The organism is Branchiibius sp. NY16-3462-2 (assembly GCF_001594145.1).
Classification (GTDB): Bacteria; Actinomycetota; Actinomycetes; order Actinomycetales; family Dermatophilaceae; genus Branchiibius.
The window spans coordinates 115,344-346,029 of sequence record NZ_LVCF01000001.1 but is presented as its reverse complement, the minus strand read 5'-3'; the positions used below and the strand labels follow the sequence as shown (position 1 = coordinate 346,029).

Below are 230,686 nucleotides of genomic sequence, written 5' to 3'. Positions count from 1 at the left end.
ACGTGGCGCGCAGGATCGCGAAGAGGCTGGCCGGCGATGCCAGCACAACCTTCTGCCCGATCCCGCGATCGAAGAGGCCGGGGTCAGCGCGCAGCGCGGCGGCCAGCAGCGCTTCGCTGGGCACGAAACAGATGACCAGTTCCGGGGTGTTGTCGAACGCGGTCCAATACGCCTTCTTGCTCAGCGAATCGACGTACCCGCGCAAGGCAGCCGCGTGCTCGGCCAACAACTGACCGCGTTCGCGCTCCGTCAGGCCGTCAGCGCTCGCGGCTAGGAACTTGCCCGTCGGAGCCTTGGCGTCCACGACGATCAGCTTGTCCCCGGGCAGTTTCACGACGGCATCCGGACGGACCCCGGTGCCTTCACGGTTCGTCCCCGACGACTGCTCCTCGAAGTCCACCCGTGGCAGCATCCCGGAGGCTTCAAGGATTCGGCGGAGCTCGGCCTCGCCCCATTGGCCGGCGTGCGTAGAAGTCTTCAAAGCCCCTGTGAGCGTGGCGGTTTCGGAGCGCAGCTGGTCGGTCACTCGGCGTACGTCGATCAATCCCTCGCCCAGCGCGCCGAACTGGTGCTCGCGGGAGCGCTCCAACTCGCCCACCTGCTCGTACACGTGCTGCAGCGTCGCGCGCAGCGGCGCCAACTCGCCCGCGATCTGGCGGTCCTGGTCGGAGGCAGTCGCCAGCGTCTGCACCTGAGTGCGCAGCCCGTCACGCTCGGTGACGGCGGTGGCCAGGCGCGCGGCGTACCTGCTCTGGACCACTAGCCAGGTGAGCACAGCACCCAGAGCGAGCCCGGCGAGAGCGGCGAGGAAAACGTTCATGGGAACAGCGTGTCAGGGGGGTCTGACAACCTGGGGTCATGACTTCGAAACAGACGAGCGCGACGCTGTTGTGGGTGGACCTGGAGATGACCGGGCTGGATCCGGAGCAGGACCGGATCCTGGAGGTTGCCGCGATCACCACCGACTGGGACTTCGCGGAGTTGGGGACGTTCGAGGCGGTGCAGCACGTCGACCCGGAGCGGATCAAGCAGCGGATGGTGGGGGAGTTCTGGGAGAAGTTCGCGCATGTGCGCGAGGCGCTGGTGGCCCAGAACGAAGAGGGGACACCGGCCGAGGAGGTCGAGGAGCGGTTGTTGGCGTTCGTCGACGAACACTTTCCGAGCAATACGCCGGTCGTCCTGGCCGGCAACTCGATCCACCAGGACCGCAAGTTCATCGACCGCGAGTGGCCGCGGCTGGCGAAGCGCCTGCACTACCGGATGCTGGATGTGTCCAGTTGGAAGCTGGTGATGCAGGGCAAGTACGGCGTGACGCACGCCAAGGGGGAGGCGCACCGGGCGCTGGACGACATCCGTGAATCCATTGCCGAGCTGGCCGACTACACGTCGTACGTCGACGTGCCGCCCGCCCTCTAGCGCTCCGGTAAGGCGTGTGGCACACGTTTGTTATCTCGGCGAGCGGTTGGCACGCGTTTGAGCGGATCTGGTCGTCAGGCCAGCAATATTGCGACAACCGCGCGCGCTCGCAGCAATCGTGTGCCAGCGGCGATGGCCAGGAGCGGCGCGGGGACTTATCAGCTGGCGACTACACGTCGTACGTCGTCGTCCCGCGGACGCCGTAGAATCTTGAACCCGTGGCCCTCACCATCGGAATCGTCGGACTGCCCAACGTCGGCAAGTCCACCATGTTCAACGCCCTGACCCGCAACAACGTGCTCGCCGCGAACTACCCGTTCGCCACCATCGAGCCGAACGTCGGCGTGGTCCCGTTGCCCGACCCGCGACTGAAGGTGCTCGCGGAGATCTTCGGCAGCGAGAAGATCCTGCCCGCGACGGTGTCCTTCGTCGACATCGCCGGCATCGTGCGCGGCGCCTCCGAGGGCGAAGGCCTGGGCAACAAGTTCCTGGCCAACATCCGTGAGGCGGATGCGATCTGCCAGGTGATTCGCGCGTTCGACGACCCCGATGTCGTGCACGTGGACGGCAAGGTGTCGCCCTCCTCGGACATCGAGACGATCAACACCGAGCTGATCCTGGCCGACCTGCAGACGCTGGAGAAGGCCGTGCCGCGGCTGGAGAAAGAGGTCAAGGGCAAGAAGGTCGACAAGTCCGTGCTGGACGCCGCGCTCGAGGCCCAGAAGGTGCTGGAGGAGGGTACGACGCTGTTCGCCGCGGGGGTCGACGTCGAACCGATCCGCGAGCTGGGTCTGATGACGGCCAAGCCGTTCCTTTACGTCTTCAACCTCGACGAGGACCAGTTGGGTGACAAGGAGTTGCAGGCCCAGCTGGCCGACCTGGTCGGCGGCGCCGACGCGATCTTCCTGAACGCGAAGCTCGAGATGGACCTGACCGAGTTGGATGAAGACGAGGCTGCTGAACTCCTTGAGTCGTACGGCGTTGAGGAGTCTGGTCTGAATCAACTGGCGCGTAAGGGTTTTCACGCTCTCGGGCTACAGACCTACCTGACGGCCGGGCCCAAGGAGTCACGGGCGTGGACGATCCACAAGGGCTGGACCGCCCCGCAGGCTGCTGGTGTTATTCACACCGACTTCCAGAAGGGTTTTATCAAGGCCGAGGTGATCTCGTTCGATGACCTGGTGGCCACTGGCTCCGTTGCCGAGGCCCGCGCCGCGGGCAAGGCCCGCATGGAGGGCAAGGACTACGTCATGGCGGATGGTGACGTCGTGGAGTTCCGATTTAACGTCTAGCGTTTCGTGTGGACCGGAGGGGGCGCTCACGATGTCGAACTCGTCGACTACGAGGTCGCAGACGCGATCATCGCGCGTATAGGCATGACGCGACAAGGCTGTTGATACTTCTCCGTGCGAGGTGATATCGCGATATCATGGCGGCGGAGGTGGTCATCATGACGAACGTGCTGATCCGTGGACTGAGCCAGGCGGCCATCGAGCGAATCGACGCGGAGGCAGCGGCGCTCGGTCTTTCGCGCAACGAGTTCCTTCGCCGTCGGCTCGAACAGGAGACTTCAACGCCTGTTTCGATCACGGTCACCGCGGATGACTGGGGCCGTTCGTTGGCCGCATTCGGCGACCTGGCCGACCCCGACCTGATGGACGATGCATGGCGGTGACCAGCTGGCTCGTTGACAAGTCGGCGTATGTGCGGATGCAGGCGGGTCAGGCGCAGAACATGGCTGAGTGGAATGCACGCATCGAGCGAGGGTTGCTACACCTTTCGGCGGTAACCCGACTCGAACTGGGTTTCTCGGCCCGCTCGGGCGCGGTTGGTCGCGAGGCGTTCGATCTGCCACCGCTGGCACTGATGCCGATCGCTCACCTCACACCCGCGATGGAGGATCGCGCCTTCGAGGTGCAGATGCTCCTCGCAGACCGTGGCCAGCATCGTGCTCCCTCCATCCCGGATCTGCTCATTGCGGCGACCGCGGAGAAGGCCGGACTAACGGTCCTTGCCATGGATAAGGACTTCGATCTCATCGCCGAGATCACAGGCCAGTCTGTGGAAACGCTTGCGCTTGGCTGACCTGTGGCGTTGTCCACAGGCCGCCAGTCATGGCGCTGCCCGCGTGCGCGGTTAACGGCACTATCGGCGGCATGGGAATCAGGTACTCCGCCGTCGCGTTCGACGCGCATCTGTCAGACATCGCACGCGAATCGCCCTACCGCGTCTATCGGCGAGACCCGTTCGACCGCTTGAAAGGGATTGGCTGTCTGCCTACCTGCGATCACAGCTCGCGAGACTGGCATGAGCCGTGCCGCGGTTGCCTTCTCCTGGACAAGGCGTGGCGCGACCTGCAGATGCTGACTGAGCCCGAGTGGCCCGAAGCTGCTCGCCCGGCGTACCGGATGTTCGAGGGCGATGTCACCTACGGCACGGACTGGTCGGAGGAGTTTCCGTGGGTTGCCGCCATCCAGCCGGAGGATGTCCCTGCGATCCGCGACGACCTGTTGACTCTGGGTGTCGACGACTTCGCGCCCGCAGTCCAGCGTCGACGCCGAAACTCCGATCCGGTCACGGATTGCTTCGACTACGAGGTGATGTTCCTGGAGCACGCGAAGAAGTTCATGACGTGGCTGGCCGAGGACGGTCGCGGCATGGTCTACCTCATCGGATGATCGCTAGCATCACAGGTAGCACCATATGATGCTCCTGGAGGTGCCTATGCGAACCACGGTGACCCTGGACGACGACCTGATCGAGAAGGCTGCAGCGCTCACCGGAGTGCACGAAAGGACGGTCCTGATCCGGGAGGGGCTGCAGGCCCTGATCAGGCTTGAAAGCGCGCGCCGACTCGCTGCGTTGGGCGGCAGCGACCCGGACGCGACTGCGGCCGATCGTCGTCGGCGGACCGCTGGATGATCCTGGTCGACACCTCCGTATGGATCGATCATCTGCACCGCGCAGACGCGGAACTCATCGCGCTGCTGGCTGATGATCAGATCGGCTGCCATCCGTTGGTGATCGAGGAGCTTGCGCTGGGCTCGATCGCTGGCCGGGGCGCCGTCATCGAGTTGCTTGCCAACCTCACGCAGTTCCCCAGCCTGCAGCACGATGAGATTCTTCACCTCGTCGACTCGCACCAGTTGTGGGGCCGTGGCCTCAGCGCCGTCGACGTCGCTCTCCTGGGCTCCGCCCTCATCGCCGCCGGGGCAAAGCTATGGACCCGCGATAAGCGATTGGCGGCGGTCTGGGCAGAAATCGGCGACCCCACGCACTAAGCGAGACCGCTTCAGGCGCGGTCGGGAAAGATACGTACATGCACTTCATCGGGATCGATCTCGCGTGGGGCGAGCGCAACCCCTCCGGGGTGGCCGTGCTCGACGACTCGGGCACCTTGGTGCACCTCAGCGCCGAGCGCACCGATGACGACATCGTCGCGGTGGTGCAGCCCTATCTGCGTGATGGAGCGATCGTCGGCATCGACGCTCCGCTGGTGGTGCGCAACGCCACCGGGAACCGCGCGGCCGAGCAGGCACTCAACAAGGACTTCGCCCGGTTCGACGCCGGTGCTCACCCGGTCAACACCGGCATCACCGCCTTCGCCGATGGCACCCGCGGTGCCCGGATCAGCGCCCGCCTCGGGCTGGATCTCAACCCCGACTCGACCCGCGACCGGCGAGGGGTCGAGGTGTACCCGCACCCGGCCACGGTGGCCCTCTTCAACCTCGGCCGGACCCTGAAGTACAAGAACAAACAAGGGCGCACGGTCAGCGAGTTGCGCGAGGCCATGCGCACGCTCCTCGGTCTCCTGGAGTCGCTGGCCACCGCGACGCCCGCGTTGCGACTGGTCGGCAGCGACCAGTGGCGTGCGCAGGTTGCCGCCGTCGAGTCAGCCACCACCAAGGCCCAGTTGCGGGTCGTCGAGGATCAGGTCGACGCCGTGATCTGTGCCTACGTCGCGCTCTACCGACAGCGCCGCCCGACTGACACCACGACGTACGGCGAGTACCCCGACGGCTACATCGTCACCCCCACGCTGCCGACCGGTTTGAGTCCTTCGCCGCGGCCACCGCGCATCGCGAGCCAGGTGCAGCAGGTACGCCGAGCGGTTGCCGCCTATGCGGCGGACTTCCCGTCCGTCCGCGCCGCCGCAGACGAGGCGGTCGAGGTGGTGACCGGGATCCTGGACGATGCGGGCTTGAACTACCTCAGCGTGACCGGGCGAGCGAAGTCGGTGACGTCGTTCGCCGAGAAGGCGGCCCGCACCGCGGACGGCGTTGCCCTGTACGACGATCCGCTGCACCAGATCCACGACACCATCGGACTGCGGGTCATCACCTATGTGCCCTCCGACGTCGCGGCGGTCGCCGAGTTGCTGGCGGACGACGCGGTGATCCTGGATGACCGGGACATGGGTCGCGAAACAGCCAGCGAGGGTCGATTCGGTTATGCGAGTAGGCATTTGAGCATCCAGCTGACGCCCGAGGACCAGCGCGAGCACCCAGCCATCGGGCAGCGCGCCATTCAGGTGCAGATCCGCACGGTGCTGCAGCACGCGTGGGCAGAGTTCGAGCACGACATCCGCTACAAGGGCACGGTGCCGGAGGAGTTCCGCGCCGACTTCGACCGGCGGTTCACCCTCGCCGCCGGCCTGATCGAGTTGGCCGACCAGGAGTTCGCGACGATCCGTGAGCGACTTCAGCAACAGGTGCACGTGGCGGAGGTAGACGAGCGCCCGAACGAGACGAGCATCGCGCCGCGGGAACTGGCCGCGTTCCTCGCGGGCGAGTTCCGCGGCGCGGCGTGGTCCCGCCCGGAGCACTACGCCTGGATCGCCGGCCTCGTCGAAGCGTTGGGCATCACCAACCTGGCCGACCTTGCCACCGCGATCCGGGCCGTGGATGCCGACGCGATCGCCCGGCAGATGGACTACCGCCGCCCGTCGGGAGCAGTGCGGCGTCTCGACGACATCCTGCTCGCCAGCTACGGCGAGCGCTACGTGACGCTGCCCGGCAACGCACACCGGCACGACCGGTTGCGGGCCCGGCTGAGCAAACTGTCCGAGCGCTAGCGACAAACCGCGTAATCCGTGTCGGTCGGAACGTCGCACAGAAGGGCTACATTCAGCTGTCATGAAGTCCGTCTCCAAGCGCGAACTCAACGAGAACACGGCCGCCGTGCTCGAGCAGGTCGTCGGTTCGCGGGTGGTCGTCGTAACCGATCCGGGTAAGCCGCAATGGCAGATCCGCGCATTTCGTGACGGGGACGCCCGTCTCAGTGGGCTGGAGCGAGAAGGTCGGTACACCCCTGCTGCCTCAGACCCGGCACCCTGGTCAACCGATCCAGACCCCGTGTACACGAGCGACCAACTTGACGAACTGCTCAGCCAGATGCGCGGGGACCACTGAGCAGGGAGCATCAGGTCGGAGTGACGGTTCGTTGGTCCGCGAATTGCGTGCGGTACAACTCGGCGTACCGGCCACCCGCCGCCAACAACGACTCGTGCGTGCCTCGCTCCACGATCCGACCCGCCTCCACGACCAGGATCTGGTCCGCCGCGCGGATGGTGGACAGGCGGTGGGCGATCACGATCGACGTACGCCGAGCAAGGGCTTCCGCGAGCGCCTCTTGGACCGCTGCCTCGCTGGTGGCGTCCAGCGACGCGGTCGCCTCGTCGAGGATCACCACTCGCGGTCCGGCCAGCAGGAGCCGGGCGATGGCCAACCGCTGGCGCTCACCACCGGACAGGCGGTAACCGCGCTCGCCGATCACGGTGTCCAAGCCGTCCGGCATCGAAGCGACCACCTCTGCGAGACGGGCTCGCTCGATGACCCGGGCGAGTTCGGCCTCGGTCGCGTCCGGCCGGGCGTAGAGCAGGTTTGCCCGGATCGAGTCGTGGAACAGGTGCCCGTCCTGGGTGACGGTGCCGGTCGCGGCGCGGATCGACGCGGCAGACAGCGAGCGCACGTCGACCCCGCCGATCTCCACCGAACCCGAGTCCACGTCGTACAGCCGGGGGATGAGCGCGGCGATGGTGGATTTGCCAGCACCTGAACTGCCCACCAGCGCCAGCATCTGACCGGGCGCCGCCTCGAACGAGATGTCGTGCAGTACGGTTTCGCCGCCCCGCGCATCGAGGGTGAGTACGTCCTCCAAGGAGGCCAGCGAGACCTTGTCCGGCGCCGGATAGGCGAAGGACACGTGCTCGAACCGCACCGGCAGCGGTCCCTCGGGCAACGGTGTGGGGGAGTCCGGGTCGGTGATGAGCGGCACCAGGTCAAGAATTTCGAAGACCCGCTCGAAACTGACCAGCGCGCTCATCACGTCGACCCGCGCACTGGCCAGGCCGGTCAGCGGGGCGTAGAGCCGGGTCAGCAACAGAGCCAGGGACACCACGGCGCCAGCCTGCAGACTGCCGCGCAGCGCGAGGACGCCACCCAACCCGTAGACGATCGCGAGGGCGAGCGCCGAGATGAAGGTGAGCGAGGTGACGAAAGTCTGCTGGATCATCGCCGACCGGACGCCGATGTCGCGCACGCGACCGGCCCGCCGCCCGAACTCGCGCGACTCCTCCTCCGGCCGCCCGAAGAGCTTGACCAGCGTGGCCCCGGGAGCTGAAAAGCGTTCTGTCATCTGGGTGCTCATGGCCGCGTTGTGTTCCGCTGCTTCCCGGGACGCTGCCGCCAGACGTGAGCCCATCAACCGCGCCGGCAACCAGAACAACGGCACGAGGATCAGCGCGACCAGCGTCACCAGCCACGAGATGCTGATCATCACGATGAGGGTCAGGACGAGCGTGACCAGGTTGCCCACCAACCCCGACAGCGTCGTACTGAATGCCCGCTGCGCCCCGATCACGTCGTTGTTCAACCGGCTGACCAGGGCACCGGTCCGGGTGCGGGTGAAGAACGCGACCGGCATGCGCTGCACGTGATCGTGGACGGCGGTCCGCAGGTCGAGGATCAGACCTTCACCGATCCGGGCCGACAGCCAGCGCTGCAGCATCCCGAACGCGGCCTCGCCGAGGGCGATCAACGCGATCAGGACAGCCAGTAGCACGACCCGCGAGGCTGGGTCGCCGGCCGTGATGGCGTCGACGACCTGACCGGCCACCAGCGGGCTCGCGACGGCCAGCACAGCGGTGACGATGCTGATGACGAAGAAGAGGGCGAGTTCGCGACGGTGCGGCCGGGCGAATCCCCAGATGCGGCGGAGCAACTCGCGGGAGATGGGCCGCGTGTCCTGCCGGGACTGCATGGAGCGGTACACCGCGCTACGTGCCGCGGAATGAACGTCCATGCGTCGAAGGTACGCCCGGGCGGCGACCACCTGCCCGTTGGTAGGTTGGCAGGACCGACCGCCGAAGGAGTACGCCGTGAAGATCAGCGCTCGCAACATCCTGCAGGGAACCGTCGTCGAGATCGTCAAGGGAGCCACCACCTCCCATGTCCGCCTCGACGTGAACGGCTCGACCGTCACTGCCGCGATCACCAACGAGGCTGTCGACGACCTGGGCCTGACCGTGGGTCAGCAGGCCTACGCCGTGGTGAAGGCGTCCGACGTCATGGTCGCGATTGACGACTGACGACCAGCGAGGTGAGGACGCTGTCCTCGCCCGCCTCCTCGACAACGACGAACCGCCGGGTCGGCTCTCGTCGTACGGTCCGGATCCCGATCAGGTCTGGGAGGAGTACGGCGATCCGCACCATCCGCTGATCGTGCTGGTCCACGGCGGGTACTTCCGGCCCTCCGTGGATCGGACCCATCTGCGCCCCATGGCCGCGGCGCTCGCAGGCGACGGGTTGCGGGTAGCCCTGGCTGAGTACCGCCGCATCCCGGGGGATCCGTGGGCCAGCGTCCAGGACCTGCTCGATCTTGACGACGTGCTGGGGGACGGCACATGGGTCGGTCACTCCGCGGGCGGGGCGCTCGTTATGCGCCACGGCGCTGAGCGAGATCGGGCGACGGTTGCTCTCGCGCCGGTCGGTGGCTTCCTGAAGTCCTACGCCGGGGGCCACGGCAATCATGCTGTGCGCGACTGGATCGGCGGCTCACCCAACGAACGCCCAGCCGACTGGAAAGCATTGGACCCCAGCGGTCTACGACCCGCGACGCGAACGTTGGTCGTGCTGCACGGCGACCTCGACCAAGCCGTCCCGCCGGACGTGAACGCCGACCTTCCGGTGCGCTGGATCAACGGCGCGCACCATTTCGACCTGGTCGATCCGCAATCACCGTTCTGGCCGCAGGTCAGTGCGGCGATCGCAGCAGCGATTCAAGACTGAGGAGGCCCTTTGCCAACTCGGTGTAGCTGGTCGACAGCGGCGCTGCACCGATCCGGATCCCGTCCGGCTCGCGGAAGTCCGGGATCACATCGCGCTCCCACAACGCCGCTACCAGCGATCGAGCGTCCGGGTGAGTGAGCGTCACGTGCCCACCCCGCTCGGTGGGGTTACGCGGGGAAGCCACCTGCACGCCGTACTGCGAAAGGTTTGACTCAACGTAGGCGATTACGAATTCGCCCAACCCCGTGGACTTTTCGCGGACTGCCTCGATACCGATCGACTCGATGAGCGCGACAGTGTCCTGGATCCCGGTCATCGCCAGCACTGGTGGCGTGCCGGAGATGAACCGGCGCATGCCGGTCGCCGGGGCGTACGTCGGACCCATCGCGAAGACGTCGCTGTTGCCCATCCAGCCCTGGATCGGTTGGGAGAGAACCGATTGCAGCCGTGAGGCGACGTAGCAGAACGCGGGCGCGCCGGGTCCGCCGTTGAGGTATTTGTAGCTGCACCCGACGGCCAGGTCGACGTCGGCCGCGTCGAGCCCGATCGGCACCGATCCGGCCGAATGGCACAGATCCCACAACACCAGGGCTCCCGCGTCGTGCGCGATGCGGGTGATGGCCGGTAGGTCGGCGAGGTAGCCCGACTTGTAGGCGACCTGGGACAGGAGCACTACGCCGGTCCGCGGGCCGACGACCGACGCCACCTCGTCAGCAGTGACACCGCGGGAGGGGTCCGGGTGCAGCCACACCAACTCACATCCAGTCTCGGCCGCGATGCCTTCTGCGACATAGCGATCCGTGGGGAAGTTCTCCGAGTCCAGCACGATCTCAGGACGATCGGGTCCCGAGTGGGCAACCGCCGCCCGCAGCAGTTTGTAGAGCAGGACGGTGGTCGAATCACCGATCGCGGTCTGACCCGGCGCGGCGCCGAGGCAGGCGGTACCGAGTGCGTCGCCCACCGCGAACGGCAACTCCATCCATTGCTCATCCCACGACCGGATCAGCCGAGTGCCCCACGCGCCGTCCACCAGATCGGTCAGCCGTTCGTGGGTCGCCTTCAGCGGCCGACCCAGGGAGTTGCCGTCCAGGTAGGCGACCAGCGGTGCCGAACTCGGGACGAACAGGTCCCGGGTGTAGGCGAGCGGGTCCGTGCGGTCACGGTCGGCGGCGTCGGCGAGCAGATCCACTGGTTCATCATGCCCCCTCGTGGCAGGCTGCCGTCGTGGCTGAAACCGATGGGTCTGAGACAGATGACTGGATCGCGGCGTGCCTCGACACGGCCGACCGCTGTTGGTTGGCGATGACTGCGATCGTCGGCGAGCTCGGTGACTCCGCGGTCAACCAGCGCCCGCCGCTGGAAGGCGCCAACTCGGCGTACGCGATCGTCCACCACTGCGTCGAGCTGAGCCGTTGGTGGCTGGGCACGTTCGGCTGCGGACTGGGTCTGCCGCGCGATCGCCCGGGTGAGTTCCGCGCGACCGGGACCACTGACGAGTTGCTGGAGCGGGTCGGGCAGGTCCGGGCGGACACGGTGGTGTGGACCCGTCGGATGATCGCGGACGGCATCGCGGACCGCGACGCGCGGAGCACGACGGCCAGCGCGGATCTGGCGACCGTGACACCGCACTGGGTGGTGCTGCACGTCATCCATGAGTTAGCGCAACATCTCGGGCAGCTCGAACTGACCGTCGATGTGCTGGGATGGGCCCATGAGTGAGGTACGACGAGTGTCCGCCAGCCGTGTGATCGACGCCCCCGCGGCGACGATCTTCGAGCTCATCGCCGACCCGGCCAACCAGCCGGAATGGGACGGCAATGACAATCTCGGTCACGCTGATGCCGGACAACGAGTGCACGCAGTCGGCGACGTCTTCATCATGCACAACAGCAACGGCAACGTGCGGGAGAATCACGTCGTCGACTTCGAGGAGGGCCGGGTGATCGCGTGGCGGCCCTCGGAGGTCGGTGCACCGACCCCGGGTCACGAATGGCGTTGGGAGATAAGGCCGTTGGAGTCAGGTGGTGCGGAGGTCACTCACACGTATGACTGGACCGACCTGACTGACGAAGTGCGACTGGAGAGGGCGCGCGCGACCGGACCGGATCAGTTGCGAGCCTCGCTGGACCGGCTTGCCGCGGCCGCCGAGCAGTGACGATCAGAGCAGTTGGCGAGCGGCGGCCAGATACCGGTCGGTGATCCGCCGCTGAACCAGCGACGTGACCGGGGACCCCAGGCGGGCCCACCAGGTGGCGGGCCGCGACCTGGCGGAGATGGTGAAGACGATTGTGTCGTGGTCGGTCTGGGTGAGGGTGAAGCTCTCCTCTCCTTCTTCGGGATGTCCCGGCAGGGCACGATAGGTGAACCCGTTCTCCGTGACCGCGATGATTTCGACGGGAGCGGTGACCCAGCGCCAACCCAGCTGTGCATGATCGCCAAGGGTGATCGGTGAGCGGGCGTCGACCTGCAGGCCCGCGCCCCGATGAACCCGCCAGTCGAACAACGCGGTGCGGGCCGCGGCGAAATCGCGCGACTCCAGCACGACGGAGCGTTCGAACTCGTGCCAGACCATCACAACCGCCGTACGTCGATCGCGTCCTCCCGCGCCCCGTCACCTGACCGGGTGACGAAGTAGGCGCCACCAGAGGGGTTTTCGGCCACAGCCTCGGCAAACGCGGTACCGCGGTACACGATTCCCACGCCGTCGTCCGTGCAGTAGCTGTCCGGGAGGGTGCCGTCGGCCACCAGGGACTGCAGCAGCGGACGCCGTCGCTCCTCGGTGTCGTAGTGCACGCCGTTGCCGAAGGGCAACAACGCCAGCCCGTCGGTCACCGGCGCCAGATGCGGTCCGAACGAGTCGGTCGTCCCTCCGACGTGCCAGCAGATCGATCCGGCGGACACTCCGGTAAGGACTACCCCGGCCTCCCAGGCGGCGCGTAGGGCACGATCCACGCCGTGCACCCGCCAGACCGCAAGCAGATTCGCGACGGACCCACCCATCACCCAGATCACGTCCTGCGCCAGCAGGTGTTCCTCGATCGAGGGCACGTTCGGCATCCCGAACAGTTGCAGGTGTGACACCTCGAAGCCGGCGAGGCGACCCGCCTCGGACAGGTTGTGCATCACCATCGGGTTGTCGCCGACAGCGGTCGAGATGAAGCAGACCCGCGGCGCCCGTCCGGTCACACCGGCCAGGTCCACCGCGTAGGTCGTGAGCGGCGCGAACTCCCAGTAGGTCCGCTCACCGGAGCGCAAGCCGCCGGAAGTGGCCAGGATGGTGGGCTCAGCCGCAGTCATACCCCGAGCCTAGAGTGGGCGCATGAGCATCCTCGACGAACCCATTGCCCGTCTCGACGGCACGCCGGGCACGCTTCGTGACCTGACCGGCGGCCAGCCCGCGCTCCTGGTCAACGTCGCGTCCAAATGCGGGCTGACCCCGCAGTACGCAAAGCTGGAGCAACTCGAAAAGGACTATGCCGACAACGGATTCACGGTGGTCGGCTTCCCGTGCAACCAGTTCATGGGGCAGGAGCCGGGCAGCGCTGACGAGATCGCGGAGTTCTGCAGCGCCACCTATGGCGTGACCTTCCCGCTCAGCGAGAAGGTCGAGGTCAACGGCGCCGGCCGTCATCCGATCTACCAGGGTCTGGTCGGTGATGGTGAGGACATCGAGTGGAACTTCGGCAAGTTCCTGATCGACGCTGACGGAAATGTCGTCGCCCGGTTCGGTCCGCGCACGGAACCCGATGCCCCCGAGGTCGTAAGCGCGATCCAACAGGTGATCGCCTAGACCGAGAGGCCGCGGCCCAGCGCAGCAGCGGTGTCCACCGTCGGCCCCAGATCGACCAGGTCGGAGTCCACAGGTGCATCCGGCTCGCCGCGCTTGAGCAGCCGGTTGGCGATCGGATAGAGCGCCACCCCCAGCACCAGGATGATGATGCCGATCCAGAACGCGGCCGGTTCGTCGGTGAAGGTGCTCCAGCCCAGCCAGATCGTGAAGATCAGCGGGAAGACCACCAGGGACAGCGCACCGGCCATGCCACCGGGCACCTTGTAGGGCCGCACCATGCCCGGAAGTTTGCGGCGCAGCGCGATGAAGGCAGCGAACTCCAGCAGGATCGCGGCCATGTTGGTCAGCACGTCCGCGTCGACCAGCGCCGAGAAGTCCATCGTGCAGAAGATCGCGAAGATGACGACGGACAGCACGATGGCTGCGACCGGGGTCTTGTACTTCGGGTGATCCTTGGCGACCCAGCGCGGCAGATAGCCGTCTGCTGCCAGCACCCGGGGCACCCGCGATCCGCTCATCAGCAGCGACGAGAAGAGACCGATCTGCGCTATACCGACGCCGAAGGCGATCAGTAACCCGAGCCAGTGACCGGCGAGCAGCGTTCCCACAGAGGCGAAGTCGCCATCAGACCAATCACCGAGATCTTCGTGCAAACCCGAGCCGAGGGCGGCCATCATCGGCAGCACATAGCTGATGGTGATCAATGGGATCGCGATCATGAGCGCCCGCCGGAACGTGCGAGCCGGTTTGTCGACTTCGGCCAGCAAGGTGGACGGGTTCTCCCAGCCGATGTAGTTCCAGATGACGATGCCCAGGCACGCCCCGAACGCGCTGAACGACGTCTGGTCCGGCAGCGTGAACGGCGAGACGACCTTGTCCCAACTGTCGTGCTGGAAGTTGTGCACGATGCCGTAGACCGACAGGATCGCGAACGGCACCATCACGACCGCGAACAGCAACAGGGAACTGTCGCCGACCACCCGTGAGCCACGGATGTTCAGTCCGGCCAGGATGACCATGAAGACCACCGCGACCATCCAGTGCGTATCGACGCTGAACTGGCCTTCGAAGAACGAGAACAGGACGCCCCGACCGCGTTCGGCAGGAGCCCAGTAGGTCGCGAGGTAATCGGCGAAGACGATCGGGTAGAGCGCGGTGTCCAGGAAGCTGTTCATCCACTGCCAGGCGCCCTCGGTGAATCCGGCGAACTTGCCGAGCCCGATCTTCACCCAGTAGTAATAGCCACCCTCGACCGGTAGCGCCGAGCCCAATTCGGCCGCCATCAGTGACACCGGGATGCCGAAGACGACAGGGATCAACAGCAGCATCAGCATCGTCATACCGGCGCCGCCGCTGCTGATCGACTCCTCCAGGCCGAACGGCCCACCGGAGACGCTGAAGAAGATGATTCCGACCAGCGGCAGGGTCTTCAGCTGCCGCGACAGGACGTGAACTGTCCGCAGGTCACCATCCGCGCTCACGAGTCGAACCCCAGGCCGAAACGGTCCAGCGTGCGCAGCCACAGGTTGCGATGACCCTCATGTTCGTCAGCGCGAGCCAGCGAAGCCCGGGTGAGCTGAATACCCGTGTAGGCCAGAGGTTCCGGCGGGAACGGCAGAGGTTTGCTCGTCACGAGCGGCGATCGGGTGATGTCGGTGTCCTTACCGTCGAGCAGATCGAGCATCGCCTGGGCGCCGAAACGCGTTGCGCCCACGCCCAATCCGGTGTATCCCATCGCGTAGGCAACGCGTCCGTCCATGGCGGTGTCCACGAACGCGAAGAACCGCGTGCAGGTGTCGATCGCGCCGCCCCACCGGTGACTGAAGCGCAACCCCTCCAACTGCGGGAACGTCTCCACGAAGTGCGCGGCCAGGGTCTCGAACGTTGCCGGCCGATCGTCGTACTCCGGCTTGATCTTGCGTCCGAAGTGATAGATGGCGTCGTAGCCGCCCCACAGGATCCGGTTATCGGCGCTGAGCCGGTAGTAGTGGAACTGGTTGCCGGCGTCGCCGAAGCCCTGTCGGTTGCGCCAGCCGATGGCGTCCAGTTGTGCGTCGCTGAGCGGTTCGGTCATCAGCACGTAGTCATAGACCGGGACCGTGTAGAGCCGCAGTCGCCGGAGCAGCGGCTGGAACACGTTGGTGCCCAGGGCAATACGATCAGCGCGGACGAACCCGTGGTCAGTGCGCAGCCCCTCGCGAGTGAGCTCCCGCACGGGCGTGTTCTCCACAATGCGTACGCCGAGTGCCTCCGCTGCGTCGGCCAGGCCCCAGGCGAGTTTGGCCGGGTTGAGCATCGCCACCCCGGTTTTGTCCCACACGCCGCCCAGGAAGGTGGGGGAGTCCAGTTCGGCCCGCACCTGCGCCGCGGACATGATCTCCTCGGGCGCGCCCAACTCCGCCAGATGGTGCGGCGCCGTGGCGACATCGACCTCACCGGTGCGCTCGAACTCGCAATCGATCCCGAGCCGCTGCACGGTGGCCTCGATCGCATCCAGGTTGGCCAGGCCGAGGGCCTGGATCCCCGGCATCGCCGCGTCGCCGAACCGGGACGCCCCGTTGTCGTAACCGTGCGTCAGATCCGCCGCGCAGAACCCGCCGTTGCGCCCACTGGCCGCCCACGCCAGCCGATCGGCCTCCAGCAGCACCACGTCGCGGGACGGGTCGGCTTCCTTGGCCAGCAGTGCGGTCCACAAACCGCTGAACCCGCCGCCGACGACGGCCAGGTCGCAGTTGGTATCGCCGGTCAGGGCCGGGCGGGGCGCCGGCCGATCGGGGGTGTCGAGCCAGAACGGAATCCGTCGTGCATCGCGATAGAGATGCTCATAAGCCACAGTGATTTCGCTCCGGAACTTCGGTTTCGTTCGTGGACGTGATCGATTTACTCACAATCCGTGGTCGGAGGCAAGGGTCCGGGGATGGTTCGATGCAGAAATGCATTGGCCCACCGCCCTCGTGGTTGCGGCGCTTTTCGCGTTCGCCTGGGCCGCGGTTGCGCTCCACCGCCGGCAGAGCGCAACCGGTTTCGTCTCCGATGTCGACCGCGCGACCTATCGCACGTTACGCACCGCTGCCGACGCCGCGGGTGACCTGGGCGAGGGCCTCACCGCTGACGGGGCCGCCCGGGCCGCACGTCCGCTGCAGGCGATCCTGGGCACGCCCGCTGTTGCCCTGGGTGACCTGAGCGGTGTCCTCGCCTGGGAGGGTGCCGGGGAAGCCCACCATCGACGTACGGCGCCCGCGCACCTCCGGCGCGCGATCGAGACGGGCCGCACGGTCCTGATCGGCGCCGACGATCTGGTGTGCGCTGATCCGGACTGTCCGATCCGAAGCGGTCTGGTGACCCCGCTGGTCGTCGACGAGCGAGTCGTCGGCACGCTCGCGGCGTACGGGCCACAGACCAGCCCCGGTCTGGTGCGGGCCACTGAACAGGTCGCCGGCTACGTCTCCTCCCAACTCGAGGTTGCCGAGGTCGGGCGTGAACGCACCCGGGCGATGGCCGCGGAGTTGCGGGCGCTGCGGGCGCAGATCAGTCCGCACTTCATCTACAACAGCCTGACGGCGATCGCCTCCTTCGTGCGCACGGATCCCGACCGGGCCCGGGACCTGTTGCTGGAGTTCGCCGACTTCACCCGCTATTCGTTGCGCGGTGGCGAATTCACCACTCTCGCGGACGAATTGCGCAACGTGCAGCGGTACTTGGAGTTGGAGCAGGCGCGCTTCGGGGACCGGTTGCAGGTCGAGTTATTGATCGCGCCGGAGGTGTTGCCGGTCGCGTTGCCGTATCTGGCGGTGCAGCCGCTCGTGGAGAACGCGGTCCGGCACGGCCTGGCCGCCAAGGAAGGGCTCGGCGTCCTGAGCATCACCGCGCGGGACGCTGGTTCGGTCGCCGAGATCGTGGTCGAGGACGACGGTGTCGGAGCGGACCCGCAGGTGATCCAGCGGGCGCTGGACGGTCAGGGCGCCGACTCGATCGGCCTGGGCAACGTGGATGCGCGGATGCGGGAGGTCTACGGCGACGCCTACGGACTGGTCGTCGAGACGGCGCCGGGTGAGGGCAGCAAGGTGATCCTGCACGTGCCGAAGTTCGCGGAGCACGTGCGCGCGTGAAATAGGTTGGACCCGTGAGTCACGTGTCGCCCGTCACATCCCCCGAGCTCCTGCGGGTGCTCGTGGTGGACGACGAGGCGCCGGCCCGGGACGAGCTGGTGCACCTGTTGCAGGCCGACGACCGGGTCGGCCGCGTCCACGCGGCGGCCAGCGGGTCCGAGGCGTTGCGGCTCCTGGACACGCAGGAGATCGACGTCGTGTTCAGCGATGTGAGCATGCCGGGCCTGGACGGGATGGATCTGACCCGGGTCATCGCCCGATTCGCACAGCGACCGCAGGTCGTGCTCGTGACCGCTCACCAGCAGTACGCGGTGGATGCCTTCGCGTTGCAGGTCGCCGACTATCTGATGAAACCCGTGCGGGCCGAGCGGCTGGCCGAGGCGGTGCGGCGGGTCAGTGGTACGCGGGCGCTGCCGGAGTCCGAGGGTCCGGTAGCGGATGAGGAGACCATTGCGGTCGAACGCGGTGGGGTCACCCGGTTCGTCCGCCGCGACGAGATCCGGTACGTGCAGGCGCAGGGTGACTACGCCCGATTACACACCGACACCGACAGCCATCTCGTGCGCATTCCGTTGGCGACCCTCGAGCAGCGTTGGGAGGCAGCCGGATTCATCCGTATCCACCGCAGCATCCTGGTGGCGACCAAGTATGTCGGTCAGGTGAGGATGCGTGACGGACACTGCACGGTCGTCGTCGATGGCGAAGAACTGAGTGTCAGCCGCCGGCACACCCGCGCGCTGCGGGACCGTCTGCTACGGCAGCCGGACTGAGATGCCCGAGTCCCGCCGGGTGCGGATCACCAGTTCCGCGACAGCCGCCCGGACCCCCCGGGGCCGCCCCCGCGCCGTGGAACTGCACGAGCAGAGCGACGTCGGTGAGGTCTACCTCGCGGGCCTGATGCGGGCGCAACTGCGGCTGAGCCTGACCGTCCTGGCCGTCGGTGCCGTTGTCCTCGGCGGACTGCCGTTGGTCTTCTCCCTAGTGCCGGCGATCAGCACCACCCGCATCGCCGGGATCGGGCTGCCCTGGTGGCTGCTCGGCGTACTGGTCTATCCCGCCGCCTATCTGGCGGCGCGCTTCTACGTGCGAGCGAGCAGCCGGATCGAGCAGCAGTTCGCCGACGCCGTCGCGGAGGACAGTGCGTGACGCAGTGGCTCTCACTCGGTGCCGTGTTGGTGGTCTGTGCGCTGACCCTGGCGGTGGGTTCGTGGGGTCTGCGGTGGTCGCGGCCCACCAGCGACTTCTACGTGGCGGGCCGCACCGTGCGACCGTGGCGCAACGCCAGCGCCATCTGCGGTGAATACCTCTCTGCCGCATCGTTTCTCGGCGTCGCGGCCCTGGTCTACCAACGGGGGGTCGACCTGCTGTGGCTGCCGGTCGGATACACCGTCGGGTACGTCGTGCTCCTCGTCCTCGTCGCGGCTCCACTTCGCCGGTCGGGCGCCTACACCCTGGCCGACTTCGCCCAGATGCGCCTGGACTCGGTATTCGTGCGCCGCCTGGCCGCAGTGCTGGTCATCGCGATCGGCTGGCTGTATCTGCTGCCGCAGTTCCAGGGCGCCGGGCTGGCCCTGACCCACCTCACCGGCTGGCCGACCTGGGTCGGGGGACTGGTCGTGGCCATCGTCGTGCTGGCCAACGTCGCCTCCGGCGGCATGCGATCCATCACCGCTGTCCAGGCCATGCAGTACTGGCTGAAACTGACCGCGATCAGTGTCCCGGTGTGCATCCTGCTGGCGTACTGGTGGTTGCAGGGCCGGCCGGGGATGACGCCACCGGACCCGGGCTGGGCGGGACCGTTGTGGGGGCTGGGCGAACACGGCCACCCGGTCTACGCCACCTGGAGCACCCTGGTCGCGCTCGCGCTGGGCGCCATGGGTCTGCCGCACATCCTGGTGCGGTTCTACACCAACCCCGATGGCACCGACGCCCGGCGCACGACCGTTGCCGTGATCGCCCTGCTCGGGGTGTTCTATCTGTTCCCGCCGCTGTGGGCCGTGCTGGCCCGGGTGTATCTCGACCCTGTCCCGAGCGGTGACACCGATGCCGTGGTGCTCGGCCTGCCGGGCGCGGCCTTCTCCGGAGCGCCGGCCCACCTGCTGACTGCGGTCGTGGCCGGGGGAGCGTTCGCGGCGTTCTTGTCCACCGCTTCCGGGTTGGCGATGTCCGTGACCGGGGCGCTGCACCACGATCTGTGGGTCGCCCGCGGGTCGGGAGGATCCCAACCCTTGCGAGGGTTCCGGGTGGCGGCCCTCGCGGCTCTTGGCGCGCCGTACGTTGCCTCGATCCTCCTGCCGTCGGTCGGTCTGGCGACCACGGTCACCCTGGCGTTCGCCGTCGCCGCTGCCACGTTCGCGCCGCTGCTCGTCCTCGGGATCTGGTGGCGGGGGCTGAGCCGGACGGGTGCGATCGCCGGCCTGCTCACCGGCGGCCTCACGGCCACGGCCGCAGTGGTGATCACGATGGTGCACCGCGACCTCAGCGGCTGGCCCGGTGCGTTGCTGAGCCAACCGGCCGCCTGGTGCACGCCGCTGACCTTCGCGGTGATGGTGATCGTCTCCCTGGCGACACCGGGCAGCGTCCCGGCGCGCACCGTCGGGGTGCTGATGCGCCTGCACACCCCTGAGCAGGTCGGGGTCACCGCGCGCTGACCGTTCGTCGCGCCGCACCTACCGCTGGTCGCACCGCCCATCGCCGTACGCCGACCCGGACCGCGCGTCTGGCGCACCACGCGCCGGGGATGACTCGCCGACCATGTGACCTGAGTCACTGTAGGGCGCATCGATCCGCCGGTGGTCGACCGAACAGCAAGGAGGTGGCGCCCGTGGCCAACGACGTCCAAGAAGAACCAACGCTCGCCGAGGAGGTGCAGCGCAGCGACGAATTCGTCGAGATGCGAAGGAAATTCCGCGGCTTCGTCTTCCCGATGACGATCGCCGGGCTGACGTGGTACTTCCTCTACGTGCTGTGCGCTGTCTTCGCGCACGACTTCATGTCGAAGAAGGTGATCGGCAACATCAACATCGGCCTGATCTTCGGCCTGCTGCAGTTTGTGTCGACGTTCGCCATCACGATGCTCTACGTCCGCTGGGCCGACAAGGAGTTCGACCCGCGCGCCGAGGCGATCGCCACCAAGATGAAGGCGCGGATGGCGGAGGGCGAGAAATGAACGCGTTCACCGTCCAGACCGCGGCGACCGTCGGGAGCCCGGCGCTGAACATCGGGATCTTCCTGTTGTTCGTGGCGTTCACCCTCTACATCGTGCTGCGGGTCTCGCGCACCAACCGCTCGGCGACCGACTTCTACGCCGGCGGCCGGGCCTTCTCCGGGCGGCAGAACGGCATTGCCATCGCCGGTGACTACCTGTCGGCCGCGTCCTTCCTGGGTATCGCGGGCGCGATCGCCCTGACCGGCTACGACGGCTTCCTCTACTCCATCGGCTTCCTGGTCGCCTGGTTGATCGCCTTGCTGCTGGTTGCCGAACTGCTGCGCAACGTCGGTAAATACACGATGGCCGATGTGCTGTCCTTCCGGCTCAAGCAGCGCCCGGTCCGGATGGCCGCGGCGATCTCCACCCTGGCGGTGTCGTTCTTCTACCTGCTGGCCCAGATGGCCGGCGCCGGTGGTCTGGTCGCGTTGCTGCTGGGTATCGACGGCGCCGTCGGGCAGCGGATCGTGGTTATCGCGGTCGGCATCCTGATGATCGTCTACGTACTGGTCGGCGGGATGAAGGGCACCACCTGGGTGCAGATGATCAAGGCGACGTTGCTGATCATCGGTGTCTTCGTGATGAGCGTGTGGACCCTCGGCAAGTTCGGGATGAACCTGTCCAGCCTGCTGGGTGGTGCGGCCGACGCCGGCGGCGAGAAGCTGCTCAACCCGGGTGCGAAGTACGGCAAGGACACCACCACCAAGATCGACTTCATCTCGTTGTCGTTGGCGCTGGTGCTCGGTACAGCGGGTCTGCCGCACGTGCTGATGCGCTTCTACACGGTGCCGTCGGCCAAGGAGGCCCGGCGTTCGGGTGTGTGGGCGATCTGGCTGATCGGCATCTTCTACCTGCTCACCCTGGTGATCGGATACGGCGCCGCCGCCCTGGTCGGCTCGGAGAAAATCAATGCCGCTCCCGGCAAAGCGAATTCGGCGGCGCCGCTACTGGCCTTCGAACTGGGTGGCACGGTGTTGCTGGGCATCATCGCCGGTATCGCGTTCGCGACGATCCTCGCGGTGGTCGCGGGTCTGACCATCACGGCCAGTGCCTCCCTGTCGCACGACGTCTACAACTCGGTAATCAAGAAGGGCACGGCTACTCCCGAGGAGGAGGTCAAGGTCGCCCGGCTGTCCGCGCTGGCGCTGGGTGCGGTTGCGATCATCGGTGGCATCTTCGCCATCGGGCAGAACGTCGCCTTCCTGGTCGCCCTGGCCTTCGCGGTTGCGGCGAGTGCGAACCTGCCGACGATCCTCTACTCGTTGTTCTGGAAGCGGTTCAACACCCGCGGCGCGGTGTGGAGCATCTACGGCGGGTTGATCTCGGCGGTGACGCTGATCATCTTCTCGCCGGTGGTGTCCGGTAAGCCGGTCCTGCCGGCGACCGGCAAGAGCGAGTCGATGCTGCAGGGCGTGGACTTCCACTGGTTCCCGCTGGACAACCCCGGCATCATCTCCATCCCGATCGGTTTCTTCCTCGGTTGGTTGGGAACGGTCACCAGTAAGGAGCACAACGAGGCGAAATGGGCTGAGCTGGAGGTGCGTTCGCTCACCGGTGTCGGCGCCGAAGGAGCCGTCGACCACTAGCGGATCTGCACACCCTCATCCCGCAAAACCGTGGTGAGGTCACGTCGCGCCACCGGCTGATCAGAGCCGGTGGCGCGACGCACTCGGTCCGTCCGAAAGGCGCGGAAACCCTCGCGGGTGCGGCACCAAGCGATGAGGTACCAGTGATCCTGCCCGCGCAGCATCCCGACCGGCTCGACCGTCCGCGAGGTGGCCGTCCCGTCACGAGCGACGTATTCGATGGTCAGCGCGGTCGAGGTCGTCACTGCCGTCTCGATGGCGCGGAGGATTCCTGGTGCGACCGTCTCCTTGACCACCACGGCGATCTGCGAATCCCATTGACCAACATGCGCTTTGGCTCGCGATCCCAGACCGGCCCGCACCTTGCGCAACGCCGACTCACCAGCGGAGCCATAGGGCATCCGTCCGGTCTCCGACAGCGCCAGCAGCACGGCGACGGCTTCGGCCTCGGTGAGGTTCAAGGGTGGCAGGCTGTGCTCCTTGTCGATCGTCCAACCGCCACCCCGGCCCTCCTCGAAACGGACCGGCACGCCGCTGGCCATGAGCGTCTGTAGATCCCGTTGGATCGTCCGCTCACTCACCTGGTGTTCGGCGGCCAGCGCGGCGACGGTGACCAGCCGTGGAGTCGCGGCCCGCAACCGCTCGGTGAGCGCGAAGAGCCGATCGAGGCGTGTCATGCGGACAGTCTGCTGGGTCGATCAGTTCGGTGCGTCGATCTGCTCGGTGAGCCAGTCACGATAGAGGGCCTCCGTTTCATATCGGACGGGCAGATCGGCCAGGGTGTAGGCGTGCCCGGCACCTGCGACAACCTCCAGGCGGGTCGGAGCCACCTGGCGCCACCGTGCCGCCATCCACAGGGTGTCGTCGAGCAGCGTGTCCCTGGTACCGACGGTGAACAGGGCCGGCGGCATCCCGGTCAGATCGCCGTAGAGCGGTGAGTACTCCGGGTCGCGCCACTGATCCCGAGGGACCCCGGCCAGCAGCATGCGCACGGGGGTGTCCAAGCGGGAGCCCGCACTCGGCGTACCGGCAAGGTCGTAGACGCCGAAGGTGAGCAGGGCACCCAGCCAGGATCCCGGGCGTCGTTGCAGCACAAGGGCCGCCAGGTGCGCACCCGCCGAGTCGCCGCCGATCAGGCGCTGTCCGTCAAGACGGTCCGCGACCGTCAGGCAGTCCTCGAGGCACGCCGGGAACGGGTGCTCAGGTGGCTGCCGGTAGCCCACCGAAATAGCCCGCAGGCCCGTGTGCTCGGCGATCGCGCGCAGGCGACCATCCGTCGTGCGGTGCGAACCCAGGCACCACCCACCGCCGTGCAGGTAGAGGTAGGTGCCGCGCGTGGGGCGGCTGAGCGGCTCAATGATCCGGACGGGTACGCCGCCGATCACCTCATCGCGGCCGTCCGGGTCGAGGGTTGGTTCGCCGATCGAACTGCTGGCCCGGTACTGCGGCCAGGTCAGCCCTTCGGGCAGTTCGTACAGGTTGCCGGTAGCCGAGGCCCATTGGGCGGCATGCTCGGCGCTCAGTGCAGCGCTGTCGTGACCGAAGGTGGCCAGTTCGGATTCAGCAGGCGTCAGGGTGCTGGTTGTGGTGTCCATGCAGACACTGTCGGATGTATCTGCGACACCGTACTGTCACCGTTTCCGGATGGTTCTCAGATCGCCAGTCCGATGGCGTGGCCGATGCCGTAGGTGATGGCCATGGCGATCGCACCGCCGGTGACATTGCGCAGGACGGCGCGACCCACAGGCGCGTCGCCCAGGCGCGCTGACACCGATCCGGTGATGACCAGAGCAATGAGGACGGCGATGAAGGTGATCGGGACCCGCCACGTCGGGCCGGGCAGCAGGATCGCCAAGAGCGGCAGGGCCGCACCGACCGTGAAGGCCAGGAACGAGGCGAACGCGGCCTCCCACGGATTGGTCAGGTCGTCCGGGTCGATGTTCAACTCAGCGTCGGCGTGTGCGGCCAACGGATCGTGCTCGGTGAGTTGGTGGGCGACCTGCTCGGCCAGATTCCGGTCCAGACCCTTGCCCTGGTAGATCTGGGTCAGCTCCTCGAGTTCCTCCTCCGGCATATCCCGAAGTTCGGCCGTCTCCTTGGCGATGAGCGCCTTCTCGGTGTCCCGCTGCGTGCTCACGGACACGTACTCGCCGGCGGCCATGCTCAGGGCGCCGGCCACGAGGCCCGCGACACCCGCCACGGCGATGTCGGAGCGCTCGGACGTGGCACCCGCGACGCCGACGACGATGCCAGCGACGCTGACGATGCCGTCGTTGGCGCCGAGAACACCGGCCCGCAGCCAGTTCAGTTTCGAGGCGACACCTTCGTGATGGGCTTCGCCCTCGTGGGGCGTCACGGTCTGCTCAGTCACAGCCACCAGTGTGCTCGCCCTTGCCGCGTGGGGGCCAGGAAGGTGAGGCTCTACAACTCCGAGATGGAGCCGTGCTGGAACAGGTCGCCTTCGTCGGGCGTGCTGGCGGCCGCGGGATCCACAGCGACCGCGTCGACCTCGTGCTGCTTCAGGCTGCCGTCGAAGATGCTCTCGGCGAAATGGCACGCGACCCGGTGGGTTTCGGGGACACCGTCGATCGAGACCGACCGCAGCTGCGGCCGCTCGGTGTCGCAGCGGGTCTCCTGCTTCCACGGGCACCGGGTGTGGAACCGGCAGCCGCTGGGCGGGTTGGCCGGGCTGGGCAGGTCACCGGTCAGCAACAACCGCTCACGGGTGTCCTCGGCGCTCGGGTCGGGGACGGGTACGGCGGACATGAGCGCCCGCGTGTAGGGGTGCAGCGGCGCGGCGTAGAGGTCGTCCGCGTGTGCCTCTTCGACCAGCGCGCCCAGGTACATGACACCGACCCGGTCACTGATGTGCCGAACCACCGCCAGGTCGTGGGAGATGACCAGGTAGGTCAGGCCGAACTGCTCCTGGAGGTCCTCCAGCAGGTTGATGACCTGCGCCTGAACGGAAACGTCCAGGGCGCTGACCGGTTCGTCGGCGACGATCAGTTTGGGATCGACCGACAGGGCCCGGGCGATCCCGACGCGCTGGCGCTGGCCGCCGGAGAACTCGTGCGGATACTTCGACAGTGCCTGGGGTGGCAGACCGACCGCCGCCAGGAGCTCGCGCAGCCGGGTGTTCGCGGCCTTCTTGTCCTTGGCCAGCCCGTGCGCTGCCATTCCTTCCAGCAGCAGTGATTCGACGGTCTGGCGCGGGTCGAGGCTGGACAGCGGGTCCTGGAAGACCATCTGCATGTCCTTGCGCTTGCGGCGCAGCGCCTCCTTCGACAGCGACGCCAGATCGTCCCCGTCGATCGTGACACTGCCGCCGGTCGGCTCGTCCAGCCACAGCAGCGCGCGGCCGAATGTCGATTTACCGCAGCCGGATTCACCGACCAGACCGTAGGTCTCGCCCTCGTCGATCTGCAGGTCCATACCATCGACGGCATAGACATAACCCACCGTCTTGTCGAAGATCACGCCGCCCTTGATCGGGAAGTGCACCGCGACGTCCTTGGCATCCACGAGCCTCACGCTGAAACCTCCTGCTTGGCCGGGACCGGATTGTGGCACCGCAGCAACCGGCCGCCGTCCTCCGCCAGCTGCGGCATCTCCTGCACGCACGTCTCGATCGGCTGCGAGCAACGGGGTGCGAAGGCACACGCGTGCGTCCAGGGCAGGTTGTCGGCCACTGAGCCGGGCACCGGGGTCAGCCGCTCACCGCGCGGTGCATCCAACCGGGGGATCGAGGCCAGCAGACCATTCGTATACGGATGCCGCGGACTCTCGAACAGCTCATGGCGAGAAGCCCGCTCAACGATCTTCCCGCCGTACAACACGTTGACCTCATCGCACAGGCCGGCCACCACACCCAGGTCGTGGGTGATCATCACCAACGCGGTGTCGGAGTCGGTCACCAGTTCTTTGAGCAGCGCCAGGATCTGCGCCTGGATCGTCACGTCCAACGCGGTCGTGGGCTCATCGGCGATCAACAGCCGAGGCTCGCAGGCCAGGGCCATGGCGATCAGCGCCCGCTGGCGCATGCCACCGGACAGTTGGTGCGGGTACTCCTTGAGCCGGCGGTCCGGATCCGGAATCCCCACTCGCTCAAGCAGATCCCGCGCCAGGGGAGTGGCTTCCTTCTTGGACAGTCCGCGGTGCCGGGTCATCACCTCGGTGACCTGGGTGCCGATCGGGACCACCGGGTTCAGCGAGGACAACGGGTCCTGGAAGATCATCGCCACATCGCGGCCCCGTCGATCGCGCATCGCCCGCGGTGACAACGACAACAGGTCGGTGCCATCGAAGGTTGCGGTGCCGGTGACCGTGTTGCCGCGTTGGGGCAGCAGGCCCATGATCGCCAGGGACGTCACGGACTTGCCGCAACCGGATTCGCCCACCAGACCGACCGTCTGGCCAGCGCGGACATCGAAGTCCACGCCGTCGACCGCGCGGAAGGCACTGTCCCCACGACCGAACGTCACCGTCAGGTCGCGCACACTGAGCAGCGGGCCGCTCATCGTCGGCTCGGCGTTCATCGACGGCTCTTCGGATCCAGGGCCTCGCGCAGTGACTCACCGACCAGGGTGAAGCCGAGCGCGACGACGATGATGCAGATGGCCGGGTAGAAGGCCATGTGCGGGTAGGTGTCGATGAATTGCTCTGAGTTGCCGAGCATCTGGCCCCATTCGGGTGAGGAGTCGTCCGGGTTGCCCAGACCCAGGAAGGACAGCGCGGCCGCGTCGATGATCGAGGTCGCGACCACCATCGTGGCCTGGACCAGGACCGGTCCGAGGGAGTTGGGCAGCATGTGCCGGAAGACGATCGATCGTTCCGGTACGCCGAGTGCCCGGGCTGCGAGGACGTGGTCACTGCCGCGTTGGGCGAGCATCGATCCTCGTAGTAACCGGGCGAAGATGGGCACCTGCGCGATACCGATCGCCAGGATGACGGTCCATTGCGATGCTTGACCGAACAGCACCGCGACCGAGACCGCCAGCAGCAATGAGGGCACCGACAGCATCACGTCCACGATGCGCATCACCACGGAGTCGACCCAGCCGCCGAGCGCACCGGCCAGGGTGCCCAGGATCAATCCGCCGGCCAGACCGGCGATCGTGGCACCGACACCGACCAGCAGCGTCTGCCGGGATCCCCAGATCAACCGGGACAGCAGGTCCCGGCCCTGGTCGTCACCACCGAGCGGGAATCCCGGTTGAGCCGGCGGGATCGGGGTGTTCGGGGTGACCTCGCTGATCAGGTACTGCGTAACCGGATTGTGCCGGGCCAGCAGGGGAGCGAAGAGCGCGACGAACAGGAAGATCGCCACGATGGCCAGGCCGAACAAGAACATCGGGTTTCGCCGCAGCCGCCGCCAGGCGGAGGCGAACAGGCTGACGCCCTCGCTGTCCTTGATGGCGCCGGCTTCATCGGTGCGCTCCAGCACTGCCGTCGAACCCGAGCGGGCGAGTTCGTCGATGCGCTCCTTCTTGCGATCGAAGACCCCCATCAGCGCGTCCTCACCCTCGGGTCCAGATAGGCGTACGCGATATCGACCAGGAGGTTCACCACGACGTACGTCACCGCCGCCATCAGGATCAGGATCTGCAACACCGGGTAGTCCTTCTGGGAGAACCCGACGTTCATCGCGTCACCCAGCCCGGCGATCGAGAAGACGGTCTCGGTCAGCACGGCGCCGGTGAGCAAACCGCCCACCTGCAGACCGATGGTCGTGACGACCGGGAGCATCGCGTTGCGCATGATGTGCCGGCTGCGGATGGTCCGGTTGGTCAGGCCTTTGGCCTCGGCGGTGCGCACGTAGTCCTCGTCCATCACTTCCAGGACGGAGGCCCGGGTGATCCGCAGGACCACGGCGAACGGGATCGACGCCAACGCCAGCGCCGGCAGGATCAGATGTTTGAACGCATCCCAGGCGGCGTCGTACTCGCGGGTGATGATGCCGTCGAGGATGTAGAACCCGGTCACGCGGGTGGCATCCAGGTTGGGGTCCTGGCGGCCGTTCAGCGGCAGCCAGTGCAGCTCGACCGCGAAGAGGTACTTCAGCACGAAGGCCAGGAAGAAGACGGGGACGGCGACACCGATCAGCGAGATGATCACCGATCCGCCATCGAGGAAGGTACCGCGGTGCCGAGCAGCCAAGTAGCCCAACGGGATTCCCGCAGCGAGCGCGAAGATCAGCGCCAGGACCGACAGTTCGATCGTCGCGGGTAGCCGGTTCATGAAGACCTGCATGGCATCGGCACCGGGCTGCACGGCGATCGAGGTGCCGAACTGGCCGTGCAGCGCGTTGTTCAGGAAGCGCAGGTACTGCATGGGTAGCGGCTGGTCCAGGCCCAGGGCCTTCTCCATTGCCGCGCGGGTCTGCGGCGTGGCGCGCTCACCGAGCAGCGCCGAGACCGGCCCGCCAGGTAGCGCACGTAACCAGAAGAAGACCAACAACGACAGCACGAGCAGCACGCCGAGCATCTGCAAGAGACGCCGGACGATGAAGCGCAGCAAGCGAATTCCCCTATCACGGAAAGCACGCCGACCGCTGACGCGGCCGGCGTGCTCCGGGTGGTTACTTCTTGACGGCGGTCGCGAAGTCCTCGGCGGTCAACGGGCTGGCAACCACGCCCGTGACGTTCTTGCCGAAGACAATCGCCGGCGGCGAGCTGGAGATCGGCAGACCGGGCAGGTACTCGGTCATGATCTGCTCGTTGATCTTCTCGTACGCCGCGTTGCGGGCGTTCTCGTCGACCGTGCCGTCTGCGGTCTTCAGGTCGTTGACCAGGGTCTGGCCCCAGGGGTAGGCGCCGACGTCCATCTGCCCGGTGGCCGGGAAGAAGCTGCCCAGGAAGTTGTCGGTGTTGTTGAAATCACCGGTCCAACCCATCAGGTAGGCAGGCGCCTTGCCGGCCTGGGTCTGGTCGATGTAGCCACCGGCCCAGGGCTTGGTGATCGTGTTGACCTTGACGCCGACAGCTTCCCAGTCCGCCTTGATCGCGTTGAAGATCTTGATCGGGCTGGGCATGTACGGCCGCGAGACCTCCGAGGGGTACCACAGGTCGATGCTCAGGTTGCTCTTACCAGCTTCGGCCAGCAGCGACTTGGCCTTGGCCGGGTCGTAACCGTTGGGCTGCAGCGACTTGTTGTAACCGTCGACGGTGTTGGGCATGAACTGCGTGGCAACCGTTGCGCCAGAAGGCAACTGGGACTTCACCAGCTGGTCGCGGTTGATCGCGTAGTAGAGGGCCTGGCGGACCTTGAGGTCCTTCAGGTCCGGGTCAGCCTTGGCGTTGAGGCCCAGGTAGAGGATGTTGAACGCGGGGCGCACCTCGAGGTTCATCCCGGCGGACTTCAGCGAGTCCCAGTCGGTCGGGTTGGGCAGGTCGTAACCGTCGATCTGACCGGCGAGCAGCGACTGCTTGCGCTGCGACTCGTCGGGGATGATCGAGAAGACCAACTTGGCGACCTTGGCCTTCTCGCCCCAGTAGTCGTCGTTGCGGACCAGGGTGATCGTCTTGTTGGTGACGTCGTAGCTGCTGAACTTGAACGGGCCCGTGCCGGTCGGGAACTTCTGCGCGTACTCCGACTGCACGAAGCCGTCACCCTGGGCCTGGATGTTGTTGGCCTTGTACTTTTCCATCGCCGTCGGGCTCTGCATCGACAGCGAGGTGAGGGACAGGCCGTTCGGAATCTTGGAGGAGGCCCGGGCGAACTTCAGGACGACCTTGTCGGTGCCTTCCGTGGTGCAGCCCTGGTAGAGGTCGTCGGCCGACTTATTGTAGCCGCCCATGACGGTGGTCCAGTACTCCGAGGCGCTCTGACCCGCCTGGTTCTGGGAGTCCATCCGCTCGAAGTTCTTACAGACCGCTTCGGCGTTCAAGGCCGTACCGTCGCTGAACTTCACACCCTGGCGGAGGTTGAAGGTCCATTCCTTGCCGTCGGAGGAGCCGGTCCAACTGGTTGCCAGGCCCGGCTCGGGGTCGGCGGTGCCCGGCTTGATCGCGACCAGCGTGTCGAAGATCTGGCGGCTGACTCGGAAGGTTTCGCCGTCGGAGCCGTAGAACGGGTCGAACGTCGAGGGCGCACCCGCCGCACCGAAGGTGAGGGTGGCATTCGATGCGCCAGCGGTGCCGCTGCCGGTGGTGCCACCGGAGTCACGGTCGGACTTGGCGCAGCCGGAAAGCGCCAGGGCCGCGACGCTGGCGATGGCCAGTGGCGCGGTCAGCCGGGAAAACTTCATCTGATTGAACTCCTGCTCGGGCAGATTCCTTGCGACCGTCGCCGGGTTGGCCACGGTTTCCGGGAACGGTATAGCAAGGGGGTGCCCCGGGTGTGGGTTCCGCTGCCGATGTTGCGGTGTTGAGACCTTTGACTCATCAGCTTCGATCCGGGTCTTCGCGCAACAATCGGGGCAGGAGGCGCGCTCCCGGCCCCTGGGCGGCTAGTTCGTCGCCCAGGTTCATCACCGTGCAGCGCTTCAGGGACAGACAACCGCAACCGATGCAGCCGTCCAGGCCGTCACGTAACCGTTCCAGCGCCGCGATGCGCTCATCGAGGTGGTGCCGCCAGTGGCGCGACAGCCGGGTCCAGTCCGCTTTCGTAGGGGTGCGCCCGCCGGGCAGGGTGTCCAGTTCCTCGCGAATCTGCTGCAGGGACAAGCCGATCGTGGAGGCGGCCCGGATGAAAGCCAACCGGCGCAGTACGGCGCGTGGATAGATCCGGTGCCCGCCGGGTGTCCGTTCGCTGCTGATCAGTCCTTCGGCCTCGTAGAACCGCAGTGTCGGAGCACTAAATCCACTGCGCTGCACGATGTCTCCGATGGGCAGGAGTTGCTGCATGTAGATCCTCCGGACGTCCATCAATCTCAAGTCGACTTGAGATTAGACCCTACGTGGTCACGTCCGGAATCCGCCGTCAGTCGCCGGGGGTGGTGAGGTAGGTGTGGCCGGTGGGGCTGGTCCAGGTGCAGACCCCGGTGGGGGACATGACCACTTTCCAGCCGCCTTCGTGTTTGGCGCGGTGGTGGTGGCGGCACAGGCATTGCAGGTTGCTGGCGGTGGTGTCTCCGTCGGGGTAGCGGATGACGTGGTCGATATCGGACAGTTTCGCGGGCCTGGTGCAGCCGGGGAAGCGGCAGTGTTGGTCGCGGGCTTGGACGAACCGGGCCAAGCGGGCACCGGGCCGGTAGAACCGGTCACCGGTTTCGATGACGGTGCCTGTTGCCGGGTCGGTGAGGGCTCGGGAGAGTTTCACGCCGAGCAGGTGGGTCATTTCGGTGATGGTCCGTGCGGGTATCACCCCCACCTTTGGTAGCAGCAGGTCACCGATCATCCCGGCACCGGTGGCTTTGGTTGGTGGGCGGTGTTGGTGGGTGAGGTTGTCCGGTTCGGGCGCGTGCCCACACCCCGGTGGACCGGTTCGTTGTTGAAGTTCGGTGGAGGTGCTGGCGATGGCGTTGAGTTCGGCGAGTTCTGCATCGAACAGCGCCCGCAGTTCCTCGTCCATCAAGTCGCGGCCGTTGAACGGGACTATTCCTTCGGCGGCCCAGTCGATCCCGGACTCATCAGCCCACGGCAGATCATCGAAATCCAGGCCATCGAACGGGTCGTCGCCGGGGTCACCGGCGAACGGGTCATCCCCGCCGGTTCCGGTCTGATCGTGGGATGCGGCCGCAGCTGGCGGGTCAGCGTCGGCTGGGGCAGTGGTGTTGATCGGGATCAGGAACGTCAGGTGCGTGTCGACACCGACCCCGGCCAGGGTCAGATCCGTGAGGGCGTCGACCCGGCATTCCGCCAGGGTCTTGTCCGTCGTCGTGACTGAGTGCAGGTCCCGGGCTAATTGGTCGATCGCGGCCATCAGCTTCGCCGCATCCAACGTGGGGAGCACCGCGGTCAGTTCCGACAGTCCTGGTTCGTGATGCTCCCGCACGAACACCCCCACCGCCGAACGACGCCGAGCTTGGGCTGCGGCATCTGCCCCGATCGGGTCCAGGCGCACCCTCAGCCGGCGGGCCTTCGCCCGCAGTTTTGCTGCGGTCGTGGTTTCGGGGTCACCCGCCAGAACCCGATCCTCCACCGCGGCGGTGACGTGCTCGGGGGCACCGGTAGTGACGTCGGCGACGACGGCGGCTTTGAACGGGTCCAACCCACCGGCACCAACCCGGTCCAACAACCGAGGACAGCGATCGAGGGTGTCGATGGCGGCGCTGATCCGGTTGCCGGCTTGCCGGTCCGACCAGCCCAGGCGGGTCGCGACTTCGAGGGGGAACCATTCATCGACGAAGCTGCCCGGCTCATGCCGCACTTCACGGGAGATCAGTCGGGGCAGAGCGTCTTCGACCGGGTTGGGGTCCTCGCGGTGCTCGATCGCCGCGGCCTGCGCGATCCGATGGGTCTGTACCGCCCAGGCACTGTTCTGCACCCGTTGGGCGAGCTGGATGTCGGCCAGCAACGCATCCTCAGACAGGTCCGAAAGGTCTTTATCGACGCGGTGATACGCGACCCGCAACAACTGCTCCGCAGCCGCCAACAACTGCGACATAGAGGCGTCCAGAAGCGCTGATTCACGGAGCATTGATGAGCTCTCAGCGGGGGTCGCGGACATACCCCCAGTGTACTGGTGTTCGACTCTTTATCCAGGTTATGCACAGCTAAAATTCAGAAATTTCGGCCGGGCTAGATCGGCATCGACCGCTACACAAACGCGCGTCTTATCGACAGACGCGCGGTTTACAACCCGCGTGGCTGTCGATTACCCGCGCTGATGATCCGCCACGGCCAAGTTCAGTTCGTCAACGTAAGCGCGTTTGGTGTGGTCGTCGGCGTAGGAGGCCATGATTGCGTTTCGCAAAAGCCCGGGAATGTTGTCGCTGCCGAGGAGACCGCTAGCGATCATCAACTCGTTGGTGAGTGTGGTTCCAAACATGGGCGGGTCGTCGGAGTTGATTGACACGTTGAGCCCTGCGGCAACCATCTCCGGCAAAGGATGGTCCTCGACCGAGTTCACGACCCGGGTTCGCACGTTCGAAGTGGGGCAGACCTCCAGATGGACCGCCTCATCTCGCAAGCGTGCGACAAGCTCCGGATCCTCCATCGCCCGGACACCGTGACCGATGCGGTCAGCATGCAAATCGTCGAGTGCGCTACGCACGCTCTCGGGACCGCGGGACTCACCGGCGTGAACGACGGCTCCCAAGCCTCTGGCGCGAGCGATCTCGAAATATTCGGTGTAGTCAACGGGTTCGAACGCCTCGCCTGCGAGCCCCAGGGCGACCAGGCCCTCTGGTGCGTCATCTCCGCACATGCTCAACGCCAGGTCGGCTGACTCGCCCGGTTTGCCGGGGATGTCAATGATCCAGTTGACGGTCAAGCCGGCTTTGCCAGCGTTATACCGGGCGGCATCGAGTGCTTCTGTGAACCCTTGCCGCGGAACGCCGTTGCGTAGCGGCCAGTTGACCGTCACGGTTACTTCTGCATACCGGACTTTCTGATCGGCTAGATCTTGCAGATTCCCACTCGTGAGCTCGTACACGTCCTGGGGCGTGCGAAGCAGCTTCGAGACCCGTTTGTAGACGCTGAGGAAATGTCCGAAGTCGGTGAACTCGTAGAACCTGGCGAGTTCGTCGAGATCGGTCGGCACGCCTGCATCTGGGTACTTCGCAGCAAGCTCGCACACGGTGCGCGGCGCAGTCGCTCCCACGTGATGCAGATGCAGTTCGACTTTCGGAAGATTGTGCACCCACCTCTTCGTTGCATCGGGCAGTGTCGAGGTCTCAGTGGCCACGTGAGCCGTCACGAATCTCGCGGTGGTCGCGGACATGTCCATATTGTCCTGGTGTACGACACCTGGAAACCGTTATGCGCAGCCCAATTTTGCGCATTACCCGCGCGGATACGAGTGCCAGTCAGTTGGCGCATGTCCACCCTCCGGACGGCGGTTGATCTCAAGTGAACTTGAGGTTTGAAGATACTCGGGTGACAACGTGTGAGGCATCCGAAGCTGCCCCAATCAGCCTGTGGAGCAACGGAAACGCGACGGTGGCGCTGGGCGGGACTGCTCTGGTCACGCTGGGTGCGTACGCCGACCGGGCGACGAACACCGTCCTACCGAGGGTCGCGAGCGATCTGCACGGACTGGCCTGGTTCGGCGCCGCTGCGGCCGCCCCGATGATCACGTACGTCGCGGCCACGGCCTGGGCGGGTATCCGCGTCGACCGCCGTGGTCCGGCCAGTGGGATCGTGCTCGGAGCGATCGTCTTCGTCCTCGCACAGCTGGTCAGCGCCATCTCGCCGGATATGGCGCTCTTCACCGGCACGCGCCTGCTGTCGGGAGCCAGTGAAGCCATTCTCGACATCTCCGTCACGGTGCTGGTAGCCCAACTGCTCCCTGAGGAACTGCGGGCCAAGGTCTTTGCTGCCTTCGCCGTCGCCTGGGTCGCACCGTCGGTCGTCGGTCCCGTCGTCGCCGGTAGCCTCGCCGACGGGGTCGGCTGGCGATGGTCCTTCGTGCTCACGGGGCTACTGATGCTGCCGGCCTTCGCGATCGTCGCCCCCGCGCTACGCCGTTCGATCACGGGATCCTCAGAGCGCCGCGCGGATCCGACGGCGCGGCGGCGGGTGCTGGCCGCCGTACTGGCCAGCCTGGTCCTGGGCCTGTTGGCCTGGGTCGGCAGCACCGGTCAGTTGTGGCTCCTCATCCCCGCCCTGGCGATGCTGGCCGTCACCCTGCTGCGCACCCTGCCCGCGGGCACGTTGCGCGCCCAACAAGGGCCGCCCGCGATCATCGCCGTCCGCGCCATGGTCGCCGGCAGTTTCGCCGTCGGCTCACTCTTCCTACCGTTGCTGTTGGTCACGCTGCGCGGCTACAGCCTCAGCCACGCCGGCGTCGTCATGACGCTGACCGCCGCACTCTGGGCGCTGGGTTCGTGGCTGAACGCACGCGACCGGATCCAGGCGTTCTCCGCGGCCACCCGGCTGCGCGTGGCCCTGATCCTGATGGCGCTGGGAGTAGCCGGAACCGCGACCTTCACCCTCGCAGCGGCGCCGGGCGTCATCGGCATGGTGAGCTGGTCGATCGCCTCCCTGGGCATCGGACTGGCCACACCAACCCTGTCGGTCGCGATGCTTGCTGCCGCGCCCGTGCAGGAGCAGGGGCACTACCAATCCGGCATCTACATCGCCCAGGCCACCGCCAGCAGCGTCGTCGGTGCGCTCGGCGGTGCGCTCATCGCGACCGGTCACGACACAGCCGCCGGATTCGGGGTGATGTTGCTGGCCGGCGCGGTCGTCGCCCTCCTCGGCGCAGCCCTCGCCGGGCGCGTGTCCAAACCACTACAAAATCCCTGAGACACTGGTAACCATGGCCCAGAAGACCCGCAGCGACATCCGTAACGTCGCCATCGTCGCCCACGTCGACCACGGCAAGACCACCCTCGTAGACAAAATGCTCTGGCAGGCCGGTGCTTTTGGTGAGCACCAGCACGTCGATGAGCGGGCGATGGACTCCGGAGACCTGGAGCGCGAAAAGGGCATCACGATCCTCGCGAAGAACACCGCGATCCACTACTCCGGGCCCGCCGCCAAGGAGGCCGGTCTCGACGACGGCCTGACCATCAACATCATCGACACCCCCGGCCACGCCGACTTCGGTGGCGAGGTCGAGCGCGGCCTGTCGATGGTCGACGGGGTCGTGCTGCTGGTCGACGCCTCCGAGGGTCCGCTGCCGCAGACCCGCTTCGTGCTGCGCAAGGCGCTCGCGGCCAAGATGCCGGTCATCCTGTGCATCAACAAGGTCGACCGGCCCGACTCCCGGATCGCCGAGGTCGTCGACGAGGCCTACGAACTCTTCATGGACCTGGACGCCACCGAGGAGCAGATCGACTTCCCGATCGTCTACGCCTCCGCCAAGGCCGGCCGCGCCTCACTGGAGCGTCCGGGTGACGGCGAACTGCCCGACGGCGAAGACCTCACTGCCCTCTTCAAGACCATCCTGGAGACCATCCCGGCTCCGACGTACGACGATGAGGCGCCCCTGCAGGCGCACGTCACCAACCTGGACTCCTCCAACTTCCTGGGTCGCCTGGCCCTGCTGCGGGTCTTCAACGGCGAGATCGTCAAGGGCCAGACCGTCACCTGGTGCCGCCACGACGGCACCCAGCAGAAGGTGAAGATCACCGAGCTGCTGATGACCGAGGCCCTGGAGCGCAAGCCCGCCGAGAAGGCCGGCCCGGGCGATATCATCGCCGTCGCCGGCATTCCCGACATCACCATCGGAGAGACCCTCGCGGATGCGGACAACCCGATCCCGCTGCCCCTGATCACCGTCGACGAGCCGGCCATCTCCATGGTCATCGGCACCAACACCAGCCCGATGGTCGGCCGGGTCCGCGGTTCCAAGGTGACCGCCCGCCTGGTCAAGGACCGTCTGGACCGCGAGCTCATCGGCAACGTGTCCCTGCGCATCGTCAACACCGAACGCCCCGACGCCTGGGAGGTGCAGGGTCGTGGCGAGTTGGCTCTGGCCATCCTGGTCGAGCAGATGCGCCGCGAGGGCTACGAACTCACCATCGGCAAGCCCCAGGTGGTCACCAAGGAAATCGACGGCAAGCTGCACGAGCCGATCGAGCGCCTCACCATCGACACCCCCGAGGAGTTCCTCGGCGCGATCACCCAGATCCTGGCCGCACGCAAGGGCCGCATGGAGCAGATGACCAACCACGGCACCGGCTGGATCCGCATGGAGTTCGTGGTCCCGTCCCGTGGTCTGATCGGATTCCGCACCGAATTCCTCACCGAGACAAGGGGAGCGGGCATCGCCCACCACGTCTTCGACGGCTACGAACCGTGGTTCGGACCGATCTCCACCCGCACCAGCGGCTCCCTGGTGTCTGACCGCTCGGGTGCGGTCACGGCGTACGCCATGGTCAACCTGCAGGAGCGCGGCACCCTCTTCGTCGAGCCGACCACCGAGGTCTACGAGGGCATGATCGTCGGCGAGAACTCCCGCGCCGACGACATGGACGTCAACATCACCAAGGAGAAGAAGCTCACCAACGTGCGCGCCTCCTCCGCGGACAACTTCGAGAAGGTCGTCCCGCCGCGCAAGCTGAGCCTCGAGCAGTCGCTGGAGTTCTGCCGCGAGGACGAGTGCGTCGAGGTCACCCCCGAAGCCGTCCGCATCCGCAAGGTGCACCTGTCGGCGACCGAGCGAGCCCGAGCGGCGGCCCGCGCCAAGCGCTGATGACCCGGCTGCTCTTCGTCCACGCGCACCCCGACGACGAAACGTTGTGGAACGGCGTCACCATCGCCCACCACGCGCTCGCCGGGGACGACGTGCACGTCGCGACGTGCACGCTGGGTGAGGAGGGCGAGGTCATCCCACCGGAGCTGGAGCACCTGGAGGGCAGCGAGGACCTGGCCGACGTACGCCGGGCCGAACTCTCCGGGGCACTGCAGGTTCTCGGGGCCACCGGTCATCTGCTGGGCTTCCGCGATTCGGGCATGGTCGGCAGTCCCGCCGCCGCCGACCCGCGGGCGCTGGTCAACAACCTGGCCGCGGCCACCGCTGCGCTGCGTGAGTTGATCGACGAGTTGCAGCCGGACGTCCTGGTGACCTATGAGCAGTACGGCGGCTACGGGCATCCGGACCACATCGCTACCCATCGGGCCACTGTGGCGGCCGCGGGGCAGCTGCCGGTCTGGCAGACGGTGGTTCCCAAGTCGTGGGCCCAACAGGACCGTGAGTGGGTGGCAAACCACCCGCTGGAGCCCGGACTTTCTCCGGTTCCGGTCGACGCCCCGTGGGACCCGTCGGTCGTCCCCGACGACACGGTCACCCACCGGGTCGTCGATGAGGCAGCGGGCGGCGTACGCGCCAAGGCATTGACCCACCACCGCACCCAGGTGGTGGTCCACGACGGGTACTTCGCGCTGTCCAACAACGTTGCGAAGCGGTTGGGAGACCGGGAAGCCTTCGTGTCGTGACCAGGGTGGATCCGGACTTCTACCGGCGGGTGATGGGCCGGTTCGCGACCGGGGTGACGATCCTGACCACCCGGACCACCGATATCGAGCACGCCATGACGGCCAACGGGGTCATGTCGCTGTCCCTCGAACCGGTGTTGCTCGGGGCGAGTATCGAGGTGGACGCGCGCTTCCACGACGCCGTCCTGGAGGCCGGGGTCTGGGGGGTCAGCATCCTGCCGTCGTCGGCGACGGGCACGGCCCAGTGGCTGGCCACCCGGGGTCGGCCACTGCACAACCAACTGGACCGGATCCCGCATGTCAGGGGAATCACAGGTGTCGCGCTGCTGAGTGGCGCGCTGGCACATATTGAATGTGAGACCACCGACACGCTGCGCACGGGCGACCACACATTGCTGGTCGGGCACGTAGTCTCTGTGGCTACCGGCGACGACCAGAGCGCTGCGCTGGTGTATTACCGGGGACAGTTTGGAGCGTTGCAGTGAAGACGGCAGGCAAGGTCGTCGCGGGCACGACGGCCGCTGCCGTCGTGCTAGTCGGCGGGTACGGCGGGTTGGCTGCGCTGCGGGCCGACACGATCCAGGGGGGCACGACCGTTGACGGCGCGCACGTCGGTGGACTGTCCCTCGCCGAAGCGAACAAGAAGGTCGAAGCCGCCTCGAAGGTGATGCTGGCCAAGCCGATCACCATCACCACGGACCAGGGCAGTCTGCAGATCGTTCCCGCCGACTCGGGGATCTCACTGGATACCAGCGACGCCCTGGCGGATCTGACCGGCTTCACCCTTGACCCCACCCAGGTTTTCCAGCGCTACACCGGCGGCGGCCCGCACCGCACGACCCGCACCGTCGTCGACATGGCGGCCTTGCAGCAGGCCATCGCGACGGCCGGCGAGAAGCTCAAGGGTGCTCCGGTGAACCCCACCGTCAAGTTCATCCAGGGCGCTGTGCAGGTCACCGACGGCAAACCCGGCAGCGGTGTCGATGCCGCCGCAGTGGCTCGTCAGATCGCGGACGGATGGCCGGATACGTCGACGTTCAGCACCACGCTGAAGGAAACCGAACCCGAGATCAGTCAGCAGGATGTCCAGACCTACCTGGACACCTTCGCCAACAAGGCGATGTCCGATCCGGTCACCGTGCAGGTGCATTCGCAAAAGGTGAGCCTGTCCACGACGGTGATCTCCGACGTCCTGTCGACAACGATCAAGGACGGCCGGTTGGCTCCCGTTGTCGATGAAACGGCCCTCGACAAGGTTCTGGCCGACACCGCTGGTGCCTTGGTGAAGGCTCCCCAGGCACCCAAGATCATCCAGGCCGCGGACGGCAAGCGCACGATGGTCCCCGGCAGCGACGGATACTCGGTCGTCACCAAGGGCGCCGGCGGAAAGTTGTTGGCGGCTATCACCGCACCCGACCGGACGATGACGCTCGACACGACGGTGCAGAAGGCGTCCGCGGACAATGTGAACGTCAACTCCGTTGGTACTCAGATGATGTCGGAGTTCGTGTCCAGATTCCCGACCGGCTCCTCGAACGCGGCGCGCACCCACAACATCCAGACGGCGCTGGCGAAGATGAACGGTGTCGTCGTGCAGCCGGGCGAACAGTTCAGCCTGCTGAAGACTCTGATGCCGATCGATGCGGCCGCCGGTTACGTCAAGGCGCCGGTCCTGTCCGGCGGTGTCGACGTGCTCGGGATGGGTGGTGGCATCAGCCAGACCTCAACCACGCTATACAACGCGGTCTTCTTTGCGGGAATGCAGCTGGACGAGCACAAGGCGCACTCGTTCTGGATCTCCCGCTACCCGATGGGCCGGGAGGCCACGCTGTCGATCCCGAGCATCGACAACAAGTGGACCAACGACTCCGGCCACCCGGTTCTCATCCAGGCCGGGATCGAGGGTCACTCCGCGGTGATCCGGCTGTACGGCACCAAGGCATTCACCGTGACGTCCACCACGAGTGCACCGTTCAACATCGTCGCGCCCAAGGTGCAGTACATCGCCACCCCTGGTTGCATCAACCAGCCGGCCGTCAACGGATTCGACGTCACCGTCACCCGGATAGTGAAGAATCTCGCTGGCCAGGTCGTGAAGAACGAGAAGCTCACCACCCACTACCAGCCCGCCGACCAGGTCATCTGCACCGGCCAGACCGCCGACACCTCCAAGGTGCCCACCAACGGCTCCGGCGGCAACGACTAACCTTCTCTGCGTGAGTCTTTCCGGTGGTGTACTCGCCGCGTTGCAGCGAGCGGGGGTTCGCGATGTGCGGGCCGACACCACCACGCGGGCGGTCTATTCCACGGACGCTTCGCTCTACCGGGTGGTGCCGCAGGTCGTTGTCTTCCCCCACGATGCCGACGAGGTCGCTGCGACGCTGGCCGCGTGCCGCAGCGAGGGTGTCCCGCTGACCGCTCGTGGAGCGGGCACCTCGGTGGCCGGGAACGCGATCGGTCCGGGCGTCGTACTCGACTTCAGCCGCTACATGAACCAAGTCCTGTCGGTGTCCGCGGATGCGGTGGCCGGCGGTGCCGGCAGCGCGGTCGTCCAGCCGGGAGTCGTGCATGCCGCGCTACAGAAGCAGGTCACCGCTCTGGGCCTGCGTTTCGGACCGGACCCGTCCTCACACACCCGGTGCACGATCGGCGGGATGATCGGCAACAACGCGTGTGGCAACCGCGCCCTTGCCTACGGCAAGACGTCCGACAACGTGCTGGCGATGACCTCCCTGCTGGCGGACGGCTCGTTCCTACGTACGGCGAGTGGCTCGGCTCCGCCGTCGCTTCCCCTTCTCGACTCGTTGCGGTCGGTCGTCGGCGACAACCTGGCCACCATCCGCACGGAGTTCGGCCGGTTCGGCCGGCAGGTGTCGGGTTATGCGGCCCAGGATCTGTTGCCGGAGAACGGGTTTGACGTCACCCGCTTCCTGGTGGGCAGTGAGGCGACGTTGGCCGTCTGTACTGAGGCGACGGTGCGGTTGGTGAAGGATCCGGCCTACCGGGTGCTGGTCGCGCTGGGCTATCCCGACATTGCCTCAGCCGGGGATGCCGCGCCCTCGGTGTTGCAGTTCACCCCCACCGCGATCGAGGGCATCGACCAGCGCGTGGTGCAGACCCTCATCGAGCGACGCGGCCCGGGCGCGGTGCCACCGTTGCCGGCCGGTGCGGCGTGGCTGTTCGTGGAGATCAGCGGCGACGACCTGACTGAGGTGCTCGACCGCGCGGGGGCCGCGGCGATCGGGTGTGGCGCGATCGACGGCCTCGTGGTTTCCGATCCGGCCACCGCAGCCGCGCTCTGGCGGGTACGCGAGGACGGTGCGGGTCTGGCCGGTCGCAGTCCGCGGGGTCGCCCGGCGCACGCCGGTTGGGAGGACGCCGCGGTGCCGCCGGCCCGCCTCGGCGACTACTTGCGCGACTTCGACGCGCTGCTGCTGGAGCACGATCTGACCGGACTGCCGTACGGCCACTTCGGCGACGGCTGCCTACACATCCGGATCGACTTCCCGCTCGACCACCCCGGCGGCACAGACGGTTTCGGCTCGTTCCTGTCCGACTCTGCCGCGTTGGTCGCGTCGTACGGCGGCTCGCTGTCCGGTGAGCATGGTGACGGCCGGGCGCGTAGTGGTCTGTTGCCGGCGATGTACTCCCCGTCTGCGATTGCGCTCTTTGACTCGATCAAGAAGGTCTGGGATCCAGCCGGTGTGCTCAACCCCGGCGTCCTCGTCGATCCTGACGCGCCGACCGATCAGCTGCGCATCCCGGCGGCCCGGAAACCTTTGGAGCTATTGGCTCTTCGGTATCCGCACGATGACGGCGACTTCTCCCAGGCGGTGCACCGGTGCACCGGAGTCGGCAAATGCCGCGCCGACAATGCCGGTGGCGTGATGTGCCCGTCCTACCTGGCCACCAAGGAGGAGAAGGATTCCACCCGCGGCCGCGCACGCGCACTGCAGGAGATGCTGAACGGCACGCTGGTCACCGGCGGCTGGCGCGCACCAGAAGTCCACGAGGCGCTCGATCTGTGCTTGTCCTGCAAGGGGTGTCTGTCGGACTGCCCGACGGGGATCGACATGGCCTCCTACAAGTCCGAAGTGCTGCACCAGTCGTACGCCGGTCGGCGGCGACCGATGTCCCACTACGTGCTCGGGCAATTGCCCAGGTGGCTGCGGATGGGCGCCAAGATGCCCAAGGTCGTGAACGCGCTGCTCACCGCGGGCGACAAGGCGTCGTTCACCAAGAAACTGGTCGGCGTCGACCCGCGTCGCTCGCTGCCCTCGGTGGCACCGCAGACGTTCCGGCAGTGGGCTGCCTCCGCCGGTATCGGGACGTTGGGCGAGTCTGACGCGTCGAACCAGGTTGTGCTCTTTGTGGATTCATTCACCGACCACTTCGCACCACAGGTCGGCCAGGCGGCGGTCCGGGTGCTGCGGGCAGCTGGTTACGAGCCGGTGTTGACCAAACGCAACGGCTGTTGCGGGTTGACCTGGATCTCGACCGGTCAGCTCGATGCCGCGAAGAAGATACTGGGCTCCCTGATCGAGGACTTCGAACCCGCTGTCGCACAGGGGATTCCGATCGTCGGGCTCGAACCCTCGTGCACGGGAGTGGTCCGGTCGGATGCCGCCGAGTTGCTCGGCACCTCGTCGGCTGCGGCCGTCGCGGAGTCCACGCGGACGTTGGCGGAGCTGTTGACTTCGACGCCCGGCTGGGAGCCGCCGTCGCTGCAGGGCACCACTGTCGTCGCGCAGCCACACTGTCACCACCACGCGGTGATGGGTTGGTCGCCGGATGCCTCGGTGCTGGCCGCCGCCGGCGCGTCGGTGACCCGGTTGTCCGGCTGCTGCGGGCTGGCCGGCAACTTCGGGGTGGAGAAGGGGCACTACGAGGTCTCGGTGGCCGTGGCCGAGCAGCAGTTGTTGCCCGCGCTGCGCTCGCAGGAAGACGCCGTGTTGCTGGCCGATGGGTTCTCCTGCCGCACCCAGGCCGACGATCTGCTGGACCGCCAGGGCGTCCACCTGGCCGAACTCCTCGATCCCGGGACCCCCTGAACCCCCTCGATCGCCCTTCTGGACCGCTGCGGATGTGATCCGAGGCGATGTGGGTCGATGATGGGGGACATGGACGAGACCTCGAAGGAAGTTCACGAGCACATCGACGAGTTGGTGGCCCGCGAGCACGCGTTGCGCGATGCCCAGGTCGGAAAGGGCTTGGATCCGCAGGAGCAGCGCGAGCTGAAGAGCATCGAGGGCCAGCTGGACCAGGCGTGGGATCTGTTGCGCCAGCGCAACGCGCTCGCCGAGCAGCACGAGGACCCTTCTGCCGCGAGCGAGCGACCCGTGGGTGAGGTCGAGGGCTACCTCAACTGACCGGCCGCGAGTAGTAGTACTCGTGGTGCACGGCGTACCCGAGTGACTCGTAGAGCCGCACGGCCGCGGTGTTGTTGGCACTGACCTGCAGGTAGCTCAGCGAGATCCCGCGGTCCGCTGCCTCGGCGAACGCGGCCTGCATCAAGGATCGCCCGATACCGCCGCGTCGCTGCTCTGCGGGCACGTGCACCGAGAAGACCCCCATCCAGCCGTGGGCGAACGCCAATCGCGCCACTCCAGCGGGGCGGTCGCCGTCCAACGCCAGCGGAAACGCCGATGCAGGCACGAGGTCGTTGATCCGCGACGCGACCCGGCGGTGCTCGCGCTCCCGGGGTGACGAGACCGCCCACCATCGGTCGTCAGGCGCATCCAGCACCGCGACCGACGACGGCCGTTGCGACAGCGGGATCGGCGCGGTCATCACCAGCGTCCGTTGGAAGACCCGCCAGCCACGGCCCACGAGCTCTGCCCCCAACGAATCGTCGGTAGCGGGATCGAAACCCGAGGGTCCGAACAGCTGCACCAACGGCGCAAGGCCGCGATCGGCGTACCACGAGGAGACGGACGCGAGAGGGTCGGCCAGTTCTGAGGAGCCAAGCGGCAGAACGGAATTGGCGCGCCCGGTGTAGCCCGCGGACGCTCGCAGCAACCAGCGCCCCTGCCATCGCGCCTCCAGTGCCGGCATCCCGGCAACCATGAGTTCCTGCAGTACGCCGGCCGAGACGGCGAGGTGCGCAGCGCCGCGACGGTGCGGAGCGGGCGGGATGGGTTTGGCCGCGGCGATCCGGGACGTCTCGATGTCCACCCGCCCCCGGCGGGTCAGCACACTCACCGATGCCTCGGACAGCGCCACGACCGTCCCCACGGAGTCGGTGAGCATCGGTTCGCCGACCTCCAGGCGCCAGCGCACGACCGCGCGTTCACCGACGCGCAGACGCCCGAGGAGGCGGGTCAGGTCAGGCTCACTAGGGGGAGAGGTCATCGCTTCGGCATACTAGGCGGGTCAGTCACCCAGCCCGGAAGGACCTCCACCGACATGACCTATGTCATCGCGCAGCCCTGCGTCGACGTCAAGGACAAGGCGTGCATCGAAGAGTGTCCGGTCGACTGCATCTACGAAGGCGAACGATCGCTCTACATCCACCCGGACGAATGTGTCGACTGCGGTGCCTGTGAGCCGGTCTGCCCGGTCGAGGCGATCTACTACGAGGACGACGTGCCGGAGGAGTGGGCCGACTATTACAAGGCCAACGTCGAGTTCTTCGACGACCTGGGCAGCCCCGGTGGCGCCGCGAAGATGGGCGTCATCGCCAAGGACCACCCGATCATCTCCGCCCTGCCGCCCCAGGGTGAATGAAACTCCCTGACTTCCCGTGGGATTCGCTCGCGGAAGCCAAGGCGACCGCTGCCGCCCACCCCGGTGGCATCGTCGACCTGTCGGTCGGCACTCCGGTTGACCCGACCCCGGAGCTGATCCAGCGCGCGCTCCAGGGCGCATCCGACGCGCACGGTTACCCGCAGGTGTGGGGGACCCCGGACCTGCGGGAGGCTATCGCCGCGTGGTTCGCGCGGCGGCGGGGCGCGACGTACGTCGATCCGGACGGAGTCCTGCCCACCATCGGCAGCAAGGAACTGGTCGCCTGGTTGCCCACCCTGCTCGGACTCGGCCCCGGCGATGAGGTGGGATTCCCCGCCGTGGCCTACCCGACGTACGACGTGGGTGCGCGTCTCGCAGGCGCCACACCCAGGCCGGCCCAGGGGTTGCTCGAATACGGGCCGAAAGCGCCAAAACTGTTGTGGCTCAACACGCCCAGCAACCCGACCGGAGCCGTCCTCGGTCTGGAGCACCTCAAGAAGGTCGTGGCCTGGGCCCGTCAGCACGGCGTGATCGTCGCCAGCGACGAGTGCTACGCCGAGTTGTCCTGGACCTCTGATGAGCCGACGCCCAGCCTGCTGGACGACCGGGTGACCGGGGGAGACCCGACCGGACTGCTCGCGGTCTACTCGATGTCCAAGCAGAGCAACCTGGCCGGCTACCGCGCGGCGTTCGTGGCGGGCGACCCTGCCCTGGTGAAGCAGCTGGTCGAGATCCGCAAGCACGCCGGGATGATGGTGCCGTGGCCGGTCCAACGGGCGTTGCTGGCCGCCGTGGGCGACGACGAGCACGTGGCCGTTCAGAAGTCGCGGTATGCCGATCGCCGGACCACGCTGCGCACCGCCCTGGAGGCGGCGGGCTGGCGCATCGAGCATTCCGACGCCGGCCTCTACCTATGGACCACGCGTGAGGAACCGTGCCGGGACAGCGTCGCCGCGCTCGCGCAGCAGGGCATCCTGGTCGCGCCCGGGGACTTCTACGGCGCCGCGGGTCAGCGACACGTGCGGATCGCGCTCACCGCGAGCGACGAGCGGATCGCGGCGGCCGCTGAGCGGCTACGCGCCTGAATTAACTGGATGTGACGCGGATCACGCCTGGTGTGACAAACAGGGGTGTTTGCTTTCACTGATAGTCAAACCAGGGCATTCCTTGACGCCGGACCCGTGATGGAGTGCCCGGAACTGTGGAGTAACGTCGAATCAAGAAACATCCGGCTACGACTTAGGCTCAGGGCGCCATCACGCGCTGAGCCTCTTCAGGTCCAAGGAAGGACTGTGTATCCATGACCGATCAGGCCACCTTCGAAGCCGGGGGTAAGACCCTCGAGTTCGCCCTCAACGAAGCCACCGAAGGCAACGGGGGATACGACATCTCCGCGCTGCTGAAGGAGACCGGCAACGCGACGCTGGACATCGGCTTCGTCAACACGGCCTCCTGCAAGTCGGCGATCACCTACATCGACGGTGACGCGGGCATCCTGCGCTACCGCGGGTACCCGATCGACCAGCTGGCCGAGAGCTCCACCTTCCTGGAGACCTCCTACCTGCTGATCTACGGCGAGCTGCCGAGCGCCGATGAGCTGGCCGCCTTCACCGAGAAGGTGCAGCGGCACACGCTGCTCAAGGAGGACCTGAAGGACCTGCTGGCCGCCTTCCCGCGCGACGCCCACCCGATGTCGGTGCTGTCAGCCGCTGTTTCCGCGCTGGGCACGTTCTACCAGGACAGCCTCTCGATCACCGACCAGGAGCAGATCGAGCTGTCCACCATCCGCCTGCTGGCCAAGCTGCCCACGATCGCGGCGTACGCACAGAAGAAGCAGCAGGGTCAGCCGACGCTCTACCCGGACAACTCGCTGAGCTACACCGACAACTTCCTGCGGATGACCTTCGGGTTCCCGACCGAGGACTACGAGGTCGACCCCGCGGTGTCGCGCGCGCTGGACCGGCTGTTCATCCTGCACGCCGACCACGAGCAGAACTGTTCGACCTCGACCGTGCGTCTGGTCGGCTCCGGCCACGCCAACCTGTTCGCCTCGATCTCGGCCGGGATCCACGCGCTGTCCGGTCCGCTGCACGGTGGCGCGAACGCGGCGGTGCTGGAGATGCTCGAGACCATCGAGAAGGACTACGACGGCGACGTCGACAAGTTCGTCGAGAAGGTCAAGAACAAGGAAGACGGCGTCAAGCTGATGGGCTTCGGCCACCGGGTCTACAAGAACTACGACCCGCGCGCTGCCATCGTCAAGAAGTCTGCCGACGAGGTCCTGGAGAAGCTGGGTGTCGATGACCCCAAGCTGCACATGGCGATGCGCCTGGAAGAGATCGCGCTCAAGGACGACTACTTCGTCTCCCGCAAGCTCTACCCGAACGTCGACTTCTACACCGGCATCATCTACAAGGCGATGGGCTTCCCCACGGAGATGTTCACCGTGCTGTTCGCCATCGGCCGGCTGCCCGGCTGGATCGCCCAGTGGCGCGAGATGATGGCCGACCCGGCGACCAAGATCGGCCGCCCGCGTCAGGTCTACACCGGCGAGACCGAGCGCAAGTACGTCGAGGTCACCGAGCGCTGAACCGCACCTGAACGAGCCAGCGGCCCCGAGACTTCGGTCCCGGGGCCGCTTCGTTCGCCCTCAGAAGTCGATCCGCACCACGGTGTCGCCAGAGGTCGCGCGGTCTGCGTCATGCCACACCAGACCGTCCTCGCCGCGCAACCGCTGCCACTGCCGGCTACCGACCGTGACCGCGGTGACCTTGTCCGAATCAGCATGTGTCACAGCCCAGTTCGCGACGGCGCGGGCTACTTGCGGCGACTTCGCCGACACCGTCAGGGATGACCCGGACACCGTTCCCCGCACGCCGCTCTGCGCCGTCAGCTTCGCCGCCGTCGCCGCTGGATCCGCGCTTCCGGTGACCGCGTCCAACCGGCAGCCGACCCCCTCGTTGACCTGACCCGACAGCACCGTCGCCAACGTCCGGCCCTGGTCGACGTGCTCGTCGTACGCGTCGGGGAACCCGCTCTTCTGCACCGCCTGCGCCACGGCTCCGACCGAATCAGTCTGCCAATCAGGCACTTTCAACATTGCGGTGTAGAACGCGTTGGTCGAGTAGACCGGATCGAGGATCTGGGCCGAGGTGCCCCAACCCATCGAAGGACGTTGCTGGAAGAGCCCCAGGGAGTCCCGGTCGCCGTACGTCAGATTGCGCAGTTTGGACTCCTGGATCGCCGTCGTGAGGGCGATCGTCGCGGCGTGGTCGGGCAGGGCGCGTTTGAGGGTGCCGACCACGGTGATGGTCGAGGCGTTGGCCGCCTGCTCGGGCGTCCACTCGTAGACGAACTTGTCCGCCCGCACCTGACAGGTCGGGCTGCCCCAGTTGTCCCGGGTGTGCTCGTAGAACCGCCACCCGCCGTACCCCGCGCCGGCGATCAGCGCCAACGGCAGCAGGCAGCCGAGCGCGCGCCGCAGCGGGTGGCGGCGGTGCTCTTCGTCGTAGAAGTCGTGGTCGTCGAACGCCTCGACGCCACGCGGGTCCTCAGTTGGCGTGGAGGGCATCGTTGAGCGTGATCCCCGTGCCTGTGCGGGACTTGGCCAGCACCACACCAGTCGTGGAGTCGCGGATGAACAGCAGGCCGGGTTGCCCGGACAGTTCGCGGGCCTTCACGACCTGCCCGTCCGGCAGCGTGACCTTGGTGCCTGCGGTCACGTAGAGCCCCGCCTCCACCACGCTGTCGTCGCCCAGGCTGATGCCCACGCCGGCCTCCGCGCCGATCAGGCAGCGCTGCCCGATCACGACGCGTTCGGTGCCACCGCCGGACAGCGTGCCCATGATCGAGGCGCCACCACCCAGGTCGGAGCCGTCCCCGACCACGACGCCCTGGGAGATGCGGCCCTCCACCATCGAGGTGCCCAGCGTGCCGGCGTTGAAGTTGCAGAACCCCTCGTGCATGACCGTCGTGCCGGGCGCCAGGTGCGCACCCAGGCGCACCCGGTCGGCGTCGGCGATGCGGACACCGGAGGGCACCACGTAGTCGGTCATCCGCGGGAACTTGTCCACGCCGAACACCGCGACCGGACCGTCGAGCAGCATCCGCAGCCGGGTCGTCTCGAAGTCCTCCACCGCGCACGGACCGCGATTGGTCCACACCACGTTGACCAGCACCCCGAACAACCCGTCCAGGTTGATCGAGTTGGGCAGCACCAACCGGTGGGAGAGCAGGTGCAACCGCAGGTACGCGTCCGGGACGTCCGCAGGCGCGGCGTCCAGGTCGATGCTCACCTGCCGGACCACTCGGCGTACGCCGCGTGCGGGGTCCTCGTCGGCCAGCGCCGCCAGGTCCGCCGGGGCCGCATACGGATCATCCGCCGGCGCCTGTTCCAGGACGGGGGTCGGGAACCAGGCGTCCAGCGCCTGCCCGCCCTCGGTCAAGGTGATCAGGCCGTATCCCCACGCCGGTCGCTGCGTCATGGCCCCAGGGTAGGTGACCACCATCGCGGGGGCCGCAGCGTCCCACGGCAAGATGGGGGTATGTCCCACCTCGATCTGCAGCAGGACGTTGTCGCGCTCGCCGCCGCACTCTGCGACGTGCCCTCCGTCAGCAAGGACGAGCGCGAACTCGCCGATGCCATCAAAGCGGCGCTGGCGCCGCTCACCCATCTGCAGGTGGTGCGCGACGGCAACGCGATCGTGGCCCGCACCGACCTGGGCCGCGACGAGCGCGTGATCCTGGCCGGGCACATCGACACCGTCCCGATCACCGATCCGCCCAACGTCCCCAGCCAGCGGATCGGCGGCCGGTTGCTCGGCCGGGGCAGCACCGACATGAAGGGTGGGGTCGCGGTGCAGTTGGCGCTCGCGGCGACGCTGCCTGAGCCCAGCCGCGACATCACCTACGTCTTCTACGACTGCGAGGAGATCGAGGACCAGTTCAACGGCCTCGGGCGACTGGCCAGGACCCAGCCCGGCCTGCTGACCGCGGACTTCGCGGTGCTGCTGGAGCCCACCGACGGAGGGATCGAAGGTGGCTGCAAGGGCACGCTGCGCGTGGACGTGACTGCCAAGGGCATCTCGGCGCACTCGGCGCGACCGTGGAACGGGCACAACGCGATCCACGAGGCGGGCGCGATCCTGGGCCGACTGTCGGCCTACGAACCGGCGACGGTCAACGTGGACGGGTTGGACTACCACGAGGCGCTGAACGCGGTCGGCATTGCGGGCGGTATCGCCGGCAACGTGATCCCGGACAAGTGCGTGGTCACCGTCAACTACCGGTTCGCCCCCAACAAGAGCGCCGCCGAAGCGTTCGAGCACGTGCAGCAGGTCTTCAGCGGTTACCTGGTCGAGCTCACCGACGCCGCGGACGGTGCCCGCCCGGGTCTGGACAAGCCGGCAGCCCGGGCCTTCGTCGATGCTCTCGGGCTGCCCGTGGTCGCCAAGGAGGGCTGGACTGACGTGGCGCGCCTCTCGGCCCTCGGGGTGCCGGCGGTCAACTTCGGCCCCGGGGACCCCAACCTGGCGCACACCGAGGACGAATGGTGCGACGAGGCCCAGATCACGCAGGCGCTGCAGGCTCTGACGCGATGGTTACGCTAGCGAGGTGTTTGCGTTCCTGATCGTTCTGCTGGTGCTCGTGGTCGGCCTGGTGGTCGCGGGCGTCATCGGGCTGTACGGCGGCCACCTGGATCCGCCGGTACGTACCAGCCCGTTCGAGCAGCTCCCGCCGACCGTGACCCCGGACGATGTGGACAGCCTGCGGTTCGACCAGACGTTGCGCGGGTACCGGATGGGCCAGGTCGATGACACCCTGGACCGGCTGCGCGATGCGTTGGCGGAAAAGGACCGGGAACTGGCCGAGAGGGACGCGCGGATCGCCGAGCTGGCCGGTCAGCGCTTCGACACCCTCACCGACGGACCCGGCCCGGCGTGACGTCGGTGACGGTCCGGGCGCACAGCACCGCGGACCCCGGGCGGCTGTGGCGGGCCGCCAGCGAATTCGCCCGCCACTCGGCGTACTTCCCCTTTACGAAGGTCACGGTCACCAGCGGGGCGGGCGACCAGGTGGGCGACACCATCGTGGGCACGACCCGTATCGGACCGGTCACCCTGGCCGACCCGATGACCATCACGACGTACGACGCGCCGCAGGCCTACGCCGTACGCAAGACCGGATCGGTGCTCACCGGTGAGGTGCACGTGCAGGTGCATCCGCACGGGGACGGCAGCCAGGTCGTCTGGACCGCGGACGTGGTCCCGGCCTGGCGCTGGGCGCGGATCGCCGGTCCCGTGAACACGTTGATCTCCCGGGCCGTCTACCAGCACGCCGTGAGCGCGATGGCACGGACCGCGGAGTCCCTGGATGGGTAACGCAGTGCGCGGCGAGGACGGCAGGCAGCGCTGCCCCTGGGGCGCCGGGCCCGAGTACCTCGCCTACCACGACCAGGAGTGGGGCCGGCCAGTGCGGCAGGAGGCCGCGCTGCTGGAACGCATCACCCTGGAGGCGTTCCAGTCGGGTCTGTCCTGGTTGACGATCCTGCGCAAGCGTCCCGCGTTCAGGGCGGCGTTCGCCGACTTCGACCCGGACGCGGTCGCGGCGTTCACCGATGAGGACCGCGATCGACTGATGGCGGACGCCGGGATCGTGCGCAACCGGCGCAAGGTCGACGCGGCGATCGCGAACGCCCGCGCCACCGTGGCACTGCGCGAGGACGGGGGACTGGTCGAACTCTTCTGGTCCTTCCAGCCGGCGCAGCTGCGCAGGCCCCGCTCGATCGCCGAGGTACCGGCTTCCACCCCGGAGTCGGTCGCCCTGGCAAAGGCGTTGCGCAAGAACGGTTTCGAGCACATCGGACCCACCACGATGTACGCCGCGATGCAAGCCTGTGGTGTCGTCACCGACCATCTGGTCGACTGTGACTTCGGCGGCGCGGCATGACGTCGGTGGCGACGAGCCCCGCCGCGGTGCGCGAGACCTGGTGGCAGCGACTGGCCGCCCAGCGCCTCGTGTGGGCGGTGCTGGGGGTCTATCTGCTGGCCCGGGCGTTCAGCGCGGTGCTGTTGATGTGGATCGCCAGTCAGCAGGATCTGAGCACCATGCCCGGCGCCCACGGAGCAACCGGGCGGGCGTCGTACTGGGACGTCACCCACATGTGGGACGGCGACTGGTACCGCACTATCGCCGAGAACGGCTATCCCAAGCAGTTACCCCGCGACGAGTCCGGCACGGTGCAGCAGAACCCGTGGGCGTTCTTCCCTGCGTTCCCGCTCCTGGTGCGCGGCATCATGACCGTCACCGGCGGTAGTTTCACGGTCGTTGCGCCGACGCTGGCGCTGCTGCTGGGGGTGGCCGCCGCGCTGCTGATGATCCCGCTGCTACGGCCGCTGATCGGCAGCACCGCGACCTTGTGCACGATCGCGGTCTACGCCACGTTGCCGATGTCACCCGTGCTGCAACTGGCCTACACCGAGTCATTGGCCATGCTCCTGCTGGTGGGCTTCCTCCTGGCGGTCAGCCGCGGGGAGTGGGCGATCGCCGGACTGGTCGCGCTGGCGTTCGGTTTCGCGCGCCCGATCGCACCGCCGCTGGGGCTGGTCGCACTCGTCGCGGTGATCTGGCGCTGGCGCGCACGTCGCGAGCGGCCGATTCCGCGGGCCGAGTGGGCCGGGATGGCCTTCCTACTCATCAGTTGTGCCGTGTCCGCTGTGCTGTGGCCTGCGATCGCGGCCCTAGTCACGGGCGAATCGGATGCGTATGCGTTGACCCAGTCCTCGTGGCGGGCCGGCGGTTCGGTGAACTTCTTCACCCCGTGGTTCCGCAACCTACGGTTCTTCTTCGGAGCCTGGACCCCGCTATGGGTGCTGTCCATGATCGCTGTTGTGGTGATCTCGATCGTCGGCCCGTGGGCCGCGGCGCTGGGACCGGTGCTGCGGGCCTGGATAGCGGCCTACGCCTTCTACCTGCTCGCGGTCGTGGACGCATGGACCAGCACCTACCGGTACGCGATCTTCCTCTTCCCGATCATTGCGGTGTGGATCGGCGCCGGCTGGAAGGACCGCGACGCCCGCGTGCTGATGCGCACGCGGACGGTCGCGTTGGTGTGCCTTGGCCTGGGCTGGCAGGTCTGGTGGTGCTGGAGTTTCATGCACGTCCCGTCCCTGCCGTGGAACCCGATCTGACCCTCAGGCCTGCCCGGGCTCTTCCTGCACCGACGGCTGCTGCGGCAACTCATACTGCTGCGGGTCGGGCGCACCGAGCTGTGCGGGAGTGCCGGGCGCCGGCGCGTCGGGAGCGGAGGTGGACGGCACGGGAGTGGTGGTGGGCGCGGAGTCCACGGTCGACGTACTCGGCCGCGGCGGTTCGGGGTCGATCGAGGTACGGGCGACGGCCTCCGCGTCGGCAACGGCCTTGGCCACCGCCGGGTCCCGCTGGGTCTTGAACCAGTCGGCGACATCGTCCTCGGGCGCCGGCGGCGGGTTGTCCGTGGACTCGTAACGGAACGCGCCGTCCGGGCCCTGGGTGCCGAAGGACTTGGCGAAGCTCTGCAGCGCCGAACCGAAGTCCGCCGGCAGCACCCACACCTTGTTGGCGGTGCCCTCAGCCATCTTGGGCAGCGTGTTGAGGTACTGGTAGGCCAGCAACTCCGGCGTCGGCTTGCTGGCCCGGATCGCCTGGAAGGTCTTCTCGATGGACTTGGCCTCACCTTGTGCTCGCAGGTAGGCGGCGGCCCGGTCACCCTCGGCGCGCAGGATCGCGGACTGCCGCTCGCCCTCCGCGCCCAGGATCGCGGCCTGCTTGGCACCTTCCGCGGCCAGGATCCGGCTCTGCTTGTCACCCTCGGCCGACTTGATGGCCGACTCCCGATGTCCTTCTGCCGCAAGGATGGTCGCCCGCTTCTCACGGTCGGCCTTCATCTGCTTCTCCATCGACTCCTGGATGGAGGGCGGCGGGAAGATCGACTTCAGCTCGACCCGCGCGACGCGCAGGCCCCAGCGTCCGGTGGCTTCGTCGAGCACACCGCGCAACTGGCTGTTGATGCGCTCGCGGGAGGTCAGGGTCTCCTCCAGGGTCATGCCGCCGACCACGTTGCGCAGGGTGGTGGTGGTCAACTGCTCGACACCGACGATGTAGTCGTTGATCTCGTAGACCGCGGCCCGCGGGTCGGTGACCTGGAAGTAGACGACGGTGTCGATCTGGACGGTCAGGTTGTCCTCGGTGATCACCGGCTGCGGCGGGAAGGACACGACCCGTTCACGCAGGTCCACCTTCGCCCGGATCCGGTCGATGAAGGGGATCAGGAAGGTCAACTGTCCCGACACGGTCTTGGTGTAGCGCCCCAGGCGTTCGATGACCGCGGCTTCGGCCTGCGGTACCAATGCCACGGACTTCGCGACGACGATGATCGCGAACAGCACGATCACGATCGCGACGATCAGTGCAGCCATCTCAATCCACTCCCACTTCATTCCCCGATGTACCGGCCGCCAATTGCGGTCGGCTGACGATGGCGGTGGCTCCGTCGATGCGTTCGACGATCACCTGCTCACCTCTGTTGAACGAGTCGTCCGGATCGGCCGGTTCCGCCGACCACACGTCCCCGTCGATGCGGATCTGGCCGCCGGTGTTGCCGAACGCGCCCAGCGTCGTGGCCGTGCGGCCGATCAACGCATCGATTCCAGTGGGCACGATCGGGCCGTCCGTCATCTTGCGTTTGAGCACCGGGCGCACACCCACGACCAGCAGCACGCTGATCAACGCGAAGACGAGAGCGGCGAGCCAGACGGGCGCACCGAATACCGCTGCAACAGCTGCCGCCAGCGCGCCGCCGCCGAGCATGAGGAGGAACAGATCGCCGCTCAGCGTCTCGCCCGCAATGAGCAGCAGACCCACCATGAGCCAGATCACTGCCGCCATACCGTGAGTCTTTCACGATCGACTGCCGGTGCTGAGCATGCGGGTGGCCGCCACGAAGCGAGCGCCAGGAGCGTGACGGCGACGACGATGAGGTCCGAGTCACCGATGGGTCCCAGGGCGGTAGCGCACAGGAGGGCGACCCGTAGCCATCGACGCCACCCGAGCGCCCAGACGCCCGGCAGCAGAAGAGCCACGACCACCCAGAAGCGGTGGTGGGTCCAGGACACCGGGCAGGCCAGGATGGTCGCGCACCCCACGATCGCCCAATCCCGCACCTCGAGTGCCTGATGACGCCGTCGCGCCGTCCACCGCAGCGCACCGGTCATCACCAGCGCGGCAAGCAGTAGCCACCAGTGGCCGGCAACACCGCCTCGGGCGAGCGCTGCTCTGATCGACTGGTTGCCGGTGCTGCTCCAGTTGGTGACGACCGAGACGGCGCTGACACCGGTTCGCAGATACGCGTCGGTGGCGCCGGGTGCGATGAGTGCTCCGACAGCGGTCGTCACTCCACCCGCGACGAGGCAACGGCGCAGGTCAGCCCACTCGCGCCGTACGGCGAACATGAGGACGAACGGCAGCGGGGTCAGCTTGATCGCCGCCGCTACGCCGGTCAGGACCCCCCGCCTGAGCATCCGGGGAGGTGCACACGCATCGACGAGGGTGAGGGCGAAGACGAAGACGGAGACCTGGCCGAAGCCGAGGTTGCTGCGGCCAGGGGCGGCGAACAGCAGGAAGGCGAACGCTACTGCGGACGGTACGGAACCGGCGCGGCCGAGCCGGACCGCGCACCATGCGCAGGCCGCGGCGGTCGAGACAACCCAGCCGGCCGCCAGCACCGGGATGGGAAGCAGTGCCGTGGCCAGCAGTACCAGCCCGGCCGCGGGTGGATACGTGAACCCGTCGCCGTTCGCCCGATGGAACGCATAGAGATCGCCGCCGCCCAGCCAGGTCGTGGTCGCACCCCGGTAGACGGCGAGATCGTCGGGCAGCTGGCCCGAGCGAGCAGCCAGGACCGCGAGCACGGCCGCACCGAGGGCGCAGACCAGCCACAAGAGGGAGTTCACTGAATACCGGGTATACATAGGTTAAGCTGGGACAATACCGGGTATTCACGACGGGGGACTGACCGTGTCGATCAAGTTGAGCATCCTGGCCCTGCTGGGTACCGAGCCGATGTACGGCGCCCAGCTGCGCCAGGAGTTCGAGGCCCGCACCGGCGGGACATGGCCGCTGAACGTAGGTCAGGTCTACACAACGCTCGGCCGCCTGGAGCGGGACGGTTTGGTGGAGGGGGACGGGGACGCAGATAGCGAGGGCCGGATCGCCTACCGGCTGACGCCCCAGGGCCGCGCAGCGGTGGCCCGATGGTGGACCGAGCCGGTGCCTCACGACCAGACGCCGCGCAACGAGTTGGCGATCAAGTTGGCGATCGCGGTCACCGTGCCCGGGGTGGACGTGTCGCACATCGTCCAGGCCCAGCGACTGGCGACGATGACCCACCTACGGGATCTCACCCTTCTCAAACGTCAGCAGAACGGTGATGACCTGGCCTGGGAACTGGTGCTGGAGTCATTGGTGTTCGCCGACGAGGCGGAACTGCGGTGGCTGGACCACGTGGAGGCGAGGCTGGCCCAGGTGGACCCTTCGATCGCGAAAGCTTCGCCGACGGCGCCCGCCGCCTCGGCGAAGACCGGTGGATCGCGTGAGCAGGTGACCTCGTGACCGGGCCGATGCTGATGCTGCAGGAGGTGACCCGGACGTTCGGCAGCGGTGATGCTGCCGTGCATGCGCTGCGTGGGGTGAGCCTTCAGGTGCTACCCGGTGAACTGGTTGCGGTGATGGGTCCGAGCGGTTCCGGAAAGTCCACGTTGCTGAATGTGGCTGGCGGCCTGGACTACGTGGACACCGGCGTGGTCGAAGTCGATGGTCGCGACCTGGGCCGGCTGAGCCCGGCAGCGCTGCAGCAGATCCGCCGCCGCACGATGGGTTTCGTCTTCCAGGATCTGAACCTCATCCCGTCGCTGACCCTGCTTGAAAACGTCAGCCTGCCACTGGAACTTGATGGTGCCCGCCTCTCGGTCGCCCGCTGCGCGGCCCGGGACTCGTTGGCCGGCGTCGGCATCGACCACCTGGCGGATCGGTTCCCGGACGAGGTGTCCGGCGGCCAGCGACAACGGGCCGCCATTGCGCGCTCGCTGGTCGGCGACCGATCTCTGGTCCTGGCCGACGAGCCCACGGGGGCGCTGGATTCGACGTCGGGCGAGGCAGTCCTGCGGGTGCTGCGGGCACGGTGCGATGCGGGAGCGGCCGCGTTGTTGGTGACCCACGAGTCCCGGCACGCGGCCTGGGCCGATCGGGTGGTCTTCTTACGGGACGGGCTGGTGATTGACTCGACCGGGCGACCGATGGATGCCGAATCGCTTCTGCCCCAGGCGAACTGAGATGAGTCTGATTCAGGAGCGCGCCGAGGGGCGCTCCGCGCCGGACTTCTGCGTCGGTCGGCCGGACGCACCGGCGGCGCGATGGCTCGGGTCGTGGCGCTTGTGCCTGCGGCTCGCCGTGCGAGACCTGCGCCGGGCTCGATGGCGTACCGCGCTGGGGATCGCCACGATCGTCCTGCCGCTGATGGTCATTGCTGCCGTGGGCGTCTTCTTCACGTCGCAGCAACCGGCACCGGCGGCCATGGTGTCGGCGGACATGGGATCAGGACAAGCACTGTTGGCCAAGGGGTCAACGGACGGGATGACCTTCCCCTCGGTGTGGTACGCGCAGGACGGAGTCTTCGCGGCCCGTTCGGGACAGTTTGACCGGACGGGCCTCGAGCAGGTGGTCCATGGTCGGTTGCTTCCGACGGGCAGTGCCCAGGTCACGGTGCGCTCGGGCGGCGTCCTGGCCAATGGAACCTCCGTGCGAATCGGAACCGATCCCGGGTACGACGGGATGGCCACCCTGACCAGCGGCCGGTGGCCGACGAGTTCAGATGAGGTCCTGCTCGGTGGGCTCGGTCTGGCCAGCGGCCTGCCGACGCATGGGACGGTCGACATCGTCGACACAACCGATTCCGTCAGCGTCGTCCGCAGCCTTCAGGTCGTCGGCACAGTGCGCACTACCGCGCCCGTGCTCCTGGTCGAACTCCCCGACGCGAGAACGGCGACAAGCTGGATTTTGTTGTGGAACAAGCCAGTTGACGAGCAGGAGGCGGTCGGCCTGACTCGGTGCGGCGTGTCCGTGGCCAGCCGGGATCTGGTCGCGAACTCCAGGACCACGGCCAGCGGCGACCAAGGTGTCGTGACCCTGATCGTGTCGATGCTGACGGTGGGCATCGTCGTGGTGATCGCCGCGATGGTGGCGCCGGTCTTCGCGGTCGGCGCCGCCCGCAGTCGTCGAGCGGTGGCGTTGCTGGCCGGCAACGGTGCGACCACGGCCCAGCGGCGGCGGTACGTGCTGAGCCAGGCGTTACTGGTGGGCGTCGCGGCAGCGGTCCTTGCTCCCGTCGCGGGCGCATTGCTCGGAGCAGTTGCTCTGCTGATCTATCGGCAGCACCATCCGGGTGCTTGGGCCGGGCCGGTTGTCGTGCCCTGGCCGTGGGGTCTGCTCATGGCGGGCGTTGCGATCGCCGCTGCATTGATCGCTGCCCTTCTTCCCGCCATCGCCGCGAGTCGTCGCCCCGTCGTGTCATCGCTGGCGGTCAACCCGACGCCATCGGCGCGTGGAGGCATAGCGGTTGCCGGCCTTCTCATCGGTGCCTTGAGTTCGGTGCTGGTGTGGCGCGGCGTGCAGGATGCCCTCCGTGGACCGATGAACAGTCCGGCCGGCGCCGCCGTACCGCTCACCGGCGGAGGCATCGCCCTGTTCGGCGGAGCACTGATGCTCGTTCCGTGGCTCATGGGTCGCCTGGGTGCCTTGGCCAGTCAGCTGCCTGTGGCGCCGCGACTCGCGCTGCGCGATCTGGCCCGGCAGCGGACGCGCGCGACGGCGGTCGTGGGGTCGGTGCTGGCCACGGTCGGGGTCATGATCGCTGTGCTGATTCCGTTGACGAGCCAGCGTGCATCGCAGATCTATACCTACCAACCAGCCATCCCACCTGGTGACGTGCGCGTTGTCGCCCCGTCAGACGCCGACGAAGCGGTGATCCGGCGGGTTGTGGCAACGGTTGTGCCTGGCGCTGAGGTGATCCCGATGATCACGGCGCCCCCGGAAACCGTCGGCATCGAGGGTCTCTCGCAGGACACCGTGGTCGGCTCGCCGGACCAACTCGCGCAGGTGTACCGACTCACTGCGCAGCAGCACGCGATGCTGCGGCAGGGAGGTCTGGTGCTATCACCGGACGGAGCCCGGCCAGCGGGTCTGAGAACCGAAACCGGCACGGTCACCGTCCGAGGGGCGCTGCAGTTGCCGTACGTCTTTGCCGGTGACCGGTTGTCGCTGGTCCCGATCAATCCCCACGCGGTCGAGATCCACCGGCTGCCGGACACCGGCGTGCTGATGCCCCTTGCAGTGGCGCAGCGGCTCGGGGTCGACGTGGGGACCGGCACGTATCTGATCCACGGCGGTGACCTGGATGACGGTGCCGCGGATCGCCTGCAGTCCGGTCTGGGAACGTACGGCGTCACCGTCGATCATCCGGACACCCCGATCCACACCCCGGATCTGCGGTTGCCGGTCCTCGGTGTGGGCGCCGTACTGCTTCTTCTGGCGATCGCATCGGGCACCTTCCTGGCCCAGAGCGACCGACGCGGCGAGGACACCATCGTCCAGCGTCTGGGTGCAGGGCGCGGTCTGCGACGGCGGGTCAACGCATGGTGGGCGGCCGCGGCAACTTTCGTCGGCGTGGGGGTCGGTCTGGTGGCTGGTTGGCTTCCTGGCACGGCGATGGCTGTGGAAGCGCGCAGTCGTGCCGAGATGTACGCGGCACCGTGGGGCATCGTGTTCGTCCTGCTGTTTGGTGCGCCCCTTCTCGCGGCGGCGCTCGCGGCAGCCTTCACTCGTCGCACACCAGCAGAGGCAGGATTTCGCCGGAGGCGTCACAGGCTGCGATAATGGCAGGCAGTCCCGCGACACGGAAGGAAAACATCCATGGCGGCCATGAAGCCCCGCACCGGTGACGGACCCCTCGAGGTGACCAAGGAGGGTCGGAGCATCCTGCTGCGCATGCCGTTGGAAGGCGGTGGCCGGTTGGTCGTGGAGATGAACGCCGAGGAAGCCCAGGCGCTCGGCGACGCGATCAAGGGATGCCTCGGCTGAGGTCCCTCACTCTGAACCTCGAAACGCCCCGGTCCGCTGCGGACCGGGGCGTTCGACGTACGTGCTCAGCGGGCGCTCAGGGGCGCTTGACGCAGACCAACAGACCATCACCCACGGGCAGCAGCGCGGTGACCAGGTCCTCGCGCTCGCGCAACTGCTTGCTGAGGTCGCGCAGCAGCACCGTCGTTTCGTCGCGTGCGGCCGGGTCGGCGACCTTGTCGTGCCACAGCATGTTGTCGATGGCCACGACCCCACCGGGGCGCACGATCCGAAGGGCATGTTCGACGTACGCCGGGTACTGGCTTTTCGCGCCGTCCACCAGCACCAGGTCGTAGGCTCCGTCCGCCAGCCGGGGCAGGACCTCCAACGCGTTGCCGGTGATGGTGCGGGTGCGCGCCGGCGCGATCCCGGCGGCGGTGTAGGCGTGTTTGGCGGCTCGCTGGTGCTCCGCCTTGATGTCGATGGTGGTCAGAATGCCGTCCGCCGGCATACCGGCCAGCAACCAGAGCCCGGACACCCCAGCGCCCGTCCCGATCTCGACCACGGTGCGGGCCGCGTTGGCCGCGGCGAGAACCTGCAGGGTGGCCCCGGTCCCGGCGCCCACGGGGGTAGCGCCGAGTTGCTCCCCGCGCTCGCGTGCTGCCGCGACCACCTCAGGTTCGGGGACGAAGTCTTCGGCGTAGCTCTGGCTGGCCGGCCTCAAGGTGTTCATCGCCCCATCCTCACACCCAGGGCCGGCATCGCAAGAAAATAGGCGGAACAAAGGCCTGCGGTCTACCGTTGACGTTGTTATGACGGAAGTCTCGCAAAGCGCCACCGCCAACCCGCAAGGGTACTCAGCAGGCGGCGAACCGTGGACCCCGCCGACGTGGGAGGAAATCGTCCGCGAGCACTCCGCTCGTGTCTACCGGTTGTCCTACCGACTGACCGGCAACGTCCACGATGCCGAGGACCTCACCCATGACGTCTTCGTCCGCGTCTTTCGTTCCCTGCACTCCTACCAGCCCGGGACCTTCGAGGGTTGGCTGCACCGCATCACCACGAACGTCTTCCTGGACAAGATGCGGCGTAAGCAGCGCATCCGCTTCGATGCCCTGTCCGATGAGGCGGCCGCGCGGCTTCCTGCCCGCTCGGCCGACCCCCAGCAGGTCCTGACCGATGCCGCGTTCGATGACGACATCCAACGCGCACTGGACGCCCTGCCGCCGGACTTCCGTGCTGCGGTGGTCCTGTGTGACATCGAGGGACTGTCCTACGAGGAGATCGCGGCGACGCTGGATGTGAAGCTCGGCACCGTCCGTTCGCGGATCCACCGTGGCCGGGCCCAACTGCGCGAGGCTCTGGCCCACCGCGCCCCGGCGCCGCGGCCAGTGGTGGAGGCGCCCGCACGCACCCGCGCGGGCATCGGTGGTGTGCTTCCCGGGACCCGCTGATGGCGCGGCACCCACTGGATCTGGCGGACTACGTTGACGGCTTGTTGCGCCCGGAGCAGGAGTTGCAGATCGAGCAGCACCTCGTAGCGTGCGACGGTTGCCGTGCCCAGGTCGACGCGGAGCGAGCCCTCATCGAGCGACTGCGCTCCGTGCGTCTGGATGCCGCCCACCACCAGCAGCTGATGAGTAACCTGCTCAGCCTGGCCGATCCGGCGGCGCCGATGACGACCTCGCGTGGTTCGTCCGGTGTCAGCGTGCTGCCCGCATCCGCTCCTCCCCAGTACGCCTCCGCCCGGCGCTCCGTCGGACTGGCCATGGTGGCGGTTGCCGGCTGCGTCGGCGCCAGCCTCGTGGCGTTGCACGGTCCGTCGTCGGTGCAACCCGGTGGCGCATCGGTCCGCCTGGAGACTCCCTCAGTCCTCGTGCGGCAGGTCACGAACCTGCCCGGCACCGACGATGAGGCTGCCCGGACGATGACCCCGGCGCCGATGAAAGCACCCGCCGTGCTGAACGTCGATTACCCCCGCTGAGCCGGTTAGCACCCCGGACGCCGACCGTGCGCGGCTGACCCGTGAGGTAATCTCAGACCGCCGTACGCCGCTGACCGGGAAGGGGGACAACCAGTGAATTTCTTCGGAATCAGTTCGTGGGAGTTCCTCCTGCTGATTGTGCTCGCGGCGGTGTTGATCGGCCCGGAACGTCTGCCCGAGTACCTCACGAAGTTCCGCCAGTTCGTCCGATCGGCCCGGGAGATGGCCGAGGGGGCCAAGACCCAGCTCAAAGAGCAGATGGGCCCGGAGTTCCAGGATGTCGACTGGCGTCAGTACGACCCGCGCCAGTACGACCCGCGTCGGATCGTGCGCGACGCGCTGGGCGAAGACGTCGCCGACACCCTGGGCGTGCCCCAGACACAGCAGGCGGTCGACCCCGCTGCGCAGGCTGCCGGTGTGATCGCCCCGGTGGCCGTGCAGACCCTGCGGTACGATCCCGACCGCGCGACGCCGTTCGACTTCGACGCGACCTGAGCCTGCCGCCCGACCTGCCGATCGACGTACGTCGTCAGCGCCCCGCCGGGGTCAGCCCGAGTGACCGGCCGGCCAGGCCACGCGCCTTCTGGCCCAGTTGTTTGGCGACCCCACGCAACACGACGGCGGCCGGGCTGTCCGGCTCGGCGAGAACGACCGGCGTGCCCGCGTCGCCGCCTTCGCGCAACCGGGTGTCCAGCGGGATCTGACCCAGCAGCGGCACAGTGGCCCCGATGCTGCGGGTCAACGACTCGGCGACGGCCCGGCCACCCCCGGAACCGAAGATCTCCTGGCGACTGCCGTCGGGCAACTCCAGCCAGGACATGTTCTCGATGACGCCGGCGATCCGCTGTTTGGTCTGCAGCGCAATGGATCCGGCCCGCTCGGCCACCTCGGCGGCCGCCTGTTGCGGAGTGGTGACCACCAGGATCTCGGCGGTCGGGATCAGCTGCGACACGGAGATCGCGATGTCACCGGTGCCCGGCGGCAGGTCCAGCAGCAGCACGTCCAGGTCACCCCAGAACACGTCGCCGAGGAACTGCTGCAATGCGCGGTGCAGCATCGGACCGCGCCAGACGACCGGTTGGTTGCCGGGCACGAACATCCCGATGGAGATGACCTTCACGTCATGGGCGACCGGCGGCAGGATCATGTCATCCAGCTGCGTCGGCTTGTGCTCGACGCCCAGCATGCGCGGGACGGAGAAGCCGTAGACGTCGGCGTCGACGACGCCGACGCGCAGCCCCTGCTCGGCGAACGCCGCAGCCAGGTTGACCGTCACCGAGGACTTGCCGACGCCGCCCTTGCCGGAGGCCACGGCGTAGACGCGGGTCAGGGAGTTGGGCTTGGCGAACGGGATCTCCTTCTGCGCAGCGCCCCCACGCAGGCTGTCGCGCAGCGCACCCCGCTGCTCGTCGGTCATGACACCGAGGGTGACCGTGACGTCGGTCACTCCTTCGAGTTGCGCGACGGCCGCGGTGGTGTCGCGGGTCAGGGTCTCCTTGAGCGGACAGCCGGCGACGGTCAGCAGGATCGTCACCGCTACGACGCCGTCGTCCCCGATCGCGACGTCCTGCACCATGCCCAGATCGGTGATCGGGCGTTTGATCTCGGGGTCGTTGACAGTCGCGAGGGCCGCGTGCACCTGGTCAGGAGTGGGGATCGGCATACCCACCAGTTTAGGTGCCGGCAGCCAGACCCCTGACCACGGTCAGGTGGTCCGATCCTCCTCGGGCGAGAGCATGCCGCGCTCCTCGAGTTCCTCAAGCAGGGTGCGTAGTTCGGAGCGGACGAAGTCACGGGTCGCCGTCTCCCGCACCGCCAGCCGCAGTGCGGCGACCTCGCGGGTCAGGAACTCGGTGTCAGCGAGGTTGCGCTCGTCGCGTTGCCGGTCCTGGGTGATGGCGACGCGATCCCGGTCGTCCTGCCGGTTCTGGGCCAGCAGGATCAGCGGCGCCGCGTAGGAGGCCTGGGTGGAGAAGAACAGGTTGAGCAGGATGAACGGATAGGGGTCCCATTTCAGACCGAACAGGCCGATCAGGTTCATCAGGATCCAGACGATGACGAAAGCCGTCATCCACACCAGGAACTGCGCGGTGCCCATGTAGCGGGCGAACTTCTCGGCGAACCGGCCGAACGCGTCGCTGTCCAGCGGTGACTGGGGCAGCAGGCGCGCCGATTGTTCGCGGGGTTGATCCAGCGCGTCGCGACGACGCTTGGCGCGCTCAGCCATGGCTGGTGCTCCTGGACGGGTGGTCCTCGCTGCGGCCGGTGGTCATCGTCGGGTGCAGATCGTGGCGTTCCTCGCGCCAGTCCTCGGGCAGGATGTGGTCCAGCACGTCGTCGACCGTGATGACCCCGATCAGCCGGCCGGAATCATCGACGACCGGCAGGCTGACCAGGTTGTAGGTCGCCAGGGTGCGGGTGACGTGGCCGAGCGGGGCCGTCGCCAACAGCGGTTCGATGGTCTTGTCCACGATGCTGCCGACGGGGCTGGAGGGAGTCTCGCGCAGCAGGGCCTGGGTGTGCACCATGCCGAGGAACCGCCCGGTCGGAGTCTCGAGCGGGGGACGGCACACGTAGACCGCGGACGCCAGTGCGGGAGCGATCTGCTCGCGGCGCACCAGGGCCAACCCTTCGGCGACACTCGCCTCGGGACCCAGGACGATGGCCTCGGTGGTCATCAGACCGCCGGCGGTGTTCTCGTCGTACGACATCAACCGGCGCACAGGGGCGGCCTCGTCCGGCTCCATCCTGGCCAGCAACTGTTCGGCCTGGTCGGGCGGTAGGTCGGCCAGGAGGTCCGCGGCGTCGTCGGGTTCCATCGCTTCCAGGACGTCGGCGGCGCGCCCGATCTCCAGACCAGCGAGGATCTCCACCTGGTCGTCCTCGGGCAGTTCTTCCAGGATGTCGGCCAGTTTGCTGTCGTCGAGCGCAGCAGCGACCTCGGCCCGCCGCTTGGGGTTCAGGTCGTGGATGACCTCGGCGAGGTCGGCGACCCGGAGGTCCTCGTAGCTGGCCAGCAGGCTCTCCGCGCTTTGTGCCGGGGCTTGTTGATGCAGGCCCTGGATCCGGTCGATGTCGACCAGGAACGTGGTGCCGGTCCGTCGGCGGGTGAGGCGGGACATGGCTTTGGACGCACCGGAGACATCGTCGATGCGTCGCACGAATGCCTTGGTGACGATCCAGTCCCGCCGGGCGTTCTGTTCGATACCCAGGTCCTCGACCACACCACTGAACAGCTGGCCGTCCTCGCGCACCTGCACGCTGCGGTCGAGCAGTTCAGCCATCGCCAGGTACTCGCCGGTCCGCTGCTCGAAACGGCGCATGTTGACCAGGCCGGTGGTGAACACCGCGCCGGGATCGATGCCGGTCACTCGCGTCATCGGCACGAAAACCCGCCGGCGACCGGGGACCTCGATGACCAGGCCGATAGCCCGGGCCTGACCGTTGGTCGCGAAGGTGATGATGACGTCCCTGACCCGGCCCACCTGGTCACCGAGCGGGTCGAGGACCACCAGACCTGCGATCCTCGCGACGAAAACCCGGGTCTGGCTGCTCACCGGCCAAGGTTATCCCGCCGCTGGCGCCAGGTTTCGAGCACGGGGAGTGACCGCCCAGATCTTCGCCTCAGCGCGCCATCGCCGCAGCAGGTCACCTCTGGGCACGCCCTGCCTCGCACCGGCCAGGTCCGCGGCGCAGCTGTCCCACCGGGGGTCGTGGGTACCGATGAGTTCGACGTCGGCGATGAGTGGGCCGGTCGGGGTGCGATTGTCCCGTTGCCGCAGGATCACTTCGCACGGGTCGGGCAGGACGGGCAGGTGCTGTTCCCCGGCTCCGCTGATCAGTACGGCGGTGGCTTCCTGATGGGAGGCGCGGGCGAACCAGGCGAGCTGATGCGGACCGCCGGGGGCGCCGATCCACAGCACCGCGGAGCGGGTGATCGCCGTCCTGATCCTGGTTTCGTCGTCCTCGACCATGCAGGTCAGTGTATGTGACCCCGACCACAGATGTTCCAAATTGAACTTTTCGATTTCGAAGTATATACTAGATGAGTCAGACCGGAGACCACGCCGGTCTTCGTGAACGAAGTCTTGAAGGAGGCGACCATGTTCCAGCAAGTGCCCATGACCAAGGCCACCGCGGTCGTCGTCAACGCTGCTCAGTCCGCCCGCGTCGAGCGGGCCCTGCGCCGTCCGTCGAACCGCCGCCGCTGACCCACGGCCCCGAGCCCCGGTCCGCGATCCACAGCGACGCTGCGTATGCAGCGTCGCTGACTTATGCTTGGGGCCCGAACGGCGTGCGAATCGTTCTCGATGTCCGGTTCTGTGCCCGTGGTGCTCCTCACTTGGTGACCAGCATCACCCATCACGATGCGCCCAGCCGCAGACCCGCTCCGGCTGACGGACCAAAGGAGTCGACACCCATGACCACCAGGATCTCCACACCCCCAGGATCCTCAGCCCCCACCGGCACCCCCACCCGTCGTACCGCGCTCCTTGGCGCTGCCGGAGTCGGCGCTATCGGTACCGGACTGCTGCTGGCTCCGTCGGCGCAGGCGCAGGGCGCCCCCCAGGCCGCTCCCGCCCTGGTGCGGGCAGCCACGACCGCCCGCACCTTGCGCAGGGGAATGTCCGGTGCCGACGTCAAGGCGATGCAGGGCAAACTCTGGGGTCTGCACTACTGGATGCCCGGCGTGGACGGTGTGTTCGGTTACGGCACGTTGCAGGCCGTGTGGGCCTTCCAGAAGGCCCAGGGCCTGGCCCGTACCGGCACGTGGGGTCCGGCCGAAGTGGCGGCCGTGGCCAGGGCCAAGACGCCGACCATGCGCTACAAGAACAGCTACCGCATCGAGGTGAACAAGGCCCGCCAGCTGCTGCTGGTCGGCTGGGGCGGTAGCACTGCCCGCTGGGTGTTCAACACCAGTACCGGTGCCAACAAGCGCTTCTTCGCCTGGGGCCGCTGGTACAGCGGGTCGACCCCGACCGGTACCTGGAAGATCTACCGCCGCAACACCTCGGGTTGGGTGACCGGAGCGCTCGGCTCGATGTACAAGCCGTACTACGTGGTCGGTGGGATAGCGATCCACGGTTCGGGAGACATCCCGGCCTACAACGCATCGCACGGTTGCTGCCGCCTGCTGCCGTCCGCGCAGGACTTCCTGATCCGCTCCAGCTTCCTCTACCCGAACCGGGTCGTGTCGATCTACTGAGCATCACGCACACAGAAAGGGGGCGCTGCCGGTACGGCAGCGCCCCTTTCTGTGTGCGGCGTTCAGTCCAGCACGCCCCAGCGGCCGGCGATCCACGCCTCGACGGCATCCGGTTCGCGGGGGATGGCCGAGGACAACACCTCGCAGCCGTCGTCGGTGACCACGACGTCGTCCTCGATGCGTACCCCGATGCCGCGCAGTTCCTCCGGCACCAACTGGTCGTCCTTCTTGAAATAGAGGCCCGGCTCCACGGTCAGCACCATTCCCGGCTCCAACTGCGCCTCCATGTATTCCGAACGCAACGCCAGCGCGCAGTCGTGCACGTCCATCCCGAGGTGGTGGCTGGTGCCGTGCACCATCCAGCGCCGGTGGTACTGACCCTCATCGCTGAGAGTGGTCTCCAGGTCCACACCGTCGGGTAGCAGGCCCCACTCCAACAGCGTCTCGGCGATGACCTTGATGGCGGCCGCGTGCACGTCGGAGAACTTGGCGCCGGGCCGGACCGCCTCGATACCGGCCTGCTGCGCCTTGAGCACGGCTTCGTACACCCTGCGCTGCGCATCGGTGTACTTACCGTTGACCGGCATCGTGCGGGTGATATCTGCCGTGAAGAGCGAGTCGAGTTCGACGCCGGCGTCCACCAGGACCAGGTCGCCGTCCTCCACTTCGCCGGTGTTCTTGATCCAGTGCAGCGTGTTGGCATGATCCCCACTGGCGCAGATCGATTCGTAGCCGACGCCGTTGCCCTGATGGCGGGCGTGCAGCGCGAAAACTCCCTCGATCCAGCGCTCGCCGCGACCCCGGCGGACGGCCTCGGGCAGTTCCTCGATGATGGCGTCGAAGCCGTCGGCGGTCGCCGCGACCGCCTGGCGCATCTGCTCGATCTCCCACTCGTCCTTGATGAGGCGCAGCACGGACAGGAACTTCGCCAGTGCCTCGTCGCCCTCCTGCTCGGTGGCGGCCTGCCCCTCCTGCTCGGTCGACTCCTGGCTGCTGTCGCGGACCTTGTCCACGGCGGCCGTCGTGATGGGGTCGGCGTCGCGTACGACCCGCAGCGTCACGACTCCGGCGTCTTTGGCCAGCGCGTCGGGCAACTCATCGATGTGCCGGGCGCGGATTCCCAACTCGGCCTCCACGTCGGCCAGGGTGGGGCGGGCACCCACCCAGAACTCGCCGTACCGTGAATCGCCGAAGAACTCCTCGGTGTCGCGGCCGGCCAACGGCCGGAAGAACAGCACGGCCTCGTGGCCGCCATCGGCCTGTGGCTCGAGCACCAGCACCGCGTCCGGCTCGCGGTCAGCGCCCAGGCCGGTCAGGTGTGCGAACGCGGTATGCGGCCGGAAGATGTAGTCACAATCGTTGCTGCGCACCTTCAGACCGCCGGCCGGGATCACCAGCCGGTCGCCGGGGAAGGCGGCGGAGACGGCATCCCGGCGGACCTGAGCGTACGGCGCGACCTCCAGTCGGGCGGGCGGCGTCTGGTCGCGCGGTGCCCAGCCGGAGGCGACGAACTCCCGGAAGGCTTCGGAGGACGGACGGCTGCGGTGCTCGGCGGTGGGCTGCTCTTCACTACTCACCCAGCCATGGTCGCACGCAGCGGCGACAACGGGTCAGGGTGCCGTCCAGGACCAGGAGCCCAGGATGGCGTCCTGCGTCGCCTTGAGGCTGGGCGCCGAGGCCGGCGAGGAGGTGAAGGTGGTGACGTAGATGGTGCCGCCGTGGATGACGAAGTACTGCGTCTGGGAGAGGGCCTGGGTCCCCGTCGTCCCGGTCTTCGGGGTGCTGCTGGTGACCACATAGCCCTGGGCGGGTTCGCCGCCGATGATCCGGTCGGCCACGTTGGTCACGGTGGCGCCGCGCTGGCGGGCGGTGATGGCACCTTGTGTGGCCAGGTCGTCCAGGGTCGGGACCGGGGTCACCGTGCTGGTGGCCACGGTGAAGGTCGGTATGACACCCGAGACCGGTTGCGGCGCCTTCAGATACGTGGTGACGCCCTTGGTCTGACGGCCGGCGTCGACGACCCACGCAGCCGGCTGCACGAAGGCGTAGGCCCCGTAGACACTTGCGCCCGTGGCGGTGGTCGTTACCGGAGTCGGGACAGCCGTGGTGGACGTCGTGGCGGTGCCACTGGTGCCCGAGGTCGTGGACGTACCGCTGCTGCACCCGGTGAGCACGGCGATGCTGAGGGCGGCGGCCACCGCGGCGCCGCCTGCGCGGCGCATCAAACCCATCAGAGTTTGGACGCCTTGACGGCGCCGTAGTAGTCGGAGGATTCGGGCCGCCACAACAGGTAGGTGGTCGCGAGGGCGATGAGAACCATCACGATGCTGGCGGCGAAGGTGATCGGGCTGAACCCGCCGAGGAGGCTTGCGATCGTCAACAGGACGTTCAGCACGGTCAGGACCGTCGCGACGATGCGGGCCACCCCGTTCCCCTTCTTGTTCGTCTGGGCCAGGATGATCCAGAGGGCGACCGTGATCGCGCCGCTGACCATGCTGACGACCCACGCCTGGCTGATGGCGGCGTCCAGGGCGCTCGTTGACAGCGGTTTGGCCTTGCTGGGGTCCTTGGCGTACTCCGCGGCCTGCTTGGCGTTGGCCTTGACGAAGCTGTCGTGGATGCGGCTCTTGGAGAAGATCGCGAAGAGCAGGTTGAGCGCGGACAGGGCCGCCCCGGCGTACATCAGGGCCACCGCCTGGCGGATGGACTTCGGCGGTGCGCCGACCGCGCCGGGGCTGGTCTCCAGAGTCGGCGCAGTGGGCAGCGGCTCGGGCGTCGGGGTGGTGCCGGGATCTGACATGTCCACACCTTCTCAAACCAGGGCGGTGATGACCCAATCAACGCGCAGTACGCTGCGCCGGTGGCCATCGACCCGCACACCCATTCCCGGCACAGTGACGGCACGATGACGCCGACGCAGATCGTCCGGGCGGCGCAGGCCGCGGGGTTGGACGTGGTCGGCCTGAGCGATCACGACAGTACGGCGGGCTGGGGCGAGGCGGCCCAAGCCGCCGCTGACGTCGGTGTCGGCTTCCTGCCCGGTGTCGAGATCTCGACCTCCTGGCAGGGGATCAGCATCCACTTGCTGGGTTACCTACTGGACCCCGCCGATCCGGGACTGCTGGCCGAATTCGAGCGCACCCGCAGCGACCGGGATACCCGGGCACGACGGATCGTGGAGCGCCTCAACACCGACACCGGTCTGACCTGGGAGGAAGTCGTGGCGCACACCCCGCCCGGTGCCACCATCGGCCGTCCCCACATCGCCGATGCGCTGGTGGCCCGCGGCGTTGTTCCCAACCGGTCGGCGGCCTTCGAGGACCTGTTGCGCACGGGTAGCAAGTACTACGTCTCGCACTACGCACCCGACCCGGTGGACGCCGTGCGCCTGGTGAAAGCCGCTGGGGGAGTAGCGGTCATGGCCCACCCCCTCGCGGCGGCCCGCGGCCGGGTGGTCGACGAGTCGGTGATCGAGGCAATGGCCGGCGCCGGACTGACCGGACTGGAGGTCGACCACCGCGATCATTCGCCACAGCAGCGCGCGCGGGCAGCGGCCATCGCCGACCGCCTCGGACTGGTGCGTACCGGCTCCAGTGACTTCCACGGCACGGGCAAGCCGAACCAGTTGGGCGAGCACACCACCAGTTCCGATGCGCTGGCTGCCCTCGTGGACCAGGCGCGTGACCCGGGTGAGCACTCGGTGGGTCTGGAGCCGTGGATGTGAGCGCGCACCAGCCTGCTCTGCACCAGCAGTTCGACGACCCGATCTACCGCCGGCCCTACCGGGCCAGCCCGACGCGACTGCTGACCTATCTGGACTGCCCGCGGCGCTACCGCTTCGCCTACCTGGACCGCCCGACCCCGGTCAAAGCACCGCCGCGGGCGCACACCGTGGTCGGGGTCGTTGTGCACAACGTGTTGCGCGACTTCTGGGACCTGGCCCCTGGACAGCGCACTCCGGACGCGGTCTCCCGCGCGCTGGCCGCTGCCTGGAGTGAGGTGGGCTTCCGGGACGCGACCCATTCCGCGACCTGGCGCTCGCGGGTGACCCAGGAGGTCGTGGAGTACCTGCGCGGTATCGACCGGGACACCCAACCGCGAGGGGTGGAACGTTCGGTGAGCCTCCCGGTCGGCCGGGCGCTGCTCATGGGGCGCATCGACCGGATCGACGACCGCGACGGCGAACTGGTCATCGTGGACTACAAGACATCCCGCAGACCCCTCGATGACACCGCGGCGCGCGTCTCCCTACCGTTGGCGTTCTACGCGGCCGCGGTCAGTCGGCTCTTCCGGTCTCGCTGCGTGACCGTCGAGCTGCACCACGTCCCCACCGGCGGGGTCATCGCCCACGAGCACACCGACGAGTCACTGGATCGCAAACTGGCAGAGGCGGATTCGATCGTCGCCGAGTTGATCGACGTGGACCAGTCCTACGAGCAGCAGGGCACCGCCTCGACGGCCTTCCCGCCGCACCCGGGTCCGATGTGCCGGTGGTGCGACTTCCGGGAGCACTGCCCCGAGGGCCAGGCGGCCGGCTCCGCAGCACTGCCCTGGGAGGGCCTGGAACCTACTTCTGCGTGACGCCGAGGGTCCAGGCGATCTCCGACCGTTGGGCGATCTGCAGTTTGCGCAGGATCGACCCGACGTGCGTCTTGACCGTCTTCTCCGAGATGTCCAGGTGCTGGGCCAGCTGGGCATTGGTCAACTGGTCCAGTGCGATCAGTTCGGCGATCTCCAACTCCCGGCCGGTCAGACCGGAGCGCAGATCGGGCAACTGCGTCGGAGCATCCGGCGCGACCAGGCGCACAATCTCCTCGCTCATCCGGTCGGTGACACGCTGGGCGTGCGCCAGCGCCTCGACCGCATCCGGGCTGCCCGCCGCGGCTTGCGCCTCCAGCAGGGAGCGTCGGATGAGGGCCAGGCGTTCACCCACGGCAGCGGCCAACTCCTCCGGGTCCGCCGCCGGCCCGGTCATGACCGGTCGGCGGACGGGGTGTTGCCCCCGGCGCTCTTGCGGGTGCGACGACGGCGACGCTGAGACCCGTCACGCTCAGAGCGCTCGGGCCGCTCCGCGCGCTCGCCGCGGTCCGAGCGCTGGCGACCACTCGACGTACGCCGATCCGAACCTGAACGTGCTTCTCGCGCAGGCTTTTCGGTCGTCTTGGGAGCTCCGACCCGACCGGTCACATCGGTGGGGATGTTGAGCTGTTCGTAGAGGTGCTCCGAGGAGGAGTAGGTCTCCTCGGGCTCCGGGACGCCCAGGTCGAGGGCCTTGTTGATCAGACCCCACCGCGGCATGTCATCCCAGTCGATGAAGGTGATGGCGATGCCGGTGTTGCCCGCGCGACCGGTGCGCCCGACTCGGTGCAGGTAGGTCTTCTCGTCCTCGGGGCACTGGTAGTTGATGACGTGCGTGACGTTGTCGACGTCGATGCCGCGGGCGGCGACATCGGTCGCGACGAGGATGTCGACGGTGCCCTTGCGGAAGGCGTTCATCGAGTGCTCGCGCGCACCCTGGCCGAGGTCACCGTGCAACGGGGCGGCGTTGAAGCCGCGCTCGGTCAACTCGTCGACGACCTTCGCGGCGGTGCGCTTGGTGCGGGAGAAGATGATCGTCAGACCGCGGTCGCGGGCCTGCAGGATGCGGGCCAGCATCTCGACCTTGTCCATCGCGTGCGCCCGGTAGAAGAACTGCTCGATCGCCTTGACGGTGTGCTGGTTGTCACCGTCCTCGTGCATCGCGCGGATGTGCGTCGGCTGGGTCATGTAGCGCCGGGCCAGCGTGACGACCGCTCCGGGCATAGTGGCCGAGAAGAGCATCGTCTGGCGGCCGGCGGGGGTCAGGGCCAGCAGGCGCTCGACGTCCGGCAGGAAGCCCAGGTCGAGCATCTCGTCGGCCTCATCGAGCACGACGGTGCGCGCGTAGCCCAGGTTGAGGTGCTTCTGACCCGCGAGGTCCAGCAGGCGGCCGGGCGTGCCGACGACGACCTCGACGCCGGTCTTCAGCGCGTCGATCTGCGGCTCGTAGGCACGGCCGCCGTAGAGGGTGACGACCCGGATACCGCGGCGCTTGGCAGCGGTCTCCACGTCACCGGCGACCTGCACGGCCAACTCGCGGGTGGGGGCCACGATGAGGGCCTGGGGTGCACCGGGAGCCGGCAGATCGGCGTACCCCGGATCACCGGGGGCCACCACGCGGTTGAGCACGGGCACTGCGAAGCCCAGGGTTTTGCCCGTGCCGGTCTTGGCCTGGCCGATGATGTCGTGTCCGGACAAGGCGACCGGCAGGGTCATGGCCTGGATGGGGAAGGGGTGCACGATGCCGGCGTCGGCCAGCGCAGCGACGATGTCCGGGTGGACGTCGAAGTCAGCGAAGGTGACTTCGTCGGCGGCAGAAAGATTTTCAGGTGTGGTGTTCTCGGTCAACAGATCCTCGATCGGTGGGGCCGCGCAGGCGGCCGGGCAGGGAGCCGATCGGAGGTCTTCGGATGGTCAGTGTGCTTCGCGGGAGTAACTCGCGAGACTCTGACCTGCGGTGAAACAGGAATGTCTATCGTCTGGGCCGACCGGGCACCGGTAATGACACAGTCATCCTATCGCGGGTCCTAGACTTCCCCCATGATCGAACACTCCGGTACGGCGACAGCCACTGGGACGACCCCGGCTTCGGAAGCCGGTGTGACCAGTTTGCTTGGGGTCCTGGCGTACGGCGAACTGATGGCTTTCTTCGACGTCGCCCGGGTCGCAGAGATGGCCCCGACCATCCAGACACAGCAGGCGCTAGGGGCGCTCGCGGCCCGCGAGTACGCCGTGTATGAGCAACTGTCGACCCGGTTGCGGCGGATGGGTGTCGAACCCGCTGAGGCGATGGAGCCCTTCCACGAACCCTTCGACAACTGGCACGCCCGGATCACGCCGGCGGACTGGCACGAGGGTCTGATGAAGATCTACGCCGGCGCGGCGATCGCGACCGACTTCTACCGCGAACTGACCGACGTCCTGGATCCGGAGACCGCCTCGTTGATCCGGGAGTCGCTGCCCGATGACGAACAGGCCGCGTTGGCCCGGACCGCCCTCCTGCAGGCCATTGACCATGACGAGCGGCTCGCCGGTCGGTTGGCGTTGCTCGGTCGCCGGATGATGGGTGAGGCGTTGTCCCAGGCGCAACTGGTCGCGCTAGTGAACGATGACCTGCTGGATCTGATCATGGACCGCGGGAGCGGTCACGGCTTCGACCTGGTCGGCTTCCAGCAGCTGCTGGCCCGGCTGGGCGAGAAGCACACGCAACGGATGGCGGCGCTGGGGTTGGACGCCTGACCTCGCAGACGTAGACAGGCCCCGGGCACTGCCCGGGGCCTGTCTACGTCTGCGCAGGTGTCTGTGCAGTTCAGGCTTTGGACTTGCCGCGCATCTGCTCGTAGACCGGGATGAGGATCACGGCGGCGACCAAGGACAGCCCCCATGAGATCCACGGGATCCCGCCGTTGGAGTTTTTGTAGGTAGTCAAGCCCAGGATCAGACCGACGATGAACGCGGAGACGACACCGATCAGGACGGTCTCCACCATGGAGAGGTTGTTTTGTTCGTGTCGGATGAGCCGGGCCAGAATGCCCACCACAGCACCGACAATGAGGGATCCGAGGATCGAGGCGAGCATGGCTGACTCCGTTCGGCCGGGTACGCGCCGTTGCGCACCAAGTAAATCCACTCTGGGCCACCTGGCGCGGCTGGGCAACGAGGCTCGCCCGTAGAGGTGAAGTTCAGCCGGTACCCGCGGTCGTGATGGTCAGCCGTGCTCAGACCTGCTCAGCCGCCGAAGCCGACCCGGCCGCGGGCCTCGGCGCCGATGTCGACGTAACCGATCTTGGCGCCGGGGATCAGCACGGTGTGGCCGTGCTCGTCAGTCAGGCTGAGAGTGCCGGAGTCGGAGATGGCCTCCTCGACCAGTTTCCGGACTTCCACGCCGGTCAGTTCGGACTCGACAACGACTTCGCGGGCGACGTCCTGGACGCCGATACGGATCTCCACGGTAGTGCTCCTTCGACTTGCGGTGGATGCGTTGGGTGCGGCGGGAACCGCACCCCTGGCGACAGCGTGCCACGCACTCAGCCGGTGGTGACCTCCGACCCGACTGTGTCGAGTTCTTCCCCCACCTTGGGGAAGTCGGCCAACCCCCGCCAGCCCAAGGTGGCGACCAGGGAGACGGCTTCGTCGCGCGGAATGCTGCCGCCGCGTTGTACCCAATAACGCGCCACGACCTGGGACATTCCCACCAGCGCCACACCCAGGAGTTGGGACTGTTCGTTGGACAGTCCGGTGTCCTCGGCAATGACTTCGGCGATCGCCGCGGAGCACTCGGTGCTGATCCGTTGCACCTGGTGGGCCACCGCGGGTTCGTTGATCAGGTCTGACTCGAAGACCAGCCGGAAGGCAGCGTCCTGGCGGTCGACGAATTCGAAGAAGGCGGCGACGGCGGCCGCGAACCGCGTGGGGTTGTCGGTGGTCGACGCCAACGCGGCCCGGACCAGGTTGATGACCTCATCGGTGTGCTGGTCGATCAACGCCAGGTAGAGGTCCAGCTTGCCCGGGAAGTGCTGGTAGAGCACCGGTTTGCTGACCTTGGCCCGCTCGGCGATCTCGTCCATCGCCGCGGCGTGATAGCCCGACTCCACGAAGACGGCCTGCGCCGCCTCCAACAACTGCGCCCGGCGGGCCGATCTCGGCAACCGTCCGGAACGGCCCGGCTCCTGCACTCTGACTCCTCGCGAATCGGGTCGGGGCCCCAGTCCGGCGGACCGGGCGACCCTGACGACATCCCTGCGATCCTATGCTGACAGGTGTGATCCACGTCGCGCCGGACCGAGCACGGTACGCCCGCCAGTTGCGCCTGCCGGGCGTTGGAGTGGCCGGACAGGACCGGCTCGCGGCGGCCCGGGTCGCCGTGGTGGGTGCCGGTGGCCTGGGCTCTCCGGTGTTGAGCTACCTCGCCGCGGGCGGCGTGGGCGCCCTCACGGTCATCGATCCCGACGTCGTCGAACTGAGCAACCTGCACCGGCAGTTGGTGCACGACGAGTCGTCGGTGGGGTTGGCCAAGACGGACTCGGCCGCTGCCGCTCTGCTGGCGCTGAACTCCGCGGCCACGGTGCGCACCCACTCGGTTGCGATCAATGCGGACAACGCCGCCGACTTGCTCGCCGGGCACGACGTGGTCGTCGATGCCAGTGACTCCTTCGATGCCCGCTATGCGACCAATGACGCAGCGGTGGCGCTGGGGATCCCGATGATGTGGGCCGCGATCGACCGGTTCGCCGGTCAGGTCGGTGTGTTCTGGGCCGGCCGCGGCCCCTGCTACCGCTGCATCTTTCCCGCTGCTCCCGCGCCGGGAACCGTCGCCACGTGTGCGGAGGCCGGAGTGCTCGGAGCGCTGCCCGGGGTGATCGGATCGGTGCAGGCCCTGGAGACGTTGAAGCTCCTGCTCGGCATCGGGCAGCCGCTGATCGGTCGCATCCAGTGCTACGACGCGCTGGCTGCCGAGTGGTCGGCGCTGCCGGTACGCCGCGACCCGACCTGCCCGGTGTGTTCGGACGTACCGGATACGCCGTGGACGCCCGCTTCGGACGCCGAGGTGCCGCTGGCGTCGCTGACCGACCTGGCGGGTCACGATGGCGTCCTGCTGGATGTGCGGACCGATGCGGAGTACGCCGAGGGGCACCTACCGTCGTCGGTGCATCTGCCGTTGGATGAGTTGCTCGCGGACGGTGTGCCGGCGCGACTGCCCGCGCCGCAGGACGGTCAGTCCTGGATCGTCTACTGCCAGGCGGGCACCCGGTCAGCGATCGGCGTACGTGCGTTGGCGGATATGGGCATCCCTGCCCGCTCGCTCGATGGCGGGTACGCCGCGTGGCAGGCGGCACGTGGCTGACGCCCTTCCGCCGTTGGTGGAGGCGGTTCTGGACGTCGTCGAGGCCATCCCGCCGGGGCGGGTCATGAGCTACGGGCAGATCGGCGAGTTGGTCGGCGTCGGGCCGCGCCGGGTGGGCAACGTGATGTCGACGTACGGCGCGCTGATGCCCTGGTGGCGCGTCGTCCGGGCCGATGGGCGACTGGCTACGGGGCACGAACAACGGGCGCTTCAACACCTCCAGTCGGAGCGAACAGCATTGGTATCCGGTGGTTTTCGGGTGGACATGGCACTCGCGCGCCACATTCCGGCCTAGGTTCGGCGACGGGTGTCGGTGGGGGATGTTGTGATGATCTCGTGAGGACGCAGGAGGGGGCGATGCAGGTGGGGGCGATGCAGATGGGGGCACAGTCGCAGGTGCAGTTGGTGGCGCCGGCGATCTCGGCGTCGATGCAACCGCAGTTGGACTCTGCCCAAGAGGCGGCTGCGCGGTTCGCTGCGTCGCGGGATACTGGCGCCCGCGCCATGCTGCTGCTCGGTGCGCCCGGCACCGGCAAATCGACGGCCGCTGTCGAGGCCGTGGTGCGCGCGGTGCGATCGGGGGTGCCTGCTGATCACTGCGTACTCCTGGCGCCGACCCGCACGATGGCGGCCAGTCTGCGCGACCAGGTGACCACGCGGCTGCACGGCACGAGCACCGAGCCACTGGCCCGCACCATGCAGGCGTTCGCGTGGGGCATCCTGCGGGCCGAGGCAGCGCTGCGCGGTGACCCACCGCCGCGGCTGCTGAGCGGCCCGGAGCAGGACGTGGTGTTGCGCGATCTGCTGGCCGGTCACGCCGCGGGGGACCCGGTCGGACCGGTCTGGCCGGATTCGGTGCGTGAGGCGCTGGGGACCCGTGGTTTCCGTAACGAGTTGCGTGATCTGCTGATGCGTGCAGTCGAATCCTCTTTGACGGCAAGTGATTTGGCACAGCTGGGCCATGATCATGACCGTCCGGAGTGGGTTGCCGCGGCGCAGGTGCTGGACGAGTACGACCAGGTCACCGCGTTGTCCGCGCCGGGCGGGTACGACCCGTCGTGGATCCTGGGGGCCGCGACGGACCTGCTGATCGAGGACGAGGCGGCCCGCAGTCGGTTGCACGACCGGCTCGCGCTGATCGTCATCGACGATGCACAAGAGTTGTCCCCGGCCGGTGCCCGGTTGCTCGCGGCTGCGGCGGGACCTGGTTCGCGGACCGTGCTGTTGGCCGACCCTGATGCGACGGTGCAGGGCTTCCGGGGCGCGGACCCTGCGGTGGTATTCGCTCTCGCTGACCGCTGGGGGGTGGGGGAGGCGGTCACGCTCGGGACGTCGTACCGGCAAGGGCCCGCCCTGCGCGAGGTGAGCGCCCGGGTGAGTTCACGGATCGGGTCAGTGGGCAACGTTCGTCATCGAGACGTCGCGGGTTCGGATGCGGCCGCAACGGGGTCGGCTGCGGTAGAGGTCTACCGATCGGTTGCTGCGGAGTCGGGTGGCATCGCAGCCACGCTGCGGCAGGCTCACCTGCTGTCCGGGCTGCCCTGGGGCGACATGGCCGTCATCGTGCGCGGTCAGGCTCGCGCGACGGCGCTGCGGCGGTCGTTGAGCGTGGCGGGGGTGCCGGTGGCCACGGCCGCGGCCACGCTGCCCTTGCGGGACGAACCCGCCGTCCGGCCGTTCCTGCAGGCACTTGAGCTCCTCACCGGCGATGCTCCGCCGAGCGATGAGTTGCCCGGTCTGGCCGTGGATCTGCTCAGTTCGGCCATCGGCAGTGCCGATGCTCTGGTGTTGCGACGGCTGCGCCGCGCTTTGCGACAGGCGGAGTTGGCCGACGGCGGCGCGCGGACCAGCGACGAGTTGCTGGTGGCGGTGACGCTCTCGCAGCAGGAACTGGCCACCGACCTTCGCACCGTCGGCGCTCCGGTTCGCCGGGTACGGGCGGTGCTGGACGCCGGCCGGGTTGCGCTCGCGGCGCAGGGTGCTTCGGCAGAAGACGTCCTGTGGGCGATGTGGGCGGCCAGTGGGTTGGCGCAGGAGTGGGAGCGTGACGCGTTCACCGGCGGGCCCGCGGGGACTCGTGCGGATCGGGACCTCGACGCGATGGTCGCGCTGTTCTCGGCGGCGGCGCTGTTCCAGGACCGCTTGCCCGCGGCGCCGGCGGGTGCGTTCGCCGAGCACCTACGGGGGCAGGACGTGCCCGGTGACCGGTTGGTGAAGGCCGCTCCGGATAGCGATCAGGTCGCGCTGCTCACTCCGCAGGCCGCGGCGGGGCGCAGTTGGTCGCTGGTCGTCGTGGCCGGGGTGCAGGAGAGTGTGTGGCCCGATCTGCGGCTGCGGGGGTCGTTGCTCGGCTCCTCGGATCTGGTCGACGTGGTGACCGGTCGGGGTCGCTCTGCGCAGGCGGCGGCTGCGGCGGTGCGGTACGACGAGACCCGGCAGTTCCTGGTCGCGGTCAGCCGTGCAGCCCAGCGATTGATCGTGACGGCAGTGGACAACGACGAGGAACAACCGTCCGCCTTCCTGGACCTCATCGATGAGTTCCCGCTGTTGGAGGACCGGCCCTACGCTCCGGTGCCGCGGCCGATGTCCCTCTCGGGGGTGATTTCCGGCCTGCGTCGGAGCGTCGCATCCGGCGACGGGGCCGACGCTGATCCGGCACGCGCACTTGCGTGGCTCGCGCATGTCGGGGTGCGAGGGGCAGATCCGCGTGAGTGGTGGCCGCTACGCGGTCGCTCGGTCGATCTGCCCCGACGACCGCTGCCACTGGCGGTGCGCGTGTCGCCGTCGAGCTTGCAGGGTTTCTCCAACTGCGCGCTGCGATGGTTCCTGGTCAACAGCGGTGGTGAGCACGACTCCGCGACGGCCGCGAGCCTCGGCACCCTCATCCACGACATTGTGGAGACCCGCGGTGACGACGGGCTCAGCGCGATGTTGCGTGCGCTGGACGAACGGTGGTCCAGTCTCGGGTTGCCGCACGGCTGGAACCAACGCGTCCAGCGACAGCTGGCGGAGCTGATGCTGACCCGGGCGGATCAGTACCTCAGGGAGCAAGTCCCTGCGGGCACAACGGTTCTCGGTGCTGAGGTTCCGTTCGAGGTGGCGATCGGGCGCGCGGATCTGCGCGGCCGGGTTGATCGACTCGAGCTCACAGAGAAGGGCGTCCGGGTCATCGACTTCAAGACGGGTGGCACGGCCGTCCCGAAGGCGGAGATGGCCGAGCACCTGCAGCTTGGTGCCTACCAGGCGGCGGTGACCGGGGGCGGATTCGAGGGCGTGTCGGAGCAGTCGTCGGCTGGTGCTGCCCTGGTGCAACTCGGCAAGGGGGCCGGCACCAAACCCGAGGCCAAGGTGCAGGAGCAGCCGCCCCTGGCGGAGCAGGAGGATCCGCAGTGGGCACAGACCCGGATCGTCGAACTGGCCGAACAGATGGCCGACCGTGAGTTCGTCGCGACCGCCAACTCGATGTGCGAGATCTGCGACGTTCAGTCCAGTTGTCCGCTGCGTGACCGAGGACGGATGTTGTGAGTGTGCACGCTGCGGTGGATGCCCCGGTCCGGGCGCGCCGGATCGCCGAGGCACTCGCGTCGCCGCCACCCACCCCGGAGCAGGAACGCATCATCGAGGCGGACCCGCTGGCTCCGCTCGTCGTCGTCGCGGGGGCCGGCTCCGGCAAGACCGAGACGATGGCCATGCGGGTGCTGTGGCTGGTCGCCAACCGGCACGTGACCCCGGATGAAGTGCTCGGGCTGACCTTCACCCGCAAGGCTGCTGCCGAGCTGGGTCACCGTCTGCAGTTGCGCCTGCGGCGACTCGACGTGGCCGGGTTGCTCCCGCGGGCCACGCAGGACGACGTCGCGGCAGCGCTCGCGGCGCCGACCGTCCAGACCTATCACTCGTACGCCGCGCGGCTGGTGGGGGAGCAGGGCCTTCGCCTGGGGATCGAACCCGATACCGAACTGCTGTCTGAGGCAGCCGCCTGGCAACTGGCCAGTCAGGTGGTGCAGTCCTACGACGGCCCGATGGATGCGGTGGAACTCGCCCCGTCGACGGTGACCAAGGCGGTCATCGCGCTGTCCGGGGAGTTGGCGGAGCACCTGTTACCGATCGCGGAGATGGACACCTATCTGGGCGACTTCGAGAGCCACTTGCGCACCTTGGCCAAGAGCGGCCGGATGACCAAGATCCCGGGCGGGTTGGATGGGCACTCGGCCAAGTTGCGGCAGCTGCTGCCGGTGGTGACGGCCTACCAGCGTGCCAAACACGAACGGGTAGCCATGGACTACGGCGACCAGGTGGCGATCGCCGCGCAGGTGGCGATGCGTTTCCCGCAGCTGGGTCGGGCCGAGCGGTCGCGGTATCGCGCCGTTCTGCTCGATGAGTTCCAGGACACCAGCGAGGCCCAGATGCGACTCCTAGAGTCACTGTGGGTCACGGCTGACGAACCGGTCGTCGTCACGGCGGTAGGTGATCCGCACCAGTCCATCTACGGCTGGCGTGGAGCCAGCGCGCGCACGCTGGATGACTTCCCGCGTCGCTTCGCCGGCCCTGGTCCGCAGGCTCCCGTTCCGGCTGATCAGGCGCAGTTGAGCATCAGTTGGCGCAATGATCGCAGCATCCTGGCCGTCGCCAACCGGATTGCCAAACCCCTTGCCGCGCAGGGAGATCTGGACGTTGCCCAGTTGTCCGCCGGCCCTGCCGCCGATGACGGCGAAGTGCTTATCGGCCGCTACTCGACGCTCGATGCGGAGGCCGCGCAGATTGCTGAGTGGTTGAAGCAACGCCGGTTGAACCTGCCGGACCCGTCGACTTTCTCCGCTGCCGTGCTGTGCCGCAAACGGTCCCTCTTCGTGCCGGTCGCGGCCGCTCTTGAGGTGGCCGGCGTGCCCTACGAGCTGGTCGGTGTCGGTGGTCTGCTCACGATGGCCGAAGTGGGCGACGTGGTCAGCCTGTTGTGGACCGTGCACGATCCGTCCCGTGGTGACCGTTTGATGCGGCTGCTGTCCGGCTCCGCGCTTCGTCTGGGCGCCGCCGATCTGGACGCGCTCGGTGTCTGGTCGCGTCACTTGGTTCCCCGCGGATCTGGCAGCGGCGACCTCGCGCCGGACACCGCGGAGCGGGCCAGCATTGTGGAGACCTTGGAACACCTGCCCGCGCCGGACTGGGTGGGTCCTTCGGGGGAGAGCCTCAGCGCCGAGGGCCTGGCCAGACTGGATCGCCTGGCCCACGTCGTGCGGCGGCTGCGCCGACTGAACAACCTGCCACTGGGGGACCTGGCGGTGGAAGCAATCCACAGTCTCGGGCTCGATGTCGAGGTGGCCGCCCGACCCGAATACGACACGGGCAGTGGCGCAGCCGCGCTTGACGCCTTCCTCGACGTGGCCGCGCGGTACGCCGGGTCAGCCGGCCGGGCGACGCTCGGCAGCTTCCTGGAATGGCTGGAGGCGGCTGAGACGGAGGAGGACGGCCTGGACGCTCCCGTGGTGCAGGCGGCCCCGGGGGTCGTGCAGGTGCTCACCATCCACGCAGCCAAGGGTCTGGAGTGGGACGACGTCGCCGTTGCCGGCCTGGGCGAGGGTGTCTTCCCCGCCCACTCCGGATGGGCCACCTGGAACCCGGAGTGGGCCGGCTGGGCGCTGGGCAAGGACGCCGTGCCCCATGACCCAGGCACGTGGGTGACCGCCGATTCCGGGTGGACCAGTGGCGTGCGGATCCCGTTTGATCTGCGCGGGGACGTGACGGGATTGCCCGCGCTGAACTGGGCGCAGGTTGACACTTACAAAGACCTCAAGGAGCAACTGGAGGAGTTCCGGGCGGCGTACGGCGCTCACGAACTGGCCGCCGAGCGGCGCCTGGCGTACGTGGCCGTGACCCGTGCCAAGCACGCCCTCTTCCTCACCAGCTCCGTGTGGGGGACAGCCAAGCGACCCCGTCTGCCGTCCCGGTTCCTGCTGGAGGCCCGCGACCTGATCGAACAGGGCGACGTCCCGGGTGGCCGGATCGTGCACTGGGAGCCGCTCCCGCCGGAGGAGGCGGAGAATCCGTTGTTGGAGCAGCCGCGGCAGGCGAGTTGGCCGCCGCCACAAGTGGATTCGCCGTCCATCGAGTCGTTGCGAGCCGCTGCCGGGCAGGTTGAACAACTGAGAGAGCAGCTCGAGCACGATCAGCTGAGCTGGCGGGCCTGGTCCAGCACCCTCTCGCCCCAGTTACGCGACGACCTGACCGCCCTTCTGGCCGAACGTGACCGCGCGGGGTCGAACGGATCGACCTCCGTCGAGTTGCCCAGCCACCTGTCCGCATCCCAGATCGTCGCGCTGGCTCGCGACCCGCAGGAGTTCGCGCGTGCGCTGCGACGACCGATGCCGGTGCGCCCGCAGCCAGCGGCCCGGCAGGGCACCGCGTTCCACGCGTGGATCGAAAAGCATTACCAGTCGGCGGCTCTCGTCGATGTCGATCAGTTGCCCGGGGTCGATGACGACGACGCTGATCACTTCGCGGACCTTGCGCAGTTGAAGGAGACCTTCCTGGCCTCGGAGTGGGCGGATCGGCAGCCGCTGGAGATCGAGGTGCCGGTGGAGACGTGGATCGGCACGGCCAGCATCCGGGGGCGGATCGACGCGGTGTTTCCTGCTGTGGCTGGCTCTTCGGTGCCCGACGGCGGTCCGACGGGGGTGGTGATCGTGGACTGGAAGACCGGGAGCCAGCCCCACGGACAGGAGGCGGCTACCCGGGCACTCCAGCTCGCGGCGTACCGGCTGGCGTATGCGCGGCTACGCGGCGTGGCTCCCAGCCAGGTGGCGGCAGCGTTCTACTACGCGGCAACGGGGACGACCGTCTATCCGGACCTGCCGCCGGACGACGCGATCGAGCAGCTTCTGGCGGAGGCCGTCAGTTCATGACGAGCTGCGTCCGTCCCGGGGGCCGAAGGTGTCCAGCGCTTCGGCGTCTGAGGCGGGGTGCCGTAGGTTCTCCTCGGCCCACTGTGCGACACCGGGCAGTGACGATCTGGCGGTGACCTCGGCAACGAGTTCGTCGGGATCGATCAGGGTCCGCCGCAGCGTGACGGCCCCGTTGGCGAGCAGCGCCCAGTGTGCACCCGGTCGGCCATAGGGCAGGCCCACGCTGCCGGGGTTCACGACCAGCCGGCCGTGTGCGATCCGCACGAAGGGCATGTGGGTGTGGCCACACACCACGGCGCCGACCTCTTCAGGTACGTCGTGCAGCACCTCGGCCCACCGCTCCAGGCGGCTGTCGACGAGGACAACCTCCTCGTCGTCGCGGGGTGTGGCGTGACAGAACAGGACGGGACCGAAGCCGTCGATGCTGATCGTGACCTGTTCGGGCATTTCGTCCAGCAGTTTCTGATGATGGGGTTCGAGTTGTGTTGCGCCCCAGACGGATAGAGGGTCGTCACCCAGTCCGATGTCGAGGCCGCGAGACATCTGCAGCAGTTCACGATCAGCGTTGCCGCGGACGAGGACCACCCGTTCGCCCAGGTCGACGAGTCGGTCGAGCGTCTCCGCCGGTTGCGGACCCCAGGTGTGGTCGCCGGTAACAACGATCAGGTCTGCGGCGATCACGTCGGGCTCGGCGAGGACACGGTCGAGAGCAGGCAGTACGCCATGGATGTCGGACAGCACAGCAACGGTGGAGGCCATACGTTCACCATTGCGCGGATCGATCGTCGTTGCGGCTATACCGCCGTGAATTTCGCTGTGAGCGCAGCGGATTGGGCGCAATTCGGGCTGTGCATAACGGTTTCGAGGTGTCGAACACCAGTACAATATAGGTATGTCCGCGACCCACTCCGTGATCCGCCAGAAGGCGCTGTCGGACGCCTCGGTGACCGAGTTGTTGGCGGCTGCTGAGCGGTTGCTGCAAGCTGCCTACGACCGGGTCGGCTCGGGTGCTAGTGCTCTGTCGGAAGAGGCGTTGCTGACCGATGTCGCGTTGGCACAGCGGGTGCAGAACTCCGCGTGGGGTGTGCAAAGTCTTCGGATCGCGCAGGCGGCGGCGATCGAACACCGGGAGGATCCCAACCCGGTCGAAGACGCTCTGCCGCGACTGATCTCGCGGGTGGTGCGGCATGAGCCGGGCACCTTCGTCGATGAATGGTTCCCGCTGGAACTATCCACCCGGTTGGGGTGGTCGGACCGGCAAGCCGGTAACCGGATCAGCGACGCCATCGACACCCTGGCGCAGTGTCCGCGGTTGTTGGACCGGGTTGGTGCCGGTGGGTTGGACCCGTTCAAAGCCACCGTCGTCGCCGACGTCACCCACGGAGCCCCCGAACACGTCACCCAGGCTATTCAGGACCGGGTTCTGGCCGGTGACCCCGAAGCCACCACGGCAGCCAAGTTGCGGGCGAAGGCGCGGCGGTTGCGGGTGCGCCTGGACCCGATCGGAGCCGATGCCGCAGCCACGGCCCGGCGTCGTTCGGCGGTGGGGGTGTTCGTGCGGGAGCATCACGAACCGGGCCTGTCGGAACTGACCGCGGTGTTACCGACGTTGGAGGCGGCGAAACTGATGGCCGCGATCGACCAACTGGCCCGGGACCTGCACTCAGTCACCACCACGGACAAGACCCTGGCCGAGTGCCGGGTCGATGCGTTGACCGACCTTGCCCTGGCCGGGGTCGGTGTCGACACGCAGCTGACGTTCCTGATCCCGATCAACACCCCAGAACCAGCGGTTCCGTCTGTCCAGGACTGGGCGGACCCGTTCAGCGACGGTGACCCCGGCGATGACCTGGTCGATGGCGTGGATTTCATCGAGGCATCCCTGTTAGCCCATGAAGCGCTGATCGAGCAGGACCTGCGCGCCGAAGGGCTGGTCCCGATCAACGGCCGCGACCTGATGGATGAGGAACTGCGGGCGCTGTTCGATCAAGAACTCGCCGAACTCAACGCGATCGCCAGCACCTCCCGGGAACGCGAACGACACGACAGTCCACCGGAGTCGCCCGGCGCTAGTCCACCGGGGTGTGAGCACGTGCCCGAGCCGGACAACACCAGCTGCGGTCACCTCACGAGGTACCGCACCACACCCACCGTCACGGAGACGATCAGCGCCGAATCCCGTGCGATCAGTGACCTGCTGCTACCCCGGGTCGGGGTGATCCCCGCCGACAGCATCGTGGAGATGACCCACCTGCTCGGCGTGAAACTGTCCCGCGCCCTCACCGACGCCACCACCGGCACCGTGGTGGAAACCGGTGACCGGTCCTACCGGCCCGGTGCCCGCTTGGCCCGGTTCGTCCAAGCCCGCGACCAGCACTGCCGCTTTCCCGGCTGCACCCGACCCGCGAAACTGTCCGATATCGACCACGTCATCCGCTACCCCGACGGAGAGACCGCAGCACACAACCTGCAATGCCTGTGTCGACACCACCACCGCGCCAAACACGAAGGCGGCTGGAAAGTGGTCATGTCCCCCACCGGCGTGTGCACCTGGACCAGCCCCACCGGCCGCACCTACATCACCACCCCTGGCGACTGAAGTGGACTGGTCGACTGAAGTGGCGACTGAAGTGGACTGACGAGCTGGTTACTCGTTGCTGGCTCGCGGTCGCTGGGGTACTGGCTGGGTATCACCCTCGTCGTACATCGCGTCGTCGTAAGTCGGACGCGGCTCCTGTTCCGACGCGACTGGGGAGGAGGGGGTCTCGGACGAGGGCTGCTCAGCCGGAGGCTCTCCTGACGGATCTGCGGCTGTCGGCCCCGACAGCGGGATCTCTACGGTTTCGTCCTCGGCGGGGTACTCAGCAGACTCCACAACCTCGATCTGAGCGGGATCAACCGGCTGCGCGACGGCGTAGTCATCTCCCACGACGGTCAGTCGCTGTCCGGCCACCTCGGGCGGCAACAGACTCAGGTCGTCCTGGGTGGCCTCGTCGAGTCGGCGCAGCGCGGCAGTGCGCCGATCGATCAGGGTCTGGTCGCCGCCACTGACTGCTTCCATCAGGGCGGTGATCCGCTGCAATTCGCCCACCAACCGGATCCGGCGTTCCAGGTGCGGATCGGCACAGTCGGGTGCGTTCGCGGCGTACGTCTCCAACACGGTGTCGAAGGTGCCGCGATCAGCCAAGGCCCACAACGGTGCGAAATCCACCGCGGGATCGCTGAGGGCAGCTTCCTCCCAACCGGTGATCGCCGCGACGCCGTCCTCGTCGTAGTACACGTGAGCCGCCTCCAACGGGCCGTGGGTGACCCGCGTGGCGAACTTCCACAGACTGACTTCCTCCAGTGCGCGTTCCCAGCGGGCGAGCAACCCGGTGGGCACCAATCCGGTCTCGGCAGCCCGGTCGAGCGCAGCCAGCCGGCGCGCACGGTAGGTGTCCGCGTCGTACGACGGCAGGCCGGCCTCGTCGATCAGTCGCGGATCCAGGGTGTGAATCTGGGCGATCGCGCGCCCCACGGCCCGGGCGTGCTGGGACTCAGGCTCCAGATCACGCCACAGGGCAGGCGCCCCGGGCAGGCGCGGGATCACCGCCACGAAGCAGCCGTCGTCGGTCGTCAGGGACCCCTCGATGTGCGGTACGGCGAACGGCAGTCGGCGGGCCAGCAACCGCAGCAACTGATCGGACAGTTCCATCGCGGCACCGCTGCCGGCCGACAGGGCTACCCGCACCGTCCATTGCTTCTCGTCGCGTCCGGTGATGTGCACCGTCTGGAACGGATCGCCCGGACTCGCGAGCGCGGCTGCGTATCCGATCGGCCGCAATCCGGGGACGGCGGCATCAGCAAGGGCGGCGAGGTGGCTGGCGGGACGAGGCACGCCCACCACGGTAGGCGCAGGCACCTCTATAACCTGGGAACGTGCCCGGGATGCCGCCGAAATTCGATCTGTTGCTCAACCGGCCCGGTGTCGACCGCCGGGCCAACAACCGACGTGAGGCCGGTCTGTTGTCGCGACTCCTGGCCGACCCGGACACCAGAGTGCTCGACTGGTACGCCGGCCGGGCACCGGTGCATCCCGACGGCACCTTGGCCTTCCGCTCACCGCAGAGCGCCGATCAGCAGGCCCTCGTCATCTACCTCGGCGTGATGCACGAAGGCCCTGCGGTGCTCGCGGTTCACGCCGAACGGGCGGGCGACGACGTCCCGGTAGCCGATCTGCGCACGGTCGGCGAGACCCTGGACGACGAGCAGCGCAGCGTCCTCACGACCGCGGCAGGCATCGCCAACTGGCATGCGACACAAGGTTTCTGCCCCCAGGACGGCAGCCCCACCGTTGCCGTTGAAGCCGGTTGGTCCCGGGAATGCACGGCCGAGGGGCACCACCACTACCCACGCACCGACCCGGCCGTGATCATGGCCGTCATCGACCCCGACGACCGTTTGCTCCTGGCCCAGGGCACCCGATTCGGCACCCGGGAGGGTGAGATTCCGAGGATGTCAGTGCTGGCTGGTTTCGTAGAGCCCGGTGAATCCCTTGCCGCCGCCGTGGCGCGTGAGGTCCAGGAGGAGGTCGGCGTCAGCGTGCGCGATGCGCAGTATTTGGGCGATCAGCCCTGGCCGTTCCCGGCGTCGCTGATGATCGGCTACGTCGCCTACACCGACGCGCCCGCGCTGGACACCGACCCGCACGAGATCGTGGCCGCCCGCTGGTTCAGCCGCGACGAACTCACCGATGACCTGCGGGCCGAGCGGATCGGCGTACCTCCCCGGTTGTCCATCGCCCGGCACCTGATCGAGCACTGGTACGGCGGCCCATTGCCCGTGGCGACCCGATGGTGAGCGCCGCGCTGAGCCCCGACGCTCTGCTGGCGGACCTCGACCCCGAACAGCGCGAGGTGGCCAGCCGGCCGCTGGGCGCGATGTGCGTGCTGGCCGGTGCGGGCACCGGCAAGACCCGCGCGATCACCCACCGCCTGGCGTACGGCGTGGCGGCGGGTGAGTTGCGCGCCGACAAGGTGCTGGCGCTGACCTTCACCGCCCGCGCGGCGGGGGAGATGCGCACCCGCTTGCGGGGTCTGGGACTGCCCACCATGCAGGCCCGCACCTTCCACGCCGCGGCCCTGCGGCAACTGCAGTACTTCTGGCCACGGGTCGTCGGCGGCGCACCCCCGCAGGTCCTCTCCCACAAGGCGCCGGTCGTCGCCGAGGCTGCCTCCCGGGTCCGGTTGCAACTGGACCGGGTCGGCCTGCGGGACGCCGCCGCGGAGATCGAGTGGGGCAAGGTCAACATGCTCACCGCCGACGCCTACCCGGCGTCCGCCGCTCGCGCCCACCGCCAGGTCGCGGATCTGGACGCGACCGCGATGGCCCGCCTCTGGCGCACCTACGAGGAGGTCAAGACCGAGCGGGTGGCGATCGATTTCGAGGACGTGCTGCTGTTGATGAACGGCATCCTGGCCGATCGCGAGGACGTCGCCCGCGAGGTGCATGACCAGTACCGGCACTTCGTGGTCGATGAGTACCAGGACGTCAACACCGTCCAGCAGGAGTTGCTGCACCAGTGGCTCGGCGGCCGCGAGGACCTGTGCGTCGTCGGTGATCCCGCCCAGACGATCTATTCCTTCACCGGTGCCAGTCCGCGTCATCTGCTGGAGTTCACCAAGCGCCATCCGGGCGCCGCCGTCGTGCGCTTGCAGCGCAACTACCGCTCGACCCCGCAGATCGTCACCCTGGCCAACCGGGTGATCGGCCGGGGGCAGGAGCACGTCGAGCTACGGGCCCAGTCCGGTGACGGCCCGATGCCGCGGTTGCTCACCTATGCCGACGACCCCGCCGAAGCCGCTGGTGTGGCACAGGAGATCAAAGCCCTTCTGGGGCAGGGAGTTCCGGCCAGCCAGATCTCCGTCCTCTACCGCATCAACGCCCAGAGCGAGCCCATCGAGCAGGCGCTGACCGACGCCGATATCCCGTTCCTGGTCCGCGGCGGCGAGCGCTTCTTCAACCGCGATGAGGTACGCCGCGCGCTGGTTCTCCTGCGCGGCGCCGTCCGCTCGGACAACCCCGAGCGACCTCTGCCGGAGGTGGTGCGCGACGCGCTTGCCGGTGCCGGCCTGACCACCGTGCGACCCACCGGTGGCGCGGCCCTCGAGCGCTGGCAGTCGCTGGATGCCCTGGCGCAGTTGAGTGGTGACTTCGTCGTCGAGCAACCCGAGGCGCGACTTCGGGAGTTCGTCGCCGAACTCGACCGGCGGGCGGGGGAGCAGCACCCGCCGACGGTGCAAGGGGTGACGTTGGCGTCGCTGCACGCCGCCAAGGGTCTGGAGTGGGACGCCGTCATCGTCATCGGCTGCAGTGACGGGATGCTGCCCCTATCCATGGCCGAAGGTCCGGAGGAGATCGCCGAGGAGCGTCGACTGGCCTATGTGGGCGTGACCCGTGCCCGGCGGCACCTGCTGTTGACCTACGCCCTCGCGCGTAACCCCGGTGGCGCACCGTCCCGCTCCCGGTCCCGGTTCCTGTACGGCACGGCGGGTGCTATCGAAGGCGTCGCCGACCAGCCCGCGGCCCCGACCGCCAAGGACCGGCCGCGCAAAGCCGGTGCCCGCGCCGCGACTCGCTGCCGATCCTGCGGCGCACCGCTCACGGTGGCCGCCCAGCGCAAGATCGGCCGCTGCGCCGCGTGCCCACCCACCTACGACGAAGCACTCTTCGAGCGGTTGCGCACCTGGCGCTCGCTGACCGCGGACGGCAAACCGGCGTACATCGTCTTCACCGATGCCACCCTCATCGCCATCGCCCAGGACATGCCGGCCGATCTGGAGTCCCTGGCCCGGATCAGTGGAGTGGGCGAGCGCAAACTGCGGATGTACGGCGACGCGGTGCTGGCCGTCCTCGACGGGGATGACCCTGCCGAGGTGGCCGAAAAGCATTCTGCTGCAACGGAATAGCGGATTCTGGCTGGGCCGGGAAAAATTCTCCGATAAATAAGTTGCCGCCTTCCGGAAGATCGCACTACTCTCGACAAAGTCATCCGCGACGCGCACTAGGCGCGCGACGGGCCGCAACCGAGAGTCGAAGGAGGGTCGAAACATGGAGATCAACAAGCTGATGACGCGCACGCACCGCGCTGCCGCGACGTCCCGCTATGCCCTGTCGACGACCCCGCAAGCCTTCCTCGTCGGCAGCGGTAGCGGTGTCTCCGCGACCGGAGTGGTGCGCGCGCGTGGCGTGGTGTGCGACCGGATCCCCGTCGATATCGCCCCGTTCTTCACCACCCGTGTCATTCGTTCCGCGCCCGTGGAGCCGATCCTGACCTAAGTCCCAGGATCAGCCACCTCCAGGCCGCGGAACCCAGCCAGGGTCCGCGGCCTCTTTGTATGCCGTGACCACCGAACCGAACCAGGAACACCCGATGTTCACGACAGATCGCCGAGTAACCACCGCCGCACCAGGCAGTGGCAGCACTACCGGGGCCCCGACCGGGGCGCCGGCCGCGCAGGAGATGAAGGAGGTGGCCCCGATGATGTTGATCGACCTCATCGACCAGATTGCCCCCGCCGGTGACGACGAGCCCTCGTTGCCGTGTCAGCAGCAGAACCCCGAACTGTGGTTCGCCGAGAGCCCGGCCGATGTCGAGCGCGCCAAGGCCATGTGCCTGCAGTGCCCGCTGCAGCAGGCCTGCCTCGCCGGAGCCATCGAGCGCTCCGAGCCGTGGGGCGTGTGGGGTGGCGAGCTGTTCGTCTCCGGTGCCATCGTCGCGCGCAAGCGGCCCCGGGGTCGTCCGCGCAAGCACCCCGTCGCGGCGTGAACCGCACGTCGACGGAGTCGGGGTGCCGGCGTTGGCAAACGCGACGGACATCTTTGTCGGATACCGGCAATGATGCGTCCGCAAACGCCCCTAGCGTCGGTTATGGCCGATCGAAGGGCGGCCAGAATCCATGATTTTCAAGGAGTTTCAAGATGTTCCAGCACTCGCAAGTCGAGATAGTCCGAGTACGACAATCGCGCAGTGGCCGCGGGGAAGTACCCCGTCGACCACCACGCGTCAGCCGTCGTCGTCGACAAGTCACGCGGCCGTAGATCACACGAGGTGCGAATCCACTATCGGATTCGCACCTCGTGTTCTGTCTGGGCTCAGACCGGCGGCAGATCGGCCCCGGGCAGATAGTCGTTGATGATCTCGCGCACCGGAGCGACCCCGTTGATCTGGCACAGCACGGCGATGCCGCCCAGCCACGCGCGGTGGATCAGTAGGTACGCCGGTGGCAGGTTCAGCTTGATCCCGACCGAGAAGTTGGGGGTGCGAGGGTCGTTGATCCGGTTGAACACCGACCGCAACCAGTCCCGGTTGAACTGGAACGCGTTGTCCTGCAACGGTTCCACGAAGACTGACAGGTAGTCCAGCACCGCCTCGGGAGCAACGTCGATGCTTTCCCGCACGAAGCCCTCCTCACGCAGACCCGTCAGCAGTTCCTCGGCGTCCCCGTTCACCGCAGCCGTCAGTAGCCGGCCCATCGCCGGTGGCATCCCGTCCGGCAACCGGTTGACCGCACCGAAGTCCAGGACCCCGAGCCGGCCGTCCGGCAGCAACCGGAAGTTGCCCGGGTGCGGATCGGCGTGCAGCAGTCCCGCCCGACCTGGCGCGGCGACCAGGAACTCCAGGTAGAGCGACGCAGCCAGATCCCGCTGCTCATCGGTGCCCTCGGCAATGATGCGCGACAGCGGAATGCCCTCGATCCACTCGCCGACGATGACCCCTGGGGTGTCGGCGAGGACTTTGGGGACGGCGTACCACTCGTCATCGGCGTACGCCGCGGCGAACTGCCGCTGCATCGTCGCCTCCAGCGTGTAGTCCAGTTCCTCGCGCATCCGCTCGCGGATCTCCTCCAGCAGCGGTCGCAGCTCCAGACCCGGCACCCACGACGTGGTCAGCCGCATCACCCGCGACAGCTGGGCGATATCGCTGAGCAGGGCCTCACCGGCACCGGGGTACTGGATCTTGACCGCCACCGCCCGGCCGTCCTTCCACACGGCACGGTGCACCTGACCGATGGACGCGGCCGCGACCGGTGTGTCATCGAAGTCCCGCAGATAGCTACGCCAGCGCGGACCCAGTTGCTCCGCCAACTGCTTGTGGACCACCTTCACCGGCATCGCCGGGGCCGCATCCTGCAGTTTGGTCAGCGCCGTGCGGTACGGACCAACGAGTTCTTCCGGCAGCGCGGCCTCGAAAATGGACATCGACTGCCCGACCTTCATCGCGCCGCCCTTGAGGGTGCCGAGAACCTTGAAGATCTGCGCCGCGGTCTGCTCCTGGATCTGTGCGGCCACAGCCTCGGCGGACGCGCCACCCACCCGCTTGCCGAGCCCGATGGTCTGCCGCGCGCCGTACCCGATAGGCAAAGTGGCCAGACGCGCGGTCCGGGCTACCGAGTTACGCGGGACACGAGGCATGCGCCCATTGTCACCCAGCCTCACGCAGTTGCGACGCGGTGGGCCGCACCAGGGGTGGTGCCGTGCAATCGCACGCCGGATGCTGCGGCCAGTGGTGGTAGAGCAGCCACGGCCCGGCACGGGACACCGAAACGCTGAGACCCGCGGGAAGTCCGGTGGCCAGCGCTGCGCGGATGGTCGAGGCCAGGACGCCGCTGCCGATCGCGAGGACTTCTGGGGACAGGACGTCCGGCAGGTTGGCCGGATCGTCCGCACTGGCCGCCGCGATGATCTGCGGCCAGGCCGGGTCCCGGTCGGTGCGTCGTAGGTCGACGCACCGCAAGCACACCTCGCCGGTGCCCGCCAGGGGTCCGATGTGTAGCCGGTGCGGTCCGATGACGACCGGCAGGTGAGGTACGCCGAGGCGCTGCCAGGGCCGGTACCGGTGCGGTGCGATCGCCCGGGATCCGAAGAGAACAACCAGGTCCGGCACAGTGTGTGCGCTGCTGGCCAGGGCCGCGATCTGCCAGGGGTCCTGCAGCGTGGCGACCCGGTCCGGCAACAGCTCACCGACTGCCTCCGGTAGGCGGCCACCACCGTCCAGCGCTACCACCCATTCGTCGGTCGCCTCGTCTGCGGCCACCGTTCTCGTGGCGGCATCGAGTGCGTGCACCACCTGGGGCCACCGCTCGCCGACGGGGCGGCTGGTGTGGGCACGGGCCCACTGCGCCGGGGTGAGCGCACCGAGCCCGGTGACGGCGTGGGCCTCGTCGCGGGTGAGGCCGGTGATGTCGACGACGTGGGCGCCGGAGGCTCCGAAACGCACGCCGTCCTCACTGATCAGGTCGGCTTGCAGCGGGAAGGGCGGGCTGTAGGTCATGGCGGGACCCTGACAGGTGGGCTGGCGGACGTACGTCCACTGTCCACAGGGGTGTTCGACGGGCTAGGGTTGTCCACACCCGGCGACGCGGCTCTGCCGTGGTCAGGTCGCCACCCGTACGGTCAGTCTCATGGCCATGAACCACTCGATCCGCGACGATAGTCCCGTGAGTCCCGCCGCCCCCAAGACGCCCGTGCGCGGCGAGTTGCTGATGGTGTCCGGTCAGGTGGTCGAGGTACGCCGATCGGCTCGTCGGCGTCGCACCATCAGCGGGTACCGGGCGGACGACCGCATCGTCGTCCTCGTGCCGGCCGGGCTCAGCGGCCGGGCCGAGGCCCGCGCCGTAGAGGACATGGTGGTGCGGGTGCAGACACCGCGCGGTGGTCGCCGCCGGGGCCGGCCCGACCACGACCTGATGGAACGGGCCGGGTTGTTGTCCCGGAAGTATCTGGCCGATCAGGCGCATCCGGAGTCGGTGCGCTGGGTTACGAACCAGCGCCGCCGGTGGGGATCGTGTACGCCGTCGGAGGGCACGATCCGCCTGTCGAGCAGCCTGCAGGGGATGCCCGTTTATGTCGTCGACTACGTGTTGCTGCACGAGTTGGCGCATCTGCTGCAGCCCAATCACGGGCGCGACTTCTGGGCGTTGCTGTCCGGGTACCCCGACCTGCTGCGTGCGCAGGCCTACCTGGATGGGGTGGTGTTCGGCAATGCGCTGACGATGGACGAGTCCGACGTGGACTCCGGTGACTCCGGTGACGCCGAGGGACTACCTGCATGAGGATCGTCGCGCAGGCGCCGGGCGACCTCGCGCATCGCCGTCGGTAGCGCCGGGTCGGTCTGCTCGGGGAAGGCGTCCAGCGGCCACCAGGCCACCGCGTCCGATTCCGGCGAGACGACCGGCGCGCAGACCGGTGGGGCGATCGCGGCGTACCGGACGTCCAGGTGTTCGCGGCAGCGACCGAACGCGCCCGCCAATGCGTGCCGGTCCAGATGGGCGATCCCGGGCAGGAGCCCCAGGTCCTCGATCCCGGTCTCCTCGGTCGCTTCGCGCAGCGCCGCGGCCGGCAGGTCGACATCCTCTGGCTCCAGATGGCCACCGGGCTGCAGCCACAGCTTGGCTTTACCGTGCAGCACTAGGAGCACCGACGCCAGATCGGCCGAGTAGACGAACGTACTGGTCGTCAGGTGGGCAGGCGGCCCGGACTTCCACACTGCATCATCGTGCTGGTCCAGATGGGCCAGGAACTGTGCGCGCAGACGCTGTTGCTCGTCGCCGGACGGGTGGTAGCTACTCAACGCGGACGTTGCCGCATCGTGCAGGGTGGTCACGACGACGAATCGGGCGCCTGCGGGTCGTCCCCTTCTGCCTCCCACTCGGCCGTACCTTGCGCCAACAGGGCGTCCAGGGCGTCGTCGACTGCGTCGCGAGTGGGCTCGGTGCCACCGGCGCGCCGCGCGAGATACCTTGCGGGATCGGGCAGTTCAGCTGCCGTCGGCACGAAGTCGGGGTGCTTCCACGTCTCGTCGCGCCCGACAGCTCCCTCGGCATCCTCGACCGCGGCGAACAGGGCAGCGGCCTCCCGCATCAGACGGGGTCGTAGTTGCAGGCCCACCAAGGAGGCGAAGACCCGCTCGGCGGGTCCGCCCGAGGCGCGCCGGCGGCGTACGGCCTCCGACAACGCGGCAAGGTTCGGCAGATGCGGCTGGACAGCCCGCTCACTCACCTCGTCGACCCAGCCCTCGGCCAGGGCCAGTAGGACTTCCAGACGGGCCAACGCAGTCTGCTGGGCCTCACTGGGCTCGGGGGAGAACAACGAGTTCTGCAGGACACCCTGCAACTGGGCAGGATCGGTCGTGTCCGACTCGCGCACCGCGCGTTCGATCGCCTCGGTGTCGATGCTGATGTCCCCGGCGTACTTCTGCACCGCGGCGATCAGCGCCGGACCGACCCAGCCGACTGACTGGAACAGTCGCATCCGCGCGGCCTCGCGCACTGCCAGGTAGAGGTGCACCTCGCCGGCGTCGATGTGCAGGCCCTCCGCGAACGCGGAAACGTTCGCGGGCAGGATCATCACCGTGCCATCGGGCACCAACGGGAGTCCGACCTCGGTGCCGGTCACCAGGTCACCGGCTAGTGCGCCGACCGCCTGACCGACCTGCATCCCGAACATCGCTGCACTCATCCGGCCCACGATGGGCTCCATCTGGCCCATCACCATGCTCGGGTCCATTCCCGGGGGCAGCCCGAGCTCACTGAGGTCCTGGGAGCCGAAGGCCCGGAACTGCTCCTGCATCGCTGACCGGATGGCACCGGAAACCCCCTGGGCCACAGGCTCGACCAGCCCGCGCCACGCCGGCATCGTCGTCTCGACCCACTCCGCGCGGCTCGCCGCGCTCGCCGGACCGGAGACGGGGAAGTCGGTGACCTCATCGAGCCACAGGTTGGCAACCTGGACGACCTGCTCAACGTCCCGCTGTGTGCCGGCCGTGACGGACGCGTCGCCTGTCGACGACACCTGTTTGCGGGCGACGTCGGTGGCCAACTCGACGTTGAAACTGCCATCGTCGGCCGAGCCGGCCATCATCGCCTGGATCTGCGCTCCGACCATCTGCATCATGGCGGGGTCGATGTTCTCCAGACCCATTTGTTTGAGCGCGTCGGCCATCTCGGGATTGGCCCCGATGTCGCCGTTCATCAACGATCGCAGGACCTCAGCAAGGTCCGGCGGCTCCTCCGGGCCGGAGGGTTCGAGCGGGCTGTTGCTCACCGTGGCTCCATCCGTAGTCTTCGCGAGTGCGAGAATCCGCTTCGGGATCAGTCACTATCTCTACTTAGATAACCACGCCGACCCCCTCTCGCGTTCCCCGGTGGGTACGACGGTGTTGCGCTTCGGGCGTAACACGGGTCGGTGCGAGCAGCAGCAGGGCGACCAGCAGCAAGCAGGAGGAGCGCAGGTGGAACCGAGGGTGCGGCTGGCAGCGATCAGCGCCGAGCCGATCGATGTCGGATCGGTCATCGAGGCGGTCGGCGACCCCAACGCCGGCGGCACGGGCGTTTTCGTCGGGCATGTGCGCGCCCAGGACGGCGGGCGCGACGTCTCCGGGCTGGCCTACGAGGCACATCCGAGTGCGGCTGACGTGCTGGCGCAGGTGATCGAGAGTGTGCTGACCGAGCCGGTCATCGCGGCGGCCGCCGTGCACCGCACCGGGCAACTGATCGTGGGCGATGTCGCCGTGGTGGTTGCGGTCAGCAGCGCTCATCGCGCTGATGCTCTGAGTGTCTGCACAGCTTTGATCGACACGATCAAGACGCAGGTGCCGATCTGGAAGCGGCAGGCGTTCGACGATGGCGAGACCGAATGGGTGGGTTTGTGACCAACGATCCCGGGCAGCAGCCCGCCGACCCTGCCCACGACGCCTGGGTCAACCTGCAGACCACGCCGCCTTCCCCTGCGCCCCGGCGCGGCCTGACCAAGCGCAGCTGGGCCCTGCTCATCCTCAGCGCGGTGATCGTCGTGGGGTTGTCTCTGGCCAGCCTGATCAAGGTGCCGGTGGCGATCCTGCGACCGGGTCCCGCGACCAACACGTTGGGCAAGATCGACGGCAAGCCGGTGATCGGGATCGAGGGCGCGACGACCTATCCCACCGACGGTGAACTGCTGTTCACCACGGTGTCGCTGGCGGGCGGCCCGCAATACCCGGTCTCCGCGATCGAATGGGCCTGGACCAAACTGACCGACCGCAACGCGCAGTTCTATCCGGAATCGGCTTTCTTCCAGGAGGGTCAAACCGCTGATGAAGTGCAACAGGAGAGCACGGCGGAGATGACCGGCTCGCAGGAGATCGCCCAAACGGTGGCTCTCCGGGCGGCCGGTTTCACGGTCGGGGAGAAGATCCAGGTTGCGGCCGTGTCGACGGACGCCCCCTCGGGCACGGTGTTCCACGTCGGCGACATCCTGGTCACCGTCAACGGCAAGGCCATGAACCGCATCGAGGACCCGATCGACGCATTGGAGGACGTGACGGCCGGATCCGAGGTGCCGGTCACGGTCGAGCGGGACGGTCGCGAGGTCAGTTTCAACGCCAAGACCGGTGCCCGGCCGGACAACGGCAAGGCCTACCTGGGCATCGTGCCCAACCCGAAGTACACCTTCCCGGTCAAGGTCACTGTCAACGCCGGAGACGTCGGTGGTCCCTCCGCAGGCACGATGTTCTCCCTGGCCATCTACGACAAGCTGACCTCCGGGTCATTGACCGGCGGTAAGAGCATCGCCGGCACCGGGACGATCAGCGAGGATGGCACGGTCGGTCCGATCGGCGGCGTACGGCAGAAGATGATCGGGGCGCAGAACGCGGGCGCGACCTACTTCCTGGCGCCGGAAGCGGACTGCAACGAGGTCGTCGGGCACGTGCCGTCCGGGTTGACGGTGGTCAGGATCGCGACCTTCGACCAGGCCAAGTCCGACGTGCAGAAGATCGCAGCCGGCCAGTCCCAGGGGCTGCCGACCTGTCAGACGTCCTGAAAGCCGCTGAGTCAGTCCAGCGTCGCCCGCAGGGCGGCGACCAGCCCCGGTGCGATGTCCTGACCGATCGCGACCTTGTCGTCGCTGTCGTACTCGCGTTGGCGCAGGAGGCATACCGACTGGCCGGATCGCAGGACGGCAGCAGTCAGGCGCACATCGCGCCGGTCCGGGTGGGCGGCCAACGCGGCCGTGGCTTTGGCCGGGTCCTGCGGTAGCCCCGTTTCCGCCTCGGGCGGCACGACCAAGCGCTCCACCACCAGGGCGACCCCCTCGACCTCATCGGGCCAGGTCATCCGCCGCAGCAACGATTCGATGTTCGCGGTCGGCGCCAGCGTCTCCTGTTCGATGGTGCTGTACGCCGAGGGGTCGGCTCCCGCTAACTGGCTCGCCAGAGCGGGCTCCCGGGCCAGGAGCCCCGCGTTACTGGCGATCGCGAAGAGCCGCGGGGGTTGATCCCAACCGGACCGGGCGACGTACCGTTCGGTGTCCACCGCACACACGGTCAGCGGATCGAGGGCGGCGCGCATGACCTCAGCGGCGTCCTGGGACTCACTCACGATGCACCCTCACGGGCACGATTGTGCCGCAGCGTGCGTTGCGCACTTGCAGGCACCGCCGTGGATTCCATAGCGCGGCAGGTTAGTTTGTAGGCCCTATGCCCTACCGAGCACGGCAGGAGATCTGACCGCGTGAGCGCAGACGACGACTTCGACGAGGCCGACGAACCGACCCGTCGTGCGCCCCGCGTGCGGCGCTCACGCGTGATCTGGGCCTGGATCCTTGCCGCGCTCGTGGTACTGGTCGTCCTGCTCAACGTGTGGTCGAACCTGTGGACCGACAAGTTGTGGTTCGACAGCGTGGGCTACTCCTCGGTCTTCCGGACCGAGCTGACCAGCAAGGTGCTGTTGTTCCTGCTCGGTGGATTGATCACCGGCGGTCTGATCTACGCCAGTCAGGCGCTGGCCTACCGTCGTCGGCCGATCTACGCGCCGAGCACGCCGGAACTGGAAACCATGGACCGGTACCGGGAACTGCTGGAGCCGTTCCGCAAGGTCTCGTTCATCGCCGTGCCCGTCTTCTTCGGTCTGTTCGCCGGATCCATCGCCAGCGCCCAGTGGCAGACCGCGCTGCTCTGGCTGAACCGCACGTCGTTCGGCCAGACCGACCCGCAGTTCCACCGGGACATCGGCTTCTTCGTCTTCACGTTGCCCTGGTTGGAGTTCCTGGTCTCCTTCTTCACCCTGGCGTTGATCCTCTCGCTGATCGCGGCGCTGGTGACGCACTACATCTACGGCGGCATCTCCGTCGGCTCCGGCGGTGTGCACGTGTCGCCGATCGCCCGCGTCCAACTCGGGGTGCTCTTCGCGATCCTGATCCTGGTCCGGGGCATCGCCTACTGGCTGGCCCGTTACTCCCAGACGACCGCTGACACGCGCAAGTTCACGGGTATGGACTACACCGGCGAGCACGCCGTCCTGCCGACCAAGGCGATCCTGGCGTTCGCCTGCCTGCTGTGTGCGGCGCTGTTCATCGCGGCGATCTGGACCCGGACCTGGCGGCTGCCGGCGATCGCGCTGGCGATGCTGGTGATCGTGGCGGTGGGTCTGGGCGGGATCTACCCGGCGCTGATGGACAGCTTCCGGGTCCAGCCGAACGCGCAGACGCTGCAGGCCCGGTTCATCACCCAGAACATGGCTGCGACCCGTGCCGCCTACGGGCTGACCGACGTCGCGACCACGCAGTACAACCCGGTGCAGACCACCAAGGCGGGCCAGCTCAGCTCGGACTCGGCCACGGTGGGCAGCATCCGGTTGATGGACCCCAGCGTGGTGTCGCCGACCTTCCAGCAGTTGCAGGGCAGCCTGAACTACTACCAGTTCCAGGATTCGCTCGACGTTGATCGATACCAGGTGGATGGCCAGAACCAGGACACGGTGGTCGGCGTACGCGAATTGGATCTTTCCAAGGTGCCTCCGGCGCAGCGCAACTGGGTCAACGATCACACCGTCTACACGCACGGCTACGGCGTGGTGGCAGCCAAGGGGAACTCCCAGACCGTCAACGGCGAACCGGTGTTCATCGAGAAGGACATGCCGTCCACGGGCGCGCTCAGTCCGTATGAGGCGCGGGTCTACTTCGGCGAGTCCTCGCCGCAGTACTCGATCGTCAGTTCCACCGGCAACCGCGAACTGGACTACCCGACCGACGGGACGGGCAGCGGGGAGCAGCGCACGTCGTACAAGGGATCGGGCGGCGTCGACATCGGCAACCCGATCAACCGGTTCGCCTACGCGCTGAAGTACCGCGAGATCAACCTCCTGCTCACCGACGCGATCGGCTCGACCTCCAAACTGCTGGACAACCGCAACCCGGTCGACCGGGTCAAGAAGGTGGCGCCGTGGCTGACGGTCGACGGTGACCCGTATCCCGTCGTTGTCGATGGCCATGTGAAGTGGATCGTCGACGGTTACACGACGACCGCGCGCTACCCGAACTCAGAGATGACGTCGCTGGGTGATGCGACCAGCGACTCGGTGACGGCGACTGCGAGCAACGTGCGCAGCATCAACGCCGGGCAGGTCAACTACATCCGCAACTCGGTGAAGGCGACCGTCGATGCGTACGACGGGTCGATCACGCTCTACGCCTGGGACGACTCCGACCCGATCCTGAGGACCTGGAGCAAGGCGTTCGGTGGCACGGTCAAGCCGCTGTCGGCGATCTCCGGTTCGCTGATGGCCCACATGCGCTACCCCGAGGACCTGTTCAAGGTGCAGCGCGAGTTGATGGCGAAGTACCACGTGTCGACGGCTTCGGACTTCTTCTCCGGCGGTGACTTCTGGTCGGTGCCGGACGACCCGACGCAGGGCACTACCAACGCCCAGCAACCGCCGTACTACCTGTCGATGGCCATGCCGGGGGAGTCCTCGCCGACCTTCTCGTTGACGACGAATTTCGTGCCGGTGGGTGACACCAAGAACAACCTGACGGCGTTCATGGCTGTTGATGCGAACGCGGGATCGACTGCGGGACAGAAGAGTTCGACATACGGGCAGTTCAAGGTGCTGAAGATGCCGAGCAACGCGACGGTGACCGGGCCGCAGAACTTCCAGAACGAGTTGCGAAGTTCGTCGGCCTATTCGGCCTCCTACAAGCAGACGTTGTCGCAGTTCATCACGTCCAACACGCAGTCGAGTGCGTCCATCGTGCAGGGCAACCTGCTCACGGTCCCGGTGGGTGGTGGGGTGCTCTACGTCGAGCCGCTCTACGTGAAGTCGACCTCGTCGACGCCGTACCCGCTACTGCGCGCGGTGGTGGTTGGCTTCGGCAAGCAGGTTGCGTGGGGTGCGACGCTGCAGGAGGCGCTGAACACGCTGTTCGGCGGTTCCTCCGGTGCGACCGCCGGTGATGCGGCGATCGCGACGGACTCGACCGGTTCGACGTCGTCGGGCTCGGGGGAGGGTGGCTCTGGGTCCACCACGACGCCGACTCCCACGCCGACGCCCACACCTTCGACGTCCGGGGCGACGCCGCCGGCGTCGGGCAACCGCACGCTGCCCCAGGTGATCAGCGAGATCCAGCAGGCCTACGACCAGTCCGAGGCAGCGTTGAAGGCGGGCGACTGGACGGCGTACGGCGCGGCGGAGGAGAAGCTGAAGACGTTGATTGCCGAGGCGGAGAAGCTGAGCACGTCGTCGGCAACGGCTACGAAATAGCTGGCGCCTGGCTCGGTGCACCCCGTTTGCGGCACAACCTGCAGCAGGTGGGGCAGGTTCCGCAGGTGGCGCCCCGTGTGCGGCACAACCTGCAGCAGTTGGAGGGGTTTGCCGCCGCGACGCCGCGATTTGGTCGGCGCGACGCCTCTGACGTATGGTTACGGAGCCGACGCGGGGTGGAGCAGCTCGGTAGCTCGCCGGGCTCATAACCCGGAGGTCGCAGGTTCAAATCCTGCCCCCGCTACCAAATGAATGGTCCTGACCAGCAGCAATGCTGATCAGGACCATTCTGTTTATGCCTCCTGGCGGGCGCGGACGCCTCGGGGTGTCACGTGGTCGCTCTGGGTGCGGGGCCAGGTCCACGCGTATCGCACGATGAGCGCCAGCAGGATCAGTTCGAGCACGACGCCAAGGCCGTAGAAGTACCGCCACGACTCGCCCGCCACGTTGAATGCCGTCACCGGGATGTAGAGCCCGGCCACGACCAGGTTCGCGATCCGACTCAGATGCGCGGGCAGCGTCGACGACACCACGATCATCAGGATCGGAATGGCTACCAGGGTGAGCGCAATGGTCGAGAACGTCTGCGAAAGCTCGAACGTGAACACCTTGCCGGCCAGGATGTCTTCAACGACGCCCGGCGTGAAGAAGTTCAGGATGTCCACGTAGGCGTACAGGAACATGAAACTGGTCCACGCAGCGGCGAGCTTCGTTCTCACCGGGATCGGTTGGTCGTCGAGTTGATGCGTCTTCATGGGAACTCCGTTGGTGTGATTGCGGATCGGTGGGTCCACGATCGCCCCGCCCATTCGGCGCGCACATCGGCCGCGGGGCCGCAGGTGGACGGCCGGAAGCACGGCTTTTCTCTCGTGCTTTCGGCCGATACGCCGCAGTCGCCCGATCCCTAGGCTGGCCCTGTGCCCACCGCTTTGCGCTCCCTCTGGGACGAGCCGCGCCCCAAAGACGCGCCGCCGGTGGGCCGCGCTGACCTGCTGCTGGTCGGCGGCCTCGAGGTGGCCGCACTGGTCGAAGGCGTCTTCCGGTCGGACGTGACCTGGCGACCCTTCGTCACGGTTATCGCGATGGTGCTGATGCCCGTCCTGCTCTGGCGGCGCAGTCGCCCCCTGACGGCAGTCCTCATCGGCTGGGGCCTCGCCGGCCTGCTCTCGATCCTGGGTCTGGTGGCACACGTCGGCGACCTCGGCCTGACCAGCATGTTGGCCGTGCTGATCCTGGTCTCCTCCGTGGTGCGGTGGGGCTCGGGACGAGAGATCGTCCTCGGCACGGCGTTCGTGGCGGCTGTCACGGCGTTGGGGATGTACGCCGCGTCCGCAGAGTTGAGCGAGGTGTTCGGCGGCGCGGTTCTGCTCCTGCTGATCGGCGCTCTCGCCGCCGTGTTCCGTTACCGCGCACAGCTCTGGCGTCGCCAGCAACACGAGATCAGGAACCAGGAACGGGTCGCGCTGGCCCGGGAACTCCACGACACCGTCGCCCACCACGTGTCGGCCATCGCGGTTCAGGCGCAGGCCGGTGGTGTGCTCGCCGTCGCCCAGCCGGAGAAGGCGGCCGAGGTCCTGGCCGCGATCGAGTCCGAAGCGTCGCTGACGCTGGGGGAGATGAGATCCATGGTGCGGTTGCTGCGCGACGAGGAACCCGTCGATTACGCACCACCGTCGGGCGTGGCGGACCTGCCCGCTCTGGCCCGGGCCGATGCGACGCCCACCGTCGAGGTGAGCGTGGACCCGACCGCGACCGCGATCGCCGGCGCGGTCGACGCCGCCCTCTACCGCCTCGCGCAGGAGTCGCTCACCAACGCCCTGCGGCACGCGCGGGGCGCGACCAGGGTGATGATCGACGTACGCCGAGTGGGCACCAACGTGCGGCTGCGCGTCAGTGACGACGGGCAGACCGAGCCGGGACGGGTCGCACAACCGGGATTCGGGCTACGGGGGATGTCTGAACGCGCCGAGCTGCTCGGTGGCTCACTCGCCGCTGGCCCGCGCCCCGAGGGCGGCTGGCTGGTGGAGGCCGTGCTTCCGACGAAGGCACCGGTGTGAGCATCCGCGTGGTGGTCGCCGACGACCAGGACCTGGTCCGCGCCGGGCTGGTGATGATTCTCGGCGCGCAGCCCGACCTCGAGGTCGTGGGGGAAGCAGCCGACGGCCTCGCCGCGCTCGAACTGGCGTCCCGGCTACGTCCCGATGTTCTCCTCGTCGACATCAGGATGCCGCTGCTCGACGGGGTCGAGGTGACGCGGCGCCTCGCCGGCCCCGACGTGCCGGACCCGATGGCGGTGGTCGTGATCACCACCTTCGACCTCGACGAGTACGTCCTGGGTGCACTGCGTGCCGGAGCCCGCGGCTTCCTGCTCAAAGACGCCGGGCCCGAACTGTTGGTGCAGGCCATTCACGCCGCAGCCAACGGGGATGCACTGATCGCGCCCAACGTCACCCGCCGGCTCCTGACCGCCTTCGCCGACCGGGCGCCGCGGGCAGCGGTGCAACCGATCGAGCCGCTCACCGAGCGCGAGGAGCAGGTGCTCGCCCTGGTGGCGCGCGGGCGGACCAACGCCGAAATCGCCGCCGAACTGTTCATCAGCCTCAGCACGGTCAAGACGCACGTCGCAGCCCTGATGACCAAACTGGGCGCCCGCAACCGCGTCGAGATCGCGATGTGGGCCTACGACACCAAACGCGCCTGAGACCGCGGGGCTTGCACCCCGGGGTCCGGGCACCTAGCGTCGCGAGTGATCTGAATCACGCAGCAGGTAGGAGCGCGGATGTATCCCGGAGCGTATGTCGACACCACTCCCGACAAGCCGGCCATCATCCAGGCCGACACCGGTGAGGTGCGCACCTTTGCCGAACTCGACTCCAACTCACGCAAACTCGCGCGTCACCTCCGCGACGCGGGGATCGGTGTGGGCGACGACATCGCGTTCCTGTCCGACAACCTCCCCGCGGTCTTCGAGGTCTACTGGGCCGGTCTGCGCTCGGGCTACTACGTGACCGGAGTGAACCATCACCTCACGGCCGACGAAGCGGCGTACATCCTCACCGACTGTGACGCCAAGGCGTTGCTGGTCTCCGCCAGCCATTTGGACAAGGCCACGGCGGTGGCCGAGCTGGTGCCCGGGCTCAAGGTCCTGATCGTCCTCGATGCAGAGACAACCGGCGAATTCCGTTCGTACGCCGAGGTGTTGGCTTCCACCTCCGACGAGCCTTTGGAGGATCAGCCGAGGGGAACCGACATGTTGTATTCGTCGGGAACCACCGGTCGACCGAAGGGCATCAAGTCGGCGCTGCCGGACCGGCAGGTGGGCGACCCGGGCGACACCCTCACCGCCTTGTTCAAGCAGCTCTATGGTTTCGACGAGAACACGGTCTACTACTCCGCGGCGCCGACCTACCACGCAGCGCCGCTGCGCTTCGGGGGCGTGGTGAACGCACTCGGCGGAACCATCGTGATGGCAACGAGATTCGATGCCGAGCAGTCGCTGGCCGCGATCGAGAAGTACCAGGTCACCCACAGTCAGTGGGTGCCGACGATGTTCGTGCGGATGCTCAAACTGCCCGAGGAGACCCGGGGCAAGTACGACGTGTCCAGCCAAGAGGTGGCGATCCACGCCGCCGCGCCGTGCCCGGTCGAGGTCAAGGCGCGGATGATCGACTGGTGGGGGCCGATCATCCACGAGTACTACTCCTCGACCGAGGCCAACGGGCTCACCTTCGTCGACTCGCAGACCTGGCTGGACAAACCGGGCACGGTCGGACGCCCCGCCCTTGGCGTGGTGCACGTCTGCGGACCCGACGGGGCCGACGTGCCGGTGGGTGACACCGGCGTCGTGTACTTCGAGCGCGACGAGTTGCCGTTCGAGTATCACAACGACCCCGACAAGACGCGGGCCGCGCAACATCCCCTGCATCCCACCTGGACGACCACCGGCGACATCGGCCACGTCGACACAGACGGTTTCCTCTACCTCACCGACCGGGTGGCGTTCACGATCATCAGCGGTGGGGTGAACATCTATCCGCAGGAGATCGAAAGCGCGCTCGCGCTGCACCCGGCCATTCTGGACGTCGCCGTGATCGGCGTGCCCGACGACGAGCTGGGTGAGGTCGTGAAAGCCGTCGTGCAACCGGCGGCGGGCGTCGCGCCGACCGATGAGTTGGCCGACGCGATCCTGGAGAGCCTGCGCGGCACGGTCGCCGACTACAAGATCCCGCGGTCGCTGGACTTCACCGACGAACTGCCACGGTCAGCAACCGGGAAGCTGGTCAAGGGCCTGCTGGTGGCGCACTACCAGGAGCCTGACGCGGATCTCACCGATGCCCCAGAAGGTGACCCCGTCACCATCGTGGACTTGCTTGGTTCGGCGGAGGGGGCCGACATCGAGTTCGAGCCTGGTCGGCTGGGATTGTCTGCCCGCACCCCCGAACTGTGACGCGCTCGGTGTCGCCTACCTCAACCCGTGGGAAGGCTGAGCGTCGTTGAGCGTCAGTTGGTTTCGCTCTTGACGGCAACCTCGTAGTTCCAGATTTCACTGGCCACGCCGACCGGCTTGGCGCGCTCGGTGGTCTGGCCGTCGTGACCGTGACCGTGCCCCTCACGGAAGGCCGACGACGAGACCCACGCCTGGAACGACTCCTCGTCATCCCAGCGCGTCACTACCAGCCACTGGTCCCGCTCATCGGTCGGCTTGAGCAACTCGAAACCGCCGAAGCCGGGCTGGCCGTCCACAGCGCCGAGCCGTGCGGCGAACCGGTGGGCGAGTTCGTCGCCCGTCTCCTTGGGAACGGTGATGGCGTTGATCTTGATAACAGTCATACCCACAGTGTGCGCGGCACGGCCCCCGCACCGATGATGCGGGGGCCGTGCTGACGAAAAGAGCGGAACCTACTTGCCGCCCTCCTTGAGGGTTACCGTGATCGGCTTGAACGACGTACCCATCACGTCCTGGCCCTCGGACTTCAACTCGGCCAACGCCTTCTCGACGTAGACGTTGCTGTAGGCGTCACTCGGCGGGTCCTTGGTGATGACCGTCTTGCCGGTGTTGTCCTTGGTGTGCAGCGCGATGTCGACGGTCTGGTCCCACGCCGACTTCTGCATCACCCCGATCCCACCGGTCGAGGGCCAGATCAACTTGTTGACCTCGTTGACCATCCACAACTGGTGCCCGGCCGGCAGCGTCGAACCCGCGGCCGCCACGATGTCCGCAGCCTCCTGCGGGTGGTCCCGGGTGTAGATCCAGCCCTCGATCGACGCCTTGATGAACTTCGTCGTCGTGTCCTGGTAGTCCTTGTCGCTGGCCAGCTTGTCCGCGTTGGCCCAGATCGCGTCCTGCAGCATGGCGGTCCCGACGGTGTTCCAGTTGATGACGTTGAGGTCGTCCGGCTGGTAGAGCTTGCCGGTCTTGGGGTTGATCGTCTCCAGCACCTGCGCGTACTCGTTGTACGTCATCGCCTGGGCCGCGTCGATGTCGCCGTTGAGGAACCCATTCATGTCAAACGCCTGCTGCACCAACGAGATCTGGCTGTTGGTGTCGATGCCGGCCTTCTGCATCCCGGCGAACAGCTCCCACTGGTTGCCGTAACCCCACGACCCGACCTTCTTGCCCTTCAGGTCGCCCGGAGTCGTGATTCCCTTGTCCTTGAAGGAGATCTGTGTGGTTCCGCTGCGCTCGAAGATCTGCGCCACGTCGGTCACCTTGGTGCCACCCTCGATCGAGCCCAGCACCTTGGGCACCCACGAGATGGCGTAGTCGGCGTCCCCGCTGGCGAGTACGTCGATCGGCACCGTGTCCGTGCCCGCCGGCTTGATCGTGACGTCCAGACCCTCCTTCGCGTAGTAGCCCTTCTTCGCCGCGACGTAGTACCCGGCGAACTGGCCCTGGGCGACCCACTGCAACTGGAGGGTGACCTTCTTGGTGGCGCCGCCACCCGACGTACCGGTGCCCGAGCCGGTGGCGGCGGGTTGGGTAGCGGTGGGCGACGAACTGGAACTGCTGCTCATACCGCACCCGGCGAGGGTGAGGGCGGTGGCCGCGCCCAGGACGACGATCGTCCTGGTCCGGCGGATACGTGGGGTCACGGGTTCCTCCTGGTGATTCTGAATTGCTTTGAGGGAGAGGGGCGTACGGCGCGCCATCGGGCCGTACCTGGGTCCGGTCAGGTGCGGTGGCGGGTGACCAGCGCTTCCAGTGCATAGGTGACGCAGTAGAAGAGCAGACCGATGATGACGGACCCGAGCACGAAGGCCCAGGCCAGCGAGTAGCGACTCGAGGAGACGGCGGACGTGATCGAGATCCCCAACCCGTCCAACGGGCCGCCGAAGTATTCGGCGATCAGGGCGGAGATGACCGCTACCGACGACGCGATGCGGATGCCGGTGAAGACGAAGGGTACGGCGCCCGGCAGGGTGACCGCGCGCGTCGCCTGCCACCCGGTGGCGGCGTAGGAGCGCATCAGATCACGATGCAACGGAGCGACCGTCCGCAGACCGCGCAGCGAGTTCACGTAGACCGGAACGAATGCGGCGATCGCTGCGACGAGTACCCGGCCGGTCTGGGCGGCAGCACCGAACATCGCGTAGAGCACCGGTGCGAGCGCCACGATCGGGATCACCGACAGCGCAACAACGATCGGTGCGGCCATCTGCTCGATAGGGCGCACGGCGGCGGCGAGCGCCGCCCACACGATCCCGAAGAACGTGCCGATGATCAGGCCGAGCAGAGCATTCTTGGCGGTGGTGATGGCCGCGTCGCGGATGATGCCGAGGTTGTCGCTGAACTGCCCCCAGATGGCGGAGGGGCTGGGCAACACATAGGGTTGGATATCCTTCGCCGTCACCAACCACTGCCACAGCAGGAGGGCGACGACGCCGAAGATCACCGGCGCCAGGACTACGCGCAACCGCGCGCTCATCGGTTCTCGACCCCGCGCACGCCTGTGGGTGCTCCGCCGTGCAACGCTTCGCGCACGGCACTGACCCGATCGAAGAACGAAGCGTCCTCGCGCAGCCCCTCACCACGGTCGACGCCGCGGCCCAGATCCACCGAGACGATCTCCCGGATCCGTCCCGGTCGGGGCGACATCACGACGACACGGTCGGAGAGGAACACTGCTTCGGGGATCGAGTGAGTCACGAAGACGACGGCAGCCCCGGATTCTGATGCGAGCCGGACCAGTTCGCCCTGCATCCGCTCGCGGGTCATCTCGTCGAGCGCACCGAACGGCTCGTCCATCAGCAGCAGTTTGGGCTTCTCGGCGAACGCTCGCGCGATGGCCACTCGTTGCTGCATACCGCCGGACAACTCGTCGGGGTACCGGTCGGCGAAGTCGGCCAGACCGACCATATCGAGCAGTTCGTCGACCCGCTCCTTGCGACCGCTGACCTTGTGCAGTTGCAGCGGCAGGTCGACGTTGCCCCGCACCGTCCGCCACGGCAACAGACCGGCCTGCTGGAAGGCAATGCCGTAGTCCTGGTCCAACCGGGCCTGGTGGGGCGTCTTGCCGAAGACCGTGAGCTCGCCGGTGGTGGGGGAGTCGAGGTCCGCGATCAACCGCAGCAGGGTTGATTTGCCGCAGCCACTGGGACCGATGAGGGACACGAAGTCGCCCGGGCCGACGGTGAGATCGACGTTGTCCAGCGCGACGACCTCATCCGAACCCTTCCCCGGGAAGACCTTCGAAACGCCCTTGACCTCAACACCGCTCACGCCTCTGCCCTCCGGTACCTCTTCAACAGCACGCCGATCAAAGCGACCAGACCTGCTCCGGCCAGGCCCATCAGCACGGCGCCACCGATGGGCGACCACTGTTTGGCCGGGTCGGCGCTGCCTGTCTGGGCGAATTCGATGATCATCCGGCCGATTCCGCCGTCCATCCCGATCGAGACCTCCGCGACGACGGTGCCGATGACGGCAGCAGCGATCGACAATCGCAGTGCCGGGATCAGATAGGGGACCGACGCCGGCAATCGCAACCGGATCAGGCTCTGCCACCAACCGGTCGCGTAGGAGCGCATCAGATCGGTCTGGGCCGCGACGGGCGAGTTGAGGCCGCGGACCATGCCCACGGTGATCGGGAAGAAGGCCAGATAGGCGGCGATCACGGCGACGGACATCCAGTCCTGCCAGGCGAATCCGCCGATGTGGAACGCCGAGCTCCACCGCTTCACCAGCGGCGCCAGCGCGATCAGGGGGACGGTCTGGCTGAGCACGACCCACGGCAGCAGCGCGCTGTTGGCGATCTTGGACCGTTGCATGAGCAGGGCGAGCAGCATCCCCACCACCAGGGCAATGGCCCAGCCGATCAGCGCGACCTTGAAACTCAGCCAGGCTGCAGACAGCACGTAGGACCACAGCGGCACGGCTCCCGGTGCCGACGTGACCGGCTCGCCGGCGCGTTGCGCCATCGTCCACAGGTGCGGCATGGCCAGGTCGTTCGTCCGCGGCAACACGATGGTGTCGCCGATCCGCACGCCGTCCGCCGGACCGAGGGCTTTGTAGGCCTCCCACGCCACGGCCAGCAGCACGATCCCGAGGACGCCCCAGGCCCATGCCCGCCAGCGGTGCACCCTCACAGCTTGGCGCTCACGTCGTCGCGCAGTGCCGGGATGATCGTCTCGCCGTAGGCCTTCAAGGCGTCGTCCTTGGCGTCGTGCTGCAGGTAACCGGCGAACTGGTCGACGCCCAATTCCTTCAGGGCCGTGAGCTTTTCGATGTGATCATCGGCAGTCCCGAGCACGCAGAACCGGTCGACGATGTCGTCCGGCACGAAGTCGGTGTGCGTGTTGGACGAGCGTCCGTGATGGTTGTAGTCGTAGCCTTCACGGCCCTTGATGTAGTCGGTCAGGGCCTTCGGGATGGCCCCGTCCGATCCGTACTTGGCCACGATGTCGGCCACGTGGTTGCCGACCATCCCACCGAACCACCGGCACTGGTCCCGTTGGTGCGCAAGGTCGTCCCCGACGTACATCGGAGCAGCGACGCAGAACTTGATCGCGGCCGGGTCCCGGCCCGCCTCGGCCGCCGCGCGCCGTACGGTGCCGATCATCCACTCGGCGATGTCCAGGTCGGCGAGTTGCAGGATGAACCCGTCACCCACCTCGCCGGTGAGTTTCAGGGCCAATGGCCCGTACGCCGCGACCCAGACTTCCAGCGAACTGCCACTGCTCCAGGGGAACCGTAGGGTCGATCCGTTGTACTCGACCGACCGGCTGTTGCCCAACTCCCGGATGACATGGATGGATTCGCGCAGTTCCTTCAGTGTCGTCGGTTTGCCGTTGGTGACCCGCACCGCCGAGTCACCGCGCCCGATCCCGACGATGGTGCGGTTGCCGAACATGTCGTTGAGCGTTGCGAAGACCGATGCGGTCACGGTCCAGTCGCGGGTCGCGGGGTTGGTGACGAACGGGCCAACGGTGATGCGATGGGTCTGGGCCAGGATCTGGCTGTAGATGACGTAGGGCTCCTGCCACAGCAGGTGCGAGTCGAAGGTCCACACGTGGCTGAAGCCGTAGTTCTCCGCAGCCTTGGCCAGGTCGACGACCCGCCAGGCCGGGGGATTGGTCTGCAGGACGACACCGAAATCCATGGCGGCTCAGATGAGGTACTGCGACAGGCCGCGCTTGAGGTACTTGCCGTGCCCCTTGCTGCCGATGTAGCCGGTCTCGTCCACGATGACGGTCCCGCGGGACATCACGAGGTCGGCGTGCCCGTCGATCTCGTAACCCTCCCAGGCGGAGTAGTCCATGTTCATGTGGTGCGCCTTGCCCAGGCCGATCGAGGTGTGGCCGGCCGGGTCATAGACCACGATGTCGGCGTCTGCTCCTGGAGCGATGACGCCTTTAGTGCCGTAGAGGCCGAACATCCGGGCCGGCGTGGTGGAGGTGATCTCCACCCAGCGCTCAAGACTGATGTGGCCGTTCACGACGCCCTGGTACATCAGGTCCATCCGGTTCTCGACCGACCCGATCCCGTTGGGGATCTTGGAGAAGTCGTCGATGCCCATTTCTTTCTGCTCCTTCATGCAGAAGGGGCAGTGATCGGTGGAGACCATCTGAATGTCGTTGGTGCGCAACGACTGCCACATGTGGTCCTGGTGACCTTCGGCCCGCGCCCGCAGGGGCGTCGAGCAGACCCACTTGGCCCCTTCGAACTCGCCCCACTGCTCGCTGACCGCGCCCAGTTGCTCCTCCAGGGACAGGTAGAGGTACTGCGGGCAGGTCTCACCGAAGACGTTCATGCCCCGGTCGCGCGCCGCCGCGATCTGCTCGACCGCCTGCTTGGCCGAGACGTGCACGACGTACAGGGGCGCACCGGTGAGATCGGCGATCATGATCGCGCGGTGGGTGGCCTCTTCCTCGGCCTGCCAGGGCCGGGTGATGCCGTGGTAGAACGGCGAGGTCTTGCCGGCCGAAACCGACTGCTGCACAAGAACATCGATGATGCTGCCGTTCTCGGCGTGCATCATCATCATGGCGCCGTTGCTGGCGGCCTTCTGGAACGCGCGCAGGATCTGCCCGTCGTCGGACAGGAAGACTCCCTTGTAGGCCATGAACAGCTTGAAGCTGGTCACGCCTTCATCGATCAACTCGTCCATCGCCTTGAGCGAGTCGTCCTGCACATCGGACAGGATCTGGTGGAAGCCGTAGTCGATGGCGCAGTTGCCGCCGGCCTTCTCGTGCCAGGCGTGGTACTGGTCCATGATCCGCTGGTCGGGGTACTGCACGACGAAGTCGATGATCGTCGTGGTGCCACCCCACGCGGCCGCCCGGGTGCCGGTCTCGAACGTGTCGCTGGCGAAGGTGCCACCGAAGGGCATCTCCATGTGGGTGTGCGCGTCGACTCCGCCGGGGATGACGTATTTGCCTGCGGCGTCGATAGTTTCGGCCTGGATGCCGAGGGTCTGCGCGGTGCCAGGAGCCAGCAGTGCGGCGATCTTCTCGCCCTCCACCAGCACATCGGCGGTCGTGCGGCCGGTCGCGCTGACGACGGTGCCTCCGGTGATCAGAGTTGTCATCAGCGTCACGCCTCCGGGATCGCGAGGTAGGAGTCCGGGCGACGGTCCCGGTAGAACTGCCAGTCGTTGCGGACCTGACGGATCAGATCCAGATCCAGGTCGCGTACGACGATCTCCTCGTCGGTCGCTGAGCCGAGGTCACCGACGTAGTTGCCGCGCGGGTCCAGGAACTGGGAGCTGCCGTAGAAGGTCACGGCCAGATCGCCGTACTCGTTGTCCTCGGTCCCGACCCGGTTGGGTGCGGCGACGAAGTAGCCGTTCGCGGCCGCTGCGGCGGCCTGCTCGATCTCCCACAGGCGGTTGGACAGACCCGGCTTGGTGGCGTTGGGGTTGAAGACGATCTCTGCTCCGTTGAGGCCCAGCTCGCGCCAGCCCTCCGGGAAGTGCCGGTCGTAGCAGATGTAGACCCCCACCTGGCCGACCGCAGTGTCGAAGACCGGGTAACCCAGGTTGCCGGGGCGGAAGTAGAACTTCTCCCAGAACTTGTCGAGGTTGGGGATGTGGTGCTTGCGGTACTTGCCCAGGATCGTGCCGTCGGCGTCGACGACCACGGCGGTGTTGTAGTACAGCCCGGGCATTTCCTCCTCGTAGATCGGCAGGATCATCACCATCTCGAGTTCCTTCGCCAGCGCGGCGAAGCGCTGCACGATGGGACCGTCCGCCGGCTCGGCGTAGTCGTAGTACTTCGCGTCCTCGGTGATCCCGAAGTACGGTCCGTAGAACAACTCCTGGAAGCAAATCACCTGGGCCCCTTGGGTTTTCGCTTCTCTGGCGAATCCCTCGTGCTTGTCCAGCATCGAGGCTTTGTCCCCGGTCCAGGTGGTCTGGGTGATGGCGGCTCGTACGACGGTCATCCGGTGGTGTCCCTTCTGAAACATGCGTAAGTAGGCAGTCAACGCCTATCGCGTTTCTACCGCATTACCGCCGGTGACACCCGGGTTACGCCTCCAGCGAATTCACAGACGGTCGATCCAGATCGGATTGGTCAGCGCGGCCATGGGGCCGAACCCAGCGCTCGGCCCCATGGTGGTGCCGCCGGCGCCACCCCCCACCGGATGGCGCACCTCGGCGCGCACGAACGCGGAGGCTTGGGGCGTCGTACGCCAGGTGATCGAGCCCGACCCGTCCGCAGGTAGGACGGTCTGGAACAACTGACCCTGATCGGTCAGCAGACGCACGGTGCCGCCGGGCACCCCGTCCACGGTGAGAGTCACGGTGACCACGTCCTTCGGGCGGGCTCGCAGGCGTTCGCCGATTCCCGCCGTACGGCGCCCGGTAGTTGCGCTGAAGCTGAGACTGACTGCGGAGGACTCCGCGATCCAGCTGCGCCCGGCCTTGATGGCAGCCAACACGGAATCGCGGTCGAGACGGTCGGCGTGAACGACGTTGTGCGGCAGGCCGATCACGTCGCCGGGACTGTGCGCGTCGCTGTTGCCCATGGCTGGCAACCACTCGCTGCCGTGCTCGGCGGATGCTGTCAACCGGTTGGCCCACGTCGAGACAGCGGCCTCGTCGTCCCAGCCCCACGGGCCGGTCCACACTTCGGTGGCATCCAGCCCGTCGAAGCCGAACTTCCATTCACATCCGATCCACGGGCAATAGAGGTGCGCCGATACGGCCAATCCGTGCTGGGCGTGAACAGCACGAATTGCGTCATCGATGCGGCCGTCACGTGATCGGTACCGCCAGTCGATCGTCCGACCGGGGGTCAGCCCGAGCGCCAGCCAGTGACCGTTGCGGGTGGTGACCTCTTCGCCGGTGACGATGAGCAGGTCGTTCCCGGCCAGCGGCCCCCACACGCCATGCGAGGCGCTGGTGTTGTGATCGGTGGACACGATGAAGTCGAGGCCGGCCGCACGCGCACCGGCGGCGACCTCACTGGGCTGCCGTTTGCCGTCGGAGTAGACGGTGTGCAGGTGGCAGTCACCGCGGTACCAGGCGCGACCACCAGCAGCGGAGTTGGCCGGATACTGCGGCCGGTAGGGCGCTTGCTGCGGACCCGGAGTGAGAGTGACCGTGACTTCGTAGTCGAGTCCCTCCGGTGCCACCTGGTAGGGACCGAGCACGATGTGCCAGCGACCACGACCGATTTTGCCGGGCAGATAGGCCGGGGTGGCCGCGGCGGCGCTGATCGAGAACTCTGTGCGGAAGCCGCCGGACCAACCACGGAAACCCCTGAGGTCAGGGGAGATTCCGCGCTCGTCGAAGATTCCGATGTCGCACGAGTTGCCCGGGGTTCCTGCGGGCACCGTGGGCTTGTTGTAGGTGTAGCTGACGTCGATCTGCTGAATACCTGCAGGTACGTCGACCGGCAGGTAGACGAAGTCGGCAGGCCCGGGGTCGATATGCCCTGTGACGGTCGTGGTGGCGGCAGTGTTGTCCGCGGACGCGGGCGCGATGGGGGCTAGGAAGATCGCGGTGCTGGCGCTCGCGGCGGCAAGCACGGCTCGGCGGCTCGGCTGGCTGTTGGTAGTCACCCGGCCATGCAACGCCTCTGCGGGTGGCGAGCCGGTGGCATCGCGACGAACGCTGCGTGAACCCTGACGCGCCGAGGCGGTCAGTCTGGTACGGCGACGACGTCCAGACCCAGGTGCTGGGACAGGTAGATGGCGCTCTTCACTCCGCGCACGCTGTTGCCGGCCGTATCCAGCGGGGCGGAGTACGTCGCGAGGGCACCTTTGCCGGGGGAGACGCTGACGATGCCGCCGCTGATCCCGGACTTGGCCGGGACTCCGACGTCGAGGAACCAGTCGCCGGAGTTCTCGTACATCCCGGCGATCGTCATGATGGCGAGGACCGCGTGCGCCGTGTGGGCAGAGACGACGCGCTCCTTGGTGACCGGGTTGACGCCGCCGGTCGCCAGGGTCGCGCCCATCACCGCCAGGTCGCTGGCGGTGACCTCGAGGCAGCACTGGCGGGTATACAGATCGAGTGCCGCCATAGCGTCGCCGTTGATGGCGCCGTAGGAGCTCAGCAGGTAGGCGATCGACCGGTTGCGCATGTTGGTGGTGCGTGCCGAGTCGTAGGTTGCCTGGTCCATGGTGAGCGGTCGGCCGGCGAAGGCGGACATGGTCCTGGTCAGCAGGATCCAGCGCTCCTCGAAGTCACTTCCGGGCACCAGGCTGCTGGTGGCGATCGCCCCTGCGTTGACCATCGGGTTAGTGCGGCCGTCGTTGAAGCGCTCGATAGCCGCCAACGAGTTGAACGGCAACCCGGTGGGGTTGACCCCGACCACTCGGCGTACGACGTCCAGCCCGACCTGCTCACAGACCAGGGCGAGGACGAACGATTTGGAGACACTCATCAGGACGAACTTCTGGTCCAGGTCGCCGCGGGTGATCGAGGCGCCGTCGACTGTGGTCAGGCACATCGCGAACTTGTCCGGATCTGCCTCTGCGAGAACGGGATAAACCGTGGACACGGTGCCGTCGGCGTCCGTCCGGAACGCGTCGTACGCGCGCCCGATCCAGGCGTCAGCCTCGTCCTGGCCAGGCAGGTCCCCGGAGGATACGTACCGGTGGTCAGCGGTGTCGGTGCTCACGCCCCGATGGTAGGGCGCTCAGCAACCGTCCGGCCCGCAAACCGGCCCAACCTGCTCGGCCACGACCAGTGGGTGCGCGTCGCGCCACGCCTGCTCGAGGGCCTGGGAGAAGACGTCGGACGGTTGGGCGCCCGACACGCCGTACTTCTCATCGAGCACGAAGAACGGCACCCCGCTGATGCCGTAGGCGCGAGCCTGGGCGAAATCCCGCTCGATCTCGGCGGTGAGTTCGGGGTCGGTGAGGGCGGCACGTACGTCGATCGCAGGCAGGCCGTGCTGCTCACCGATGGCGGTGAGCACCTGCTCGTCGCCGATGTCCTGACCCTTCTCGAAGTGCGCGGACAGCAGTGCGTCCTTGACCTGGTCGGCGACACCGTGTCGGGCGGCCAGGTGCAGCAGGTGATGACCAGGCAACGAGTTGGCCACGACCAGGTGGTCGAAGTCGTAGTGCAGACCTTCTTCGGCGGCCTGCTGGCCCACCATGGAGATCATCTGCTCGACGTTCTCCCGGGGCATGCCCTTGCTGGCCACCAGGTAGTCGACTTCGGTGCCGTCGTAGTGGGCTGGCAGCGTAGGATCCAACTGGTAACTGTGCCAATGGATCTCGACATCGTCGCGATGCTCGAACGCGGCCAGAGCCTTCTCGAAACGGCGCTTTCCGATGAAGCACCACGGGCAGGCGATGTCGGACCAGATGTCAATCTTCACGACAGGCGCAACGTCGCGGTCGCCTTCGGCATTCCTGGTATTTACCCGTCCAATGTACCCCCAGGGGGTATTCTGGGCTCATGAACAGGAAGCGCCTCGGTGCCGCGGCTCTGTCCCTTGTCGGCCTGACGGTGGTCGCTGCGTGCGGCAGTTCATCAAGCGGGCACGGCGGTCACGACATGAGCATGATGACGAACGCGTCGTCGGTGCCGGGTTCGACGATGTCAGGCTCGCAGCAGGCGAGTTTCAACGACGCCGACGTCCAGTTCGCGACCCAGATGATCCCGCACCACGAGCAGGCCGTGCAGATGTCGAGGCTGGCAGCCAGCCGGGCTCTGTCGCCGGAGGTCAAGGCGTTGGCGGACCGGATCGAGAAGGCCCAGGCTCCGGAGATCGAGCAGATGAGCACCTGGCTGCGTGCCTGGGGCAAGCCCGTGCCGAGCAGCATGGCCGGTCACGACATGGGTCCGATGACCGGGATGCCCGGGATGATGTCCACGCAGGAGATGTCGGACCTGATGGCAGCCAACGGTGCTGGGTTCGACCGGATGTTCCTGACCATGATGATCGCCCACCACGAGGGGGCGGTGCAGATGGCCAGGACGGAGCTGGCCGAGGGCGCGAACGCGGACGCCAAGAAGCTGGCCCAGCAGATCGTGACCAGTCAGACGGCCGAGATCGCGACGATGAAGAAGATGCTCGGCTGAGTGCCTACGGCGTCGCCGGTTCGCTGGCTCCCTTGCGCCCCCACAGGTTCAGGTCGTTACCCGAACGGTGTCGCCAGACCAGGATGGTGATCGCGCCCGCGAGGAGCGGTCCGAGAATGGTGATCGCGCGCCAGATGGCCAGGGCGGCGATGATCATCGGCTCGTAGTGCAGGCTGGACTCCTCCACGAAGGCTGCAGTCAGGACGGCGTCCAGCACACCGAAACCGAACAACGGCATGGCCGTGAGCGGGTAAGCGCTGAAGAAGGTCCCCATGATCAGCAGGATGGGCAGAGCGCTGGCCGGGACGCCGACGAACCGGAGCGCGAGGAGCAGGATCAGCGAGTCGACGGCCACCATCGCCAGCAGGGATGCCATCGAGATGGTGGAGCGGCGGGTGAAGCCCTCGGACATCTGCTCCCGGAACTTGTTCACGGCAGCGGACCATTTGTCCGGGTCCGCGCTGGCCTTGAAGCGCTGGGCTTGGAGGGCGGCGCCGCGGCCCAACCGGTCGGCCCAGTCCTCGGCCCGCAGCACCATGGCCAGTACCAGCATCAGGCCCACGGCTCCGAGCGCACACAGGATGGCCCATCCCACCCGGTGGAATTCCAGGCCGGCGGCCGCGAAGAGTAACAGCCCGACGACCGGTGCCAACAGGCGCACGGCGTAGAAGTTCAGCATGTTCATCGTCACTCCGGCCATGCCGTCGACCGGGTTGACGTTCCAGGAGTTGAACATCGCGATCCGTACCACCATGTCGCCCGGGGGCGGCGTGACGGTCCCGGCCACGTTGGCCGCGACGTCGTTCTGCAGCGAGTGGTTCAGGCCGAGACCGGGGACGAAGGTGGCCAGCGGGACCGCGTTCAGGGTCTGGCGCACGAGAAGCATGCCGAGCAGGATCAGCACCTGCCACCAGCTCACGTGGCCGAACGCGCGGTAGACCTGGCTCCAGTCGATCTGGCCGACGAACTGGATGATCAGGTAGCCGGCGATGACCGACAGCACGATGATCAGCAGCGACCGGGACAGCCTTCTGCGCTGCGCCTTCTCCGGCTCCGCGTCGGTCACCTCTGTACTCAACTTCTCGGTCGCGCCTCTGGCCTCGGCTCCGGGCCTCGCTTCGCTCGTTTCCTCACCTCGGTCGGCGCTCATATTCGTCACTGTAGATCCAGCTCGGTCACGCCCTGCCATGAACCATGTCAATCAGCCGGCCGAGGATCTGGTCGGGCATCAACCGAAGGCCGTTGTGCAGCACGGTGTTGGTGATGAACGGCCGGATCGCGGGCACCTGCTCGACGGTCTGGAGGGAGTGTTCGCGCAGCACGTACGGGTCGTCGTAGTAGATCGCTGCCGCGGCCGGCACGGCGAGGTCGGCGAGCACAGACCGGTCGTAGAGCTGGGGCCAGTCGCGACGCGCCAACAGATCGGCGGCCTGCTGGAACGGTGCCAGCAACGGATCGGCCGTGACGTGGAACGGGAAGACGTGCTCTCCGGTGAGCAGGGTCGGATCATCGCGGTACACGTCCGGACGGACCCGCGCCGACGACCAGTCCGTGACACCGCCGTCGGCGTAACACGCTTCGTGGACCAGGACGTACAGGGGGCTGTGACCGTTGAACGACAACAGCCCGGCGAGGTCGTAGCCGAAACCGAGACCGTCCGGGTCACGCTCCAGTAGGTAGTGCAGTTGTTCCGAACCGCCGGTCATCCCCAGGGGGGCGCCGATACCCCGCAGGTGATCAGCGCTGACCTGGGTGCCACCGGGCAGCGTCACCTGCCCGGCCGCCGCCCGCTGCGCCAACGCGCGCATCCGGTCCCGGTCGCCGGGGAACGCCCGGTAGTGCCGATCGGTCAGTTCCAGGATCCGGTCGTACGTCGCGGCGTAGATCTCGTCGACCGGCACCCCGATCGGTGGCACACCACCGGTGAACAACGCCTCCTTGACCGAGTCCGGGTGCGTCGACAGATAGCGCAGGGTGCAGAAGCCGCCGAACGACTGCCCGAGCAGGCTCCACCGGTCGATGTGTAACTCCTGGCGCAGCACCTCGCAGTCCTCGACGATGGCGTCGGCGCGGAAGAGGGCCAGATAGTCGGCCTGCTGCTGCGGGCTCTGGTCCGCCAGTGCGGTGATCGGCGTGGAACGACCGGTGCCGCGTTGGTCCAGCAGGAAGACCCGGTAGTCCTGCAAGGCCCGGCCCAGCCACCCTGAGGGCTCGGGAATGCCTGTGGGACGGGGACTTTCACCGCCGGGACCACCCTGCAGGAAGAGCAGCGGATCGCGATCCGGACCGTCTCCGGGTCGGCGGACCTCGCGCGCGAAGACCGTGATGGTCGGCCCGGAAGGGTTCGCGTGATCCAGCGGGACCTCGATCTCGTGATCGATCAGAACCAGGCCGGGAATGGTGGTCGTTGCCATACCGTGAGCTTAGGATCAGACGGCGCGAGCGGAGGGCGCGAGTGCAGGACAATCAGACGCTGCGCACGCCGGGTGACGTCGGCCAGGTCAGCGCGCTGCTCATGACGATGGTCAGCGGGTACATCGATGCCCACCTGTTCCTTCGCTACCAGTCCTTCGCGTTCGCACAGACCGGCAACGTCGTCTTTTTCGCAGTAGCCCTGGTGCAGCACCATCCGTGGACCCGGTACCTCTGGCCGCTGTTGGCCTACGCGACCGGGCTCGCGCTCGCCCAGCTGCTACGCGGCGTACGTCCCGCGTTGCCCCGGCACTTCATGGTGGCGGTGATGGTCGGCCAGGTCGCGATTTTCGCTGTGCTGGCCATGCTGCCCGCGGCGACACCGGCCGCCATCTTCCTGGTCGTGCTCTCGCTCGTCGGAGCGATCCGGCTCGACCTGTTCCGGTCGGCCGGTGGTCTGTCGTTGGTGACCATCGCGACCACCGGCAACCTCATGCGGCTGGCCCAGTCGGTCGCGGCCATGGTGCGCGATCGGCGTGCGGGCCAGGTGCACGCAGCCGTGTTCAGCGTCCTGGTCGTTGCCGCGTTCGCCGTCGGGGCCTTTCTGGGCGCGTTGGCGACGGTGCACGTGTCGTCGGCGGCGCTGTGGGGAGCGGTCGCGATCGAGGCGCTCGCGCTGGTCAGCTATCTAGCCGCATCGCGGCCGTAGTGACAGGGTGACAGCAGGAGGTGGACGTGAGTAGCGCAGGCCGAAGTACCCATGCCCGACTGGTCCGGGTCGTGGTGATCGACGATCACCCGTTCTTCCGCGACGGGCTGGCGCGCGGTCTGCGCAGCAGCGGGTACGTGGAGGTGGTCGGCGAGGCCGATGACGGGCGCGAGGGGTTGGAGGTCATCCGCACCGAGCAGCCCGACGTAGCGGTCGTGGACTACCAGATGCCGGATGTGGACGGTCTGGGCGTCGTCCATGCCGTCACGCGGGAGGGGCTGGCGACGCGAACTCTCCTGCTGTCGGCGCTCACCGACAGTGCGGTGGTCTTCCAGGCACTGGAGGAAGGGGCGAACGGTTACCTGTCCAAAGACGCGCGCCGCGCCGAGATCGTCGATGCGGTGCTGCGTGTGGCCAAGGGCGGCACCGTCGTGCCTCCCGAGTTGACGGCTGGCCTCGCCGAGCAGATCAGGCTGCGCCGGGACCGTGAGGCGCCAGCCCTCAGCGAGCGCGAACAACAGGTACTGGAGGGCTTCGCGCGCGGACTGTCGATCCCGCAGCTGGCCGCCGAGCTCTACCTCGGGGCGAGCACGGTCAAGACCCACACCCAGCGGCTCTACGACAAGCTGGGCGTCTCCGACCGGGCCGCCGCCGTCGCCGAGGGAATGCGCCGCGGGTTACTGGAGTGAGCCTCGGCGCAGACCTGGTGCCGGTGCACGCCGCTCGGGCGGCCCGCATTCGACGACTGTTGCGGCTGTTCCTCGTCGCGACCTACGTCGCGGTGCTGCTGACCGAGCCACCTACGGAGCACCTCGCCGTGTGCTGGGTCATCGTCGCGGCCTACCTGGTGTGGACCCTGGGCATCGGATTCCTCGGGTCCGGAGACCTGCGCACGCAGCGGTATCTCTGGGTGGCCCTCGTCGTCGACGTGGCCGCCCTGACCCTGCTCACCCTGATCAGCGACCTGTCGGCGGATCAGTCCTGGGCGCCGTACCTGCTGATCAACGGCTTCTTCGTGATTCCGATCATCGCGGCCGCCCAGCTGAACCCGTGGATGTGCGCGGCCGTCGTCGGACCCACCATCCTGGTCCAACTGGTCACCAGCATCCTGATCCGCAACGTGGGTGCCGAGCCGTGGTCCTATGTGTTGTTGCGCACCGTGCTGCTGTCGGCAGTGGGGCTCGGTGCGGTGCTCCTGTCGCATCTGCAGCGCTCCCGGGTGCGCACGATCGCCGACCTGTTGGCCGACCGGACCGCGCTGCTGTCGGACCTGGTCACCGTCGAACAGCGTGAGCAGCGTGACCTGGCCGAGTCGCTGCACGACGGGGCTTTGCAGTACGTCCTGGGAGCTCGGCTGGAACTGGACGACGTCGCCACCGGGGACGCTGTCGCCACGGAACGTGCCGACGCGGCGCTGCAGGAGGCGGCCCGGTTGCTGCGCTCGACGACGACCGCGCTGCATCCGGCGGTGCTGGACGCCGCTGGTCTGCCCGCAGCCCTGACTGACCTGGCCGAGACAGTCCGCGCTCGCGGACGGCTGACCGTCACGCTCGAGGTGCAGGGATGGCCGGACGGGTTGCACACGAAGCAGGACGGTCTGCTGCTGTCGACGGCACGCGAGCTGGTGACCAACGTTGTCAAACACGCCGAGGCTCACGAGCTGCGAATATCCCTGCGGCGCAACGATGACGAGGTCGTGATGGTGGTCTCTGATGACGGGCGGGGCATGGGTCAGGTTGATCTCGATGGACGGCTCGCGCAGGGCCATCTCGGCCTGGCGTCGCGCCGCGTGCGCGTCGCCGCGGCCGGCGGGACCCTGGTCGTGGAGCCGGGGTCGCCCACGGGCACCTCGGTTGAGGTGCGGCTTCCTGTTTGACGGGAAATCCGGGTGCGCCCAGCGCGAGGTGCGGCTACGGTTCTGCCCATGTGCTCGACGTACCTGAACAGCAAACCCCGCCCGGAATGGGTGACGGGGTTCGCTGAGGTACGCCTGCGGTCGGAGTAGTTCCGAGCGCACGCACTGTGAGCCCCAGCCATCCGGCTGGGGCTTTTTCGTGTCCGAAACACATTCACACAGAGAGGAATTCGTCATGGACAGAATTTCGGATCGGCTCCTGAACTGGGCGTCGATCCTTGACGAGAAGACGCTGGAGCAGGCGAAGGTCACGGCGACGTTGCCGTTCATATACCCGCACCTGGCGCTGATGCCGGACGCGCACCTGGGCAAGGGCGCGACGGTCGGTTCGGTCATTCCGACGCTGGGCGCGATCATCCCGGCGGCGGTCGGCGTGGACATCGGCTGCGGGATGATGGCGGTCCGGACGCCGTACGCCGTGTCCGACCTGCCGGGGGACAGGGGCAAGCTCCGGATGTCCATCGAGCGGTCCATCCCGCTGTCCGCGGGCGCCTACAACCGGAAGGTGACACGCGAGCACACGCAGGAGCGGATCGACGAGTTGGCCTCTCTGGCAACCGGATCCGGCTTCGACCCGGCGTCGTACGCCAAGAACTGGCCGCTGCAGCTGGGCACGCTCGGCTCCGGTAACCACTTCATCGAGGTGAGCGCCGACGAGCAGGACCGGATCTGGCTGTTCCTGCACTCGGGGTCGCGGGGCGTTGGCAACAAGATCGCCCAGCACCACATCAAGGTCGCCCAGCGGCTGGCCAAGCAGTGGTGGATCTCGTTGCCGGATGGCGATCTTGCCTACCTGGTGGAGGGCACGCCGGAGTTCACGACGTACGTGCGGCAGCTGCGGTGGGCGCAGCGGTTCGCGTTCCTGAACCGGGCCGAGATGATGGACCGGGTGGTGCGGGAGTTCGCCTACTGGGTGAGTGGTGGCGCTGCTGAGACCTTTGAGCGGCAGCAGGAGGTCAACTGCCACCACAACTACACCGAGTCCGAGAAGCACTTCGGCAAGCAGGTGTGGTTGTCCCGGAAGGGTGCGATCGATGCCACCGCGGGCACCTGGGGTCTGATCCCGGGGTCGATGGGGACCGCGTCGTATGTCGTGGTCGGCAAGGGCAACCCGGTGGCGCTGAACTCCAGCCCGCACGGTGCGGGCCGGGTGCACAGCCGGTCCTCGGCGCGGCGGACGTTCACCCAGGACGACCTGCGGGCCGCGATGGGTGACATCGAGTACCGCGACACCGCGGCGTTCGTCGATGAGATCCCCGCGGCGTACAAGGACATCGATCAGGTGATGGCGGATGCCGCTGACCTGGTGGAGATCCGGCACACGCTGCGGCAGTTGGTGAACGTGAAGGGCGACTGAGGTGCTTCCTCGGTCGACTTTGGTCATGGATTGCCTGTCTGATGCGTTCGGATAGGCAATCCATGACCAGACCCGTCATCGCGGGTGGCTGTCGGTGGTCCGTGGCAGGGTGAAGCCATGTTGATGGTTGAGGGGGACGTGCGATGGAGCGCGTCGGATCTGTCGGCGGCGGCGGACTGCGAGTACCAGGTGCTGTGCCGGCTCGATGTCCTGCTGGGTCGTGCGAGCGCTCCGGCCGCGCCCGAGGATCCGTTGCTGGAGCACATCGCCCGGTTGGGGGACCGGCACGAGGACCACGAGCTGGAGCGGTTGCGCGCCGAGCGTGAGGTGCGCTCGATGGCCAGGGTGTCCCCGCCGTACACCGAGGTGTCGTTGTGGGCCGCCGCTGAGCACACCCGCCGGGCGCTGGAGGGGGACGCGGTGCTCTACCAGCCGGCGTTCTACGACGGGGAGTTCTTCGGCTACGCCGACTTTGTCATCCCGGCCGAGGATGGTTGGCAGGTGTGGGACGCCAAGCTGGCCCGGGAAGCCAAGCCACGGGCACTGCTGCAACTGGGCGCGTACGTCGATCAGCTGCTGGGCATGGACGTGCCGGTGGCGCCGCGGGTGGGTCTGTTGCTCGGGGACCGGTCGCGCGAGGAGTTCCCGATTTCCGAGGTGCTCCCGGTGTTCCGGGAACGGCGAAACCGTCTGCGGGAGTTACTGATTGATCACCGTACAGCGAGTGGTCCCGTTCTGTGGGGCCGTCCGGATCTCGTGGCGTGCGGCAAGTGCGCCGACTGCACGGCGGCCATCGAGGCGCACGATGACCTGTGGGCGGTGGCGGGGGTCTACGCGGGACAGCGGACTGCGTTGCGCGCGGCCGGGGTGACGACGATGCCGCAACTGGCTGCCGCGGACGTGGCACCCGAGGGGATCAGCTCGGAGGTCTTCGACCGGTTGCGGGCACAGGCGGATCTGCAAGTGCGGCAACGGGATCTGCCGGATGATGCGCCGATGCTGTCGGAGTTGAAGCCCGGTGCGCAGGCGGCGCTGGCGATGTTGCCGCAGCCGTCGGCGGGGGACTGGTTCTTCGACTTCGAGGGGGATCCGCTCTACGACGAGGGTGATCCGGCCGTTGCGGGCCTGGAGTACCTGTGGGGGATCCTGGACACCGCGGAGCAGTTCGACCCGTGGTGGGCCATGGACCGGAAGCAGGAGCGGGCGGTCTTCATTCGGTTCGTCGAGACGCTCACAGCCCGCCGGGCGCAGTTCCCGGACATGCACGTCTACCACTACGCGCCGTACGAAACCTCGGCTCTCAAACGGCTCGCGATCCGCTACCAGACACACGAGGACGAGCTGGACGATCTGCTGCGGGCGGGGGTCTTCGTCGACCTCTACGCCACGGTGCGTGCCGCGATCCGGATCGGTAAGGGTTCCTACAGCATCAAGAAGCTCGAGCCGCTCTACATGGGCGACCAGTTGCGCGATGCCGATGGCGTGACCGCCGGGGACGCCTCGATCGTGGCGTTCCACGAGTTCCTGCAGCGGACGATGGACGGGGATTCCGTTGGTGCGCAGCGGATCCGGTCCGATCTGTCCGACTACAACGGCTACGACTGTTTGTCGACGCTGCGGTTGCGTGACTGGCTGCTGGCTCGGGCGGCGGCGGCTGGCGTCACCATTGGCGCGGCGGCGTCCGCTGACGCACTGGTGCCGGATGCAGGGCTCAGCGCTGATCAGGAGGCCCGGGCGCAACTGGTCCAGAAGCTGGTCGACGGGTCCGGCCCGCTCGAACCGACCGAGCGGACGCCGACGCAGCAGGCCCGCGCCTTGCTGGCGGCGGCGCTGACCTACTACCGCCGTGAGGAGAAGGTGCACTGGTGGCACCACATCGACCTGCTGGGGCAGCCACGGGAGGAGTTGGAGGGTCAGCGGGACGTCTTCGTCATCGATGAGGTGCAGGTCGAGCAGGAGTGGGCGCCCACCTCGACGCGAGCCAACGCGGCCTCCCGCCGGGTGCTGCGGCTGACCGGACGGTGGGGTCCGGGCAGCGCGCCGAGTCGCGGTGTCTCGATCGCGTACGCCGCACCTGGCCCGCCGAAGGCGCAGTTCCCTTCCAGCTCAGGGACGTTGCTGCGTTCCGGCGAGGCGACGATCGAGTTCACCGATGACCCCGACGTCGTGTTGGTGACCGAGAGCCGCCCGGCGGACCTGCAGTTTGCGCAGTTGCCGGTCGCGCTGTTGCCGGGCTCGCCGCCGCGGTCGAAGGTCATCGCGGATCGGATCGCCCAGGTGGCGCAGGAGTCGCTGAGCGATCCGCTGCCGCAGAACGCGGTCACTGATCTGTTGACCCGACAGCCGTCACGACTGGCGCAGGGCGGGTTGCTGCCGCACTCCGGGGACGACATCACGGACATTGTTGCGGCGCTGACGTCGATGACCGACTCCTACGTTGCCGTGCAGGGACCGCCCGGCACCGGGAAGAGCCATACGGCGTGTGCGGTGATCAAGACCCTTGTCGAGCAACACCATTGGAGGGTCGGGGTCGTCGCGCAGTCGCATGCAGTGGTCGAGCATCTGCTGGACGCGCTGGTGCGGGGTGGTCTGGATCCTGCGGCGATCGGCAAGGCGGAGCCGCGCGATGACAGTGCGCGCTGGACTGATCTGAGCAAACAGAAGGACAAGACGGCGTTCTTGCAGCGGACCGAGGGATTGGTCTACGGCGGGACGACCTGGAAGTTCTGCAGTCAGGACGTGCCGGCCGGTTCGTTGGACCTGCTGGTGATCGAGGAGGCGGGACAGTTCTCGCTGGCCGCCACGATCGGTGCCGGTGTTTCCGCGAAACGCATACTGCTCGTGGGGGATCCGCAGCAGTTGCCCCAGGTCAGCCAGGCCAGTCACCCCGAGGCGGTGGATGAGTCCGCCCTGGCCTGGTTGATGGACGGTGCGGACACGATCGACGCGCAGATGGGGTATTTCCTCGCCGAGTCGTTCCGGATGCATCCGGCGTTGTGCGAGCGGGTATCGCACCTGTCGTACAGCGGTCGGTTGCAGGCGGCCGCAGGCGCAGCGAAGCGCGAATTGGCCGAGGTGCCGCCCGGGCTCGGTGTGGTCACCGTGCCGCACGTCGGCAACAGTGTGCAGAGCCCGCAGGAGGCCGACGAGGTGGTGGCGCAGGTGCGCCGGTTCCTGGGGATCGCGTGGCGGGGCCGACCCGACGTGCCCCCACGACCACTGGAGCAACAAGACATCCTGGTGGTCGCGCCGTACAACGCGCAGGTGGAGTTGATCCGTGCTCACCTGGCCGCGGCGGACCTGGCGGAGGTCAGCGTCGGCACGGTCGACAAGTTCCAGGGTCGGCAGGCGCCGGTGGTGATCATGTCCATGACTGCCTCATCCCGGGGCGACGTACCGCGGGGGATGGGCTTCCTGTTGATGCGCAACCGGATCAACGTCGCGATCTCGCGTGCGATGTGGAGTGCGGTAGTCATCCGGTCGGATGCGTTGACCGCCTACCTGCCGACGACCGTCGAGTCATTCCTGGAACTCGGAGCGTTCCTGTCGCTCTGCGACGGCGCCGCGTGGAACAGACTCATCACCCCGCCGACCACCAGTGTGATGACGACGCCAATGGGCACCAACCATTGAGGCGCGATGCTGGCCGTGGTCGCGACGCCCGCTTTGGTCACGTCGATCGAGATGTTCCGCACGATGTAGGTCATCGCGATCACGGTGGCGATGAAGGCCACCAGGGCATCGCGTTGATCGGCTCGCGGAACGAGTCGGCCAAGAAGGAACGCCCCCAGCATTGCGCCGTAGGTGTAGCCGGCGATGGCGAGGCCGGTCAGGTAGACGTTGCCCGTCGTGCCGGAGAAGTGCATCGCGAACCCGGCCATCAGGATCGCCCACACGATGGTCATCACTCGGCCGACCTTGAGCGCCACGTCGTCGGGTAGTTGCCTGTTGGTGAAAGCGTGCACGATGTCGGCCACCGTGGAGTTGGCCATGGAGTTCAGCGCGGAGGACAGCGAACCCATTGCCGCGCCGAGGATTCCAGCAACCATCAGACCGGAGATGACCACCGGTAGTCCGTGCAGGATGAAGTTGGGATAGATGTCGTCAGGGGTCGCCAGGCCAAGGTCCTTCACGCTGCGTCCGCCGTAGTACGACCAGAGCAGTGCTCCCACGAGGGAGAACGCGGCGAACTGGATGATGATGAAGACCCCCGAGCCGATCATCGCCTTCTGGCTGTCGCGCAGTGTCTTGGTGGACAGGATCCGTTGCACGATCAGTTGGTCTGAGCCGTGTGAGGCCATTGCGAAGATCGCGCCGCCGATGATCGCTGTGGGCAGGGCGAACGGGCTGGTCAGGATGTGGGAGAACGCGAAGTCGGTGTCGAAGACCTTGAACTGCCCGGCGTGGAATGCATCGGTGATGCCGGTCCAGCCGACGTGTGCAGCCAGCACAACGATCGCCAGGATGGCGCCGCCGAGGTAGAGCAGCATCTGGATCGCATCCGTCCAGATGACGGCCTTGATGCCGCCGAGGTAGGTGTAGGCGACGGTGATGATCGTGAGGACGATGATGATCACCCCGTAGTTGACGTTCATCCCGAACTCGTCCAGCAGCAGCTTGATCGGGATGGCCGAGGCGAACAGGCGGACACCTTCGGCCATCAACCGGGTCACCACAAAGGTCACCGATGCCAGGCCCTGACTCCACCGGCCGAACCGTTGCCCGAGGTACTGATACGCGCTGGTGAAGCCCTCCTGCCGATAGAGCGGAATCAGCAAAGTGGCAACGATGACCCGGCCGATCATGTAGCCGAAGGCCAGTTCCACATTGCCGAATCCAGCGCCCGCGTAGGTACCACCCGGCACGCTGATCACCGTGAGGACACTCGTTTCAGTGGCTACTACCGAGAAGCAGACCGTCCACCACGGCATGCTGCGCTCGCCGACGAAGTAGTCCGATCCGGACTTCTGTTTACCGGACAGCCGTAGACCCACTGCCGCGATTGCGATCAGATAGAGCAGGATCACGGCAAGGTTGAGGACGTTGTCCACCGGCGAGGCTCCTTCGATCGGAGATAGTGATTTACGTAACTCTGTCTGACAAGGAAACAATTTTCAAGCACGCAAGGAGGTCGCGATGGGCATCGTCGTCGTGAACCACCTCAGCCTGGACGGGGTGTTGCAGGGTCCCGGTAGGCCCGACGAAGACCGACGCGACGGCTTTGCGCACGGTGGGTGGGCTCAGCCGTCCGACGACCCGCGCGTGACCGAGGCACTCGGAGAAGCAATGGGGTCCGGCTTCTCGTGGCTCTTCGGCCGGTTCAGTTACGAGGACATGCTGGGTTACTGGAACGATGCGGGCGGCCCGTTCAAAGACGGGCTCAACAACGCCACCAAGTACGTCGTTTCTACGGACGGGGGGTATCGGCCACAGTGGCCGAATACCCAGATGGTGATCGGCGACGTACTCGCCCGGATTGCTGACCTACGCGCGACGTCCGAGCACGAGCTAGTCGTGATGGGCAGCGGCCAGTTGGTCCGCTCGTTGTTGTCCGAAGGCCTCATCGATCAGTTCCTGCTGTTCATCCATCCGATCGTCCTGGGGTCTGGTCGACGCTTGTTCGGGCCGGCGGACGTGCCAGTGCCCTTGCAGTTGGTGGAGAGCGCGAGTACGAAGGACGGACTGTTGATCGCCAGCTACCGGGCGGCGCGGTGATGAGCGCCACGATCCCCGACGACGAAGGCGCCCGCGTGCGCGAGCGGTTGGCGAGTGTCGGGTTGGACTCGATGATCGACGTACACACCCATTTCATGCCCGACCGGGTGCTGGCGAAGGTGCGCGCCTACTTCGATGCGGCCGGTCCGTTGCTGGGGCGGTCCTGGCCGATCGTGTATCGCGGCGATGACGAGGACCGGCTAGCGCGGTTGCGGTCCTTCGGCGTCGCGCGGTTCTCGTCGCTGAACTACCCGCACAAGGCCGGGATGGCGGCGTGGCTCAACGAATGGTCGGCGCAGTTCGCGGCCCAGGTGCCCGAGTGCCTGCAGTCGGCGACGTTCTACCCGGAGCCCGAGGTAGCGGCGTACGTCCGGGAGGCGATCGACCGCGGTGCCCGGATCTTCAAGGTGCACGTCCAGGTCGGCAACTTCGACCCGAACGATCCGCTGCTCGACGAGGTGTGGAGTCTGTTGCAGAAGAGGCGAATTCCCGCTGTCATTCACTCCGGCGACGGTCCGGTGCCGGGCGATCACACGGGCGTCGCGGGAGTGCGCCGTCTGCTCGAGCGCTTTCCCCGGTTGGTGCTGATCGTCGCCCATATGGGGATGCCTGAGTACGACGCGTTCCTGGATCTTGCCGATGACTATCCGGACATCTACCTGGACACAACGATGGTGTTCACGCCCTTCACCGAGGATCTGATGCCGTTCCCAGTCGCATCGAGGCGCCGGTTGGTGGAGTTGGGTGATCGCATCCTTTTCGGCAGCGACTTCCCCAACATCCCGCATCCGTTCCTGACCCAGGTCGACGCGGTGCTCGGTCTCGATCTCGGTGCCGCGTGGTCGCGGAATGTGTTGCGGGACAACGCCGCACGGCTCTTCGGCGTGGATTAGGCCTGTTCGGGCGGGAAACCGCCCGTGGCCACCGGACCCCACCGGGTCGGAGTCACCCGGATCAGCGACTTGTTCTGCTTCACCATCGCCGCCCGGTACTCGTCCCAGTCGGAGTGCTCGCCCGCGATGTTGCGGAAGTACTCCACGAACGGCTCGACGTCATCCACCGCATCGATCACCTCGGCGTCACCGTCCACCTGGACCCACGCGTCGTCCCACTCATCCGACAGCACCAGCACGCTGACCTCCGGCCGCTTGCGCGCGTTGCGGGTCTTCGCCCGTTGCGGATAACTGGAGATCACGATGCGTCCGGAGTCGTCCACGCCACCGGTCACCGGGGACACCTGCGGCGAGCCGTCGTGCCGCTGGGTGATCAACACCAGGTGATGCCGTGGCCGCACGAAGGACAGCAGATCTTCGAGCGAGACGTCCGTGTTGGTCGCGATCTTCGGGCTCATACCGAGACGTTATCGTCGGCCAGCCGCACGCCGGATAGGGCCCAGCGCGCGCCCGGCGGGAAGAAGTTGCGGTAGGACGCTCGCGCGTGACCGGGCGGGGTGAAGGCGCAACCACCGCGCAGCACCATCTGCCCGGACATGAACTTCCCGTTGTACTCGCCGATGGCGCCTTCGCTGGCGTGGAACCCGGGATACGGCAGGTACGCCGATCGCGTCCACTCCCAACAGTCACCGAAGAGCTGGCGTAGCTGACCGTCCTGTCGGCCCGCGGCCCGTGGGTGGAAAGCGGACGTGTCACCGAGATTGTCTGCGGCGGAAGGGGTTTCATCCTGAAGACGTGCGGCATGCTCCCACTCCACCTCGGTGGGCAGCCGCTTGCCGGCCCACGCGGCGTACGCGTCGGCCTCGTAGTGGCTGACGTGACAGACCGGCAGCGCCGGATCCACCGGGTAGGTGCCGTGCAGCGTGTGCTCGAACCACACGCCGTCCACCTCGGTCCAGTAGAACGGCGCCTGCCACCCGTCGGACTGGACCTGGCCCCACCCGTCGGACAACCAGAACTCGGCCCGGTGGTAACCGCCGTCGGCCATGAAGTCCAGCCATTCGCCATTGGTGATCAGCCGGTCGGCGAGACGGTACGGCGCGAGGTACTCCTGGTGTTCGGGTAGTTCGTTGTCGAAACAGAACCCGCCGCCGGGGTGGCCGATCTCCACCAACCCGCCGGCGAAGTCGACCCAGCCCAGCGGTCCGGGTGCGGGCGACGCGGAGTGCGGCCGCCCGGCGTACACCGGCTCCAACGGGTTCAGCGACAGCACGTGCTTGATGTCCATCAGGAGTAGTTCCTGGTGCTGCTGCTCGTGATGAAAACCCAGGGTGATGGTCGGCGCCAACTTCTCCAGGGTGCCTTCGTCGGCACCAGCGATCAGGTCACGCATCCGCCCATCCACGTTGGCCCGGTACAGCCCCACGTCGTGCGCACCCGGTCGCGAGATCACGCCGCGCAGCTGGCGGGAGTACCGCGGGCCGACCGCCTCGTAGTAGGAGTTGAACAGGAACCAGTACTTGTCCTGGAACGGGGCGAACCGCTGCTCGTGCTCAGCCAGCAGGAAGGTCTCGAAGAACCAGGTGACGTGCGCCCGGTGCCACTTGGTCGGGGACACATCGGCCATTGACTGGACCGTCTGGTCCTCGGGGGACAACGGCGCAGCCAGCGACTCGGTGTAGGCCCGCAACGCGTCGTACCGGGCAATGAAGTCGGACGAGGTGTTGAGAGCGGGGGAGGCCATGCCCACGACGCTACGCAGCGCTGCCGACAATCGCGCCCCCCGATAGTGGGCGTCCGGTTACAGTTCGCAGATGGCCCGGATGAACAAGAAGCTCTACGAGACGGAGCTGAAGAAGCTGCAGGCCGAACTGGTCACCATGCAGGCCTGGGTCCAGGAGACCGGGGCCCGGATCGTGGTGATCTTCGAGGGCCGTGATGCCGCCGGCAAGGGTTCGACGATCAAACGGGTCACTGAGTACCTGAACCCGCGCATCACCCGCACCGTGGCCCTACCCTCGCCGTCGGACCGCGAGCGCACCGAATGGTATTTCCAGCGCTACATCAATCATCTGCCGGCGGCCGGGGAGATCGTGTTGATGGACCGCTCCTGGTACAACCGGGCCGGGGTCGAGCGCGTCATGGGGTACTGCACCAGCGTGCAGTACCACCGGTTCCTGCGGCAGGTGCCGATCTTCGAGCGGCTGCTGGTGGAGGACGGCATCCTGCTGCTGAAGTACTGGTTCAGCGTGTCCGACGTGGAGCAGGAGAACCGCTTCCGCTCCCGGGCGGAGGACCCGATGCGCCGCTGGAAGCTGAGCCCGAACGATGTGCTGTCCATCACCAAGTGGGAGGACTACTCCCGGGCCAAGGACACGATGTTCGTGCACACCGACATCCCCGAGGCGCCCTGGTGGGAGGTCGACAACGAGGACAAGCGACGGGGTCGGATCAACATGATCGCCCACCTGCTCTCCCAGGTGCCCTACCGCGAGATCGAGCGGACCGAGGTGACGATCCCGCAGCGGCCGCCGTCGGGTGGTTACGAGCGGCCGCCGCGGGAGATGTCCAACCACGTGCCCGACGTCGCCGCGCAGATGGAGGCGCAGGCGGGCACGTAGTCAGTCGACCGCCATCTCGCCCAGTTCGGACCACTCCTCCCCGGGCACCTGGAAGTTCACGATCCGGGGCGTCTCCTCCAGGTGGGGCGGCAGATCGGCCTGCGCCTGCTTGAAGTGATCAGAGGACACGTGTGCCTCGGCGCCGTCGTCCTTGAACGCCTCCAGCAGGACATACTCCTGCGGGTCCTCCGTGCTGCGCGCCCAGTCGAACCAGAGGTTGCCCGGTTCGGCGCGGGTCCCCTCGGTGAACGAGCGGGTGATCTCCGGCCACTGGTCGGCATCCTCCGCTTTCACTCGGAAGCGAGCGGTGATGAAAATCATTGCGACTCCTATGCACTCAGGGAACGAGGATGGCGCGGCCGCGCACCCGACCATTGTCCAGGTCGTCGATCGCGCTCTGGAAGTCGTCGAGCGCGTACTTCTGCGTGTGCAGGGTCACCGCACCACGCCGCGCCAACTCCATCAGATCGCACAGGTCGTTGTAGGACCCGACCAGGTTGCCGATGTAGTTGATCTCGCTCGAGATGATGTCGATCGTCGGCACGTCGATGTTCTCGCCATATCCGACGACGAGATAGTCACCGGCCTGTCGCAGCATGGCCGTGCCTTCGGCCGTCGCGCCGTTCTCACCGACGAAGTCGACGACGACCTCGGCGCCGTTGCCACCGGTCAGCTCCAGCACCTGATCGACCTGCCCACCTTCGGCGACGACACCGTGGTCGGCGCCGATCGACAGGGCCAGCTTCACCGCGTCCGCGTTGCGATCGACGACGATGATCTCGGCCGGGCTGAGCGCCTTGAGGACCTGAATCCCGATGTGCCCCAAGCCTCCTGCCCCGATCACGACCACTTTGTCGCGGGGTGTGAGGCGCCGGGCTGCTTTGGCCGCCGCGTGGTACGCCGTGAGGCCGGCGTCCGCCAGCGCCGCCACGTCCGCGGGCTGCAGCGAGGGGTCGATCTTGACCACGCTGCGCGCCGAGGTCTTGAGGTACTCGGCGTACCCACCGTTGGTGTCGATCCCCGGGAACTGGTTGGCCTCGCAGTGCACGTCGTCGCCGCTACGGCAGGCGCGGCACAGGCCGCAGGTGATCAACGGATGCAGGATGACGGTGTCACCCTCCTGCACATTGGTCACTGCGCTGCCGACCGCCGAGACCCAGCCGGCGTTCTCGTGCCCGATCGTGTAGGGCAGGTGCACCTGGGACTTCTCGGCCCACTGGCCCTCCAGGATGTGCAGGTCGGTGCGGCAGACGCCCGCGCCGCCGATCTTGACGACGACGTCCCACGGGCCGGTGGGTTCGGGCACGGGGACGTGCTCCAGCTGCAGGTTCTCGTGGTAGCCGACCACCTGGACGGCTCGCATGGTGCTCATGACAGTGACTCCCTGAGAGTGGTGAGGGAAAAGAACGCGGTGTCGGCGGGTTCCAGCCCGTCGGTCCGTACGGTTTGGTCCTGCTCGGACCCGGGGTACCGGGTGCGGAGCAGACCACGGCAGAAGTGCGCATTGCCATCGATGGAGATGCGGGTGGAGCGCGCCCGGGCAACGGCAAGGGGTACGTTGCCCGGACGGGCGTTCTCGTGGTCGACCAGCACATAATCGGTTGCGTCCGTGGGCAATCCGATCGCCGTACGCCGACGCACCAGTGCCGCCTGATGCTCACCGGAGGGCAACTCACCCAGGCGCACGTCAGCCAACGACTCGACCGACCGGGACGGGTCGGCCCGCAGCAGATCGGTCAGGCATCGCTCCATCGCCGCGGTGTGCGCCTTTCGGCGGAACGTCGTACGCAACTCATCCAGGCTGTCCAGCGCCTCGTGACCGAAGGTGCCCCGGTAGCCCAGGTCACCCGCCAACCCGGCGTTGATGATCGGGGAGTCGTGGTGGTCGTCCAACTCCACGACCACCGCGTCCGTCCAGTCCAACGCGACGAGCGCGTCCTTGGCGTCGGAGGCCATCAGGTAGGCGAAGTTCGGTGAGCAGAACGACGTCGGCAGCCGCAGGTGCACAATGACTGAGGACCCATCGATCGCGATGCTGCGCACGAAGCCCAGATCGGTGATCGGTTCGTCGAGCTCGGGATCGATGACGACGCCCAGCGCGGCCGTGACCGCGTCCTCCCGGGTCAGCGTCAGGGTCACTTCGCGCCCACCAGGTCCGCTGCCTCCGGCTGCCGCGGACCGGTCGCGGTCTCATCGGCGGTCGGCAACTGCAACTCGGCAGGCACGTCCAGGTCGTAGAGCCGGGCCGCGTTCAGGCCGAGGATCTTCTTCTTCTGCTCGGTGGTGATCGGTGCGTACTCGCTCATGTCTTCGGGAATCTGGAAGTCCACGAACTGCTCGATCAACCAGCGCGGGGTCCAGATGGCGTAGTCGGAGGAGAAGGTGATCCGGTCCTCGCCGATCCAGTAGAGCAACTCACCCAGGATCTGGGCGAAGTAGCGCGGGCGGGTGTGCATGAACGGCATCGCGACGGCCAGGCCGCCCCAGACGTTCGGCTCCTGGGTGGCGATCCAGCAGAAGTCCTCCAGGCGCGGCAGGCCGACGTGCTCGACGATGAAGGTCAGGTCGGTGAAGTCGGTGGCCACGTGATCCACGTCGGAGACGTCGAAGGCGTCCCGGTCCAGCGGTCGGATCGTCGGGCCCTTGTGGACATGGATGTTCTTGATCCCCAGCTCACGACACAACTCGAAGTACCGGTAGGCCCACGGGTCGTCCAGCTTCCAGCCGCGGCTCTCGCCGTGCCACTCCGCCGTGTAGAGCTTGACGCCCTTGAGCTTGAATCGCTCTGCGTCAGCGCGCAATTGGTCCAAACCGGCCTCGCCGTTGCGCGGGTCGAAGTTGTGGTTGTAGGTCAGCTTGTCCGGATTCGCCTGGGCGAGGGCGAAGGCTTCCTCGGTCTGTCCGAAACCGGTCTTGTAGAACTCACCCAGGTAGGCCGGCTGGAAGACGGCGTGGTCGACGTAGCCGTCGGTGAACAGGTCCTTCATCAACCGTTCGCCGCCCTGGTAGAGGTAGTCCTCGTAGGCCCACACCTCCGACTCCGGGGACAGATTGCGGTGGTAGTCGTAGAAGCAGTCGATGAACTGCTTGCCGTGGATGTTGCGCTGGTTGCTCTCGCGCGCGTCCCACAGGGCGATGTGGGCGTCGACGATGAAGTACTTCTCGTCGTCCTTGGTGTACATGCGGGCCTCCTGATCGGTGCTGTGACTGGTGTCACACCGCAGAACGTATGCCGCTCCCGATCCACCCGCCCCACCTGCGCTGTCTCACTTTGAGACGCCGTTCAGGCCGCGGCCCCGGCCGCGGTTTGTAACCTGGATCACACCAGGAGGTCAGGTATGGACGCATTGCCCGAGCGCGCCGCCGACGGACGCCCCGCGTCGGCACGGGTTCTCGCGTCGTGGCAGCGCAGTCAGGAGTACGGCGTGTCCCTGGACCAGGTGCAGCCGGCCTTCACCGGTGCGCTCGACACCGAGTCGCTGTTCTTCCAGTGCGGCGACCAGGTGCTGCGCGATCTGCAGCGGACCCTCGCGGGGGAACCGATCAGTCTGATGCTCACCGACTCCGAGGGCCTGGTACTCAACCGGCACAGTGGTGACGACTCGCTCCTGCGGGCGTTGGACGCGGTGCACCTCGCGCCCGGTTTCGGCTACTCCGAGCGGGAAGCCGGCACCAACGGCCTGGGCCTGGCGCTCGCCGACCGGTCACCGACGGTCGTACGGGCACAGGAGCACTACGCCCAGAGCCTCACCGGCTACACGTGCGCCGCGGCGCCGGTGCTCGACCCGACCTCCGGACGGCTCCAGGGAGCGGTCAACCTCACGACCTGGTCGGACTCCTCGCACGATCTGCTGCTCGCGTTGGCCCAGTCTGCCGCGAGCAACACCGCTGCGCTGATGCTGACCCGGTCCCAGGGCCGCACCCCGCGTCCGGCGCCGCGCGGGGAGGTCTTCCGGGTCGTGGCGCCGCATCTGGAGCCGGGCAGTGGATCGACCTTCGCCCTGTCCACCGGGTGGGCCCAGGCGTTGGACCAGGCGAGTACGGCGCTCGCGGCCGGCCGTGTCGTGGCGGCGGTGGGGGAGGCCGGGGCCGGACGGGTGACGTTGTTGTCCCAGGCGCTGCGGCGGGTGCGACCGCGTAGCCGGATCCTGTCGGCGTCCGCGCCCGCGCCCCAGGACCTCGAGCCGGGGGTGGTGTTGTGGGCCCCGGAGGTCGGCAAACCGGACACGGCGGTGATTGTCGGTGACGTCGACGTGCTGCCGTTGTGGGCTGCGGACCGCCTGGCCCAGTTGCTCGTGGCGGGCGGCGGGGGGGCGGGCGCGTTTACCGCCCGGCGCCTGGGGGGCGTCCCGGCCCGCCGCTGCCGCCGCTCGGGACCGGGGGGCATCTTCCGGCCCCCCCGGAGCGGCCCGAGGACGTCGTGCCGATCGCTCTGCACGTCGCCGCCCGGGCCCGCGGTCGTGACGTGGAGATCACCGCCACCGCCCGCCGGGCGCTGACCGATCACGCCTGGCCGGGAAACGTCACCGAACTGGTGCGGGTGATCCGGCACGCCGCGATGCGGGCCGACGTGATCGACGTACGTCACCTGCCACCCTCGGTGCTGTCCGCGGCCGCCCGGCGGCTGTCCCGGATCGAGCGGTTCGAGCGGGACGAGATCGTCCGTGCCCTGTCCCGCCCCGGGACCACGATGCAACAGGCCGCCGAGCACCTGGGCATGAGCCGGGCCACCCTCTATCGGAAGGTGTCGCAGTACGGCGTGCACGTGCCCCGCGCGTCCGCCCCGTAGGGTCGGTGCGTGCGTATCGTGTCCCTCCTGCCGTCGACCACGGAGATCCTCTTCGCGATCGGCGCGGGCGACGACGTAGTGGGTGTGACTTTCGAATGCGACACGCCACCGGAGGCGTTGGAGCGCACGATCATCTCGAATTCAGCCATGCCGCAGGGACTTTCGCCCCGCGAGATCGACGACTACGTCGCGGCTGCGCTGGCGCGGGGTGAGGATCTCTACCACCTCGACGCCGACGCGCTGCGTTCGTTGGACGCCGATCTGGTCGTGACCCAGGACCTGTGCGCGGTGTGCGCGGTCGATGTCTCCGTCGTGGACGACGCACTGGCGTATCTGGGCTGCACCGCGCAGGTGCTGACGATCGATCCGCACACGATGGAGCAGGTGCTGGACTCGATCCGGACCCTGGGGGCGGCGACCGGCCACGACGACGCAGCCGACGCCCTGGTCACGCGGTTGCGGGCGCGACTGGCCGATGTCGCCCGGGCCGTGGCGGACCGGCCCCGGCCGCGAGTGTTGGTGCTGGAGTGGACCGATCCGCCGTTCGCGCCCGGGCACTGGATCCCCGAGATGGTGACGATGGCCGGTGGCGAGCCGGCCCTGGGTGTCGTTGGTGAGCGCTCCGAGCGCGTGGACTGGGCGGCGGTGTCCGCCTCGGGGCCGGAGGTGGTCGTGGTGGCGCCCTGCGGGTACGGCGTCGACGACTCTGCGCGTCTCGGCCGGGAGATCCTGGACCACCTGCCGGACGTTCCCGTCTGGGCGGTCGACGCGAACGCCTCGTTCGCCCGGCCCGGCCCACGGTTGGTGGACGGGGTGGAGGCGCTCGCCGCGTTGCTGCACGATGTCCCCGTCCCTGACCAGTCGTGGAAACCGTTGCGGCTGCGATGAGTTGGAAGATCCGACCGTTCCGACCCGGTGATGAGGATGCGCTGGCGGACGTGTGCGTCCGAACGGGTGCCACGGGCGGCGATGCAACCGGCCTTTTCGATCCGCCCAGTCTGCTGCCGGACATCTATCTCACCCCGTATCTGGTGCATTGCCCGGACCTCGCCTGGGTGGTGGCCGACGGGAAGAGGCCGCCGGCCGGCTATCTGGTCGCGACCGCGGACACCCTGGAGTTCGACCAGTGGTTCGCAACCCAGTGGTGGCCGAGTGTCGCCCACCGCTACCCGCGCGCCGCGCACCCGACGACGACCCAGGAACTGGTGACAGAGGTGGGATACACCTACGCCTCCACGCGCGATCCGCTGGCCGCCGAGTACCCCGCGCACCTGCACGTTGATCTGCTTCCGGTCCTGCAGGGCAACGGTTTTGGCCGCCGGCTGATCGAGGTGCTGTGCGCCGCCCTGGTGGCACGCGGCGTACCCGGAGTCCATCTGGGCGCCGCCAAGGACAACTCCGGCGCCATCGCGTTCTACCACCGACTCGGGTTCACCCCGCTGCCCTCGCCGGAGGGCACCCAGTGGTTCGGGAAGCGGATCACCTAGTTCTTGCCCGGGTAGAGCGAATACAGCAGAACCTTGGCGTTCGGCGGACCCGGCGACGGCACCCGGCTGGGAGACCTGCTGCAGGACCACCGGCTTACCGCCGGAGGGGGGCAGTCGCAGGACCGCTCCCTTGCGGTGAAGGTGGCCGCAACCGCGAGACATCGTTTCATGTCAACTCCTGTGCATGCGGGAGGGTGGATGGTGACATCCGCTGGGAGTCCACTGGTGGCGCCCACGTACGCACCTGCGTGATCTGTCCGCGACGCACCAGGACACCAGAACCGGGCCCCTCGTCGTACGACGTGGGCAGGCTGACGCCGAGCACGTCACCGTCGCGCGGGCCCGGTTGCAGGATCACACCGGTACCGGCGCGTTTCAGTAGCGGCAGCAGGCCGGTGAACGCGGCCGTGGCCGCGGCCAGTGACGAGCTCACGACCAGCCGGTGGCGGGCGGTGAGATCCACCAGCACGCCCTCGATCGGCGTACCGGCAAGGTGGTCGGCGTCGTCGACGTAGATGGTGCCTCCGGGGTGCTCGTCCGCCCATCGCGTGAGGTCCGGATCCGGTCCGCACAGCCAGAAGGACGGGCCCGGGTCGGCGCTCGCGCTGGCCCGCAGCGCGGTCGTGCGGCCGCTGCCCGGGGCTCCGACGATGAGGACGGTCCGGTCATCGGCCGTCCACCTGACCGGTCCGTCGAGGCCGACGCCGAACGCGCCCGCGGGTAGCGAGTCGATCACTGCCGGAAGGGGATCGAAACGTACGGCGATCGCTGGGTCAGCGGCTGGGCGGCCGGGGAGCGCACACTGGATCTCGGCGTCGTCCGGCAGCAGCAGCCCCCGACCCGGGGCCGCGAGCGAAGGCACCTGCGCGGGACGCACCCCGAGCAGGACCAGATCGTCAGCGCCGCTACTGGTGAGGCAGAGCCGTCGGGCGGCCAGCCCGGACACCCGACCGCTGACGACCCCGCGGCCTCCCGCGACCGCGGTCACGACTCCAGCACGCGGTCCGTCGCGCATGATCGCCAGCAACCGGTCGCTGAGGGTCAGCGACGCCGCGTCGGTCCGCGCCTGCAGGCTGTCCCAGTCGTCGATCAGCAACCGCACCGGGTCCGAGGCGGAGGTCGCGATGCGGTCCTCCAACCAGGTGAGCAACCGGTGGACCCGGGCGTGCTCGTCGAATCCCACGACCGCTCCGAGCTGTGGATTGTGCTCTTGTGTAAAGGTTTTGGCGGTCGCCAGGAGATAGACCGGCTCCCGGCTGCCGACGGCGAGGGTGCGCAGGACGGTGCTGCGACCGCTGGCCGGACCACCGGCGATGAGCAGGTTTCCGTCCTGCACCCGCCAGTCCGCCCACTCCTGTCGTTGCTCGTCGGGCCGATCGATCATGCCCAGCGGGGCCCCACCCGGACCGTGGTCCTCGGCGGTGATCTGCGTTGGCAACGGCGGCAGCCACGGTCGATGCGGCGGCGGCGCGCCGAGACGTTCGTGGGCCCGCCGGATGGCCGCCGCAATGCGGCTGAGATCGTCATCATCTGCGCGCTCGCTGCCGGGCTGCGGCACGCCGGTCAGTGGATCGACGGGCAACACTTGCGGTGCGGCATCGCGACACGGCGTGTAGCCGCTCACCCGCGCAACCTGGACCAGTTGCCGGGTCCCGCCGGACCGAAGGGCGACCGCCCGCCCCGGCAACCCAGGATCCAGACGGGCGGCGTCGTCAGCGTCGATGACATCCCGTGAATCAGTAACGTCATTGAGCCGCAATGCGATTCGCAGATCCAGGTTTGCCCGGATATCGGCCGAGACCACTCCCGCGGGTCGCTGGGTGGCTAACACCAGATGGATCCCCAGCGACCGTCCGACCGCTGCCAGCCGCACCAGCCCGTGGACGAAGTCCGGCAACTCGTCGGAGAGGACGCGGAACTCGTCGATTACCAGGACCAGGCGTGGCAACGATCCTCCGCCCTCCCGGTAGGCGGCGTAATCGGCGGCACGGGCGGCGGCGAGAAGTCGTTCGCGCCGTCGGATCTCCGCCTGGAGGGAGCGCAAGGCCCGGGCCGTGAGGGCCGCGTCGAGATCGGTGACCATGCCCACCGTGTGCGGTAAGCTGGCGCATCCCGAGAACGCAGCACCGCCTTTGTAGTCGATGAGCACGTAGTTCAACTCCTGGGGCGATCGGTGCAGCGCCCACGACACCAGGAACGTCTGCAGCAGACCGGACTTACCGGCACCGGTCGTGCCGGCGATGAGGGCGTGTGGTCCGTCGACCGGCAGACTCACCTCCCATGGCGCCTCGGCCGTGCGTCCGAGCAGCACCCGGTCCGAGGCCCTTGACCACGAGCGGATGACCTCTGCCGGATCCGTGGGATTGATGCCGCGCTCGTCGCGCAGCAGGTCGATCAACGAGATCTCGGTGGGCAGGCCGGTGCGTCCGGTCACTGATCCGCCGGCAGCGGCCAGCGCGCGGACTGCGGCTTCCGCGTGGCCGGGCGCGGGCAGGTCGAGTGTTTGGTGGTCAGCGAGATCGGTGGTCACGATGCGACCCGGCCGCGGTGTGCTGTCGTCGACCAGGGCCAGCACCACGGCGCCTGCCGGAGCAGGTTGGTCGAGGCCGTCGGTGACCATCAGCAGACTCGTGTCAGGGGTGTGGACCGCGCCCTGCGGTCCGATCCGAGGCGTCGCGTCTGGCGCTGGCAGCACGTGGGGCAGGAACCGAAGCCATTGCCACGCAGCGCGATTCGTCTCAGAGCAGCAGATGTGAATCTGCAGATCGTGCGGAGAGAACCAGGTAGCGATCTGGGTGATGAGCGACTGCGCCAGCAGGTGCCGCCTCGGCCCGGCGATCTCGACCCGACCCGCGGCGCGTAGGTCGATCTCGACCGGTGCGTCGGTCAGCTCGACCGGGTCGGCGTCGGCTTCGCCGAACGTGTGACGGTCCGAGCGCCGGCTCACCCCAGACGGGACGACTCCCGTGCCCAGGCGGACCCGCATCTCGGCGGTGGGGTTGCGCGACCATCGGGCAGACGACTGCGACCTGGCCACGCGCAAAGTGGTGCCGAGGGCGGGAGTCCGCACTCGGCGTACGGCGACCTCATGCTCCAGCGCGCGCCGCACCTCACGCTCGGCCCGCTCCAACTCCTCCCGGTACGCAGCCACCGCGCGGCGGTGGGACCGGGAGCCGCCGCGCCGGTCGGTGAGGTACTGGGCCAGCAGCATCACCGGCGACAGCACCGCGAACATCAGGAACATCGGGTTGTGCAGCAGGAGCGCCGCGCCGCCGGCGACCGCGAGAGGCAGCAACGCCATGACCAACGGCCAGGGCCGGCGCTCGGGAGGCGGTGGAGCGGACGGGACGCGGATCTGCACTGCTGGTGGCGCGTCCGGCCACGCCGCGGTAGGCACCGAGTCGCGGCGGACCAGTTCCAGCGCGGTGTCGCCGATGACGATCCGGCTGCCGATGGTCAGTTCTCGGGTGGCGGTGAGTGGCTCACCGTCAATGAGGGTGCCGTTCGTGGCGTCCTGAGCGGCCACGACCACCCGCCCGGAGTCCAATCTGAAGCTGAGGTGATGGCGACTGACGCAGGGGTCCGGTACCTGCAGGACGCAGTCCCGGCCCCGGCCCACCGTGACGCTCTCGGCGCCCAGCGGCACCCACGCGCCAGCGCCCGGTCCTTCGATAACGTGCAGCTCGAGGAGATGGCGTACTGGCACCACGGTTGGTGCGGTGCTGAGCACGGCGGCGTGTGACAACGGGGCGGCACCGACGAGGTCGGTGTCCGCGATCTTCCGGGTACCAGTGAAAAGTGTCTGCGGCACAGCGGGATTCGAGGCCACAACGTCTGCCCACCGCGTGCCCGTGCGGGCTCGCACCACGACGTCCCGGCTCACGGTGCCCTCGTGGATCGTTAACCGCAGCGTCGTCATTGCCGCAGTGTGCGGCCTCGTGGGATCTCATGCAGGACACGCTGGGGATAAGTGCACGCTGGCGTAAAGGTTTCTTAAAGTCGGCTGTGGAAACCCCCACGGGCTACCTCGGATCGGCTTTCATCGTGCTCACCGCTTGGGGAAGCGATGCCATAGAGGGGGACTTCATGAACGGCGTCCAGTTGGTCGAGGGCGAGGTCAGGGAACTGATCCGTCGCCAGCGATTGGACCCGGCGCGCGATCATGACGCGGTGGCCGACCTGGTCCGGGCTGCGGTGCGCGACTATGAAGAGCGCGCGCTGCACGGCGGACTGGATCCGTTGCCGGACAGTGCCTCGGCGCACCGGCAGGTCCTTGATGCGGTTGCGGGTTTCGGTCCGCTGCAGCCCTACCTGGACGACCCCAGCGTCGAGGAGATCTGGGTGAACGAGCCGTCGCGCGTCTTCATCGCCCGGCACGGAAAGACCGAGTTGACCAGCACCATGCTGACCGCCGAGCAGGTGCGCAGTCTGGTCGAGCGGATGCTCAAGCCGAGCGGTCGCCGCATAGATTTGAGCTCTCCTTTCGTTGACGCGACCCTGCCGGACGGCTCGCGTCTGCACGTCACGATCCCGGATGTCTCGCGTACGCACTGGCTGATCAACATCCGCAAGTTCGTCGCCCGCGCCGACCGACTGGAGGATCTGGTCGCGCTGGGCACCATCACTACTCCCGCAGCACGATTCCTGGCCGCTTCCGTCGCATCCGGTCTCAACGTCCTAGTCGCCGGCGGGACCCAGGCGGGCAAGACCACCATGTTGAACTGCCTGGCCTCGGCCATCCCCGCCAACGAGCGCGTCGTGTCCTGCGAGGAGGTCTTCGAACTCAAGCTGGGTCTGCGTGACTGGGCGGCGATGCAGTGCCGCCAACCGAGCCTGGAGGGCACCGGGGAGATTCCGTTGCGACGGCTGGTCAAGGAGGCGCTGCGGATGCGGCCGTCGCGGATCATCGTGGGCGAGGTGCGGCAGGAGGAGAGCCTTGACCTGTTGATTGCCTTGAACAGTGGTTTGCCGGGAATGGCTACGCTGCACGCCAATTCGGCTCGCGAGGCCGTCATGAAGATGTGCACGCTGCCGCTGCTGGCCGGCCCGAACGTCAGCTCGAGCTTCGTGGTCCCCACCGTGGCGAGCGCGATCGACATCGTCGTGCACGTGGCGTTGGAGCGGGACGGGCGGCGCGTCGTACGGGAGATCTGCGCCGTGCCCGGTCGCGCCGAGGGCGACGTGATCGAGTTGGCGCCCTTGTTCGTACGCCGATCGGGCACCTTGGTGCGCGCCGACGGCTTCCCGCCGCACCGTGAGCGTTTCGAGGGCGCAGGATTCGACGTGGCCGCGATCCTGGCGGAAGCCTCATGATCCCGGTGCTGTTGCTCGGGGCAGGGGTCTTCTGCCTCTGGTGGTCCTGGTGGCCGCGCACGGGGGAGTCCACCCGTACCCAGCGCGTCGGCCCGCGGACCCGGTTGCGCGACCTGCTCGGTCAGGCGGGCTACAGCTCGATCAGCCCGGGCCAGTTGGTCGCGATGTGCTTGATCACGGGTGCGGCGGTGTTCGTCCTGATGATGGCCGTGACCTCCGTTGCGCCGGTGAGCACCGCGTTCGCACTGATCGCTGGTTACGCGCCGCTCGCCTTCGTCCGGATGCGGGCACGCCGCCGCCGGACGGTGCTTCGTGAGGTCTGGCCCGACGTCGTCGACAACATCGCGTCCGCAGTTCGCGCAGGGATGGCATTACCGGAGTCGTTGGCGCAGCTGGGAGTTCGCGGCCCGGAGGAGTTGCGTCCGGCCTTTGCTGACTTCGCCCACGACTATCGTGCGACCGGGCAGTTCAACGACGCGTTGGACCGCCTGAAGGACAATCTGGCCGACCCGGTGTCCGACCGACTGGTCGAATCGCTGCGGATCGCCCGGGCTGTCGGGGGCACCGACCTGGGCCGCCTCCTGCGCACCCTCAGTTCGTTCCTGCGCGACGATGCCCGGACCCGGGCCGAGCTCGAAGCGCGCCAGAGCTGGACGGTCAACGCAGCGCGCCTTGCGTTGTGCGCGCCCTGGATCGTATTGGCACTCATGGCAACTCGCGGTGAGTCATTGCAGGCCTACCAGAGTTCTACCGGCGTCATCGTGCTCGCGATCGGGGCCGCGGTTTCGCTGGTCGCCTATCGGGTGATGCGACGCCTGGGTCAACTGCCCGACGAGGAACGGGTCATGCGATGAACCCGCTCTGGAGTGGATTGCTGTGCGGGGCACTGGCCGGGTGCGGGCTGCTGCTGGTCTGGCGCGGCCTGCCGATGCGTCGCCAGGCTACGTTGGCCGACCGCATCGCGCCGTACGTCGTGACCTCGCCCCGACCCTCACACCTGCTCGCCGGGAAGACCGATGAACTGTCGGTCAACGCAGCCCTCGCACCCCTGCTGCGCCGTGCGGGTGCCCTGGTCGACCACTGGCTGGGTGGGACCACCTCGGTCCGCCGCCGGTTGGCCCGGGCCGGCCAACCCGACGACGTCGACGGCTTCCGCGCCCAACAGGCGATGTGGGGTTTGGTCGCCGGGATCGCTGCCGCGCTCTACGCGACGCTGCAACTGATGAACGGCGGAACCTCCCTGACAGACGTCATCCTCATCCCGATCGCCGTGGCGGCCGGGGTGATCCTGCGCGACCAGATGCTGACCCGGGCCGCGGAGTCGCGTGAGCGGGCCATCCTGGGTGAGTTCCCCGCCGTCGCAGAGATGTTGGCGCTGGCGATCACCGCAGGGGAAGGCGCGGCCGCTGCCCTGGAGCGCATCGCGAACCTGTCCAGCGGTCACCTGTCCGCAGAGTTGCAGCGCTGCCTGGTGGATGCGCGCGCCGGTGCCTCGCTTCCGGAGGCGCTGCAGGGGCTGTCGGATCGCACCGGTCTGCCCGGCCTCGCCCGTTTCGTCGACGGGATCGGAGTGGCTCTCGAACGGGGTACGCCTTTGGCAGACGTGATGCGCGCCCAGGCCCAGGACGCCCGCGACGCCAGCAAGCAGCAACTGATCGAATCCGGCGGCCGGCGGGAGATCTACATGATGATCCCGGTGGTCTTCCTGGTCCTACCGGTCACGATCCTTTTCGCCATTTTTCCTGGGCTCTCGATCCTCAACCTGAACATGTGAACCCGTCCACCGCACGACCAACCAACCGGAGGAAGACATGAAAACAGCACGACGACTGAACGAGCGCATCCTGCGCGCCATGATCGCCCGAACCCACCTGCCCGCGCCTGATGAGCGGGAGCGAGGTGACGTCCCGGGCTGGGTGCTGATCACCATCATGACGGCCGGTCTGGTGACGGCCCTGTGGAAGTTCGCCGGCCCGGCGCTGACCAACATGTTCAGCACGGCGATCCACAATGTCTCGGGTGGCTGAGCGCAGACTCAACCGTGAAAGCGGCTCTGCGCCAGCGGAGTTCGTTATGGTCGGCGCCCTGCTCATCCTGGTGTTCATGGCCGCGTTCCAGGTAGGCTTCGTCCTCTTCGTGCGCAACACGTTGATCTCCGACGCGACCGAGGGTGCACGATTCGGTGCTCGCGCCGACGCGACGGCTGAGGCCGGTGCCAGCCGCACCCGGGAGATGATCACCCGTGGGCTCGCGGGGCGCTACGCCCAGGACGTGCGGGCCGAGGTGGTCAACGAAGGTGGCGCACGCGTCGTACGGGTGACGGTCGTCGCCCCGCTGCCCATCGTTGGTCCGTTCGGTCCGGCGCAAACCCTGACCGTCAGTGGGCGCGCGTTCCAGGAGGGGCAGTGAACGCGCTGCGGCGCCGACTGGGCGGTGCGGAGGACGGCTCGGCCGTCATCGAGTTCCTGGTCGTCGGGATTCTCCTGGCCCTACCGGTCTTCTACCTGGTGATCACGCTGGCCCGGCTGCAGGCGGGCACCTACGCGGTGACCGCAGCCGCCAGGGAGAGCGCCCGGACCTTCGTCGCGGCCGATAACGCCGCGATGGCCAACCAGCGCGCGAGCGCAGCGGCACGACTGGCCTTCCAGGACCAGGGCTTCGGCAACCAGGGAAAGCTCACGGCCCGGTGCGGTGGGGCGTGTCTGACCCGCGGCAGCACGGTGACGACGCGGGCCGACCTGGCGGTCGACCTACCCTTGATCCCCGACTTCCTGCGTGGCGTGGTCCCCTCCAGCATCTCGGTCTCGGCGACGCACACCGAAGCGGTCGATCGGTTCAAACGGTGAACCGGCTGCGGCGATTGCAACAGGATCCCGAACAGGGCCGGGTGCTGGTCCTCGGCGCCGGTCTGTTCGCACTCCTGGCCCTACTGGTGATGGGCGGCATCGACGTGACCGCCGTCCAGCTGGCGCGGGTGCAGATGATCGACGCGGCGGATGCGGCTGCCCTGGACGCCGCCGACGCCGTCGACCCCGGTGCGATCTATCGCGGCGGGGTGGGTCCGCAGGTCACGTTGTCCGACCAGAGCGTCCGCAGCGATGCAGCGATCAGCCTGGGCCGGCAGCACCGACCCACCCAGGTCACCGGATGGGCGGTGGTCGGCGGGACAGGCAGTGCCGACGGCCGGACGGCGCGGGTGGTTCTGCGGGGCACGGTGCATCCGCCGTTGTCCGGCGGGCTGCTAGCGCTGATCGGCAAGGACGTCACGATCACTGTGCAGTCTGATGCCCGCTCCGACACCGCCGCCGAATAACAAGGGCCCCCAGGTACCGTCCAGCGGTCGAGCGGGCCCCATTGATGATTCGCACAGCCTGGCCGACTATCGTCGCCCGGTGCCCGAACCCGTTTCACAGTCGGAAGACTCACGCTCCGCAAACCGTAGTCGAGCCCGCACCGCCGTCCTCCGCCGTCGCATCCTCGCCGGCGTCCTCGTGGTTCTCGTGGCGATCGGTGTCACCGGCGGTCTGCTCCTACACCACCTGAACGGCAACATCCGGACGCAGACTCTGGTGGGCGCGGGCACCGCGAAGGAGAAGCAAACGGGACCGATCAACATCCTGGTCATGGGTTCGGACACCCGGGACAGTGAGGCCAACTGCGCCCTTGGTGGTGGTTGCGCCAAGACAACCGCAACGTCCAACACGGCCGCCGAAGCGCAGGGCGCCAACGCCGACGTCATCATGATCGTGCACATCGCCGCTGACCGGTCGAACGCGACCGTGCTGAGCATTCCGCGTGACACGGTGGTCAAGATTCCCGCCTGCACCCTCGATGGGAAGACCATCCCGGCGCGCACCGACCGGATCAACGCCAGCCTGATGGGCGGCCCCTCGTGCACCGCCCAGACCGTCGGTCAGCTGACCGGAATCACCATCAACCATTTCGTGGTCATCGACTTCGCCGGTGTGGTGACCATGTCCGATGCGGTCGGGGGTGTCGAGGTCTGCGTCGATAACAACGTCTACGACACCTATTCGCACCTGAAACTGGCGAAGGGCACCCACACCCTGGAGGGCAAGGCGGCCCTGGAGTTCCTGCGCACGCGGCACGGCTTCGGTGACGGTGGTGACGTCGGGCGCACTATCGCCCAGCACCTGTTCCTGTCCTCGATGATCCGCCAGGTCGAGTCGGCGGCGACCCTGGCGAACCCGGTGAAGGTTTACAACCTGGCTGATGCTGCGACCAAGGCCGTCACCGTCGATGACGACCTCGGCTCCGTGACTGCGCTGAGCAGTCTGCTGCTCGAGATCAAGGACATTCCCAGCAACCGGATCACCTTCGTCACCACGCCGACCGACTACAACCCGGCCAACATGAACGAACTGATCCTGGCCCCCAACGCCGAAGCGTTGTTCAAGAAGATCGCTGACGACGTGTCGCTGTCACACAAGAAGACGACCCCGACCCCGACCAAGACCAAGAGCCCGGGTTCATCCACGTCGGGTACGCCGAGTGCCACTCCCAGCGCGTCGGCCAGTTCGTCGGCCCCTGACTACGCAACGACCGCTGACTCCGCAACCGGCTGCGCACAGGTGAGCACCTACAAGACGGTCACCTTGAAAGGGGTGCCGATGACGCCCACCCGCGCCTACGAGTTGTCCCCGGACGTGCCCGACTCAGCGAACTGACAACTCAGTTGCGCCGGGCGATATCGGCGTTCAGCGCCAACGCGAAAGCCCCCCACGCGGCGTACGGCGCCAGCATCAGTGCCGAGGGGATGTCTACCTTGGCGCTACGCCGGATCAGGTCCAACGTGCTGACTTCGAGAGCGGCCTGGACGGCCACGGAGGTCTTGACCTGCTCGCCGACGAAGTACACCCAGGTGAACGCGGTATTCAGCGCCAGGTTCGCGCCCAGCGCCACGGCGTAGTCGCGGCGGTCCTTATCGGTGGGTAGTCGTTCGAGCGTGCGTGCCGAGGCCACTGCGGTCAGCGAGTAGATCGTGGTCCACGCCGGCGCGAAGAGCCAGGCCGGCGGCTGCCACGAGGGCTTCTTCAGCGCCAGGTACCACGGGGACTGCGGCTTGGTGCCCAGGGTTCCCAGGGCAGCGCACGCAGCAACGGCCGGAGCGGTCCACTTCAGGTAGCGCATGAGTCCTCAGTCCTTGTCGGCCGACAGTTTCCAGCGGATACCGGCCTCGATGAAACCATCGATGTCGCCATCCAGAACAGCTGCGGTGTTACCCACTTCGTGGTCGGTGCGCAGATCCTTGACCATCTGGTAGGGGTTCAGGACGTAGGACCGCATCTGGTCACCCCAACTGGCCTTGATGTCGCCGGCCAGTTCCTTCTTCTCGGCGGCTTCCTGCTCCTTGCGCAGCAGCAGCAACCGGGACTGCAGCACCCGCAGCGCCGCGGCCCGGTTCTGGATCTGGCTCTTTTCGTTCTGCATCGAGACCACGATGCCGGTAGGAATGTGCGTCATCCGGACCGCCGAGTCGGTCGTGTTCACGCTCTGCCCACCAGGGCCGGAGGAGCGGAACACATCGACCTTGATCTCGTTCTCCGGGATCTCCACCGAGTCGGTCGACTCGATCAGCGGCACGACCTCGACCGCGGCGAAGCTGGTCTGGCGCCGGCCCTGGTTGTCGAACGGGCTGATGCGCACCAACCGGTGCGTTCCCGCCTCCACCTGCAGGTTCCCGTAGGCGTAGGGCACGTTGACCTCGAACGTTGCGCTCTTGAGCCCCGCCTCTTCGGCGTACGACGTGTCCATGACCTTCGTCGGATACCCGTGCCGCTCGGCCCAGCGCAGGTACATCCGCATCAGCATCTCGGCGAAATCGGCGGCATCCACCCCGCCCGCACCGGAGCGGATGGTGATGACGGCGGCGCGCTCGTCGTACTCGCCGGACAGCAACGTGCGGACCTCGAGTTCGCCCACATCCTTGGTCAGCGTGGCCAGGTCCGCTTCGGCTTCGGCGAGCGTGTCGGCGTCGCCCTCTTCCTGGCCCATCTCGACCAGGACCTCCAGGTCATCGATGCGGCTGTCCATCGATTCCACGCGGTCGAGTTCTGCGTTGGCTCGCGACAGGGCCGAGGTCACCTCTTGGGCGTGCTCGGGGTCATCCCACAGATCCGGTGCGCCGGACTTGGCCTCCAGGTCGCTGATGCGGGTGCGCAGCGTGTCCAGATCCGTCACCTCGCGGACCGAGTCCATCGTGGTGCGCAGTTTCTTGATCTCTTCGGGGAAGTCGACGGCCACGGTTGTCCAGGTTACTTCGCCGGGCACCGTCCGGCGGAATCGCAGGAGTTGGCCGGGCCCCGGCGTGCCGTGTCCGCCAGCGGCGGCGGGGAACGTAGGTTCGTCCCGGACCTGCCCGCACCATGACCCGGAGTTGTCCTAACCACCGTGATCCTGCTCGACCATGTGACCAAACGGTACGAAACCGCCTCCGCTCCTGCGCTTGATGACGTCAGCCTCGAGATCGAGCGCGGTGAATTCGCATTCGTCGTGGGCGCTTCCGGGTCGGGTAAATCGACCCTGCTGCGGTTGGTGACCCGGGAGGTCGCGCCGACGCACGGGCGGATCCAGGTGGCCGGCTACAACCTGGCGGATATGCCCGAGCGGCGCGTCCCGGGGCTGCGCCGCGAGGTCGGCGTGGTGTTCCAGGACTTCCGGCTGCTCGAGGGCAAGACGGTGCAGCAGAACGTCGCCTTCGTGCTGCAGGTTCTGGGCGCCAAGCGGCGGCGGATCAAACAACAGGTGCCCGAGGTGCTCGAGCTGGTGGGACTGGGCGACAAGGCCAAACGATTGCCGCACGAACTGTCCGGTGGTGAGCAACAGCGCGTCGCCATCGCCCGGGCCGTGGTGAAGTCCCCGCCGATCCTGCTGGCCGACGAACCCACCGGCAACCTCGATCCGGAAACCAGCCAGGACATCATGCGGCTGCTGCAACGGATCAACAAGACCGGCACCACCGTCGTCGTCGCGACGCACGAGCGCGGGATCGTCGACGAATCGCGCAAGCGGGTCATCGAGTTGCGTGACGGGACCCTGATCCGTGACGAGCAGGAAGGTGCCTACGACGCGGGGGAGGGCGATCGCTGATGCGGTTGCGGTTCATCCTCGGCGAGGTCGGTAGTGGCCTGCGGCGCAACGCCTCGATGTTCATCTCGGTCGTCCTGGTCGCGATGGTCTCGTTGTTCTTCCTCGGTGCCGGCTTGCTCGCCCAGCGCGAGGTCAACCTGGCCAAGGGGTACTGGTACGACAAGGTCCAGGTGTCGGTGTTCATGTGCACGGCGCAGTCCAGCGACGTCGCTTCGTGCTCCGAGGGTGCGGTGACGCCCGCCCAGCAGGAGGCGATCGAGCACCAGCTGGAGTCGATGAAGCCGCTGGTCGAGCAGATCTACTACGAAAGCGCGCAGGATGCCTACGCGCGGTTCAAGGAACAGTTCGCGGGGTCGCCGTACCTATCGCAGGTGACGGTCGATTCGATGCCCAGTTCCTTCCGGGTCAAACTCTCCGATCCGGCCCGATATGACGACGTTGTCCAAGCCTTCGACGGTACGGCCGGTGTCGAGGCAGTCAGCGATCAGACAAAGGTGCTGGACTCGTTCTTCAAGTTGCTGAACGTGGTCAGCATCGGTGCCGCGGTCCTGGCCGTAGTGATGGTTTTGTGCTCGATCCTGTTGATCAGCACCACGATCCGCCAGGTCGCGTTCACCCGGCGACGGCAGGTGAACATCATGCGGATGGTGGGTGCTTCCAAGGCGACCATCTCCTTGCCGTTCATCATCGAGACCATGTCGGCTGCTCTCATCGGCGCGGCGCTCGCCGTCGGATTGCTCTGGGCGATGGTGCATTTCGGGGTGAGCCAGTTGGTGTCCTCCCCGACCGACGGCACGATCATCAGCATCATCACGACGCGCGATGTCTGGCTGATTGCACCGTGGTTGGTGGGTGGAGCGCTCATACTGGCCTTTGTGACGTCGTGGTTCACCTTGCGGCGACAGGTGCAGGTATGAGGGACGAGGGAGTCTTCCGGATGCGCGCGGTGCGAACGGGCTTAGTGACCCTGACGCTGTTGGGGACGCTGGCTTTCGGCACGCACGCCTACGCGGACGATCCCGACGCCCAGAAGCACAAGGTCGACCAGCACATCTCGCAGTTGCAGGACGACCTGGATGACACCAGCGCCGCGCTGATCGCTGCGAACAACAAACTGAACGCGACGAACGCACAGGTCGCCGCGGCGACGAAAGCGTTGCAGGACAAGCAGGCTGAGGTGGTCGCCGCCCAGAACAACCAGCGGGACATCGCCGCACAGCTGCAGATCGCGGACGCCAACGAGGCGCAGGGGAAGGCCGATCTGTCGGCCAACGCCGCGGCGCAGACCAAGACCCGGGCCCTGGTCGGCGGTATCGCCCGCCAGAGCTATATGTCGGGTGGTCTTGGCTCGCTCGGGATGACGCTGAACCTGTTGACCTCCAACGACACCACGGATCTGACGGTCGCCGATGTGGTGATGCGCCAGCAGGGTCAGGTCCTGTCGGGTCTGACCAGCCAGCGCGCGGCCCAGCAGGCGGCACAGGACCGGATCAGCGCCGCAAAGCGCCGCGTCGCGCAGTTGAAGATCGATGCGGACAACGCCCTCACGCGCGCCAACGCTGCCCGCGACGCCGCTACCAAGGCTCGCAACGACCTGGTCGCGCTGCAGAAGACGCAGGCCCAGCAGAAGGCAGATCTGGAGAAGCAGAAGTCCGCCGAGCTGGCCAACCTCAAGCAGGAGCAGGCCGAATCGGCCCGGCTTTCCAAGGTGCTCGCCGCACGCGCCGCTGCCGCCAAGGCGGCGGCGGCCAAGAACGCGGCGCTGCGGGCCCGGGCGGCTGCCAACGCCAGGCAGCAGGCGGCGGCGCAGAGCAGCGGTGACACGTCCGGTCTCTTCCTGACTCCGCCGATGCCGGTCAGCACCATCCGGTCCGGCTTCGGGATGCGGCTGAACCCGGTCCTGCACATCTGGTTGATGCACGAGGGCGACGACTTCCCGTTCCCGTGCGGAACCCCGGTGTACGCCGCGGCGGCCGGGACCGTGATCAGCACCTCCTACGACCCGGTGGCCGGCAACCACGTCGTGATCGACCACGGGCTAGTCGGGAGTGTCGACCTCGGAACCTGGTATGCCCACCTGTCGAAGTTCGCGACGACGCCGGGCACGAGCGTCAAGAAGGGCCAGCTGATCGGCTACTCCGGTACGACCGGACGCTCCACGGGATGCCACCTGCACTTCGCGGTCATGGAGGACGGACGGGCGGTCAATCCGCTGACCTGGCTCACCTGAGCCGGATATCGATTTGCGGTCGCTTCGTAGACTGGCCGGTATGGCCAAAGAGAGCGGTCGCAAGGTGATCGCACAGAACAAGAAGGCCCGTCACGACTTCCTCATCGAGGACACCGTCGAGGCGGGTCTGGTTCTGATGGGCACCGAGGTCAAGAGCCTGCGGATGGGTCGGGCGTCCCTGGTGGACGGGTTCGCCAGCGAGCGCGACGGCGAGTTGTGGCTGGAGAACGTCTACATCCCCGAGTACCTGCAGGGGACGTGGACCAACCATTCGGCCCGTCGCCGGCGCAAGCTGCTCCTGCACCGGCACCAGATCGACAAACTGGTCGTCGCCTCCCGGGAGTCCGGTCACACGCTGATTCCCCTCGCGCTGTACTTCGTCGACGGCCGCGCCAAAGTGGAGCTCGCGGTCGCCAAGGGCAAGAAGCTGCACGACAAGCGGCAGACGTTGCGTGAACGTCAGGACAACCGTGAGGCTCAGCGGGCCATGTCGGTCCGGATGAAGCGTGGCGCAGGCGCCAGCTAGGCGCTGACCAACCACCCGTCGCGTACCTCGAACGTCGAGGCACCGATGCCGATCCGATCGCCCTCGTGCAGTCGCGTGGTCTGCACCCGGCGGCCGTTGATGAACGTCCCGTTGCGGCTGCCGAGATCCTCGATGATCAATCCCTGGTCGTCAGCGCTGATCCGGGCGTGGTGGCGCGATACCAGCATGTCGTCCAGCACGATCGAGTTGGACCGGGCCCGACCCAGGGTCAGGTTGTCGTCGGATGGCGCCTCGGGCGCATCTGGCGTCTCAGGGGCCACAGGGGCGGCGGCGGCCGCCACCGGCGCGGCGGCTGGTGTCTCAGGCGCGGTGGCTGGTGTCTCAGGCGTGACGGCCGCAGGCGGCTCGTCGGCCAGCTCCTCCGGGCCGGTGTGTCGTTCGGTCCACGCCTGGTGGACCTCCTCGGCGGTCGGGGCGGTGCCCTCCTGCACCCACGGCTGCGCGTAGTCGGAGGATGGCGCCCCGGGACGACGTGCCGGTGGGCCCTGCCACGTCGGCGTGGAGGTGGACGCCGATGCTTCGCCCCAGGCGATCGGTGTCGCGGGACGGGATTCAGGCTGGTTCATCGGTGCTCCATGCGTGATTCATCACAGTGCTGGCCACTCTACTGACGGTTACGGTCGACGTAGCCGTACGGCAGACTAGCCTCTCCGCCCATTGTTTGTTGCCGGACCAGAGTGCTGAGGAACTATGCCTGACCAGATTGCCCCGACCCACAGCGGCCGCCACCGTGTCGTGATCGTAGGGTCCGGCTTCGGCGGACTGTTCGCGGCCCGCAAGTTGGCGCGTCTTGACGTTGATGTGCTGTTGATCTCCAGCACGACCCATCACTTGTTCCAGCCGCTGCTCTACCAGGTCGCGACCGGCATTCTGTCCGAGGGTGTGATCGCCCCCGCTACCCGCGATGTGCTCTCCCGCAAGCGCAACATCACCGTCCTGTTCGGGCACGTCCGCGACATCGACGTCGACCGCAAGGTCGTCACGGCCGATGCCCTGGACACGACCAACACCTACGACTACGACACCCTGATCGTCGCCGCCGGTGCCGGCCAGTCCTATTTCGGGCACGACGAGTTCGCCCGGTACGCCCCAGGAATGAAGAGCATCGACGACGCACTGGAACTGCGTGGTCGCATCTTCGGCTCGTTCGAACTGGCGGAGCTGGCTGCCAGCGGCGGCTATCTCGAGGACGTGCCGCGGTTGATGACCTTCGTGGTCGTCGGTGCCGGGCCGACCGGTGTGGAAATGGCCGGGCAGATCGCCGAGCTGTCGCGCCGCACCATCGCCAAGGACTTCCGTTACATCAACCCGAAGGACACCAAGGTCATCCTGTTGGACGCTGCTCCGCAGGTGCTGCCCGCCTTCGGTGACCGGCTCGGTGTCAAAGCGCAGAAGAAGCTTGAGCAACTCGGTGTCGAGGTGCAGTTGGGCGCGAAGGTCATCGACGTGGACGCCAACGGGATCAACGTCGAGGATGCGGACGGCAACAAGCGGCGCATCATCGCGCTGTGCAAGGTGTGGGCCGCAGGCGTCCAGGCCAGCCCCTTGGGCAAGATCCTGGGCGACCAGACCGGCGCCGAGGTCGACCGAGCCGGCCGGATCTCGGTCAACCCGGACCTCACCCTGCCCGGACACCCGGAAATCTTCGTCGTCGGCGACATGATGTCGCTGGACAAGTTGCCCGGCGTGGCGCAGGTGGCCATCCAGGGCGGCCGGTTCGCTGCCAAGCAGGTGAAGAACCGGTTGAAGGGCAAACCGACCGACCCTCAGTTCCACTACAAGGACAAGGGGTCGATGGCGACCATCTCCCGCTTCAGCGCGGTTGCCTCGGTCGGCAAACTACGGCTGTCGGGGTTCCTGGCCTGGTTGATGTGGCTGGCCGTCCACCTGTTCTACATCATCGGCTTCAAGAGCCAGTTCACGACGTTCTTCCACTGGCTGGTGTCGTTCCTGGGCCGGGCGCGGGGCGAGCGCACCAGCACTGAGCAGCAGATCTACGGGCGCCTCGCGATCCACAAACTGGGTGACAGCTTCACACCGTCGGCGGATCTGCCGCGCCGGGCGACCACCGAGGGCGGTCAGCCGTTGGTCGATCCGGATGCCCCGGACGACGTCGTACCCCAGGCGTACGGCGCGCATCCGGGGCGCTGACCGCTCAGCCGGCCCGGTTGGCGAGGGCCACCAGCACACCGGCCGTCGCGAAGTACTTGTTGGATCCCAGGTCGCGGATGGACTTGATCCCAAGAAGTTCCTGCAGCGCCTCAGCGTGCTGGGGGGTCAGGCCGGCGAGGGCGTCGATCGGGGCGTCGAGAATCTCATCGAGCGTCTTGTCCTCGTACGCCTTGTCCAGCGACTTGGCGAGGTCTACGGAAACAGCCATCGGAATGCTCCTTCTCACGGTGCGCCGGGGGTTCCGACGCTGCTGCGCACCTTGGCGCACCCAGCTGAACCACGCCTGAATGTCGCGCGACGCGCGGGCATGCCTAAGGTGTCGGCATGCCGCTGGACTATCCGATCGCCGTACGCGAACTGCCCAACGGGCTACGCGTCGTCGTCAGCTCCGACCGGTCCGTGCCCACCGTCTCGGTCAACCTGTGGGTCGGGGTCGGTTCCCGCCATGAGGAGCCGGGGCACACCGGCTTCGCCCACCTCTTCGAACACCTGATGTTCCAGGGCTCGCGCAACGTCGCCGAGGGTGAGCACTTCGCCACTCTGCTGGCGCAGGGCGCCCGGCTCAACGCGACGACGTGGTTCGACCGCACCAACTACTTCGAGACGGTCCCCACCGGTGCCTACGAGTTGGCGCTCTGGCTGGAGGCCGACCGACACGGCGGACTGCTGGACGCGGTGACCCAGGAGTGCCTGGACAACCAGCGGGACGTGGTCAAGGAGGAGAAGCGGCAGCGCTACGACAACCGGCCCTACGGCAACGCCCTGGTCGACATCTACGCGACGGTGTTCCCGGACGGCCACCCCTACCAGCACCCCACGATCGGTTCGATGGCCGACCTGGACGCGGCCTCCCTGCAGGACGTGCACGACTTCTTCCGGGCGCACTACGCGCCCAACAACACGGTCCTGACCCTCGTCGGCGACCTCAGCGAGGAGGAGGGGTTCGCAGCCGCGGAGCGGTACTTCGGTTCCCTCGCCGCCGTGAACGTGGTCGACCGACCGGTGCCGCCACTAGCGCCCCTGGACTCACCGGTGCGGCTCCAGCGGGTCGAGGAGGTCCCCGAGGACCGGTTGTACGTCGCGTTCCGGCTGCCCGCCGCCGACGCCCCGGACTTCCTGGCGGCCGAGCTGGCCTTCGACGTCCTGGCCGCAGGAGCGACGTCCCGGCTCTACCGGCGTCTGGTGCGTGGCTCCCAGCAAGCCACCCACGCCGGCCGCAGCGTGATGGGACTGGCGGCCGGAGTATCGCTGGGCTACTTCTTCTTCGACGCCGCTGACGGTGTCTCGCTCGAAACGCTCGAGACGGCGCTGGTGGAGGAGCTGACGGCACTGGTTGAGCAGCCGCCGTCCGAGGTCGAGATGGAAGTGCTGCTGGCCGACACCGAGCGGTGGTGGCTGCAATCGCTTGCCGCCCAGGACGAGCGGGCCGACCTGCTGAGCCAGTACACGCTGCTATACGACGACCCGGACTTCATCAACACCTACCTGGACCGCGTGGCGCAAGTGACTTCCGCCGACATCGCCCGGGTCGCGGCGCAGTGGTTGCGTCCGGAATCGCGGGCAGTCGTGACCTACGAGGTGAAGGCATGACGGGGCGTCCGGCGGTAGCGCCGCCGCAGCCGTGGGCGTTCCCGGTCCCGGAGCGTTTCGAGTTGCCCAACGGCATGCGGGTGCTGCTCTACCACCGGCCGGGTCAGAAGGTCATCTCGACCCGGGTAGTCGTACCCGTGCCGCTGTCGGCCGAACCCCGCGCGGTGGAGGGGGTGGCGACCATTGTTAGTCGCACCCTGGATGAGGGCAGCGCCGCCCACTCTGCGGACGAGACGGCCGAGCTCCTCGAACGGCACGGCGTGGCCTACGGTGCGTCGTTCGGGCAGAACGGACTCACTCTGGAAACCGAGTCGACGGCTCGTGGGCTGCACCTCGGGTGGGAACTGGTCACTGAGTTCCTGAGTCAACCGGCGTTCGATGAGACCGAAGTGAGTCGCCATGTGCGGCAACGTATTTCGGAGATCGACCACCAGTTGGCGAACCCCGGCAGTCGCGCAGCCCTGGAATGGGTGAAGACCTACTACACGGCGCAGAGCCGTGCCTCCCGCCCGACCGCGGGCAGTGCCGAGTCGGTCGGAGCGATCACTCCCGACGACTGCCGTGACTTCTACCGGTACCTGTCGCCCGCCCAGTCGACGCTGATCGTGGCTGGTGACTTCGACGATCCGCGTGCGGCGTTGGCCGACACCTTCGGTGCGTGGTCCCCGACGCACACTCCCGCACCGTCGACTCCGGATGAGTTGGCACCTGACCGGGCACGCATCGTGTTCGTCGACCGGCCCGGCTCGGTGCAGACCGAGTTGTACGTCGGGCAGGCCGGCCCCGCGCGCAGCGTCGACTGGGCGCCGTACCCGGTTCTCGGTTTCGTCCTCGGCGGTGCCCCGACCGCACGCATCGACGCGGTGCTGCGGGAGGAGAAGGGTTACACCTACGGCATCCGCGCCGGGTTCCGCCCCCGCAAGGACGACGGCACCTTCCTGGTATCGGGGTCGGTGCGCGCCGACGTCACCGCACCAGCGCTCGACCTGCTCCTCGGAATCCTTGATGGCGCAACGGAATTCACCACCGACGAGGTCCGCAATGGAGCCGATTATGTCGCCCGGACCGCGCCGGGCCGCTATTCGACCGCCGATGTGGTGGCCGACGAAGCAGCCGGTCTGGCACTGTTCGGTCTCGGCACCGACTACGTCACGGACTACTTGGCGCAGTTGCCCTCGCTGACCGCAGACGAGGTGAGCCGGGCCTGGTCGTTGTGGCGAGACACCCCCCGCAGCATCGTCCTGGTGGGCGACGCCACCGAGCACGCGGCCGCCGTCGAGGCGCTCGGCCGCGGCCCGGTCACCGTGGTGGGCTGACGGCTCCTGCCCCGCCTCCGCCGGTTCGCTCGCGGGCGGTCCAGCGGTAGTTGCGTTGCCATTGCAGGGTGCCGACCGGGTTGTCGGGGGTGAATAGGTCGCCTCCGTAGTCGGCGTTGGTTTTCTGTCCGATGACGGGTGGGACCAGGAATTCGAGGTAGCCGTTGCGTTCGCGGATCTGCACGTGCCGGTCGTGCACGAGGCGGTGGTGGTGGGCGCACAGCAGGCACCCGTTTCCCAGATCAGTAGCGCCGTGCGCCTCGTCGGGGTTTGGGGGTGTCCAGGGGTTACGCCAGTGGTGGCCTTCACACCATTGCGGGGGCCGGTCACAGCCGGGGTAGGCACAGCCCCGGTCCCGCATGGCCAGGGCGCGGCGTTGGGTGGCGTTGAACAACCGTTGCAACTGTCCCAGGTCCAGCGGTAACGGTGCCCCACCCAGCACTTGGGGCAGGATCCCGGCGCCGCAGCCGATCTCGCGGGCTTTGGCCGCGGAGATCCGTGCCCCCGAGGGCAACGTGCCGGGGCCGAGTTGCCCGGTGAGGGTGTCGTAGTCCACGTTGACGCTCAGCACGGCGCTGATGCCGCCGGCGTTGGGTAACGCATCGGCGGGTAGGTGGGAGCAGATGATCGCGAACGCCCGCCCTTGCCGGTGCCGCTGATCGCTCGGCAACCCAGCATCCGCACCGGCAGCATCCACCCCGTCCGCATCCGCCTCGGCAGATTCCAGGTGGTAGCGGCGGGGTGCGGAGAGGGCTTCCACGGCGCTGCGCAGCATCTCCGCTTCCGTGTCGGGCAGGGTGAACCCGCCGCGGTGGGTGCCATCCCGGTTGTCGCGCATCCAGAACCGGGTGTTCCGGGCGGCACGCCGTTCCCGGGCCCGCAGTTGGCCCTCTTCATGCTGGTCGGCCTCGGCGGGGGTCTTGAACGCGTCCGCGGTGCGGGTCGCGGCCCGCCCCAGGTCCTGGATCGACAGCAACCGGGCAGCGTCCAGTAACGACTCCTGCGCCCGGACCCGGTCAGCGGCCTCGACACCGACGGGGAGGTGGTTCAGGGCGCGGGCGATGACCCCGGCCTGGTCCCGGTTGACCCGGCCCTGCGCCAACGCGTCTTCGACGATCGGGGTGTTGGACAGCTGGATCGCGGTGCGCACGAACGCGTTCGCATCGGTCCGGTCCCCACCAAAATCCTGCGCCAACAACTGCCCGGTACTGATCGCGCCGGCGACACGGGCCGCGTCGCGTTCGTGTAATCCCCGCGCCAACACCATCAGCACCGCATCGATCCGTGCCTTCGCCCGTGACAGCGAAGAACTCAACGCCCGCAGCTCGCCGTCGGTGACCGTCTCGTCGTTAGCCAGGTCGCCCGTGTCACGGCAGGACGTCAACGCGTCTAACGCCGTGTGCACCCCCGCAACACCCGCCGCCCACGAAACCCCCTGCACCACAACAGAATCAGCGACATCCGCAACCATGACCCCACCCCCTTCCCGTCCCCACAAGAAGCCTGAACCGATGACCCAACACTAGGCAGGGGCACCGACAAGAACCCAGGACGAAAACGCCCGGTGTGGATAACCAGCTAGCAGCCGGCGGGAGTGGAGTGGAGTTGTGGAAAACGCTGCGGCTCAGGCCAGTTCGTCGAACGCCTCAGCCAGAACGCCCAGGCCCTCCAGCAGCAGGTCGTCGCCGATCACCAGCGGCGGCAGCAGCCGGATCACGTTGCCGAAGGTGCCGCAGGTCAGCACCACCACACCGCGCTCGTGGCAGTACTTCGCCACCGCACCCGTCAGCGCCGCATCCGGTTCGATACCGCCAGGCTGCACGATCTCGATCGCCAGCATGGCGCCACGACCGCGGATGTCCCCGATCTGCGGGTGGGCGGCCTGGATCTCGCGCAGCCGCGAAGTGGCCACCTCTTCGATGTGTTGCGCCTTGGCCAGCAGCCCGTCAGCCGCCATGGTCTCGATCGCCCCCAGCGCGGCGGCGCACGCGACGGGATTCCCGCCGTACGTCCCACCCAGACCACCGGCGTGGACGGCGTCCATCATCTCCGCACGCCCCGTCACCGCGGCGAGGGGGAGGCCGCCCGCGATGCCTTTGGCGGTCGTCACCAGGTCCGGGATCACGTCTTCCTGCTCACTCATGAACCACGTTCCGGTGCGGGCGAATCCGCTCTGCACCTCATCGGCGATGAACACGATGCCGTTGTCGCGACACCATGCAGCCATCGCGGCCAGGTAACCGGGCGCGGGCACGATGAACCCGCCCTCACCCTGCAGCGGTTCGATGATGAACGCGGCGATCTGGTCTGCACCGACGGTCTTCTCCGCGATGGCGATGCTGCGCGCCGCGGCTTCCTGCCCAGTCATCCCGGCCGGGTCGCGCAGCGGGTAGGACGCCGGGACCCGGTAGATGTCGGACGCGAACGGTCCGAAGCCCTTCTTGTAGGGCATCGCTTTGGCGGTCAGCGCCATCGTCAGGTTGGTGCGACCGTGGTAGGCGTGGTCGGCAGCGACCACAGCCGTGCGGCCGGTGGCGTGACGGGCGATCTTGATCGCGTTCTCGACCGCTTCGGCGCCGGAGTTGAACAGGGCCGACTTCTTGGCGTGATCGCCGGGAGTGAGGGCCGCCAGCTTCTCGGCCACCGCGACGTAGCCCTCGTACGGGCTGATCATGAAGCAGGTGTGCGTGAAGTCCGCGACCTGCTGCTGCACGCCGGCCACCACCCGCGGGTCGCTGTTGCCGACGGTGGTGACCGCGATGCCGGAGCCGAGGTCGATCAACAGGTTGCCGTCGACGTCCTCGATGACTCCGCCGCCGGCCCGGGCGACGAAGACCGGCATGGTCGAGCTGACGCCTGCGGCGACGGCGGCGGTACGGCGCTGCGCCAGTTCCAGCGAGCGCGGGCCGGGCAACGGGGTGCGAAGTTCCCGGCGCTGGGGCAGGTCGGTGCTGACGGTCGTGCTCATGGTGGCTCCTGTCGTGCCAAAGTCATGCCGGTTCCGGTCCCCGGGAAAGCCCGGGTGTTACCAGTCTGCCACCGTAGTCATTTCGATTTCGAACTAGCTGGGAATGTCGGTCCCCAGTGTGCGTAGCACCTCGTCGTGCAACAGTCCGTTCGACGCGACGGCGTTACCGCTCCAGCACCCGTCCACGCCGTCCAAACCGGTGAACCGGCCGCCTGCCTCCTGCACGATCGGCACCAGCGCAGCCATATCGTGCACCGCCAGCTCCGGTTCGGCCGCAATGTCGACCGCGCCCTCGGCGACCAGCATGTAGGACCAGAAATCGCCGTACGCCCGCGTGCGCCAGCAGACGTCCACCAGATCCGCGAACTGGTCCTGCCGCCCCACCTCGGCCCAGCCGTGCAGGCTGGCATAGGACAAGGACGCGTCGGTCAGCGAGTTCACCGCCGACACCTGGATGGGCCGGGAGGAGGACAGTGAGCGTCCGGAGCGGGCGCCGGTGCCAGAAGCCGCCCACCAGCGAGAGCCCAGCGCCGGGGCGGCGACCACGCCGACCACAGGAACGCCGTCCTCCACCAGCGCGATCAGCGTCGCCCACACGGGAACACCGCGCACGAAGTTCTTGGTGCCGTCGATCGGGTCGATGATCCACTGTCGCGCGGCGCTGCCCTCGGTGCCGAACTCCTCACCACGCACCGAATCCCGCCCGCGCACCCGCCCCAGTTGCGCCCGGATCACCCGCTCGACCTCCAGATCGGCGTCGCTGACCGGCGACAGGTCGGGTTTGGTCTCCACCTTCAGATCCTGGGCGCGGAACCGGTCCAGCGTGATCGGTTCGACCGCGTCGGCGAGAACGTGGGCCAGGCGCAGATCATCGTCGTACGTCGTCACGCACCTGACCGTAGCGGCCCCGCCTCAGTGGGCGGGGCGGGACAGGCCGATGCGCAGCATGGCCCGCAAACGGTCGGCGAGTGCGGCAGCGTCGATCTGGCGGGTGTTGATCGGCGGGAGGTCCGCGAAGATCTGTTGCAGCGCCGCTGCCATCCGGTCCAGGTGCAGGTAGCGGCGCGGATCATCGGTCCAGCACGCCGCCAGCACGAGGTAGGTCGCTTCGTTGAACTGCCGCTCGACCAGGTCCCAGTCCTTCATCTGCGTGGGCAGGTCGGTCTGCGCCAGCGACAGGATGTGCGCGCACTGCAACTGCTCGAAGGCCAGATCCCGACGGGCTTCGAAGCCAGCATCAGTCGCCCACCGGCCGGAGGCTGCCAGCGCCAGCACGCGTTCGAGCGACCGCAGCCCACGGCGGAACTGTCGGCGCGCCAACATGATCGGTGCTCTCCGCCCGGTCAGCCAGATCACCACGATGGAGGCGAAGGCACCGATGGCGGTGTCGAGGATACGGTCGCGCACGAGAGTGTCGACGGACGCGGTGGGTCGCGAGGTACTGGTGATCAGCAGCGCCATCGGGGTCACGAACATCGCCGCGATCGCGTAGTTGATCGCCGCGGTCCACTGCACCAGGAAGACGCACAACAGCACGATGGCCAAGGTGACGTATTCGTCCGGGTGCAGAGAATGCACGCCGAAGAAGAGCAGGATGCCGACGATCGTGCCGGCCAGGCGCTGGGCGGCCCGGTGGGTCAGCGACAGCCGGTCGGTGTTCAGTGACATCACCAGGGCCGTGGTCATCACCGCCCAATAGGGCTGCTCCACGTGCAGGCCGTAGGCGATGACACAGGTCAGCAGGATGGCCGCACCGATGCGCCGGGCAGCCAGCCAGGGCAGCGACGAGCGGGAGAATCCCCAGCGCAGGAGGTACTGCGTCTTGGGTCGGCCCAGGTAGCGACGCTGCTCCATGGTGCGCACGGCGACCTTCGCTCGCGGGATGGAGCGCTGCAGGATCCGGCGCACTAGGGCCACGTGCAGCCGGCGCAGCTGGGCGTTCAGGCGGCGCCATTCCTTGCGTCGCGGTTCACGGCCGACGGCGTCCTCCAGCACGATGCCGCCACTGATGACCGCCGTGTAGGCCTCGTCGCGCAGCGCGCCGAGCTCCCGGGCGCTGGTGTCAGGCCCGGCGGCGAGGTAGGCATCCACCGTCTCCTGCGCCACCTGCACCGCGTCACGCTCGGGATGGACGCCGCGAATCACCGTGAGCAGCAAAGAGACTGCGCACGCAATGACAGCGGCGCCGCCACACACGAGGACGATCTCGTGCACGGGCAGGGTCCGCCCGACGTACGACGCGATGGCCGGCCCCAGGATCAGGAACATCGCACCCGGCGGATCGGCGACCAGCGTGTTGTAACCCAGCACGGCGATCATCGCGATCGCCGTCAGGCTGACCGTCAGCAGCACCGGACTGCCGCCGGTCAGCGCACCAATGGTGATCGCCACGACGTAGAACGCGATCATGCCGGCGAGGATCGGGATCCGCGCCCGGGGTGGCCGGTCGGGTGCCACCAGGCCGATGAAGGCGCCGGTGGTGCCCAGCAGACCGACCTTGAGGCCCGCGACGCTGGACACCGCCAGCACGGCGACCGCAGTGCAGATCGTCGCCGAGAGAGCGAACTTCCACCGCCCGGGAGCCTTCTTCACCTGGGTAAAGGTCATCAGGTTCCGGCTGACACTGTCCGGTACGGCCCAGGGCATCGGTCAGTCCGCCGGTTCGTCGTCCGGGTCCGGGGTGCCCAGGCGTGACCGCAGCAACCGGCGCAACGACCTCAGCCGGGCCGGCCCGGACGGGCCTGCGTGACCGTCGGCGACCCACGCGTCCAGAGCACAGTCCGCCTCGTCGTGGGTGCAGCCCCGCGGGCAATCCACGGTGCCGGCGGCCAGATCGGGGAAGTGCTCGATGATCCGCGTTGGGTCGACGTGTGCCAGGCCGAAGGAACGCACACCGGGGGTGTCGATCACCCAGCCACCACCGGGCAACGGCAGCGCCGAGCTCGAGGTGGACGTGTGCCGACCGCGACCGGTGACCTCGTTGACGTGACCGATGGCCCGATCTGCCTGGGGGACAAGGTCGTTCACCAGGGTCGACTTACCGACGCCGGAGTGGCCGACCAGGACGGTGACCCGGCCGGCCAGGAGATCGCGCAACTCCTCCAGGCCCTCGGGAGGGTCCGCGCGCAGGTTGGTCACGACGTACGGGACATCGAGGGCGACATACTCCTGCAGGAACGCGGTCGGGTCGCCCAGGTCGGCTTTGGTCAGCACGAGCAGCGGATCCATCCCCGCGTCGTACGCCGCGACAAGACAACGATCGATCATCCGTGGCCGTGGGGTCGGGTCGGCGATCGCCGTCACAATGGCCAACTGATCGGCGTTCGCGACGATGGCGCGCTCCACCGGGTCGGTGTCGTCGGCGGTGCGACGCAGCATCGTGGTGCGGGGTTCGACCCGCACGATCCGCGCCAGGGTGCCCGGATCACCGCTGGTATCACCCACCAGCGCGACCCGGTCGCCGACGACGATGCTGGTGCGGCCCAACTCCCGGGCGCGCATCGCGATGACGGGATGGTCGTCGTACAAACAGGTCCAGCGGCCCCGGTCGACCCCGACGACCATCGCGATCACGGCGTCGAGATGGGCCGGGCGGTCCTTCGTGCGGGGCCGGCTGCCGCGCCGCCCGGGGCGTACGCGGATGTCGCTCTCGTCGTAGTCGTAACGCGGCGGCACCGGCTCAGGCCACCCCGAGCATCTGCGTCCAGAGGGCAGGGAACTCCGGCATCGTCTTGCCGACGGTCGCGATGTTCTCGATCACGACACCCGGCACCGCCAGGCCGATCACCGCAGCGGCCATGACCATCCGGTGGTCGGCGTACGTGCGAAACAGTCCACCGTGCAACGGAGTTGGCCGGATCACCAGACCGTCCTCGGTCTCGATGGCGCTCCCGCCAAGGCGGTTGATCTCGGTGCTCAACGCCGCCAGGCGGTCGGTCTCGTGGCCCCGGATGTGGGCGACGCCGCGCAGGTGGGTGGGGGAGTCGGCCAGGGTGGCCAGGGCCGCCACGACGGGGGTCAGTTCGCTCGCCTCGTGCAGGTCCAGGTCGACGCCGAGGATCTCCCCGGTGCCGGCTACGGTCAGCCCGTCGCGGGTCTGCTGCACCTCGGCGCCCATCATGTCCAGGATGTCGCGCAGGTGGTCGCCGCCCTGGGTGGTCACGTGCGGCCAACCGGGGATCGTCACGCTGCCACCGGCGACCATCGCGGCAGCCAGGAAGGGCGCTGCGTTGGACAGGTCGGGCTCGATCTCCACGTCGAGCGCGCTGATCTCGGCCGGTTCGATGCGCCAGGTGTTGGCGTCGCCGTCGTCGACCATGACCCCGGCATCGCGCAGCACCTCTACCGTCATGGCGATGTGCGGCAGCGAGGGCAGCGGTTTGCCCTCGTGCACGACGGTGATGCCTTCGTCATACCGGGCGCCGGCCAGCAAGAGCGCCGACACGAACTGGGACGACCCGGAAGCGTCCATGCGCACAGTGCCCCCGCGCACAGAACCCTTGCCGTGCAACGTGATCGGCAGGTTGTCGCCCTCGACATCGACCCCGAGGTCACGCAACGCCTGCACCACCGGACGCATCGGCCGACGTCGCGCGCCCTCGTCACCGTCGAAGCGCACCGTGCCGTCGGCCAGCGCCGCGACCGGCGGCACGAAGCGCATCACCGTCCCGGCCAGACCGCAGTCGATCTGGGCACCACCGGTGATCGGCTCCGGCTGCACTAACCACGCGTCGTGCCCGTAGTCCTCGGGGGCGTCGGTGATCCGGGCGCCCAGCGCGCGCAGCGCTTCCACCATGAGCACCGTGTCGCGGGAGCGCAGCGGATGCCGCAGCACCGACTCGTCCCCGGCCAGCGCGGCCAGCACAAGGAACCGGTTGGTCAGGGACTTGCTGCCGGGCACCCGGACCCGCGCATCCAGCGGGCCCGCGGCGCGCGGTGCCGCCCAGTCACCGTCGGTGAGCAGATCCGTCGCGTTCACCCGCCCCACGGTAGTCGCGTGCGCCGACAGCGGCATTCTTGTCCTATGTGCGGGCGCTACGCGGCGAGTTTCCATCCCGAGGATCTGGTGGAGCGGATGGAGATCGAGGCCGATCGCAGCCGGGAGCACACCCGCTCGGTCCTGAGCCGCCCGCAGGAGCCGCCGGTCGGGGCGCCGGACTACAACATGGCGCCGACCAAGGAGGCGCCCGTCGTGCTGACCCGCAACGTCGACGACGCACCCGTGCGGCAACTGCGGATGCTCACCTGGGGTCTGGTGCCGGCCTGGGCCAAGGACACCAAGACCGCCTACCGGATGATCAACGCCCGTGCCGAGACTCTCTTCGACAAGGGCGCCTACGCCAAGGCCGCCAGCGCCCGGCGCTGTTTGGTACCCGCCACCGGTTGGTATGAGTGGCAGGCCAGTCCGACGCAGACCGACGCCAAGGGCAAACCGCGCAAGCAACCCTTCTTCACCCGCCGGGCCGATGAGGATCTGCTGGCCTTCGCCGGTCTCTATGAGTTCTGGCGTGACCGCGCGCTGCCCGATGATGACCCGGACGCGTGGCTGGTCAGCTTCACGATCATCACCACCGCGGCCGAGCCCGGCCTGGACCGCATCCACGACCGCCAACCGGTGGTGCTGGATCGCGGCGACTGGGCGACCTGGCTGGATCCGGAGCTGACCGACCCCGATGACGTACGCCGAGTGCTCACCTCCCAGCCCACCGGCCGGTTCGAGGCGTGGCCGGTGAGTACCGCGGTCTCCTCATCACGCAGCAACGGACCGGGACTGATCGAACCAGTCCCTCGCTCCGAACTGCACGGAGTGGTCGATCCGCAGACGGGGGAGATCCTCGAATGACGGTCACACAGATCGCCACCCCGGTCGGACCCGCCCGCGCGCACATCCATCGGCCCACGACGACTCCCCGGGGCACGGTGGTCCTCAGCCATGGCGCCGGCGGTGGTATCGACGCACCCGATCTGGTGGGGTTGACGGCGCTGGTCGACGACGGCTGGAACTACGTGCTGGTAGAGCAGCCGTGGCGGGTGGCCGGCAAGAAGATCGCACCGGCACCGAAAACCCTTGACGCCGCGTGGATTCCGATCATCGCGGCGCTGCACGACGGCCGTCGTCGCCTCACCGGTCCGTGGATTACCGGTGGCCGCTCGGCCGGAGCACGCGTCGCCTGCCGGACCGCTGCGGTCACAGGAGCGGACTGTGTGCTGGCGCTCGCGTTCCCACTGCACCCACCCGGCCACCCCGAGAAGTCCAGGGCCGACGAAGGGCTGCAGGTCGGCGTACCGCTATTGGTCGTGCAGGGCGAGCGGGACCCGTTCGGGACGCCGGACGAGGTGAGCGCCGCGGTGCCCAACGCGACGGTCCGGCCGGCCCACGGCGATCACGGGTTCAGCAAGAACCCGCAGGACGTGGTCTCCGCCGTAAGAGACTGGCTAGAGCGCGCCGCCGGCGGCTTCGGGCGCTGAGGCGTCCGCACCACCGTCACCGACGCTCTCGCGCGCGAGGTGCTCCTCGATCTGGAACCAGTCAGAGGCGTCCTTGCAGCGTTCGGCGACGGTCAGCAGCGTGTTCATCGAGGCGACCTCCTCGACCTGCTCCTTGAGGAACCACAGCATGAACTGCTCACCAAGGACGTCGCCGGCGTCCCGGGCGGCGCGGAAGATGACCTCGATCTGGTCGGTGACGGTCTTCTCCTGGGCCAGGGCCAGCGCGATGGGCTCGGTGATGGAGGCGAAGTTGTTCCTGACCTCATCGACTCCGGGGATGCTGACCGGCCAGTCACGATCCAGCACGTACTGCACGATCATCATCGCGTGGTTGCGTTCCTCCACCGCCTGCGCGTAGAAGTGCGCGGCCAGACGCGGCAGATCCTTGTCGTCGAACCACACGGCGATCGCGATGTACTGCTGGCTGGCGGTGAATTCGTGACGGATCTGCTCGGTGAGCAGGTCCTGGAAACGGGAGGTCGTCTCGGCGGTCATAGCGCCGAGGTTATCCGTAGGGGTGGGGCGCCGCAGTGGGACCGGGAACGCCTGCGGCGCGGAATGCGGCGCCACCGGCCGGCGTTACTGCTCACATGCTGGTTGCCACCCCAACACCGAAGTTGGCCCGTACCGGGACCCGACTACCCTGGACGGTAATGACTCATACCGATCAGCAGTCGGCGCCCGCGCCGCAGGAAGAACTCCCGGACGAGGTCGTGCACGACCCGGCCGGGCTCGATGTTGCCGCCGAGACCCCGGCGGAGCGGATCGAGCGGTTCGAGCGGGACGCGATGCCCTACCTGGACCAGCTCTACAGCGCCGCCCTGCGCACGACGCGCAACCCCACCGACGCCGAAGACCTGGTGCAGGAAACGTTCGCCAAGGCGTTCGCGGCGTTCCACCAGTACAAGCCGGGCACCAACCTGAAGGCCTGGCTCTACCGGATCCTGACCAACACCTACATCAACACCTACCGCAAGAAGCAGCGCGAGCCGCAACAGTCCGATGCCGCCGAGGTCGAGGACTACCAGTTGCACCGGGCCGCGTCGCACTCCTCGTCCGGGTTGCGCTCGGCCGAGACCGAGGCGCTGGATCACCTACCGGACAGTGACGTGAAGGCGGCGCTTCAGCAGGTGCCCGAGGACTTCCGGCTGGCCGTCTACCTCGCCGACGTCGAAGGCTTCTCCTACAAGGAGATCGCCGAGATCATGGACACCCCGATCGGCACCGTGATGTCCCGGTTGCACCGGGGGCGCCGGCAGTTGCGTGAGCTCCTGGAGGACTACGCGCGCGAGCGCGGGTTCGTGCGCGACGAGGAGGCTTCGTCGTGAGCACCGAGTGCGCGGAGTTGTACCAGTTGCTCGACGCCTACGTGGACGGCGAACTGTCCGCAGCTGAGTGCGAGCGACTGAAGTCGCATCTGGTCGAGTGCCCATCGTGCCTGAACGAGTACGAGCGGGACGCCCTGCTCAAGGCCGTGGTACGTCGATCGTGCCAGTGTGAGGTTGCCCCCAGCACCCTGCGGGCCCAGATCCTGACCCGGATCAGCACGTTCGCCAGCGACGGGCAGACGTTCCGGGCGACCACCATCACCACGGTTACTGACCTCGAATAGGTCAGCCAACGTCAGAAGCCCCCGGCGCAGGCCGGGGGCTTCGTACGTTGGGGTGCAGGGTCTCAGGCGTTGGGCTTGCGGCCGTGGTTGGCGGCCTTGCCCTTACGGCTGCGACGCTTGCGGGCGCGCTTGCTCATCATGGTCTCCTTCGAAGGATCTGGCCCACCATCGTGTCATAGAGGTGGGCATCGCGCCCAATCGAGGGTCAAGCGCGAACCATAGTGCAATCTTGGTAAAGAGAGCGTGAACTTTCGTATTCTCTTCTCGCCCGCAAGTGGTGCAGTTCTGTCACTATAGGCGTAGTGGTGATCGCGGTCCGCGCGGTCGCCAAACCCGCGCACAGTGGGTAGGTGGCGCCGGGGCGTTGCCTCGAGCAGTCGGAAAGGAAGATCGATATGGGTTGGCATCTCGCCTCGTGGTTCTCATGGTGGTCCGGTTGGGTCGGCGGTGGCGCGACGACCGTCAGCCCGCACGTAGCCACGTGGGACCCTGACGCCTGAGGATTGCCCTGACATCGGGTAAGACCTCGGCCGCGCGGACCAGTCCTTCGGGCTGGTCCGCGCTCTTTTTGACGCCTCGTCAGGCCTTCGTCACCGGGATCTACTTGACTCTCGGTGCCGTCGTGGCGACCTTGATCCTTGAGCAGGTCGATCTGCCGGATCCGCTGCCCACAGCGACTTTGCTGGCGCTGGCCGTGCTGGCCCAATGGAACACCTCCAAGTGGCGTAGTGCCTCGACGATCTCGGTGACGTCCATCCTGATCGCCGCGGCGATCGCGTTGCTCGGCCCGTGGGGCGCGCTGGCGGTCGGTGGCCTCGGCACCGCTTTGAGCCCGGTGCGCTGGCGGCCCATCGTCCGGGCGTTCAACGGTGGGATGACCGGACTGGTCAGCGTGACTGCGGCGTGCACCTACGGGCTGATCGGTGGCCGCATCATGACCAGCGAGCCGCACTCGCCGCTGTGGTTACTGTTGCACGGCCTGCTGCCGCTGATCGCGGCGATCGTGGTGCTCTTCGTGCTCAACATGGCTCTCCTCGCCGGAATGATCGCGCTGACCTCCCCGGCGAGTCTGCGCCGGACGCTGACCGACATGATCCGCAGGTCCTGGCTGCGATACCTCGGATACGGCCTGGTCGGGTTCGTCATCGCGGTGCTCTGGGCGCCGGTCGGCCTCGGCGCGGCCACCGTCGTGCTCATGGCTGGCCCGTTGTTACTTGCGCAGTGGTCGTTTCGACAGCAGACGGCCGAACAGAGCACCCAGCAGCGCACGGTGGAGACGCTGGTGGCGGCACTTGAAGCGCGCGACCCGGTGTTGGAAGGCAGGGGCGCTCAGATCGCCGCGATCGCCATCGCGATGGGGGAGAGCTTCGGCCTCTCCGATGAAGAGGTCGAGTCCTTGCGATTTGCGGCCTGGTTGCATGACGTGGGCCTGGCCAGTCCCGACCAGGTTCGTCATGTACCCCACCGCTTGGGGGGCAATCCCGCCGGAATCGATCTGGCTGGGTCGGACATGGAGCGGTTGATGTCCCATCCGGAGCGTGGCGTGCGGATGGTCGAAGGGATCGACTTTCTCGACCGGTCGGCAACCGCGATCCTGCATCACCACGAACGCTGGGACGGACGCGGATACCCCGACCGCTTGGCGGGGACGGCCATTCCGTTGCTCGCCCGGATCGTCGCGGTCGCCGCGACCGGGTACGCGATTTCCGTCGAGTTGGGTGGCGACCTGACCGCAGCGGTACCGGTCGTGTGGGAGCACGCCGGCTCCCAACTCGACCCGGCCTGCGTCGTCGCGTTCGAGTCGGTGGTGGGGGAATTGCCGCCCATCGAAGGTCACGTGGTGGCGCAGCCCGGGTTCGACCACGACCTGCCGGCCGCCTCTGACCTCATCGCCGCCGCGTTGGACCGTATCGCGCACCTGCACAACAACCGGCCGGAGTCCGTCGGGCGATGAGGCGGGTGTTGCGCTCACGGGACGAGGCCGTGAAGGTCGCACTGGTGGCCGCGGTCGCGGTGATTCTGGTGTGGTCGATCGTCTCGGCCGTCCATCACGCCGACTCACTGTCGGTGACGGACCTCGAGCTGCTCGGCGGATTTGCGCTGTGGATGACACTCGGCAGCCTGCTCGACGTCCGCCTGCCCGGGGCGGGGGTCGTGGTCGCGCCCGCAAGTATCGCGGTGGCGTTGGCACTGGCCATGGTGGTCACCTGGCCATCACTGGGTCCGCTGGAGCAGGTGACCTCCTACCGGGTCGGGTTCGGCAACGGGGTCATCCTTTTGACGATCGCGGTCGGACTGCTGGTCGGTGGCGTGCTTTCGCGCCTAGTGGGGGTCGTTCGCGTGCGCTGGCCGGTGCGCTGCGCGATCCTGATCTCGGCCGCGGTCACCGCGATCGTGTTCGACGCGGTCCCGCACCGCGGCACGTACACCTGGCAGTCGATGCTCATCATGCTCGCGTGCGCCGCGGCCCCGGGTTTGCTGTGGCTGCTGGTGCTTCTGTTGACAGCGCGTCCCAATCAGGCCGCCTCGGTGCTGGCCGAAACGGTGTTCGTGCAGGTGCCCGTCGGCGCCGCGTGTATCAGTTCGGCCGTGGCTATCGCCTTCGGTACCAGCGCTCTCGGCGTGCTGGCGGCGCCGTTGGTCGCCTTTCCGCTGGTACTCATGCGTTTTGCCATCCACCAGCAGGAACGGCAGCGGACCACCCGTCGGCAGACCGTCGCGGCGCTGGCGCGGTTGACGGAGGTGGCGGGTTACAACCGGGCCGGTCACTCGCGGCAGGTCGCGCAGTTGTGCCGCCTGGTCGGTGTTCGTTTGGGCCTGGGACCCCGGCAACTCAGTGTGCTGGAGGATGCGGCCCTGCTGCACGACATCGGCCAGGTGTCACTGGACCGGCCCATTCCGGATGGTGCCACGACGGAAGCAGCCCCGTTGGACCAGCGTGCGATTGCCGAAGCCGGAGCTGGGATCGTTCGGCGCACCGGCCGGATGGAGTCGGTGGCCACGTTGCTCGATGACCAGGCCACGCCGTACCACATGGAAGTCATCGAAGGCGCCCAGATACCGATCGGCAGCCGGATCATCAAGGTCTGCAACGCCTATGTCGACCACCTGGCCGGGGACCCCGGTCGCCACTCGCTTGCGATGGAACGTCTCTATCTCGGCCTGGGCTACGAATACGATCCCGAGGTCATCGACGCACTGATGGCTGAACTGGGCGGGGAAGTCCACAGGCACTGAGGGTGGGTACGCCGCGGCGTACCCACCCGGCGCTCAGGCCCGGCCCGGTTCGGCCTCGTCCGGGAAGGGGTCCGGATCGTAGGCGCGCACCTTGGGATCGTCGCTGTCGGCGAAGTAGTCCGCGGGCACGGTCGAGTCCTTGCCGTCCGGCACCTTCGCGGCCCGGAAGATCAGCGTGAGGACGGCTGCCACCGCGAAGTTCAGCACGATGGCGGTCAGACCGATGTACCCCAGCTGGCCGATGATCGGCATGATCGCGGTCGAGCCGCCGAAGTGGGAGGTCGCGGCGCTCGCCACGCCGTACGCCTTCCACGTGCCGTAGGCCATGCCGACCGCCCACCCGGCCAGCAGCGCCCACCGGTGGAACCACCGGGTGAACAGTCCGGCCACGATCGTGGGGAAGGTCTGCAGGATCCAGATGCCGCCCAGCAACTGCAGGTTGATCGCGTTCTGCTTGTCCATGCCCAGGACGAAGGCCACCGCGAACACCTTCACGATGAGGGAGACCAGTTTGGAGACCTTGGCTTCCTGTGCCGCGGTGGCGTCGGGTTTGATCCACTCCTTGTAGATGTTGCGGGTGAAGGTGTTGGCCGCCGCGATGGACATGATTGCCGCGGGCACCAGGGCACCGATGGCGATGGCGGCGAAGGCAACGCCGGCGAACCAACTCGGGAACTGGTCCTCGAACAGCTGCGGGATCGCCAACTGGGGGTTGGCCTTGCCGTCCAGACCGATCGGCTTGGTCTTGGCTGCGATGGCCACCCAGCCCAGCAGCGCCAGCAGGGCGAGCACGAAGGAGTACGCCGGCAGAATCGCCGCGTTCTTGCGAATCGTGTTGCGGCTCTTGGAGGACAGTGCGGCCGTCACCGAGTGCGGGTACATGAACAGCGCCATCGCCGAACCGAACGCCAGCGTCACGTACGCCCAGTTCTGGGCCGGCGGCACCAGGAAGGTCCCCGTGGGTTTGCCGGTCTTGGGATTGGTGGTGTCCATCTTGGTCTCGGCGGAGGAGAAGATGTGGTCCCAGCCGCCGATCTTCGACGGCAGCCAGACGATCGCCACGATCACCACCAGGTAGATCAGGATGTCCTTGACGAAGGCGATGATGGCCGGCGCTCGTAGACCGCTGGAATAGGTGTAGGCCGCCAGCACGATGAAGGCGATGAACAGCGGCAGGTCCCGCACGAACCAGTTGCTACCGCCGCCCACGCCGAGGACTTCGAGGACGGCCTGGATGCCGACCAACTGCAGCGCGATGTACGGCATCGTGGCCACGAAGCCGGTGATGGCGATGGCCAGCGACAGACCGCGGGATCCGTAACGGCCGCGGACGAAGTCGGCGGAAGTGACGTAGCCGTGGCGGTGGCTGACCGACCACAGCCGCGACATGAACCAGAAGATCATCGGGTAGAGAACGATGGTGTAGGGGATCGAGAAGAAGCCGCCGACGACACCGGTGGCGAACATCGCGGCCGGCACCGCGATGAAGGTGTACGCCGTGTAGATGTCACCGCCGATCAGGAACCAGGTGATCCAGGTGCCGAACGACCTTCCGCCCAGGCCCCATTCGTCCAGGGAGTTCAGATGGTCACCGCGCCGCCAGCGGGCGGCGAGGAAGCCCAGAACGGTGACGACCACGAAGAAGATGATCAGGATGGCCAGGGCGACGCCGTTGACTCCGGTGTTGGGCTCGGACGGATTGGCCGCTGCGACAAGGGTGTTCACAGTTCACCCGCCTGGTGGTCATCCGCGCCGAGGGTGCGTTCGGCGATCGGCTGCCGCGGTCGGGCCTTCTTGGACAACACGTAGGCGATCGAGGTGCAGATGGCGGTGAGGAAGACCCACAGCATCTGGTACCAGAAGAAGAACGGGAAGCTGCCCAGCTTCGGATCCTCTCGCGAATACCATCCGACGGGGATGAGCGCGAGCAGCGGGATCATCAAGAAGACCGCCATCACTATCTGCAGGTCGCGTCGCGCCGGGGGTGCGGCATTGGGATCCACGGGTGCTGGCGATGGGTCGGTCTCGGACATGCAGCTACCTCTCGACGGTCTGGCTCCGGCCACCGCGTGACGTCAGCGGCCATCGATCAAGCTAGCGCGTGACCGACGTCACGTGGTTCAACTGGATCGGCGTGTTAGATAGCGTGCCGAAGGATAACGCCGCCAACGAAGAACCGCCGCCGATCCATGGGATCGGCGGCGGTCTCGAAGCGAGCGGATCAGGCCTTCTTGGTCTCCCAGAAGATGTCCGCGATCTCGTCGATCTTGGCCAGCAGCTTGTCGGCCGTCTCGACATCGAGAGCGCCCTTGGTGCCGGTGGCGCCGGCCAGCTTGGTGGCCTCGTTGACCAGGGTGTGCAGCTGCGGGTACTTCTCGAAGTGCGGGGGCTTGAAGTAGTCGGTCCACAGCACCCACAGGTGGTGCTTGACCAACTCGGAGCGCTGCTCCTTGATGATCAGCGCACGAGTGCGGAAGTCGGGGTCGTCGTTGCCAGCGACCTTCTCGCAGATGCCCTTGATGGACTCGGCCTCGATCTTGGCCTGGGCCGGGTCGTACACCCCGCACGGCAGATCGCAGTGGGCGCTGACCTCGATGGTGGGGGCGAACAGCTTGCGCAGCATGTGGCGTCCTTTCGTTGGCTCGAAGAGGCGGGACTCCGACCGAGCGGGTCCGCTACGTCGAAACTACTCCGCGGGCGTGACCCGCTGGAAGGCGCACCCGCTCACGGGTGACTGATGCGACCGTGTCGCGGCAAGCGGAAGAGCACGACGCCCAGCACCGCCTGCGGGCCGACGGGACCGAACTGCCGCGAGTCGGTGCCGTCCGGATTGTCCGAGCTGAGCCACCAGCCGCCGCCGTCGCGTCGGGTGATCCGTTTGACCGCGACCGGCCGCGGACCGTCCGGGCCATCCGGCAGGTGTACGACGTGGGGTCGGCCCTGGCGCACCCGCTGGGTGTAGCGCACCACGAGCCGGTCGCCCTCGACGTACGTCGGCTCCATTGAGGTGCCACGCACGACGGCGATCCCGAACGGCAGACTCACCCGTCGGCGGGGTCGGCCACGGGTGTCTCGTGCTGCTCGGCCAGGATGCGGCGCAGGAAGGTCTTGGTCCGCTCGTGCTGCGGGCGGGCGATCACTTCACGCGACGGTCCCTCTTCGACGACGACCCCGCCGTCCATGAAGACGACCCGGTCGGCGACATCGCGGGCGAACGAGATCTCGTGGGTCACCACGATCATCGTCATACCCGCCTCGGCCAGTTCGCGCATGACGTCGAGCACCTCACCGACCAACTCGGGGTCGAGAGCGGAGGTGGGTTCGTCGAAGAGCATCAGCTTGGGTTTCATCGCCAACGCCCGGGCGATGGCCACCCGCTGCTGCTGACCACCGGACAATTGCGCCGGATAGTGGTCGGCGCGTTCGGCCAGGCCAACCCGCTCCAGCAGGCTGCGGGCCTCGGCGATGGCTTCGGCCTTGGGGCGCTTCTGGACCTGGATCGGGCCTTCGGCGACGTTCTGCAACGCCGTCTTGTGCGGGAAGAGGTTGAAGCGCTGGAAGACCATGCCGATCTCACCGCGCTGCTGGGCAATCCGCTTGTCGTTCAAGCGATGGAGCGTGCCGTCGCGATCGTCGTAGCCCATGAGCTCGCCGTCGACCCAGATGCGGCCGCCGTTGATGGTCTCCAACTGGTTGATACACCGCAGGAAGGTGGTCTTGCCCGACCCGGACGGTCCGAGCAGGCAGACCACTTCGCCGGAGTCCACGTCGATGTCGATGCCCTTGAGGACCTGCGTGCTGTGGAAGGACTTGGTCACGTTGAGCGCGCGGACCAGCGGCTTGTCAGTGGTGCTCATAGTCAGTGGTCGCCTCCGATGAAGTTCAACCGCAACCGGCTCTTGGTGGCACCTGCTGCCGGCCCCGTGCCGAAGCCGCGGCCGAAGTAACGCTCCAGATAGGACTGGCCGACCATGAGGATCGAGCAGATGATGAGGTACCAGATGACACCTGCGACGAACGCGGGAACGATGCGGTAGGTCTGGTTCGCGACCTGTTCGACCTGGAACCACAACTCCATCGTGACGGGGACCGCGGACAGCAGCGAGGTGTCCTTGACCATGGCAATCGTCTCGTTCCCGGTCGGCGGGACGATGACGCGCATTGCCTGGGGCAGGATGATCCGGCGCATGGCTTTGCCGTTGCTCATGCCGAGCGCCTTGGCGGCTTCGGCCTGACCGGGATCGACGGATTGGATTCCGGCGCGGGCGATTTCGGCCATGTACGCCGCCTCGGACAGGCCCAGGCCGATGATGCCGACGATGATGCCGTTGGACAGTTTGCTGACGTTGATGGTGCCGATCATCAGCGCGTTGTCCATGCCGAGGATCTGCTGGGCGAAGGGAAAACCGATGTCCAGCTTCGGGTACAGCACGGCGACGCCCGCACCGAGCATCACCAGGAGCACAAGGCGGGGGATGGCCCGGAAGAACCAGGTGTAGATGAACGCCACACCGCGCAGCACCGGGTTCTCCGACAGCCGCATGATCGCGAGGATCACGCCGCCGAGGATGCCGATGATCATGGCGCCGATCGTGCCGACGATGGTGCCTTGCACCAGTCCCTGCAGGACCGGCTTGTAGTTCATCACCGTGCCGACGAAACCCCAGTCCCATCGGGGGTTGGTGACGAACGAGGAGATCATCATCGCCACGAGGACGGCGATGATCGCCAGAGCGACCCAGCGCCACGGATGCCGGACCGGCCGGGCGTCGATCTCGCCCGGCCGGTCCGTCGTCATCATGGGGTCAGCTGACACTGGGGTTGACCTCGAACGTCGTGATCGCCCCGGACTCCTGACCCCACTTGGCCAGGATCTGCTTGTAGCTGCCGTCCTTGTCCATCGCCGTGAACGCAGCCGCGATCGCCTTGGCGAAGTCAGTCTGGTCCTTGGCCACGACGATGCCGTAGGGGGCAGAGTCGTAGATCTTGCCCACGGCCTCCAGCTTGTCGCCGGTCTGCTTCACCGCGTAGAGCGCGACCGGGGAGTCGGCGACCATCGCCTGGACCTTGCCGCTGATCAGGTCGGCCGTCACCTTGGACTGGTCCTGCTCGACCACCTGGGTGATGCCCTCCTTGCCGGCTGCCGTGCACTTCTTGCTGCGAGCGGTCAGGTCATCGACCTGGACGGTGCCCTTCTGCACACCGACGGACAGCCCGCAGGCGTTGTCCGGGTCGACCTTGTTGGGGTTGCCCTTGGCGGTGACCCACTGGCTACCGGCGGTGAAGTAGCTGATCATGTTGACCTGCTTCATGCGCTCGGCGTTGATGGTGAACGAGGAGGCCGCAGCGTCGTACTTGCCGGAGGTGACGCCCAGGATGAGAGTGTCGAAGTTGGCGTTCTGCCAGTTCGCCTTCAGCCCCAGCTTGGCCAGCGCTGCGTTGAACAGGTCGACGTCCATCCCGACCAGCTTGGTGCCGCCCTCGAGGTACTCGTTGGGCGCGTAGGAGCCATCGGATCCAACGGTGAGCGTGCCCTTGGCCTTGATGTCCGCGGGGACCATTGCGGCGAGGCTGGAGTCGGCGCCCCCGGTGGTCACGTTGGCGGTGGGGGAACCGGAGCCAGTGCTTCCCGTGTTGAGGCTGTCGGACCCACACGCGGACAGCGCGGTCATGAGGGCAACCGCGGTAACGGCGCTCAGACCCGTGGCTTTGGTGATGCTACGCATTTACTGCTCCTTGAAGATCGGCACATCGACCGTGACGGTCGTTCCCCCGATCCTGACACCCTGCGGCGCTACGGGGAGCGTTGCCGCGCGGGTTGTGATCTGCCCGTAACACCGTCCCTGCGAATTCGCACCTGCGTCCCAGCCCCCTCCCGACCTCCGCTCCCGAGGTTCTGGGAGGTATCGAGGTTGTGGGAGGAGCCAACTGCCATTAGCGGCTCCTGGAACCTGAATGTCTCCCAGAACCTCGGGCGGGATGTCCACAGGTGGCTCAGCGCAGCGCATGCGATCTGCAGCATCGTGCCTGGATGGACATAGACCAGCAGGTACGCCGATCGGGCGGGATAGTGCCTACTCGCACCTTGACCGCGGCCGGCTTCAGCGAGCACCAGATCCGGCGGGCGATACAGCAACGGCGAATTCACCGCGTGCGGAAGGGCTGGGTCGCCGTCGCCGACGTCGACCGCAGGATCATTCGGGCGGTGCGGGCCTACGGCATCCTGACGTGCGTCAGTGAAGCAGCGCGACAAGGCTTGTGGGTGTTCGACGAGACGCAGTTGCACATAGCCGCGCAGGGCCACCGCAGCACCGTGCCGGGGTGTGTCAGTCACTGGTCGGCGCCGGTGCTGAGCCGTCATCCAGATGCGGCCGTTGACTCCCTCGAGAACGCCCTCGTCCTGGTCGCGCAATGCCAGTCCCATGAGAATGCACTTGCCGCCTGGGAAGGGGCCTTTCGTCGCAAACTTCTGATGCCCGAAGCGGTGGCCCGACTCGCGCTGCCGCCTCGCGCGCGTGCCGTCTTCGATGTGGCCGCGCAGTGGGCGGACTCTGGGTTGGAGACCATCGCCGTGGATCGGCTCCGGTGGCTGAAGCTGCGGATCGTGCAGCAGACCTGGATCGCGGGTCACTGGGTCGACCTGCTCATCGGCGATCGCTTGGTCCTGCAGATCGATGGCGCACACCACGACGATCCCAAGCAGCGCCAGAAGGACATTGCTCATGACGCGCGGCTGCGGCTGCTGGGCTACACCGTGATCCGGGTCAGCTATCAGCAGGTCATGAACGACTGGCCGAGTGTGCAGCACCTGATCATGCAGGCGGTGGCCCAACGGCTTCATGTGGCCTGATGGCACTTTTGGCCGCGAGGTTGCGGGAGCTATCGAGGTTGCAGGAGGGGATCTCTTGTGGCGGCGTCTCCCAAAAGCTGGATATCTCCTAAAACCTTGATCGGGAGGGTGGCAGAACAGCAGGCGCTGTGACCTGCGAAAATGACATCGGTGTGATTCGACACGCCGAAACACTGCATCTAGGGGTTGTCAGCGACCTGACCACTAGATAGTGTGGCGCACGCAGTGGTCCTCCCCGCGATGAGTGGGGAGGGGCAAGAGGGAAGCCGGCGAGATTCCGGCACTGCCCCGCAGCGGTATGTGAGGACGAAAGCCGTCATCAGCACTGGGTGACCTGGGAAGCGACGGCCGGTAGGCGCGGTGAGACCCGCACAGTCACGAGTCCGAAGACCTGCCATTGCCCCTGCCGCAGCCTGCGGTGGGGTGCTTGCGGCTTTCGTGGGACGAGCCGGGCAGGTACGTCGATCGCTGCCACGCGCCGTACCTTCCCCCTCCCTTGCGCAACCGTGAGCGCACTTCGAGGGAGAGAAGAACGCACGTGACACTTCACGTCACCAAACGCGACGGCACGCGCGAGCCGTACGACGCGGATCGCATCAACCGGGCCATCGAACGGGCGGCCACCGGCCTGCCGGATGCGATGGCCAAGACCATGCAGATCGCCTCGGAGTTGGCGATCACGCTCTTTGACGGGATCACCACCCAGCAACTGGACGAGGCCGCGATCAACGTCGCGGTGCAGAACGTCAAGGACGACCCGGACTTCGACGTCATCGCCAGCCGGTTGCTGCTGAAGACGATCTACAAGAAGGTGCTCGGCGATTTCGAAACCGACACCGAGTTGGCGCTGCTGCACCAGGCACGCTTCCCGGGCTATGTCCGCCAGGGCGTCGAGGACGGCCTCTTCGACAAGCGCCTGGCGACCACCTACGACCTGGAAAGCCTTGCGGCAGCGCTCGATCCGCAACTGGACGAAGGGTTGCGCTACATCGGCATCGTCACCCTCCGCAACCGGTACATGGCGACCGACGCGCGTCGTCACCCGATCGAGGTCCCGGCCTACTTCTGGATGCGAGTCGCTATGGGCCTGTCGGTCAACGAGACCGAACCCACGAAGGCCGCGATCGGCTTCTACCGGAAGATGGCCTCGCTCGATTACCTCGCGGCCGGATCGACCTTGGTCAACGCCGGCACGCAGACACCGCAGCTGTCCAACTGCTTCGTCATGCAGATGGACGACGATATCGAGCACATCGCGACGTCGATGCGTGACGTGATGTGGCTGACCAAAGGCACTGGTGGCATTGGGCTTTCGGTCACCAAGCTGCGCTCGGAGGGCAGCCCGATCCGGTCCAACAACACCGCCTCGACCGGGCCGATCCCGTTCATGCACACGATCGACTCGATCCTGCGAGCGGTGTCGCGGGGTGGCAAGAAGTTCGGCGCGCTGTGCTTCTACATGGAGAACTGGCACCTGGACTTCCCGCAGTTCCTCGACCTGCGGCAGAACGCCGGCGACCCCTACCGGCGCACCCGCACGGCGAACACCGCGGTCTGGATCAGCGACGAGTTCATGAAACGTGTTGTCGCTGATGACGATTGGTATCTCTTCGACCCGCTAGAGACGCCCGACTTGGTCGAGTTGGTCGGCGACGATTTCTCCCGGCGGTACGCCGAGTATGTCGCCCTCGCTGAACGCGGCGGTCTGCGGTCCTTCAAGAAGGTGCGCGCCAAGGAGCAGTGGAAGGCGATCCTGGTCTCCCTGCAGACGACCTCCCACCCGTGGCTGACGTGGAAGGACACCATCAACCAGCGGGCCCTCAACGACAACACCGGCACGATCCATCTGAGCAACCTGTGCACCGAGATCACCCTGCCGCAGGACCGCGACAACGTGTCAGTGTGCAACCTGGCCTCGATCAACCTGTCACGCCATCTCGTTGAGGGACAATGGGATTGGGACCGACTCGCGGAGTCCACGCGCCTCGCCGTGCGGCAGTTGGACAACCTGATCGACATCACCAAGTCGTCGGTGCAGCAGTCGGAGCACTCCAACAGCCAGAACCGCGCGATCGGTCTCGGCCTGATGGGATTCACCGATGTCGTCGAGCGACTGGGCCTGTCCTACGCCTCACCGGAGGCCGCCGATCTGATCGACGAGGTCACCGAGTTCATCGCCTGGCATGCGATCGACACCTCCTGCGACCTGGCCGCCGAGCGCGGCGCCTACCCCAACTTCGAGGGGTCCGGTTGGTCGAAGGGGCTGGTGCCGTTCGACACCCTCGAGGTGTTGGAGCAGCGCCGCGGTGTGCCCGTCGACGTCGACCGTACGGCGCGCCTGGACTGGGACGCTCTGCGCACCAAGGTGCGGCAAGGGGTCCGCAACGCCACCCTGATGGCCATCGCTCCCACGGCTTCCATCGGACTGGTCGCCGGCACCACGCCCGGTCTGGATCCGCAGTTCTCGCAACTGTTTTCGCGGGCCACCTCTGCGGGCAAGTTCTTGGAGGTCAATCGCAACCTGGTCGCGGCATTACAGGAGCGGGGCCTCTGGGAGCAGGTCCGCGAGGAGTTGTTGCGGGCCCAGGGTGATCTGTCGGCTGTTCCCGGAATCCCCGAGGACCTGTTGACCACCTATCAGACCTCGTTCCAACTGCCGCCGGACGCCTACCTGGTCATTGCATCGCGGGCGCAGAAGTGGATCGACCAGGCGATCAGCCGGAACATCTATCTAGAGTCCAGGGACGTCGGTGCGATGGCCGAGCTCTACGTCGATGCGTGGCGCAAGGGTGTGAAGACGACCTATTACCTGCACATGAAGCCGCGGCACACCGCCGAGCAGTCGACGGTGAAGGTGAACAAGACCGAGGCGTCCGGCCGTAGCGGCGGCGGCTTCGGCTTCGCCAAGAAGACTGCGCCGGAGAAGGCGCCCACCCCACCACCGCAGGTGGTGACGATCGATGAGAAGCCAGCGATCGACGTACCCGAAGTGATCGAAGGTCTGGTCTGCCCGACCGACCCCCAGGAACTCTTGAACTGCGAGGCATGCCAATGACAATTCTCGGTACCGGTATCCAGGACGGCCTGCTGCTCAAGCCGATTCGCTACCAGTGGGCCTACGACCTCTACAACCAGGCGGTCGCCAACACGTGGTTCCCGCACGAGGTGCAGCTGGGGGAGGACCTGGCCGACTTCGAGCGGATGACCGAGCAGGAGCGGCACGCGGTCACGTTCCTGATGAGCTACTTCAACCCCAACGAGTTGCTGGTCAACAAGGCGCTGGCGTTCGGTGTCTACCCCTACATCAACGCACCCGAGGGCCACCTCTACCTCGCGAAACAGATGTGGGAGGAGGCCAACCACTGCATGGCGTTCGAGTACGTGCTGGAGACCTTCCCGATCGACCGCGACGAGGCGTACAGCGCGCACGTCGACATCCCGTCGATGGCCGCCAAGGAGGCCTTCGAGGTGAAGTTCATCGAGCGGATGGCGAGCACCCAGCTGGACATCACCACCACTGAGGGCAAGCGCGACTTCGTGCGCAACCTGGTGGCGTACAACGTTGTGCTGGAGGGGATCTGGTTCTACAGCGGCTTCATGGTCGCGCTGAGCTTCCGGCAGCGGAACCTGTTGCGCAACTTCGGCTCGCTGATCGACTGGATCGTGCGCGATGAGTCGTTGCACCTGAAGTTCGGGATCAATCTGATCCTGACGGTGCTGGAAGAGAACCCTGATCTGCAGACGCAGGAGTTCGCCGACGAGATCCGGCAGATGATCCTGGACGCGGTGGAGATGGAGTCCGCCTACAACCGGGACCTGCTGCCCGGCGGCATCCTGGGGCTCAACGCCGACTACATCAACACCTACGTGCAGTATCTGGCGGACCGGCGCCTGGAGGAGTTGGGCTTCGAACCTCATTGGGGCGTCAGCAATCCCGCTAAGTGGATGGCCACCGCGAACGACACGTTGCAGTTGGTCAACTTCTTCGAGTCGATCAACACCAGCTACGAGGTGGACGCGAAGGTCGGCTCATGACCGACCATGTCTGACTCAATACCGCTGCCCCTGCGCCGGTGGCGCAGGGGCAGCCTGACCCTCGGTCCCGCGTTCGTGGCAGCCATTGCGTACGTCGACCCGGGCAACATCGCGGCCAACACCTCCGCAGGGGCCCGGTTCGGATATTCACTGCTGTGGGTCGTCGTGTTGGCCAGTGCGGTGGCCGCGCCGATGCAGTACCTGTCGGCCAAGTTGGGTGCGGCGACCGGGCAGTCATTGCCTTCGCTGATACGGGAGCGGCTGGGACCTGTTGGTCGGCGTGCCTACTGGGCGCAGGCCGAGATCGTCGCCATGGCAACTGATCTCGCCGAGGTCATCGGGGCATCGGTCGCACTGCATCTCCTCTTCGACGTGCCCATGCTGGCGGCTGCGCTAGCGGCTGGCGCGATCGGAATGGCGATTCTGGCGTTGCGGGACCGGCTGGGCGAGGCCGCGTTGGAAGCGGTGGCGGCGACCTCGCTGCTGATCATCGGAGCGGCCTTCGTCCTCGGGATGGTCACGGCACCACCGGCGACCGTCGATGCCGCCAAGGGATTGCTGCCCACCGTCGGTGGGAACGAACAGGTGCTGCTCGCGGCCGCGATCGTCGGGGCCACGATCATGCCGCACGCCATCTATCTGCACTCCGGGCTGGGGGCCGATCATCCCGAGCGGCCGCACCACATCAGGTCGCAGGTGGCCAAAGCAATGATGCTGGCCGGAGCCGTGAACGTTTCGATGTTGCTCTTCGGGGCAGGTGCGCTGGCAGGTGAGCAGGACGACGACTTCGGGACCATCGCGGGGGCGATCACCACCCGCGTTGGTCACGGGGCGACGATCGCGTTCCTGGTGGCGCTGCTGCTGTCGGGCCTGGTCTCGACCGCGGTGGGCACGGCTGCCGGGGAGACGATCATGGCCGGTTTGCTGCGCAGGCGGGTCTCGCCGTACCTGCGCCGCGTGATCACCCTCCTTCCCGCCCTCGTTCTGATCACCGCTGGTGTCTCCCCGGTCACCGGTCTGCTCGCCTCACAGGTTGTGCTGTCTCTCGGCATCCTGGCGGCACTGATCCCGCTGGCCCTCTTTACCTCCGACCGGGCGCTGATGGGGGACCACGTCAACGGCAACGTCATGACGACATTTGCCTGGGGGGCGGTGGGTCTCGTGGGGATCCTCAACGCGGCGCTGGTCGCGGTCACGCTGGTGCAGCGTTGACCAACCAAGCCAGCCCGGAAGGCTCCAAGCGCAGCTCACGGTTGTCAGACCGACGAGCATCTGGTGGCGCCCTCCGAAGAGACTCGGCGAGGAGGTCAGGGCATGCTTCGCCAATGGCGCGAGCGACTACCGGTTGTGGCGTCTGACGCAATGGGGATTCTACGAAGCCGCGTGCCGCCTGGCGTGCCGACGCAACAAGTACCACAGGATGGCCACGCCTACGAGTTCTGCGGCGATCTCGGCAATCACGGCGCCGGTCGCGCCGAAGTGGATCGCCATCACGCCAACGGTGCTCAGCGCCACGATGGCGGCGGGGATGATTGCGGCAATGGTGAGATTGGCCTGACCTGTAGCGACCATCGAGAGGCCAAGGCCCATCGAGGTGCAGATCACTGCCAACAACACCCCGGATGCTGACGAGACTGAGTAAGGGACGTTCACGGCACCCGAAAACATCAGTCGGCTGACAGTTGGTGTTAGGGCGGCGTACGCAACACCAGCGAGCACTCCCATCAGAAGGCAGATGCGTTGTGCCTGGTGCACCCGTCCCGCGCGTTCGCCAACATCCGCTCCGCCAATCCAGCTCTGCAGCCGCGATGGCACGGAATAGAGCACAAGCACGCCCATCCGCATCAATCGCTCGGTCGCGGCGAACACTGGCGTGGCTTCAGGAGCGGCGATCTGGACCAGCGTTACCGGAAGCCCTGTGTACGCGACACTTACGACGCGACTGGACCCGATAATGAGTTGCTGGCGACTAGCGGTCGTCGCGGCTGCCCAGTCAGAGCGGCGCAATCGTGCTTCAGGGCCGATGATCAACCGCGCGACGATGAGCGCAATTGGCATCGCTAGGCACATCAGCAAGCTGTAGGTGACGAATGGAGCGCCCGCGAGAATAGCGATCGCCGAGATGAGGGCGAGCAGGGCCTTGGGCAGCGACTCGGACCACAGGACGGCAACAGGTTGTCCGATGCCGACGAAGTACCACTGGGGGGTCATCGCCTGGGAGGCCATCGCGGCGGCCAGGATCGCCGCTGCGACTGCATGGTCGTCGACCAGCCACCCTGTTAGTGCTGCGGCCAAGACCATTCCTGGGATGGCGGTTAAGGGACGCGAAGTCAGGGACAATCGGTACTGCGCGATACCGTCCCGTCTGGACATCCCCGCAACGCGCTGTGGACCGACGACACCCCAGCCCATCTCTGTGGCTATGGCAATCGCTCCACCGAGCGATTGGGCCAACGCCATTCCGGTCCACCCCGCCACGCCAAAGCGCGAGGTGATCGCCGGAATGACCAAAAGCGGCGACAGGAACCCTGCCGCCGGGATGAGCAGATAGAGAATCATCTCCCGCACATGACGTTGCCGACGACCCATAGCGCAGATGATTGTTCCTCAGCAAGCCATGCAGTCAAGGCGGGGGCTGGTCGGAGTGTCCCTCCCGGAAGACAGTCCACCTGTCTGCGACTACGACCACCAGGTTCAGACGCCCGCGGCTCAATTTGTGAGGTAACCCACGCAAGTAAGTCCGCCTGACCTTTCCGCTGGTTTATGCTTCGCAGCGGGCTGAGCGAGGAGATCTTCGCGGCGAGTCGAGCGAGGAGATCACCATGGAAGCAATGCTGCAGCAGGACGTTTACACGTTCAACCGACGCGACGACGTCGCACCTGACATCCCGCTAGGTTCGCGGTCCGCGCTCGATGTCGGCTGCGGTCGCGGCGGTTTTGGGTCGACCCTCCGTCGAGTACTGGGGCCGGAAGCCAGGATTGTGGGTATCGAACCGGTACCCCAGCAGGCGGACAAGGCGCGGGGGAGTGGTTTCGATGAGGTCCTCGATGGTTACTACCCCGAAGCATTGCAGGGGCGCGACGATCGGTTTGACCTCATCTGTTTCAACGACGTTCTCGAGCACATCGTCGAGCCGTGGCGGACCTTGCGCGCAACTCACGAGCACCTGAACCCGGGCGGTCACGTGTTGGCGGCCATCCCGAACGTTCGCTACTTGCCGGTGGTAACCGGCTTGATCGCCGGCGAATGGGAGTACCAGGACATCGGCGTGCTCGACCGTACCCATGTTCGGTTCTTCACCAAGAAAAGCATGCTGAAGATGTTCGCCGACGCCGGTTTCGAGGTGGAGTCGGTGCGGGGCGCTAACCCCGTGTTCCATCAGAGTCGGCGGCATAAGCCACTACGACCGTTGCGGCACGTCGTTGGTTCGATGCAGTGGCAGCACTACGTGATTCTGGCTCGCAGTCTGCGGTCGGGCAGTTGAGCTTTGCGATCCGCTAACGCGAGCGTGCGCTGGCGACCCAGGAGCCACGGCGCATCACGCGCGTGACGTCCAGGTCGGCGGAGAGTTCGACCAGGTCGGCGAAGTAGCCGGGCTCGATGGAGCCGACGCGGGCGAGGCCGAGGTGGTCAGCGGCGCGTGAGGTGGCCGCGGGCAGGACGACCTCCAACGGAAGCCCGACGACGTTGACGCAGAACTGCACAGCCCGGGCCATCGTCAGTGTCGACCCGGCGATCGTGCCGTCGGCCAGGCGTGCGACGCCGTCCCTCACGAACACGTCCAACGGTCCCAGCCGGTAGTCCCCGTCGGCGCTCGCGGCCGCCGCCATGGCGTCGGTCACCAGCACGAATCGGTCCGAGGCCAGACGGGTGGCAAGGCGGATCGTCGCCGGGTGCAGGTGCACGCCGTCGCAGATCAACTCCACGACTGCGTCCGAATCCAGCAGTGCCCCAACGGCTCCCGGCGCGCGGTGGTTCAGGGGAGTCATTGCGTTGAACAGGTGGGTTCCCGCCGTCGCCCCGGAGGCGAGGGCCTGGGTGGCCTGCTCGTACGTCGCGTCGGTGTGTCCTACTGCAGCGACGACTCCCGCGGACGCCAGTTGCGCAACGGCTTCTGGCCCACCGGGTAGTTCGGGGGCGATGGTGACCATCCGGATCGACCCGTCCCCGAGCTCCAACACGTGCGCGATGCGTTCGGAGGACGGGTTCTCCAGCAGGACGGGGTCGTGCGCGCCGCGGTGCAGCGGTGAGAGCCAGGGTCCTTCGAGGTGGATGCCCGCGAGCCGCCCGTCGGCCACCAGCAGTGCTAGTTCGCGCACCGCCCGGTCCATGTCCTCATGCGACATCGTGACCAGCGAGGCGATCATCGAGGTGGTGCCATGGGCAAGATGCGCATCGGTGACCGTGGCCGCTGCGGCCGCGGTGCCGGCGTCGAACGACGCCCCGCCGCCGCCGTGCACGTGGGTGTCCACGAAGCCGGGGACGAGGGTGCCGGTGAGAGGTACGTCGACCGGACCGTTCGGCGTACCCTCACCGACGGCGGCGATCGAGTCGCCGGAGATCTCGACCCACCCCGGCGCGAGAGCACGCGCCGGGGTGAGCACGAGGGGAGCGGTGATGATCACGCGCTGGTGTCCGCTTCGGCCATCGAGGCCTCGTCGTCATCCTCGCGGCCGGGGGTTTTCAGGTTCATCTTGCGGATGACGAACCGGAACAGGAAGTAGTAGATGACCGCATACCCCAGGCCGATGGGTATCAATAACAACGGCTTGGTGGCGATGTTGAAGTTCAGCACGTAGTCGAAAAGGCCTGCGCTGAATGAGAATCCGTCCTTGATGCCAAGGGCGTTGACCAATGCCAGTGACGTACCGGTCAGGACGGCGTGGATCACGTAGAGCGGCCACGCGACGAACATGAAGGCGAACTCCAGGGGCTCGGTGACACCGGTCAGGAACGCGGTGAGGCCGACCGAGAGCATCACACCACCGACGGCCTTCTTGTGCTTGATCTTGGCTTCCTGCCAGATCGCCAGCGCCGCCGCGGGCAGGGCGAACATCATGATGGGGAAGAAGCCGGTCATGAACGCACCAGCCGTCGGGTCACCCGACAGGAACCGGGCGATGTCACCGTGCACCGGCACACCGGTGCCAGACGGGGTGTAGGAGCCGAAGATGAACCACGGCGGGTTGTTCAGGATGTGGTGCAACCCCAGCGGGATGAGCAACCGGTTGGCGGTGCCGTAGACGAAACCACCGACGACGTCGTTCTCCGCGACCCAGTTGCCCAGGTCGGTCAGACCGGTGTTGAACGGCTGGTAGATGAAGGACATCAGCACCGAGATGATCAGCATGGCGAAGGCGGTGATGATCGGCACGAACCGCCGGCCGCCGAAGAAGGCGAGGTAGGGAGGCAGTTTGATGCGGTGGTACTTCTGCCACAGGTAGGCCGAGACCAGGCCGGCGATGATGCCGCCCAGCACCCCGAAGTTGATCAACTCCTGCGCGGCGCCCTCTTTGGGCTCACCGAGGATGTAGGGCGACATCGCATCGCCGACGCTCTTGAAGACCAGATAACCGACGACCGCGGCCAAAGCCGTTGAGCCATCAGCCTTTTTGGCCATACCGATGGCAATACCGACGGCAAACAGCAGCGGCAGGTTGTTGAAGAGCGCGCTACCGGCGGCACCGACGATCGCGGCCACCTTGTCCCAGCCAAGACCGTCCTTGCCCAATAGGTCGGGCTGGCCGAGCCGCAGCATCAGACCGGCGACCGGCAGGGCAGCGATCGGCAGCATCAGACTGCGGCCGAACTTCTGGATCGGCGCCAGGTTGATGCGCTTCTTCTTGGCTGCGGGTGGCGAACTCGCTGGTACCTCGGCAGTACTCATCAGTGCTCCTTCGGGTTGGGGTCGGGTCGGTCGAGGCTCATATGGATCGAGTAGCGGTCACCGCGATAGCGGGACACGACGTACTCGACCGGTATTCCGGCTGAGAAGCTGGTGCGCTGGAAGACCAGCAGCGCTGCGTTGGACGGTGTCTTCAGTCGCCGCGCCGTCGGTGCGTCCGCCGGCTCGCCCCACAGGGTCTGCTCGGCGTGATCGATGACCAGTTCGTACTCCGTGGTCAGGACCTCGTAGAGCGATCCGGTCAGGTCGCGTTGGTCCAGATCGGGCAGCAGGTGGGCCGGATACCACCCGTCCTCCAGGGCGATCGGCACGTCGTCGGCGAAGCGGATGCGCTCCAGGCGCCACGCACGACCATGCCGCGGCAGTTGCAAGATCTCGGCGACTTCGGCTGGGGGAGTGTCGAGTTCGAGCGTGAGGATGGCCGTCGACGGGGTGAGACCGCGCCGGGTCATGTCCTGGCTGAAGGAGGCAAGGTGCAGGTCGGACTGCAGCCGGGGCCGTGCGACGAAGGTGCCCTTGCCGTGGATGCGATGCAGGAGCCCGTCCGCCGCCAGACTCTCGATGGCGCGGCGCACGGTCGCGCGGGACACGGCGTACCGGCGCATCAACTCCCGCTCGGAGGGGAGGGCGGCATCCGGCTGCAACTCACGGGTTGCCATCACGGTCAGCGCCTCGCGCAGTTGCGCGTACTTCGGTTCAGGTCCGTCGGTGATCTGCCGGGTCGGCACGGATTCCTCCTCTCCAAGGCTGGTCGGGGATAGCGTCGGACTGGTACGGTCTGGTCCGGACCAGTTCGCATATCATGCTGCGAGCGACGGGATGCGTCAAGAAGGAGCGGAGGGCACCGGACGTGGAAGATGTGCGCGAGACCCAGATGGGGCGGGAGATCGCCCAGCAGCCACAGGCGGTGCAGGACACGCTGGATGCGCTGATCCCGCTGCGGGACAGGATCGCCGAGGTGTACGCCGGGCGGGAGCAGGTGCTGTTCGTGGCTCGCGGCAGCAGCGACAACGCGGCGGTCTACGGGCGCTACCTGCTGGAGACCCACTCCGGCGTACTGGCCAGTTTGTTCTCCCCCAGCGTGGCAACCCACTACGGAGCCAAGCTCGACCTGTCCCACTCCCTGGTGGTCAGCGTCTCCCAGTCCGGGCAGACCGAGGAGATCGTGCAGACCCAGCAGTGGGCCAAGGAGTGCGGGGCGGCGACCATTGCCGTTGCAAACGTCCCGGACTCGCCGCTGCTGGCCGACGCGGATCTGGGGCTGCTCACCCAGGCCGGCCCGGAGTTGGCGGTGCCGGCGACCAAGACCTACGTCTCACAGACGGTGGCCATGGCGGTCCTGGGCACGGCCCTGTCTGGTGACCCATCGGCGTACGACGATGAGCTGGCGACCGTGCCCGGCGAGATCGAGCGGTTGCTGGCAGAGCGTTCCGGAGTGGCGGAAGCGGTTGCGGCACTAAAGGATTCGGCGTACGCGGTGGTGTCCGGACGCGGGCTCCTGATGGGCACGGCATTGGAGACGGCGCTGAAGCTGGAGGAGACCTGCCTGCGCCCGGTGCGCGGCTACTCCTACGCCGATCTGCGGCACGGCCCGATCTCTGTGGTCACCGGGGGCATGTCCGCGGTACTGGTGTCCGCGGCCGACGGCCCGATGAGTACGCCGATGATCGAGTTGGCGCAGGACCTGGACCAGCGTGGGGCAACGACGGTGGGAATCGGCGGAACGACGGAATTCGCCGACACAGTCGACGTCGCGGTCGCCGGCCCGCGCCTGACCGAAGCGCTGTCACCGATCGCGTCGATCGTCCCGGCCCAGCTGGTGGTCGAGTCGCTGGCGCTGTCCCTGGGGTTGGACCCGGACAACCCGCGAGGTCTGGCTAAAGTCACCACCACGGACCCAGACTGATCCCGACATTCCGTATCCGAGTTCGCTTGAGAAGGAGCACATCATGGGAAAAGCAGAAGACATCCTGGCCGGCCTCGGTGGTGCCGACAACATCGTCGAGATCGAGCCGTGCATCACGCGGCTGCGCACTGAGGTCGAGGACGGCTCGTTGATCAACGAAGCCGCACTGAAGGCAGCCGGCGCACACGGTGTCATCGTGTCCGGAAACGTCGTGCAGGTCGTCGTCGGGCCGGAAGCAGACACCCTGGCCGACGACATCGAGGACCTGATGTGAAGCTGCTCGCGCCCTGCACGGGTCGGGTCATTCCGATCGAAGAGGTCGACGACCCGGTGTTCGCCGGTGAGATGGTCGGTCCGGGCGTGGCGATCGAGCCGATCCTGGAGCCCGCCACGGTGGTCTCCCCGATCTCGGGGACGGTCGTCAAGGTTCATCCCCACGCGTTCGTGGTTCTCAACGCCGAAGAGAAGCTGGGCGTTCTGGTGCATCTGGGCATCAATACCGTGAAGCTGGAGGGCAAGGGCTTCGAGGTGCTGGTGGCTCAGGGTGACACGGTCGAGGCGGGCGACCCGATGGTGCGCTGGAACCCGGCCGACATCACCGGCGAGGGGGAGACCGAGGGGATGCTGCGGACCGTGCCGGTCGTCCTGCTGGATCGGCCCGCGGGGTCGGTTGAGCGTCTGTTCAGGGACGTTCGCGCCAAGGACGAGTTGTTCGACGCCTGAGCCGCTCCAGGGGCTAGGACCGCAGGGAGGCCAGGTGAGCGGTGTACTGGTCGTAGGTCGGCAAGAGCCCCGATGTCTCACCGTCTGACAACGTGGGGGCGGCGGCGTCCTTGGGCGACAGGAGCGGCTCGATCCCGTCAGGGAAGGTCAGGCCGATCGCCGGGTCGAGTGGTTGGATGCCGTGTTCATGCCCGGGGTTGTAGGCCGCGGTGCACAAGTAGACGGCGGTCGTGTTGTCCTCGAGGGCACAGAAAGCGTGTCCCAGGCCCTCGCTGAGATACACCGCCTGACGCTCGACGGTATCCAGGGGGACGGCGGTCCACTGACCGAAGGTCGGTGAGCCCACGCGAATATCGACGACGTAGTCGATCAAGGATCCGGACACCGCGGTGATGTACTTGCCCTGTCCGGGAGGTATGTCGGCGAAGTGGATCCCGCGGACGGTTCCGCGGCTGGACACCGAGATGTTGGTCTGCACGATGTCCGGGCGGTGGCCGAGCTGTTCGGCGAGCAGGTCACCCCGGAAACCTTCGAGGAAAACACCGCGGTCGTCGGGGAACTGCCGGGGCGTCACGACGAAGGCACCTTCGATGGGCAGTGGTTCGATCTTCACGACGAGGCCACCGCCTCGTTCTTCTCCTCCAGCAGCTGCAGGAGATACTGCCCGTACCCGCTCTTGACCAGCGGCCGGGCCAGGTCGCCCAGTTGCTCGTCGGACAACCAGCCGTTGCGCCAGGAGACCTCCTCGACGCAGCCGATCTTGTCGCCCTGGCGTTCCTCGATGGCCTGCACGAACTGGGCGGCGGCCATCATCCCCTGGAAGGTCCCGGTGTCGAACCACGCGGTGCCGCGTGGCAGCACCGTGACCGTCAGATCACCGCGTTGCAGGTAGGCGTCGTTGATGCCGGTGATCTCCAGTTCGCCGCGTTCGGAGGGACGAAGGGTCCTGGCGATCGACACCACATCGTTGTCATAGAAGTAGAGCCCGGGCACGGCGTACCGGCTGCGGGGTTGGGCCGGCTTCTCCTCGATCGAGCGCACCGTGCCGCTCGGGTCGAACTCGACCACGCCGTACGCCGAGGGGTCGGCCACGCGGTAGGCGAAGATGTTTCCACCGCTCACCGAGCGGTTCGCCTTCAACGCAGTGCCCAGCCCCGGACCGTAGAAGATGTTGTCGCCGAGGACCAGCGCCACGCTGTCCGAGCCGATGAAGTCAGCGCCGATCAGGAACGCCTGGCCGAGACCGTCGGGGGACGCCTGGACCGCATACTGCAGGTCAATACCCCACTCGGCGCCGTCGCCGAGCAGTCGGTGGAACTGGTCGGCGTCGTGCGGTGTGGTGATGATCAGCACCTCACGGATCCCGGCGGTCAGCAGCGTCGACAGCGGGTAGTAGATCATCGGCTTGTCGTAGATCGGCATGAGTTGTTTGCTGATGCCGCGGGTGATCGGGTGCAGCCGGGTCCCCGAACCACCAGCAAGGATGATCCCCTTCATGGACGTTGATCCTAGGCCTGCGGGTCCGTAGGTGACGCCAGTACGTCAGACACCGTTGGGGGCCTCGTTGGTCGGGAAAGGGCCTATCGTCGCCCCTCGCTATGGCATGGTGAATCGCATGACGGCGCCCCCCACCTTCGTCACTGTGGTGTTTGATCCCGAGGTAGCGCTGCTGGATATTCAGGCGCGTTCAATGGATCGCTGGCTTGACCCGACCGCGGTTGATCGGATCGTGATTCTGGATAATTGCTCTCGCCCATTGTCGTCTCGACGGATTGCAGGGCTAGAGAGGTCTTACGGGTCGGTTAGTGACCGGGTGGAGGTGATACGCACCCGCGAACTCATCGACGCTCCGCACTTGCATGGTTGGAGAACGCAGCAGGCGGCAAAGCTAATAGTCGCGCGACACATCGACAGCCCGCAGTACGTCGTGTTCGACGCTAAGAACCACTTCATCGCGCCCACCCACGCTACGTCGTTCGTGAGTTCGACCGGCCGCCCCCACGGTCTCAGCCACTCATACGTCGACCATCCCTTGCGAGAGTCGCTGGAGAGGACGTTACGGTACTTGGGCGCTAGCGAGCCCACCATCGTGCAGGCTATTCAGCGGTTCCCGCCTACTGGAACCCCGTTTGTTTTCGAGACCGAGTTGGTGCGGCGCATGATGGCGGACATCGAGAGCACCGCGAAGGTCCCCTTCGCCGAGGAGTTCGAATCAAATGACCTTCTAGAGTTTTTCCTCTACTCCGGGTGGATGGCGGAGCGAGGTCCCGGCCTGGAAGAAGCAACAGATGGCGTTGAGGTTGAGTCACCGACCGTGTGGCCCAGTGCGGCCAACGAGGCTGGCGTCGCTCGGGCGATTGGCAAGGCAATGAGCAGTAAGTCAGTCGTATTTGGCGTGCACCGGCGGGCGCTGCATCGCGCCGACCCCTCTACGCAGGCCGCGATCGCGCGCTTCTGGGTAGATCGCGGGTTGTTTCCGGATGATCAGGCCGCCCTCCGATACATACAGCGCTTCCGCCGAAACTTCGTACCGGCGATGCTTGTGGCGCGAGGTACGGAGCGCATATACGACGTGCGTCGGCGTCTGGAGGGCCGCTGAGGCTAGGGCCGGACCTGACAGGTCAGACCTGGACGGCCGAGGGTTCGCTCGTTTGACCCGCGGCGCACCTAGCGGGCCCCGACTGACTTTTGGGGGTCCACGCCTGCGCCCGGAGGTGATGACGTCGAAGCCAACGAACGGTGCCACCGTTTGGGAACTCGAATCAGCCAACGTTTTGACTTCAGCGCTTACTCTCGGTGTGCGCGAAGGGCCAAGCAACCGGGGATTGTGTCATTACCGTTACAGACCGGGACCCACCATGACTCGACGTCCACAAGCAAGCTCAGGCCGAGTGGGATTTCGACTTGGCTACGTTCCGCCCAGGGACCGGCCAGGTGGCCGGGGGAATGATCTTATGAGCGAGGGTGCGTGACGCAGGGGCCGGAGGCACGAGGCCCGACACGCCATTGACCAGATCCCACCAGTCGGCGGCGTAGCGCTCACTGGTGAAGCGGGCCTCGAACGTTGCCCGCGCGGCCGTACCAGTGCGTGCCACCTCAGCGCGGTCGATGCGCTTGAGGAGGTCGGCGAGCGCCGCAGCATCCCCCGGGGGGAAGAACCAGCCGTCCCGCTCCGCGGTGACGATGTCCAACAGGCCGCCGGCGGCGGACGCAAGCACTGGGCGGGAGCGGGCGAATGCCTCAATCGCGACCAGCCCGAATGGTTCAGGTTGCTCGGAGGGCACGATCATGACGTCGGCGCGCTCGAGGTAGGGGGAGATGTCCTCGACCTCCCCGACGATCTCGATCGTTTCGGGGTGGTCGACCTCAGCGGCGAGAGCACGCACATCGGTGGACGCACCGCTGGGTGGCGCAGCGCCCAGCACGATCAGCCGGGCCTCGGACACATGACGCCACGCCTCCAGGAGAGTGGCGTAGCCCTTCCAGGCGTTCCACCGGCTGGCGACCAGGTAGGTGACCGGGCCGATACCGCCGGCGACCGGCTGGGTGGTGCCCGGGTCGGCGGTGCCGTTGGGAACAATGACCGTCCGGTCACGCAGCGCGGGAGGCAGACTCTCCACGACCGCGTTCGAAATCGCCAGGAGTTGTCCGCAATGACGCGCGAGCGGCCCGAGGATGCGGCGATCCATGTCACTCCACATCTCGTGGACGTGTCCGATCACGTGGGGGATCTGCGCCAGGCGGGCGGCGGGGGCGGCCAAGAAGGTCGCGCTGGTCGTGCAGTAGACCACGTCCGGACGATGCGCGTGCAGACGCTGCACCAGGCTCGCACTGCGCGCGCTCAGCCGCAGCAGCCCCGTGGGTGTCTGGTATGCCCTGCGCATGATGGGCAGCGGAAGGTGATGCACGCTGACACCGAGCTCCTCGAGGCGGTGACACAACGGGAAGGCACCGTGCTCGAGGTCGTCGGGCAACCACACCTCAACGTCAACGTCGTTCGGGATTGCCAGGATTTGGTCCAGGAGGACTCGGTCGGCGCCGTAGAGCTCGTCGGAGGAATGGATGAACAGCAGACGGCGTCGTCGGTGCGTGAACATGCGTGACCCCAAAACTCTCTACATGCGAGCGACACGAATGTCAACCCAACGGAAGGTAAATAAAACGCCTGCCAAAGGTTATCAGTTCGTCAGGAACTTGCCTGCAAAATGCCAGATTTGCGTAAGGTTCTCTTGTTGCTCAGTTCACAGGAGACGGTGAGAGGCCTTCCAGAGACGATGTCCACCATGGAAAGTCGTAGCGACGCCGTGCGTCGGCTGGCGTCGGCGCAGAAGAGCGCACGCGGCGCCGGAGGCTACTCGCGCTGGATCAATCGACCATTGGGGCGACAGCTTGCGGCGCTCGCCTACGTGCGGGGTTGGACTCCCAACCAGGTAACGGCCCTTAGCGCACTCTGCAGTGCCGCCGGAATCCTCGTGCTGGCACTGGTGCATCCCGGGGTCCTGATGGCCGTCGCAGTCGCGTTGCTCCTGGCGTTGGGCTACGCACTTGATTCGGCGGATGGCCAGTTGGCACGCCTCCGCGGCGGAGGTTCAGCGGGTGGTGAATGGCTGGACCACGTGGTCGATGCTGTGAAGGTCTCCAGTCTGCATGCCGCAGTGCTGGTGTCGTGGTATCGGTTCTTCGACTTGCGGCATGAGGCGTTGCTACTGATCCCTCTGGCATACGGCGTGGTGGCAGCATCGTCCTATTTCGCCCTCACCCTCACCGACCAGTTGCGCCGGGTCGCGGCCGCCAAGGCGGGGGAGTCGGCGGTCGCAACCCCGCTGGTCAATCCGGGCGAACACGCGCCGATCCTGCGGTCGCTACTCGTGCTGCCCAATGACTACGGACTGTTGTGCGTAGTCATGCTGCTGTTGGCGTTGCCTTCAGCCTTCGTGGTGGTCTACGGACTGCTGCTGCTGGCCAACTTCGCATACTTCCTGGTCGGCTGCGCCAAGTGGTATCGGGAGATGTCGGCGATCTAGGGCAACTATTCGCCGGCCAGCCGGGAGTGCAGCGCCTGCCGGAGCATTGTGCTCGACGTCACGACGGTGTAGGGCAAATAGACCACCTCGACACCGACTCCGGCGAAGTCCGCTTCGAGCTTTCGGCCCTTGTCGGTGCCGCGCCAGTCGTCACCCTTGATGATCACATCGAACTTCAGCTGCTCCCACATCTGCAGCTTCTCCGGAACGTCTTCCACGACAGCCTCGTCGACGTAGCGAATGCTCTGCACGATCTCGAGCCGCTCGATGAGGGGAACCACGGGCGTCTTGCCCTTGGCGGTGAGTGACCGCTCATCGCTGACGACGCCAGCGATGAGGTAATCGCAACTCAGCTTGGCATTCCGCAGCACGTTGAGATGCCCGATGTGAAACATATCGAACACACCGGGGAGGTAACCCACCAAGGGCTTAGCCATCGTCGTCAACCCATCTTTCCGTCCGAGCGACGACGACGACGCCCGGGTCTTTACGATCTCTTGACCCGGAGTTTACCGAGGTAGGGGCGGAATGATCCAGTTTCAGGGTGCGACTGGGTCCGGGTGGGTGATCATGGCCGTCCGTCCGTGCAAGCAACAGCAGGCTCGCCGTGATGGCCACGAGTCAGGCGCGGGCACGGGGGACGCTCGACGTGGCGATCGCTTACGACGGCAGAACGAACAAACCGCTCTTATGCAATGGAACGTCGTGCGACACAGAGACTCACGGCAGCCGGCTCAAGAACGGTCCGACTTGGACGCTCCCCGTGGGCACCCCGACCTTGTTAGCCACGCTCGGGGGTAGTGGAAGCGCCACTGCATTTCCGGCAGCGGTGGGTGCGACGCTTGCGGGTGTGGCAATCGCGTTACGCCAAGATGAGTTCTTTGCTCCCGAGAGCGCATTTGGTGTGTAGAAGCGGGTGACAGTTACGTTATCGCCGCCACCCCAGCCAACCATCGTGGGGGAAGGCGCGAATTGGTTGCCCTTGACGGTCAGGTTCATTGCGTCGGCGGAAATTCGCGTCTCCTTGTCGAGCGCATACACTTGGAACATTCCTGGGTTCGCCGCACCAAATGTGTTGTTACTAACTGTGATATTACGGGTGAGCCAAGGGTTGGTTGGGTCGCCCGCGGGGTATCGAGAATCGTGGCCAGGGTCACTCGGATTCGATTGCCGACGGTGGTCCTGTGACATGAAAACCCCGCCGACCCCGTAGTTGGCGAACGAGTTGTTGTAAACCTGCACGTTTCCAGTGTTATAGATGTACAAGGCGTGCTTGCCGCCGTCAACCACGTTGTTTGCAAATACACCAGTGTCCGATAGTTCAAGTTCGGCGCCGATCCAGTTTCGCGCAAATCGGTTATTTACCACCGCAAATCCGACCGTAGATTCATCGAGCCAGAGTCCTGCCGCCTGGTTGCCCGTGAACACACTACCCGCAACCGTAATGCCACGAGTTTTAGTGAACTTGATTCCTGCCGCCGAAGGCGACGGATTGAATTGTTGAAAATTGTTTCCTTGAATCAATGAATTTCGGATTGTGATGCCGTCAGCTTTGTTGCCGCCAACTCCGGTCGCCCCGTTGCCGAGGGCGCTAACTTGCTCGAGCGTTGCGTTGGGGCTGATGATGGCTATCCCACCAGTGGCATTATCTGTCACCACGACGTCTCGCAGGCGGGCATCGGATCCTTGGATAACCACGGCGCCCAACTGGTCAAGAGTGGTTGCGTAGCGCCGGATACCTATGCCACGGATGGTCACGTGACTACCGAAAACTTGGAACGCCTGTTGAACATCGCTGGCGCGCACCGAATGACCAGCAGGATCCGACCCGAGCACCAGTTCGTGGCGAGCATAGTCGACGAAGAACGTACCGTTGATCACTGCGCTTCTAGAGGCGACCTGTCGCTGTTGAACTCCGTCGATCCACATTCCGTCCGGCCATGCTGCCATCGGGTTCTGTACTCCCACAAAAGGGGATTGGCCAGACGGATACTGGCCCGCGCTGAAGCTGGCGTTATGGCTAAACAATGCATTCCAACCACTATGTACGTACACGCTCCCTTGTTTAACCCAGGTGGTTACTGCGCTCGTGCCGTCTAGCCAGACCGCCTCGTTCGGGTACGACTGAATAGTCAGACCTGACTTGGAGGGCGCTATGGTCACCCTTTCATGATAGCGGCCGGCTCGCACAACAATAGTCTGTCCCGCAACCGCGCGACTCACCGCAGCACCTATTGTCCGGAGGGGGGCATTAATATTGCCTTTGGCAGAATCATTGCCGTTCGTAGCGACGAAGAGCGAGCCCGCAGCAATCGGGTATGCCGTAGAGCCGATGGGTGCAGATCCAGCGGTGCTCGGGGCTGCCTCAGCCGGCGACGGAAAGAGAATAGGTGAGCTAGCAGCAGCGGCAAGGACCAACACCATGGCCGCCGTCGAGCCTAGAGGGAATCCGGACAAGGAACCGCTCGCAGGCTTTCTAAAAGCCACACCCCTTAAGAAATTTGCGTTCATGGCCAAGAAACTCCTCAGGACCGCAATCGAGCCGACATAGGGGCGCGTGGGCGGCAATGCCCGCGACGACCCAACTCCTCCTTAGCGTAGGAAGGCGTTGACCCTGCGTGTGGCTTGGGACGCAACTGATTTGCTGAGCTTGCGCAAACGCAGTTAGGCGCACGGTCAGCCCGTGCGCCTAACTGCGTTCGCTCTACCTACTGGGCGGGCTTCACGGACAGGTTGTCGTAGGTGAATACGACGGCACCGGTCGCAGCTGATCCAGACACGTACGATTCCAGGCCAATCGAGCCTGCGACCTGCAGCGCCGCTGTGCTATCCGTCACCGAGATTTGCGGGGTGGCGGGCTCCGCGGCGGTGGACTTCCATGCCGTGCCCGTGATCGAGGTTCCCTTAATCGTGAGGCGGATCCGCATAACGTCGCGTCCGGCGTAGGTGACACTGCCGAGCGAGACCGTCTTCAGCGTTGTCGACGTGCCCGAAACCACCTTCGTCAGCTGCAACTGCATCGCTCCGGAGCTTTGGTAGATCAGGGCGAGTCGGTAGTCGCCTGCGCTGGTGTGGCGGGCGCTCAGCACCGTGTAGTAGCCGCCGCCGGTGCTGAGCGTCGGTACCGAGCTGTCGATGACATAGTTGACGTCCGCTGCAGACAAGCCGTTGAGATAGTTGGTGTATCCAACGCCGGGACCGGCCACGGACATCAGCCCTGTTGATCCATTGGCAGTCACACGCGATGCGGTGCCGGACAGCGTCCACGCTCCGCCCTTATCCGCCGTTCCCCAGCCGCTGGTCGTCGTACGCGCGAATGTGTCCGTTGCAATGTCGGCGGGGACCGCGGTGACCGCCACCTGCTTGGTCGCCGAGGCAGAGTTCCCGTGGCCGTCATTGACAGTCAGCTTCACGGTGTACGTACCCGCTGCACCAAAGGTGTAGGTGGGGTTGGCAGCGGTGCTGGTGCCGGTGCCGTCCCCGAAGTCCCACGCGTAGGTCAGCGAGTCGTTCTCCGGATCGCTGGAGGCCGACGAGTCAAACGCCACCGCCAGCTGGTTTGGCGTCGCCTTGAACGACGCTGTCGGCGGCTGGTTAGCGATCGTCACGGCGTGCGTGACAGAGGTCTTCGCGCCGTCGTTGTCGGTTGCTGTCAGCGTCACCTGGTAGGTCCCACTGCGGCTGTAGGTGTACGACGGGTTGGCCGAGGTGCTCGTCCCGGTGCCGTCCCCGAAGTCCCAGGACAGGCCAGCCACGGTGCCGTCGGTGTCGGTCGTGCCGGCTGACGAGAACGTCGCGACCAGACCACTCACGCTTGAGGACCAGACGACAGTCGGCGGCTGGTTGGCTCCGCCAACGGTGACCGACTTCGTCACCGTGTCGGTTCCGCCGTCGTTGTCGGTGACGGTCAGCGTGACGTTGTAGTCGCCAGCCGTGGTGTAGGTGTGGCTGGGCTTGGCGGTGGTGGCGTGCGTGCTGCCATCACCGAAGTCCCAGTCGTAGGAGGCCACGGTGCCGTCGGTGTCACTCGAACCGGAGCCGTCGAAGCTCACCGCGTTGTGAGTGACGCTGGAGGTGAAGGCCGCCGTCGGGGGCTTGTTCACCACCGTTACCGAATGCGTGATCGAGCCGGTCGCGCCGTCGTTGTCGGTGACGGTCAGCGTGACGTTGTAGTCGCCAGCCGTGGTGTAGGTGTGGTCGGGCTTGGCGGTGGTGGCGTGCGTGCTGCCATCACCGAAGTCCCAGTCGTAGGAGGCCACGGTGCCGTCGGTGTCACTCGAACCGGAGCCATCGAAGCTAGCCACACGTCCGGCCACACTGGAGGTGAACGCCGCCGTCGGCGCCTGGTTGGCTCCGCCCACGGTGACCGACTTAGTCACGGAGTTTGTCGCCCCCTGATTGTCGGTGACGGTCAGCGTGACGTTGTAGTCGCCAGCCGTGGTGTAGGTGTGGCTGGGCTTGGCGGTGGTGGCGTGCGTGCTGCCATCACCGAAGTCCCAGTCGTAGGAGGCCACGGTGCCGTCGGTGTCACTCGAACCGGAGCCATCGAAGCTCACCGCGTTGTGCGTAACGCTGGAGGTGAACGCCGCCGTCGGCGGAACATTGGGCGGGGGTGCCGTCACAGTCACGCTCCGGGTGGTGGCCGTTGAGGCCATACCCGAGGTGTCCTTCACCGTCAGCGTGATCGTGTAGGTCCCGCCCGTGGTGTAGGTGTACGACGTCGTCGGGGTAGTCGTGGTGACCGGCTGGGATCCGTCGCCGAAGTCCCAGACATACGACGCCACTGAATCACCGGTGTCGGGATCCGAAGACGCACTTCCATTGACCGCCGCGGTGAGCCCGTTGGTGGTCGCGGTGAACGACGCAGTCGGCGCGTGATTCACACTGGCTGCGCTGTAGTGAGCAGCAATCTGCTGGGGGGTCAACTCGCTGCTATAGAAGGCAGCCTCGTCGATGGTCCCGGCGAAGTAGTTGCTACCAGCCCATGATGAGTCGCCGCCCACACGCCAGTATCCGTTGTAGGCCTGCTGACTCGTCTGTGGGTTGGTGGCGACAAGGGCGCCGTCGACGTACAGGCTCATACCATCCGAGCCCTGGGTTGCGACGACATAGTGCCAGTTGCCGTCGTTGTAGGTTGCATTGCTGGTGGCCAGGTTGGTCTGGCCAGTCCAGGTGCCGAAGGACAACTGACCCGAGGGCTGCATGTAGACGTGGCGGTCGTAGTTACCGCTGTTGCCGGTCTGCCGGTCGCCGAAGCCCATGATCTTGCCGCCGGCCGTCGTGGTGGTCTTGAACCACGACTCCTCGGTGTAGGTCGAGGGGCCGACGACTGGACCCGCGGAACCCAGCGTGCCGCTCGAGCCGTCGAACGAGACACCGGTGCCGCCACCAGTGGGTGACCCTGCGGCGCCTTGGGTGTAGCTACCGCTGTACAGGCCGTCGTTCCCGTTGCCCGACACGTCCTTCGCTGTGGTCGTCGTGTCAGTCATTCGGTAATAGACATCCGGGTGGTCGTTGAAGACCGCCTTGCCATAGGCGTCGCTCGGCGCCGTGGAGGTGGGCAGAGTCCTGCCGCTGTCGGTGTAGTGCTGCTGGATCTGCGCCGGCGTCAGGGCCGTTGGGTACACGGCGGCTTCGTCGATGCTCCCGGCAAAGTTGTTGTTGCCGTTGCCGGGCCAACCACCGATCGAGTCACCGCCGATACGCCAGTAGCCGCTGTACGGCTGACCGGCCGTGACATCAGTTCGGGTGCCGATCTTCTTACCGTCAAGGTAGAACGCCATACCTGCCGAGGACAGACTCGCCACCGCCTGGTGCCAGGTGCCGTCGTTGTATGCCTTCGGTGAGGTGATGGTCGACGTAGTGCCGTTGTACACGCCGAAGGTCACCTGACCGTTGGGGCTCATGTAGATGTGCCGGTCGTAGCTCGAGCTGGTGCCCGTACTGGAACTGCCGAAGCCCATGATCTTGCCGCCACCGGTGCTGGTGGTCTTGAACCACACCTCCTCGGTGAACAGGTTCGAGCCGGTGATGGCCGTCTGGGTCGAAGCGAAGGAACCGCTCGATCCGTCGAAGCTGTATGCCGTGTTGCTGTCGTTCAGCAATGCACCCGACGCGCCTTGGGTCGCACCGCTGGCTGTCATGGGAAGCGAACCCGCAGAGTCCGCCGCCGTCGTGCCGCTGGACTCTCCGAGGCGCCAGTAGTCGGACGCGCCATCATTCAGGACGTCCATCAGGTAGGCACTTGTCGCCATGTTGGTAGGCATCGTGACCGAGACGGTCTGCGAGTAGTTGAGGTTGCCGTCTGGATCAGCGGCCCTGATGTAGTAACTGTAGGTCTGACCCGCGGTGAGGCCGGTGTCCATGAAGCTGACAGTGGGCCTGTTCCAGAACTCCGAGTTGGCAGTGGTGGTGTACACCACCTTGCCGCCGCGGATCACGGAATACGTCAGGGAGGAGTTGTCGCGGTCCCAGTTCGAGGGTATCGAGACTCGGCTAATCGTGTTGGAGAGGGCCGTAACGGTCGGCGTCCAGTAGGTGCCCCCAAGTCGAGGTCCCTGTTTATTGGTCGACTTGGATGGCACACCAAACCGGCCGAGGCCGGCCTGCGCGCCGCCGTTGATGCTGGGGAACTCCCCGGTCACCACGACATAATTGGAGTTGCCGTTGATTGCCCAGGCAGCCTGTGTTTGGCCCGTAAGGTTGCCAACCGCAAGGTCCGGAAACCAGTTGATCAGCGACGGTGAGGCTGTGCCGTACCAGTCGTGGTAACCCAACGTTTCATGAGCGATAGTCCCGGTTGCCTGCTTGGTGAAGGCGAGGGCGTGCCGCATGTTGGTTGACCACGGGTCGCTTTGGGGGAAACCGCCGATGTTGCCGCAGTAGTGCGCATGGCTCACCGTGTAGACCGCGGCATCGTTGGCGAAGACGCCATAGGTGTCGCCGTGGCAGTCCTCTACCCAGTTGATGGCACCGGTGTTGCCATCAGCAGAAAAGGTGCCTTCCAAGTTGCCGTAGCCGTAGTAGTTGTACGCGGTGCCGTAGACGTTCGTGCCGTCGGTGCTCAAGCTGTAGATCGCTGCACCGCCTTGGGTCGTCACACCCCACGCGGTCACCGTGTCAGTCGCGGCCCAGTACACTTTGGCCCCGGTCGTCGGGTCGAGGGCTGCCAAACCGGTTGCGCTTTGGCCACCGATCTGGTCGAACGAGCCGCCCACGATGACCAGGCTCTTAGCCGGGTTCATGGTCATTGAGTAGACCTTGGCGTCTGCGCTGGGATTCCAGGGAAGAAGTGCGCCGGTGCTAGCTGACACGGCGGCAACCCGACTGCGGGCCGTCTTGTTGACCGTCGAGAAGATGCCGCCGAAGTAGACCGTTGAGTTAGTCACAGCAAGTGAAGTGACCTGCGCATCGGCGGTCACATTGAAGGAAGTGATGAGAGCACCCGTTGCCGGATCAAGCGCAGCGATCCGATTGGCGGTCTGTCCTCCGATGGTGGTGAAGCTTCCGGCGACGTAGAGGCGGCTACCGTCGGGGGACAGTGCCATTGCCAAAACCTGGCCGTTCGCGTTGGGGTTCCACGAGGTCATGACGCCGGTGCTGATTGAGTAGGCCATCAGGTTGTTGCGCGTGGTCTCGTTGGTGCCGGCTGCCGCACCAGCGGGCCGTGCACTAGTGAACTTGCCGCCCACGAAGACGGTGTCACCCGAAACCACCTGTGCCCAACCGATGCCGTTCATCTGGGCTGTGGGTAATGAGTCGGCGGTAACCAAGCTTGCTGAACGATCGGCGATCGGACTTGTGTCGGCGTGCGCGACGGTCAGCGGCACGAGCATCGCAGCTATGAGGATGGCGACGGTCGCGGCCGCGATCCGCGTGATGTGCCTACGCACCGCCCGCCCGCGACTGTGAGTGGTTGCCGAAGCCGTGGGTCCGGGGACACCGAACGATCGAAGCACAAGTGCCCCCTGGGTCAAGTAATGGTAAAAATCGCGTCAGGCAACAGTAAGGAGTTGCCCATCGGAGAGTCTAAGACGTGACCATGGGCCCTGATGACCAAAATGGCGAAATTGGTCGAAACTGTTCGGAGCGGTTTCTTGTATGCGGATGTAAAGCCCGGTATAGGCGCATGTTGCGCGAGGACCGAGCGCGTGCAACTTCGGGGCTGTCCCGTTACGGGCTTGTTCCGGTGAAGGTGACGGCCGGCGCGGTGGGCGAGTAACTGACGGTGACCGCTACCGGCCCACTGGTCTGGTCCACGCGAAACACATAAACCCCCGTCGCAGAGGCGCCGGGCTTGACTGAGCCGCTGAACGGCTTTGCTGGGGGTCCGTCGGCCGGATCGCCTGGAGTTTGGGCGGTTCCGACCGCGAGGTTGACGACGGCGGAATCCAAACTGATGGGAGCGGACGAGCCGTTGTGCACCGTGACGGTAATAGCGAGCCCTGGGCCCTTCGTCTGGCCAGACCCGGAGCCGGATGCGGTGACGGTGGCGATCTTGTCGATCTGCCCAGTAATTTTTCCGCCGAACGTCGCCGTACTGGTGATCGGAGCAGTACTGCCCGGCGGCTGAGTGCCAGAGGGCGCTGGTGCGTGCGATGTGCTAGCGGGAGATGTTGAAGCGCTGGGCGCGACGCCGCCGGTCGCGGAAGTCGACCCTTGGGAGGTCGCCTGGCCGTCGGACGGCTTGGTACTCGTCTGTGTTGCGGACGGGAGCGTTGCGCTCCCCGTTGCTCCCGAGCCGCCGGAACTGCAGGCGGATAACGCGGTGACGGCGAGCAAAGACGTCGTGAGAATGAGCAGGGTACGACGGTGCGCAGCGTCGAATCGCGCACGTGACAGATACATGGGTTCACTGTAGGTCGGCTTGATCAGAATCGAGCCGGGTTACATGAATCCAGCGAACGGTTCTCCCTTAGGAGCTGCCTTTCGACCCCTTTCCCACGGGTCCTGCGTCCTGCGTCGGCCGATCCGGGGCAGCGGTAACACCTTTCGAAGCATGTTCGGTTTTGTCCGTTAGGTGGTCCGCGTGTCGCGTCGGGTTGGTAGAAGCGTAGGAGTAGTAGCTACGGTCCTTGCGGGTGCGGGGGACCTGGTTCAGGATCCATCCGATGCACTGCGCCCGCACAGCGTTGATTGCCGAGGTTGCTTGCGCGATCTGCGCGCGCTTCGTCACACCGTGACGCGCCACGAGGATCACACCGTCGCATTTACTGGCGACGACCACGCCGTCGGTCACCGGGATGACAGGCGGGGTGTCAATGATGACAACGTCGAATCGATCGGCCAGGTCCTGAATGACGCTGGTCATATGGCGACTATCGAGCAACTCCACAGGATTGGGTGGAACGGTTCCGGATGGGAGCACCCACAGATGTGCTGGGGTCTCGGTCAGTACGTCATCCAGCCCGATTCGGTTGGCAAGTACATCAGACAGGCCGATGCTGCCGTCGATCTTTAGGTATTCGGCCACGCGCCCCCTGCGAAGGTCTGCATCCACCAGCAGAGTTCGTTGTCCGGTTTCGCCGAACGCAGCAGCCAAGTCCACCGACATCGTGGTTTTCCCGTCACCGCTGACTGCGGATGAGACCGCAATCACTCGAGGCGGGCGGTCCACATTTACAAACTGCAGGTTGGTTCGTATCTGCCGTATCTCTTCGGTCAACGGGTTGTATCCGTCGTTATCCGGCATTAGAGGGCTGGCCCCCTTCGCGGCCAAGCTTGCTGTGCCCAACACTGCTTGCCCGGAGACCTCGCTCAGCTGAGCGGTCGACTTCACGGAGGTATCGGTCAGTTCTCTCAACAGCGCCCACGCGATGCCTACTCCTAACCCCAGCAGAAGGCCCAGTCCGTAGTTGACCTTCTTATTGGGGGCGATCTGGATGGCCGGCGTGGGCCCGGTCACCACGGTCAAATCAACCGAGGGGGTCTTCGATGCTGGGGTAACGTCGAGGTCTTGGACCAAGGGCGGCATAGCCACTTTGATGCCCGCGGCGAGTTGCTGCGCGTGGGCGGGGGAATCTCCGGTGGCCTGGGCGGTCATCAGAACGGTGTTCAGGTCGGCGGTGCCGCTAATGCGAGTCGCCAGCTGGTGCGGATCATCAGTCAGATGCTGATCGGCAACAATCCGCGCGGCAAGTTCATCGCTGCTAAGCAACTTGACGTAGGAATTCACGCGTTGTGTGCCGAACTGGCTTGCGTCGAAGAGCGAGGACGTGGTCGACGGGGGCGTCGCCACGTAAAAGGTCACCTTGCTTGCGTAGACCGCGGGGATTTGTGTAGTGATGGCCGCCGCGAGAGCGACGCCGAGTAGTGCGAGCAACGACAGCAACTGCCAACGCTTCCGCAGAGTGCGAACGGCAGCAGACAGATCCACCGGACATCTCCTCAAAGTCGATAGACCGCGGAACCGGTTCAGGCGAGCCGAGGTTGAGCCGCGAGGTATTTTTCATGGTACTCGCGTCGTGGGCGCTGATCTCGCCCGTCGAATCGTGACGCGACCGACCACGGCGAGAACTGGCCGGTTGCCGCACCGTCTAAGAGGAGTGTTACCCCGTGACCGATCGACCACCCGCCCCGGACGACGATGCCGCCATGAGTGAACGTGTTGTCGTCGCCGTTCTGACGTATCGTCGGCCCGAGGGAATCTCTCGCATCATCCCCGCCCTTCTCGAGCAGCTGTCCCATGCCGAGCTCGCGGCTCACGTGCTGGTTGTTGACAACGACCCTGACGCGTCCGCTAAGTCGATCGTTGCTGAATGGTCCGGGGAGGCGGTGCGCTACGTCCACGAACCACGGCCGGGCATCGCGGCTGCGCGCAACAGGGCTTTGGTCGAATCCGTGAACTTCGACCTCTTGGCGTTCATTGACGACGACGAGATCCCAGCGCAAGACTGGTTGGCCAACCTGCTTGCTGCCTGGCAGAAGTATCAGTGCGCTGCGGTTACCGGGCCGGTCGTTTCTTGCTTTGAGGGGCCGGTCGACCGCTGGGTGATCGCGTCGGGCCACTTCGAGCGCAGGGTTCTAGCGAGCGGCAAACTCATGCGAGGTGCTGCAACGAACAACCTCCTCCTTGATCTACGGGTTCTCCGCCGAATGGACGTTAGGTTCAACGCGGGGACCTTTGATTTGACACTTGGGGAAGACACTCGTCTGACCTATGAACTGGTCCGCCAGGGCGAGCAAATTCGCTGGGAGGATTCCGCAGAGGTCATTGAGCTAGTACCCCCCGAGCGGGCGACTCCCGCGTGGGTGCGTCGCCGGATCCGAAGTGCGGCCAACACGTGGGGCCGCATCCAGTTGGACATTGCTGACACGGCGGCCCAGCGAGTCAGCGTGCGTGTGAAGCTAACTATTCGAGGGGTGGCCATCGTGGTGCGAGCCGCGGTTCGTGCCGTGCGGGGCGTCATCGCCGGTGATTGGCCCCTCCGTGTTCACGCGCAGTGCGAGTTGGCTCGCGGGGTCGGTCTGCTGAGTGGTCTGTGGGGACTCAGGATCCAGGAGTATCAGAGGATCGAAAGGCGCAGGCTGGGGCTCTGGAGCCGGTCCGGTGGAACGTCCGCGGCGTAGTAAGCGTGCTAGCCCCAGGCGATCGGTGATCATCTGGACATTGCGTCGTTCGGTGGGTGAGAAGGTGGTGATGGCGATCAAATACGCAGCGCTGAACACGAGCCCCAGGCCGATCTGGGCGAGTGGTGAGGCAACCACGAGTTGGCCGCCTGCTGCCGCTAATCCGGCGGGTCCGGACACCAGGAAGATCGAGCGGGTGGCTTGCCAGAACAACGGCGCACGGGGAACGCCAACCACGTCACCCGCTCGCCAGAGCGAGACGAGCCAGTACGTCAGGTGCCCCACGGAGTGACCTATCGCTACACCGATCGGGCCCCACGGCAGGCCGGCAAGCAGCAGCACCACCATGAGCGGACCCAACACCAAGAAAAGCCGAAGTTGCTCCCCAGTCTTGCCCCGCGACAGGAACATCCAGTAGGACACCTGGCCAATACCCCTAAACATTCCGCCGATGGCGATCGCAATGAAGATTGGGGTGACCGCGTCCCATCGGGCGCCGAACAGCGTCAGAACGAGCGGATGCGCCATTCCTGCCGCCATCGCAAAGCATGTCGCCAGGAAATAGCACCCGATGAGTTGAGACCCCTGGATGTACCGCACATAGACGGCCTGCTGCTCGTGAACGCGTGACAGCACCGGCAACGTCACGCGGGCCATGGTGTCGTTGATCTGCTGCATCGGAACCATCATTAGTTGGTAAGCCCTGCTGTAGAGACCCACCAGGCCCGCTCCCCATACGGCCCCGAGCGCGATGCTGTCGACGTTGTTGGTGGCGTAGCCGAGAAGTTGGACGCCAAGCACGCCACCGCCGAACCGAAAAAATCGTCGCACCGACACGGCGCGGCGATAAAGCCCCGGCCGCCAGCGGGATTGAAAGACATTCATTACACACGAAGTAATCACCAGAGCCGACTGTTGCCCCACGATCGACCAGTAACCGAAACCCAGCAAGGCCATGGTGATTGATGTACAGACCGCAACCGTTTGGGCAGTGATGCCAGTCAGGGCGAGCGCGTTAAAACGAAGGCTTCGGCTCAGGTTTGCCCAGAACTGGGTATTGAATCCGCTAATGACGAACAACCCCGCAAGAACAAGGACGATTGGTCCCACCTTAGGGTTGCCGTATAGAGCGACCAATAGCGGCGCGGAGCAGGCGACGACAACAGCGCACGCCGCCCCGATGCCTGTGTTGATCCAAAGCAGGTTGGTGCGTTCGTCGTCGCTCAGTTCCGTGGCCTGGATCGCGGCGGATGACAAACCAAAGTCCCGGATCAGTTCTGCGACGCCGGTGATCGCAGTCACCATGGCCACTAGACCGAAATCCTCTGGGCTGAGCAGCCGCGCGAGAACAACGAGTGAACCCACCTGGAGGAGTAGGCGCGCTAGCTGGGCAGCTAGAGAGACACCTGCACCTCGAACGGCGGTCGTCGCCAAGCTCATTGGGTGGACCCTGAGGTCGACCCGTAACCGGAATGCGCGAGCTTCGACATGGATGCGCCCGCGACGTCGGGTGTCGGCGTGGAGGTATCCAGATCCCGGGTGAATAGAATTGTCGCGAGCGGTAGCACCACGACCGGGAAGAGTAGTCGGTTGTCCACGATGACTAACGACACTTCGAACACACAGACACCTGCGAGTGCGCTGAGGAACCCGGTGGGCATGAAGCTGCGATTGGTGGCGAGGCGTCCGACGCACCGGCACGCCGCAACCAGCAACATGCCGATTAGAAACGCATAGACCGCCCCGCCGGTGACCAGCACCTGGAGAAATTGATTATGAGCGTGAAAGACGTTGGGACCCAACGACGCTGATGAAGACCCGATGACATTGAACCAGTTCGCGCCCAGGCCGAATACGGGAGCGGACTGCCACGCTTGAATCGATTGCATCCAAATCGCACCTCGATTGGTGAAGGCCGTAGGTTCGTGCACCAGGAACGGCAACACCGCGCCGACGGTGAAGAGCAGACCGCAACCAACTGACGCCACTGTCGAGCGCCACTGCCGGTCGCACCGGGCGACCGCGGTGGTCAGTAAGGCACTAAGAACCACTGCCTCCATCGATCCGCGTGACGCCGTCCAGAGCAGTGCGAACAAGGTGACAGCGACAAAGAACCATCTTGCACGTCTATGGCGGATGAGAAACACCGCTGGCAGGCCGGTCGCAATGAACTGACCGAAGTTGTTGCTATCTGTGAATAGGCCCACCAGCAATCCTAAAGGAAGGATCTCTTTTTCGGCAACAATTGCATTGTTAGTGTAAGCCGAACGAAGAATAGCGTGATCGGGTAGTACGAAGCCGAGAACTACCCCAACTAAGCAGACCAAACCAACTAAATACCCGATCATGGCCAGATCCTGGATGCGGGGCCTGAGTAGCCAAACGGCGATGAATACCAGTGGTACTGCGAACGCGGCGTTGTCAGCGGGGACTCCCAGGTATTTTCCTTGAACCAGCATGTAGGCGACGGGAGTGATCGACAGGACGAGGGCGACGCCGCGTGAGGAAGGAGAGACGGTCCATCGGGACGCAATAATCCACAAGCAGATCGCGATAGTTAGATAAAAGAGGGCGCGCTGGCTCAGGTCGGACAGAGGTGTGACGACTAGATTTGACGCGCCAAGCATGTTGCGAGTCTTGGTTGCTTGAAGGGTCTGAATGAACCGCGGCAAGAAGAACCAAGCGCTCACGGTGAAGAACAGAGCGCGCGTCAAGACCTGCCGTGACCGCAACCACCCGAGGTCGCTGTCGGCGGGAGTCTGCACGCTTGCTTCCTTCCTGTGCACTGTTCTCTGGATCCCATGGCTAGTGTCCGCCTTATGAGGTGTAGGGGCCAGTCAGCGACGGGGCCTGGGTGCTCATCGGTCGCGTGGCGACGCCCATTCCTGCTCCGAGTGCGGTTGACTAGCGTGTCACCAACGACTCGGTTGCACGAACGGGGTGGTATTGCAGTGGGCTGCCGAGCGCTGAGGAGACGTCCCGGGATGCAGCCTACGGCGGCGACCAGCGAATCAGGCGCGGGTACGTCGATATCACATGCAACAGGGAGCTGGCTGGACTGGGTGCCGTATCCTTGCTCGCGCGGCTGATACGTCAATGAGGAGAGAACTGGCATGCGCGTGCTCGTCACCGGGGGTGCCGGATTCATCGGAAGCAATTTCGTTCACCTGACTCGGCGGATGTTCCCAGAGGTTCGGATCACCGTCCTGGATGCTTTGACCTACGCGGGAACCCTACGGTCCTTGGCCGAGGTTCAGGACGACATCCGTTTTGTGAAGGGCGACATCGCGGACCGGAGCCTTGTAGACGGCTTGGTCGCGCAGCACGACGTGGTCGTCCACTTCGCAGCCGAGTCGCACAACGACAACTCCTTGCGTGAGCCCTGGCCGTTCGTGGCTACCAACGTTGTGGGCACCTTCAACCTGTTGGAAGCGGTGCGGGCGCATGACGTGCGCTATCACCACATCTCCACTGACGAGGTGTACGGCGACCTTGAGCTCGACGACCCTGCCCGGTTCACCGAGGACACGGCCTACAACCCGTCGAGCCCGTACTCCTCCACCAAGGGCGCGAGTGACCTGTTGGTGCGCGCCTGGGTACGGTCGTTCGGGGTGCGAGCCACCATCTCCAACTGCTCGAACAACTACGGGCCGCGTCAGCACGTGGAGAAGTTCATTCCCCGCCAGATCACCAACGTGCTGGATGACGTGCGTCCCAAGCTCTACGGCGATGGACTGAACGTGCGCGACTGGATCCATGTCGATGATCACAACCGCGCCGTGTGGACGATCATCGAGCGGGGCCGGATCGGTCAGACCTATCTGATCGGTGCCGACGGGGAGCAGAGCAACCTTGCGGTCGTGCGCCTGATCCTGGCCGCAATGGGCAAGGACCCCGAGGACTTCGACCACGTGGTGGACCGGCCCGGGCACGACCGGCGCTACGCCATCGACTCGACGCGACTGCGTGCTGAGTTGGGCTGGCGACCGCAGTATCCCGACTTCGAGTCCGGTCTGGCCGCCACCATCGACTGGTACCGGTCGAACGAGTCGTGGTGGCGTCCGGAAAAGGACGTCACCGAGCGCCGCTACGCGATCGCCGGCGCGGAGTAGTGGCACGTTGGCTGGTCGTCGGCGCGAGCGGAATGCTGGGCACTGACCTCGTCGCGACCTTGAAGAACTCAACCCACGATGTGACCGCCTGGTCCCGTGGTGACCTGGACATCACTGATCATCAGCAGGTGCTGGACCGCGTGACGGGGTTTGATGTCGTCGTCAACGCTGCCGCGTGGACTGCCGTCGACGCAGCGGAAACCCATGAGGCAGAGGCGTTTGCGGTCAACGCAGTCGGAGCGGCAAATCTCGCGACTGCCTGCGAAGTCTCCCGTAGGACCCTGGTGCAGGTCTCCACCGACTATGTCCTGGACGGGTCGGCGCGATCACCGGCCCCAGTGGATGCCCCGGTCGCCCCGCGCACGGCGTACGGGCGGACCAAGGCGGCGGGGGAGTGGGCCGTTCGCGCCGATTGCGAGCGGCACTACGTCGTGCGGACGGCCTACCTCTACGGCGTGTCTGGACCCAATTTGGTCAACACGATGACACGACTGGCGCAAGAGCGGCAGACTATACAGGTTGTGAATGACCAATGGATCCAACCGACGTGGACAATCGACCTGGCACAGGCGATTGTTCGGCTGGTGGACGCCGAGGCGCCATATGGCGTGTGGCACGGAACGTCAAGTGGCCAGACCACCGTCTGGGAGTTTGCTCGCGCTGTGTTCAAAGCGATTGGTCACGACCCCGAGCGGGTTCTACCCACCGCGCTGGCGGACTATCCGAGTGCAACGCCGCGACCGGCGTACAGCGTGCTCGCCCACGACCGGTGGATTGCGGCCGGTGTGCCACCGCTACCCGATTGGGATGACGCCCTCGCCCGCTTCATGGCGCAGATTGATCTGGCGGACGCGCGATGACGGACACGAACCGTCGCCCTAGCGTGGCGATCATCGGTACCCGCGGCTACCCCAGCTACTACGGCGGCTTCGAGACACTGGTTCGCCATCTCGCGCCCTACTTGTGGGAGCAGGGTTGGGACGTCGAGGTGTACTCCCGGCCAGGACAGACCGTCCCGGCGGAGGCCGACCCGCGCATCACCGTTCGCTTCACCCCCGGAGTGGAGACCACGTCGTTCAGTACTTTGTCCTACGGTCTGACCTCCACGACCGCTGCGGCAGCGCGCAAGCCGGATATCGCCTTGGTGATGAACGTCGCCAACGGGTTCTTCCTGCCGGCGCTCAAAGCGCGCGGCGTGCCGGTCGTCATGAACGTTGACGGTCTGGAGTGGGAGCGCGAGAAGTGGGGACCCAACGCCAAGCGCGTGTTCCTGGCGGGTGCGCGCGCATCAGCCCGGTGGGCCGATCAGTTGATAGCCGACTCCACGAACATCGCGGCCTACTGGAAACGGGTGTTCCACCGGGAGTCGACCTTCATCCCGTACGGGGGTGAATGCGACGACACGATGCTCGACGGCGCTCCAGCGGCAGCTCTCGACGGGCTGCAGCCGGGCAACTTTGTGATGGTCGCGGCCCGACTGGTCCCGGAGAATTCCATCGACTTGTTCCTCCAAGCCGCCCGTGCACTGCCTCCTGAGGTGCACGTCGTCGTTGTCGGCGGGGGTGATGAGACCAACCCCCTGTGGAACGCCGCGGTTGCTCTGCGCGCAGATCGACCGAATCTGCACCTGCTCGGTCAGGTGAAGAACGACGACTTCCTCAACTGGCTGTGGGCCAACGCCGGTGTCTACTTCCACGGACACTCGGTGGGCGGCACCAACCCATCGCTGGTCCAAGCCATGTCGTGCGGTGCCGTCATCGTGGCACGTGATTCAGTGTTCAATCGCGAGGTCCTTGGACCTGACGGACACTTCGTGGCTCCCGAGGCTGACGCGATCGCCCGGGAGATCACCGCGGTCCTTGCTGAACCCGAAACCCGGGCGCAGATGTCCAAGCTCGCCCGGGAACGGGCCGAGGAGTCCTACAGCTGGGGACCGGTACTGGCCCAGTACGAGCAGCTACTTCGGGCCCAACTCAAGCGGGATTCAACGAAGGAGCCAGTAACGGAGTTCGCCTAACCGCCCAGGACGAGGTCAGGTGGGGCCGGGCCGGGAACTCCCGAGGTTCAAACCGGTTGAAGCAATTACGACGCAGAGCATGGGCCAAGGACTTACCATTGCGTAACCAGGTCGGGGAAAGGACTGACGTGCAGGCACAGATATCTACTGCCGCGGTTGCTGCGGCGTTGCCTGCCGAGAAGGCTCAGGCCGCCAGCCCGTGGCGATCGGTCGTCCGCGCGCGCCTGGTCGCTTTGGATACAGCTCTGGTCATCATCGCGGTGGGGTGTGCCTTTGTACTGCGATTCGGTCAGGCCGAGGTAGAGCGCGCCAGCTCCGCCGACTATTTGTGGGTCTCGCTCGCCCTGATCGTCTGCTGGATGGTGAGTCTGTGGGGTGCGCAGACGTACCGTGCCGAGTACCTGGCGCTCGGCTCGGAGGAGTTCCGTCGCGTCATCCGGGCGACGTTGTCGGTCTTCGGACTGTTTGCCATCGTCTCCATGGTCTTCAAGTTGGAGATCTCCCGGAGCTTCCTTGCTGTCGCGTTGCCGCTTGGGCTCTGTTTGCTCCTCTTGGGTCGAGCGACTGCCCGGATGCTTTTGAACAAGCAGCGGGGGCGCGGCCGGTTTGTTGACCCGGTGCTCATCATCGGCGCGCCCCAGGAAGTCCGGTACGTCGCGTCCCGCGTGGGTGGCCACCCCGCGGCGGGCTACCGGGTCGCCGGAGTGGCAACGGGTGAAGGGCACGCCGAGGGTTTTCAGCTGAGCAACGGCGAGATCGTGCCCGATGTGGGTGCGATGGAAGGGGCGCTGGATTCGGCGAAGCTCCTGGGGGCCAGCGGCATCATTGTGGCTGGTCAGTCGCGGGTGGACCGCGGCTCGTTGCGCCAACTGTCCTGGAGCATGGAAGGTAGCGGGATCAGCCTGGCGCTGGCGAGCCGGATGACCGATGTTGCCGGCCCCCGGATCCACTGGCGGCCCATTGAAGGTCTGCCACTGATGAGTGTGGAGATGCCCCGATACAGCGGCGTGCGTTTCGCGGCGAAACGGGCGTTCGACTTCGCTGCTTCGCTGATAGGTCTGCTGATCCTGGCTCCTGTGATGGCGGTGATCGCGGTGATTATCAAACTGGATAGCCCGGGCCCGGTCTTTTTCCGGCAGACCCGGGTCGGGGTCAACGGAAGCACGTTCGAGATGGTCAAGTTCCGCTCGATGGTGGTCGACGCGGAGGATCGCCTCGCGGACCTGAAGGATCTCAACGAGGGGCACGGCGCTCTCTTCAAACTGCGGGACGACCCCCGGATCACCAAAGTGGGCGCCGTCCTGCGCAAGTACTCGCTGGATGAGCTTCCCCAGCTGTTCAACGTGGTCACGGGCGACATGTCGCTGGTGGGCCCACGGCCTCCGCTGCCGTCCGAGGTCGAGTCCTACGAGGCACACGTCAAGCGCCGCCTCAACGTCAAGCCAGGTATCACCGGCCCGTGGCAGGTGGGCGGGCGCTCCAACCTGACGTGGGAAGAGACCGTCCGTAAGGATCTGTACTACGTCGAGAACTGGTCATTGGCCGGAGACATCTTGATCCTCATCAAGACCGTTCGAGCTGTCCTGATGCGGGACGGCGCGTACTAGCCCTCGGGCCGGAGGCGGGGCTCAGTCCAGGTGCAGCCAGTGCTGCCACCCCGCGTGCAGCACCAACCACGCGATCAAGCCGTACCCGGCCTGCCCGGGGTGGATCCCATCGGTGGCAGCCAGATCAGCATTCCACTGCTCGTGATGCAGGAGTGGTCCGAAGCAGTCAACATAGGTCACTCGTCGTCGCGAGCACACATCGGCCTGGGCATCGACCAGCGTTTGGAGCCGCGCGTTGGTCTCCGCGTCCACGGTGGGCGGCGGCCCCACCACAAAGGTTGAGATCGCGCTGCTGGATGCATCATCGAGGATATTGGCCAGATTGAGCCGCGACCGCGCGGTGGATAATCCTGCGCGAAGGTCGTTCAGTCCCACCCCGATCACCAGGCGCCGCTCGTTGGAGTCGCGCCAGCGAACCGCGGTCTCACCCTGCCAACGGGCCAACACGTCGGTCGAGTCCTCACCCGAGACGCCGAGGTTATAAGCGTTGAGCTCAACTCCAGGGTGAGGAGTACGTGCCAGAACGCGCCCGACCCAGCCGAGTGCCTTCGGGTCGGCGTAGCCGGCGACCAACGAATCACCGACGAAGCAGATGGTGGTGCGGCGGTCCTCACCGGCCACCTCGAAGTGCTGGGTGGGGGCGAAGTCGGGTTCGTGAGTGCTATCGGTCACGGAAGAATCCTCCGAGTGTTCATTCGTCGTCGTCGAGTCGGGCGAGCCAGGATGCGAGGCGTTCGATAGGCACCTCGAACTCGGGGTTGAGATCAACGAACGTGCGCAACTGTTCCGCGAGCCACGCCAGGCTCACCTCGTCCTCGCCACGGCGCGCGGCGAGTTCCTCGATGCCACGATCCGTGAAGTACATGGTCTGAACCTATCGCGAGACTGGTCGGCCTCTTGGCACGCAACGCCTTCCCGCGCCGGTGCGGACTCGAGCTGCTGGGTAGGGCGCGCCGTCTGACACCGGAGGCCGCGGACTTCAGTGTGCCGCCATATATCGACGAAAATACGATGGGACGGTTCGGCTCGTGCGAAACTATCAACTCAGAAACCTCAGACGGGCACATCTGTGCCGATGGGTCTGCGGCGGCCAAACGATCGTGCGGAGAAGGGAAGGGCTATCCCGCCCGGGAAGCAGTTGACCGCCGCACCTGGCCACCGGCTCGGTACCCATGGTGGCGACATCGTCGGTTCGAATGACTAGGTCGTTCTTGACCCAGATGCGCTATCTGGATGAACTTGGTATGCGGAGGATTGTGAGATGAAGAGCGACCAATCGCTGAGGCAAGTAGCTTTCTCGGTCAAGACCGGCACCGTCCGCCGCGGCGCCGGACGGTTCTACGACGAACTCATGCGCAACCAGACACTTTCGGTTGAAGAGCTAGCACAGCTCCAGCAACAGCGAGCCAGCGAAATAGCCCGCTTTGCCATAACTCACACGTCCTTTTATCGCCGTCACTACTCCGAATTAGGAATAGAAAAAGTCGACCTTGATGATCCCTTAGCTTGGTCGCAGCTACCCATCATCGATAGAACGGTGGTCAAGGAGAACGCGCCTGACTTCTTCTCAGATGAGGCACAGCCGAAGTATCAGCGAAAGGCGTTAACCGGCGGTAGTACGGGTCAACCACTGCGGACCGCCCACGATGCCCGTGTTCCATCCCTGGCTCTCAGCTGGCGGATGTACTCGTGGTGGGGTGTGCAGCCATGGGACAACTTGGCAAGGGTGGCCCGATGGGGCTTCGGCTGGAAGGAGGATCTAAAGAATGCAGCTGCTTGGTGGCCGACCCGGCAGCGCTACCTTGACGCGGCACTTATTTCCGAAGAATCTATGCAGACGTTTCTCGGCGAGTTGCAGAAGACAAAGCCGGCGCTTCTAGAGGGATATGTCGGGGCGATGCTCGAGTTTGCCGGGTATGTGGAGTCCCACGGTGCGCGTTTCCCGTCATTGAAGGCATTGGCAACGACGGCAGCACCTCTGACGCAGGCTGCGCGCAATCGTCTCGAGTCAGTCTTCGGTTGCCCAGTTTATGACGAGTACAGGGGCTCGGAATTCGGTTGGATGGCCGGTGAATGCGCAGCCCATGCTGGTCTACACACCTTCGCTGATGTGCGCCGTATTGAGGTCGTCGATCCAGACGGCAAACCCTTGCCGCCAGGCGAGGTGGGCGACCTCGTCATCACGGATCTCACTAATCGAGTATTCCCTCTCATTCGCTATCGGAACGGAGATCGGGGAATGCTGCTAGAAGGCATCTGCCCTTGCGGCATATCTTTGCCTCGCATGGCGCCGGTCGACGGCCGCACTACCGATGTCCTCCGGTTGCCAAGCGGGCGCTCCATGAACCACCGCCTTCTTGCGATGTTCAGTGACATTCCCGAGGCAGTAGAGATGTTTCAGATCCATCAGCGATCGGACTACTCCATCGTGGTGAGGGTGGTTCGTGGCGGGGCGCCTGATGCGGACCAACAGATAGACGGCGTGGTCGAGGGGTTACGAGAGCGGATTGGGCGGGAGGTGCCGGTGATCGTTGAGTATGTCGATGATCTTCCGTATACCGGTGGAAAGATCAAGTTTGTGATCTCAGACGTGTCGTCCGAGCAGACGCGTTAGCCGTGCCGGCCGCGGTATTCATCGTCTTCGAACTGGGTCAGCGCAAGGAGGCCGCCGACCCCTCGTGCCATCGTGCGGGCCGACAGCCCCTGACGGTGACCATCACGACGTAGCACCGCCACTGACCACAAAGTGGCCCCGCCGCCGAGCCGGAGCAAGCTTTGCCCTGCCAATTGCCCACCGGCCAGAAGGCGCTGGTTGCGCCCAGAGCCTCGGAGCCCCTCCTCGACCCGGAGCTGAGTGGCCCAGGCGCGAACGCTGCGCCGCAGGAGCCACTTTCGCGTCAGACGTTCACCACTAACGCTCTCGACCACTCGGGCTGCTTCTGCCCAACGGATCTCACCGCCCGCCTGCACGAGTTGAGCCGTGAAGAACGAGTCTTCGCCGCCGGAAAACCCGAAGCGGTAGTCGAACCGCAGTCCGACACGACGGACAAAATCCAGGTCCAACAGCAGGTTGTTGGTTGCAGCAGTGGGCATCAGTTGGCCGTCCTCACGGCGGGGCCGCTCGTACACAGCCTGCACCCAGGCGTCTGCGTCGCGGTCGCTTAGGTCGGTTTCCACCTTCCCTGCGACCGCCTGGGCGCCAAAGGAGCGCCAGGTGTCAGTAAGTGCAGTCAGCCATTCTTCGTCTGGGGCCTCGTCGTCGTCCAAGAACACGAGTAGCCGGGCCGCCGCCGCCTCATCCAGGGCCCGGTTCCGGACGGCCGCCAGCCCGGGCCGGGACTCAACGACGTGTTTGGCCCCATACTGGCTCGCAACCGGTGCCGCACTCCCCGCAGGGTCGTTGTCGACAACGAGCACCTCCGAGCTAAGGTCTGGACGCTCCGCGGTCAAACGGGATCGCGCAGCTTCCACCCCGGCAAGGGCGCGGGCCAATAGATCGAGCCGGTGGAGCGTTGGCACCGCGACTACTAAGTGGCTCGTCTCTGAGCTGGGAACCGCCCGTGCCTCTGGCTCCTCGTGCACAGTCGTCGGTTGCATCCCATTCTCGGGCTCCACAGCGTCAATCCTTTGGCATTGAATAGTCCGAGATCGCCGTACAGGAGGATTAACGGTCGAACGACTGCTTGAGCAGCTCGGCCAGCTGGGCCTGGTGCTTCTTGCCCGAACCGGTCGCCGGTGAGGCGGCGGCCGGGCGGGAAACGACCCGGATCGGCCGGGACTCGCCCAGCGGCTCCAACTGCTCGGGCAGGTTCAGCGCCAGGAACGGCCAGGCACCCTGGTTCTTCGGCTCGTCCTGCACCCAGACGACCTCGGCGTGCGGGTACTGCTGCAACGCCGCGGCGATCTCCTTGGCCGGGATCGGGGCCAACTGCTCCAGACGGATGATCGCGGTGGTGTCGTCGCCCCGCTTCTCCCGCTCGGCCTCCAGGTCGTAGACGATCCGGCTCGAAGCCATCAACACGCGGGTGACCTTGCCGGCATCCAGCTTCTGCTGGTCGACCAGCACCGGGTTGAAACGGCCCTTGGTGAAGTCTTCCGGGTTGGAGGTCGCTGCCTTGAGCCGCAGAAGTTGCTTCGGGGTGAAGACGATCAGCGGCTTGCGCGGTCGGGCGTAGGCCTGACGACGCAGCAGGTGGAAGTACGACGCGGGGGTGCTCGGGTGCGCGATCGTCATGTTGTTCTCGGCGAACATCTGCAGGTAGCGCTCGATACGAGCCGAACTGTGGTCCGGTCCCTGACCCTCATAGCCGTGGGGGAGGAGCAGCACCACCGAGGAGCGCTGCGCCCACTTCTGCTCCGAGGAGGAGATGAACTCATCCACGATGGACTGGGCGCCGTTGGCGAAGTCACCGAACTGGGCCTCCCACAGTACCAGTGCATCCGGACGCTCCACGGAGTAGCCGTACTCGAAGCCCATGGCGGCGTACTCACTCAGGAGTGAGTCGTAGATCCACAGCCACGCCTGGTCGTCGGTCAGATAGCGCAGCGGGGTCCACTCGTTGCCGTTCTCATGGTCGATCAGGACCGCGTGCCGCTGCACGAAGGTGCCGCGGCGGCTGTCCTGGCCGGCCAACCGGACGGGGGTGCCATCCATCAGCAGGGAGCCCAGAGCCATGAGTTCGCCCATGGCCCAGTCGATTCCGCCCTGGGAGACCATCGCCGAGCGACGCTCCATCAGCTTCTGCAGCTTCGGGTGGACGGTGAATCCCTCGGGCGGATTGACCCAGGTGTCACCGAGCTTCTTCAGGGCCTCGATGCTGATCGCGGTGGACTGACCGCTCTGGTCCGCGCGGGCGTCGTCCTCCTCCTGGGCACGAGGCCGTTCCAGGCCGCCGTGGCCCGCGGCGTCGGTGGACTGGGAGCTGTCCGACGGGGCCGCGGCGAGCTCCGCCTTGGCCGCCTTGGTCTCGGCGAAGACGCGCTCCAGCTGCTGCTGGTAGTCGCGCAGCGCCTCGTCGGCCTCGTCCTTGGTGATGTCGCCACGACCAACAAGCGCTTCGGTGTAGAGCTTGCGCACGCTGCGCTTGGCCTCGATCAACTCGTACATCATCGGCTGGGTCATCGAGGGGTCGTCGCCCTCGTTGTGCCCACGGCGGCGGTAGCACACCATGTCGATGACGACGTCCTTGTGGAACTTCTGGCGGAACTCGAAGGCGAGCTCGGCCACCGACACACAGGCCTCGGGGTCATCGCCGTTCACGTGGAAGATCGGCGCCTGGATCATCCGGGCCACGTCACTGGAGTACGTCGAGGACCGCGACTGGCTGGGCGCCGTGGTGAAGCCGACCTGGTTGTTGACGATGATGTGGATCGTCCCGCCGGTGCGGTACCCGCGCAGCTGCGACAGGTTCAGCGTCTCGGCGACCACACCCTGGCCGGCGAACGCCGCGTCACCGTGCATCAACACCGGCAGCACGGTGAACGCCGTACCGGCCAGGTTGATCCGGTCCTGCTTGGCGCGGGCGATGCCCTCCAGGACGGGGTTGACCGCCTCCAGGTGCGAGGGGTTGGCCGCCAGGTAGACCTTGGTCTTGCTGCCGGCGTCGGAGACGAACTCGCCTTCGGTGCCCAGGTGGTACTTCACGTCGCCGGATCCCTGGACCGACTTGGGGTCCTGGGTGCCGTCGAACTCCTGGAAGATCTGCTTGTAGGACTTGCCGGCGATGTTGGCCAGTACGTTCAGGCGGCCACGGTGCGGCATGCCGATGCACACCTCGTCCATGCCGTCGTCGGCCGCAGCCGACAACACCCGGTCCAACAGGGCGATGGCGGTCTCGCCACCCTCGAGGGAGAACCGCTTCTGGCCGACGTACTTGGTCTGCAGGAAGGTCTCGAACGCTTCCGCGGCGTTCAGCTTGCGCAGGATCCGCAACTGCTCATCGGGCGACTGCTTCTGGTAGCCGCGCTCGACCTTGGCCTGGATCCACGCCCGCTGCTCGGGGTCCTGGATGTGCATGTACTCGATGCCGACGCTGCGGCAGTAGGCGTCGCGCAGGATGCCCAGGATTTCACGCAGCTTCAGGAACGGCTTGCCGCCGAAACCGCCGGTCGGGAAGGCGCGGTCCAGGTCCCACAGGGTCAGACCGTGCTGGGTGATGTCCAGGTCGGGGTGCCGACGCTGCTTGTACTCCAGCGGGTCGGTGTCGGCCATCAGGTGACCGCGCACCCGGTAGGCGTGGATGACCTCCTGCACACGCGCGACCTTGGAGATGTCGTCGTCGTGGCTGGTGTCGATGTCCCGGACCCACCGCACGGGCTCGTAAGGGATCTTCAACGCGGCGAAGATCTCGTCGTAGAAGTCCTCGGCGCCGAGCAGCAACTCGTTGACGACCCGCAGGAACTCTCCGGACACCGCGCCCTGGATGATCCGGTGGTCGTACGTGGAGGTCAGCGTCATGATCTTGCTGACACCGTTCTTGTTCAGCGTGTTGGCGGAGGCGCCCGCCCACTCGGCCGGGTACTCCAGCGCACCGACGCCGATGATGGCGCCGGCACCCTTCATGAGGCGGGGCACCGAGTGCACGGTGCCGATGCCGCCGGGGTTGGTCAGGGAAATGGTGGTGCCCGCGTAGTCCTCGAGGGTCAGCTTGTTGTCCCGCGCGCGCCGGACCATCGCCTCGTAGGACGCCCAGAACTGGGCGAAGTCCATCTCGTCCGCACCCTTGATGTTGGGTACGACGAGGGTCCGGGAACCATCTTCCTTGGCCAGGTCGATGGCCAGGCCGAAGTTGACGTGCCCCGGCTTGACCAGGACCGGCTTGCCCTTCTCGTCCTCGCCGAGCGCGGAGTTCATGTCCGGCACGACCTTGAGGGCCTTGACGATGGCGTAGCCGATCAGGTGGGTGAAGGACACCTTGCCGCCGCGGCTGCGCGACAGGTGGTTGTTGATCACGATCCGGTTGTCGATCAGCAGCTTCGCGGGCACGGCGCGCACGCTGGTGGCGGTCGGGACCTCGAGGCTGGCCTCCATGTTGGTCACGATGCGGGCGGCCACACCACGCAGCGGCACCCGCTCGTCGGCGGCCGGCTCGACCTCCTCGGGGGAGGCGATGCCGTCGCGGGCCACCGGAAGCTCGGTGCTGATCTCGGCTTCGGAGGGATCCAGCACCTGGATCGCCGTCGAGTCGGCGCGCGTCTCGGTCTCGCGGGGGTCGTCCTCGGTGCCGTCGACCGGTTGGACCGAACGGTCCAGGTCCTCATCGGGGGTGGTCTTCTCGGCGACTTCCACGGGCTTGGGGGCCGGTGCCGTGGCGGCCGGCGCCTGAGCGGAAGTAGTGGCCTTGCCGGCAGCGGGAGCCCTATCGGCAGTGGGAGCCTTACCGGCAGTCGGGGCAGACCCGTTGGTGGCGGCGTGACCGTTGGTGTTTCCGTTCGCGGTCACGTGTCCGTTGGTCTTGCCGGCGCCGGGGGTGTAGTCGGCAAAGAATCCCCACCACGCCTTGTCGACGGAGTTCTTGTCTTCTTTGTACTGCTCGTACAGCTCATCGACCAGCCACTCGTTGCCTGCGAACGCGGCGAGGGGGTCAGAGGACTGTGATGACACGCGAATGCGCCTCTTCCATCATGTGATTTCGTGCGGGGTCCAAGCCCGACAACTGCCTGATCTACCCTAGCGGCTGGGCGCCGAAGGGTCACACACCGCGTCCGGTGTGCTATAGACGCAACGCGCGAGTGGTGTCACGGTGTTCCATCCGTCCATTGCGCGGACAACCACCGTGCGCAACCCCACGCTGTTAGCCTGACCCGGTTATCGGCGACGCCGCGATTCCGGGGTTTCTGCGGCCCGTTATCCCGAGGTGACCTGCTTGACGACGACGACGACTCTGCCTCTCGCGGCAGCGGTGGCCCTGGGGCATGCCCTCGTGGCTGACGTCGCGGAGCAACTCCACCTTCCTGCCCTGCTCATCAAGGGTGTTGCGGCGGTCCAGCAGGGTCTGCGTGATGAGGACTACGTGCCCGGCGACGTGGACGTCCTGTGCTCGCCGGATCGTGCTCCGGAGCTGATCGATGCCCTCGCGGCCCGTGGTTGGCGTCTGCGCCCCGAGTCCGCCGCGCACGCCCGATTCGTGACTCACTCCACGACGTTGCTGCACCCGGAGTGGCCCTGCGATATCGACGTCCACACGAGTTTCCCGGGATTCTTCGCCGACCCGGACGTGGTGTTCGAGGCGCTGTGGCAGCACCGGGAACGCCACGAGATCGCCGGCGTCGGGCTGTGGGCACCGGACTATCCGGCGCACGCGCTGATCGTTCTCCTCCATGGTCTTCGCTCTCCGACCCTCTACAAGAACGCTGAGGAGGTGACCAACTCGAGGCTGCGGTTCGGCGCCATGTCGGACACTGAGCGTGCCGCGGTGCAGGACCTGATCCGTCGCACGCGAGCCTCTGAAGTGGTCGCCGACGTCCTCAATCCGATCGGGTGGCAGATCGAGGTTCCTGAGCAGCCGTCCGCCCAGTTCGTGCGTTGGAAGCTCAGCTCGGGACCAACCAACACCGAGGGCTGGCTGGTGGCCATCGCGGAGGCCCGGGGGACCGACCGCTTGCGGGTGATCTATCGCGCGGTCCTGCCGGCGCGGGACGACCTGCTGATCGACTACCCCCAGGTCGCGGACGCAACGTGGCCGACCGTCAAGGCCTACGCCCAGCGGTTGATCAGGGCTGCCGCCTGGGTGCCGCCCGCGGCCCGCAACATCGTGCGCACCCGCTGGGCATCACGGCGGCGTACGCCGATCGACGGCTCCGGTGCAACCGGCACCATGACGGTGCCCGCGCCCACCGTCGACGTAGCTCCGGCAGCGCCGCCGGCCCCCGTGCCGGCAGGGTCATTGACCAGCACGCCATCGAGATCCGAGGGGCCGCCGCCCCCGGACTTCGCCCCCGGCGGACAACGGTGGGCGGTGTACGAACCCCCGGCTGCGCAGTCCGTAGGTGATGAGGCGTTCGTGCTGCGGCTGAGTGGCACAGGGTCGTCCGCCCCGATGCGGTTGAACAGCGTCGGCCTGGCGATCCTGACGTTGCTGGATGACACCGACGGCGACGTGGAGGAAGCGGCTCGGGAGGCGGCGCAGCTGTGGCCGCAACCGTTGGAGGAGTTGCGCACGGTCATCACCGGGTTCCAGCAGGAGATGACCCGCCTCGGCGTCCTGTCGTGATCCGGGTGGGACTCAGCGACCCACCTTGTTGAGCCGGCGCAACGCGTGCGGCAGTTGCTGCTCCAGATCCTCGGCCTCCTGCGCGTCCCGCTGCCAGAGCAGGCCGTAGGTGAAGGTGTCCTCACCGGCCGCTGCGGCCTTGTCCGCCGTCTCCAACAGGTGCGCCCGGCTGACGACACTGTCCTGATGATCGCCGAGCAACGTCTGAATTGCCTTGGCGCGCTTGGCCAATGTGGGTCTGCCTGCGGCCTCCGCGACGTACCGCAACTGCTTGGCCTTCTTGCGCACTGAGTGGAAATGCACGTCAGACGGTTCCTTGCGGGCCTTCTTCGCGGCCTTGCGCAGCTTGTGTCGGGCGTGCGCGACCGATGCCGCCGCGCTGAAGTCCCCGTCGGCCGCTGCTCCAGCCAACGCGTCCAGTCCGTCGAGCAGCTGGAAGTAGCGCTCGCTGTCCAGGGCGCGCACCGCGCGGCGCAGACCGCGCGTGTACGCGGCCTTCGAATTCGCCACCAGCCGTTCGCTTGCCCGACCGCGGATCAACTCCGGCGGCAGCGCCGCAAGGGCCTGCTGGTACCGCTTCGCGAGCACCTCCGCGTCCCTGGCCACCCCGAGAGTGGCTGCCAACTCACGTAATTCGCTCTCCAGGTGCTCCCCGCCGGGCAGTTCAAGCAGCGCCGGGTGGCTGCGCAACAGGGAGCGTATCCGTCTGCTGGTCACCCGCATCTGATGTACGCCGTCCGGCCGGTTCTCGCGTACCCAACGGTCCCGCTCGACCAGATCGTCGGTCAGCCGGGCGAGGGCCTCAACCGTTGGATCGGCGTACGTCGATCGGTCCGGTGGCGAGCCCACGACGTGCACCAGCTTGGCCGGGTAGGTGGACGGTTGCGCTCCGGCGTCGGTCAGGCGTCGGCACAGCCGCTCCAGCAGATCCTGGTCGGTCGTGCCGATGAGCTCGACTTCCCACTCGTGCCAGATGATTTCGGCATCGGGTGCGGTGCGCAGGTCGACGCCGACCACCTCGTCGTCGGCGAACTCAGCAACGATGGCGCCCTCGTCGCTGACGATGTGCGTCACCGTCCTGCTCGTATGCAACGTTGCCAACGGCGTCAGTTCGCGGTCGCGCACGATGGCTGCGACCAGTGATCGCAACTCCGCAGGCAGGTCGTCGCTGAGTGGGGCGTGCACCTCCGAACGAGATCCCGCCGCCTGCGGCAGTTTCAGGTGCCACGCCTCGTCGGAGCCACCGACCCTGCGGCGCAACGTGATCCGGTGTTGCAGCAGATCGAGGTCCGCGGTGTCGTAGTAGGTGGCCTCCATCGTGACCGGTTCGTCGCGGTCGGCCCGCGCGATACCGGTCAGGCCGTCGAAGGACGGTTCGGCGCTTGGCGAAGGTACCGAGAACTTGCGTTCGATCTCGGTGAGCTTCGTCAGCTTCGCTTTAGAGGACATCTTTACGCTGGTTGATGATCGAACCGATCACAGCCAACCCCAATCCGTAGGCGGTCAACACGATGGCTGCGGCCCACCAGGACAAGTAATGCTCATGGGGCACGTCAGCCAGTTGCGGGTTCAGCGTGGCGCTGGTCAATGACGACGGCAGGTAGGCCGCCGCCCCCTCCCAGTGCAGGAGCCGGAAGATCACGTTGAAGAGGAGGTCGCCGATGAAGGCCAGGCCGATCGCGACGAACACGGCCGCGATCTGGTTGCGCAACAGCAGCCCGAAACCCATTCCCAGCAGCACCCAGATCACGAAGACCAGCAGCATCAGCGCCAGCGTCTGCCACACGTCGCCGGAGTCGAGGTAGAACGAACCGTTCTTGGCCAGCTTCATCACCAGGCCACCGCCGATCACCGCGGAAACGTCGCACACGATGCCGTAGACAACCCCGACGACGACGGCCGCGCCCATCTTCGCGACGGAGATCTTCCACCGCTTCGGAGTCGCCAGAACCGTTGCGGTCCAGGTCTTGTGGCGGAACTCGGCCGTGACGATCAGCACGCCGAGCGCCAGTGGGAACAGTTGCAGCAACGAGGCCTGGAAGCCTGCGGAGTAGACGCTCTGGGCCGCCTGGGGGCTGATCTGGCTCAATGCGGTGCCACTGTCGCGCATCGTGTCGGTGCCGATCTGCGCCGCGAAGAGTGCGGAGATGCCACCGGCGACGATGATCGCGCCGATCAGCAGACCCCACCACAACTTGGTCGTGAAGATCTTCAGGATCTCCGACTTGAACGCGTTCACGAGGCCGCCCCCAGGTTGCGGTTGGCGTTCTCGGGAGCCTCGGTGAGTTCGAAGAAGAGTGCCTCCAGGTCGGCCTGCTCCGTGCGCAATTCGTGCACGGGCACTCCCGCTGCCAGAGCAGTGTCACCGATCAGAGCCAGATCTCCCGTCACCGCGTGGATGGTGCCGTCGGGGTCCGTCGCACACTCGACCCCACGGGCAGCC

Annotated in this window: 217 protein-coding genes, 1 tRNA gene, 2 pseudogenes and 1 riboswitch (2 of these 221 only partly in view); of the genes and pseudogenes, 115 read left to right on the top strand and 105 right to left on the bottom strand. The window is 66.8% G+C overall.

Translation table 11 applies throughout. The features are described from left to right. On the bottom strand, positions 1-820 hold the 5' portion of the coding sequence (locus tag AZH51_RS01625) for a DNA recombination protein RmuC (protein ID WP_291520554.1). It extends 368 nt beyond the left edge of the window; only the first 820 of its 1,188 coding nucleotides appear in the window; its start codon is at positions 818-820; the stop codon falls past the left edge of the window. Positions 821-858: 38 nt separating this feature from the next. Here AZH51_RS01625 and orn point away from each other — a divergent pair, with 38 nt between their 5' ends. The 9 genes from orn (at position 859) to AZH51_RS01580 (ending at position 6,827) form a co-directional block, all read left to right on the top strand. Next, the gene (orn, locus tag AZH51_RS01620; protein WP_291520553.1) at positions 859-1,416 is read left to right on the top strand and encodes an oligoribonuclease; all 558 of its coding nucleotides are present in this window, start codon (positions 859-861) and stop codon (positions 1,414-1,416) included. A 218-nt stretch (positions 1,417-1,634) separates the two neighbouring features. Then, the gene (gene ychF / locus AZH51_RS01615; protein ID WP_291520551.1) at positions 1,635-2,708 is read left to right on the top strand and encodes a redox-regulated ATPase YchF; all 1,074 of its coding nucleotides are present in this window, start codon (positions 1,635-1,637) and stop codon (positions 2,706-2,708) included. 158 nt (positions 2,709-2,866) lie between these two features. Then, on the top strand, positions 2,867-3,091 hold the full coding sequence (locus AZH51_RS01610) for a ribbon-helix-helix protein, CopG family (RefSeq protein WP_291520549.1): 225 nt from the start codon (positions 2,867-2,869) through the stop codon (positions 3,089-3,091). Beyond that, entirely contained in the window at positions 3,082-3,501 is a 420-nt protein-coding gene (locus AZH51_RS01605; protein WP_291520547.1) for a PIN domain nuclease, read from the top strand. The genes AZH51_RS01610 and AZH51_RS01605 overlap by 10 nt, the downstream gene beginning before the upstream one ends. Before the next feature lie 275 nt (positions 3,502-3,776). Beyond that, the gene (locus AZH51_RS01600) at positions 3,777-4,094 is read left to right on the top strand and encodes a hypothetical protein (RefSeq protein ID WP_291520545.1); all 318 of its coding nucleotides are present in this window, start codon (positions 3,777-3,779) and stop codon (positions 4,092-4,094) included. 46 nt (positions 4,095-4,140) lie between these two features. Further along, positions 4,141-4,338, top strand: coding sequence for a type II toxin-antitoxin system VapB family antitoxin (locus AZH51_RS01595; protein ID WP_291520543.1), 198 nt, complete (start codon positions 4,141-4,143; stop codon positions 4,336-4,338). Beyond that, entirely contained in the window at positions 4,335-4,697 is a 363-nt protein-coding gene (locus tag AZH51_RS01590; protein ID WP_291520541.1) for a type II toxin-antitoxin system VapC family toxin, read from the top strand. The genes AZH51_RS01595 and AZH51_RS01590 overlap by 4 nt, the downstream gene beginning before the upstream one ends. A 38-nt stretch (positions 4,698-4,735) precedes the next feature. Continuing rightward, the gene (locus AZH51_RS01585; protein ID WP_291520539.1) at positions 4,736-6,490 is read left to right on the top strand and encodes a DUF429 domain-containing protein; all 1,755 of its coding nucleotides are present in this window, start codon (positions 4,736-4,738) and stop codon (positions 6,488-6,490) included. A 61-nt stretch (positions 6,491-6,551) separates the two neighbouring features. Then, positions 6,552-6,827: a hypothetical protein gene (locus AZH51_RS01580; protein ID WP_291520537.1), complete on the top strand. Its 276-nt coding sequence runs from the start codon at positions 6,552-6,554 to the stop codon at positions 6,825-6,827. A gap of 10 nt (positions 6,828-6,837) precedes the next feature. Here the strand turns inward: AZH51_RS01580 and AZH51_RS01575 are convergent, their stop codons facing one another. Next, positions 6,838-8,718: an ABC transporter ATP-binding protein gene (locus tag AZH51_RS01575; RefSeq protein ID WP_291520535.1), complete on the bottom strand. Its 1,881-nt coding sequence runs from the start codon at positions 8,716-8,718 to the stop codon at positions 6,838-6,840. A 76-nt stretch (positions 8,719-8,794) separates the two neighbouring features. On the opposite strand from AZH51_RS01575, the gene AZH51_RS01570 reads away from it, so the two are divergent. Beyond that, positions 8,795-9,004, top strand: coding sequence for a molybdopterin-binding protein (locus AZH51_RS01570; RefSeq protein ID WP_109683825.1), 210 nt, complete (start codon positions 8,795-8,797; stop codon positions 9,002-9,004). Then, the gene (locus AZH51_RS01565) at positions 8,994-9,704 is read left to right on the top strand and encodes a S9 family peptidase (protein ID WP_291520532.1); all 711 of its coding nucleotides are present in this window, start codon (positions 8,994-8,996) and stop codon (positions 9,702-9,704) included. Before AZH51_RS01570 ends, AZH51_RS01565 begins: the two co-directional genes overlap by 11 nt. Here the strand turns inward: AZH51_RS01565 and AZH51_RS01560 are convergent. Then, positions 9,670-10,893 carry an aminotransferase class V-fold PLP-dependent enzyme gene (locus AZH51_RS01560; RefSeq protein ID WP_291520530.1) on the bottom strand — a complete coding sequence of 408 codons (1,224 nt, stop codon included), beginning with the start codon at positions 10,891-10,893 and terminating at the stop codon, positions 9,670-9,672. The genes AZH51_RS01565 and AZH51_RS01560 overlap by 35 nt on opposite strands. A 35-nt stretch (positions 10,894-10,928) precedes the next feature. Between AZH51_RS01560 and AZH51_RS01555 the strand changes: the two genes are divergently transcribed. Both AZH51_RS01555 and AZH51_RS01550 read left to right on the top strand, forming a co-directional pair. Next, positions 10,929-11,423 carry a DUF664 domain-containing protein gene (locus AZH51_RS01555; protein WP_291520529.1) on the top strand — a complete coding sequence of 165 codons (495 nt, stop codon included), beginning with the start codon at positions 10,929-10,931 and terminating at the stop codon, positions 11,421-11,423. Continuing rightward, on the top strand, positions 11,416-11,859 hold the full coding sequence (locus tag AZH51_RS01550; protein ID WP_291520526.1) for an SRPBCC family protein: 444 nt from the start codon (positions 11,416-11,418) through the stop codon (positions 11,857-11,859). Before AZH51_RS01555 ends, AZH51_RS01550 begins: the two co-directional genes overlap by 8 nt. A gap of 3 nt (positions 11,860-11,862) precedes the next feature. Here AZH51_RS01550 and AZH51_RS01545 read toward each other — a convergent pair whose 3' ends face one another. Both AZH51_RS01545 and AZH51_RS01540 read right to left on the bottom strand, forming a co-directional pair. Beyond that, a complete protein-coding gene (locus AZH51_RS01545) occupies positions 11,863-12,276 on the bottom strand; it encodes a DUF1990 family protein (protein ID WP_291520524.1) in 414 nt (137 codons plus the stop codon). Next, positions 12,276-13,001, bottom strand: a complete 726-nt coding sequence (locus tag AZH51_RS01540; RefSeq protein WP_291520522.1) for a peptidase E — start codon at positions 12,999-13,001, stop codon at positions 12,276-12,278. Before AZH51_RS01540 ends, AZH51_RS01545 begins: the two co-directional genes overlap by 1 nt. Positions 13,002-13,023: 22 nt before the next feature. Here AZH51_RS01540 and AZH51_RS01535 point away from each other — a divergent pair, with 22 nt between their 5' ends. Beyond that, positions 13,024-13,494, top strand: coding sequence for a glutathione peroxidase (locus tag AZH51_RS01535; protein ID WP_291520520.1), 471 nt, complete (start codon positions 13,024-13,026; stop codon positions 13,492-13,494). On the opposite strand, the gene AZH51_RS01530 is transcribed toward AZH51_RS01535, so the two are convergent. Next, on the bottom strand, positions 13,491-14,975 hold the full coding sequence (locus AZH51_RS01530) for an APC family permease (RefSeq protein ID WP_291520518.1): 1,485 nt from the start codon (positions 14,973-14,975) through the stop codon (positions 13,491-13,493). The two genes, AZH51_RS01535 and AZH51_RS01530, sit on opposite strands and share 4 nt — an antisense overlap. Beyond that, complete coding sequence (locus tag AZH51_RS01525; protein WP_291520516.1) at positions 14,972-16,327, bottom strand: FAD-binding oxidoreductase; 1,356 nt, start codon at positions 16,325-16,327, stop codon at positions 14,972-14,974. Before AZH51_RS01525 ends, AZH51_RS01530 begins: the two co-directional genes overlap by 4 nt. A 100-nt stretch (positions 16,328-16,427) precedes the next feature. Here AZH51_RS01525 and AZH51_RS01520 point away from each other — a divergent pair, with 100 nt between their 5' ends. From AZH51_RS01520 to AZH51_RS01495, 6 genes are all read left to right on the top strand, one after another. Continuing rightward, on the top strand, positions 16,428-17,603 hold the full coding sequence (locus AZH51_RS01520; RefSeq protein ID WP_291520514.1) for a histidine kinase: 1,176 nt from the start codon (positions 16,428-16,430) through the stop codon (positions 17,601-17,603). 14 nt (positions 17,604-17,617) lie between these two features. Then, positions 17,618-18,373, top strand: coding sequence for a LytTR family DNA-binding domain-containing protein (locus tag AZH51_RS01515; protein WP_291520512.1), 756 nt, complete (start codon positions 17,618-17,620; stop codon positions 18,371-18,373). Position 18,374: 1 nt separating this feature from the next. Beyond that, positions 18,375-18,749: a hypothetical protein gene (locus tag AZH51_RS01510; RefSeq protein WP_291520511.1), complete on the top strand. Its 375-nt coding sequence runs from the start codon at positions 18,375-18,377 to the stop codon at positions 18,747-18,749. Next, positions 18,746-20,254, top strand: a complete 1,509-nt coding sequence (locus AZH51_RS01505) for a cation acetate symporter (protein ID WP_291520509.1) — start codon at positions 18,746-18,748, stop codon at positions 20,252-20,254. Before AZH51_RS01510 ends, AZH51_RS01505 begins: the two co-directional genes overlap by 4 nt. A gap of 173 nt (positions 20,255-20,427) precedes the next feature. After that, positions 20,428-20,772 carry a DUF485 domain-containing protein gene (locus AZH51_RS01500; protein WP_291520507.1) on the top strand — a complete coding sequence of 115 codons (345 nt, stop codon included), beginning with the start codon at positions 20,428-20,430 and terminating at the stop codon, positions 20,770-20,772. Beyond that, complete coding sequence (locus tag AZH51_RS01495) at positions 20,769-22,397, top strand: cation acetate symporter (protein WP_291520505.1); 1,629 nt, start codon at positions 20,769-20,771, stop codon at positions 22,395-22,397. Before AZH51_RS01500 ends, AZH51_RS01495 begins: the two co-directional genes overlap by 4 nt. Here AZH51_RS01495 and AZH51_RS01490 read toward each other — a convergent pair. From AZH51_RS01490 to add, 11 genes are all read right to left on the bottom strand, one after another. Then, a complete protein-coding gene (locus AZH51_RS01490) occupies positions 22,394-23,074 on the bottom strand; it encodes a YafY family protein (RefSeq protein WP_291520503.1) in 681 nt (226 codons plus the stop codon). The two genes, AZH51_RS01495 and AZH51_RS01490, sit on opposite strands and share 4 nt — an antisense overlap. 21 nt (positions 23,075-23,095) lie before the next feature. Then, entirely contained in the window at positions 23,096-23,992 is an 897-nt protein-coding gene (locus tag AZH51_RS01485) for an alpha/beta hydrolase fold domain-containing protein (protein ID WP_291520501.1), read from the bottom strand. Positions 23,993-24,048: 56 nt separating this feature from the next. Next, the gene (locus AZH51_RS01480; RefSeq protein ID WP_291520499.1) at positions 24,049-24,774 is read right to left on the bottom strand and encodes a VIT family protein; all 726 of its coding nucleotides are present in this window, start codon (positions 24,772-24,774) and stop codon (positions 24,049-24,051) included. Positions 24,775-24,818: 44 nt separating this feature from the next. Next, positions 24,819-25,928 carry an ABC transporter ATP-binding protein gene (locus AZH51_RS01475; protein WP_291520497.1) on the bottom strand — a complete coding sequence of 370 codons (1,110 nt, stop codon included), beginning with the start codon at positions 25,926-25,928 and terminating at the stop codon, positions 24,819-24,821. Then, entirely contained in the window at positions 25,925-26,932 is a 1,008-nt protein-coding gene (locus AZH51_RS01470; RefSeq protein WP_291520495.1) for an ABC transporter ATP-binding protein, read from the bottom strand. The genes AZH51_RS01475 and AZH51_RS01470 overlap by 4 nt, the downstream gene beginning before the upstream one ends. Next, positions 26,929-27,903 carry an ABC transporter permease gene (locus AZH51_RS01465; protein ID WP_291520493.1) on the bottom strand — a complete coding sequence of 325 codons (975 nt, stop codon included), beginning with the start codon at positions 27,901-27,903 and terminating at the stop codon, positions 26,929-26,931. The genes AZH51_RS01470 and AZH51_RS01465 overlap by 4 nt, the downstream gene beginning before the upstream one ends. Further along, entirely contained in the window at positions 27,903-28,913 is a 1,011-nt protein-coding gene (locus tag AZH51_RS01460) for an ABC transporter permease (RefSeq protein ID WP_291520491.1), read from the bottom strand. The genes AZH51_RS01465 and AZH51_RS01460 overlap by 1 nt, the downstream gene beginning before the upstream one ends. A gap of 61 nt (positions 28,914-28,974) precedes the next feature. After that, positions 28,975-30,696, bottom strand: a complete 1,722-nt coding sequence (locus tag AZH51_RS01455) for an ABC transporter substrate-binding protein (RefSeq protein WP_367188018.1) — start codon at positions 30,694-30,696, stop codon at positions 28,975-28,977. Between the two features lie 82 nt (positions 30,697-30,778). After that, on the bottom strand, positions 30,779-31,261 hold the full coding sequence (gene soxR, locus AZH51_RS01450; protein WP_291520489.1) for a redox-sensitive transcriptional activator SoxR: 483 nt from the start codon (positions 31,259-31,261) through the stop codon (positions 30,779-30,781). Between the two features lie 55 nt (positions 31,262-31,316). Beyond that, complete coding sequence (locus AZH51_RS01445) at positions 31,317-33,005, bottom strand: DUF222 domain-containing protein (RefSeq protein ID WP_291520487.1); 1,689 nt, start codon at positions 33,003-33,005, stop codon at positions 31,317-31,319. Positions 33,006-33,152: 147 nt separating this feature from the next. Further along, positions 33,153-34,220, bottom strand: coding sequence for an adenosine deaminase (add, locus tag AZH51_RS01440; RefSeq protein ID WP_291520485.1), 1,068 nt, complete (start codon positions 34,218-34,220; stop codon positions 33,153-33,155). A gap of 155 nt (positions 34,221-34,375) precedes the next feature. Here add and AZH51_RS01435 point away from each other — a divergent pair, with 155 nt between their 5' ends. The 7 genes from AZH51_RS01435 to AZH51_RS01405 all read left to right on the top strand — a co-directional run bounded on the left by AZH51_RS01435 (position 34,376) and on the right by AZH51_RS01405 (position 43,752). Continuing rightward, positions 34,376-35,746 (top strand): MFS transporter, encoded by a 1,371-nt coding sequence (locus tag AZH51_RS01435; RefSeq protein ID WP_291520483.1) that lies wholly within the window; start codon positions 34,376-34,378, stop codon positions 35,744-35,746. Between the two features lie 13 nt (positions 35,747-35,759). Beyond that, the gene (gene typA, locus AZH51_RS01430; RefSeq protein ID WP_291520481.1) at positions 35,760-37,640 is read left to right on the top strand and encodes a translational GTPase TypA; all 1,881 of its coding nucleotides are present in this window, start codon (positions 35,760-35,762) and stop codon (positions 37,638-37,640) included. Beyond that, positions 37,640-38,383, top strand: coding sequence for a PIG-L family deacetylase (locus AZH51_RS01425; RefSeq protein ID WP_291520479.1), 744 nt, complete (start codon positions 37,640-37,642; stop codon positions 38,381-38,383). The genes typA and AZH51_RS01425 overlap by 1 nt, the downstream gene beginning before the upstream one ends. Beyond that, positions 38,380-38,868: a flavin reductase family protein gene (locus tag AZH51_RS01420; protein ID WP_291520477.1), complete on the top strand. Its 489-nt coding sequence runs from the start codon at positions 38,380-38,382 to the stop codon at positions 38,866-38,868. The genes AZH51_RS01425 and AZH51_RS01420 overlap by 4 nt, the downstream gene beginning before the upstream one ends. Next, complete coding sequence (locus AZH51_RS01415; RefSeq protein ID WP_291520475.1) at positions 38,865-40,589, top strand: VanW family protein; 1,725 nt, start codon at positions 38,865-38,867, stop codon at positions 40,587-40,589. Before AZH51_RS01420 ends, AZH51_RS01415 begins: the two co-directional genes overlap by 4 nt. Before the next feature lie 10 nt (positions 40,590-40,599). Beyond that, on the top strand, positions 40,600-43,434 hold the full coding sequence (locus AZH51_RS01410; RefSeq protein ID WP_291520473.1) for an FAD-binding and (Fe-S)-binding domain-containing protein: 2,835 nt from the start codon (positions 40,600-40,602) through the stop codon (positions 43,432-43,434). Positions 43,435-43,503: 69 nt separating this feature from the next. Further along, positions 43,504-43,752, top strand: coding sequence for a DUF2630 family protein (locus tag AZH51_RS01405; RefSeq protein ID WP_291520471.1), 249 nt, complete (start codon positions 43,504-43,506; stop codon positions 43,750-43,752). Here the strand turns inward: AZH51_RS01405 and AZH51_RS01400 are convergent. Next, on the bottom strand, positions 43,745-44,734 hold the full coding sequence (locus AZH51_RS01400) for a GNAT family N-acetyltransferase (protein WP_291520469.1): 990 nt from the start codon (positions 44,732-44,734) through the stop codon (positions 43,745-43,747). The two genes, AZH51_RS01405 and AZH51_RS01400, sit on opposite strands and share 8 nt — an antisense overlap. A 54-nt stretch (positions 44,735-44,788) precedes the next feature. Between AZH51_RS01400 and fdxA the strand changes: the two genes are divergently transcribed. The 3 genes from fdxA to AZH51_RS01385 all read left to right on the top strand — a co-directional run bounded on the left by fdxA (position 44,789) and on the right by AZH51_RS01385 (position 47,699). After that, a complete protein-coding gene (fdxA, locus tag AZH51_RS01395) occupies positions 44,789-45,109 on the top strand; it encodes a ferredoxin (protein WP_291520467.1) in 321 nt (106 codons plus the stop codon). Beyond that, a complete protein-coding gene (gene dapC / locus AZH51_RS01390; protein ID WP_291520465.1) occupies positions 45,106-46,194 on the top strand; it encodes a succinyldiaminopimelate transaminase in 1,089 nt (362 codons plus the stop codon). Before fdxA ends, dapC begins: the two co-directional genes overlap by 4 nt. 215 nt (positions 46,195-46,409) lie before the next feature. Then, a complete protein-coding gene (locus AZH51_RS01385) occupies positions 46,410-47,699 on the top strand; it encodes a citrate synthase (protein WP_291520463.1) in 1,290 nt (429 codons plus the stop codon). A 60-nt stretch (positions 47,700-47,759) separates the two neighbouring features. On the opposite strand, the gene AZH51_RS01380 is transcribed toward AZH51_RS01385, so the two are convergent. Together AZH51_RS01380 and dapD are read right to left on the bottom strand one after the other, a co-directional pair. Then, entirely contained in the window at positions 47,760-48,680 is a 921-nt protein-coding gene (locus tag AZH51_RS01380) for a hypothetical protein (protein WP_291520460.1), read from the bottom strand. After that, entirely contained in the window at positions 48,661-49,593 is a 933-nt protein-coding gene (dapD, locus tag AZH51_RS01375; protein WP_291520458.1) for a 2,3,4,5-tetrahydropyridine-2,6-dicarboxylate N-succinyltransferase, read from the bottom strand. The genes AZH51_RS01380 and dapD overlap by 20 nt, the downstream gene beginning before the upstream one ends. Positions 49,594-49,653: 60 nt before the next feature. Between dapD and dapE the strand changes: the two genes are divergently transcribed. From dapE to AZH51_RS01350, 5 genes are read left to right on the top strand one after another with little or no spacing between them, the layout of a single operon-like run. Further along, entirely contained in the window at positions 49,654-50,718 is a 1,065-nt protein-coding gene (gene dapE, locus AZH51_RS01370; RefSeq protein WP_291520456.1) for a succinyl-diaminopimelate desuccinylase, read from the top strand. A 4-nt stretch (positions 50,719-50,722) separates the two neighbouring features. Then, positions 50,723-51,052, top strand: coding sequence for a DivIVA domain-containing protein (locus tag AZH51_RS01365; RefSeq protein ID WP_291520454.1), 330 nt, complete (start codon positions 50,723-50,725; stop codon positions 51,050-51,052). Further along, the gene (locus AZH51_RS01360) at positions 51,049-51,489 is read left to right on the top strand and encodes an SRPBCC family protein (RefSeq protein ID WP_291520452.1); all 441 of its coding nucleotides are present in this window, start codon (positions 51,049-51,051) and stop codon (positions 51,487-51,489) included. The genes AZH51_RS01365 and AZH51_RS01360 overlap by 4 nt, the downstream gene beginning before the upstream one ends. After that, entirely contained in the window at positions 51,482-52,057 is a 576-nt protein-coding gene (locus tag AZH51_RS01355) for a DNA-3-methyladenine glycosylase I (protein WP_291520450.1), read from the top strand. Before AZH51_RS01360 ends, AZH51_RS01355 begins: the two co-directional genes overlap by 8 nt. A 5-nt stretch (positions 52,058-52,062) precedes the next feature. Beyond that, entirely contained in the window at positions 52,063-53,298 is a 1,236-nt protein-coding gene (locus AZH51_RS01350; protein ID WP_291520448.1) for a hypothetical protein, read from the top strand. Between the two features lie 3 nt (positions 53,299-53,301). Here the strand turns inward: AZH51_RS01350 and AZH51_RS01345 are convergent, their stop codons facing one another. Genes AZH51_RS01345 through AZH51_RS01335 form a run of 3 tightly spaced genes read right to left on the bottom strand, consistent with a single transcriptional unit; the run spans position 53,302 to position 56,097 of the window. Beyond that, entirely contained in the window at positions 53,302-54,564 is a 1,263-nt protein-coding gene (locus tag AZH51_RS01345) for an SPFH domain-containing protein (RefSeq protein WP_291520446.1), read from the bottom strand. A 1-nt stretch (position 54,565) separates the two neighbouring features. Then, the gene (locus AZH51_RS01340; RefSeq protein WP_291520444.1) at positions 54,566-55,033 is read right to left on the bottom strand and encodes an NfeD family protein; all 468 of its coding nucleotides are present in this window, start codon (positions 55,031-55,033) and stop codon (positions 54,566-54,568) included. Further along, on the bottom strand, positions 55,021-56,097 hold the full coding sequence (locus tag AZH51_RS01335) for a glycosyltransferase 87 family protein (protein WP_291520442.1): 1,077 nt from the start codon (positions 56,095-56,097) through the stop codon (positions 55,021-55,023). The genes AZH51_RS01340 and AZH51_RS01335 overlap by 13 nt, the downstream gene beginning before the upstream one ends. 64 nt (positions 56,098-56,161) lie before the next feature. On the opposite strand from AZH51_RS01335, the gene AZH51_RS01330 reads away from it, so the two are divergent. The 4 genes from AZH51_RS01330 to AZH51_RS01315 are packed head-to-tail and all read left to right on the top strand — an operon-like array spanning position 56,162 to position 60,277. Further along, on the top strand, positions 56,162-56,755 hold the full coding sequence (locus tag AZH51_RS01330; protein WP_291520440.1) for a PadR family transcriptional regulator: 594 nt from the start codon (positions 56,162-56,164) through the stop codon (positions 56,753-56,755). Continuing rightward, positions 56,752-57,474, top strand: coding sequence for an ABC transporter ATP-binding protein (locus AZH51_RS01325; protein WP_291520438.1), 723 nt, complete (start codon positions 56,752-56,754; stop codon positions 57,472-57,474). Before AZH51_RS01330 ends, AZH51_RS01325 begins: the two co-directional genes overlap by 4 nt. A gap of 1 nt (position 57,475) precedes the next feature. Continuing rightward, positions 57,476-60,073: an FtsX-like permease family protein gene (locus AZH51_RS01320; protein WP_291520436.1), complete on the top strand. Its 2,598-nt coding sequence runs from the start codon at positions 57,476-57,478 to the stop codon at positions 60,071-60,073. 36 nt (positions 60,074-60,109) lie between these two features. After that, positions 60,110-60,277 carry a DUF3117 domain-containing protein gene (locus AZH51_RS01315; protein WP_109683864.1) on the top strand — a complete coding sequence of 56 codons (168 nt, stop codon included), beginning with the start codon at positions 60,110-60,112 and terminating at the stop codon, positions 60,275-60,277. A 76-nt stretch (positions 60,278-60,353) separates the two neighbouring features. On the opposite strand, the gene AZH51_RS01310 is transcribed toward AZH51_RS01315, so the two are convergent. Continuing rightward, complete coding sequence (locus AZH51_RS01310; RefSeq protein WP_291520433.1) at positions 60,354-60,989, bottom strand: O-methyltransferase; 636 nt, start codon at positions 60,987-60,989, stop codon at positions 60,354-60,356. 79 nt (positions 60,990-61,068) lie between these two features. Between AZH51_RS01310 and sigE the strand changes: the two genes are divergently transcribed. The 3 genes from sigE (at position 61,069) to AZH51_RS01295 (ending at position 62,735) form a co-directional block, all read left to right on the top strand. After that, positions 61,069-61,710, top strand: coding sequence for an RNA polymerase sigma factor SigE (gene sigE, locus AZH51_RS01305; protein WP_291520431.1), 642 nt, complete (start codon positions 61,069-61,071; stop codon positions 61,708-61,710). Further along, positions 61,710-62,240, top strand: a complete 531-nt coding sequence (locus AZH51_RS01300) for a zf-HC2 domain-containing protein (protein ID WP_291520429.1) — start codon at positions 61,710-61,712, stop codon at positions 62,238-62,240. Before sigE ends, AZH51_RS01300 begins: the two co-directional genes overlap by 1 nt. 93 nt (positions 62,241-62,333) lie before the next feature. Then, a complete protein-coding gene (locus AZH51_RS01295) occupies positions 62,334-62,735 on the top strand; it encodes a preprotein translocase subunit TatA (protein WP_291520427.1) in 402 nt (133 codons plus the stop codon). Positions 62,736-62,769: 34 nt separating this feature from the next. Here AZH51_RS01295 and AZH51_RS01290 read toward each other — a convergent pair whose 3' ends face one another. Genes AZH51_RS01290 through AZH51_RS01275 form a run of 4 tightly spaced genes read right to left on the bottom strand, consistent with a single transcriptional unit; the run spans position 62,770 to position 66,214 of the window. Then, the gene (locus AZH51_RS01290; RefSeq protein ID WP_291520425.1) at positions 62,770-63,903 is read right to left on the bottom strand and encodes an Mrp/NBP35 family ATP-binding protein; all 1,134 of its coding nucleotides are present in this window, start codon (positions 63,901-63,903) and stop codon (positions 62,770-62,772) included. 42 nt (positions 63,904-63,945) lie between these two features. Then, on the bottom strand, positions 63,946-64,467 hold the full coding sequence (locus AZH51_RS01285; protein ID WP_291520423.1) for a DUF1003 domain-containing protein: 522 nt from the start codon (positions 64,465-64,467) through the stop codon (positions 63,946-63,948). After that, the gene (locus tag AZH51_RS01280) at positions 64,460-65,797 is read right to left on the bottom strand and encodes a CBS domain-containing protein (RefSeq protein ID WP_291520421.1); all 1,338 of its coding nucleotides are present in this window, start codon (positions 65,795-65,797) and stop codon (positions 64,460-64,462) included. Before AZH51_RS01280 ends, AZH51_RS01285 begins: the two co-directional genes overlap by 8 nt. Before the next feature lie 9 nt (positions 65,798-65,806). Then, on the bottom strand, positions 65,807-66,214 hold the full coding sequence (locus tag AZH51_RS01275; protein ID WP_291520420.1) for a hypothetical protein: 408 nt from the start codon (positions 66,212-66,214) through the stop codon (positions 65,807-65,809). A 446-nt stretch (positions 66,215-66,660) separates the two neighbouring features. Between AZH51_RS01275 and AZH51_RS01270 the strand changes: the two genes are divergently transcribed. Beyond that, a complete protein-coding gene (locus AZH51_RS01270; protein WP_291520418.1) occupies positions 66,661-67,446 on the top strand; it encodes a L,D-transpeptidase family protein in 786 nt (261 codons plus the stop codon). 62 nt (positions 67,447-67,508) lie between these two features. On the opposite strand, the gene AZH51_RS01265 is transcribed toward AZH51_RS01270, so the two are convergent. Genes AZH51_RS01265 through AZH51_RS01255 form a run of 3 tightly spaced genes read right to left on the bottom strand, consistent with a single transcriptional unit; the run spans position 67,509 to position 70,246 of the window. Further along, complete coding sequence (locus AZH51_RS01265; RefSeq protein ID WP_291520416.1) at positions 67,509-69,023, bottom strand: aminopeptidase P family protein; 1,515 nt, start codon at positions 69,021-69,023, stop codon at positions 67,509-67,511. Between the two features lie 33 nt (positions 69,024-69,056). Continuing rightward, positions 69,057-69,668 carry a hypothetical protein gene (locus AZH51_RS01260; protein ID WP_291520414.1) on the bottom strand — a complete coding sequence of 204 codons (612 nt, stop codon included), beginning with the start codon at positions 69,666-69,668 and terminating at the stop codon, positions 69,057-69,059. 8 nt (positions 69,669-69,676) lie between these two features. After that, positions 69,677-70,246 carry a hypothetical protein gene (locus tag AZH51_RS01255; RefSeq protein ID WP_291520410.1) on the bottom strand — a complete coding sequence of 190 codons (570 nt, stop codon included), beginning with the start codon at positions 70,244-70,246 and terminating at the stop codon, positions 69,677-69,679. Between the two features lie 60 nt (positions 70,247-70,306). On the opposite strand from AZH51_RS01255, the gene AZH51_RS01250 reads away from it, so the two are divergent. Beyond that, positions 70,307-71,170, top strand: coding sequence for a PHP domain-containing protein (locus AZH51_RS01250; protein ID WP_291520408.1), 864 nt, complete (start codon positions 70,307-70,309; stop codon positions 71,168-71,170). Next, complete coding sequence (locus AZH51_RS01245) at positions 71,167-72,027, top strand: PD-(D/E)XK nuclease family protein (RefSeq protein ID WP_291520407.1); 861 nt, start codon at positions 71,167-71,169, stop codon at positions 72,025-72,027. Before AZH51_RS01250 ends, AZH51_RS01245 begins: the two co-directional genes overlap by 4 nt. Here the strand turns inward: AZH51_RS01245 and AZH51_RS01240 are convergent. Next, positions 72,014-72,421 carry a LuxR C-terminal-related transcriptional regulator gene (locus AZH51_RS01240; protein WP_291520405.1) on the bottom strand — a complete coding sequence of 136 codons (408 nt, stop codon included), beginning with the start codon at positions 72,419-72,421 and terminating at the stop codon, positions 72,014-72,016. The two genes, AZH51_RS01245 and AZH51_RS01240, sit on opposite strands and share 14 nt — an antisense overlap. Continuing rightward, positions 72,418-73,872, bottom strand: a complete 1,455-nt coding sequence (locus AZH51_RS01235) for a DEAD/DEAH box helicase (RefSeq protein ID WP_291520402.1) — start codon at positions 73,870-73,872, stop codon at positions 72,418-72,420. Before AZH51_RS01235 ends, AZH51_RS01240 begins: the two co-directional genes overlap by 4 nt. Positions 73,873-74,064: 192 nt before the next feature. Here AZH51_RS01235 and AZH51_RS01230 point away from each other — a divergent pair, with 192 nt between their 5' ends. Next, entirely contained in the window at positions 74,065-74,763 is a 699-nt protein-coding gene (locus AZH51_RS01230; RefSeq protein ID WP_291520400.1) for a ferritin-like fold-containing protein, read from the top strand. Positions 74,764-74,833: 70 nt separating this feature from the next. Here AZH51_RS01230 and AZH51_RS01225 read toward each other — a convergent pair whose 3' ends face one another. From AZH51_RS01225 to AZH51_RS01215, 3 genes are all read right to left on the bottom strand, one after another. After that, a complete protein-coding gene (locus AZH51_RS01225; RefSeq protein WP_291520398.1) occupies positions 74,834-75,103 on the bottom strand; it encodes a GlsB/YeaQ/YmgE family stress response membrane protein in 270 nt (89 codons plus the stop codon). 149 nt (positions 75,104-75,252) lie between these two features. Beyond that, positions 75,253-75,474 carry a DUF3107 domain-containing protein gene (locus AZH51_RS01220; protein ID WP_291520397.1) on the bottom strand — a complete coding sequence of 74 codons (222 nt, stop codon included), beginning with the start codon at positions 75,472-75,474 and terminating at the stop codon, positions 75,253-75,255. 77 nt (positions 75,475-75,551) lie between these two features. Continuing rightward, positions 75,552-76,199, bottom strand: coding sequence for a TetR/AcrR family transcriptional regulator (locus AZH51_RS01215; protein WP_291520395.1), 648 nt, complete (start codon positions 76,197-76,199; stop codon positions 75,552-75,554). Between the two features lie 86 nt (positions 76,200-76,285). Between AZH51_RS01215 and moeB the strand changes: the two genes are divergently transcribed. From moeB to AZH51_RS01195, 4 genes are read left to right on the top strand one after another with little or no spacing between them, the layout of a single operon-like run. Beyond that, a complete protein-coding gene (gene moeB, locus AZH51_RS01210; protein WP_291520393.1) occupies positions 76,286-77,368 on the top strand; it encodes a molybdopterin-synthase adenylyltransferase MoeB in 1,083 nt (360 codons plus the stop codon). Next, a complete protein-coding gene (locus AZH51_RS01205) occupies positions 77,361-77,663 on the top strand; it encodes an MGMT family protein (protein ID WP_291520392.1) in 303 nt (100 codons plus the stop codon). The genes moeB and AZH51_RS01205 overlap by 8 nt, the downstream gene beginning before the upstream one ends. Positions 77,664-77,704: 41 nt before the next feature. Then, positions 77,705-80,893, top strand: a complete 3,189-nt coding sequence (locus AZH51_RS01200; protein ID WP_291520391.1) for a UrvD/REP family ATP-dependent DNA helicase — start codon at positions 77,705-77,707, stop codon at positions 80,891-80,893. Next, positions 80,890-84,264 (top strand): ATP-dependent DNA helicase, encoded by a 3,375-nt coding sequence (locus tag AZH51_RS01195; RefSeq protein ID WP_291520390.1) that lies wholly within the window; start codon positions 80,890-80,892, stop codon positions 84,262-84,264. The genes AZH51_RS01200 and AZH51_RS01195 overlap by 4 nt, the downstream gene beginning before the upstream one ends. Here AZH51_RS01195 and AZH51_RS01190 read toward each other — a convergent pair. Then, positions 84,259-85,023, bottom strand: coding sequence for a metallophosphoesterase family protein (locus AZH51_RS01190; RefSeq protein WP_291520389.1), 765 nt, complete (start codon positions 85,021-85,023; stop codon positions 84,259-84,261). The two genes, AZH51_RS01195 and AZH51_RS01190, sit on opposite strands and share 6 nt — an antisense overlap. 133 nt (positions 85,024-85,156) lie before the next feature. Between AZH51_RS01190 and AZH51_RS01185 the strand changes: the two genes are divergently transcribed. Then, positions 85,157-86,863, top strand: coding sequence for an HNH endonuclease signature motif containing protein (locus AZH51_RS01185; RefSeq protein WP_291520388.1), 1,707 nt, complete (start codon positions 85,157-85,159; stop codon positions 86,861-86,863). A 48-nt stretch (positions 86,864-86,911) separates the two neighbouring features. On the opposite strand, the gene AZH51_RS01180 is transcribed toward AZH51_RS01185, so the two are convergent. Further along, positions 86,912-88,141: a phosphotransferase gene (locus AZH51_RS01180; RefSeq protein ID WP_291520387.1), complete on the bottom strand. Its 1,230-nt coding sequence runs from the start codon at positions 88,139-88,141 to the stop codon at positions 86,912-86,914. A 50-nt stretch (positions 88,142-88,191) separates the two neighbouring features. Between AZH51_RS01180 and nudC the strand changes: the two genes are divergently transcribed. The 4 genes from nudC (at position 88,192) to AZH51_RS01160 (ending at position 92,071) form a co-directional block, all read left to right on the top strand. Beyond that, entirely contained in the window at positions 88,192-89,103 is a 912-nt protein-coding gene (gene nudC, locus AZH51_RS01175; protein ID WP_291521301.1) for an NAD(+) diphosphatase, read from the top strand. Beyond that, positions 89,097-91,211 (top strand): ATP-dependent DNA helicase UvrD2, encoded by a 2,115-nt coding sequence (locus tag AZH51_RS01170; protein WP_291520386.1) that lies wholly within the window; start codon positions 89,097-89,099, stop codon positions 91,209-91,211. Before nudC ends, AZH51_RS01170 begins: the two co-directional genes overlap by 7 nt. Positions 91,212-91,353: 142 nt before the next feature. Continuing rightward, positions 91,354-91,581: a hypothetical protein gene (locus AZH51_RS01165; RefSeq protein WP_291520385.1), complete on the top strand. Its 228-nt coding sequence runs from the start codon at positions 91,354-91,356 to the stop codon at positions 91,579-91,581. Positions 91,582-91,783: 202 nt separating this feature from the next. Beyond that, positions 91,784-92,071 carry a WhiB family transcriptional regulator gene (locus AZH51_RS01160; RefSeq protein WP_367188023.1) on the top strand — a complete coding sequence of 96 codons (288 nt, stop codon included), beginning with the start codon at positions 91,784-91,786 and terminating at the stop codon, positions 92,069-92,071. 326 nt (positions 92,072-92,397) lie between these two features. Here AZH51_RS01160 and AZH51_RS01155 read toward each other — a convergent pair whose 3' ends face one another. Together AZH51_RS01155 and AZH51_RS01150 are read right to left on the bottom strand one after the other, a co-directional pair. Next, positions 92,398-93,717, bottom strand: coding sequence for an AarF/ABC1/UbiB kinase family protein (locus AZH51_RS01155; protein WP_291520384.1), 1,320 nt, complete (start codon positions 93,715-93,717; stop codon positions 92,398-92,400). Between the two features lie 10 nt (positions 93,718-93,727). Then, entirely contained in the window at positions 93,728-94,576 is an 849-nt protein-coding gene (locus AZH51_RS01150; RefSeq protein WP_291520383.1) for a hypothetical protein, read from the bottom strand. A 130-nt stretch (positions 94,577-94,706) separates the two neighbouring features. Here AZH51_RS01150 and AZH51_RS01145 point away from each other — a divergent pair, with 130 nt between their 5' ends. Then, on the top strand, positions 94,707-95,357 hold the full coding sequence (locus AZH51_RS01145) for a M48 family metallopeptidase (RefSeq protein WP_291520382.1): 651 nt from the start codon (positions 94,707-94,709) through the stop codon (positions 95,355-95,357). On the opposite strand, the gene AZH51_RS01140 is transcribed toward AZH51_RS01145, so the two are convergent. Both AZH51_RS01140 and AZH51_RS01135 read right to left on the bottom strand, forming a co-directional pair. Further along, positions 95,261-95,908 (bottom strand): NUDIX domain-containing protein, encoded by a 648-nt coding sequence (locus AZH51_RS01140; RefSeq protein ID WP_291520381.1) that lies wholly within the window; start codon positions 95,906-95,908, stop codon positions 95,261-95,263. The genes AZH51_RS01145 and AZH51_RS01140 overlap by 97 nt on opposite strands. After that, positions 95,905-97,347 carry a zinc-dependent metalloprotease gene (locus AZH51_RS01135; RefSeq protein ID WP_291520380.1) on the bottom strand — a complete coding sequence of 481 codons (1,443 nt, stop codon included), beginning with the start codon at positions 97,345-97,347 and terminating at the stop codon, positions 95,905-95,907. The genes AZH51_RS01140 and AZH51_RS01135 overlap by 4 nt, the downstream gene beginning before the upstream one ends. 1 nt (position 97,348) lies before the next feature. Here AZH51_RS01135 and AZH51_RS01130 point away from each other — a divergent pair, with 1 nt between their 5' ends. Next, positions 97,349-97,954, top strand: a complete 606-nt coding sequence (locus AZH51_RS01130; RefSeq protein ID WP_291520379.1) for a molybdenum cofactor biosynthesis protein MoaE — start codon at positions 97,349-97,351, stop codon at positions 97,952-97,954. After that, on the top strand, positions 97,951-99,102 hold the full coding sequence (locus tag AZH51_RS01125) for a S16 family serine protease (protein WP_291520378.1): 1,152 nt from the start codon (positions 97,951-97,953) through the stop codon (positions 99,100-99,102). The genes AZH51_RS01130 and AZH51_RS01125 overlap by 4 nt, the downstream gene beginning before the upstream one ends. 11 nt (positions 99,103-99,113) lie before the next feature. Here the strand turns inward: AZH51_RS01125 and AZH51_RS01120 are convergent, their stop codons facing one another. Then, positions 99,114-99,629 (bottom strand): PPA1309 family protein, encoded by a 516-nt coding sequence (locus AZH51_RS01120; protein ID WP_291521297.1) that lies wholly within the window; start codon positions 99,627-99,629, stop codon positions 99,114-99,116. A gap of 162 nt (positions 99,630-99,791) precedes the next feature. Between AZH51_RS01120 and AZH51_RS01115 the strand changes: the two genes are divergently transcribed. Together AZH51_RS01115 and AZH51_RS01110 are read left to right on the top strand one after the other, a co-directional pair. Then, entirely contained in the window at positions 99,792-102,818 is a 3,027-nt protein-coding gene (locus AZH51_RS01115; protein ID WP_291520377.1) for a UPF0182 family protein, read from the top strand. Between the two features lie 170 nt (positions 102,819-102,988). Next, positions 102,989-103,065, top strand: a tRNA-Met gene (locus tag AZH51_RS01110). Positions 103,066-103,111: 46 nt separating this feature from the next. Here AZH51_RS01110 and AZH51_RS01105 read toward each other — a convergent pair. Further along, positions 103,112-103,573 carry a DUF6326 family protein gene (locus AZH51_RS01105; RefSeq protein WP_291520376.1) on the bottom strand — a complete coding sequence of 154 codons (462 nt, stop codon included), beginning with the start codon at positions 103,571-103,573 and terminating at the stop codon, positions 103,112-103,114. A 162-nt stretch (positions 103,574-103,735) separates the two neighbouring features. Here AZH51_RS01105 and AZH51_RS01100 point away from each other — a divergent pair, with 162 nt between their 5' ends. From AZH51_RS01100 to AZH51_RS01090, 3 genes are all read left to right on the top strand, one after another. After that, positions 103,736-104,875: a histidine kinase gene (locus tag AZH51_RS01100; protein WP_291520375.1), complete on the top strand. Its 1,140-nt coding sequence runs from the start codon at positions 103,736-103,738 to the stop codon at positions 104,873-104,875. Beyond that, positions 104,872-105,519, top strand: coding sequence for a response regulator transcription factor (locus AZH51_RS01095; RefSeq protein ID WP_291520374.1), 648 nt, complete (start codon positions 104,872-104,874; stop codon positions 105,517-105,519). Before AZH51_RS01100 ends, AZH51_RS01095 begins: the two co-directional genes overlap by 4 nt. A 78-nt stretch (positions 105,520-105,597) precedes the next feature. Next, positions 105,598-107,265 carry an AMP-binding protein gene (locus AZH51_RS01090; protein ID WP_291520373.1) on the top strand — a complete coding sequence of 556 codons (1,668 nt, stop codon included), beginning with the start codon at positions 105,598-105,600 and terminating at the stop codon, positions 107,263-107,265. A 53-nt stretch (positions 107,266-107,318) separates the two neighbouring features. Here the strand turns inward: AZH51_RS01090 and AZH51_RS01085 are convergent, their stop codons facing one another. The 11 genes from AZH51_RS01085 to AZH51_RS01035 form a co-directional block, all read right to left on the bottom strand. Further along, positions 107,319-107,648 carry an antibiotic biosynthesis monooxygenase gene (locus AZH51_RS01085; RefSeq protein ID WP_291520372.1) on the bottom strand — a complete coding sequence of 110 codons (330 nt, stop codon included), beginning with the start codon at positions 107,646-107,648 and terminating at the stop codon, positions 107,319-107,321. 69 nt (positions 107,649-107,717) lie between these two features. After that, positions 107,718-108,911: an ABC transporter substrate-binding protein gene (locus tag AZH51_RS01080; RefSeq protein WP_291520371.1), complete on the bottom strand. Its 1,194-nt coding sequence runs from the start codon at positions 108,909-108,911 to the stop codon at positions 107,718-107,720. A gap of 77 nt (positions 108,912-108,988) precedes the next feature. Beyond that, on the bottom strand, positions 108,989-109,744 hold the full coding sequence (locus AZH51_RS01075) for an ABC transporter permease (protein ID WP_291520370.1): 756 nt from the start codon (positions 109,742-109,744) through the stop codon (positions 108,989-108,991). Next, on the bottom strand, positions 109,741-110,538 hold the full coding sequence (locus tag AZH51_RS01070; RefSeq protein WP_291520369.1) for an ABC transporter ATP-binding protein: 798 nt from the start codon (positions 110,536-110,538) through the stop codon (positions 109,741-109,743). The genes AZH51_RS01075 and AZH51_RS01070 overlap by 4 nt, the downstream gene beginning before the upstream one ends. Then, complete coding sequence (locus AZH51_RS01065) at positions 110,535-111,398, bottom strand: ABC transporter permease (protein ID WP_291520368.1); 864 nt, start codon at positions 111,396-111,398, stop codon at positions 110,535-110,537. The genes AZH51_RS01070 and AZH51_RS01065 overlap by 4 nt, the downstream gene beginning before the upstream one ends. A gap of 2 nt (positions 111,399-111,400) precedes the next feature. Beyond that, entirely contained in the window at positions 111,401-112,417 is a 1,017-nt protein-coding gene (locus AZH51_RS01060) for a TIGR03842 family LLM class F420-dependent oxidoreductase (RefSeq protein ID WP_291520367.1), read from the bottom strand. A gap of 6 nt (positions 112,418-112,423) precedes the next feature. Continuing rightward, positions 112,424-113,848, bottom strand: coding sequence for a dihydropyrimidinase (gene hydA / locus AZH51_RS01055; protein ID WP_291521294.1), 1,425 nt, complete (start codon positions 113,846-113,848; stop codon positions 112,424-112,426). A 2-nt stretch (positions 113,849-113,850) separates the two neighbouring features. Further along, on the bottom strand, positions 113,851-114,699 hold the full coding sequence (locus AZH51_RS01050; protein WP_291520366.1) for a nitrilase-related carbon-nitrogen hydrolase: 849 nt from the start codon (positions 114,697-114,699) through the stop codon (positions 113,851-113,853). 102 nt (positions 114,700-114,801) lie between these two features. Beyond that, positions 114,802-116,322, bottom strand: a complete 1,521-nt coding sequence (locus AZH51_RS01045; protein ID WP_291520365.1) for a CehA/McbA family metallohydrolase — start codon at positions 116,320-116,322, stop codon at positions 114,802-114,804. An 80-nt stretch (positions 116,323-116,402) separates the two neighbouring features. Beyond that, on the bottom strand, positions 116,403-117,386 hold the full coding sequence (gene glsA, locus AZH51_RS01040) for a glutaminase A (protein ID WP_291520364.1): 984 nt from the start codon (positions 117,384-117,386) through the stop codon (positions 116,403-116,405). Positions 117,387-117,404: 18 nt separating this feature from the next. Then, complete coding sequence (locus AZH51_RS01035; protein WP_291520363.1) at positions 117,405-118,094, bottom strand: DsbA family oxidoreductase; 690 nt, start codon at positions 118,092-118,094, stop codon at positions 117,405-117,407. A gap of 80 nt (positions 118,095-118,174) precedes the next feature. Here AZH51_RS01035 and AZH51_RS01030 point away from each other — a divergent pair, with 80 nt between their 5' ends. Continuing rightward, positions 118,175-118,801 (top strand): DUF305 domain-containing protein, encoded by a 627-nt coding sequence (locus tag AZH51_RS01030; protein WP_291520362.1) that lies wholly within the window; start codon positions 118,175-118,177, stop codon positions 118,799-118,801. A 4-nt stretch (positions 118,802-118,805) separates the two neighbouring features. Here the strand turns inward: AZH51_RS01030 and AZH51_RS01025 are convergent, their stop codons facing one another. Continuing rightward, on the bottom strand, positions 118,806-119,951 hold the full coding sequence (locus AZH51_RS01025; protein ID WP_291520361.1) for a lysylphosphatidylglycerol synthase transmembrane domain-containing protein: 1,146 nt from the start codon (positions 119,949-119,951) through the stop codon (positions 118,806-118,808). A 25-nt stretch (positions 119,952-119,976) separates the two neighbouring features. After that, the gene (locus AZH51_RS01020) at positions 119,977-121,215 is read right to left on the bottom strand and encodes an alpha/beta fold hydrolase (protein WP_291520360.1); all 1,239 of its coding nucleotides are present in this window, start codon (positions 121,213-121,215) and stop codon (positions 119,977-119,979) included. Positions 121,216-121,256: 41 nt separating this feature from the next. On the opposite strand from AZH51_RS01020, the gene AZH51_RS01015 reads away from it, so the two are divergent. The 5 genes and pseudogenes from AZH51_RS01015 to AZH51_RS00995 form a co-directional block, all read left to right on the top strand. Further along, positions 121,257-121,922 (top strand): YoaK family protein, encoded by a 666-nt coding sequence (locus AZH51_RS01015; RefSeq protein WP_291520359.1) that lies wholly within the window; start codon positions 121,257-121,259, stop codon positions 121,920-121,922. Between the two features lie 26 nt (positions 121,923-121,948). Further along, a complete protein-coding gene (locus AZH51_RS01010) occupies positions 121,949-122,611 on the top strand; it encodes a response regulator transcription factor (RefSeq protein WP_291520358.1) in 663 nt (220 codons plus the stop codon). Then, positions 122,608-123,798, top strand: a complete 1,191-nt coding sequence (locus AZH51_RS01005; RefSeq protein ID WP_291520357.1) for an ATP-binding protein — start codon at positions 122,608-122,610, stop codon at positions 123,796-123,798. Before AZH51_RS01010 ends, AZH51_RS01005 begins: the two co-directional genes overlap by 4 nt. Positions 123,799-124,012: 214 nt before the next feature. Further along, on the top strand, positions 124,013-125,194 hold the full coding sequence (locus AZH51_RS01000) for an RtcB family protein (RefSeq protein WP_291520356.1): 1,182 nt from the start codon (positions 124,013-124,015) through the stop codon (positions 125,192-125,194). Between the two features lie 117 nt (positions 125,195-125,311). After that, a pseudogene (locus AZH51_RS00995) lies at positions 125,312-128,659 on the top strand (TM0106 family RecB-like putative nuclease); the annotation flags it as partial. Between the two features lie 32 nt (positions 128,660-128,691). Here the strand turns inward: AZH51_RS00995 and AZH51_RS00990 are convergent. Then, on the bottom strand, positions 128,692-130,245 hold the full coding sequence (locus AZH51_RS00990) for a sodium:solute symporter (RefSeq protein WP_367188017.1): 1,554 nt from the start codon (positions 130,243-130,245) through the stop codon (positions 128,692-128,694). Positions 130,246-130,330: 85 nt separating this feature from the next. Between AZH51_RS00990 and AZH51_RS00985 the strand changes: the two genes are divergently transcribed. Together AZH51_RS00985 and AZH51_RS00980 are read left to right on the top strand one after the other, a co-directional pair. After that, the gene (locus tag AZH51_RS00985) at positions 130,331-130,909 is read left to right on the top strand and encodes a dihydrofolate reductase family protein (RefSeq protein ID WP_291520354.1); all 579 of its coding nucleotides are present in this window, start codon (positions 130,331-130,333) and stop codon (positions 130,907-130,909) included. Next, positions 130,909-131,802, top strand: coding sequence for an amidohydrolase family protein (locus AZH51_RS00980; protein WP_291520353.1), 894 nt, complete (start codon positions 130,909-130,911; stop codon positions 131,800-131,802). The genes AZH51_RS00985 and AZH51_RS00980 overlap by 1 nt, the downstream gene beginning before the upstream one ends. On the opposite strand, the gene AZH51_RS00975 is transcribed toward AZH51_RS00980, so the two are convergent. Continuing rightward, positions 131,799-132,260, bottom strand: a complete 462-nt coding sequence (locus tag AZH51_RS00975) for a PPOX class F420-dependent oxidoreductase (RefSeq protein WP_291520352.1) — start codon at positions 132,258-132,260, stop codon at positions 131,799-131,801. The two genes, AZH51_RS00980 and AZH51_RS00975, sit on opposite strands and share 4 nt — an antisense overlap. Beyond that, positions 132,257-133,546 carry an ergothioneine biosynthesis protein EgtB gene (egtB, locus tag AZH51_RS00970; RefSeq protein ID WP_291520351.1) on the bottom strand — a complete coding sequence of 430 codons (1,290 nt, stop codon included), beginning with the start codon at positions 133,544-133,546 and terminating at the stop codon, positions 132,257-132,259. Before egtB ends, AZH51_RS00975 begins: the two co-directional genes overlap by 4 nt. 79 nt (positions 133,547-133,625) lie before the next feature. On the opposite strand from egtB, the gene ppk2 reads away from it, so the two are divergent. Next, positions 133,626-134,423, top strand: a complete 798-nt coding sequence (gene ppk2, locus AZH51_RS00965) for a polyphosphate kinase 2 (protein WP_291521292.1) — start codon at positions 133,626-133,628, stop codon at positions 134,421-134,423. Here the strand turns inward: ppk2 and AZH51_RS00960 are convergent, their stop codons facing one another. Genes AZH51_RS00960 through AZH51_RS00945 form a run of 4 tightly spaced genes read right to left on the bottom strand, consistent with a single transcriptional unit; the run spans position 134,424 to position 137,605 of the window. Continuing rightward, on the bottom strand, positions 134,424-134,744 hold the full coding sequence (locus tag AZH51_RS00960) for a putative quinol monooxygenase (protein ID WP_291520350.1): 321 nt from the start codon (positions 134,742-134,744) through the stop codon (positions 134,424-134,426). 16 nt (positions 134,745-134,760) lie between these two features. Next, on the bottom strand, positions 134,761-135,795 hold the full coding sequence (locus AZH51_RS00955) for an NAD(P)-dependent alcohol dehydrogenase (protein WP_291520349.1): 1,035 nt from the start codon (positions 135,793-135,795) through the stop codon (positions 134,761-134,763). After that, positions 135,792-136,562 (bottom strand): iron-sulfur cluster assembly protein, encoded by a 771-nt coding sequence (locus AZH51_RS00950; RefSeq protein WP_291520348.1) that lies wholly within the window; start codon positions 136,560-136,562, stop codon positions 135,792-135,794. Before AZH51_RS00950 ends, AZH51_RS00955 begins: the two co-directional genes overlap by 4 nt. Beyond that, a complete protein-coding gene (locus tag AZH51_RS00945) occupies positions 136,559-137,605 on the bottom strand; it encodes an amidohydrolase family protein (protein WP_291520347.1) in 1,047 nt (348 codons plus the stop codon). The genes AZH51_RS00950 and AZH51_RS00945 overlap by 4 nt, the downstream gene beginning before the upstream one ends. A gap of 156 nt (positions 137,606-137,761) precedes the next feature. Here AZH51_RS00945 and AZH51_RS00940 point away from each other — a divergent pair, with 156 nt between their 5' ends. The 4 genes from AZH51_RS00940 to AZH51_RS00925 are packed head-to-tail and all read left to right on the top strand — an operon-like array spanning position 137,762 to position 140,699. Beyond that, complete coding sequence (locus AZH51_RS00940; protein WP_291520346.1) at positions 137,762-138,922, top strand: GAF domain-containing protein; 1,161 nt, start codon at positions 137,762-137,764, stop codon at positions 138,920-138,922. Beyond that, positions 138,889-139,212, top strand: coding sequence for a helix-turn-helix domain-containing protein (locus AZH51_RS00935; protein WP_291520345.1), 324 nt, complete (start codon positions 138,889-138,891; stop codon positions 139,210-139,212). The genes AZH51_RS00940 and AZH51_RS00935 overlap by 34 nt, the downstream gene beginning before the upstream one ends. A gap of 9 nt (positions 139,213-139,221) precedes the next feature. Continuing rightward, positions 139,222-140,100, top strand: coding sequence for a cobalamin-binding protein (locus AZH51_RS00930; protein WP_291520344.1), 879 nt, complete (start codon positions 139,222-139,224; stop codon positions 140,098-140,100). Beyond that, positions 140,097-140,699, top strand: a complete 603-nt coding sequence (locus tag AZH51_RS00925) for a GNAT family N-acetyltransferase (RefSeq protein WP_291520343.1) — start codon at positions 140,097-140,099, stop codon at positions 140,697-140,699. Before AZH51_RS00930 ends, AZH51_RS00925 begins: the two co-directional genes overlap by 4 nt. 166 nt (positions 140,700-140,865) lie before the next feature. Here the strand turns inward: AZH51_RS00925 and AZH51_RS00920 are convergent, their stop codons facing one another. Then, complete coding sequence (locus AZH51_RS00920) at positions 140,866-144,618, bottom strand: FtsK/SpoIIIE domain-containing protein (protein ID WP_291520342.1); 3,753 nt, start codon at positions 144,616-144,618, stop codon at positions 140,866-140,868. Positions 144,619-144,785: 167 nt separating this feature from the next. Here AZH51_RS00920 and AZH51_RS00915 point away from each other — a divergent pair, with 167 nt between their 5' ends. From AZH51_RS00915 to AZH51_RS00880, 8 genes are all read left to right on the top strand, one after another. Further along, positions 144,786-146,012, top strand: coding sequence for a CpaF family protein (locus AZH51_RS00915; protein WP_291521290.1), 1,227 nt, complete (start codon positions 144,786-144,788; stop codon positions 146,010-146,012). After that, the gene (locus AZH51_RS00910) at positions 146,009-146,866 is read left to right on the top strand and encodes a type II secretion system F family protein (RefSeq protein WP_291520341.1); all 858 of its coding nucleotides are present in this window, start codon (positions 146,009-146,011) and stop codon (positions 146,864-146,866) included. Before AZH51_RS00915 ends, AZH51_RS00910 begins: the two co-directional genes overlap by 4 nt. Next, on the top strand, positions 146,863-147,786 hold the full coding sequence (locus AZH51_RS00905) for a type II secretion system F family protein (RefSeq protein WP_291520340.1): 924 nt from the start codon (positions 146,863-146,865) through the stop codon (positions 147,784-147,786). Before AZH51_RS00910 ends, AZH51_RS00905 begins: the two co-directional genes overlap by 4 nt. A 37-nt stretch (positions 147,787-147,823) precedes the next feature. Continuing rightward, the gene (locus tag AZH51_RS00900) at positions 147,824-148,039 is read left to right on the top strand and encodes a hypothetical protein (RefSeq protein WP_291521350.1); all 216 of its coding nucleotides are present in this window, start codon (positions 147,824-147,826) and stop codon (positions 148,037-148,039) included. Continuing rightward, positions 148,023-148,421 carry a TadE family protein gene (locus AZH51_RS00895; protein WP_291520339.1) on the top strand — a complete coding sequence of 133 codons (399 nt, stop codon included), beginning with the start codon at positions 148,023-148,025 and terminating at the stop codon, positions 148,419-148,421. Before AZH51_RS00900 ends, AZH51_RS00895 begins: the two co-directional genes overlap by 17 nt. After that, positions 148,418-148,858 (top strand): pilus assembly protein, encoded by a 441-nt coding sequence (locus AZH51_RS00890; RefSeq protein WP_291520338.1) that lies wholly within the window; start codon positions 148,418-148,420, stop codon positions 148,856-148,858. Before AZH51_RS00895 ends, AZH51_RS00890 begins: the two co-directional genes overlap by 4 nt. Further along, positions 148,855-149,325, top strand: coding sequence for a pilus assembly protein TadG-related protein (locus AZH51_RS00885; protein WP_291520337.1), 471 nt, complete (start codon positions 148,855-148,857; stop codon positions 149,323-149,325). The genes AZH51_RS00890 and AZH51_RS00885 overlap by 4 nt, the downstream gene beginning before the upstream one ends. 79 nt (positions 149,326-149,404) lie before the next feature. Then, complete coding sequence (locus AZH51_RS00880; protein WP_291520336.1) at positions 149,405-150,700, top strand: LCP family protein; 1,296 nt, start codon at positions 149,405-149,407, stop codon at positions 150,698-150,700. 4 nt (positions 150,701-150,704) lie between these two features. Here the strand turns inward: AZH51_RS00880 and AZH51_RS00875 are convergent, their stop codons facing one another. Together AZH51_RS00875 and prfB are read right to left on the bottom strand one after the other, a co-directional pair. After that, complete coding sequence (locus tag AZH51_RS00875; protein ID WP_291520335.1) at positions 150,705-151,163, bottom strand: TspO/MBR family protein; 459 nt, start codon at positions 151,161-151,163, stop codon at positions 150,705-150,707. Between the two features lie 6 nt (positions 151,164-151,169). Beyond that, the gene (gene prfB / locus AZH51_RS00870; RefSeq protein ID WP_291520334.1) at positions 151,170-152,276 is read right to left on the bottom strand and encodes a peptide chain release factor 2; all 1,107 of its coding nucleotides are present in this window, start codon (positions 152,274-152,276) and stop codon (positions 151,170-151,172) included. 147 nt (positions 152,277-152,423) lie between these two features. On the opposite strand from prfB, the gene ftsE reads away from it, so the two are divergent. Genes ftsE through smpB form a run of 4 tightly spaced genes read left to right on the top strand, consistent with a single transcriptional unit; the run spans position 152,424 to position 155,878 of the window. Continuing rightward, the gene (ftsE, locus tag AZH51_RS00865) at positions 152,424-153,122 is read left to right on the top strand and encodes a cell division ATP-binding protein FtsE (RefSeq protein WP_291520333.1); all 699 of its coding nucleotides are present in this window, start codon (positions 152,424-152,426) and stop codon (positions 153,120-153,122) included. Beyond that, positions 153,122-154,039 (top strand): permease-like cell division protein FtsX, encoded by a 918-nt coding sequence (gene ftsX, locus AZH51_RS00860; protein WP_291520332.1) that lies wholly within the window; start codon positions 153,122-153,124, stop codon positions 154,037-154,039. The genes ftsE and ftsX overlap by 1 nt, the downstream gene beginning before the upstream one ends. Next, complete coding sequence (locus AZH51_RS00855; protein WP_291520331.1) at positions 154,036-155,352, top strand: M23 family metallopeptidase; 1,317 nt, start codon at positions 154,036-154,038, stop codon at positions 155,350-155,352. The genes ftsX and AZH51_RS00855 overlap by 4 nt, the downstream gene beginning before the upstream one ends. Positions 155,353-155,392: 40 nt before the next feature. Further along, positions 155,393-155,878 (top strand): SsrA-binding protein SmpB, encoded by a 486-nt coding sequence (gene smpB, locus AZH51_RS00850; RefSeq protein WP_291520330.1) that lies wholly within the window; start codon positions 155,393-155,395, stop codon positions 155,876-155,878. On the opposite strand, the gene AZH51_RS00845 is transcribed toward smpB, so the two are convergent. Beyond that, positions 155,875-156,465, bottom strand: coding sequence for an FHA domain-containing protein (locus AZH51_RS00845; protein ID WP_291520329.1), 591 nt, complete (start codon positions 156,463-156,465; stop codon positions 155,875-155,877). The two genes, smpB and AZH51_RS00845, sit on opposite strands and share 4 nt — an antisense overlap. A 124-nt stretch (positions 156,466-156,589) precedes the next feature. Here AZH51_RS00845 and AZH51_RS00840 point away from each other — a divergent pair, with 124 nt between their 5' ends. Continuing rightward, positions 156,590-158,050: an NAD(P)/FAD-dependent oxidoreductase gene (locus AZH51_RS00840; protein ID WP_291520328.1), complete on the top strand. Its 1,461-nt coding sequence runs from the start codon at positions 156,590-156,592 to the stop codon at positions 158,048-158,050. A gap of 4 nt (positions 158,051-158,054) precedes the next feature. On the opposite strand, the gene AZH51_RS00835 is transcribed toward AZH51_RS00840, so the two are convergent. Further along, positions 158,055-158,279: a hypothetical protein gene (locus tag AZH51_RS00835; protein ID WP_291520327.1), complete on the bottom strand. Its 225-nt coding sequence runs from the start codon at positions 158,277-158,279 to the stop codon at positions 158,055-158,057. A gap of 116 nt (positions 158,280-158,395) precedes the next feature. On the opposite strand from AZH51_RS00835, the gene AZH51_RS00830 reads away from it, so the two are divergent. Both AZH51_RS00830 and AZH51_RS00825 read left to right on the top strand, forming a co-directional pair. Next, positions 158,396-159,661, top strand: coding sequence for a pitrilysin family protein (locus tag AZH51_RS00830; protein ID WP_291520326.1), 1,266 nt, complete (start codon positions 158,396-158,398; stop codon positions 159,659-159,661). Beyond that, positions 159,658-160,977, top strand: a complete 1,320-nt coding sequence (locus AZH51_RS00825) for a pitrilysin family protein (RefSeq protein ID WP_291520325.1) — start codon at positions 159,658-159,660, stop codon at positions 160,975-160,977. The genes AZH51_RS00830 and AZH51_RS00825 overlap by 4 nt, the downstream gene beginning before the upstream one ends. Here AZH51_RS00825 and AZH51_RS00820 read toward each other — a convergent pair. The 6 genes from AZH51_RS00820 to aroA form a co-directional block, all read right to left on the bottom strand. Beyond that, entirely contained in the window at positions 160,961-162,448 is a 1,488-nt protein-coding gene (locus AZH51_RS00820) for an HNH endonuclease signature motif containing protein (protein ID WP_291520324.1), read from the bottom strand. The genes AZH51_RS00825 and AZH51_RS00820 overlap by 17 nt on opposite strands. A 153-nt stretch (positions 162,449-162,601) precedes the next feature. After that, positions 162,602-163,945, bottom strand: a complete 1,344-nt coding sequence (gabT, locus tag AZH51_RS00815) for a 4-aminobutyrate--2-oxoglutarate transaminase (RefSeq protein ID WP_291520323.1) — start codon at positions 163,943-163,945, stop codon at positions 162,602-162,604. Positions 163,946-164,038: 93 nt separating this feature from the next. After that, a complete protein-coding gene (gene hisN / locus AZH51_RS00810) occupies positions 164,039-164,833 on the bottom strand; it encodes a histidinol-phosphatase (protein ID WP_291520322.1) in 795 nt (264 codons plus the stop codon). Positions 164,834-164,857: 24 nt separating this feature from the next. Next, a complete protein-coding gene (locus AZH51_RS00805) occupies positions 164,858-166,591 on the bottom strand; it encodes an FUSC family protein (RefSeq protein ID WP_291520321.1) in 1,734 nt (577 codons plus the stop codon). A gap of 3 nt (positions 166,592-166,594) precedes the next feature. Continuing rightward, the gene (gene rsgA, locus AZH51_RS00800) at positions 166,595-167,620 is read right to left on the bottom strand and encodes a ribosome small subunit-dependent GTPase A (protein ID WP_291520320.1); all 1,026 of its coding nucleotides are present in this window, start codon (positions 167,618-167,620) and stop codon (positions 166,595-166,597) included. Between the two features lie 4 nt (positions 167,621-167,624). Continuing rightward, the gene (aroA, locus tag AZH51_RS00795) at positions 167,625-168,923 is read right to left on the bottom strand and encodes a 3-phosphoshikimate 1-carboxyvinyltransferase (RefSeq protein WP_291520319.1); all 1,299 of its coding nucleotides are present in this window, start codon (positions 168,921-168,923) and stop codon (positions 167,625-167,627) included. Positions 168,924-168,968: 45 nt separating this feature from the next. On the opposite strand from aroA, the gene AZH51_RS00790 reads away from it, so the two are divergent. Beyond that, the gene (locus AZH51_RS00790) at positions 168,969-169,787 is read left to right on the top strand and encodes an SOS response-associated peptidase (protein WP_291520318.1); all 819 of its coding nucleotides are present in this window, start codon (positions 168,969-168,971) and stop codon (positions 169,785-169,787) included. Next, positions 169,784-170,413, top strand: coding sequence for an alpha/beta family hydrolase (locus tag AZH51_RS00785; RefSeq protein ID WP_291520317.1), 630 nt, complete (start codon positions 169,784-169,786; stop codon positions 170,411-170,413). Before AZH51_RS00790 ends, AZH51_RS00785 begins: the two co-directional genes overlap by 4 nt. Here the strand turns inward: AZH51_RS00785 and AZH51_RS00780 are convergent. Next, the gene (locus AZH51_RS00780; protein ID WP_291520316.1) at positions 170,381-170,929 is read right to left on the bottom strand and encodes a ferritin; all 549 of its coding nucleotides are present in this window, start codon (positions 170,927-170,929) and stop codon (positions 170,381-170,383) included. The genes AZH51_RS00785 and AZH51_RS00780 overlap by 33 nt on opposite strands. A gap of 158 nt (positions 170,930-171,087) precedes the next feature. On the opposite strand from AZH51_RS00780, the gene AZH51_RS00775 reads away from it, so the two are divergent. The 4 genes from AZH51_RS00775 to AZH51_RS00760 all read left to right on the top strand — a co-directional run bounded on the left by AZH51_RS00775 (position 171,088) and on the right by AZH51_RS00760 (position 175,283). Next, positions 171,088-171,762, top strand: coding sequence for a sigma-70 family RNA polymerase sigma factor (locus AZH51_RS00775; protein WP_291520315.1), 675 nt, complete (start codon positions 171,088-171,090; stop codon positions 171,760-171,762). Next, on the top strand, positions 171,759-172,046 hold the full coding sequence (gene rsrA / locus AZH51_RS00770) for a mycothiol system anti-sigma-R factor (protein WP_291520314.1): 288 nt from the start codon (positions 171,759-171,761) through the stop codon (positions 172,044-172,046). The genes AZH51_RS00775 and rsrA overlap by 4 nt, the downstream gene beginning before the upstream one ends. Positions 172,047-172,668: 622 nt before the next feature. After that, a complete protein-coding gene (locus AZH51_RS00765; RefSeq protein ID WP_291520313.1) occupies positions 172,669-174,000 on the top strand; it encodes an HD domain-containing phosphohydrolase in 1,332 nt (443 codons plus the stop codon). A gap of 5 nt (positions 174,001-174,005) precedes the next feature. After that, on the top strand, positions 174,006-175,283 hold the full coding sequence (locus AZH51_RS00760) for an HD domain-containing phosphohydrolase (protein ID WP_291520312.1): 1,278 nt from the start codon (positions 174,006-174,008) through the stop codon (positions 175,281-175,283). Between the two features lie 33 nt (positions 175,284-175,316). Here the strand turns inward: AZH51_RS00760 and mctP are convergent, their stop codons facing one another. From mctP to AZH51_RS00725, 7 genes are all read right to left on the bottom strand, one after another. Then, on the bottom strand, positions 175,317-177,008 hold the full coding sequence (gene mctP, locus AZH51_RS00755; RefSeq protein ID WP_291520311.1) for a monocarboxylate uptake permease MctP: 1,692 nt from the start codon (positions 177,006-177,008) through the stop codon (positions 175,317-175,319). Then, positions 177,005-177,316, bottom strand: coding sequence for a DUF3311 domain-containing protein (locus tag AZH51_RS00750; protein WP_291520310.1), 312 nt, complete (start codon positions 177,314-177,316; stop codon positions 177,005-177,007). Before AZH51_RS00750 ends, mctP begins: the two co-directional genes overlap by 4 nt. Positions 177,317-177,504: 188 nt before the next feature. Further along, on the bottom strand, positions 177,505-177,906 hold the full coding sequence (sodN, locus tag AZH51_RS00745) for a superoxide dismutase, Ni (RefSeq protein ID WP_291520309.1): 402 nt from the start codon (positions 177,904-177,906) through the stop codon (positions 177,505-177,507). A 101-nt stretch (positions 177,907-178,007) separates the two neighbouring features. Further along, entirely contained in the window at positions 178,008-178,328 is a 321-nt protein-coding gene (locus tag AZH51_RS00740; RefSeq protein WP_291520308.1) for a S24 family peptidase, read from the bottom strand. Further along, positions 178,325-179,140, bottom strand: a complete 816-nt coding sequence (locus AZH51_RS00735) for an amino acid ABC transporter ATP-binding protein (RefSeq protein ID WP_291520307.1) — start codon at positions 179,138-179,140, stop codon at positions 178,325-178,327. The genes AZH51_RS00740 and AZH51_RS00735 overlap by 4 nt, the downstream gene beginning before the upstream one ends. Positions 179,141-179,142: 2 nt before the next feature. After that, positions 179,143-180,084 carry an amino acid ABC transporter permease gene (locus AZH51_RS00730; RefSeq protein WP_367188016.1) on the bottom strand — a complete coding sequence of 314 codons (942 nt, stop codon included), beginning with the start codon at positions 180,082-180,084 and terminating at the stop codon, positions 179,143-179,145. 4 nt (positions 180,085-180,088) lie between these two features. After that, on the bottom strand, positions 180,089-181,009 hold the full coding sequence (locus AZH51_RS00725; RefSeq protein ID WP_291520306.1) for an ABC transporter substrate-binding protein: 921 nt from the start codon (positions 181,007-181,009) through the stop codon (positions 180,089-180,091). Between the two features lie 305 nt (positions 181,010-181,314). Here AZH51_RS00725 and AZH51_RS00720 point away from each other — a divergent pair, with 305 nt between their 5' ends. From AZH51_RS00720 to AZH51_RS00705, 4 genes are all read left to right on the top strand, one after another. Further along, on the top strand, positions 181,315-182,133 hold the full coding sequence (locus AZH51_RS00720) for a type IV toxin-antitoxin system AbiEi family antitoxin domain-containing protein (protein WP_291520305.1): 819 nt from the start codon (positions 181,315-181,317) through the stop codon (positions 182,131-182,133). Between the two features lie 209 nt (positions 182,134-182,342). Then, positions 182,343-182,547: riboswitch (cobalamin riboswitch) on the top strand. A 124-nt stretch (positions 182,548-182,671) separates the two neighbouring features. Beyond that, entirely contained in the window at positions 182,672-185,188 is a 2,517-nt protein-coding gene (locus tag AZH51_RS00715) for a ribonucleoside-diphosphate reductase subunit alpha (RefSeq protein ID WP_291520304.1), read from the top strand. Then, a complete protein-coding gene (locus AZH51_RS00710; RefSeq protein WP_291520303.1) occupies positions 185,185-186,168 on the top strand; it encodes a ribonucleotide-diphosphate reductase subunit beta in 984 nt (327 codons plus the stop codon). The genes AZH51_RS00715 and AZH51_RS00710 overlap by 4 nt, the downstream gene beginning before the upstream one ends. Positions 186,169-186,174: 6 nt before the next feature. Next, positions 186,175-187,380 (top strand): Nramp family divalent metal transporter, encoded by a 1,206-nt coding sequence (locus AZH51_RS00705; protein WP_291520302.1) that lies wholly within the window; start codon positions 186,175-186,177, stop codon positions 187,378-187,380. A 159-nt stretch (positions 187,381-187,539) separates the two neighbouring features. On the opposite strand, the gene AZH51_RS00700 is transcribed toward AZH51_RS00705, so the two are convergent. Beyond that, a complete protein-coding gene (locus AZH51_RS00700) occupies positions 187,540-188,727 on the bottom strand; it encodes a hypothetical protein (RefSeq protein WP_291520301.1) in 1,188 nt (395 codons plus the stop codon). Positions 188,728-188,990: 263 nt separating this feature from the next. Between AZH51_RS00700 and AZH51_RS00695 the strand changes: the two genes are divergently transcribed. After that, on the top strand, positions 188,991-189,653 hold the full coding sequence (locus AZH51_RS00695) for a class I SAM-dependent methyltransferase (RefSeq protein ID WP_291520300.1): 663 nt from the start codon (positions 188,991-188,993) through the stop codon (positions 189,651-189,653). A gap of 13 nt (positions 189,654-189,666) precedes the next feature. Here AZH51_RS00695 and nagA read toward each other — a convergent pair whose 3' ends face one another. The 3 genes from nagA to AZH51_RS00680 are packed head-to-tail and all read right to left on the bottom strand — an operon-like array spanning position 189,667 to position 192,802. Beyond that, positions 189,667-190,794: an N-acetylglucosamine-6-phosphate deacetylase gene (nagA, locus tag AZH51_RS00690; protein ID WP_291520299.1), complete on the bottom strand. Its 1,128-nt coding sequence runs from the start codon at positions 190,792-190,794 to the stop codon at positions 189,667-189,669. Continuing rightward, a complete protein-coding gene (locus AZH51_RS00685) occupies positions 190,791-192,056 on the bottom strand; it encodes a PTS transporter subunit EIIC (protein ID WP_291520298.1) in 1,266 nt (421 codons plus the stop codon). The genes nagA and AZH51_RS00685 overlap by 4 nt, the downstream gene beginning before the upstream one ends. After that, a complete protein-coding gene (locus tag AZH51_RS00680; RefSeq protein ID WP_291520297.1) occupies positions 192,056-192,802 on the bottom strand; it encodes a GntR family transcriptional regulator in 747 nt (248 codons plus the stop codon). Before AZH51_RS00680 ends, AZH51_RS00685 begins: the two co-directional genes overlap by 1 nt. A gap of 131 nt (positions 192,803-192,933) precedes the next feature. On the opposite strand from AZH51_RS00680, the gene AZH51_RS00675 reads away from it, so the two are divergent. From AZH51_RS00675 to AZH51_RS00665, 3 genes are read left to right on the top strand one after another with little or no spacing between them, the layout of a single operon-like run. Next, on the top strand, positions 192,934-193,980 hold the full coding sequence (locus tag AZH51_RS00675; protein ID WP_291520296.1) for an SIS domain-containing protein: 1,047 nt from the start codon (positions 192,934-192,936) through the stop codon (positions 193,978-193,980). A gap of 43 nt (positions 193,981-194,023) precedes the next feature. Continuing rightward, the gene (locus AZH51_RS00670) at positions 194,024-194,254 is read left to right on the top strand and encodes a glucose PTS transporter subunit EIIB (protein ID WP_291520295.1); all 231 of its coding nucleotides are present in this window, start codon (positions 194,024-194,026) and stop codon (positions 194,252-194,254) included. Beyond that, complete coding sequence (locus AZH51_RS00665) at positions 194,251-194,703, top strand: PTS glucose transporter subunit IIA (RefSeq protein ID WP_291520294.1); 453 nt, start codon at positions 194,251-194,253, stop codon at positions 194,701-194,703. The genes AZH51_RS00670 and AZH51_RS00665 overlap by 4 nt, the downstream gene beginning before the upstream one ends. 13 nt (positions 194,704-194,716) lie before the next feature. Here the strand turns inward: AZH51_RS00665 and AZH51_RS00660 are convergent, their stop codons facing one another. Together AZH51_RS00660 and rfbA are read right to left on the bottom strand one after the other, a co-directional pair. Beyond that, a complete protein-coding gene (locus AZH51_RS00660) occupies positions 194,717-195,316 on the bottom strand; it encodes a dTDP-4-dehydrorhamnose 3,5-epimerase family protein (RefSeq protein ID WP_291520293.1) in 600 nt (199 codons plus the stop codon). Next, positions 195,313-196,200 carry a glucose-1-phosphate thymidylyltransferase RfbA gene (rfbA, locus tag AZH51_RS00655; RefSeq protein ID WP_291520292.1) on the bottom strand — a complete coding sequence of 296 codons (888 nt, stop codon included), beginning with the start codon at positions 196,198-196,200 and terminating at the stop codon, positions 195,313-195,315. The genes AZH51_RS00660 and rfbA overlap by 4 nt, the downstream gene beginning before the upstream one ends. Before the next feature lie 118 nt (positions 196,201-196,318). Here rfbA and AZH51_RS00650 point away from each other — a divergent pair, with 118 nt between their 5' ends. After that, positions 196,319-197,302 (top strand): DUF6492 family protein, encoded by a 984-nt coding sequence (locus tag AZH51_RS00650; RefSeq protein WP_291520291.1) that lies wholly within the window; start codon positions 196,319-196,321, stop codon positions 197,300-197,302. Between the two features lie 283 nt (positions 197,303-197,585). Here AZH51_RS00650 and AZH51_RS00645 read toward each other — a convergent pair whose 3' ends face one another. Next, positions 197,586-198,800, bottom strand: coding sequence for a glycosyltransferase family 4 protein (locus AZH51_RS00645; protein ID WP_291520290.1), 1,215 nt, complete (start codon positions 198,798-198,800; stop codon positions 197,586-197,588). A gap of 186 nt (positions 198,801-198,986) precedes the next feature. On the opposite strand from AZH51_RS00645, the gene AZH51_RS00640 reads away from it, so the two are divergent. Further along, on the top strand, positions 198,987-199,727 hold the full coding sequence (locus AZH51_RS00640; protein ID WP_291520289.1) for a CDP-alcohol phosphatidyltransferase family protein: 741 nt from the start codon (positions 198,987-198,989) through the stop codon (positions 199,725-199,727). 5 nt (positions 199,728-199,732) lie between these two features. Here AZH51_RS00640 and AZH51_RS00635 read toward each other — a convergent pair whose 3' ends face one another. Then, positions 199,733-200,164 (bottom strand): adenylyltransferase/cytidyltransferase family protein, encoded by a 432-nt coding sequence (locus tag AZH51_RS00635; RefSeq protein ID WP_291520288.1) that lies wholly within the window; start codon positions 200,162-200,164, stop codon positions 199,733-199,735. Positions 200,165-200,447: 283 nt separating this feature from the next. After that, complete coding sequence (locus tag AZH51_RS00630; RefSeq protein ID WP_291520287.1) at positions 200,448-201,890, bottom strand: right-handed parallel beta-helix repeat-containing protein; 1,443 nt, start codon at positions 201,888-201,890, stop codon at positions 200,448-200,450. A gap of 112 nt (positions 201,891-202,002) precedes the next feature. Here AZH51_RS00630 and AZH51_RS00625 point away from each other — a divergent pair, with 112 nt between their 5' ends. Next, the gene (locus AZH51_RS00625; protein ID WP_291520286.1) at positions 202,003-202,278 is read left to right on the top strand and encodes a hypothetical protein; all 276 of its coding nucleotides are present in this window, start codon (positions 202,003-202,005) and stop codon (positions 202,276-202,278) included. Between the two features lie 157 nt (positions 202,279-202,435). On the opposite strand, the gene AZH51_RS00620 is transcribed toward AZH51_RS00625, so the two are convergent. From AZH51_RS00620 to AZH51_RS00610, 3 genes are all read right to left on the bottom strand, one after another. Continuing rightward, entirely contained in the window at positions 202,436-207,619 is a 5,184-nt protein-coding gene (locus AZH51_RS00620; RefSeq protein WP_291520285.1) for a PKD domain-containing protein, read from the bottom strand. A gap of 1,022 nt (positions 207,620-208,641) precedes the next feature. Beyond that, positions 208,642-210,102, bottom strand: coding sequence for a polysaccharide biosynthesis tyrosine autokinase (locus tag AZH51_RS00615; RefSeq protein WP_291520284.1), 1,461 nt, complete (start codon positions 210,100-210,102; stop codon positions 208,642-208,644). 38 nt (positions 210,103-210,140) lie between these two features. Beyond that, a complete protein-coding gene (locus tag AZH51_RS00610) occupies positions 210,141-210,431 on the bottom strand; it encodes a hypothetical protein (protein WP_291520283.1) in 291 nt (96 codons plus the stop codon). Between AZH51_RS00610 and AZH51_RS18695 the strand changes: the two are divergent. Next, positions 210,321-210,998: pseudogene (locus AZH51_RS18695) on the top strand (glycosyltransferase family 2 protein); the annotation flags it as partial. The gene AZH51_RS00610 and the pseudogene AZH51_RS18695 sit on opposite strands and share 111 nt — an antisense overlap. A gap of 75 nt (positions 210,999-211,073) precedes the next feature. Here the strand turns inward: AZH51_RS18695 and AZH51_RS00605 are convergent. Together AZH51_RS00605 and AZH51_RS00600 are read right to left on the bottom strand one after the other, a co-directional pair. Continuing rightward, a complete protein-coding gene (locus tag AZH51_RS00605) occupies positions 211,074-212,735 on the bottom strand; it encodes a lipopolysaccharide biosynthesis protein (protein ID WP_291520282.1) in 1,662 nt (553 codons plus the stop codon). Next, positions 212,732-214,060, bottom strand: coding sequence for an O-antigen ligase (locus AZH51_RS00600; RefSeq protein WP_291520281.1), 1,329 nt, complete (start codon positions 214,058-214,060; stop codon positions 212,732-212,734). Before AZH51_RS00600 ends, AZH51_RS00605 begins: the two co-directional genes overlap by 4 nt. A gap of 348 nt (positions 214,061-214,408) precedes the next feature. Between AZH51_RS00600 and rfbB the strand changes: the two genes are divergently transcribed. The 4 genes from rfbB to AZH51_RS00580 all read left to right on the top strand — a co-directional run bounded on the left by rfbB (position 214,409) and on the right by AZH51_RS00580 (position 219,031). Further along, the gene (rfbB, locus tag AZH51_RS00595; protein ID WP_291520280.1) at positions 214,409-215,407 is read left to right on the top strand and encodes a dTDP-glucose 4,6-dehydratase; all 999 of its coding nucleotides are present in this window, start codon (positions 214,409-214,411) and stop codon (positions 215,405-215,407) included. Then, positions 215,407-216,267 (top strand): dTDP-4-dehydrorhamnose reductase, encoded by an 861-nt coding sequence (gene rfbD, locus AZH51_RS00590; RefSeq protein WP_291520279.1) that lies wholly within the window; start codon positions 215,407-215,409, stop codon positions 216,265-216,267. Before rfbB ends, rfbD begins: the two co-directional genes overlap by 1 nt. Next, complete coding sequence (locus AZH51_RS00585) at positions 216,264-217,424, top strand: glycosyltransferase (RefSeq protein WP_291520278.1); 1,161 nt, start codon at positions 216,264-216,266, stop codon at positions 217,422-217,424. Before rfbD ends, AZH51_RS00585 begins: the two co-directional genes overlap by 4 nt. Positions 217,425-217,552: 128 nt before the next feature. Beyond that, complete coding sequence (locus AZH51_RS00580; RefSeq protein ID WP_291520277.1) at positions 217,553-219,031, top strand: sugar transferase; 1,479 nt, start codon at positions 217,553-217,555, stop codon at positions 219,029-219,031. A gap of 21 nt (positions 219,032-219,052) precedes the next feature. On the opposite strand, the gene AZH51_RS00575 is transcribed toward AZH51_RS00580, so the two are convergent. Together AZH51_RS00575 and AZH51_RS00570 are read right to left on the bottom strand one after the other, a co-directional pair. After that, complete coding sequence (locus AZH51_RS00575; protein ID WP_291520276.1) at positions 219,053-219,703, bottom strand: GDSL-type esterase/lipase family protein; 651 nt, start codon at positions 219,701-219,703, stop codon at positions 219,053-219,055. A 19-nt stretch (positions 219,704-219,722) separates the two neighbouring features. Continuing rightward, positions 219,723-219,896, bottom strand: a complete 174-nt coding sequence (locus AZH51_RS00570; RefSeq protein ID WP_291520275.1) for a DUF6104 family protein — start codon at positions 219,894-219,896, stop codon at positions 219,723-219,725. 396 nt (positions 219,897-220,292) lie between these two features. Here AZH51_RS00570 and AZH51_RS00565 point away from each other — a divergent pair, with 396 nt between their 5' ends. Further along, a complete protein-coding gene (locus AZH51_RS00565) occupies positions 220,293-221,645 on the top strand; it encodes a hypothetical protein (protein WP_291520274.1) in 1,353 nt (450 codons plus the stop codon). Here the strand turns inward: AZH51_RS00565 and AZH51_RS00560 are convergent. Then, positions 221,642-222,628 (bottom strand): glycosyltransferase, encoded by a 987-nt coding sequence (locus AZH51_RS00560; protein ID WP_291521287.1) that lies wholly within the window; start codon positions 222,626-222,628, stop codon positions 221,642-221,644. The two genes, AZH51_RS00565 and AZH51_RS00560, sit on opposite strands and share 4 nt — an antisense overlap. A 67-nt stretch (positions 222,629-222,695) precedes the next feature. Continuing rightward, on the bottom strand, positions 222,696-226,640 hold the full coding sequence (locus tag AZH51_RS00555; RefSeq protein WP_291521285.1) for a multifunctional oxoglutarate decarboxylase/oxoglutarate dehydrogenase thiamine pyrophosphate-binding subunit/dihydrolipoyllysine-residue succinyltransferase subunit: 3,945 nt from the start codon (positions 226,638-226,640) through the stop codon (positions 222,696-222,698). 256 nt (positions 226,641-226,896) lie between these two features. On the opposite strand from AZH51_RS00555, the gene AZH51_RS00550 reads away from it, so the two are divergent. Then, positions 226,897-228,243, top strand: coding sequence for a nucleotidyltransferase family protein (locus AZH51_RS00550; protein ID WP_291520273.1), 1,347 nt, complete (start codon positions 226,897-226,899; stop codon positions 228,241-228,243). A gap of 12 nt (positions 228,244-228,255) precedes the next feature. Here the strand turns inward: AZH51_RS00550 and AZH51_RS00545 are convergent, their stop codons facing one another. The 3 genes in view from AZH51_RS00545 to AZH51_RS00535 are tightly spaced (each overlapping or abutting the next) and all read right to left on the bottom strand, a layout consistent with a single transcriptional unit that may run on beyond the window. Then, a complete protein-coding gene (locus AZH51_RS00545) occupies positions 228,256-229,692 on the bottom strand; it encodes a CYTH and CHAD domain-containing protein (protein WP_291520272.1) in 1,437 nt (478 codons plus the stop codon). After that, a complete protein-coding gene (locus AZH51_RS00540) occupies positions 229,682-230,482 on the bottom strand; it encodes an ABC transporter permease (protein ID WP_291520271.1) in 801 nt (266 codons plus the stop codon). The genes AZH51_RS00545 and AZH51_RS00540 overlap by 11 nt, the downstream gene beginning before the upstream one ends. Further along, positions 230,479-230,686 carry the 3' portion of an ABC transporter ATP-binding protein gene (locus AZH51_RS00535; RefSeq protein WP_291520270.1) on the bottom strand. 722 nt of this gene lie beyond the right edge of the window, so only the last 208 of its 930 coding nucleotides appear in the window; its start codon lies beyond the right edge, outside the window — the gene reads right to left on this strand; the stop codon is at positions 230,479-230,481. The genes AZH51_RS00540 and AZH51_RS00535 overlap by 4 nt, the downstream gene beginning before the upstream one ends.

Bases quoted from the DNA above. Each gene is read 5' to 3' on its own strand.
- AZH51_RS01445 (WP_291520487.1), bottom strand. From the start codon at position 33,005: ATGTCCGCGACCCCCGCTGAGAGCTCATCAATGCTCCGTGAATCAGCG.
- AZH51_RS01025 (WP_291520361.1), bottom strand. From the start codon at position 119,951: ATGAGCGCCGACCGAGGTGAGGAAACGAGCGAAGCGAGGCCCGGAGCC.
- AZH51_RS01385 (WP_291520463.1), top strand. From the start codon at position 46,410: ATGACCGATCAGGCCACCTTCGAAGCCGGGGGTAAGACCCTCGAGTTC.
- AZH51_RS01155 (WP_291520384.1), bottom strand. From the start codon at position 93,717: ATGCCTCGTGTCCCGCGTAACTCGGTAGCCCGGACCGCGCGTCTGGCC.
- AZH51_RS00840 (WP_291520328.1), top strand. From the start codon at position 156,590: ATGCCTGACCAGATTGCCCCGACCCACAGCGGCCGCCACCGTGTCGTG.
- AZH51_RS00670 (WP_291520295.1), top strand. From the start codon at position 194,024: ATGGGAAAAGCAGAAGACATCCTGGCCGGCCTCGGTGGTGCCGACAAC.
- AZH51_RS01255 (WP_291520410.1), bottom strand. From the start codon at position 70,246: ATGTCAGATCCCGGCACCACCCCGACGCCCGAGCCGCTGCCCACTGCG.
- AZH51_RS01575 (WP_291520535.1), bottom strand. From the start codon at position 8,718: ATGGACGTTCATTCCGCGGCACGTAGCGCGGTGTACCGCTCCATGCAG.
- AZH51_RS01085 (WP_291520372.1), bottom strand. From the start codon at position 107,648: ATGACTGTTATCAAGATCAACGCCATCACCGTTCCCAAGGAGACGGGC.
- AZH51_RS00700 (WP_291520301.1), bottom strand. From the start codon at position 188,727: ATGATTCTCTATCTGCTCATCCCGGCGGCAGGGTTCCTGTCGCCGCTT.
- AZH51_RS01240 (WP_291520405.1), bottom strand. From the start codon at position 72,421: ATGACCGGGCCGGCGGCGGACCCGGAGGAGTTGGCCGCTGCCGTGGGT.
- egtB (WP_291520351.1), bottom strand. From the start codon at position 133,546: ATGGCCTCCCCCGCTCTCAACACCTCGTCCGACTTCATTGCCCGGTAC.
- AZH51_RS00585 (WP_291520278.1), top strand. From the start codon at position 216,264: ATGACGGACACGAACCGTCGCCCTAGCGTGGCGATCATCGGTACCCGC.
- AZH51_RS00570 (WP_291520275.1), bottom strand. From the start codon at position 219,896: ATGTACTTCACGGATCGTGGCATCGAGGAACTCGCCGCGCGCCGTGGC.
- AZH51_RS00940 (WP_291520346.1), top strand. From the start codon at position 137,762: ATGGACGCATTGCCCGAGCGCGCCGCCGACGGACGCCCCGCGTCGGCA.
- AZH51_RS01320 (WP_291520436.1), top strand. From the start codon at position 57,476: ATGAGTCTGATTCAGGAGCGCGCCGAGGGGCGCTCCGCGCCGGACTTC.
- AZH51_RS01400 (WP_291520469.1), bottom strand. From the start codon at position 44,734: ATGACCTCTCCCCCTAGTGAGCCTGACCTGACCCGCCTCCTCGGGCGT.
- AZH51_RS01600 (WP_291520545.1), top strand. From the start codon at position 3,777: ATGCTGACTGAGCCCGAGTGGCCCGAAGCTGCTCGCCCGGCGTACCGG.
- AZH51_RS00975 (WP_291520352.1), bottom strand. From the start codon at position 132,260: ATGAGCCCGAAGATCGCGACCAACACGGACGTCTCGCTCGAAGATCTG.
- AZH51_RS00955 (WP_291520349.1), bottom strand. From the start codon at position 135,795: ATGAGCACCATGCGAGCCGTCCAGGTGGTCGGCTACCACGAGAACCTG.
- AZH51_RS00830 (WP_291520326.1), top strand. From the start codon at position 158,396: ATGCCGCTGGACTATCCGATCGCCGTACGCGAACTGCCCAACGGGCTA.
- AZH51_RS00695 (WP_291520300.1), top strand. From the start codon at position 188,991: ATGGAAGCAATGCTGCAGCAGGACGTTTACACGTTCAACCGACGCGAC.
- AZH51_RS01610 (WP_291520549.1), top strand. From the start codon at position 2,867: ATGACGAACGTGCTGATCCGTGGACTGAGCCAGGCGGCCATCGAGCGA.
- AZH51_RS00835 (WP_291520327.1), bottom strand. From the start codon at position 158,279: ATGGCTGTTTCCGTAGACCTCGCCAAGTCGCTGGACAAGGCGTACGAG.
- AZH51_RS00545 (WP_291520272.1), bottom strand. From the start codon at position 229,692: ATGTCCTCTAAAGCGAAGCTGACGAAGCTCACCGAGATCGAACGCAAG.
- AZH51_RS01315 (WP_109683864.1), top strand. From the start codon at position 60,110: ATGGCGGCCATGAAGCCCCGCACCGGTGACGGACCCCTCGAGGTGACC.
- AZH51_RS00915 (WP_291521290.1), top strand. From the start codon at position 144,786: ATGAACGGCGTCCAGTTGGTCGAGGGCGAGGTCAGGGAACTGATCCGT.
- AZH51_RS01185 (WP_291520388.1), top strand. From the start codon at position 85,157: ATGTCCGCGACCCACTCCGTGATCCGCCAGAAGGCGCTGTCGGACGCC.
- AZH51_RS00650 (WP_291520291.1), top strand. From the start codon at position 196,319: ATGACGGCGCCCCCCACCTTCGTCACTGTGGTGTTTGATCCCGAGGTA.
- ftsX (WP_291520332.1), top strand. From the start codon at position 153,122: ATGCGGTTGCGGTTCATCCTCGGCGAGGTCGGTAGTGGCCTGCGGCGC.
- AZH51_RS01050 (WP_291520366.1), bottom strand. From the start codon at position 114,699: ATGACCGTCGTACGAGCCGCCATCACCCAGACCACCTGGACCGGGGAC.
- AZH51_RS01105 (WP_291520376.1), bottom strand. From the start codon at position 103,573: ATGAAGACGCATCAACTCGACGACCAACCGATCCCGGTGAGAACGAAG.
- AZH51_RS01145 (WP_291520382.1), top strand. From the start codon at position 94,707: ATGGCCATGAACCACTCGATCCGCGACGATAGTCCCGTGAGTCCCGCC.
- rfbB (WP_291520280.1), top strand. From the start codon at position 214,409: ATGCGCGTGCTCGTCACCGGGGGTGCCGGATTCATCGGAAGCAATTTC.
- AZH51_RS01595 (WP_291520543.1), top strand. From the start codon at position 4,141: ATGCGAACCACGGTGACCCTGGACGACGACCTGATCGAGAAGGCTGCA.
- AZH51_RS01340 (WP_291520444.1), bottom strand. From the start codon at position 55,033: ATGGCGGCAGTGATCTGGCTCATGGTGGGTCTGCTGCTCATTGCGGGC.
- AZH51_RS00710 (WP_291520303.1), top strand. From the start codon at position 185,185: ATGACAATTCTCGGTACCGGTATCCAGGACGGCCTGCTGCTCAAGCCG.
- AZH51_RS01030 (WP_291520362.1), top strand. From the start codon at position 118,175: ATGAACAGGAAGCGCCTCGGTGCCGCGGCTCTGTCCCTTGTCGGCCTG.
- AZH51_RS01425 (WP_291520479.1), top strand. From the start codon at position 37,640: ATGACCCGGCTGCTCTTCGTCCACGCGCACCCCGACGACGAAACGTTG.
- AZH51_RS00845 (WP_291520329.1), bottom strand. From the start codon at position 156,465: ATGAACCAGCCTGAATCCCGTCCCGCGACACCGATCGCCTGGGGCGAA.
- AZH51_RS01470 (WP_291520495.1), bottom strand. From the start codon at position 26,932: ATGAACGCCGAGCCGACGATGAGCGGCCCGCTGCTCAGTGTGCGCGAC.
- AZH51_RS00645 (WP_291520290.1), bottom strand. From the start codon at position 198,800: ATGTTCACGCACCGACGACGCCGTCTGCTGTTCATCCATTCCTCCGAC.
- AZH51_RS00910 (WP_291520341.1), top strand. From the start codon at position 146,009: ATGATCCCGGTGCTGTTGCTCGGGGCAGGGGTCTTCTGCCTCTGGTGG.
- AZH51_RS00905 (WP_291520340.1), top strand. From the start codon at position 146,863: ATGAACCCGCTCTGGAGTGGATTGCTGTGCGGGGCACTGGCCGGGTGC.
- AZH51_RS00980 (WP_291520353.1), top strand. From the start codon at position 130,909: ATGAGCGCCACGATCCCCGACGACGAAGGCGCCCGCGTGCGCGAGCGG.
- AZH51_RS01150 (WP_291520383.1), bottom strand. From the start codon at position 94,576: ATGACCTACAGCCCGCCCTTCCCGCTGCAAGCCGACCTGATCAGTGAG.
- AZH51_RS01590 (WP_291520541.1), top strand. From the start codon at position 4,335: ATGATCCTGGTCGACACCTCCGTATGGATCGATCATCTGCACCGCGCA.
- AZH51_RS01165 (WP_291520385.1), top strand. From the start codon at position 91,354: ATGGAGATCAACAAGCTGATGACGCGCACGCACCGCGCTGCCGCGACG.
- AZH51_RS01585 (WP_291520539.1), top strand. From the start codon at position 4,736: ATGCACTTCATCGGGATCGATCTCGCGTGGGGCGAGCGCAACCCCTCC.
- fdxA (WP_291520467.1), top strand. From the start codon at position 44,789: ATGACCTATGTCATCGCGCAGCCCTGCGTCGACGTCAAGGACAAGGCG.
- AZH51_RS01605 (WP_291520547.1), top strand. From the start codon at position 3,082: ATGGCGGTGACCAGCTGGCTCGTTGACAAGTCGGCGTATGTGCGGATG.
- AZH51_RS01545 (WP_291520524.1), bottom strand. From the start codon at position 12,276: ATGGTCTGGCACGAGTTCGAACGCTCCGTCGTGCTGGAGTCGCGCGAT.
- AZH51_RS01310 (WP_291520433.1), bottom strand. From the start codon at position 60,989: ATGAACACCTTGAGGCCGGCCAGCCAGAGCTACGCCGAAGACTTCGTC.
- AZH51_RS00960 (WP_291520350.1), bottom strand. From the start codon at position 134,744: ATGATTTTCATCACCGCTCGCTTCCGAGTGAAAGCGGAGGATGCCGAC.
- AZH51_RS00685 (WP_291520298.1), bottom strand. From the start codon at position 192,056: ATGAGTACTGCCGAGGTACCAGCGAGTTCGCCACCCGCAGCCAAGAAG.
- sigE (WP_291520431.1), top strand. From the start codon at position 61,069: ATGACGGAAGTCTCGCAAAGCGCCACCGCCAACCCGCAAGGGTACTCA.
- AZH51_RS01000 (WP_291520356.1), top strand. From the start codon at position 124,013: ATGGACAGAATTTCGGATCGGCTCCTGAACTGGGCGTCGATCCTTGAC.
- typA (WP_291520481.1), top strand. From the start codon at position 35,760: ATGGCCCAGAAGACCCGCAGCGACATCCGTAACGTCGCCATCGTCGCC.
- AZH51_RS01170 (WP_291520386.1), top strand. From the start codon at position 89,097: ATGGTGAGCGCCGCGCTGAGCCCCGACGCTCTGCTGGCGGACCTCGAC.
- AZH51_RS00725 (WP_291520306.1), bottom strand. From the start codon at position 181,009: ATGCGTAGCATCACCAAAGCCACGGGTCTGAGCGCCGTTACCGCGGTT.
- AZH51_RS00805 (WP_291520321.1), bottom strand. From the start codon at position 166,591: ATGCCCTGGGCCGTACCGGACAGTGTCAGCCGGAACCTGATGACCTTT.
- AZH51_RS01510 (WP_291520511.1), top strand. From the start codon at position 18,375: ATGCCCGAGTCCCGCCGGGTGCGGATCACCAGTTCCGCGACAGCCGCC.
- soxR (WP_291520489.1), bottom strand. From the start codon at position 31,261: ATGGACGTCCGGAGGATCTACATGCAGCAACTCCTGCCCATCGGAGAC.
- dapC (WP_291520465.1), top strand. From the start codon at position 45,106: ATGAAACTCCCTGACTTCCCGTGGGATTCGCTCGCGGAAGCCAAGGCG.
- AZH51_RS00780 (WP_291520316.1), bottom strand. From the start codon at position 170,929: ATGACCGCCGAGACGACCTCCCGTTTCCAGGACCTGCTCACCGAGCAG.
- AZH51_RS00735 (WP_291520307.1), bottom strand. From the start codon at position 179,140: ATGAGCACCACTGACAAGCCGCTGGTCCGCGCGCTCAACGTGACCAAG.
- AZH51_RS01535 (WP_291520520.1), top strand. From the start codon at position 13,024: ATGAGCATCCTCGACGAACCCATTGCCCGTCTCGACGGCACGCCGGGC.
- AZH51_RS00985 (WP_291520354.1), top strand. From the start codon at position 130,331: ATGGGCATCGTCGTCGTGAACCACCTCAGCCTGGACGGGGTGTTGCAG.
- AZH51_RS00720 (WP_291520305.1), top strand. From the start codon at position 181,315: ATGGACATAGACCAGCAGGTACGCCGATCGGGCGGGATAGTGCCTACT.
- dapE (WP_291520456.1), top strand. From the start codon at position 49,654: ATGTCCCACCTCGATCTGCAGCAGGACGTTGTCGCGCTCGCCGCCGCA.
- AZH51_RS00825 (WP_291520325.1), top strand. From the start codon at position 159,658: ATGACGGGGCGTCCGGCGGTAGCGCCGCCGCAGCCGTGGGCGTTCCCG.
- AZH51_RS01485 (WP_291520501.1), bottom strand. From the start codon at position 23,992: ATGGACACCACAACCAGCACCCTGACGCCTGCTGAATCCGAACTGGCC.
- AZH51_RS01345 (WP_291520446.1), bottom strand. From the start codon at position 54,564: ATGGCTGCACTGATCGTCGCGATCGTGATCGTGCTGTTCGCGATCATC.
- add (WP_291520485.1), bottom strand. From the start codon at position 34,220: ATGTCCGCGACCACCGCGAGATTCGTGACGGCTCACGTGGCCACTGAG.
- gabT (WP_291520323.1), bottom strand. From the start codon at position 163,945: ATGAGCACGACCGTCAGCACCGACCTGCCCCAGCGCCGGGAACTTCGC.
- AZH51_RS00920 (WP_291520342.1), bottom strand. From the start codon at position 144,618: ATGACGACGCTGCGGTTAACGATCCACGAGGGCACCGTGAGCCGGGAC.
- nudC (WP_291521301.1), top strand. From the start codon at position 88,192: ATGCCGCCGAAATTCGATCTGTTGCTCAACCGGCCCGGTGTCGACCGC.
- AZH51_RS01120 (WP_291521297.1), bottom strand. From the start codon at position 99,629: ATGCGCGCCGCCCTCGATCCGCTGACCGTGTGTGCGGTGGACACCGAA.
- AZH51_RS01260 (WP_291520414.1), bottom strand. From the start codon at position 69,668: ATGCGCCGCGCAGGCGGCGCCGCGGTGGCCGCCGCCCTCAGCATCGCC.
- AZH51_RS01550 (WP_291520526.1), top strand. From the start codon at position 11,416: ATGAGTGAGGTACGACGAGTGTCCGCCAGCCGTGTGATCGACGCCCCC.
- AZH51_RS00875 (WP_291520335.1), bottom strand. From the start codon at position 151,163: ATGCGCTACCTGAAGTGGACCGCTCCGGCCGTTGCTGCGTGCGCTGCC.
- AZH51_RS00945 (WP_291520347.1), bottom strand. From the start codon at position 137,605: ATGTACACCAAGGACGACGAGAAGTACTTCATCGTCGACGCCCACATC.
- AZH51_RS01380 (WP_291520460.1), bottom strand. From the start codon at position 48,680: ATGCCCTCCACGCCAACTGAGGACCCGCGTGGCGTCGAGGCGTTCGAC.
- AZH51_RS01270 (WP_291520418.1), top strand. From the start codon at position 66,661: ATGACCACCAGGATCTCCACACCCCCAGGATCCTCAGCCCCCACCGGC.
- AZH51_RS01190 (WP_291520389.1), bottom strand. From the start codon at position 85,023: ATGGCCTCCACCGTTGCTGTGCTGTCCGACATCCATGGCGTACTGCCT.
- AZH51_RS01580 (WP_291520537.1), top strand. From the start codon at position 6,552: ATGAAGTCCGTCTCCAAGCGCGAACTCAACGAGAACACGGCCGCCGTG.
- AZH51_RS01355 (WP_291520450.1), top strand. From the start codon at position 51,482: ATGGGTAACGCAGTGCGCGGCGAGGACGGCAGGCAGCGCTGCCCCTGG.
- AZH51_RS00565 (WP_291520274.1), top strand. From the start codon at position 220,293: ATGAAGAGCGACCAATCGCTGAGGCAAGTAGCTTTCTCGGTCAAGACC.
- AZH51_RS00785 (WP_291520317.1), top strand. From the start codon at position 169,784: ATGACGGTCACACAGATCGCCACCCCGGTCGGACCCGCCCGCGCGCAC.
- AZH51_RS01520 (WP_291520514.1), top strand. From the start codon at position 16,428: ATGCATTGGCCCACCGCCCTCGTGGTTGCGGCGCTTTTCGCGTTCGCC.
- AZH51_RS00820 (WP_291520324.1), bottom strand. From the start codon at position 162,448: ATGGTTGCGGATGTCGCTGATTCTGTTGTGGTGCAGGGGGTTTCGTGG.
- AZH51_RS01225 (WP_291520398.1), bottom strand. From the start codon at position 75,103: ATGCTCGCCTCGATCCTCGGATCCCTCATTGTCGGTGCTGTGGTGGGC.
- orn (WP_291520553.1), top strand. From the start codon at position 859: ATGACTTCGAAACAGACGAGCGCGACGCTGTTGTGGGTGGACCTGGAG.
- AZH51_RS00730 (WP_367188016.1), bottom strand. From the start codon at position 180,084: ATGATGACGACGGACCGGCCGGGCGAGATCGACGCCCGGCCGGTCCGG.
- AZH51_RS01090 (WP_291520373.1), top strand. From the start codon at position 105,598: ATGTATCCCGGAGCGTATGTCGACACCACTCCCGACAAGCCGGCCATC.
- AZH51_RS00895 (WP_291520339.1), top strand. From the start codon at position 148,023: ATGTCTCGGGTGGCTGAGCGCAGACTCAACCGTGAAAGCGGCTCTGCG.
- AZH51_RS01275 (WP_291520420.1), bottom strand. From the start codon at position 66,214: ATGGTCGAGGACGACGAAACCAGGATCAGGACGGCGATCACCCGCTCC.
- rfbA (WP_291520292.1), bottom strand. From the start codon at position 196,200: ATGAAGGGGATCATCCTTGCTGGTGGTTCGGGGACCCGGCTGCACCCG.
- AZH51_RS00925 (WP_291520343.1), top strand. From the start codon at position 140,097: ATGAGTTGGAAGATCCGACCGTTCCGACCCGGTGATGAGGATGCGCTG.
- AZH51_RS01300 (WP_291520429.1), top strand. From the start codon at position 61,710: ATGGCGCGGCACCCACTGGATCTGGCGGACTACGTTGACGGCTTGTTG.
- sodN (WP_291520309.1), bottom strand. From the start codon at position 177,906: ATGCTGCGCAAGCTGTTCGCCCCCACCATCGAGGTCAGCGCCCACTGC.
- ppk2 (WP_291521292.1), top strand. From the start codon at position 133,626: ATGAACAAGAAGCTCTACGAGACGGAGCTGAAGAAGCTGCAGGCCGAA.
- AZH51_RS00640 (WP_291520289.1), top strand. From the start codon at position 198,987: ATGGAAAGTCGTAGCGACGCCGTGCGTCGGCTGGCGTCGGCGCAGAAG.
- AZH51_RS01020 (WP_291520360.1), bottom strand. From the start codon at position 121,215: ATGGCAACGACCACCATTCCCGGCCTGGTTCTGATCGATCACGAGATC.
- AZH51_RS01075 (WP_291520370.1), bottom strand. From the start codon at position 109,744: ATGAGCGCGCGGTTGCGCGTAGTCCTGGCGCCGGTGATCTTCGGCGTC.
- AZH51_RS01465 (WP_291520493.1), bottom strand. From the start codon at position 27,903: ATGGGGGTCTTCGATCGCAAGAAGGAGCGCATCGACGAACTCGCCCGC.
- AZH51_RS01495 (WP_291520505.1), top strand. From the start codon at position 20,769: ATGAACGCGTTCACCGTCCAGACCGCGGCGACCGTCGGGAGCCCGGCG.
- AZH51_RS01285 (WP_291520423.1), bottom strand. From the start codon at position 64,467: ATGGCTGAGCGCGCCAAGCGTCGTCGCGACGCGCTGGATCAACCCCGC.
- smpB (WP_291520330.1), top strand. From the start codon at position 155,393: ATGGCCAAAGAGAGCGGTCGCAAGGTGATCGCACAGAACAAGAAGGCC.
- AZH51_RS00775 (WP_291520315.1), top strand. From the start codon at position 171,088: ATGACTCATACCGATCAGCAGTCGGCGCCCGCGCCGCAGGAAGAACTC.
- AZH51_RS00900 (WP_291521350.1), top strand. From the start codon at position 147,824: ATGAAAACAGCACGACGACTGAACGAGCGCATCCTGCGCGCCATGATC.
- AZH51_RS00790 (WP_291520318.1), top strand. From the start codon at position 168,969: ATGTGCGGGCGCTACGCGGCGAGTTTCCATCCCGAGGATCTGGTGGAG.
- AZH51_RS00750 (WP_291520310.1), bottom strand. From the start codon at position 177,316: ATGTCCGAGACCGACCCATCGCCAGCACCCGTGGATCCCAATGCCGCA.
- AZH51_RS01490 (WP_291520503.1), bottom strand. From the start codon at position 23,074: ATGACACGCCTCGATCGGCTCTTCGCGCTCACCGAGCGGTTGCGGGCC.
- dapD (WP_291520458.1), bottom strand. From the start codon at position 49,593: ATGACGCAGCGACCGGCGTGGGGATACGGCCTGATCACCTTGACCGAG.
- AZH51_RS01405 (WP_291520471.1), top strand. From the start codon at position 43,504: ATGGACGAGACCTCGAAGGAAGTTCACGAGCACATCGACGAGTTGGTG.
- AZH51_RS00705 (WP_291520302.1), top strand. From the start codon at position 186,175: ATGTCTGACTCAATACCGCTGCCCCTGCGCCGGTGGCGCAGGGGCAGC.
- AZH51_RS00560 (WP_291521287.1), bottom strand. From the start codon at position 222,628: ATGCAACCGACGACTGTGCACGAGGAGCCAGAGGCACGGGCGGTTCCC.
- AZH51_RS00605 (WP_291520282.1), bottom strand. From the start codon at position 212,735: ATGAGCTTGGCGACGACCGCCGTTCGAGGTGCAGGTGTCTCTCTAGCT.
- AZH51_RS01290 (WP_291520425.1), bottom strand. From the start codon at position 63,903: ATGCCGATCCCCACTCCTGACCAGGTGCACGCGGCCCTCGCGACTGTC.
- AZH51_RS01160 (WP_367188023.1), top strand. From the start codon at position 91,784: ATGATGTTGATCGACCTCATCGACCAGATTGCCCCCGCCGGTGACGAC.
- AZH51_RS01060 (WP_291520367.1), bottom strand. From the start codon at position 112,417: ATGGATTTCGGTGTCGTCCTGCAGACCAATCCCCCGGCCTGGCGGGTC.
- AZH51_RS00855 (WP_291520331.1), top strand. From the start codon at position 154,036: ATGAGGGACGAGGGAGTCTTCCGGATGCGCGCGGTGCGAACGGGCTTA.
- AZH51_RS01540 (WP_291520522.1), bottom strand. From the start codon at position 13,001: ATGACTGCGGCTGAGCCCACCATCCTGGCCACTTCCGGCGGCTTGCGC.
- AZH51_RS00635 (WP_291520288.1), bottom strand. From the start codon at position 200,164: ATGGCTAAGCCCTTGGTGGGTTACCTCCCCGGTGTGTTCGATATGTTT.
- AZH51_RS01230 (WP_291520400.1), top strand. From the start codon at position 74,065: ATGATCGAACACTCCGGTACGGCGACAGCCACTGGGACGACCCCGGCT.